Annotated in this window: 195 protein-coding genes, 4 tRNA genes, 2 pseudogenes and 1 riboswitch (1 of these 202 cut by a window edge); of the genes and pseudogenes, 76 read left to right on the top strand and 125 right to left on the bottom strand. The window is 75.1% G+C overall.

Features of this window, described 5'->3' with window-relative positions; translation table 11 throughout:
- From BXA05_RS17220 to BXA05_RS17185, 8 genes are all read right to left on the bottom strand, one after another.
- Positions 1-215, bottom strand: partial view of a hypothetical protein gene (locus BXA05_RS17220; RefSeq protein WP_076406318.1) — the start only. Its footprint begins 1192 nt before the window's first position; only the first 215 of its 1407 coding nucleotides appear in the window; its start codon is at positions 213-215; the stop codon falls past the left edge of the window.
- Positions 215-547 (bottom strand): PadR family transcriptional regulator, encoded by a 333-nt coding sequence (locus BXA05_RS17215; RefSeq protein WP_076406316.1) that lies wholly within the window; start codon positions 545-547, stop codon positions 215-217. Before BXA05_RS17215 ends, BXA05_RS17220 begins: the two co-directional genes overlap by 1 nt.
- Positions 548-757: 210 nt before the next feature.
- Positions 758-1792, bottom strand: a complete 1035-nt coding sequence (locus tag BXA05_RS17210) for a Ppx/GppA phosphatase family protein (protein WP_083711989.1) — start codon at positions 1790-1792, stop codon at positions 758-760.
- A 21-nt stretch (positions 1793-1813) separates the two neighbouring features.
- Entirely contained in the window at positions 1814-2341 is a 528-nt protein-coding gene (locus BXA05_RS17205; protein WP_241769854.1) for a DUF501 domain-containing protein, read from the bottom strand.
- Positions 2342-2382: 41 nt separating this feature from the next.
- Entirely contained in the window at positions 2383-3204 is an 822-nt protein-coding gene (locus BXA05_RS20595) for an FtsB family cell division protein (RefSeq protein WP_083712004.1), read from the bottom strand.
- A 192-nt stretch (positions 3205-3396) separates the two neighbouring features.
- The gene (gene eno / locus BXA05_RS17195; protein WP_061268679.1) at positions 3397-4683 is read right to left on the bottom strand and encodes a phosphopyruvate hydratase; all 1287 of its coding nucleotides are present in this window, start codon (positions 4681-4683) and stop codon (positions 3397-3399) included.
- A gap of 207 nt (positions 4684-4890) precedes the next feature.
- Complete coding sequence (locus tag BXA05_RS17190) at positions 4891-5670, bottom strand: nucleoside triphosphate pyrophosphohydrolase (RefSeq protein ID WP_244550505.1); 780 nt, start codon at positions 5668-5670, stop codon at positions 4891-4893.
- A 124-nt stretch (positions 5671-5794) separates the two neighbouring features.
- Complete coding sequence (locus tag BXA05_RS17185; RefSeq protein ID WP_083711988.1) at positions 5795-7981, bottom strand: carbohydrate-binding module family 20 domain-containing protein; 2187 nt, start codon at positions 7979-7981, stop codon at positions 5795-5797.
- Between the two features lie 258 nt (positions 7982-8239).
- Here BXA05_RS17185 and BXA05_RS17180 point away from each other — a divergent pair, with 258 nt between their 5' ends.
- Complete coding sequence (locus BXA05_RS17180; protein ID WP_076406314.1) at positions 8240-8458, top strand: PLD nuclease N-terminal domain-containing protein; 219 nt, start codon at positions 8240-8242, stop codon at positions 8456-8458.
- A gap of 12 nt (positions 8459-8470) precedes the next feature.
- Here BXA05_RS17180 and BXA05_RS17175 read toward each other — a convergent pair whose 3' ends face one another.
- On the bottom strand, positions 8471-8911 hold the full coding sequence (locus BXA05_RS17175; RefSeq protein WP_021483197.1) for an FAD synthase family protein: 441 nt from the start codon (positions 8909-8911) through the stop codon (positions 8471-8473).
- Positions 8912-9166: 255 nt separating this feature from the next.
- On the opposite strand from BXA05_RS17175, the gene BXA05_RS17170 reads away from it, so the two are divergent.
- Entirely contained in the window at positions 9167-9871 is a 705-nt protein-coding gene (locus BXA05_RS17170; protein ID WP_076406312.1) for an arsenate reductase/protein-tyrosine-phosphatase family protein, read from the top strand.
- 7 nt (positions 9872-9878) lie between these two features.
- Here the strand turns inward: BXA05_RS17170 and mfd are convergent, their stop codons facing one another.
- Both mfd and BXA05_RS17160 read right to left on the bottom strand, forming a co-directional pair.
- On the bottom strand, positions 9879-13643 hold the full coding sequence (mfd, locus tag BXA05_RS17165) for a transcription-repair coupling factor (protein ID WP_076406310.1): 3765 nt from the start codon (positions 13641-13643) through the stop codon (positions 9879-9881).
- Positions 13644-13753: 110 nt separating this feature from the next.
- Positions 13754-15097, bottom strand: coding sequence for an MATE family efflux transporter (locus tag BXA05_RS17160; RefSeq protein ID WP_244550504.1), 1344 nt, complete (start codon positions 15095-15097; stop codon positions 13754-13756).
- Between the two features lie 209 nt (positions 15098-15306).
- On the opposite strand from BXA05_RS17160, the gene BXA05_RS17155 reads away from it, so the two are divergent.
- Both BXA05_RS17155 and BXA05_RS17150 read left to right on the top strand, forming a co-directional pair.
- Positions 15307-16770 (top strand): tyrosine-protein kinase domain-containing protein, encoded by a 1464-nt coding sequence (locus BXA05_RS17155; protein ID WP_061268684.1) that lies wholly within the window; start codon positions 15307-15309, stop codon positions 16768-16770.
- 18 nt (positions 16771-16788) lie between these two features.
- Complete coding sequence (locus BXA05_RS17150; RefSeq protein ID WP_061268685.1) at positions 16789-18078, top strand: hypothetical protein; 1290 nt, start codon at positions 16789-16791, stop codon at positions 18076-18078.
- Positions 18079-18160: 82 nt separating this feature from the next.
- On the opposite strand, the gene BXA05_RS17145 is transcribed toward BXA05_RS17150, so the two are convergent.
- The 3 genes from BXA05_RS17145 to BXA05_RS17135 form a co-directional block, all read right to left on the bottom strand.
- The gene (locus tag BXA05_RS17145; RefSeq protein ID WP_143311193.1) at positions 18161-22480 is read right to left on the bottom strand and encodes a LamG-like jellyroll fold domain-containing protein; all 4320 of its coding nucleotides are present in this window, start codon (positions 22478-22480) and stop codon (positions 18161-18163) included.
- Between the two features lie 128 nt (positions 22481-22608).
- Positions 22609-23337: a hypothetical protein gene (locus BXA05_RS17140; RefSeq protein ID WP_061268687.1), complete on the bottom strand. Its 729-nt coding sequence runs from the start codon at positions 23335-23337 to the stop codon at positions 22609-22611.
- Positions 23334-24314: a glycosyltransferase gene (locus tag BXA05_RS17135; RefSeq protein ID WP_241005820.1), complete on the bottom strand. Its 981-nt coding sequence runs from the start codon at positions 24312-24314 to the stop codon at positions 23334-23336. Before BXA05_RS17135 ends, BXA05_RS17140 begins: the two co-directional genes overlap by 4 nt.
- A 205-nt stretch (positions 24315-24519) precedes the next feature.
- Between BXA05_RS17135 and BXA05_RS17130 the strand changes: the two genes are divergently transcribed.
- From BXA05_RS17130 to BXA05_RS17115, 4 genes are read left to right on the top strand one after another with little or no spacing between them, the layout of a single operon-like run.
- Positions 24520-25281 (top strand): CDP-alcohol phosphatidyltransferase family protein, encoded by a 762-nt coding sequence (locus BXA05_RS17130; protein ID WP_076406306.1) that lies wholly within the window; start codon positions 24520-24522, stop codon positions 25279-25281.
- The gene (locus BXA05_RS17125; protein ID WP_244550503.1) at positions 25278-26318 is read left to right on the top strand and encodes a glycosyltransferase family protein; all 1041 of its coding nucleotides are present in this window, start codon (positions 25278-25280) and stop codon (positions 26316-26318) included. Before BXA05_RS17130 ends, BXA05_RS17125 begins: the two co-directional genes overlap by 4 nt.
- Positions 26315-27634 (top strand): phenylacetate--CoA ligase family protein, encoded by a 1320-nt coding sequence (locus tag BXA05_RS17120; protein WP_143311192.1) that lies wholly within the window; start codon positions 26315-26317, stop codon positions 27632-27634. The genes BXA05_RS17125 and BXA05_RS17120 overlap by 4 nt, the downstream gene beginning before the upstream one ends.
- On the top strand, positions 27618-28631 hold the full coding sequence (locus BXA05_RS17115) for a glycosyltransferase family 2 protein (RefSeq protein WP_076406300.1): 1014 nt from the start codon (positions 27618-27620) through the stop codon (positions 28629-28631). The genes BXA05_RS17120 and BXA05_RS17115 overlap by 17 nt, the downstream gene beginning before the upstream one ends.
- On the opposite strand, the gene BXA05_RS17110 is transcribed toward BXA05_RS17115, so the two are convergent.
- The 8 genes and pseudogenes from BXA05_RS17110 to BXA05_RS17080 form a co-directional block, all read right to left on the bottom strand.
- Positions 28562-29695, bottom strand: coding sequence for a glycosyltransferase (locus BXA05_RS17110; RefSeq protein WP_076406298.1), 1134 nt, complete (start codon positions 29693-29695; stop codon positions 28562-28564). The two genes, BXA05_RS17115 and BXA05_RS17110, sit on opposite strands and share 70 nt — an antisense overlap.
- Positions 29692-30630 (bottom strand): annotated as a pseudogene (locus BXA05_RS20805) (glycosyltransferase); the annotation flags it as partial. The pseudogene BXA05_RS20805 and the gene BXA05_RS17110, both read right to left, overlap by 4 nt.
- Positions 30631-30828: 198 nt before the next feature.
- A pseudogene (locus BXA05_RS20800) lies at positions 30829-31947 on the bottom strand (DUF1972 domain-containing protein); the annotation flags it as partial.
- A gap of 163 nt (positions 31948-32110) precedes the next feature.
- Entirely contained in the window at positions 32111-32713 is a 603-nt protein-coding gene (pth, locus tag BXA05_RS17100) for an aminoacyl-tRNA hydrolase (protein WP_034656376.1), read from the bottom strand.
- A 121-nt stretch (positions 32714-32834) separates the two neighbouring features.
- Positions 32835-33461, bottom strand: a complete 627-nt coding sequence (locus BXA05_RS17095; protein ID WP_061268693.1) for a 50S ribosomal protein L25/general stress protein Ctc — start codon at positions 33459-33461, stop codon at positions 32835-32837.
- Positions 33462-33810: 349 nt separating this feature from the next.
- The gene (locus BXA05_RS17090; RefSeq protein WP_170963193.1) at positions 33811-34953 is read right to left on the bottom strand and encodes an acyltransferase family protein; all 1143 of its coding nucleotides are present in this window, start codon (positions 34951-34953) and stop codon (positions 33811-33813) included.
- Between the two features lie 163 nt (positions 34954-35116).
- Positions 35117-35839, bottom strand: coding sequence for a GOLPH3/VPS74 family protein (locus BXA05_RS17085; protein WP_076406292.1), 723 nt, complete (start codon positions 35837-35839; stop codon positions 35117-35119).
- 68 nt (positions 35840-35907) lie between these two features.
- Positions 35908-36552 (bottom strand): SIMPL domain-containing protein, encoded by a 645-nt coding sequence (locus BXA05_RS17080; RefSeq protein WP_244550502.1) that lies wholly within the window; start codon positions 36550-36552, stop codon positions 35908-35910.
- A 136-nt stretch (positions 36553-36688) separates the two neighbouring features.
- Here BXA05_RS17080 and BXA05_RS17075 point away from each other — a divergent pair, with 136 nt between their 5' ends.
- The gene (locus tag BXA05_RS17075) at positions 36689-39385 is read left to right on the top strand and encodes a hypothetical protein (RefSeq protein ID WP_076406288.1); all 2697 of its coding nucleotides are present in this window, start codon (positions 36689-36691) and stop codon (positions 39383-39385) included.
- Between the two features lie 3 nt (positions 39386-39388).
- On the opposite strand, the gene BXA05_RS17070 is transcribed toward BXA05_RS17075, so the two are convergent.
- The 3 genes from BXA05_RS17070 to BXA05_RS17060 all read right to left on the bottom strand — a co-directional run bounded on the left by BXA05_RS17070 (position 39389) and on the right by BXA05_RS17060 (position 42222).
- Positions 39389-40372, bottom strand: a complete 984-nt coding sequence (locus BXA05_RS17070) for a ribose-phosphate diphosphokinase (protein WP_024841193.1) — start codon at positions 40370-40372, stop codon at positions 39389-39391.
- A 68-nt stretch (positions 40373-40440) separates the two neighbouring features.
- A complete protein-coding gene (gene glmU, locus BXA05_RS17065; RefSeq protein WP_061268698.1) occupies positions 40441-42120 on the bottom strand; it encodes a bifunctional UDP-N-acetylglucosamine diphosphorylase/glucosamine-1-phosphate N-acetyltransferase GlmU in 1680 nt (559 codons plus the stop codon).
- 30 nt (positions 42121-42150) lie between these two features.
- Positions 42151-42222: transfer RNA gene (locus tag BXA05_RS17060), tRNA-Gln, on the bottom strand.
- 312 nt (positions 42223-42534) lie between these two features.
- Here BXA05_RS17060 and BXA05_RS17055 point away from each other — a divergent pair.
- The 9 genes from BXA05_RS17055 (at position 42535) to BXA05_RS17015 (ending at position 51583) form a co-directional block, all read left to right on the top strand.
- Entirely contained in the window at positions 42535-43137 is a 603-nt protein-coding gene (locus BXA05_RS17055) for a TetR/AcrR family transcriptional regulator (protein ID WP_031317332.1), read from the top strand.
- A gap of 166 nt (positions 43138-43303) precedes the next feature.
- Positions 43304-43909 carry a hypothetical protein gene (locus tag BXA05_RS17050; protein ID WP_076406286.1) on the top strand — a complete coding sequence of 202 codons (606 nt, stop codon included), beginning with the start codon at positions 43304-43306 and terminating at the stop codon, positions 43907-43909.
- A 104-nt stretch (positions 43910-44013) separates the two neighbouring features.
- The gene (locus tag BXA05_RS17045) at positions 44014-44976 is read left to right on the top strand and encodes an ABC transporter ATP-binding protein (protein ID WP_076406284.1); all 963 of its coding nucleotides are present in this window, start codon (positions 44014-44016) and stop codon (positions 44974-44976) included.
- On the top strand, positions 44973-46181 hold the full coding sequence (locus BXA05_RS17040) for an ABC transporter permease (RefSeq protein ID WP_076406282.1): 1209 nt from the start codon (positions 44973-44975) through the stop codon (positions 46179-46181). The genes BXA05_RS17045 and BXA05_RS17040 overlap by 4 nt, the downstream gene beginning before the upstream one ends.
- Positions 46182-46593: 412 nt before the next feature.
- Positions 46594-47094: a MarR family winged helix-turn-helix transcriptional regulator gene (locus BXA05_RS17035; RefSeq protein ID WP_021482856.1), complete on the top strand. Its 501-nt coding sequence runs from the start codon at positions 46594-46596 to the stop codon at positions 47092-47094.
- Positions 47095-47157: 63 nt separating this feature from the next.
- Positions 47158-48486, top strand: coding sequence for an MFS transporter (locus BXA05_RS17030; RefSeq protein ID WP_076406281.1), 1329 nt, complete (start codon positions 47158-47160; stop codon positions 48484-48486).
- Between the two features lie 139 nt (positions 48487-48625).
- Positions 48626-49573: an efflux ABC transporter ATPase subunit, DrrA-related gene (locus BXA05_RS17025; protein ID WP_076406279.1), complete on the top strand. Its 948-nt coding sequence runs from the start codon at positions 48626-48628 to the stop codon at positions 49571-49573.
- Positions 49570-50391, top strand: a complete 822-nt coding sequence (locus BXA05_RS17020; RefSeq protein WP_211435873.1) for an ABC transporter permease — start codon at positions 49570-49572, stop codon at positions 50389-50391. The genes BXA05_RS17025 and BXA05_RS17020 overlap by 4 nt, the downstream gene beginning before the upstream one ends.
- Positions 50392-50566: 175 nt before the next feature.
- Positions 50567-51583 carry a TetR/AcrR family transcriptional regulator gene (locus BXA05_RS17015; protein ID WP_076406277.1) on the top strand — a complete coding sequence of 339 codons (1017 nt, stop codon included), beginning with the start codon at positions 50567-50569 and terminating at the stop codon, positions 51581-51583.
- Positions 51584-51653: 70 nt separating this feature from the next.
- Here the strand turns inward: BXA05_RS17015 and BXA05_RS17010 are convergent, their stop codons facing one another.
- Positions 51654-52256, bottom strand: coding sequence for an NADPH-dependent F420 reductase (locus BXA05_RS17010; RefSeq protein WP_076406275.1), 603 nt, complete (start codon positions 52254-52256; stop codon positions 51654-51656).
- A gap of 119 nt (positions 52257-52375) precedes the next feature.
- Between BXA05_RS17010 and BXA05_RS17005 the strand changes: the two genes are divergently transcribed.
- Complete coding sequence (locus BXA05_RS17005) at positions 52376-52861, top strand: MarR family winged helix-turn-helix transcriptional regulator (RefSeq protein ID WP_021483746.1); 486 nt, start codon at positions 52376-52378, stop codon at positions 52859-52861.
- Positions 52862-52930: 69 nt separating this feature from the next.
- Here the strand turns inward: BXA05_RS17005 and BXA05_RS17000 are convergent, their stop codons facing one another.
- The 8 genes from BXA05_RS17000 to BXA05_RS16965 form a co-directional block, all read right to left on the bottom strand.
- Positions 52931-53257, bottom strand: a complete 327-nt coding sequence (locus BXA05_RS17000; protein WP_034654213.1) for a hypothetical protein — start codon at positions 53255-53257, stop codon at positions 52931-52933.
- Positions 53254-55107, bottom strand: coding sequence for an ABC-F family ATP-binding cassette domain-containing protein (locus tag BXA05_RS16995; RefSeq protein WP_061268710.1), 1854 nt, complete (start codon positions 55105-55107; stop codon positions 53254-53256). The genes BXA05_RS17000 and BXA05_RS16995 overlap by 4 nt, the downstream gene beginning before the upstream one ends.
- A 94-nt stretch (positions 55108-55201) precedes the next feature.
- Positions 55202-56179 (bottom strand): carbohydrate ABC transporter permease, encoded by a 978-nt coding sequence (locus tag BXA05_RS16990; protein ID WP_228485058.1) that lies wholly within the window; start codon positions 56177-56179, stop codon positions 55202-55204.
- On the bottom strand, positions 56169-57056 hold the full coding sequence (locus tag BXA05_RS16985; RefSeq protein ID WP_244550501.1) for a carbohydrate ABC transporter permease: 888 nt from the start codon (positions 57054-57056) through the stop codon (positions 56169-56171). The genes BXA05_RS16990 and BXA05_RS16985 overlap by 11 nt, the downstream gene beginning before the upstream one ends.
- A gap of 2 nt (positions 57057-57058) precedes the next feature.
- Positions 57059-58402 carry an ABC transporter substrate-binding protein gene (locus tag BXA05_RS16980; protein ID WP_061268083.1) on the bottom strand — a complete coding sequence of 448 codons (1344 nt, stop codon included), beginning with the start codon at positions 58400-58402 and terminating at the stop codon, positions 57059-57061.
- 54 nt (positions 58403-58456) lie between these two features.
- Positions 58457-60088, bottom strand: a complete 1632-nt coding sequence (locus BXA05_RS16975; protein WP_076406271.1) for an FAD-dependent oxidoreductase — start codon at positions 60086-60088, stop codon at positions 58457-58459.
- Between the two features lie 48 nt (positions 60089-60136).
- Positions 60137-61225, bottom strand: coding sequence for a LacI family DNA-binding transcriptional regulator (locus tag BXA05_RS16970; protein ID WP_034650649.1), 1089 nt, complete (start codon positions 61223-61225; stop codon positions 60137-60139).
- Between the two features lie 250 nt (positions 61226-61475).
- The gene (locus BXA05_RS16965) at positions 61476-63467 is read right to left on the bottom strand and encodes a beta-xylosidase family glycoside hydrolase (protein WP_076406269.1); all 1992 of its coding nucleotides are present in this window, start codon (positions 63465-63467) and stop codon (positions 61476-61478) included.
- 258 nt (positions 63468-63725) lie between these two features.
- Between BXA05_RS16965 and BXA05_RS16960 the strand changes: the two genes are divergently transcribed.
- The gene (locus BXA05_RS16960) at positions 63726-64748 is read left to right on the top strand and encodes an acetylxylan esterase (protein ID WP_076406267.1); all 1023 of its coding nucleotides are present in this window, start codon (positions 63726-63728) and stop codon (positions 64746-64748) included.
- Between the two features lie 68 nt (positions 64749-64816).
- Here BXA05_RS16960 and BXA05_RS16955 read toward each other — a convergent pair whose 3' ends face one another.
- From BXA05_RS16955 to BXA05_RS16935, 5 genes are all read right to left on the bottom strand, one after another.
- The gene (locus tag BXA05_RS16955) at positions 64817-65230 is read right to left on the bottom strand and encodes a hypothetical protein (RefSeq protein ID WP_009864184.1); all 414 of its coding nucleotides are present in this window, start codon (positions 65228-65230) and stop codon (positions 64817-64819) included.
- A gap of 58 nt (positions 65231-65288) precedes the next feature.
- Positions 65289-66239 carry a 4-(cytidine 5'-diphospho)-2-C-methyl-D-erythritol kinase gene (locus tag BXA05_RS16950; protein ID WP_083711984.1) on the bottom strand — a complete coding sequence of 317 codons (951 nt, stop codon included), beginning with the start codon at positions 66237-66239 and terminating at the stop codon, positions 65289-65291.
- A complete protein-coding gene (gene rsmA, locus BXA05_RS16945; RefSeq protein ID WP_076406265.1) occupies positions 66236-67177 on the bottom strand; it encodes a 16S rRNA (adenine(1518)-N(6)/adenine(1519)-N(6))-dimethyltransferase RsmA in 942 nt (313 codons plus the stop codon). The genes BXA05_RS16950 and rsmA overlap by 4 nt, the downstream gene beginning before the upstream one ends.
- 132 nt (positions 67178-67309) lie before the next feature.
- Complete coding sequence (locus BXA05_RS20730) at positions 67310-68761, bottom strand: resuscitation-promoting factor (protein ID WP_277394954.1); 1452 nt, start codon at positions 68759-68761, stop codon at positions 67310-67312.
- A 341-nt stretch (positions 68762-69102) separates the two neighbouring features.
- The gene (locus tag BXA05_RS16935) at positions 69103-70092 is read right to left on the bottom strand and encodes a helix-turn-helix transcriptional regulator (protein WP_076406367.1); all 990 of its coding nucleotides are present in this window, start codon (positions 70090-70092) and stop codon (positions 69103-69105) included.
- 138 nt (positions 70093-70230) lie between these two features.
- Here BXA05_RS16935 and BXA05_RS16930 point away from each other — a divergent pair, with 138 nt between their 5' ends.
- A complete protein-coding gene (locus tag BXA05_RS16930; RefSeq protein ID WP_244550500.1) occupies positions 70231-70617 on the top strand; it encodes a VOC family protein in 387 nt (128 codons plus the stop codon).
- A 19-nt stretch (positions 70618-70636) separates the two neighbouring features.
- Here BXA05_RS16930 and BXA05_RS16925 read toward each other — a convergent pair whose 3' ends face one another.
- The 5 genes from BXA05_RS16925 to BXA05_RS16905 form a co-directional block, all read right to left on the bottom strand.
- Positions 70637-71803 carry a resuscitation-promoting factor gene (locus tag BXA05_RS16925; RefSeq protein WP_031316670.1) on the bottom strand — a complete coding sequence of 389 codons (1167 nt, stop codon included), beginning with the start codon at positions 71801-71803 and terminating at the stop codon, positions 70637-70639.
- Between the two features lie 177 nt (positions 71804-71980).
- Positions 71981-72988: a TatD family hydrolase gene (locus tag BXA05_RS16920; protein WP_076406261.1), complete on the bottom strand. Its 1008-nt coding sequence runs from the start codon at positions 72986-72988 to the stop codon at positions 71981-71983.
- Positions 72989-72990: 2 nt separating this feature from the next.
- Complete coding sequence (gene metG, locus BXA05_RS16915; protein ID WP_076406259.1) at positions 72991-74784, bottom strand: methionine--tRNA ligase; 1794 nt, start codon at positions 74782-74784, stop codon at positions 72991-72993.
- 142 nt (positions 74785-74926) lie between these two features.
- Positions 74927-76231 (bottom strand): resuscitation-promoting factor, encoded by a 1305-nt coding sequence (locus BXA05_RS16910; protein WP_244550499.1) that lies wholly within the window; start codon positions 76229-76231, stop codon positions 74927-74929.
- A gap of 281 nt (positions 76232-76512) precedes the next feature.
- Entirely contained in the window at positions 76513-77760 is a 1248-nt protein-coding gene (locus tag BXA05_RS16905; protein WP_076406257.1) for a PQQ-dependent sugar dehydrogenase, read from the bottom strand.
- Between the two features lie 212 nt (positions 77761-77972).
- On the opposite strand from BXA05_RS16905, the gene BXA05_RS16900 reads away from it, so the two are divergent.
- Positions 77973-78782 (top strand): SDR family oxidoreductase, encoded by an 810-nt coding sequence (locus tag BXA05_RS16900; RefSeq protein WP_076406256.1) that lies wholly within the window; start codon positions 77973-77975, stop codon positions 78780-78782.
- On the opposite strand, the gene BXA05_RS16895 is transcribed toward BXA05_RS16900, so the two are convergent.
- Entirely contained in the window at positions 78766-79950 is a 1185-nt protein-coding gene (locus tag BXA05_RS16895; protein WP_076406254.1) for an aminotransferase class I/II-fold pyridoxal phosphate-dependent enzyme, read from the bottom strand. The genes BXA05_RS16900 and BXA05_RS16895 overlap by 17 nt on opposite strands.
- A 126-nt stretch (positions 79951-80076) precedes the next feature.
- A complete protein-coding gene (locus BXA05_RS16890; protein ID WP_021482375.1) occupies positions 80077-80541 on the bottom strand; it encodes a MarR family winged helix-turn-helix transcriptional regulator in 465 nt (154 codons plus the stop codon).
- A gap of 83 nt (positions 80542-80624) precedes the next feature.
- Here BXA05_RS16890 and BXA05_RS16885 point away from each other — a divergent pair, with 83 nt between their 5' ends.
- Positions 80625-81224 carry an isochorismatase family protein gene (locus BXA05_RS16885; protein WP_076406252.1) on the top strand — a complete coding sequence of 200 codons (600 nt, stop codon included), beginning with the start codon at positions 80625-80627 and terminating at the stop codon, positions 81222-81224.
- Positions 81225-81272: 48 nt separating this feature from the next.
- Here the strand turns inward: BXA05_RS16885 and rsmI are convergent, their stop codons facing one another.
- Positions 81273-82163, bottom strand: a complete 891-nt coding sequence (gene rsmI, locus BXA05_RS16880; protein ID WP_076406250.1) for a 16S rRNA (cytidine(1402)-2'-O)-methyltransferase — start codon at positions 82161-82163, stop codon at positions 81273-81275.
- Between the two features lie 35 nt (positions 82164-82198).
- Here rsmI and BXA05_RS16875 point away from each other — a divergent pair, with 35 nt between their 5' ends.
- Positions 82199-83914 carry a dolichyl-phosphate-mannose--protein mannosyltransferase gene (locus BXA05_RS16875; RefSeq protein ID WP_083711982.1) on the top strand — a complete coding sequence of 572 codons (1716 nt, stop codon included), beginning with the start codon at positions 82199-82201 and terminating at the stop codon, positions 83912-83914.
- Positions 83915-83965: 51 nt separating this feature from the next.
- On the opposite strand, the gene BXA05_RS20145 is transcribed toward BXA05_RS16875, so the two are convergent.
- The 3 genes from BXA05_RS20145 to BXA05_RS20140 all read right to left on the bottom strand — a co-directional run bounded on the left by BXA05_RS20145 (position 83966) and on the right by BXA05_RS20140 (position 88964).
- Complete coding sequence (locus BXA05_RS20145; RefSeq protein ID WP_244550498.1) at positions 83966-85648, bottom strand: hypothetical protein; 1683 nt, start codon at positions 85646-85648, stop codon at positions 83966-83968.
- A gap of 94 nt (positions 85649-85742) precedes the next feature.
- Positions 85743-87230 carry a beta-N-acetylhexosaminidase gene (locus BXA05_RS16865; RefSeq protein WP_076406248.1) on the bottom strand — a complete coding sequence of 496 codons (1488 nt, stop codon included), beginning with the start codon at positions 87228-87230 and terminating at the stop codon, positions 85743-85745.
- A 105-nt stretch (positions 87231-87335) separates the two neighbouring features.
- Positions 87336-88964 (bottom strand): hypothetical protein, encoded by a 1629-nt coding sequence (locus BXA05_RS20140; protein WP_076406247.1) that lies wholly within the window; start codon positions 88962-88964, stop codon positions 87336-87338.
- A 197-nt stretch (positions 88965-89161) separates the two neighbouring features.
- Between BXA05_RS20140 and BXA05_RS20325 the strand changes: the two genes are divergently transcribed.
- Positions 89162-89677: a DUF4190 domain-containing protein gene (locus tag BXA05_RS20325; RefSeq protein ID WP_051028544.1), complete on the top strand. Its 516-nt coding sequence runs from the start codon at positions 89162-89164 to the stop codon at positions 89675-89677.
- Positions 89678-89845: 168 nt separating this feature from the next.
- Positions 89846-90562, top strand: a complete 717-nt coding sequence (locus BXA05_RS16850; protein WP_170963192.1) for a DUF3841 domain-containing protein — start codon at positions 89846-89848, stop codon at positions 90560-90562.
- A gap of 100 nt (positions 90563-90662) precedes the next feature.
- Here BXA05_RS16850 and BXA05_RS16845 read toward each other — a convergent pair.
- From BXA05_RS16845 to BXA05_RS16825, 5 genes are all read right to left on the bottom strand, one after another.
- Positions 90663-90735: transfer RNA gene (locus BXA05_RS16845), tRNA-Ala, on the bottom strand.
- 64 nt (positions 90736-90799) lie between these two features.
- Entirely contained in the window at positions 90800-92011 is a 1212-nt protein-coding gene (locus BXA05_RS16840; protein ID WP_076406245.1) for a hypothetical protein, read from the bottom strand.
- A 61-nt stretch (positions 92012-92072) separates the two neighbouring features.
- A complete protein-coding gene (locus BXA05_RS16835) occupies positions 92073-92723 on the bottom strand; it encodes a GNAT family N-acetyltransferase (protein WP_043657664.1) in 651 nt (216 codons plus the stop codon).
- A gap of 167 nt (positions 92724-92890) precedes the next feature.
- The gene (locus BXA05_RS16830) at positions 92891-95347 is read right to left on the bottom strand and encodes a glycoside hydrolase family 94 protein (protein ID WP_076406243.1); all 2457 of its coding nucleotides are present in this window, start codon (positions 95345-95347) and stop codon (positions 92891-92893) included.
- 73 nt (positions 95348-95420) lie between these two features.
- A complete protein-coding gene (locus BXA05_RS16825) occupies positions 95421-97661 on the bottom strand; it encodes an NTP transferase domain-containing protein (protein WP_076406241.1) in 2241 nt (746 codons plus the stop codon).
- A 180-nt stretch (positions 97662-97841) separates the two neighbouring features.
- On the opposite strand from BXA05_RS16825, the gene BXA05_RS16820 reads away from it, so the two are divergent.
- The gene (locus BXA05_RS16820; RefSeq protein WP_034654285.1) at positions 97842-98474 is read left to right on the top strand and encodes a 5-formyltetrahydrofolate cyclo-ligase; all 633 of its coding nucleotides are present in this window, start codon (positions 97842-97844) and stop codon (positions 98472-98474) included.
- Positions 98475-98546: 72 nt separating this feature from the next.
- Here the strand turns inward: BXA05_RS16820 and BXA05_RS16815 are convergent, their stop codons facing one another.
- The gene (locus BXA05_RS16815; protein WP_076406360.1) at positions 98547-101105 is read right to left on the bottom strand and encodes a penicillin acylase family protein; all 2559 of its coding nucleotides are present in this window, start codon (positions 101103-101105) and stop codon (positions 98547-98549) included.
- Between the two features lie 274 nt (positions 101106-101379).
- On the opposite strand from BXA05_RS16815, the gene BXA05_RS16810 reads away from it, so the two are divergent.
- The 3 genes from BXA05_RS16810 (at position 101380) to mscL (ending at position 103221) form a co-directional block, all read left to right on the top strand.
- Positions 101380-101694: an FmdB family zinc ribbon protein gene (locus BXA05_RS16810; protein ID WP_076406239.1), complete on the top strand. Its 315-nt coding sequence runs from the start codon at positions 101380-101382 to the stop codon at positions 101692-101694.
- Positions 101695-101878: 184 nt separating this feature from the next.
- On the top strand, positions 101879-102604 hold the full coding sequence (locus tag BXA05_RS16805; RefSeq protein ID WP_076406238.1) for an SAF domain-containing protein: 726 nt from the start codon (positions 101879-101881) through the stop codon (positions 102602-102604).
- 128 nt (positions 102605-102732) lie between these two features.
- Positions 102733-103221: a large conductance mechanosensitive channel protein MscL gene (gene mscL, locus BXA05_RS16800; RefSeq protein ID WP_076406236.1), complete on the top strand. Its 489-nt coding sequence runs from the start codon at positions 102733-102735 to the stop codon at positions 103219-103221.
- A 29-nt stretch (positions 103222-103250) separates the two neighbouring features.
- Here the strand turns inward: mscL and BXA05_RS19825 are convergent, their stop codons facing one another.
- Both BXA05_RS19825 and BXA05_RS16790 read right to left on the bottom strand, forming a co-directional pair.
- Complete coding sequence (locus BXA05_RS19825; RefSeq protein ID WP_143311188.1) at positions 103251-103583, bottom strand: hypothetical protein; 333 nt, start codon at positions 103581-103583, stop codon at positions 103251-103253.
- A 24-nt stretch (positions 103584-103607) separates the two neighbouring features.
- Positions 103608-107645 carry a PDDEXK-like endonuclease domain-containing protein gene (locus tag BXA05_RS16790; RefSeq protein WP_244550497.1) on the bottom strand — a complete coding sequence of 1346 codons (4038 nt, stop codon included), beginning with the start codon at positions 107643-107645 and terminating at the stop codon, positions 103608-103610.
- A 771-nt stretch (positions 107646-108416) separates the two neighbouring features.
- Here BXA05_RS16790 and BXA05_RS16785 point away from each other — a divergent pair.
- Positions 108417-109484: a hypothetical protein gene (locus BXA05_RS16785; RefSeq protein WP_076406231.1), complete on the top strand. Its 1068-nt coding sequence runs from the start codon at positions 108417-108419 to the stop codon at positions 109482-109484.
- Between the two features lie 87 nt (positions 109485-109571).
- Here the strand turns inward: BXA05_RS16785 and BXA05_RS16780 are convergent, their stop codons facing one another.
- From BXA05_RS16780 to BXA05_RS16770, 3 genes are all read right to left on the bottom strand, one after another.
- Positions 109572-110201, bottom strand: a complete 630-nt coding sequence (locus BXA05_RS16780; RefSeq protein WP_076406229.1) for a PAS and ANTAR domain-containing protein — start codon at positions 110199-110201, stop codon at positions 109572-109574.
- Between the two features lie 314 nt (positions 110202-110515).
- Positions 110516-110698, bottom strand: a complete 183-nt coding sequence (locus BXA05_RS16775) for an antitoxin (protein ID WP_076406227.1) — start codon at positions 110696-110698, stop codon at positions 110516-110518.
- A gap of 104 nt (positions 110699-110802) precedes the next feature.
- A complete protein-coding gene (locus tag BXA05_RS16770; protein ID WP_076406225.1) occupies positions 110803-112713 on the bottom strand; it encodes an alkyl/aryl-sulfatase in 1911 nt (636 codons plus the stop codon).
- A gap of 148 nt (positions 112714-112861) precedes the next feature.
- On the opposite strand from BXA05_RS16770, the gene arr reads away from it, so the two are divergent.
- Positions 112862-113272 (top strand): NAD(+)--rifampin ADP-ribosyltransferase, encoded by a 411-nt coding sequence (gene arr / locus BXA05_RS16765; RefSeq protein ID WP_076406223.1) that lies wholly within the window; start codon positions 112862-112864, stop codon positions 113270-113272.
- Positions 113273-113464: 192 nt separating this feature from the next.
- Positions 113465-113932, top strand: coding sequence for a hypothetical protein (locus tag BXA05_RS16760; protein ID WP_076406221.1), 468 nt, complete (start codon positions 113465-113467; stop codon positions 113930-113932).
- Positions 113933-114267: 335 nt separating this feature from the next.
- Here the strand turns inward: BXA05_RS16760 and BXA05_RS16750 are convergent.
- Positions 114268-114340, bottom strand: a tRNA-Arg gene (locus tag BXA05_RS16750).
- A 101-nt stretch (positions 114341-114441) separates the two neighbouring features.
- Between BXA05_RS16750 and uriH the strand changes: the two genes are divergently transcribed.
- Positions 114442-115446 (top strand): uridine-preferring nucleoside hydrolase UriH, encoded by a 1005-nt coding sequence (gene uriH / locus BXA05_RS16745; RefSeq protein WP_083711980.1) that lies wholly within the window; start codon positions 114442-114444, stop codon positions 115444-115446.
- 50 nt (positions 115447-115496) lie between these two features.
- On the opposite strand, the gene BXA05_RS16740 is transcribed toward uriH, so the two are convergent.
- Both BXA05_RS16740 and BXA05_RS16735 read right to left on the bottom strand, forming a co-directional pair.
- Positions 115497-116054, bottom strand: a complete 558-nt coding sequence (locus tag BXA05_RS16740) for a dihydrofolate reductase (protein ID WP_170963190.1) — start codon at positions 116052-116054, stop codon at positions 115497-115499.
- Positions 116054-116848: a thymidylate synthase gene (locus tag BXA05_RS16735; protein ID WP_143311198.1), complete on the bottom strand. Its 795-nt coding sequence runs from the start codon at positions 116846-116848 to the stop codon at positions 116054-116056. Before BXA05_RS16735 ends, BXA05_RS16740 begins: the two co-directional genes overlap by 1 nt.
- A gap of 219 nt (positions 116849-117067) precedes the next feature.
- Between BXA05_RS16735 and BXA05_RS16730 the strand changes: the two genes are divergently transcribed.
- The 3 genes from BXA05_RS16730 to BXA05_RS16720 are packed head-to-tail and all read left to right on the top strand — an operon-like array spanning position 117068 to position 119014.
- Complete coding sequence (locus BXA05_RS16730) at positions 117068-117586, top strand: OsmC family protein (protein WP_081895945.1); 519 nt, start codon at positions 117068-117070, stop codon at positions 117584-117586.
- Positions 117587-117608: 22 nt separating this feature from the next.
- The gene (locus BXA05_RS16725) at positions 117609-118526 is read left to right on the top strand and encodes a hypothetical protein (protein ID WP_241005809.1); all 918 of its coding nucleotides are present in this window, start codon (positions 117609-117611) and stop codon (positions 118524-118526) included.
- An 11-nt stretch (positions 118527-118537) separates the two neighbouring features.
- A complete protein-coding gene (locus tag BXA05_RS16720; RefSeq protein WP_143311186.1) occupies positions 118538-119014 on the top strand; it encodes an SRPBCC family protein in 477 nt (158 codons plus the stop codon).
- 106 nt (positions 119015-119120) lie between these two features.
- On the opposite strand, the gene BXA05_RS16715 is transcribed toward BXA05_RS16720, so the two are convergent.
- A complete protein-coding gene (locus BXA05_RS16715) occupies positions 119121-120041 on the bottom strand; it encodes a PadR family transcriptional regulator (protein WP_076406215.1) in 921 nt (306 codons plus the stop codon).
- Between the two features lie 243 nt (positions 120042-120284).
- Here BXA05_RS16715 and ddaH point away from each other — a divergent pair, with 243 nt between their 5' ends.
- From ddaH to BXA05_RS16690, 5 genes are all read left to right on the top strand, one after another.
- Positions 120285-121280, top strand: coding sequence for a dimethylargininase (gene ddaH / locus BXA05_RS16710; RefSeq protein ID WP_338077373.1), 996 nt, complete (start codon positions 120285-120287; stop codon positions 121278-121280).
- Positions 121277-122581, top strand: a complete 1305-nt coding sequence (gene rocD / locus BXA05_RS16705) for an ornithine--oxo-acid transaminase (protein ID WP_083711979.1) — start codon at positions 121277-121279, stop codon at positions 122579-122581. Before ddaH ends, rocD begins: the two co-directional genes overlap by 4 nt.
- Positions 122582-122591: 10 nt before the next feature.
- Positions 122592-123875, top strand: coding sequence for an aspartate aminotransferase type Ic (locus BXA05_RS16700; RefSeq protein WP_076406211.1), 1284 nt, complete (start codon positions 122592-122594; stop codon positions 123873-123875).
- Positions 123876-124130: 255 nt separating this feature from the next.
- The gene (locus BXA05_RS16695; protein ID WP_034651234.1) at positions 124131-125132 is read left to right on the top strand and encodes a daunorubicin resistance protein DrrA family ABC transporter ATP-binding protein; all 1002 of its coding nucleotides are present in this window, start codon (positions 124131-124133) and stop codon (positions 125130-125132) included.
- Entirely contained in the window at positions 125132-125983 is an 852-nt protein-coding gene (locus BXA05_RS16690) for an ABC transporter permease (RefSeq protein ID WP_051028222.1), read from the top strand. Before BXA05_RS16695 ends, BXA05_RS16690 begins: the two co-directional genes overlap by 1 nt.
- Positions 125984-126031: 48 nt before the next feature.
- Here the strand turns inward: BXA05_RS16690 and BXA05_RS16685 are convergent, their stop codons facing one another.
- From BXA05_RS16685 to BXA05_RS16675, 3 genes are all read right to left on the bottom strand, one after another.
- The gene (locus tag BXA05_RS16685; protein WP_076406209.1) at positions 126032-126979 is read right to left on the bottom strand and encodes a universal stress protein; all 948 of its coding nucleotides are present in this window, start codon (positions 126977-126979) and stop codon (positions 126032-126034) included.
- 187 nt (positions 126980-127166) lie between these two features.
- Positions 127167-127979 (bottom strand): C40 family peptidase, encoded by an 813-nt coding sequence (locus BXA05_RS16680; protein ID WP_370670915.1) that lies wholly within the window; start codon positions 127977-127979, stop codon positions 127167-127169.
- Between the two features lie 7 nt (positions 127980-127986).
- Positions 127987-128147, bottom strand: a riboswitch (cyclic di-AMP (ydaO/yuaA leader).
- Positions 128148-128313: 166 nt separating this feature from the next.
- Positions 128314-129024 (bottom strand): iron-dependent transcriptional repressor DtxR, encoded by a 711-nt coding sequence (locus BXA05_RS16675; protein ID WP_021482469.1) that lies wholly within the window; start codon positions 129022-129024, stop codon positions 128314-128316.
- A 246-nt stretch (positions 129025-129270) separates the two neighbouring features.
- Here BXA05_RS16675 and serC point away from each other — a divergent pair, with 246 nt between their 5' ends.
- Positions 129271-130413 (top strand): phosphoserine transaminase, encoded by a 1143-nt coding sequence (gene serC, locus BXA05_RS16670; RefSeq protein WP_076406207.1) that lies wholly within the window; start codon positions 129271-129273, stop codon positions 130411-130413.
- 96 nt (positions 130414-130509) lie between these two features.
- Here serC and BXA05_RS16665 read toward each other — a convergent pair whose 3' ends face one another.
- From BXA05_RS16665 to BXA05_RS16640, 6 genes are all read right to left on the bottom strand, one after another.
- A complete protein-coding gene (locus BXA05_RS16665; protein WP_076406204.1) occupies positions 130510-131856 on the bottom strand; it encodes an MFS transporter in 1347 nt (448 codons plus the stop codon).
- Positions 131853-132311: a MarR family winged helix-turn-helix transcriptional regulator gene (locus BXA05_RS16660; RefSeq protein WP_021483075.1), complete on the bottom strand. Its 459-nt coding sequence runs from the start codon at positions 132309-132311 to the stop codon at positions 131853-131855. Before BXA05_RS16660 ends, BXA05_RS16665 begins: the two co-directional genes overlap by 4 nt.
- 157 nt (positions 132312-132468) lie before the next feature.
- Positions 132469-133818, bottom strand: coding sequence for a mannose-6-phosphate isomerase, class I (manA, locus tag BXA05_RS16655; RefSeq protein WP_083711978.1), 1350 nt, complete (start codon positions 133816-133818; stop codon positions 132469-132471).
- Between the two features lie 9 nt (positions 133819-133827).
- Positions 133828-135303: an NCS2 family permease gene (locus BXA05_RS16650; protein WP_021483129.1), complete on the bottom strand. Its 1476-nt coding sequence runs from the start codon at positions 135301-135303 to the stop codon at positions 133828-133830.
- 85 nt (positions 135304-135388) lie between these two features.
- Positions 135389-136117, bottom strand: coding sequence for a hypothetical protein (locus tag BXA05_RS16645; protein WP_076406202.1), 729 nt, complete (start codon positions 136115-136117; stop codon positions 135389-135391).
- 40 nt (positions 136118-136157) lie between these two features.
- Positions 136158-137672, bottom strand: a complete 1515-nt coding sequence (locus BXA05_RS16640) for a sugar transferase (RefSeq protein WP_076406200.1) — start codon at positions 137670-137672, stop codon at positions 136158-136160.
- A gap of 447 nt (positions 137673-138119) precedes the next feature.
- Here BXA05_RS16640 and BXA05_RS16635 point away from each other — a divergent pair, with 447 nt between their 5' ends.
- On the top strand, positions 138120-138383 hold the full coding sequence (locus tag BXA05_RS16635; protein ID WP_083711977.1) for a DUF2530 domain-containing protein: 264 nt from the start codon (positions 138120-138122) through the stop codon (positions 138381-138383).
- On the opposite strand, the gene BXA05_RS16630 is transcribed toward BXA05_RS16635, so the two are convergent.
- From BXA05_RS16630 to BXA05_RS16615, 4 genes are all read right to left on the bottom strand, one after another.
- Entirely contained in the window at positions 138359-141517 is a 3159-nt protein-coding gene (locus BXA05_RS16630) for a sacsin N-terminal ATP-binding-like domain-containing protein (RefSeq protein WP_076406198.1), read from the bottom strand. The genes BXA05_RS16635 and BXA05_RS16630 overlap by 25 nt on opposite strands.
- Entirely contained in the window at positions 141514-142620 is a 1107-nt protein-coding gene (locus tag BXA05_RS16625) for a DUF3027 domain-containing protein (protein ID WP_076406196.1), read from the bottom strand. Before BXA05_RS16625 ends, BXA05_RS16630 begins: the two co-directional genes overlap by 4 nt.
- A gap of 2 nt (positions 142621-142622) precedes the next feature.
- Positions 142623-143006: a cold-shock protein gene (locus BXA05_RS16620; RefSeq protein WP_034651071.1), complete on the bottom strand. Its 384-nt coding sequence runs from the start codon at positions 143004-143006 to the stop codon at positions 142623-142625.
- A gap of 132 nt (positions 143007-143138) precedes the next feature.
- On the bottom strand, positions 143139-143867 hold the full coding sequence (locus BXA05_RS16615) for a TetR/AcrR family transcriptional regulator (protein WP_076406194.1): 729 nt from the start codon (positions 143865-143867) through the stop codon (positions 143139-143141).
- A gap of 119 nt (positions 143868-143986) precedes the next feature.
- Between BXA05_RS16615 and BXA05_RS16610 the strand changes: the two genes are divergently transcribed.
- The 6 genes from BXA05_RS16610 to BXA05_RS16585 all read left to right on the top strand — a co-directional run bounded on the left by BXA05_RS16610 (position 143987) and on the right by BXA05_RS16585 (position 153497).
- A complete protein-coding gene (locus BXA05_RS16610) occupies positions 143987-144925 on the top strand; it encodes an NAD-dependent epimerase/dehydratase family protein (protein WP_076406192.1) in 939 nt (312 codons plus the stop codon).
- Between the two features lie 343 nt (positions 144926-145268).
- Positions 145269-146054 (top strand): hypothetical protein, encoded by a 786-nt coding sequence (locus BXA05_RS16605; RefSeq protein WP_143311185.1) that lies wholly within the window; start codon positions 145269-145271, stop codon positions 146052-146054.
- Between the two features lie 115 nt (positions 146055-146169).
- Complete coding sequence (locus tag BXA05_RS16600) at positions 146170-148605, top strand: helicase-associated domain-containing protein (RefSeq protein WP_076406188.1); 2436 nt, start codon at positions 146170-146172, stop codon at positions 148603-148605.
- A gap of 119 nt (positions 148606-148724) precedes the next feature.
- A complete protein-coding gene (locus BXA05_RS16595) occupies positions 148725-150404 on the top strand; it encodes a DNA repair helicase XPB (RefSeq protein WP_076406186.1) in 1680 nt (559 codons plus the stop codon).
- Between the two features lie 155 nt (positions 150405-150559).
- Complete coding sequence (locus BXA05_RS16590) at positions 150560-152605, top strand: TPM domain-containing protein (RefSeq protein WP_083711976.1); 2046 nt, start codon at positions 150560-150562, stop codon at positions 152603-152605.
- A gap of 88 nt (positions 152606-152693) precedes the next feature.
- Positions 152694-153497: a PspA/IM30 family protein gene (locus BXA05_RS16585; RefSeq protein ID WP_051028097.1), complete on the top strand. Its 804-nt coding sequence runs from the start codon at positions 152694-152696 to the stop codon at positions 153495-153497.
- Between the two features lie 12 nt (positions 153498-153509).
- Here BXA05_RS16585 and BXA05_RS16580 read toward each other — a convergent pair whose 3' ends face one another.
- Entirely contained in the window at positions 153510-154274 is a 765-nt protein-coding gene (locus BXA05_RS16580) for a type 1 glutamine amidotransferase (protein ID WP_076406184.1), read from the bottom strand.
- A gap of 115 nt (positions 154275-154389) precedes the next feature.
- Here BXA05_RS16580 and BXA05_RS16575 point away from each other — a divergent pair, with 115 nt between their 5' ends.
- The gene (locus BXA05_RS16575) at positions 154390-154989 is read left to right on the top strand and encodes an NYN domain-containing protein (RefSeq protein ID WP_061268040.1); all 600 of its coding nucleotides are present in this window, start codon (positions 154390-154392) and stop codon (positions 154987-154989) included.
- Between the two features lie 25 nt (positions 154990-155014).
- On the opposite strand, the gene BXA05_RS16570 is transcribed toward BXA05_RS16575, so the two are convergent.
- The gene (locus BXA05_RS16570) at positions 155015-156244 is read right to left on the bottom strand and encodes a winged helix DNA-binding domain-containing protein (RefSeq protein WP_076406182.1); all 1230 of its coding nucleotides are present in this window, start codon (positions 156242-156244) and stop codon (positions 155015-155017) included.
- A 132-nt stretch (positions 156245-156376) separates the two neighbouring features.
- On the opposite strand from BXA05_RS16570, the gene BXA05_RS16565 reads away from it, so the two are divergent.
- The 4 genes from BXA05_RS16565 to BXA05_RS16550 all read left to right on the top strand — a co-directional run bounded on the left by BXA05_RS16565 (position 156377) and on the right by BXA05_RS16550 (position 160185).
- A complete protein-coding gene (locus tag BXA05_RS16565; RefSeq protein WP_043654159.1) occupies positions 156377-157114 on the top strand; it encodes a response regulator transcription factor in 738 nt (245 codons plus the stop codon).
- The gene (locus BXA05_RS16560) at positions 157111-158799 is read left to right on the top strand and encodes a sensor histidine kinase (RefSeq protein WP_083711975.1); all 1689 of its coding nucleotides are present in this window, start codon (positions 157111-157113) and stop codon (positions 158797-158799) included. The genes BXA05_RS16565 and BXA05_RS16560 overlap by 4 nt, the downstream gene beginning before the upstream one ends.
- A gap of 233 nt (positions 158800-159032) precedes the next feature.
- Positions 159033-159764 carry an HD domain-containing protein gene (locus tag BXA05_RS16555; protein ID WP_061268038.1) on the top strand — a complete coding sequence of 244 codons (732 nt, stop codon included), beginning with the start codon at positions 159033-159035 and terminating at the stop codon, positions 159762-159764.
- 127 nt (positions 159765-159891) lie between these two features.
- The gene (locus BXA05_RS16550) at positions 159892-160185 is read left to right on the top strand and encodes a WXG100 family type VII secretion target (RefSeq protein WP_076406180.1); all 294 of its coding nucleotides are present in this window, start codon (positions 159892-159894) and stop codon (positions 160183-160185) included.
- Between the two features lie 107 nt (positions 160186-160292).
- On the opposite strand, the gene groL is transcribed toward BXA05_RS16550, so the two are convergent.
- The gene (gene groL, locus BXA05_RS16545; RefSeq protein ID WP_031315159.1) at positions 160293-161918 is read right to left on the bottom strand and encodes a chaperonin GroEL; all 1626 of its coding nucleotides are present in this window, start codon (positions 161916-161918) and stop codon (positions 160293-160295) included.
- A gap of 289 nt (positions 161919-162207) precedes the next feature.
- On the opposite strand from groL, the gene BXA05_RS16540 reads away from it, so the two are divergent.
- Complete coding sequence (locus tag BXA05_RS16540; RefSeq protein WP_076406178.1) at positions 162208-163677, top strand: glycoside hydrolase family 15 protein; 1470 nt, start codon at positions 162208-162210, stop codon at positions 163675-163677.
- 46 nt (positions 163678-163723) lie between these two features.
- Here BXA05_RS16540 and BXA05_RS16535 read toward each other — a convergent pair whose 3' ends face one another.
- From BXA05_RS16535 to BXA05_RS16520, 4 genes are all read right to left on the bottom strand, one after another.
- Positions 163724-165229: a phytoene desaturase family protein gene (locus BXA05_RS16535; protein ID WP_076406176.1), complete on the bottom strand. Its 1506-nt coding sequence runs from the start codon at positions 165227-165229 to the stop codon at positions 163724-163726.
- Positions 165230-165248: 19 nt separating this feature from the next.
- Positions 165249-165452: a cold-shock protein gene (locus BXA05_RS16530; protein ID WP_021482750.1), complete on the bottom strand. Its 204-nt coding sequence runs from the start codon at positions 165450-165452 to the stop codon at positions 165249-165251.
- A gap of 193 nt (positions 165453-165645) precedes the next feature.
- Entirely contained in the window at positions 165646-166296 is a 651-nt protein-coding gene (locus BXA05_RS20135; protein WP_076406175.1) for a LytR C-terminal domain-containing protein, read from the bottom strand.
- A 79-nt stretch (positions 166297-166375) separates the two neighbouring features.
- A complete protein-coding gene (locus BXA05_RS16520) occupies positions 166376-166696 on the bottom strand; it encodes a DUF3263 domain-containing protein (protein ID WP_021482752.1) in 321 nt (106 codons plus the stop codon).
- A gap of 228 nt (positions 166697-166924) precedes the next feature.
- Between BXA05_RS16520 and BXA05_RS16515 the strand changes: the two genes are divergently transcribed.
- Both BXA05_RS16515 and BXA05_RS16510 read left to right on the top strand, forming a co-directional pair.
- Entirely contained in the window at positions 166925-167584 is a 660-nt protein-coding gene (locus tag BXA05_RS16515; protein ID WP_280174313.1) for a uracil-DNA glycosylase, read from the top strand.
- 158 nt (positions 167585-167742) lie between these two features.
- Positions 167743-168621, top strand: a complete 879-nt coding sequence (locus BXA05_RS16510; protein ID WP_083711973.1) for an SGNH/GDSL hydrolase family protein — start codon at positions 167743-167745, stop codon at positions 168619-168621.
- A gap of 141 nt (positions 168622-168762) precedes the next feature.
- Here BXA05_RS16510 and BXA05_RS16505 read toward each other — a convergent pair.
- The 4 genes from BXA05_RS16505 to BXA05_RS16490 all read right to left on the bottom strand — a co-directional run bounded on the left by BXA05_RS16505 (position 168763) and on the right by BXA05_RS16490 (position 172266).
- Positions 168763-168838 (bottom strand) — tRNA-Thr (locus tag BXA05_RS16505).
- A 117-nt stretch (positions 168839-168955) separates the two neighbouring features.
- The gene (locus BXA05_RS16500; RefSeq protein ID WP_076406173.1) at positions 168956-169807 is read right to left on the bottom strand and encodes a DsbA family protein; all 852 of its coding nucleotides are present in this window, start codon (positions 169805-169807) and stop codon (positions 168956-168958) included.
- A gap of 88 nt (positions 169808-169895) precedes the next feature.
- The gene (locus BXA05_RS16495) at positions 169896-170471 is read right to left on the bottom strand and encodes a hypothetical protein (protein WP_076406171.1); all 576 of its coding nucleotides are present in this window, start codon (positions 170469-170471) and stop codon (positions 169896-169898) included.
- A gap of 55 nt (positions 170472-170526) precedes the next feature.
- Complete coding sequence (locus tag BXA05_RS16490; protein WP_076406342.1) at positions 170527-172266, bottom strand: serine/threonine-protein kinase; 1740 nt, start codon at positions 172264-172266, stop codon at positions 170527-170529.
- 216 nt (positions 172267-172482) lie between these two features.
- Here BXA05_RS16490 and BXA05_RS20130 point away from each other — a divergent pair, with 216 nt between their 5' ends.
- The 5 genes from BXA05_RS20130 to BXA05_RS16465 all read left to right on the top strand — a co-directional run bounded on the left by BXA05_RS20130 (position 172483) and on the right by BXA05_RS16465 (position 179442).
- Positions 172483-173961, top strand: a complete 1479-nt coding sequence (locus BXA05_RS20130) for an alpha,alpha-trehalose-phosphate synthase (UDP-forming) (protein ID WP_308200599.1) — start codon at positions 172483-172485, stop codon at positions 173959-173961.
- Positions 173958-174812 (top strand): trehalose-phosphatase, encoded by an 855-nt coding sequence (gene otsB, locus BXA05_RS20125; RefSeq protein WP_170963189.1) that lies wholly within the window; start codon positions 173958-173960, stop codon positions 174810-174812. Before BXA05_RS20130 ends, otsB begins: the two co-directional genes overlap by 4 nt.
- A 280-nt stretch (positions 174813-175092) precedes the next feature.
- A complete protein-coding gene (locus BXA05_RS16475) occupies positions 175093-176217 on the top strand; it encodes an ABC transporter ATP-binding protein (RefSeq protein ID WP_043660349.1) in 1125 nt (374 codons plus the stop codon).
- Between the two features lie 215 nt (positions 176218-176432).
- On the top strand, positions 176433-178106 hold the full coding sequence (locus BXA05_RS20120; RefSeq protein WP_076406169.1) for a discoidin domain-containing protein: 1674 nt from the start codon (positions 176433-176435) through the stop codon (positions 178104-178106).
- 70 nt (positions 178107-178176) lie between these two features.
- Positions 178177-179442, top strand: a complete 1266-nt coding sequence (locus tag BXA05_RS16465; protein ID WP_034654006.1) for a DUF4032 domain-containing protein — start codon at positions 178177-178179, stop codon at positions 179440-179442.
- Positions 179443-179517: 75 nt separating this feature from the next.
- Here the strand turns inward: BXA05_RS16465 and rlmB are convergent, their stop codons facing one another.
- From rlmB to BXA05_RS16450, 3 genes are all read right to left on the bottom strand, one after another.
- On the bottom strand, positions 179518-180534 hold the full coding sequence (rlmB, locus tag BXA05_RS16460; protein ID WP_034654007.1) for a 23S rRNA (guanosine(2251)-2'-O)-methyltransferase RlmB: 1017 nt from the start codon (positions 180532-180534) through the stop codon (positions 179518-179520).
- 249 nt (positions 180535-180783) lie between these two features.
- Positions 180784-182214 (bottom strand): cysteine--tRNA ligase, encoded by a 1431-nt coding sequence (gene cysS / locus BXA05_RS16455; protein ID WP_076406166.1) that lies wholly within the window; start codon positions 182212-182214, stop codon positions 180784-180786.
- 74 nt (positions 182215-182288) lie between these two features.
- Positions 182289-183554 carry an alanine racemase gene (locus tag BXA05_RS16450; protein ID WP_083711992.1) on the bottom strand — a complete coding sequence of 422 codons (1266 nt, stop codon included), beginning with the start codon at positions 183552-183554 and terminating at the stop codon, positions 182289-182291.
- A 44-nt stretch (positions 183555-183598) separates the two neighbouring features.
- On the opposite strand from BXA05_RS16450, the gene BXA05_RS16445 reads away from it, so the two are divergent.
- Positions 183599-185008: an FAD-linked oxidoreductase, L-gulonolactone oxidase family gene (locus BXA05_RS16445; RefSeq protein WP_076406164.1), complete on the top strand. Its 1410-nt coding sequence runs from the start codon at positions 183599-183601 to the stop codon at positions 185006-185008.
- A 46-nt stretch (positions 185009-185054) separates the two neighbouring features.
- Here BXA05_RS16445 and BXA05_RS16440 read toward each other — a convergent pair whose 3' ends face one another.
- Positions 185055-185693: a TetR/AcrR family transcriptional regulator gene (locus BXA05_RS16440; RefSeq protein ID WP_081599891.1), complete on the bottom strand. Its 639-nt coding sequence runs from the start codon at positions 185691-185693 to the stop codon at positions 185055-185057.
- Positions 185694-185850: 157 nt separating this feature from the next.
- On the opposite strand from BXA05_RS16440, the gene BXA05_RS16435 reads away from it, so the two are divergent.
- Entirely contained in the window at positions 185851-186420 is a 570-nt protein-coding gene (locus tag BXA05_RS16435) for an LpqN/LpqT family lipoprotein (RefSeq protein WP_076406162.1), read from the top strand.
- Positions 186421-186422: 2 nt separating this feature from the next.
- Here BXA05_RS16435 and ispF read toward each other — a convergent pair whose 3' ends face one another.
- The 3 genes from ispF to BXA05_RS16420 form a co-directional block, all read right to left on the bottom strand.
- Positions 186423-186992: a 2-C-methyl-D-erythritol 2,4-cyclodiphosphate synthase gene (ispF, locus tag BXA05_RS16430; RefSeq protein ID WP_083711970.1), complete on the bottom strand. Its 570-nt coding sequence runs from the start codon at positions 186990-186992 to the stop codon at positions 186423-186425.
- Positions 186989-187735 (bottom strand): 2-C-methyl-D-erythritol 4-phosphate cytidylyltransferase, encoded by a 747-nt coding sequence (ispD, locus tag BXA05_RS16425; protein WP_076406334.1) that lies wholly within the window; start codon positions 187733-187735, stop codon positions 186989-186991. The genes ispF and ispD overlap by 4 nt, the downstream gene beginning before the upstream one ends.
- A gap of 104 nt (positions 187736-187839) precedes the next feature.
- Positions 187840-188322, bottom strand: a complete 483-nt coding sequence (locus BXA05_RS16420) for a CarD family transcriptional regulator (RefSeq protein WP_031315710.1) — start codon at positions 188320-188322, stop codon at positions 187840-187842.
- A 421-nt stretch (positions 188323-188743) separates the two neighbouring features.
- Between BXA05_RS16420 and BXA05_RS16415 the strand changes: the two genes are divergently transcribed.
- Both BXA05_RS16415 and BXA05_RS16410 read left to right on the top strand, forming a co-directional pair.
- Positions 188744-189175, top strand: coding sequence for a hypothetical protein (locus BXA05_RS16415; RefSeq protein ID WP_082774771.1), 432 nt, complete (start codon positions 188744-188746; stop codon positions 189173-189175).
- 107 nt (positions 189176-189282) lie between these two features.
- Entirely contained in the window at positions 189283-189810 is a 528-nt protein-coding gene (locus BXA05_RS16410; RefSeq protein ID WP_021481982.1) for a septum formation family protein, read from the top strand.
- A gap of 96 nt (positions 189811-189906) precedes the next feature.
- Here BXA05_RS16410 and pstB read toward each other — a convergent pair whose 3' ends face one another.
- The 6 genes from pstB to BXA05_RS16380 all read right to left on the bottom strand — a co-directional run bounded on the left by pstB (position 189907) and on the right by BXA05_RS16380 (position 196237).
- Positions 189907-190686, bottom strand: a complete 780-nt coding sequence (gene pstB / locus BXA05_RS16405) for a phosphate ABC transporter ATP-binding protein PstB (protein WP_021481981.1) — start codon at positions 190684-190686, stop codon at positions 189907-189909.
- A 15-nt stretch (positions 190687-190701) separates the two neighbouring features.
- Positions 190702-191685: a phosphate ABC transporter permease PstA gene (gene pstA, locus BXA05_RS16400; protein WP_021481980.1), complete on the bottom strand. Its 984-nt coding sequence runs from the start codon at positions 191683-191685 to the stop codon at positions 190702-190704.
- A complete protein-coding gene (pstC, locus tag BXA05_RS16395; protein ID WP_082774769.1) occupies positions 191685-192710 on the bottom strand; it encodes a phosphate ABC transporter permease subunit PstC in 1026 nt (341 codons plus the stop codon). The genes pstA and pstC overlap by 1 nt, the downstream gene beginning before the upstream one ends.
- 100 nt (positions 192711-192810) lie before the next feature.
- Complete coding sequence (gene pstS / locus BXA05_RS16390) at positions 192811-193950, bottom strand: phosphate ABC transporter substrate-binding protein PstS (RefSeq protein ID WP_240696727.1); 1140 nt, start codon at positions 193948-193950, stop codon at positions 192811-192813.
- 278 nt (positions 193951-194228) lie between these two features.
- Entirely contained in the window at positions 194229-194933 is a 705-nt protein-coding gene (locus BXA05_RS16385) for a response regulator transcription factor (protein ID WP_076406159.1), read from the bottom strand.
- Positions 194930-196237, bottom strand: coding sequence for a sensor histidine kinase (locus BXA05_RS16380; RefSeq protein WP_244550495.1), 1308 nt, complete (start codon positions 196235-196237; stop codon positions 194930-194932). Before BXA05_RS16380 ends, BXA05_RS16385 begins: the two co-directional genes overlap by 4 nt.
- Positions 196238-196456: 219 nt before the next feature.
- Between BXA05_RS16380 and phoU the strand changes: the two genes are divergently transcribed.
- The gene (phoU, locus tag BXA05_RS16375) at positions 196457-197140 is read left to right on the top strand and encodes a phosphate signaling complex protein PhoU (protein ID WP_021482507.1); all 684 of its coding nucleotides are present in this window, start codon (positions 196457-196459) and stop codon (positions 197138-197140) included.
- Between the two features lie 94 nt (positions 197141-197234).
- Here phoU and BXA05_RS16370 read toward each other — a convergent pair whose 3' ends face one another.
- Positions 197235-197972: a phosphoglyceromutase gene (locus tag BXA05_RS16370; RefSeq protein WP_021482508.1), complete on the bottom strand. Its 738-nt coding sequence runs from the start codon at positions 197970-197972 to the stop codon at positions 197235-197237.
- A 174-nt stretch (positions 197973-198146) separates the two neighbouring features.
- Between BXA05_RS16370 and BXA05_RS16365 the strand changes: the two genes are divergently transcribed.
- On the top strand, positions 198147-198587 hold the full coding sequence (locus BXA05_RS16365; RefSeq protein ID WP_061269058.1) for a nitroreductase family deazaflavin-dependent oxidoreductase: 441 nt from the start codon (positions 198147-198149) through the stop codon (positions 198585-198587).
- Between the two features lie 31 nt (positions 198588-198618).
- On the opposite strand, the gene mshA is transcribed toward BXA05_RS16365, so the two are convergent.
- The 20 genes from mshA to BXA05_RS16260 form a co-directional block, all read right to left on the bottom strand.
- A complete protein-coding gene (mshA, locus tag BXA05_RS16360) occupies positions 198619-199875 on the bottom strand; it encodes a D-inositol-3-phosphate glycosyltransferase (RefSeq protein ID WP_076406330.1) in 1257 nt (418 codons plus the stop codon).
- A 69-nt stretch (positions 199876-199944) separates the two neighbouring features.
- Positions 199945-201156 carry a lactonase family protein gene (locus BXA05_RS16355; RefSeq protein ID WP_076406157.1) on the bottom strand — a complete coding sequence of 404 codons (1212 nt, stop codon included), beginning with the start codon at positions 201154-201156 and terminating at the stop codon, positions 199945-199947.
- A gap of 115 nt (positions 201157-201271) precedes the next feature.
- Positions 201272-201613, bottom strand: a complete 342-nt coding sequence (locus BXA05_RS16350) for a histone-like nucleoid-structuring protein Lsr2 (protein WP_021483784.1) — start codon at positions 201611-201613, stop codon at positions 201272-201274.
- 172 nt (positions 201614-201785) lie between these two features.
- The gene (locus tag BXA05_RS16345) at positions 201786-201965 is read right to left on the bottom strand and encodes a hypothetical protein (protein ID WP_021483783.1); all 180 of its coding nucleotides are present in this window, start codon (positions 201963-201965) and stop codon (positions 201786-201788) included.
- A 26-nt stretch (positions 201966-201991) separates the two neighbouring features.
- Positions 201992-203527, bottom strand: coding sequence for a lysine--tRNA ligase (gene lysS / locus BXA05_RS16340; protein ID WP_076406155.1), 1536 nt, complete (start codon positions 203525-203527; stop codon positions 201992-201994).
- Between the two features lie 102 nt (positions 203528-203629).
- Entirely contained in the window at positions 203630-204559 is a 930-nt protein-coding gene (nadC, locus tag BXA05_RS16335) for a carboxylating nicotinate-nucleotide diphosphorylase (RefSeq protein ID WP_083711991.1), read from the bottom strand.
- 235 nt (positions 204560-204794) lie between these two features.
- Positions 204795-206486 (bottom strand): L-aspartate oxidase, encoded by a 1692-nt coding sequence (locus BXA05_RS16330; protein WP_076406151.1) that lies wholly within the window; start codon positions 206484-206486, stop codon positions 204795-204797.
- The gene (gene panD, locus BXA05_RS16325; RefSeq protein ID WP_051028700.1) at positions 206483-206941 is read right to left on the bottom strand and encodes an aspartate 1-decarboxylase; all 459 of its coding nucleotides are present in this window, start codon (positions 206939-206941) and stop codon (positions 206483-206485) included. Before panD ends, BXA05_RS16330 begins: the two co-directional genes overlap by 4 nt.
- 53 nt (positions 206942-206994) lie before the next feature.
- Positions 206995-207993, bottom strand: a complete 999-nt coding sequence (panC, locus tag BXA05_RS16320; RefSeq protein ID WP_061269259.1) for a pantoate--beta-alanine ligase — start codon at positions 207991-207993, stop codon at positions 206995-206997.
- Positions 207990-209015: a Rossmann-like and DUF2520 domain-containing protein gene (locus tag BXA05_RS16315; RefSeq protein ID WP_076406149.1), complete on the bottom strand. Its 1026-nt coding sequence runs from the start codon at positions 209013-209015 to the stop codon at positions 207990-207992. The genes panC and BXA05_RS16315 overlap by 4 nt, the downstream gene beginning before the upstream one ends.
- Positions 209012-210550: a PH domain-containing protein gene (locus BXA05_RS16310; RefSeq protein ID WP_076406147.1), complete on the bottom strand. Its 1539-nt coding sequence runs from the start codon at positions 210548-210550 to the stop codon at positions 209012-209014. Before BXA05_RS16310 ends, BXA05_RS16315 begins: the two co-directional genes overlap by 4 nt.
- Entirely contained in the window at positions 210547-211065 is a 519-nt protein-coding gene (locus tag BXA05_RS16305; RefSeq protein WP_043660504.1) for a PH domain-containing protein, read from the bottom strand. Before BXA05_RS16305 ends, BXA05_RS16310 begins: the two co-directional genes overlap by 4 nt.
- 67 nt (positions 211066-211132) lie before the next feature.
- A complete protein-coding gene (locus tag BXA05_RS16300; protein WP_061269263.1) occupies positions 211133-211651 on the bottom strand; it encodes a DUF3180 domain-containing protein in 519 nt (172 codons plus the stop codon).
- Entirely contained in the window at positions 211651-214281 is a 2631-nt protein-coding gene (folK, locus tag BXA05_RS20320; protein ID WP_244550494.1) for a 2-amino-4-hydroxy-6-hydroxymethyldihydropteridine diphosphokinase, read from the bottom strand. Before folK ends, BXA05_RS16300 begins: the two co-directional genes overlap by 1 nt.
- 121 nt (positions 214282-214402) lie before the next feature.
- Positions 214403-215290, bottom strand: coding sequence for a dihydropteroate synthase (gene folP / locus BXA05_RS16285; RefSeq protein ID WP_083711990.1), 888 nt, complete (start codon positions 215288-215290; stop codon positions 214403-214405).
- A 64-nt stretch (positions 215291-215354) separates the two neighbouring features.
- Positions 215355-216008 carry a GTP cyclohydrolase I FolE gene (gene folE / locus BXA05_RS16280; RefSeq protein ID WP_061269264.1) on the bottom strand — a complete coding sequence of 218 codons (654 nt, stop codon included), beginning with the start codon at positions 216006-216008 and terminating at the stop codon, positions 215355-215357.
- Positions 216008-218110, bottom strand: a complete 2103-nt coding sequence (ftsH, locus tag BXA05_RS16275; protein WP_043659730.1) for an ATP-dependent zinc metalloprotease FtsH — start codon at positions 218108-218110, stop codon at positions 216008-216010. Before ftsH ends, folE begins: the two co-directional genes overlap by 1 nt.
- 178 nt (positions 218111-218288) lie before the next feature.
- Positions 218289-218843, bottom strand: a complete 555-nt coding sequence (gene hpt / locus BXA05_RS16270) for a hypoxanthine phosphoribosyltransferase (RefSeq protein ID WP_021479810.1) — start codon at positions 218841-218843, stop codon at positions 218289-218291.
- A 5-nt stretch (positions 218844-218848) separates the two neighbouring features.
- A complete protein-coding gene (tilS, locus tag BXA05_RS16265; RefSeq protein ID WP_076406145.1) occupies positions 218849-219931 on the bottom strand; it encodes a tRNA lysidine(34) synthetase TilS in 1083 nt (360 codons plus the stop codon).
- Positions 219932-219934: 3 nt separating this feature from the next.
- The gene (locus tag BXA05_RS16260; RefSeq protein WP_076406143.1) at positions 219935-221062 is read right to left on the bottom strand and encodes an Rv3626c family coenzyme F420 biosynthesis-associated protein; all 1128 of its coding nucleotides are present in this window, start codon (positions 221060-221062) and stop codon (positions 219935-219937) included.
- 85 nt (positions 221063-221147) lie between these two features.
- Between BXA05_RS16260 and vapB the strand changes: the two genes are divergently transcribed.
- Both vapB and BXA05_RS16250 read left to right on the top strand, forming a co-directional pair.
- Positions 221148-221381, top strand: coding sequence for a type II toxin-antitoxin system VapB family antitoxin (gene vapB / locus BXA05_RS16255; RefSeq protein WP_009863886.1), 234 nt, complete (start codon positions 221148-221150; stop codon positions 221379-221381).
- Positions 221378-221800 (top strand): type II toxin-antitoxin system VapC family toxin, encoded by a 423-nt coding sequence (locus BXA05_RS16250; protein ID WP_021482084.1) that lies wholly within the window; start codon positions 221378-221380, stop codon positions 221798-221800. Before vapB ends, BXA05_RS16250 begins: the two co-directional genes overlap by 4 nt.
- Positions 221801-221834: 34 nt before the next feature.
- On the opposite strand, the gene dacB is transcribed toward BXA05_RS16250, so the two are convergent.
- Positions 221835-223247 (bottom strand): D-alanyl-D-alanine carboxypeptidase/D-alanyl-D-alanine endopeptidase, encoded by a 1413-nt coding sequence (dacB, locus tag BXA05_RS16245; protein ID WP_061269268.1) that lies wholly within the window; start codon positions 223245-223247, stop codon positions 221835-221837.
- A 261-nt stretch (positions 223248-223508) separates the two neighbouring features.
- On the opposite strand from dacB, the gene BXA05_RS16240 reads away from it, so the two are divergent.
- Complete coding sequence (locus tag BXA05_RS16240; protein WP_034655165.1) at positions 223509-224012, top strand: inorganic diphosphatase; 504 nt, start codon at positions 223509-223511, stop codon at positions 224010-224012.
- 70 nt (positions 224013-224082) lie between these two features.
- Here the strand turns inward: BXA05_RS16240 and BXA05_RS16235 are convergent, their stop codons facing one another.
- Positions 224083-225447, bottom strand: coding sequence for a C40 family peptidase (locus BXA05_RS16235; protein WP_076406141.1), 1365 nt, complete (start codon positions 225445-225447; stop codon positions 224083-224085).
- A 344-nt stretch (positions 225448-225791) separates the two neighbouring features.
- On the opposite strand from BXA05_RS16235, the gene BXA05_RS16230 reads away from it, so the two are divergent.
- The 4 genes from BXA05_RS16230 (at position 225792) to BXA05_RS16215 (ending at position 230487) form a co-directional block, all read left to right on the top strand.
- A complete protein-coding gene (locus BXA05_RS16230; RefSeq protein WP_076406139.1) occupies positions 225792-227135 on the top strand; it encodes a bifunctional o-acetylhomoserine/o-acetylserine sulfhydrylase in 1344 nt (447 codons plus the stop codon).
- Between the two features lie 22 nt (positions 227136-227157).
- Positions 227158-228474 (top strand): homoserine O-acetyltransferase MetX, encoded by a 1317-nt coding sequence (gene metX, locus BXA05_RS16225; protein ID WP_082774869.1) that lies wholly within the window; start codon positions 227158-227160, stop codon positions 228472-228474.
- An 85-nt stretch (positions 228475-228559) separates the two neighbouring features.
- Positions 228560-229519: a zinc-binding dehydrogenase gene (locus BXA05_RS16220; protein ID WP_076406137.1), complete on the top strand. Its 960-nt coding sequence runs from the start codon at positions 228560-228562 to the stop codon at positions 229517-229519.
- Complete coding sequence (locus BXA05_RS16215) at positions 229516-230487, top strand: alpha/beta hydrolase (protein ID WP_076406135.1); 972 nt, start codon at positions 229516-229518, stop codon at positions 230485-230487. Before BXA05_RS16220 ends, BXA05_RS16215 begins: the two co-directional genes overlap by 4 nt.
- Positions 230488-230686: the final 199 nt, after the last annotated feature.

The raw sequence follows: 230686 nt of genomic DNA, 5'->3' as shown, positions 1-230686 counted from the left end.
GCCGGAGCGGGGGCGCGACGCGGGAGCGCGCCGGGCGCGTCGACGACCGCCTCGGCGAGGTCGGCCTCCAGCCCGTCGGCGAGCTCCTCGACCTGGTCGGGGCGCAGGTCGGCGAGGTGCGCGCGCACCTCCTGGGCGTAGGCGTGGACGTGCCCGTAGAAGGCCCGTCCGACGGGCGCGCCGGCGGGCGGCTGCGCGGGGGTCGTCGTGCTCATCAGGCGGCCACCTCTCCGGTCCGCAGCAGCGCGGACACGGTGCCCGCGAACGTCTGCCACTCCTTGCGGTGCAGGTCGAGCATGGCCCGGCCCTGCGGGTTGATCCCGTAGTACTTGCGGTGCGGCCCGGCGTCGGACGGCACGACGTAGGTGGACAGCGCCCCGCCGGCGTACAGGCGCCGCAGCGTCCCGTACACGGACGCGTCCCCCACGTCCTCGAGCCCCGCCGCGCGCAGGCGCCGCACGACGTCGTACCCGTACCCGTCCTCGGCCTCGACCGCGGCGAGCACCGCCGCGTCGAGCACCCCCTTGAGCAGCTGCGTGGTGTCCATCCGTCCCTCCGTCGGGCGTGGCCCCGGTCCGTCCCGGTGCTCGGCCACCGGGATCACGGGATGCACACTACCGCGCGATGCGCAGTACCGTGCACACGACACGCCCCTCGCCCGGAGACGCCGGAGCCCGGGCCGCGGGCACCGGGGTCCGGTGCCGCGCGACGCCGGGCTCGGCGGTCGGGCAGGAAGGGCCGCCGAGGCGGCCGCGGGTCAGGCGAGCGACCAGGCGATCCCGTCGAGGATGTCGTGCTCGCTCGTCACGACCTCGGTGAGCGACCCGCCCGCGGCGGCGACGTCGTCGCGTACGCGGCGCACGACCTCCGACCACACGAGCGCGCCCGCGCCGATGACGTCGACACGCCCGGGGTGCATGAGCCCCAGGGCGGTGCGCTCGGCGCGCGTGCGGTGCAGCAGGTCGTCGCAGGCGGCGAGCACGGTGTCGACCGGCAGCACGGACCCGTTGATCCGGTCGCGGTCGTACCGGGCGAGGCCGAGCGCGTGGGCCGTGACCGTCGTGACGGACCCGGCGAGGCCGACGAGCGTCGCGGCCCTCCCGAGCGGCACCACGCGGGCCGCGTCGTCGAGCGCGGCCCGCACGTCGGCGCGGGCCGCCGCCTCCTCCTCGGGGGTCGGCGGGTCGGAGCGCAGGTGCCGCTCCGTCATGCGCACGCACCCCACGTCCATCGAGTACGCGGCGTCGGGCGTCGTCGTGCCGAGCACGAGCTCCGTCGAGCCGCCGCCGAGGTCCACCACGACGTAGGGGCCGGGGCGCACGGCCGCGACGGTCGACGTCGCCCCGCGGAACGACAGCGCCGCCTCCTCCTCGCCCGAGACGACCTCGGGCTCGACGCCGAGCGCGTCGAGGACGCCCGCGACGAACTCGTCGCGGTTCTCGGCGTCCCGCGTGGCCGACGTCGCGACGAAGCGCGTCCGCGTCGCGCCCAGGTCGTCGATCACCTGCGCGTAGCGGCGCGCGGCGTCGAGCGTGCGCGCGAGCGCCTCGGGGGCGAGCCGACCCGTGCGGTCGACGCCCTGGCCGAGCCGGACGACCTCCATGCGGCGGTCGAGGTCGACGAGCGTCCCGGCCTGCGGGTCGACGTCGGCGACGAGGAGGCGGATCGAGTTGGTGCCGCAGTCGATCGCCGCCACGCGCGAGGCGCCGGGCGGGACGGGGGCGGGCGAGGCGGCCGGCGCGGCGGTCGCGCCCGGGTCCCGGGTGAGCGGAGAGGTGGAGCCAGAGGTCATGCGTCCAAGCGTGCCACGCGGTCAGCAGGTGCAGCGGTCGGGGCGCCACACGTCGCGCACGCGCTCGAGCGCCTCGTCGCCCAGCGGGTTGACGCCCGGCCCGGCCGCGAGCGCGTGGCCCACGAGGACGTGCAGGCACTTCACGCGCGTGGGCATCCCGCCCGCCGAGATGCCGTCGATCTCCTCGACGTGGCCGAGCGCCTCACGCTGCGCGAGGTAGTGCTCGTGCGCGCGCCGGTAGGCGGCGGCGAGCTCCTCGTCCTCGGTGAGCCGCTCCGACATCTCCTTCATGACGCCGTTCGCCTCGAGCGTCGACGCGGCCGCGACCGCGCCCGGGCTCGTGAGGTAGAAGGTCGTGGGGAACGGCGTGCCGTTCTCGAGCCGCGGCGCCGTGCGGACGACGAGCGGGCGCCCGCACGCGCACCGCGCGGCGATGCCGACGACGCCGCGCGGGGTGCGCCCGAGCTGCTCCGCGAGCGTCTCGAGGTCGCGCTCGGTGACGACGGCGTCCGGGTCGTCGGCGGGGATGGCCAGGCGGGCGTCGGGCACGGGACTTCCTTCGGGTCGGTCGGCGGCGTCGGGACGACGCCTCACCCATTCTCCCCGCTCTGCGGAGCGCCCTCGTCGCCGGCCGGTTCCTCGCCCGCGGGCGCGGTCCCGTCGGACGTCCCCGCGTCGTCGCCGCCGGACGTGCGCGGACCGCCCGCGACCTGCACCGACTCCCAGATGGCCTCGTACCAGGGCGTGCCCTCCTCGTACCCCCGGACGGGCCCGTCCGTGATCGTCCGCCCGGTCTGCGGGTCGGTGTCGTCGACGACCGTCTCCGGGTCGAGCACGCGCCACGGCCGCTCCCCCGGCATGACGAAGTTCAGCCGGTCCCGCGCCTCGCGCTCGACGTACGCCTGGTCGTCCCAGCGGGCGAGCTCGGCCTCGAGCTCGGTGTGCTCGGCCTGCGCCTGCTCGAGGCCGGCGCGCAGCTCGCGCAGCTCCCCCGTCTGGTTGACGTACGCGCGCAGCGTCGGCAGCAGGAGCACCGCGGCGAGCAGCACGACGACGGACAGGACCAGGGTCCGGACGGTCACCACCTCGGGCAGGAGGAAGCCGTAGCGGCTCCGGCGCCGGTCCTCGGGCGCCGGGCCGGCCGCACGTCGCGTCGACGTCGCGCTGCTCGGTCGGGCGGCGGGGCGGCGCGCTCCGGACGACGACGGGGTCCGGGCGGTCGAGCCGCCGCCCGGGGACTTCGCCGAGGAGCCCGACGCCGTCCGCGGGGCGCCCGTGGACGCCGGGCGCGGGCTCGCGGCCCCCGAGGACGCGGAGCGCTTCGTGGGCTTCGTCCCGGACGTGCCGCGCGCGGGCCCGGAGCCCGGCCGCGCGGGGGCACCGGGGCGCGGGGGACGACGCGAGGACGGCATGCCCCGATTGTGCTGCCGCGAGACGCGGCGCGCCGGGAGCACGCGCGGTGCGCCCGCGAACGTGAGGCGATCGACACGACTTCTTCACCCGTCCGGACGCGCCGGAGCCCGGCGGGCCGACGAGCGGCCCTCCGGGCTCCGGGTGCCGGGTCGTCCCGGCGGGGTCGTGCGCGACCGACGGTCAGCCGCAGGTCAGCCCTGCACCGTCCAGCGCGGGAACGCGCCACGGCCGGCGTAGCGGGCGGCGTCGTCCAGCGCCTCCTCGATGCGCAGGAGCTGGTTGTACTTGTTGATGCGCTCCCCGCGGGCGGGGGCGCCCGTCTTGATCTGGCCGGCGTTCGTCGCGACGGACAGGTCCGCGATCGTCGTGTCCTCGGTCTCGCCCGAGCGGTGCGACACCATCGCGGTGAAGCCGTTGCGCTGCGCGAGCTCGACGGCGTCGAGCGTCTCGGTGAGCGTGCCGATCTGGTTGAGCTTCACGAGGAGCGAGTTCGCCGCCTTGAGCTCGATGCCCTTCGCGAGACGCTCCGGGTTGGTGACGAACAGGTCGTCGCCGACGATCTGCACCTTGTCGCCGACCTCGGCGACGAGCTGCGACCAGCTGTCCCACTCGTCCTCGGACAGCGGGTCCTCGATGGAGACCAGCGGGTAGTCGCGCACGAGCTGCTCGTAGTAGGCGATCATCTCGGCCGGCGTCTTCGCGCCGCCCTCGAACTGGTACGCGCCGTCCTTGAAGAACTCGGTGGACGCGACGTCGAGCGCGAGCGTCACGTCGGTGCCCGGCGCGAAGCCGGCCTTCTCGATCGCGACGAGGATGAGGTCGAGCGCCTCGCGGTTGCTCGCGAGGTTCGGCGCGAAGCCGCCCTCGTCGCCGAGGCCGGTGGCCAGGCCCTTCTCCTTGAGCACGGACTTCAGCGCGTGGTAGACCTCGGCGCCGGTGCGCAGCGCCTCGCGGAACGAGGAGGCGCCGATCGGGGCGACCATGAACTCCTGGATGTCCACGTTCGAGTCCGCGTGCGACCCGCCGTTGAGGATGTTCATCATCGGCACGGGCAGGACGTGCGCGTTCGGGCCGCCGACGTAGCGGTACAGGTCGAGGCCCGCGCTCTTCGCGGCGGCCTTCGCGACGGCGAGCGAGACGCCGAGGATGGCGTTCGCGCCGAGCTTGCCCTTGTTCGGGGTGCCGTCGAGGTCGATGAGGGCGGCGTCGATGAGGCGCTGGTCCTCGGCCTCGAAGCCGATGAGCTCCGGGGCGATGTCGTCGATCACGGAGTTCACCGCGCCCTCGACACCCTTGCCCAGGTAGCGGGACTTGTCGCCGTCACGACGCTCGACGGCCTCGAACGCACCGGTCGACGCGCCCGAGGGCACTCCGGCGCGGGCGAACGTCCCGTCGTCCAGGACGACCTCGACCTCGACGGTCGGGTTTCCGCGGGAGTCGAGGATCTCGCGCGCTCCAACGGCTTCGATGCTGGCCACAGGTGCTCCTTCGGGGCAGGGCTGCGGGCGCTTCGAACGGTGGTGGCGGACCCGGGCAGGGAAACCCGGGACGCCGCGTGCGCGCCCGCGACGATGGTGGGTTTACGACCACAGCCTAGTGCCCGGTTGTGACCTGCGCCGCTGCGTCCGGTCCGTGGGCCCCGGGTCGGGGACCTGCGCGTCGACGATCGGGACGAACGTCCCGCCTCAGCCCTGCGCCGCCGGGCCGGGCTCCGCGGGCGCCCCTACCGACGTCTCGGCCGCGACGATCCGCGCCTCGACGCGCCGCAGCTCGCCCCGCAGCGCGGCCTCCGCGTCGAGCCCGTCGGCCTCCGCGCGGGCCACGAGCGCGAGCAGCTCGCGCCCGAGCCGCTCGTCCGGCGTCGGGCCGGCGCCGTCCTCGCCGACCGCACCCGCCCCGGTGCCCGACGGCGCCGCGAGCGCCGCGCCGACGACGTCGCCGAGGCCGCCGCGCCCGGCCCGGGACAGGACCTTCTGCGCGCGTGCGAGCGACCCCTGCGTGTGCGAGATGCCCTCGAGCACCGACGAGCGCTGCTTCTCCGCCTTCTTGATCGCGTCCCACTGCCCGTGCAGGTCGGTCGCGTCGGCGTCCGCGAACACGTGCGGGTGGCGCCGCACGAGCTTCGCCGCGAGGTCGGCGGCGACGTCGTCGACGGTGAACGGGTCCGGCTCCTCGCTCGCGATGCGCGCGTGGAACAGCACCTGCAGGAGCAGGTCGCCGAGCTCCTCGCGCATCCCGGCGCGGTCGTCGGTCTCGATGGCGTCGGCGAGCTCGTGCGCCTCCTCGAGGAGGTACCGCACGAGCGAGACGTGCGTCTGCTCGCGGTCCCACGGGCACCCGCCCGGGGAGTAGAGGCGGTCCATGACGGCGACGACGTCGCGCAGCGGGTCGGTCGCGGCGTCGGGCGCGCGGTCGTGCGCGGGCTCGTGCGGGTCCGGGGCGGCCGAGGGCTCGGGGGCGGTCACCGCCTCATCGTAGGTTCGCCGGGCGCGCGGTCACCGCCGGTCGAGCGTGCCGTCGCTGCCTGCCCCCAGCACGCGGTCGTGGCCCGGGCCGGGCCACGACCGCGTGGTGGGGATGGCGGAAGCGCTACGAGCGCCAGGTGTCCGACAGCGTCACGGAGCCGTCGGCGCCGACCGTCGCCGTGCGGTTGCCGCCGCTCTCCCAGACGACGTTCCCGCCGCCGTCGCGCTTGACGTACTTGTACTGGAAGGTCGTGCCGGCCGGGAGGTCGACGCGCGCGGTCCACACCGGGTAGGCCGACGACGACAGCGGGACGCCGTTCGCGGGCGCCCAGGAGCCGAGCGCCGGGATGCTGCCGACGACGTGGACCGTCTGGCCCCACGTGGTGGTCGCGGTGACGGAGAACGACGCGTCGCCCTGCCCTTCGACCGGCCCGCCCGGCGACCCGCCGCCGTCGCACGGGTCGCCCGCCGTGACCGTCCCGCCGGAGACGGCGACCGCGGCGCCGGACAGGGCGTAGTCCTTGCCGCCGTTGCTGTCCCAGGCGCCCGAGCCGTTCGTGAAGGCGGCGGTGACGGTCGCGGCCGCGCCCGTCGCCCCGCTGGGCAGGCTGATCTGCCGCGAGACCCAGCCCGTGCAGGCCGCCGTCATCGGGAGCCCGGGGACGCTGGTCCAGGCGCCGGTGCCGACCTTGTAGTGGACGTTGTACGCGTTCCAGCCCTTGTCGGTCGCGTAGTAGACGGTCGTCGTGCCGGCCGGGTCGACGGGCCCGGGGCCCCCGGTGCCGCCGTCGCCGCGCGCCCCGACGTGGAGCGCGAGCGCCCCGTACGCGGGCACCGTCGCCGTGAAGGTGCCCGAGCCGGAGACGGAGACGGTCTTCGAGCAGTCCTTCGACGCCACGACGTCGCAGTACGTCCCGGCGGGGAGCGAGGTCTGGTAGGTGCGCGTCACGGCGTTCGCGGAGTTGTTGATCGTCACGTAGCCCTTGGCGCCTCGCCCGTAGGCGATGTGGTTGTTCCCGTCGTCCCACCAGCCCGTCACCGAGGTCCCGGCGACCGCGTTGTGGAAGCCGACCATGCCCGCGATCTCGGTCCAGCGCTGCGTGCAGACCCACGCGCTGTCGGCACAGCTCGCGTCCGGCACGGAGGTGGCCGAGGCGCCGGGCGCACCCGCGTCCTTGTCGCTCCACGTGTAGCCCGAGTAGACGCTCGGCGCGCCGTAGGGCCACGAGAGCATGAACGCGTTGGCGAGCCGGTACTTGGCGCCCCACTTGTAGTTCATCGTCTCGCCGTTGCGCTCGGTGTCGTGGTTGTCGACGAAGACGCCCGCGCGGTCGGAGGGGAGCTTGTTGTCGCCGATGGTGCGCAGGTCCTTGATCTGGGCGTCGAACCGGGACTTCAGCTCGCGCGCGTAGAAGAACTCGTGCGAGTCGCCGGAACCGAGGTACTCCGAGGGCTGGATCGGCTCGCCGCTCGCGCCGATGACCTCGTGCACCCAGAAGACGTTCGGGTTCGTGAGCCGCGCCTTGATCGCCGCGAGGTCAGCGGCCGGGATGTGCTTCGCGGCGTCGATGCGGAAGCCCGAGACGCCGAGCGACAGGAGGTCGTTGAGGTAGCCCGCGATCTTGCCGCGCACGTAGTCGGAGCCCGTCCGCAGGTCCTGGAGCGAGACGAGGCGGCAGTTCTGGACGTTGTACCGGTCGCCGTAGTTGCTGATGTTCGACCGGCAGTCGTTGAAGTCGTTCGGCCCGTACGGGACGCCCGGGAAGCTGTCCACGGAGTAGCTCGTCCCGCCGGTCCCGGTGCCGGACCCGGTGTCGGCGCCCGCCGTGTGGTTGACGACCGCGTCGACGATCACGCCCACGCCTGCCGCCTTGCAGGCGCCCACCATGCGCTGGAACTCGGCGCGGGTGCCGAGCTTGGACTCGAGCTTGTAGCTGACGGGCTGGTAGGAGGTCCACCAGGCCGTGCCCTGGATGTGCTCCTGCGGCGGCGAGACCTGGACGTAGCCGAACCCGGCCGGGCCGATGGTGCTCGTGCACTCGGCGGCCACGGAGTCCCACGTCCACTGGAAGAGGTTGAGGATCACGTCGCCCCGGCCGTTCGGGGAGTCGACGACGGGCGTCGGCACGGGCGGCGCGGCCGCGGCGGGTCCGGCGACCGGGACCGCGGCCAGCGCCGCGGTCAGCGCGAGGGCCGCCGAGGCGCCGGCCGCGAGGACGCGGCGCAGGCGCCCGCGGTGCGGGCTGGCGGGGCGGCCTGCGGGGACGGGGGTGGGCGCCGGGGGTCCGGCGAGGTCGGTGGTGCGCGTCATTGCAGCTCCTTCGAGGATGCGGCCGCCCCTCGCTCGGCGTCGAGCACGGGCGGGCCACGCGGTGATGACGAGCGCCCCGGGGTGGCGGGCGCGACCGGCACCTGCGGCGTTGCAGGATGTTTCCGGATGTTGCTGCAACCTTACAGAGACCGGCGCGGGCTGTCACGACCTGTGTCCACGGGTCGTGCGGACGGGTCGTGCCGGTGCGGCGGCGGCCCGGACGGCATAGCGTCGGAGGACACACCGAGAGGAGACGCCATGGGAACCAAGCGCCGGTGGAAGGACCTGACGAAGGGTCAGCGGATCGCCGTCGGGGCGGTGGGAGCCGCACAGGTCACGCTCACCGCCGCGGCGTACCGGGACCTCGTGCGTCGGCCGGCCGACCAGGTGAACGGGACCAAGCTCGCGTGGGGCCTCGCGCTCCTCGTCAACTGGGTCGGGCCCATCGCCTACTTCCTCGACGGCCGCAAGAGCTGACCGCGGGAGGGCTCAGCCCTCGACCGTGAGCCCCGCCGTCGGCTCGAGCAGCGTCAGCGCGCGCCGCAGCGCCGTGCTCGACGTGTGCACGGTGTAGGGGAAGTAGACGACCTCGACGCCCACCTCGGCGAAGCGACGCTCCAGCTCCGCGCCCTTCGGGGTGCCGCGCCAGTCGTCGCCCTTGAAGAACACGTCGAACGGGCGCTGGCGCCAGGTCTCGAGCTTGTCGGGCTGGGTCTCGACGAACACCTCGTCGACGAACCGGACGTGGCGGACGATCTCCGCGCGCTCCGTGACGGGGACGACCGGGCGCCGGCCCTTGGCGAGCTCGAGCATGTCGTCGTCCACGACACCCGCGACGAGGTAGTCGCACTCGCTGCGGGCGTGCCGGAGGACGTTGAGGTGCCCGACGTGGAACAGGTCCCACGCACCGGGGGCGTACCCGACCTTCATGCCCGTCCTCCCGTCCTCAGCCGCGCGCCCCGCACGGCGAGGGGGCCGCGTCCAGGCTAGGACCGGGAGGAGACCCGGAACCACGCCCTCCGAGGGTGAAGAGTGCGGCCCACCGGGTGAATTGTGGGCCCCACGAGCGCGTGGGAGCGCACCCGCCCGCCCGCCCGGCAGGGGCCCGATCGCTGCGTGCTACCTTCGGTCGGTCGCCTTTCCGGACGACGTCCCCGCGCACCGGAGGGAGTGCCGACCTCAGTCATGCCGTCCCAGGTCCTCACCGTGTGCACCGGGAACGTCTGCCGCTCCCCCACCGCCGAGAGGCTGCTGAGCATCCGCAGCGACACGAGCGTCACGGTGTCGAGCGCCGGGACGCACGCGCTCGAAGGAGCACCGCTCGACGAGCCGATGGCGCGGCTGCTCACGGCACGCGGCCTGGAGGCGTCGACGCACACCGGGCGGCAGCTCACGGCGGCGATGATCGAGCAGGCGGACCTCGTCCTCACGATGTCCCGGGCCCAGCGGGCCGCCGTCGTCACCCTCGTCCCGCAGGCCGTCCGACGCACCTACACGCTCCTGGAGCTCGCCGCGCTGCTCTCGGCGATCGACCTGCCCGTCGACCCGGACGAGACCGACGCCGACCGGATCGCCCGCCTCCCGGAGATCGCGAGCGCGCAGCGCGTCCGGACGATCACCCCGCGCACGCCCCTCGACATCCCGGACCCGCACGGTCGCTCCGAGCGGGCCTACCGGCAGGCGTTCACGACGATCGACACCGCCGTCGCGGCGGTCGCCCGCGTCGTGCACCCGCCCGCCGCCCGGCGCCTCGAGTGGTCCCCCACCCTCACCGAGCGCGGCGCGCGCACGCCGCCGTTCCCCGGCGGCCGGGACGGCACCGACCCCACCGGGCGCGGCGGCAGCAGCTCGCCCCGGCACGGCGGCCGGCGGAGCTGGCGCCTGCGCTGACCGCGCGTCAGCGGGCCGACGACGTCCCCACCGTCGCGGCCGCGCTCACCTCGCCGAGCACCACGGCGTCGATGAGCTGGCGCGCCCACCCGAGGACCTCCGCGCCACGCAGCGGGCGGCCGCCGATGCGCGCCGTCGTCGGGTACGGCACGAGGATCGCCCGGATCGCGGGCTTGAGCAGCGTGCCCGGGTAGAGGCGCTTGAGCCGCAGCTGCGCCGACTCGGGGAGGTCGACCGGCGCGAACCGGATGAACTTGCCCTGCGCGGTGACGTCCGTGAGCCCCGCCCGGCGGGCGTGGTTGCGGAAGTCGGCGACGTCGAACAGCGCGGACGCGACGTCCGGGAGGGCGCCGTAGCGGTCGACGAGCTCGGCCCGCACCTCGGCGAGCTCCGGCGCGTCGGCCGCGGCGGCGATCTTCTTGTACGCCTCGAGCCGCAGACGCTCGGTCGCGATGTAGGACTCCGGCAGGTGCGCGTCGACCGGGAGCTCGATCGAGACCTCCGGCTGCTCCTCGGGCCCGTCGCCCCGGTAGTTGGCGACGGCCTCCCCCACCATGCGCACGTACAGGTCGAACCCGACGCCCGCGATGTGGCCGGACTGCTCCCCGCCGAGCAGGTTGCCCGCGCCGCGGATCTCGAGGTCCTTCATCGCGACCTGCATGCCCGCGCCGAGGTCGGTGTGGGCCGCGATCGTGGCGAGGCGGTCGTGCGCGGTCTCGGTGAGGGGCCGCTCGGGCGGGTACAGGAAGTACGCGTACGCGCGCTCGCGCCCGCGGCCCACGCGGCCGCGGAGCTGGTGGAGCTGGGAGAGGCCGAGCATGTCCGCGCGCTCGAGGATGAGCGTGTTCGCGTTGGAGATGTCGAGGCCCGTCTCGATGATCGTCGTGCAGACGAGGACGTCGAGCTCCTTCTCCCAGAACGCCCGGATCACCTGGTCGAGCTGGTGCTCGTTCATCTTGCCGTGCGCGACGCCCACGCGGGCCTCGGGGACGAGCTCGCGCAGCCGCGCCGCGGTGCGCTCGATCGTCTCGACCTTGTTGTGCACGTAGAACACCTGACCCTCGCGCAGGAGCTCGCGGCGCAGCGCCGCGGCGATCTGCTTCTCCTCGTACGCCCCGACGTACGTGAGGACGGGGTGGCGCTCCTCCGGCGGGGTCGCGAGGGTCGACATCTCGCGGATGCCCGTGACGGCCATCTCGAGCGTGCGCGGGATCGGGGTCGCGGACATGGCGAGCACGTCCACGTTGGTCCGCAGCTGCTTGAGCGTCTCCTTGTGCTCGACGCCGAACCGCTGCTCCTCGTCGATGATGACGAGGCCCAGGTCCTTGAACCGCACGCTGCCCGTGATGAGGCGGTGGGTGCCGATGACGACGTCCACCGTCCCCTTGGCCAGCCCGTCCACGACCTCCTCGGACTCCTTGGGGGTCTGAAAGCGCGACAGCGCCTTGACCGTCACGGGGAAGCCCGCGTACCGCTCGGAGAACGTCTCGAGGTGCTGCTGCACGAGCAGCGTCGTGGGCACCAGCACCGCGACCTGCTTGCCGTCCTGGACCGCCTTGAACGCCGCGCGGATCGCGATCTCCGTCTTGCCGTAGCCGACGTCGCCGCACACGAGCCGGTCCATCGGGACCGTCTTCTCCATGTCGGCCTTGACCTCGTCGATCGTCGCGAGCTGGTCGGGCGTCTCGACGTACGCGAACGCGTCCTCCAGCTCGCGCTGCCACGGCGTGTCCGGGCCGAACGCATGGCCCTGCGTCGCCATGCGCGCCGAGTACAGGCGGATGAGCTCGCCCGCGATCTCCTTGACGTGCTTGCGCGCGCGGGACTTCGTCTTGGCCCAGTCCGACCCGCCCATCTTGTTGAGGCTCGGTGCCTCGCCGCCCGTGTACTTCGTGACCTGGTCGAGCTGGTCCATGGGCACGAACAGGCGGTCGCCCGGCTGGCCACGCTTGCTCGACGCATACTCGATCACGAGGTACTCGCGCGTCGCGGCGTTGCCGCCCGTGCCGAGCGTGCGCTGCACGAGCTCGACGAAGCGGCCCACGCCGTGCTGCTCGTGCACGACGAAGTCGCCCGCCTTGAGCTGGAGCGGGTCGACGACGTTGCGACGCCGGCTGGGCATCTTGCGCATGTCGCGCGTGCTCGTCCCCGCCCGGCCCGTGAGGTCGGCCTCGGAGAAGACGGCGAGCCGCAGCCCCGGCGCGACGAAGCCCTTGCCGACCATCGCCGGCGTGACGAGGACGATGCCGCCCTCGGGCTCGTCGTCGAGCCGCGGCACGAGCCGCGCGGGCGTGTCCGCCGCGCCGAGCTGCTCGACCATGCGCTTGGCTGGCCCGTGGCCCTCCGTCGTGAGCACGAGCCGCCAGCCCGCGTGCTGCAGCCCCCGCACGTCGTCGAGCGCGCGCGCCACGTCGCCGCGGTAGGACTCGACGTCGCGCGCACCGAGCGTGAAGGTCGGCACGCCGTCGGCGCTCTCGCCGACGTGGGCGGCCGTCGTGCCCGAGCCGCCGCCCGCCGCGTCGGTGCTCCCGTCGGTGCTCCCGGCGGCGCCCCCGTCGGCGCCCGGCGGGACGTCGAGGTCGGGGTTGTCGAGCGCGAACGAGGACAGCGTCCACCAGCCCAGGCCGCGGCGCTGCGCGACCGCGCGCACCTCGGAGAACGTCTCGAACGACGCCGCGGACAGGTCGACCGGCGCCTTGCCGCCCGCCACCGCGCCCGTCCAGGCCGCGGCGAGGAACTCCTCCGTGGTCGCCACCAGGTCGTGCGCGCGACGGCGCACGCGCTCGGCGTCGTCCACGACGAGGAGCGCGTCGTCGGGCACGAGCTCGAGCACCGGGACCATGCGGTCCACGAGCACGGGCGCGAGGGACTCCATGCCCTCGACCGCGACGCCCGCCGCGAGCCGGTCCAGCATCTCCGTCGCGCCCGGCAGGTCCTCCACCAGCGCGGCGGCCCGCGCCCGTACCGAGTCCGTGAGCAGGATCTCGCGGCACGGCGGCGCCCACAGCCCGTGCTCGGCGATCTCCAGGCTGCGCTGGTCGGCGACCGCGAACCAGCGGATCTCCGACACCTCGTCGCCCCAGAACTCCACGCGCAGCGGGTGGTCCTCCGTGGGCGGGAAGATGTCGAGGATGCCGCCGCGGACCGCGAACTCGCCGCGCCGCTCGACCATGTCCACGCGCGTGTACGCCGCCGCGACGAGCCGCTCCGCGACGTCGGTGAGGTCCGCCGTCGTGCCCGCGTGCAGCTCGACCGGCTCGAGGTCCCCCAGCCCGTCCACGACGGGCTGCAGGAGCGCCCGGACCGGCATGACGAGCACCCGGACGGGACCGGACGGGCCGACCTCCGGGTCCGGGTGCGCGAGGCGCCGGAACACCGCGATGCGCTTGGCGACCGTGTCCGCGCGCGGGCTCAGGCGCTCGTGCGGCAGCGTCTCCCAGCTCGGCAGCACCGCGACGACGTCGCCCAGCTCGTCCGGCAGGTAGGCGCGCACGCTCGCGGCCAGCTCGTCCGCGTCGCGCCCCGTCGCGGTCACCACCACGAGCGGGCGCGAGCCCGCGGCCCACGCCGGGCCACCCCCGCCGCCCGACGCCGGGGCGTCGCCGTCCGGCACCGGCCCCGTCGCGCGCGCCCCCGCCATCGCCGCGAGGAGCGGCGGGCGGACGCCGGCCGGGCCGACGACGTCGGCCTCGCCGCGGGCGCGCACGTGCTCGACCGCGGCCGCCGCGGCCTGGTCGGCGAGCAGCGCGGGCAGGATGCCGGTGAGGTTCATGGGGGTCCTTCGAGGAGAGGGCACGACGACGGTCCCGACCGGGGCGGGCGATCGGGTCCGGCGTCCACACTACGCGCGTGGACCCACATCGTTCCGCGCGCGGGCGTGCGTCAGGCCCCCGCCACCGGGGCCTCCTCCGAGCGCCCCGCCGCCGCGGCCCGCCGCCGGGCGCGCAGGTCCCGGGCGACCCAGATCGAGTTCGGCACCACCTGGAAGACGAGGATCGCGACCGCCGACCCGACGACCGGCCCGGCCGCGCCCAGCGGCTCGATGAGCACCCACGAGAGCGCCACGTTGCTCACGGTCATGAGCAGGACAGGGACGACCTGGAACCGCAGGCCGCGCTCGTCGGTCATGTACATGCCCGGCGGGTAGTTGAGCGCCTGGACCGCGACGAGCGCGCAGTAGCCGAGGACGAGCGCGAGCGGCACGGTGATCTTGCCGTCGGCGACCACGTCCTGGAGGAACGGCAGGCACAGCGCGAGCACCGTGGACAGCAGCACGCCCCCGGCGAGGAACGCGAGCGAGATCCGGAACGGGCTCATCACCTCGTCGCGCGCCCGCGCCTGCGCGAAGTAGGGCCACATGCTGACCCCCGCCGCGATGATCGCCTGCATGACGAGCCCGAAGAGCTGGGTCGCGAACGTGTACTGCGCGAGCGCCTGCGTCGTCGACAGGTGGGACAGGAGCAGCCGGTCGCTCTGCATCGCGACCGGCATCGCGACGGACTGCACGAGCATCGGCACCGCGACCGCGGCCACCGGCACCCCGGGCACGGCCCGGCGCCGCGGGACGTCGCGGAACGCCCGGCCGACCTGGGGCGCGAGCAGGCGCGCCGCGACGCTCACCGTGATCGCCGACGCGAGCCCGGCCGCGACGTAGGAGACGAGCGCGACGTAGTTGCCGCCCTGCCCCTTGCCGACGAGGACGAGCACGACGACGCCGACGAAGAAGAGCGGCGACACGATGCCCTGGAGGAACGTCTGGAGCACGTTCTGCTTGAGCCCGATGAGGACCCGGATGCCGATCCCCAGCGGGAGCGACAGCCCGAACACCACGAGGCACAGCGTCGCGACGACGTCCCCGCCCGCGACGAGGCCGTCGCCCAGCAGGAGGGGCCACCACCCGAGGAGCTGGATCGCCACGCACACGGCGGCGATGGTCAGGCCCGAGACGGTGAGGACGCGCAGCGCCGTCGTCAGCGTCCGGTGGACCCGCTCCGACTCGCGCGGGGACGACGCCTCCGCGATGGCGTTGATGACGACCGCGCCGATGCCGAGGTCGGCGAACGGCAGGAGGTTGCGCAGCCCGTTGAGCAGCCCGTACTGGGCGTAGGACGCGACGCCGAAGTGCTCGATGATGAGGCGGCTGGTGACGATCCCGAGGAGCCCCGCCAGGCCCATCACGGCGACCTTGGCGCCGGCCGTGCCGGTCACCGAACGCCAGAGGCCCACTCGTCCTCCTCGTGCTCCCGGTGCGTCGCCCGCAGGCCCGAGCGCCGGCCCGCTGCCCGGAATTCACGATCTTAGGACCTTCTCCACGAGATCCGACCGTCGCGGGAGGGTGAATCCCGCCCGACCTGCGGCGACCGTCCGGTGCGCCCGACTACGGTGGACGGCAGGGCCCGTCGCCGACGGTGCCGACCGGCCGCGGAGGGCGAGAGATGACGCTGCGCGAGTACGTGACCGCGGTGCTGCGCCACTGGGTCGTGGTCGCCGTGTGCGCCGTCCTGGGGGCGGTCGCCGGGTTCGGCTACGCGCGCTCGGAACCGAAGGTGTACCAGTCGTCGGCGTCGGTGATGGTCGTCCCCGAGCAGGGCGAGAACGCCGCCGAGCTCGTGCAGGGCTCGAACTACGTGCAGAACCTCGTGGCGTCGTACGCGGTGCTCGCGCAGTCGCCGTACGTGCTGGAGCCCGTGATCGAGGACCTGGGCCTCGACACCACGCCCGCCCGCCTGGCCCGCAGCGTCAGCGTGAACACGCCGCTCAACACGGTGGTCATCGAGATCGCGGTGAGCGACACCTCGCCGGACCGCGCGCGCGAGATCGCCGACGGCATCAGCGACCAGCTCGCGCTGGCCGTCCCCGAGCTGTCGCCGCAGCTCGCCGACAGCTCGTCGGCCGTGCGGATCACGACGATCGCCCCCGCGCGCCAGCCCGTGAACCCCATCGCGCCCAACACGCGCCTGCTCACGATGGTCGGCCTCGCCGCGGGCCTCGCCGTCGGCGTGACGTACGCCGTCCTGCGCGAGCTGCTCGCGCGCCGCGTCGTCAGCTCGTCGTCGATCCAGTCGATGCTCGGCGTGCCGTTCCTCGGCGAGGTCGTCAAGGTGCCGTCGCGCACGTCGCTGCCCGCCGTCGTCGCCGCGGGGCCGGGCAGCCGCCCGTCCGAGAGCGTGCGCACGCTCGTCGCCAACGTGCGCTTCGCGGACGTCGACCACGGCCGCCGCGTGCTCATGGTCTCCTCCGGCGACGCGGGCGAGGGGAAGAGCTCGATCGCGATCAGCCTCGCGCTCTCGCTCGCCGAGGACGGGAGCAGCGTGCTCCTCGTCGACGCCGACCTGCGCCGGCCCTCGATCGCGCGCGTCACCGGGCTGGAGGGGTCGGTCGGCCTGACGAACCTGCTCGTCGGCGACGTGGCCCAGGAGGACATCGTGCTCCCCTGGACGCGCCCCAACCTCTTCGTGCTGCCGAGCGGCGTCCTGCCCGCGAACCCCGGCGTGCTGCTGTCCTCCGAGCGGCTCGTCGCCGTGATCGGCGACCTGCGGACGCACTACGACTACGTCGTGATCGACACCGCGCCCATCCTCCCGCTGAGCGACCCGCTGTGGCTCTCGCGCGCCGTGGACGGCGTGCTCGTCGTCGCGCGGGCCCGCAAGACCCGCATCTCGCGGCTGCGCCAGACGGTCGACAAGTTCGAGCGGGGCGAGGCGGACGTCATCGGCATCGTGCTCAACGACGTCAAGCCGCGCGGGCGCAGCGCCTACTACGTCGACGACCCCCGGGTCGGCATCCCCGGCGCGTTCTCTCGCGAGACCGGATCCGCGGACGTCCGCCCCGTCGCGACGGCCGACGACGCGGCGGCGCCGCGCGCCGTCGAGGACGCGGACCGCCGCACGACGCCGTGACGACCGGGTGACGACGCGATGACGGCGCGCGCCGGGGCCGAGCCCGGCACCGGGCCCCGGACGACCGTCCCGGCGCCGCAGCCCCTCCCGGGGGCGTCCGACGTCGCGACGCGGATCGCGGCCGGCGCAGCCGCCCTCGCGTGCGGCGCCTGGGTCCCGACCGTCGCGGGGATCACCCCGGCGATCGTCGTCGGGCTCGTGCTGCTCCCCGTGTGGCTCCCCGTCGTGCGCCGGTCCCGGCCCGGCCGGTGGTTCGTAGGGCTCGGCGTCCTCGCCCTGCTCAGCGGCGTCCTGCTCACCGAGCTCTCCGCCCCGGACCGCGTGCTGTCGTCGCTGGCGCTGCGTGGCGGCCTCATCACGCTCTCGGCGCTCGTCCTCGGCGCCGGGGTGCTCCTGTGGTGCCGCGCCGTCCTCGAGACCTCGACCGTCGCCGTCCTCTTCGGGGTCGGCGCGCTCGCCGCGGCCGTGCTCCGGACGGGGGGCGCCGACAACCCCTGGAAGTACACGTTCGGCATGCCCGTGACCGTGCTCGTGCTCGCGCTGTGCCTCAGCACGCGGTCGCGCGGGCTCCAGGTCGTCGCCGCCCTCGCGCTCGCCGGGGTCTCCGCGGTCAACGACTCCCGGTCGGCGGCGACGACGATGCTCATGGTCGCCCTCCTCGTCGCCTGGCAGGCGATGCGCACCGGCCTGCGCGTACGGTCCGGCGGGGTGCGCGTCGCGACGCAGCTCGGCGTGCTCGCGCTCGTCGTCTTCCTCGGGATGCAGACCCTCGTGCTCGACGGCTACCTCGGCGCGGACGCGCAGCAGCGCACGGAGATGCAGATCCAGACGTCGGGCTCCGTCTTCACGGGCGGGCGGCCCGAGATGGGGGCCGCGACCGCGCTCGTCGCGGCCCGACCCTGGGGGTACGGAGCAGGCGCTGTGCCCAACCTCGAGGACCTGCTCACCGCCAAGACCGGGATGGCGCGGCTCAACTACGACCCGAACAACGGCTACGTGGAGAAGTACCTCTTCGGGTCGGGCTTCGAGGTGCACTCCGTGCTCGGCGACCAGTGGATCCGGTTCGGGCTCGTCGGCATGCTGTTCGCCGTCGCGTGCGTCGTCGTCGTCTGGCGCGGCACGCTGGCCGACCTCGGCCGCAACGCGGCGTCGGCACTCCTGCTCTACCTCGCGCTCTCGTGCGCGTGGGACCTGCTCTTCAGCCCGTTCTACTCGGTGTCCGCCACCGTCCTCATGCTCGGCGTGGCGATCGCGACGCCGTACACGCTGCCCGACCGCGGCAGCGCCACCCCGCTCGGTAGTCCCTGAGCCCCCCGGGAAGCCCCCGGGACGCGCCGGTGCCCCCGGGTCGAGGACCCGGGGGCACCGGCGGACGTGAGGGGCGGCGGGCCTACGGCTCGCGCACCACCTTGACGTCGTCGAACGACACGCGCGTCGTCGGGTTGGTGGACGCCGAGCTCACGGCCACCTTGATGCTCACCGTGCCGGGCGACTGGAGCGCCGCCGTCGTGTCGGTCGCCTCGAGGTGCCACGCCTGCGCCGGGCCGGCCGCCGTGGGCCACACCTTGGCGGAGAGCGTCGTCGGGGACGTCCCGACCGCCGAGATCGACACCGTGTACCGCGTGCCGGGTGCGTACGTCGCGGGGAGCAGCTGGTTCCCGAGGAGCGTCTCGTCCCGGAGCAGGTACAGCCGCATGAGCCCGTTGGGCTCGAGGCGGACACGCGCGGAGTACGTGCTCGTCCCGACCTGCCGGCCGACGAGCGTGACCGACGTCGTCCCGCCCACCGACGCGACGTCCGACCAGAACGTCGTCTCGGTGCGGGCCCGCGACTCCGAGACCCCCGCCAGGCGCGCCTCGCGCGTCCAGGAGGGCGACATCGTCAGCGTGCCGGCCGAGTCCGCGACCGAGAAGGCCGCGGCCCCGCCGAGCGCGGACCACGCCGCGCCCGACGTCGTCGTGCCCCAGCCGGAGGTCACCGCACGGTCGAACGTGTCGCGCACGACGACGTTCTCCGCCGGCGCGGTCGCCACGACGTCGTGCGACACGGAGGACGTGCCCCCGCGGTCGTCCGTCACCGTGAGCGTCACCGCGTACGTCCCGGCCTGCGCGTAGGTGTGCGAGGCCGTGGCGCCCTCCGCGGTCGCGCCGTCCCCGAAGCTCCACGCGTACGACGCGATCGTGCCGTCCGGGTCGCTCGACGACGAGCCGTCCACCGCGACGGTGAGGTCCGTCGCGGACGCCGTGAACGCCGCCTGCGGCGTCACGTTCGGCGCGAGCACCTGCACCGACGTCGTCGACGTGGCCGTCGCCCCGCGGTCGTCGGTCACGTCGAGCGTGATCGTGTACGTCCCCGGCGCGTCGTAGGTGTGGGTCGCCGTCGCCCCGGTGCCGGTCGCGCCGTCACCGAAGTCCCACGCGTACCCGGTCAGGGTGCCGTCCGGGTCGCTCGAGCCCGAGCCGTCGACCGACACCGTGAGCCCGTCGGCCTGCGCCGTCACGACCGCCTGCGGCGGGACGTTCGGCGTGGTGCCGGAGCCCAGCTGGAAGTGCTGCTTCACCTGGGCCGGCGTGAGCGCGACCGGGTAGACGGCCGCCTCGTCGAGGTAGCCCTTCCAGTAGGTGTCGCCCTCCCAGCCGTTGTCGCCGCCGAGCCGCCAGTAGCCGGTGTTGTTCTCGGGCACGGCCTTGTCGTTCGACCCGACGAGCTCGCCGTCGAGGTAGAGCCGCATGCCCGCGCTCGACTGCGTCGCCACGACGTGGTGCCAGGCGTTGTCCCGGTACGACCCCGTGGTGCTGAGCACCTGCTGCGCGCCGTCGTACGTGCCGAACTTCACCTTGCCGTCGGCCGACATGTAGACGTGGCGGTCGTAGTTGGAGCTGGTGCCCGTGCGGCTGCTGCCGAACCCGATGAGCTTGCCACCGGTCGTGGTGTCGGTCTTGAACCACGTCTCGACCGAGTAGACGGTCGGGTTGGCGTAGCTGCGCTGGCTCGCGACGAGCCCGCCGTTCCAGGTGCCGAAGACGTTCTTCGTCGGCTGGAAGCGCACCGCCGTGTCCGTGACGCCCGTGAGCGCGCCGGTCTGCGACTTCGTCACGGGCCCGGAGTACGAGCCGTCGGACGCGTCGGGCCCGGAGTCCTTCGCGACCGAGCCCGAGGACTCCCCGAGCCGCCAGTACAGCGTCGGCTCGAGCGAGTAGACCGCCTGGCCGTACGCGTCCTGCGGCGCGGTGGCTCCGGCCGCGGGACGGCCGCTCGCCGTCCAGTGGTCGGAGACCTCGCCACGGGTGAGCGCACGGTCGTACACGGCGACGTCGGAGATGGTGCCGTTGAAGAAGTTCGAGCTCCCGCTGCTCGGCCAGCCTGACTGGCTGTCACCACCGACGCGCCAGTAGCCCGAGTAGGACTGGGCCGACGTCGTGTCGCTGCGCTGGCCCGCCTTGATGCCGTCGACCCAGAAGGTCATGCCGGAGCCGTCGAGCGTGCCCACCACGTGGTGCCACGCGCCGTCGTTGTACGAGCCGGCCGTCGTGATCTCGCGGACGGTCCCCGGGTAGACACCGAACGTGAGGCGTCCGGAGTTGTTCATGTAGATGTGCCGGTCGTAGCTCGACGACGTGCCGGTCTTGGAGCTGCCGAAGCCGACGATCTTGCCGCCCGACGTCGAGGTCGTGCGGAACCAGGCCTCGACGGAGAACCGCTGCGGTCCGGTGGTCGCGGTCGGGGTGCTCCCGGAGACGCCGTTGGCGCCCGAGAATCGCGTCGCCTTCGCGGTCGGCGGCACGTCCTTGCCGTCGACGCCCCGCGTCGTGCCGTTCGTGAGCGCGAGGTCGGACAGCGACGCCCAGTCGGTCGCGCTGCTCCCGCTCGCCTCGCCCATCGGCCAGTAGCTCACCGGCGAGTCGCCGAGCACCGAGTCGTTGTAGGCCGTGCTCGACCCCTGCGCCGCGATCGTGACCGGCGTCCAGTTGGAGACCGTGGAGTTGCCGTCGCCGTCGATCACCTTGACGCGGTACTCGACCGTGCTGCCCGGCGCGAGGCCGGAGTCGGTGTAGCCCATGGTCGGGCGCACCCAGTACGTGGACGACGCCTTCTGCGTGGAGATCGGGGCGGTCGTGCCGCGGCGGTACAGCTCGTAGGTCAGCTCGGCGTTGTCCTGGTCGATGTTCGCCGGCCAGGAGATACGGACGCTCCCGCTGACGAGGGACCGCGTCGAGATGGTGTACTGCCCGCCCTGGATCGTCGGGCCGATCTTCGTCGGGGCGACGTCGCGCCGCGCGAACCGGACCAGGCCCTGCTGCCGGGCCCCGGCGACGCGCGTGAACTCGCCGCCGTACACGACGTACTTGTCGTTGGCCGTGATGTCCCAGCCCGCCTGCGAGATCCCGGACGCGCTGCCTGTGCTCCACGTCGGGTACCAGTGCAGCAGCTTGCCCGCCGTCTGGCCCGTGAAGCTGCGGTAGCCCCAGACGTCCGGCGTGATCTTGCGGTCCGACGGCTCCTTGGCGAAGGCCAGCGAGTGGTTCACCGTCCAGGGGTCCGTCTGCGGGAACTCGCCGATGTTGCCGCAGTAGTGCGCGTGGGTCGCGACGTAGACGGAGTCACCGGCCGGGTACACGGAGTAGGTGTCGCCGTGGCAGTCCTCCATCCAGACGAGCGACCCGTCGGACCAGCTCGCACGGAACGAGCCCTCGAAGTCGTCCTCCGTCTTGCTGCCGCCGTAGTCGTAGCCCGACCCGTAGACGCTGTCGCCGTCGGACGCGAGCGAGTAGATCGCGGCGTTGTCGCCGCCGTTGCGGATCACGGAGTTGACGGCCCACGGGAGCACGGTGCCCGTCGTCGCGTCGAGGGCCGCCATGCCGCGGCCGGGGTTCGTCGACCCGTTGGTGCTCGTGAAGGAGCCCGCGACGACCACCTTGGCGCCGTCGGGCGAGATCTCGATCGCGCGGCCGCCGTACCCGCCGGCGAGCTCCGGCGCGAAGCCGAGCAGCGCGCCCGTGGACGCGTCCAGCGCGGCGATGCGGGCGCGCGCGGTGTTGTTGACGTTGGAGAACTCGCCGGTGATGTAGACCGTGGAGTTCGTCGCCTTGATGTCGTAGACCGTGGAGTTGGTGCCCGGGTTCCAGCTCGAGACGAGCGCGCCGGTCGCGGTGTCGAACGCCGCGAGGCGGTACCGCGTCTGGCCGGCGATCTCGGTGAACGCGCCCGCGACGAAGAGCCGCTTGCCGTCCGGCGACGACGAGATCGCGAGGACGCGACCGTTCGTGCCCGGGTTCCAGGACGCGTCGAGCACGCCGGTCTCGACGTCGTACCGCAGGATGTTCGCGCGCGGGGTCTCCCCCGTCCCGGCCGCCGCACCCGCGGGGCGTGCCGAGGTGAACTGGCCGCCGGCGTACGCGCGGCCGCCGACGATGGTCTGCGCCCAGACGATCCCGTCGATCTGGGTCGTGGGCAGGGGGTCGGCCGTGACCGGGACGGTCGCGTCGGCCGGGGTGGCGGCCGCGGCGACCGGCGCGTCGGGCGCGACGGCGGCGGGGGCCGCGGCGGGCGCCGCGCTCTCGACCGCGCCGGCCGCCGGGGCGACGAGGGCCGTCGCGACGAGGGCGGCGACGGTCAGCCCGGCGACGCGGCCGACGACGCGTCGCCGTCCCGGCGGCGCGCCCCGAAGAGAGCCCTGGACGACCGTCCGACTCACATCATTGTTTTTCATGGGTCACTCTCTTCGTCGCGGACCCGCGGAAATGCCGGTCCATCAGCCGGACGTTGTGACTGTAGCGCCGGCGAACCGGCCGCAGAACGGCGCGAGCGGGCGAAATTTACCGCCCCTTCCCGCGCGGGTCAGGACAGATCGCCGCGAAATACCACGGTCGACGTGCCCGGCGCGTACTCCACCGCGACGGTGACGTCGTCGCGGTCGGCGTCGGGGATGGAGAACAGGACGACGCCCGTCCCGCTCTCGCCCGGGGCGAGCTCGCCCTCGAAGGGCCGGCCGCCGGGCTGCACGAGGCGCCCGGCCGGCGCGCGGTCCTCGCCCGTGTAGGCGTTGACCACGGCGTAGGAGAGGTCGAGCGGGGCGTCGGTCCCGTTCGTGACCTCGACGGTGAGGCGGACGGCCGGACCCGAGGTCTCGCCCGCGGCCACGGCCTCGCCCTCGACGTGCTCGACCTGCGCGAGCCGCACGGTGACGCCGTCGGGCGCCTGGACCGTCTGGTCGGGCGCGGCCGGCTCGAGCTCGGGGGCCACGGGCACGACGGCGGGGTCCGCCCCGTCGGTCTCGCCCGTCCCGGCGGCCGCGTCGCCGTCCGCCGCGGCGGCGCCGTCCCCGTCGCCCGCGTCGTCCGCGGTCGCGTCCGCCGAGGCGTCGCCGCTCTCCTCCGGGGAGGCGACCGGCGCGGGCGTGACCGTCCCGCCCGGGGACTCGTCGCCGTCGGACCGCCACGGCTGCAGCACGACGAGGGTGACGGCGACCGCGAGCGCGACCGCCGCCCCGATCACCGCGACGGCACGGCGGGAGGGCCGCCGCGTCGGGGTGGCGCCCTCGGGGGCGCCGTCGTTCTCCGCGTTCATCGTCCGCCTCCGGTCGTGCTCCGTGCCGGCTCGCGCCGGTCCGCCGTCGCGGCGCCCTGCCGGGCCGCCCGCCGGCCGTCGCGCAGCCCGCGCCAGGCCGCCCGCAGCGGGACGACCGGCCGCAGGAACTGGCGCCGGCCGCCGCGCCGCAGGACCGCGCGGGCGTTGCCCGGCGCGCTGCGCCGCCAGCGCCGCACGGACACCTCGTCGAGGTGCTGCGCGGCGAACAGCATCCGGTTGCGGATGTTGTAGTAGTAGTACGTCTCCGACTTGGCCTCCGGCCGCTGCCGGCCGTCGCGGTGGGTCCCGCCCTCGTCGTGGACCGCGACGGCGTCCTCGACGACGGCGACCCGGCCGCCCGCGCGCTGCAGGCGGTAGGACAGGTCGACGTCCTCCCAGTAGAGGAAGTAGGCGTCGTCGAACCCGCCAGTGCGCTCCCAGACCTCCCGGGTGACGAGCAGGCACGCGCCGCTGAGCCACTCCACGCGCGCGGCGCCCGGGTGCTCGTCGCGGCGCGACGGCGCGCGGAACGTGCCGTCGTCGAGGTAGACGTCGAGGCCCCCGAACCAGCGGCGCCCGGCGGGCGTGAGGACGACCGGGGACACGAGGAGCAGGCGGTCGTCCTGGACGGCCGCCCGCAGGGTCCGGACGTCGGCCGCGGCGATCGTCGCGTCGGGGTTGAGCAGGAGCACCTCGGCGGCGCCCGCGCCGAACGCCGCGCGCATCCCCAGGTTGGCGCCGCCGCCGAAACCCAGGTTCTCCGCCGGGGTCAGCAGGTCCCAGCCGCGCTCGTCCGCCAGGCGGGAGACCCGCTCGCGCTCCGGCGTCGTCGACCGGTTGTCGACGACGACCACGCGGGCCTCCCCGACCGCGCCGCGCGCGCCGAGGTTGCGCTCGAGGAGCGCGGCGGAGCCGTAGCTCACGACCACGATCGCGAGGTCGCCGGAGGCGTCCGAGACGTCGTCCACGGTCGTCACCTCCAGGTCCTGGCACGTCGGCCGTCGCGGCGATCCTAAGCCCGCCGTCGGGCCGTGACGCCGGAATTCACCCGGGCGAGATACAACCTCACCCGCTGTTCACCCGCGCCCGCCTGGATACGATTCTCGGCACGGTCGGGGGCGGGCAGACAATCCGTCGCCGCCGCTTCCCAGAAGCTCCCCCCGTCTCTTTCGCGAGGTGCCCATGTCCGAGTTCGGCGCGGCGATGACGCGACTGCACGACGCGCAGAAGTCGTCGAGCGGCGCGGCCGCGTACTCGCGCTTCGTCAACCGCCCCCTCGGCCGCCCGCTCGCCGCGGGCGCGTACGTGCTCGGCCTGACGCCGGACGCGGTGACGCTCGTCAGCGCAGCGACCACGCTCGCCGGGATCGCGACCATCGCGCTCGCCGAGCCGACGCTCGGGTCGTCGCTCGCGGCCGTCGTGCTCCTCGTCCTCGGGTACGCCCTCGACTCCGCGGACGGCCAGCTCGCGCGGCTCTCGCGGTCGGGGAGCGCGGCGGGCGAGTGGCTCGACCACTTCTTCGACGCCCTCAAGACGGTGGCCCTGCACCTCGCGGTGCTCGTCTGCTGGTTCCGGTACTACGACGTCGACGCCGGCTGGCTCGTCGTGCCGCTCGCGTTCTGCGTCGTGAGCAGCACGTTCTTCTTCGGGATCGTCGCGGTCGACCTGGTGCGCCGCGCCAAGGGCTCGCCGGGCGGGGCCGCGCACGGGACCGGGGGCCGGCTCCGCGAGCACCCGCTCTACACGCTCGCGGTGCTCCCGACCGACTACGGCTTCCTGTGCCTCTCGTTCGCGCTGCTGTGGCTCCCCTCCGCGTTCCTCGTCGTGTACACCGCGCTCGCCGTCGTGAACGCGCTCGTCCTGCCCGTCGCGGCCGTGCGGTGGTACCGGTCGCTCCAGGCCCTCGAACGTGGCGCGGCGACGACGGCAGGAGTCCGCTCGTGAGGCCGGTGCGGGTGATGCAGTCGTTCCGCGCGCCGCGGCCGACGACGAACCCGTACATCACCCAGCTCGACGCGGCCCTCGCGGCGGAGCCGTCCGTGGAGCACCTGCGCTTCGACTGGCGCACGGCGATCGTGGGCCGCTACGACGTCTTCCACTGGCACTGGCCCGAGGGCAAGCTCGAGGGCACCACGTGGTGGAAGGCCGCCGCGAAGCACGCGCTCGTCGCCGCGATCCTCGTGCGGCACCGCCTGAGCCGCGTGGTCGTCGTGCGGACGGTCCACAACGTCGAGCTGCCCGACGTCCCGCGCGTCTCACGCTGGCTCCTGGTCCGCGTCGACCGCTCGACGGACCACCGCATCGTCCTCAACGAGACGACCGAGCTGCCCCCGGAGCAGCCGCGCACCACGATCCTCCACGGCCACTACCGCGACTGGTTCGCCCGGTACGCCCGGGACGAGCGGGTCCCCGGACGGGCGGGCTACTTCGGCGGCGTGCGGCGCTACAAGAGCGTGGGCGACCTCGTGCGCGCCTACCGCGAGGCGCGCGCCCTGCGCGACGACCTGAGCCTGGAGATCGGCGGGCGTCCGTCGTCGGCCGAGCTGGAGACCTCGCTGCGCGCGGAGACCGCGGACCTGCCCGGGGTCGAGCTGACCCTGCGCTTCCTTCAGGACGACGAGCTCGTCGCCCTCGCCTCGCGCTCCCAGCTCGTGGTGCTGGCCTACCGGTTCATGCACAACTCCGGGAGCGTGCTCGCCGCCCTGTCGCTCGACCGCCCGGTCCTCGTGCCGCGCAACGCGGTGAACGAGGCCCTCGCGAAGGAGGTGGGCGACGAGTGGGTGCTCATGTTCGACGACCGGCTCACGGGCGAGCGCCTCGTCGGGGCGCTCGCCGAGGCGGCCGCGATCCCGGAGGGCGCGCGTCCGGACCTGTCGCGCCGCGAGTGGACGGACGCGGGGGCGGCGCACGCCCGCGCCTACCGCACCGCGCTCGCAGGCCGCCGGTCGCGCCGCCGCGCCGGGCGGGAGGGGGCCGCGTGATCGCCGAGGCGGCGTTCCGCGCCAAGACCGCCGTCGTGGGCCGGGACAGCACGGCCCAGCTCGACTCGTTCGTGCGGCACGACGCCCTCCCGGCAGCGGCGCTGGAGCAGCTCTCGCGCGAGCGCGCCCTGCGGCACGCCCGGTTCGCGTCCGAGCACAGCCCGTTCTACCGGGACCTCTACCGCGACGCCGGGATCACCGCGGCCGACCTCCGGGACGACGCGGTGCTCGACGCGCTCCCGCTGGTCGACAAGCCCGCCCTGCGCGAGCACTTCGACACGATCCGCACCGACGAGGCGACGGACCGCACGTCGGCGACGTCGCGCACGGGCGGCAGCACGGGCCTCCCCCTGCACGTGCTGCGCGACCTGCGCTTCCCGGCGCGCGCGCTCGAGTGGCGGCTGTTCCGGTGGTGGGGCGTCGAGCCGTGGGAGGACCGCGGGATCATCACCCGGCACATGCTGGAGGGCCTCGCGCGCGTCCGCCACGACCTGCAGTGGCTCCCGAGCCGCCGCGTGCAGCTCGACGCGTTCCGCATCACCGACGAGACGGTCACCGAGTTCGCGCGCCGCTGGAACCGGCTGCGGCCGCCCTTCCTGCTGGGCTACGGCGGGGGCGTGCTGGAGCTGGTCCGGCGCACGGGACGGCTCGGCATCGAGCTCGCGCCGCCGCGCGCGGTCGCGGTCACCGCCGCGCCGCTCGCCCCGGGCGTCCGCGCGGAGATCGCGACGGCGCTCCGGGCGCCCGTCTACGACCACTACCGCAGCGCCGAGGTGCCGTGGATCGCCGGCGAGTGCGCCGAGCAGTCCGGGATGCACGTGTTCTGGGACGTGCGCCGCGTCGAGGTCCTCGACGACGACGACCGTCCGGTCCCCGACGGGCAGGAGGGCAACGTCGTCGTCACCGACCTGACGAACCGCGTCTTCCCCGTGGTGCGGTACCGCCTCGGCGACGTGAGCAGCATCCACCGCGAGACGTGCGCGTGCGGGCGGTCCCTGCCCCGGCTCGGCGCGGTCTCGGGGCGGGCCTCCGACGCCGTCCGCCTCCCGGACGGGACGACCATCGCCGGGGCGCTCGGCCACATCTTCGACCACGCACCGCTCTCGGTGCGGCAGTTCGAGATCGTGCAGGGCCGCGACTACGCCGTGACGCTGCGCTGCATCCCGGCGAGCGACGAGCGCGCCGACATCGAGCGGGCCCTCGCGACGCTGCGCCGCGCGACGCGCGGGCTCGTGCCGGTGACGCTCGAGCTCGTCGACCACATCCCGCAGGTGGGCGGGAAGATGAGGTTCATCCGCAGTGACGCCCCCTCCTGAGCTCCGGCTGGTCGTCGCGGTCCCGACGTTCCGGCGCCCCGCCACGCTCGCCGGGCTGCTCGCGCGGCTGCCCGAGCGGGTGGCCGAGGTGGAGCGTGCCCGGGTGGAGGTGCTCGTCCTGGACAACGACCCCGCCGGGTCGGCGCGGGAGGTCGTGCGCGACGCCCCGCTGCCCGTGCGCTACGTCGTCGAGCCGCGCCCGGGCATCGCCGCCGTGCGCGACCGCGCGCTCGACGAGACGGCCGACGCCGACCTGCTCGCGTTCCTCGACGACGACGAGCGCCCGCGCGAGCGGTGGCTCGCGGCCCTCGTGGACACGTGGCGCGAGACGGGTCGCCCGGCGGCCGTCATGGGCCGCGTGATCTCCGTGTTCGCGCACGAGCCCGACCCGTGGCTGCTCGCGACGGGCGTGTTCCGCCGTCGTCCGCGCCCGACCGGGATCGAGATCCCGGTCGCGGCGAGCGGCAACCTCCTGCTGGACCTGCGGCAGGTGCGCTCGCTCGGGACCCGGTTCGACGTCACGCTGGGCCTCGCCGGGGGCGAGGACACGCTCTTCTCGCGCGCGCTCGTCGCCGCGGGCGGCCGGATCGTGTGGTGCAACGAGTCCGAGGCGGAGGACCTCGTCCCGGCCGAACGCATGACCCGGGCGTGGGCCATGCGGCGCGCGTTCAACGGCGGCAACGGCGCCGTGCAGGTCGAGCTCCGCCTCGCGCGCGGCCCCGCGCGCCGGGCGCTCGCGCGGGCGCGCGCCCTCGTCGGAGGCGCCGGACGCACCGTCGCGGGCGCGGCCCGGCACGTCTGGGGCCGCTGGACGGGCGACCTGGAGAGCGACGCGCGCGGCCTGCGCACGAGCCACCGGGGCCGGGGCATGGTCGCCGGCGCGTTCGGGCACCTGCACCGGCAGTACGCCCGCGACGACGCGACGCCTCAGGGGGCCAGGCCCGCCTCCTCGGCGACCGGCTCGAACGACGAGACCGCGGCGGGGATCTCCGCCTGAGCGACGAGCGCCCGCGTGAGCAGCACGTACCGCGCGACGTAGTCCTCCTGCCGCAGGCCCCGCGCCCGGACGTCCGCGGCGCTCGTCGCCTCCCCCGGGCCGAGCGCGTGCCGCACCGCCTCGGCGAGCGCGGCGGCGTCGTGCGGGGCGACGAGCCGGGCCCGCGTCCCCGCGACGTAGTCGCGCACCCCGCCCGCGTCCGTCACGACGAGCGCGCGGCCCGCCGCCATCGCCTCGACGCACGCCGTCGCGCCGGACGCGTGCCGGTTCTCGCGCAGCGGCACGACGACGACCCGGCAGCCCGCGTAGAGCCGCGCGAGCTCGGCGCGGCCCGTCGCGGGCGCGACGTCGACCCGGCCCGGGACCGCGACCCGGGCCGCGGCCGCCGACCGCGACGCGACGCGCGCGGTCACGCCGGGCAGCAGGTCGAGCGCAGCGCGCAGCACGGCCCAGTCCCGGTCACGGTCGTTGCCCACGGCCAGCACCTCGGGCGCCGTCCCGAGGCCGTCGGTCCCGGCGGCACCCCCCTCCCCCGTGGCGGGTGCCGTCCCGAACGGGACGAGGACGACCCGCCGACCGGGCACCCGGTCGAGCGCCACGCGCCGGTTGACGTCGCTGTGCACCGCCTCGACCGCGTGCCCGCGCAGCACGGCCGCGAAGAGACGGCGGCGGGCGCGACCGAGGTCGTCCCACCGGTCCCAGAGCCACACGGACTGCGCGAGGACAGCGGGCCTGCGGCGTCGGGGCAGCGTCGCGCGCACGAGGCCGACCGCGAGGTGCTCGCGCTCGGTGTGCGTCCACACGACGTCGGCGCTCCCCAGGAGCGCGCGGTTGCGCCACGCGTGCACGACGTCGGTCCCGAGCCGTGCCGCGAGCGCGCGCCGCACGCGCGCCACGGACGGCCGCTCGCGGTGGGACACGCTCCACGCGAGGTCGACCGCGCCCGCGGCGAGGTCGTAGCCGTAGGGCGTGCGGTCCAGGGTCTCCCCCGCCGCGTACCGCGCCCGCCACGCCACCGGGTCCTGCTCGTGCGCGAGGTGCACGACGACGCGCGGCCGCGTCACGGGACGAGCCCGCGCAACCGCTCCACCACGCGGTCCCACTCGTACCGGGCGAGCAGCCGCTCGCGCAGCGCGGCGTCCGGGATCGTCCCCCAGGCGGCGTCCAGCGCGGCCGCGACGTCGCGCGACGGCGCGTCGAGCGGGACGAAGCGCGCGAGGCCGTCGGCGAGCTCGCGGAAGACGGGGGTGTCGGCCAGCACGAGCGGCGAGCCGAAGTGCGTCGCCTCCAGCACCGGCAGCCCGAAGCCCTCGTCGCGCGACAGGAACGCCGTGACGGCGGCGCGGGAGTAGAGCCACGCGAGCTCGGCGTCGTCGATCGCGCCGAGCAGCCGCACCGCACCGCTCGCGAGGAGCGCGTCCGTGCCCGGCGGGAGGTCCGGGGCGACGCCGGAGTGCTCGGCTCCCCCGACGACCAGGAGGGGCGCCTCGGGCCCCAGCCGCGCGGACAGCGGGACGGCGCGCAGCACGGCCTCGAGGTTCTTGCGGACGTTGAGGCGCCCCACGCACAGCGCGAACGGGAGCCCCGGGTCGATCCCCGCGGGCGGGCGCGGGACGGCGTCGGTCAGGGTGCGCGGCACGCCCAGCCCCACGGGCGTGACCGGGCGGCCGGAGCGGCCCTCGATGCGGTCCGCCTCCGTGCGCGACGACGTCGCGACCGCGTCCGCCGCACGCAGGAGCGGGATCATCGGCGCGAAGTACGCGCGCTCCGTCCGCGAGAACCACTCGGGGTGGTCGCGGAACATCACGTCGTGGACGAACGTCACCGTCGGGACGCGCCCGACCGGCGTGTAGTTGTGGGCGACGACGACGTCGGCGTGGACCGTCCGCGCGAGCCGGCCGAGCTCGACCGCGTTCGACACCGCGTGCGGGTACAGGCGCGTCCCGATCGTCCGCGCGCCGGGCGGCAGGTCCGACGGCGCGGCGCCCTCCCCGCCGCGGACGGCGAGCACGAGCTCGTCCTGCGGGAACCGCTCGTGCCAGTGGTGGATGAGCGCGCGCTGGACCGACCGGTTCGAGAACGGCCCCCGGTCCCACCAGTAGGCGTCGAACAGGACTCGGCGGGGAGAGTCGTCGCGGGCGGGGTCGTCGGCGGCTGCGGCGGGGCGAGGCGCGTCCCGCCGGTCCCCGGCCGCGGTGCGACGGCGCGCGGTCCGCCAGGGCCCGGGCGTCCGCCGGGCTGCGAGGTCGTGTGCGAGCCGCTCGTACCCGTCGGCGACGTCGTCCCACGAGTAGTCCTCGGCGCGCTTGCGGTTCGCGCGTCCGCGCTCGAGCGTCCCGAGCTCGTCGCGCTCGGCGTCCTCGAGGATCCCGGCGAGGTCGTGCGGGCCGCGGAAGTAGAGGCCGGGGTCGCGCACGACCTCGCGGTTGAAGTCCACGTCGAACGCGACGACGGGCGCGCCGGCGCCGATCGCGCGCAGGAGCGACGGGTTGGTCCCCCCGACGGAGTGGCCGTGGACGTAGGTGAACGCGGACGCGTAGAGGTCGTCGAGCAGCTCCTGGTCCCACACCGCGCCGAGCAGCCGGACCCGCGCGTCCCCCTGCGCGAGCCGGTCGATCCGGTCGGTGTACTCCGCGGAGTACGGCGCGGAGCCGACGACCACGAGGGGCTTCGTCGCGGCGGACCGCGCGTAGCCCTCGACGATCTCCTGCACGTGGTTCTCGGGCTCGAACCGCGCGACCACGAGGTGGTAGCCCTCGGGCTCCAGCCCGAGCTCGGCGACGCGCGCGCCGCGGTCGTCGTCGAGCAGCGGGGCGCCGTACGCGATGAGCGACGACGGGACGCCGTACTCGCGCGCGTAGTAGTCCTGGATGCCCCGGGCGTCGGCGATGATCGCGTCGGAGCACCGGACGGCCGTCGTCTCGGCCGCGCGGTAGTAGCGGCGGCCCGTGGGACCCCACTTCGCGCGCCGCCACTCGAGCCCGTCGACGTGGGTCGCGACGGGGATGCGCGCCGCGCGCAGCAGCGGCAGGAACGGGGCGTTCGCCGCGTTGAAGACGAAGGCCGCGTCCGTGCGGTGCGCGACGAGGTGGGCGACGGACAGGCCCGTGTGGCTCAGCGTCTCGAGCGAGCGGCTGCGCAGCGCGCCCGCCGTGACGACCTCCATGCCGAGGTGCTCGCGGACGACGTCCTCGGTGTTCCCCGTGCGCGTGTAGACGCGCACGCGGTGCCCGCGCGCCGCGAGGCGCGAGCCGACCTCCTCGACCGCCGTCTCGAAGCCGCCGTACCGTGCCGGGACGCCGCGCGTGCCCACCATCGCGATGCTCAGCGTCGCCGCCACCGTCACTCCCGCCCTGCCGCCCTGTGCCTTCCTGCGAGGCTAGTGGTGCGCGGGGCCCGTGGGGCCGGGTTCCCGGCGCCTCACCCGGGTGATTTCCCCGGCGGGGACGGGGTGGAGAGGCCTCGGCGGGCGGGACGGGTCAGGCGCGGGCGTGGTACTTGCCCTGCGCCGCGAGCAGCCCCTCGGTGAGCACCATCTCGACCGCGTCGGCGGCGTCGTCGAGGAGGAAGGGCAGCTCCTTCGCCTCCGTGCCCTTGAAGTCCTTGAGCACGTAGTCGGCGGTGTCCATGCGGCCGGGCGGGCGCCCGACGCCGCCCCGGACCCGCACGTAGTCCTTCGTGCCGAGCGCCTTGGTGATGTCGCGCAGCCCGTTGTGGCCGCCCTCGCCGCCGCCGATCTTCAGCTTGACGGTGCCGAAGGGGATGTCCACCTCGTCGTGGACCACGACCACGTGCTCGGGGTCGATCCCGTAGTACTTGGCGAGCCCCGCCACGGGCCCGCCCGAGACGTTCATGTACGTCGTGGGCTTCGCGAGCACGACGCGCGGCCCGGGGCGCCCGCCGGGCAGCATGCCGAGGCGCGCCTCCGCGACGGCGGCCTGCGCGCGCGGGTGCCGCGCGAACCGGGCGCCGGCCCGGCCCGCGAGGACGTCCAGGACCATGTGGCCGAGGTTGTGGCGGTTGCCGGCGTAGCCGGAGCCCGGGTTCCCGAGCCCGACGACGAGCCACGGCTGGTCGCTCATGTGCACCGTTCCTTCGCTGACGTCCTGCACGGTCCCGGCTCCCGACGCGCACGAGGCGTCCGGCACCAGGGTGCCGGACGCCTCGACGAGAGCATGGCGCGGACGACGTCCGCGCGGGGGGTCACTCGCCCGCGGTCGCCTCGGCGGCGGCCTCGGAGCCGGCGGCCTGCTCGGCGGCCTCGGCCTCGGCGGCCTCGATGTCCGCCGAGTTGTCCTGCGGCACGGAGATCGTCACGACGACGAGCTCGGGGTCCGTCGTGAGCGTCGCGCCGGAGGGGAGCTTCACCTCGCCCGCCGTGACGGTGGTGCCGGCCTCGAGGCCCTCGATGGAGACCTCGACGGACTCGGGCAGGTGCGTCGCCTCGGCCTCGATGGCGAGGGTCTGCAGGTCGACGAGGTGGATGGTGCCGGGGGCGGACTCGCCGGTGACGGCGACCGGGACCTCGACGGCGACCTTCTCGCCCTTCTTCACGATGAGCAGGTCGACGTGCTCGATGACGTTGCGGACCGGGTCGCGCTGGACGTCCTTGGCGATGGCGAGCTGGCCCTTGCCCTCGAGCTCGATGGAGAAGAGCGCGTTCGAGTGCTTGAGCGCCAGCATCGTCTGGTGGCCCGGCAGGGTGACGTGCACCGGAGCGCTGCCGTGGCCGTAGAGGACGGCGGGGATCTTGTCGGCGCGGCGGATGCGGCGCGCGGCGCCCTTGCCGAACTCGGTGCGGGCCTCGGCGGCGAGCTTGATCTCGGACACGTGGATCACTCCTGGAAGATGCGTTGCGGGCCGGCCGCCAGTGGGGGACGGTCGGCTGTCCGGACGGTGAGAGGGCCTCCCGGACGGGCGGTTGCGTCGGCGCGGGACGTGTGACGGGCGCGCAGGAGGACGACCGCCCAGTCGATAACGGAGATCCAACAGGTCTGGCTGACACGTGCGGTCCCGCGCCGCCGGTGTGCTCACCGGTCCAGCGCTGCCGGCCGTCAGACGTCCCTCGCCGAGGCAACCTGATAACTGTACCCGGGCGCGGCGCGAGTCGGAAACCCGCTCCCCGCCGCCGGACCCGGAGCCGCGGCCGCGAGGCCTGCGGCCGTCGTCGGGAAGGGCGTCAGGGCGTCACGTCGGCGCGGGCCGTCTCGGGACGGGGCGCGGGCCGGCCGGCGAGGCGGCGCGCGAGGCTCCGGGGCAGCTCGTACAGCCAGTAGACCGGCGTCCGGGAGACGACGGCGTGCACGCCGACCGAGGCCAGGGTCGCGACGAGCGCCAGCACGGGCGGCGCGAGCGCGGCCACCGGGGCGGGCACGGCGTCGAGCGCGTCGCCGCCGACGAGCAGGATCGCGTGGATGACGAGCATGTGCGTGAGGTAGACGGGCAGCGTCCGCGTCCCGAGCGCGCGCAGCGGCCGCAGCCCGCTCGTCGCGACGCCGAGCACGATGCCCGCGGCCACCCCGAGCACGCACACGACCCACAGCAGGACGCCCGACGCCACGTGCGCCGCGAGCACGCAGCCCGCGACCCAGAGCGCGACGACGCCCGCGCCGGTCCACAGCGTCAGGCGCTCGGTCAGCCCCAGGACGCGGTCGCGCAGGAGGAGGCCGCCCAGGAAGAAGACGAAGTACTTCGGCGCGCTGTCCCAGGCGTTGTTCGGCAGCTCGAGCGCGAACGCGAACGCCGCGAGCGACACGGCCGCCGCCCCGACGAGCTGCACGCGCGGGGACAGCCCCGAGAGGAGCTTCGCGACGACGAAGAACACCGCGAGCGCCCAGAGGAACCACCGGATCCCCGACGGCCACACCCACGCCGAGAGCGCGGCCGCGCCGACCTGCAGGGCGGGGCCGCCGTCGTCCGCCAGGCCGGGCGGGAGCTCCAGCCCGACGAGCGCCTCGTGCACCGGGTCGGGGTCGCCCGCGACGACGGCCCCGAGGAGGTAGCCGAGCGCCCGGACGAACGGCCACAGGAGCAGGAGCCAGGCGAAGAGCGCGACCTTCGAGGCGAGCAGCGCGCGCCAGGGCCCGCGGACCCACTTTCCGGCGAACAGGCCCGCGACGGCGAAGAAGAGCGGCATGCGCATCGTGCCGAGCGCCGCGTTCACCCGGTCCCACCCGGCCAGGACCGTGCCCCAGGCGCCGGAGAGGTCGAGGTCGCCGAGCGCGCGCGTCGCGTGCAGCACGACGACGAGCAGGATCGCGAGGCCGCGCGCGGCGTCGGGCCAGCGCAGGCGCACTCGCTCGGCGGTCTGCTGCCGGGGCACGTCGTCACCTCCGGACGCTGCGGGCGGGACCGCGCGGGCGCTGCCACGACCGGACCGGGAGACCCCCGGCCGTCGGGACCGACGCGGACCGTGCGAACCTACCCTCGCGACGGCGACGGCCACGAGGGCCTCGCCGTCATTTCACCCGGGCGAGATCGTGCGCTCAGCCCGTCGCGGTGGTCGTCGCGACGGTCGTGGCCACGGTCGCGCCGACGAGGATCACCGCGGTCACCTCCTCGACGTACGCGCGCACGGCCTCGCTCGCCCAGCTCTCGCGCGCGATCTCGCGCGCCCGGGCGTCGACGTCGCGACGCCCCGCGGCGGTGCGTCCGGGCCCGCCGTCGGCGTCCGTGCCGCCGGCCGCGAGCACCCGGCCGGCCTGGCCCGTCGCGGCGAGCAGCGCGACGATCGCCGCCGCGCGTGCGTCCGGCGCCTGCCCCTCGACGAGGACACGTTGCAGGTCGGCCCGCACCGAGTCCTCGTGGCGGGAGTCCGCCGCGGGGAATCGCGTCGTCGGGAAGATGCCGAGCACGCGGCCCTCCTCGCGCCGCAGGACACCGCGCTCCGCGAGCGCCTCGACCGCGCGGGCGGCGGGCCGGAGCCTGGCGATCGGCGCGACGAGCGCCTTCGGCGTGGAGCCCTCGCGCGCCCGCACGACGTCGAGCGCCTCGTCGAGCAGCGCGTTGCCGGTCGGGGACGCGTCCCGCACGACGATGCGGCCCACCCGGCCGCCGTCGCCGTCGCCCGCGAGGTCGGCCCGGCCGAGCAGGGCGAGCTCGACGAGCAGCGCGCCCGCGGCGACCTGCTCGCGGTACGAGGCGTCGACGACGGCCTTCCCGGTCACGTCGTCGAGCGTGAGCAGCAGGTAGTCCTCGAGGATGAGCATGCGTCCACGCTAGGACCGGGCGACGGGGCCGGGCACCTGCCGTTTGTCACCGGTGCCCGGTGCAGGTCTCACGCCGTCGGCGACGCCGGGCTCCGGTCCGCCGGGTCGGCGAGCTCCCACCGGACGGTGACGGTCGCGCGGACCTCCTGGCTGCCCGGCTCCACGACGAGCGCGTCGCTCGTCGCCTTCGCCGCGAGGACGCGCGCCACCGGGGCGGGCGCGCCGTCGTCCTCCCGGATCTCGACGACCGGGCCGAGCGAGCGGCCCGCGAGGCGGGCGTACTGCTCGGCGCGGGCGCGGGCGTCGGCGAACGCGGCCTCGCGCGCCCCGGCCGCGAGCGGGCCGGGGTCCCCCACGGCGAGGCTGGTCGAGTCGAGCCGGCCCACCGGGCCGGCGGCGTCGAGCGCGGCGCGCACGACCTCGCCGCTCGCCCCCACGTCGCGCAGCGTCGCGCGCAGCGTGAGGCGGGCGGTCGTGCGGGGGCCGTCCTCGCGCTGCTCGGTCCACGTGGACGTCTGCGACGTGCGCAGGTCGGACGGCGCGACGCCGTGCGCGACGAGCGCGTCCCGCGCCGCGGCGAGCCCGGCGTTGGCGCGGTCGAGCGCGTCCTGGACGCCGGGCGCGCTCGCCTCGGCGCCGAGCTCGACGACGGCGACGTCCGGCGTGGCCGTCACCGCTCCCTGACCGGTGGTCGTCACCCCAGAGCCGTTCATGGCCGTCATGTTCGCACGAACCGCCCGGGGTCGCCCCCGTTTCACCCGGGTGAGCGCGGCACGGACGGCCCGCGGCCTGCCACTCTCGTGTCAGAGGGGCACGACGTCGTGCCCGTCCCGCACCCGGGAGGTCCGCGTGAGACGTCTCCTCGCGCTCGCCGCGCTGCTCGTCGCGCTCGCCCCCGCCCCGGGGGTGGCCGCCGCGGACGCCGCGGGCACCGACCCGGCCGCCACGACCCCGCGCGCGTGCGCCGACGCGCTCGCGCTGCTCGACGACTCCCGCCCCCGGGACGCGGTCGCGCTGGTCGACGCCTACCGCGCGACGGCCTCGTCCCCCGCGGACCCGGCGGCGCGGGCCACGGCGTGCGCCGACGTGCGGGACGCGGCGGTCGCCGCGCGGGACACCGCCGCGACGCTCGCCGCCGAGGCGGAGGCCCTCGAGCCCGGCGGGGCGCGGCCGACGTCCGGGGAGGCCGAGTCCTGGGCCGCCGCGCGGGCCCGCGCGGAGCAGGCGCTCGCGCTCGACGCGCAGGACGCGCGGGCCGCCGCCGTGGTCCGCGCGGCGCAGGAGGAGGAGACGACGGTCCCGGACCGCGCGGCGTCCGCCTGGGACGGGTTCGTCGAGGCGGTCTCGCCCCTGGGTCCGCCCCTGCTCGCGCTCCTCGTCGGCGTCCTCGTGCTCGCCGTCGTCGCGCGGCTCGTCGTCCCCGTCACGCTGCGCTGGCCCGTCCTGTCCGCGGGAGAGCGCGTGCGCGCGGGCGCCGCCGGGTGGGGCGCCCTCGTCGCCGGCGCGGCGCTCCTCGTGTGGGGCCCCGCCGCGGGCGCGAGCACATGGACGGGCTCCGGCGTCGCGGGCGCGACCCTCGCGGTGGTGGTCCTCGTGCTCGGGTTCGTGGCCGGAGTCGTGGCGGTGGCGCTCGCCCTCGGGCGGCTCGTCGCGCCGGGTGCCGGCCCCGACCGCACCCGCTGGTGGGCGTGGGCGACCGCCGTGGCCGGCGTCGCCGCGGTCGCGGCCGTCGTGCTCTCGGCCCGCGCCCTCGGGGGCCCGGGCACCGTCGCGGCAGGGCCCGTCGCGGCGGGGTCCCTCGTGGCGGGGGCCGTCCTGGCGGCGCTCGGCGTGCTCCTCGTCGCCACGGTCCTCGCGACCCGGCTGCGGCTGACGATCGAGGTGACGTCGGGCCGCTCGGGCGACCGGACGACGTCGCACGAGGGGACGGGCGGGGCGCGCCTCGTCGCGCTCCTGGGCGAGCTGGGCGCCGAGCCGCCGCGCGGCCTGGAGGTGCCCCGCGGCACGGACATCAGCGCCCTCAGCGGGTCCGCGCTCTCCGAGCTGCCCCAGGGCGCGTTCGTCAAGGCGGTCGTCAGCCTGGCCCAGGGCGTCGTCGGTTCGGTCCCCTGGCGGGTCACGGTCGAGGAGCGGGACGCCGACCACCTGGCCGTCGTCGTCACGAGGAACGGGCGGGCCGCGGGCTCCGCCGCGCTCGACCGGGCGGGGCTCCTGCGGTTCGACCCCGAGGACCCGGCGTCGGCCGCCGCCGCGGCGCAGGTCGACCTCTACCGCGCCGCCGCGGCCGTCGTGCTGCTGACGCTGGCACGCCACCACGCGGGCTTCGAGGGGCTGTGCGGGGCGACGTCGTGGCGCAGCCTCGCCCTCCAGTACGTCGCCCAGAGCGACCTCACCGACGCGCCGGACCGGGAGCGGGAGCTCCTCGCGCGCGCCGTCGACGTCGACCCGCGCAACGACCTGGCCCAGGTCGCCCTCGCGCACGCCGAGGGCCGGCACCACACCCTGCGCGAGGACCTCGACGCGTACGGCCGCTGGCTCGACCGGTTCGTCACGCGGAGCGAGGGCCGCAGCGGGTACCGCTCGCTGCGGCTGCGGGCCCAGTACTCGCGCGCCGCGACGACGGTCAACGCATGCTTCGCCCCGGGCCGCGACGGGGACGACCCGGCGGGCGGGCTCGACGCGACCGCCGTCGACGCGGTCCGCGCGCTGCTGGAGGCGCTCGCGGTGGAGCGTGCCGCGGGGCGGGAGGACGCGCTCGTCGTCCGGCTCCAGGACGCCGTCGAGAGCCTCTACCTCCAGGCGGAGGTCGCGGCCCGGGCGCTGGAGCCCGTGGCACCGCAACGGGTGCCGACGGCACCGGGGACGGAGCCGGGCGAGCGGGCCGAGCCGAGCGAGACGGCCGAGACGCCCCGGGAGCGCCTGCGGCGCGCCTACCGGGCCGCCCTGGCCCGCGACCCCGAGGGCGCGGACGCGCCGTCCCCCACGACCCCGACCGGCGAGTACAACCTGGCGTGCACGTACGCCGTCCGCACGACGCCGCTCGGTGCCGCGGACGCGCTCCGCACGACCGACCACCTGCGGCGTGCGGTCGTGCTCGCCGACCTGCGCGCGTGGCTCCACGACGACCCGATGCTGGCCGCGTACCGTGAGCGGCCGGAGTACGCCGCGGAGTTCGGCCAGGACCCGCTCGACCTGCTCGCGGTCGCCCCGTTCGCCCGGTACTCGCCGGCCTTGCGCGCGTGGGGCCTGACGACGGAGCAGCGGATCGTGGCGGTCCCCCCGCCCGACCTCGCGGCGCTCCTCGGGACGACGCCCGAGGAGGCCGCGAGGGTGCGCGCCGCCGCGCACCTCGCGGCGGACCTCCCGGCGCTCCCGGGCCGCTGCGACGTGCTCGACGTGCTGCTCGCGCACGACGTGGGCGCCCTGCCCCAGGAGGGGCTTCCCGACGACGTCGCCCGCGCCGTGCGGTCGCGCGTCGTGCGCCTGCGGCTCACCCCGTCGGAGCGCTACCGGCTGCGCGCCGCGCTGGCCGGGTGGCTGGGCTGAGCCTCAGCTGTTGCCGTCGAACAGCGAGGTGACCGAGCCGTCGTCGAACACCTCGCGGATCGCGCGCGCGATGAGCGGCGCGATGGAGAGCACCGTGAGCTGCGGGAACTGCTTCTCGGCCGCGATGGGCAGCGTGTCCGTGATGACGACCTCGCTCGCCCCGCACTCGGACAGGCGCTGGGCCGCCGGGTCGGACAGCACGCCGTGCGTCGCGGCCACGATGACCGACCGCGCGCCCGCGGCGAGGATGACGCGCACGGCCTCGGCGATCGTGCCGCCGGTGTCGATGAGGTCGTCGACGAGCACGCAGTCGCGGCCCTCGACGTCGCCGACGACGCGGTTCGCGACGGCCTGGTTCGGGCGCGTGACGTCGCGCGTCTTGTGGACGAACGCGAGCGGCCCGCCGCCGAGCTTCGCGGCCCACTGCTCGGCGACGCGGATGCGGCCCGCGTCGGGCGAGACGACCGTGACGTTCGACGTGTCGACGCGCGAGCGCACGTAGTCCGTGAGGATCGGCATCGCCCACAGGTGGTCGACCGGCCCGTCGAAGAAGCCCTGCGTCTGCGCGGCGTGCAGGTCGACGCTCATGAGGCGGTCGGCGCCCGCGGCGGTGAACAGGTCGGACATGAGGCGCGCCGAGATCGGCTCGCGACCGCGGTGCTTCTTGTCCTGGCGGGCGTACCCGTAGAAAGGCTGCACGACCGTGATCGTGCGGGCCGAGGCGCGCTTCGCGGCGTCGACCATGAGGAGCTGCTCCATGATCCACTGGTTGATCGGCGCGGTGTGGCTCTGGAGGATGAAGACGTCCGAGCCGCGCACCGACTCGCCGAACCGGACGTAGATCTCGCCGTTCGCGAAGTCGTACGCGGTCGTGGGCAGCAGGTCGATGCCCAGCTCCCGCGCGACGTCGTTGGCCAGCTCGGGGTGCGCGCGCCCCGAGGCGAGGACGAGGGACTTCTCCCCGTTGCCGGCGATCGTGCTGCTCATACCAGTGGGTTCCTTCGGTGGGGTTTCCGGGTGCGGGGGTAGGTCTGAGGTCGGCTGGCCGGTCGCGGTCAGTCTGTCGTGGTGGCGGGACGACCGCCACGCAGCGCCTCGAGCGTGTGCTCGAGCTCGGGCGCGGGCGGCGGCGGGGTGGGGCGGTCGGCCGTCGCGGCGGCGCTCTGGTCCGCGAGCTGGGCCTGCGCCTGCGCCCCGAGCGGGGGCGCCTCCGGGTCCGCGGCGCGCGCGGCGGCCGCGGCCTCGGCGGCGGGCGTGCCGGCGCGACGCCGCTCGACCCAGCCCTCGATGTTGCGCTGCTGGCCCCCGCTCACGCCGAGCGCGCCCGCGGGCACGTCGCGGCGGATGACGGACCCGGCGGCGGTGTACGCGCCGTCGCCGACGCTCACGGGCGCGACGAACATGTTGTCCGCGCCGGTGCGGGCGTGCGAGCCGATGACGGTGCGGTGCTTGTGCACGCCGTCGTAGTTGACCGTGACCGACGCGGCGCCGATGTTCGTGTGGTCGCCGATGGTCGCGTCGCCGACGTAGGACAGGTGCGGGATCTTCGACCCCTCGCCGATCTCCGCGTTCTTCGTCTCGACGAACGTGCCGATCTTGCCCTGCGCACCGAGCACGGTGCCGGGCCGCAGGTACGCGAACGGGCCGACGGACGTCCCCGCGCCCAGGACCGCGAGCGAGCCGTGCGTGCGGGTCACGGTCGCGCCGGCGCCGACCTCGGTGTCGGTGAGCGTGGTGTCCGGGCCGACCGTCGCGCCCTCGGCGACGACCGTCGCGCCGTGGAGCTGCGTCCCCGGGAGCAGCGTCACGTCGCGCGCGAGCTCGACGTCGACGTCGACCCACGTCGTGGCCGGGTCGACGACCGTCACGCCCGCGCGCATCCAGTCCTCGAGGATCCGGCGGTTGAGCTCGGCGCGCAGCGTCGCGAGCTGCACGCGGTCGTTGACGCCCTCGACGACCGTCGGGTCGTCCGAGACGAGCGCCCGCACGACGCCGCCCTCGGCGCGCGCCGCGGCGACGACGTCCGTCAGGTAGACCTCGCCCTGCGCGTTGTCGCGGCCGAGCGTGCCGAGCCCGCGTCGCAGGACGGCGGCGTCGAAGACGTAGATCGACGCGTTGATCTCGCGGATCGCGAGCTCGTCGGCCGACGCGTCCTTGTGCTCGACGATGCGCAGGACGTCGCCGGTCGCGTCGTCGCGCACGACGCGGCCGTAGCCCGTCGCGTCGTCGAGCTGCGTCGTCAGCATCGTCACGGCGTTGCCGTCGGCGACGTGCGCCGCGAGGAGCTGGGCGAGGGTGCCGCCGTCGAGCAGCGGGGTGTCGCCCGCGGTGACGACCACGGGGCCCTCGAGGCCGTCGCCGACGCCGCGCCCCTCCTCGCCGTCGGGCACGCCGTGGACGAGCGCCTGCGCGTGCGCCTTCGCGTCGAGCGCGACGAGCGCGCACTGCACGGCGCGGCCCGTCCCCGGGATCTCGTCCTGGTCCACGACGACCGCGTCCGGGTCGACCGACACCGCGTGCTCGGCGACGCGGTCGCGCTCGTGCCGCACGACGACGGCGAGCAGGGCCGGGTCGAGCGAGCGCGCCGCGACGAGCACGTGCCCGAGCAGGCTGCGGCCCGCGAGCGTGTGCAGCATCTTGGGGGTGGACGACTTCATCCGCGTGCCCTCGCCTGCGGCGAGGACGATCACGGCAGCGGGGGCGACGGTGGTGTCGGTGCCCTGCTGAGCTTCCATGGGTGTTCCCCTCGGGATCGGTGGCACGAGCTCCGCCCCCAGGACTCGAACCTGGACCAAGGGCACCAAAAACCCTTGTGCTGCCGATTACACCAAGGCGGACCGGACCCGGCGACGCCGTCTCACGTGCTCGGCACGTGCACGTCACCTGCCCGTCGCCGCGCCCCCGGTTCGACCCGGGCCGCGGCGGGCGGGCCGGGTCCGGGAACAGTCTGCCAGGTCGGTCCCCGTGCCCGACGCCGCGCGTGCCCGTCTCGCCCCATCCGCACCGGACGCGGGGCGTGGCCCGCACCACACCCGCGCGCGCCCGCCCGACGACGCCCGCGCCGGCGGGCGCGGACCCTCCGGCTGCGGCGACCGCCCGCACGGCATGATGGACCCGTGGCAGACTCCAGGCGCACCCCCCGATCCCGCATGACCGCGAGCCAGCGGCGCGAGCAGTTGCTCGCCGTCAGCCGCAAGCTGTTCGCCGAGAAGGGGTTCGAGGGGACGAGCGTCGAGGAGATCGCCGCGCGCGCCGAGGTGTCCAAGCCCGTCGTGTACGAGCACTTCGGCGGCAAGGAGGGCATCTACGCGGTCGTCGTGGACCGCGAGGTGCAGGCGCTCACCGCGGCGCTGTCGGGCGCGCTCGACGAGGGCGGTCACCCGAAGGTGCTGCTGGAGCGCACCGCGCTCGCCCTCCTGTCCTACATCGAGGCGTCGGAGGACGGCTTCCGGATCCTCGTGCGCGACTCCCCCGTCGCGCAGGCCACGGGCACCTTCTCGAGCCTCATCGGCGACGTCGCGACGCAGGTCGAGCACCTCCTCGCGCACCAGTTCCGCACGCGCGGCCTCGACCCGAAGGTCGCGCCCATCTACGCGCAGATGCTCGTCGGCATGGTCGCCCTCACCGGTCAGTACTGGCTCGACGCGCGCTCCCCCAAGAAGACGGAGGTCGCGGCGCACCTCGTCAACCTCGCCTGGAACGGCCTCGCGGACATGGAGAAGCGGCCGCACCTCATCACCACGAGGTCCTGACGCAGATCCGCTCCCCGAACCCGCGTCATGACAGCGGGGTCAGCCCGTCTCTCTGGCGGCAGAGCAGAACGACGAAGCGGGGCAGCGGATGCACGGGCACGACCGGTCGGCCGACCAGGGGTACGGCGACCCACGGGACGAGATCCGTCCCACGGTCTGGGGGTACGTGACCTGGACGACCGCACGGTGTCTGCAGGGCGACGTCCCGGGCGCGCCCGCGCGCGTCGTCCAGCGCACCGACGTGCTCGTCCCGGGCCTCACCCCCCACGAGCTGGACCGGGTGCGTCGGCACGCCGAGTGGCGCGCGTCGGTCGACGTGGTGCGGGTCGGTCTCGTCGCAGGCGTGACGACCGCGCTCGCCGCCCTGGTCGCCGGGCGGAACCTCGCGACGCCCGAGACCCTGCTCCTCGCCGCCGTCCTCGGGCTCGTGGCCGCGCTCCTCACCGTCGTGCTCCTGCACGTGACGGGCCCGCGCCTCACGCGGGTCGAGCGTCGCGCGCTGCGCCGGGCCGTGGAGATCCGGCGCGTGCGGGTCGCGCCCCCGACGTCGGCCGTGATGCGCGTGCTCGTCGCGATGAGCGCCGTCGAGTCGGTGTCCGGGCGGCTCGACGAGCAGGACGCCGCGCTCGCGCGCGAGCTGCTCTGGGTCTCGCTCGACGCCGTCCGGCGCGACGACGCCGCAGCCGTCGACGAGGCGACCGGGACGATGCTGCGCCTCGCCGTGCGGGCCGCGCGGACGCTGCCCACGGTGCGCGACGAGCACCTCGGCTGACCGGCGGGCCCGACGTCGGCAGGGGCGCACCCCCTGCTTCCGCACGGCCAGGACGTGACATCTGTCCCGTGCCGCGCGCGTTCGCGCGTGGTTGTGTGGAGCGCATGGCGACACTCGAGATCGACTCGCTGACCAAGTCCTACGGCGACGTGCGCGCCCTGCGCGGCACGTCGTTCGACGTCCGCGCCGGGGAGATCTTCGGCTTCGTCGGCTCCAACGGCGCCGGCAAGACGACGACGATGCGCATCGTCCTCGGCGTCCTCGCCGCCGACGGCGGCGAGGTCCGGTGGGAGGGCCGGCCCCTCGACCTGGCCGCCCGCCGCCGCATCGGCTACATGCCGGAGGAGCGCGGCCTCTACCCGCGCATGAAGGTCGGCGAGCAGCTCGTCTACCTCGCCCGGCTGCACGGGCTGTCCGCCGCGGCGGCGAAGGACGCGATGGAGCGCTGGACCACGACGCTCGGCGTCGAGGCGCGCCGCGGCGACGAGGTGCAGAAGCTCTCGCTCGGCAACCAGCAGCGCGTCCAGCTCGCCGCCGCGCTCACCCACGACCCCGAGCTGCTCGTGCTCGACGAGCCGTTCAGCGGGCTCGACCCCGTCGCCGTCGACGTCATGAGCGGAGTCCTGCGCGACCGCGCCCAGGCAGGCGTGCCCGTCGTGTTCTCGTCGCACCAGCTCGACCTCGTGGAACGGCTGTGCGACCGCGTCGGCATCATCAAGGACGGCGCGATGGTGGAGGTCGGCACGATCGACGAGCTCCGTCGCACCGAGCAGGAGCGCTGGGTCGTGGACGGCCCGCCCGGCGCCACGTGGATCGGCGCCGTGCCCGACGCGCGGGCCGTCAGCCTGGAGGGGTCGCGCACCGTCGTCGAGCTCGTGCCCGGTGGGTCGACCGGCGACGGGACCGGCGGGCGCGAGCAGGCCGTGCTGCGCGCGGCGCTCGCCGCCGGGCCCGTGCACGAGTTCGCGCTCGTCCGGCCGTCGCTCACCGAGCTGTACCGCGACGTCGTGAGCGCCGAGGAGAAGCCGGCCGCGACGGCCGCCGAGACCGTGGAGGTGGGGGCATGAGCACGGGGACCTCGTTGACGTCCTGGGGCGCGATCCGCCTCGTCGCGGGCCGCGAGATCATGACGCGGCTGCGCTCCAAGTCGTTCGTGTGGCTGACCGTGATCCTCGTCGGCGCCGTCGTGCTCGGCGGGGTCGTGCTCAATCTCGCGAACGGGTCGGGCCCGAGCGCCGAGCGCGTCGGGGTCACGCCGCAGACCGCGGCGCTCGCCGAGGCGATCGAGACCACGGGGAGCACGCTCGGGACCGACGTCGAGACCGTCGACGTCGCGGACGACGCCGCGGGCGAGGCCCAGGTGCGCGACGGCGACCTCGACGCGCTCGTCACCGGGAGCGTCGGCTCCCCCACGGTCGTCGTCGACACCGAGCTGTCGTCGGGCCTCACGGCCGTCTTCACCACGCTCGCCCAGCAGACCGCGCTGTCCGACGCCGTCGCGAGCCTCGGGGGCGACCCCGCCCAGGTCGCGGGCGACGTCGCGACCGCCGCGCCGGACGTGCGCACCATCGGCGAGCCGAGCGAGTTCGACCCGGCGCGCTACGTCACCGGCCTGGTCACCGGCATCCTGCTCTTCATGGCCATCATGATCAGCGGCCAGCTCATCGCGCAGGGCGTCGTCGAGGAGAAGACGAGCCGCGTCGTCGAGCTCCTGCTCTCGACCGTGCGCCCGTGGCAGCTCATGGCCGGCAAGGTCCTCGGCATCGGCCTCGTCGGGCTGGGGCAGGTCGCGCTCGTCGTGCTCGCGGGCGTCGGGACCGCGCTCGGCCTCGGCCTCGTCGACACCTCGACGATCGACCTCGGGACCGCCGCCGCCTGGGCGCTCGTGTGGTTCGTCGTCGGCTTCGTCAGCTACGCGCTGCTCATGGCCGGCCTCGGCGCGCTGGTGTCGCGCCAGGAGGACGTCGGCGCGGTGACCACGCCCGTCACGTTCCTCATGATCGTGCCGTACATCGTGGGCGTCTCCGTCGCGCCGTGGGCGCCGGACAACCCGCTCGTCGTCTGGCTGTCGTACGTGCCGCTGTGCTCGCCGCTGCTCATGCCGGTCCGCATCGCGCTCGGCAGCGCCGAGACGTGGGAGGCCCTCGTCGCGCTGGGCCTCTCCGTGGCGGTCATCCCCCTCCTCGTGTGGCTCGCGGCGAAGATCTACTCCAACGCCGTCCTGCGCACCGGCGCCCGCGTCAGGCTCACGGACGCCCTGCGCACGTCCTGACGGCGGGGCACGGCCCCCGCTCCGCCGAGATAGAGGCGTGGTTCGCCGAGGTAGAGGCCTGGTCCGCCGAGGTAGAGCCCGGGTTCGGCGAGGTAGAGCCCAGGTTCGGCGAGGTCGAGGCCAGGTCCGGTGGTCGACGACGGTGGGTCGCCCCACCCCGTGCTCGTGTCGCCCTGGTAGGTGCGCGCCCAGGCACGGCCCGCGCGACCACGCCTCTACCTCGGGGGACAGCGGCTCTACCTCGGCGGACAGCGGCTCTACCTCGCGAGACAGCGGCTCTACCTCGGCGGACAGCGGCTCTACCTCGCGGGGCCAGGGCTCTACCTCGCGGCGGCGGGTCTTGCGACGCGCCGCGACGGCCGGCGAGCCGTCAAGAGTCTTGACGTCGAGACACGTCGAGTACCCTCGCGTCATGGACCAGCAGCACGAGGACGAGGTCGACCGCATCGTCGCGGCGTGGCAGCGCGAGCGGCCGGACCTCGACGTCGAGCCGCTCACCGTGTTCTCCCGGGTCGACCGGCTCGCCCGGCACCTGGACCGGGCGCGGCGCACGGCGTTCGCGCGCGGGCACCTGGAGACGTGGGAGTTCGACGTCCTGTCCGCGCTGCGCCGCGCCGGCGAGCCGTACCGCCTCTCCCCCGGGGCGCTCGTCACCCAGACGCTCGTGACGAGCGGGACCATGACGAACCGCATCGACCGGCTCGAGGAGCGCGGGCTGGTCGTGCGCCGCCGCTCGCCCGACGACCGGCGCGGCGTGCTCGTCGAGCTCACGCCCGAGGGCCTGGAGCGCGTGGACACGGCGATGACCGACCTCCTCGCCGTCGAGGCCCGCATCCTCGACGCGCTCGAGCCGGGCGAGCGACCTGCGCTCGCGGCGCTCCTGCGTACAGTCGGAGGACAGTTCGACGACTGACCGACGGCCCGGACGACCGGGCGGGCGTCGCCGCACGCGCCTGCACCCGGAGGTCCCCGCCCGATGCCGTCGTCACGGCCGCCCCGCCCGAGCACGTTCCGCGGCGGGATCGACGGGGTCCTGCTGGTCGCCGTGCTGCTCGTGGCCGTCAACCTGCGGGCGCCGCTCACGGCGCTCCCGCCCGTCGTCGCGGACGTCGCGGCCGACCTCGACCTCACCGCCGCCGCGGCGGGCCTGCTCACCGGCATCCCGGTGCTGTGCTTCGCGCTCGCGACGCCCGCCGTCGCGGGCCTGCTCGGGCGGTCGTCGCTGCGGACGGCGATCGCCGTCGCGCTCACGCTGATCGTCGCGGGGACGGTCCTGCGCTCGGCGGACCTCGCGGCGCTCGGCGCGGCCGGGACGTTCGCGGGCACGGTGCTCCTCGGGCTGGGCATCACGACGGCGAACCTCGCGGTGCCGATGATCGCCCAGCGCGACTTCCCCGGGCACGTCGCGACGGTGACGGGCCTGTACACGGCGGCGATCAACGTCGGGACCGTCGCGACGACGGCGCTCACCGCCCCGCTCGCGGACGCCGTCGGCTGGCGCTGGGCGCTCGCGTCGTGGTCGGTGCTCGCGGTCGTCGCGCTCGTGTGGTGGCTGCGCGCGGTGCCGCGCGAGGCGCGCGAGCCCCGGGGCGTGTCGGCGGAGACCGTGCCCGGCCCGGCGGCATCGGAGACGAAGGCCGGGGCGGCCGGGGATGCGGCCGAGGCGGACGTGCTGGCGGCGGCCGCGGCGGAGGGCGTCACGGGCACCGACCCGACGACGGCCCGTGAGCGCCACGTGCTCGCGACGCCGTTCACGTGGTGGCTGTGCGCGATGTTCGCGCTCCAGTCGTCGAGCTTCTACGCGCTCACGGCGTGGCTGCCGCTCGTCCTGGAGGACCTCGCGGGCATCCCGCGCTCGGCGTCGGGCGGCGCGGCGTCGTTGTTCCAGGGCTTCGCGATCGTCGGCGGTCTCGCGGTGCCGCTCGCCGCGCGCCGCCTCAGCCTGCGGCAGACGTTCGTCGGGATCGCGGTGCTGTGGCTGACGCTGCCCGTGGGGCTGCTCGCCGCGCCGGGGCTCTGGGCGGTGTGGGCGTCCGCCGCGGGCGTCGCCCAGGCGGCGAACTTCGTCGTGATCTTCACGCTCGTCGCCCAGCGTTACCCGACGGTCCGGCGCGGCCGGCAGGCGTCGGCGACGGTGCAGTCCGTCGGGTACTGCCTGGCCGCCGTCGCGCCCACCGCGGCCGGGGCGCTGCAGACGGCGACGGGGACGTGGACGGTGCCGGTCGCCGTCGTGCTGGGTGCGCTCGTGGTGATGACCGGGATCGGGCTGGTCCTCACCGGCGCTCCCCGTCGTCGCGCGGGCTGAGCGCGAGGCCCCTCTCCCCCGAAGCGCCTCCTCGACCCTTGACCCCCACTCGCGCCGGTGTTTATGGTGTACACACAGTTTACGGCGCACACAAACAGTGTGCGCCGCATACGAACGGCCGACGGAGAAGGAGAAGGCGATGACCGGACCGATGATCGCCGCGCAGGGGTTGGAGAAGTCCTACGGCGACCACGCCGTGCTGCGCGGCGTCGACCTGACCGTGCGCCGCGGCGAGATCTTCGCGCTGCTGGGGCCCAACGGCGCGGGCAAGACGACGACCGTCAACATCCTCACGACCCTCGTCCGGCCCGACCGCGGCACGGCCCGCGTCGCGGGCGCCGACGTCGTGCACGACGCCGCCCGGGTGCGCGAGACCATCGCGCTCACGGGCCAGTACGCGTCGGTGGACGAGTTCCAGACGGGCCGCGAGAACCTCGTGATGATGGGCGAGCTCGCGCACCTCCCCCGCCGGGCGGTGCGCCCGCGCGCCGCCGCGCTGCTCGAGCGCTTCGACCTCACCGACGCCGCGGACCGGCGGGTCGGGACCTACTCGGGCGGCATGCGCCGCCGTCTCGACCTCGCGATCAGCCTCGTGGCCGACCCGGCGGTGCTCGTGCTCGACGAGCCGACGACGGGCCTCGACCCGGCGTCGCGCGCGCAGCTGTGGGAGGTCGTGCGGGGCCTCGCCGCCGACGGGACGACCGTCCTGCTGACGACCCAGTACCTGGAGGAGGCCGACCGCCTGGCCGACACGATCGCCGTCCTGCACGACGGCCGCGTCGCGGCGCGGGGCACGGCCGCCGAGCTCAAGGCGCTCGTCGCGGGCGACCACGTGCGCGTGGCGTTCGACGACCGGGAGAGCCTGGCCGCCGCCGTCGGGCTCGCGCCCTCGATCGGCCTGGCCCGCCCCACGGCCGACGCGAAGGACCTCTCGCTCACCGCACCGAGCGACGACCCCGTCCGCACCATCCGCGACGTGCTCGCGGCCGCCGACGCCCACGCGCTCGCGGTCGTGGGGGTCAGCGTCGTGCGGCCCACGCTCGACGACGTGTTCCTCGCCCTGACCCGGAAGGAGGGCGCCCGATGAGCGCCGCACCCACGACCACGCTGCCCCGGCCGTCCCGCACCACGCGGCCGCGCGCGCGGCAGACCCCGGCCACCGCGGCGCGCGACGTCCGCACGATGGTCGGCCGCGAGACCCGCCGCCAGCTGCGCAGCGTCGACGGGCTCGTCACGGCCTTCGCGCTGCCGGTGATGATCATGCTCGTCTTCGTCGTCATCTTCGGCGGGGCGATCGGCGGGGACGACTACATCGACTACGTCGTGCCCGGCGTGCTCGTGATGTGCCTGGGGTTCGGCTCCGCGACGGCCGCGGTCGGCGTCGCGCAGGACATGACGTCCGGCACGATCGACCGGTTCAAGACCCTGCCGATCTTCGGGCCGTCCGCGCTGTGGGGGCACGTCGTGGCGAGCGTCGTGCGCAACCTCGCGTCCGCCGTCGTGGTCGTCGGTGTCGCGCTCGCGCTCGGCTTCCGGCCCGACGCCGGACCGGCCGACTGGGCGGGGCTCGTCGCGTTCGCGGTCCTCGCCGTGCTGACGTTCACGTGGCTGAGCGTGGCGCTCGGCCTCGTGCTGAGCGTCGAGGCGTCGCAGTCCGTGAACTTCCTCTTCCTGTTCGTGCCCTACCTCAGCTCGGGGTTCGTCCAGATCGACACCATGCCGTCGTGGCTGCACGGGTTCGCCGAGAACCAGCCGTTCACGCCGGTCATCGAGACGTTCCGCGGGCTGCTCGCAGGCGCGCCCGACGCGTCGACGGTCCTCACGGCCGTCGCGTGGCTCGCCGGCTTCCTCGTCGCGAGCTGCACCGCCGGCTCCCTGCTCTACCGCCGGCGGACCGCCCGCTGACCCCCCTCCGCCCCTCTCTCCCACCCACCCCCGCCCCCACCCCCGCGCGGCCGAGCAGGTGGTCCTGGTGCGTCCGGTCGACAGGACGCACCACGACCACCTGCTCGCGCCACCGGGAGGGCCTGCTCGGCACGGCTGCGACCCACGTCCGGGCGCCGTCGGGGAGGATGAAGCCATGACGGACGCACCCGACCTCCCGCCCCGGCTCGCGCTCGCGTGGGGCGTGGCCGAACGCCCCGAGCGCGCGCCCAAGCGCGAGCTGAGCATCGAGCGGATCGTCGACGCGGCCATCGAGCTCGCCGACGCCGACGGGCTCGGGGCAGTGTCCATGGCGAAGGTCGCGCAGAGCCTCGGCTTCACGACGATGTCGCTCTACCGGTACGTCACGAGCAAGGACGACCTGCTGCTCCTCATGCAGGAGGCCGCGCTCGACGTCGAGTACCCGCCCGCGCACGAGCCCGCCGACTGGCGCGCCGAGCTGCGCGAGTGGGCGCAGTTCACGATGGCGGTGTTCGCGTCGCACCCGTGGTTCCTCGACATCCCCGTGACCGGCGCGCCGCTCACGCCGAACAACCTGCGCGGCGCGGACGCCGGGCTGCGCGCGCTGCGGTCCACGCCGCTCGACGACGAGGAGAAGATGTCCGTCATCCTCCTCGTCAGCGGGTACGCCCGGAGCGCGGCGCGGCTGCAGACCGACCTCGCGCGCGCCGTCGCGGCGGCCGGGGGCGACGAGGCGGTCCAGGGCGGCGCGTGGGCCGACGCGCTGCGCGGGCTCGTGGACGAGGTGCGGTTCCCCTACCTGCGCCCGCTCGTCGAGGCCGGCACGTACGCGGGCGAGGGCGAGATCGACGACACCGCATGGGGCCTGGAGCGGGTGCTCGACGGGATCGCCGTCTACGTCGACGCGCGGGCCGCCGGGGCGCCCGGCGCGGGCCGCGCGCCCGGGCGGCAGCCCGCCACGGTCACAGAGCCCGCACCGGCGACGGACCCGCGCGACGCCGTCGCGCCCGTCGAGGTCGCGGTGCACGTCAAGGACGCGCGGGTCAAGAAGGCGACGCTCCGGCGGCGCGACGCGGAGCGGCGCGTGCGCGAGGCCCAGAAGAAGGTGCGCGAGCTCGAGAAGGCCCTGCGGGACGCCCAGAAGGCGGAGCACGAGGCGGCCCGCGCGGCCGTCGAGAAGGCGCGCGGCTGACGCACCACGCACGACGGCGGCCGGTCACCCCCCGGGGTGGCCGGCCGCCGTCGTGCGTGAGCGGGCGGGGTCACTCGGCGAGCGCGAAGCCCGTCGTCCAGGAGGTCTTCTCCCCCGCCGCGAGCGTGAGCTGCAGGAAACCGAGAGCCTCGAGCTCGTGCGCGCGCTTCAGCGAGCCGGCGTCGACGACGCGGACCCCGGACACGGCGCCCGCGAGGGCGGCCTTCGCGTCGGCGTCGTCGCCCGCGACGAGGACCGTCGTCGCGAGCGGCCCGACCTGGCCGGTGGCGAGCGTCGCCGCGAAGTTCGTGTTGAACGCCTTGAGGACGCGCGCGCCCGGGACGCGCTCCTGGATCTGCGCCGCGGCCGACGAGCCGTCGGGCACGACGAGGGAGTCGAACGTCGCGAAGTCGAGCGGGTTGGTGATGTCGACGAGGACCTTGCCGTCGAGGCGGCCCTCGTAGGCGCCGAGGACGTCGTCGAGCGCCCCGTACGGGAGCGCGAGCACGACGACGTCGCCGGTGATCTCGTCGCCGACGGTGCCCGCCGTGACGCGCGGGTCGACCTCGGTGGCCTCACGGGTCAGGACCTGCACCTGGCTGCCCGCGGCGAGCGCGAGACCGGCGATGGCCGAGCCCATGTTCCCGGCGCCGATGATGGTGATGCTGCTCATGGTGGCTTCCCTTCCTCCGCCGGCCCGACGGTCGGCTATTAGTTGTTGCTACAACTAACACCGTACGTCGCTAAAGTTGTACCGTCAACTATGCGCATCGCCGCACCGGAGGAGGCACGATGACGACGGAACCCCGCTGGCTCGACGACCAGCAGCTCGACGCGTGGAAGCGGCTCGTGGCGGTCGTGGAGCTGCTGCCGGGCGTCCTCGACTCCCAGCTCCGGCGCGACGCCGACCTCAGCCACTTCGAGTACTACGTGCTCGCGATGCTCTCCGAGGCGCCGCGGCGCACGCTGCGCATGACCGACCTAGCGGGCGCCACCAACGCCACGCTCCCCCGGCTCTCCCACGTCGTCGCGCGCCTCGAGAAGCGTGGCCTCGTCGAGCGCGTGCCGTGCCCCGAGGACCGCCGCGCGACGAACGCGCACCTCACCGACGCCGGCTGGGAGAAGGTCGTCGCGACCGCGCCCGGGCACGTCGGGACGGTGCGCGACCACGTGATCGACGCGCTCACCGACGAGCAGGTCGAGCAGCTGGACGCCATCGCGGGCGCCATCCTCGAGCGCGTCGACCCCGACGACCGCATGGGCTTCCTGCGGCGCTGAGCCGCACACCCGCGCCCGGCTGGGCCCCGGCGACACGCCCCGGGCGTCCGGACCCGGGTCCCCGCGGGGTCAGCGGGTCCGCACGGGCCCCGCGAGGACGAGCCGCTCGCCCGGCGCGAGCGCGCCGAGCGCGACGAGCGGGTCGTCGACCGCGAGCTCGACCCGCCCGGGCAGGGCGGCGAGCACGTCGTCCCACTCCGGGGCGGCGTCGTCCACCTCGACGCTGTGCCCGTTCACGAGGTCGAACGACACGTACCGGGCGGTGCCGCCCGGGGCACCGAGCGCGAACGCGGTGACGCGGCGCACGTCCGCCCACGGCGCGAGGACGCCGCCCTGCCCGTCGTCGACCTCGACGCCGCGCGCGGACACCGCGACGCGCATCCGGTCGGCCGTCACCCGGCGACCTCGGCCGCCTCGAGCCACGCCGCCTCGAGCTCGTCCTTCTCCGCCGCGAGGGTGCGCAGCTCGGCGTCGAGCTCCGCGACCGCCGCGAAGTCGGTCGCGTTCGCCGCGATCTTCTCGTGCAGCCGGCCCTCGGCCTCCGCGATCTTGCTCAGGCGCCGCTCGATGCGGTTGATCTCCTTCTTCGCCGCCCGCACCTCGGCCGCGCTCGGGCCCGGGGCCGCCACGGCCGGCCCCGCGTCCGGTGTCGCGTCGGCGCCGCCCGTGGGCGCGAACCCGGTCGACGCCGCGCCCGCGCCCGCGAGCGCCGCGCGCCGCAGCTCGAGGTACTGCTCGACGCCGCCCGGCAGGTCGCGCACCTGGCCGTCGCCGAGCAGCGCGACCTGGCGGTCCGCCACGCGCTCCAGCAGGTAGCGGTCGTGCGAGACCACGATGAGCGTGCCGGGCCAGCCGTCGAGCAGGTCCTCGAGCGCGGCGAGCGTGTCGGTGTCGAGGTCGTTCGTCGGCTCGTCGAGCAGGAGCACGTTGGGCTCGGCGACGAGCAGGCGCAGGAGCTGGAGGCGGCGCCGCTCGCCGCCCGAGAGGTCGCGCACGAGCGTCTGCGACCGCTCGCGCGTGAAGCCGAGCCGCTCGACGAGCTGGGACGCGGAGAGCTCCTTGCCGTCGACGACGACCGAGCGCTTCTCGTCCTCGATCACCTGGATCACGCGCGCGCCGGCGATGTCGTCGAGCTCGCCGACGTCCTGCGACAGCTCCGCGACGTGGACGGTCTTGCCGCGCTTGACCCGCCCGGAGTCGGGCTCGCGCCGCCCGGCGAGGAGCGCGAGGAGCGTCGTCTTGCCGGCACCGTTGACCCCGACGACCCCGTACCGGTCGCCGGGCCCCAGGCGCCACGTGACGTCGTCGAGCAGCACGCGCTCGCCCTGGCCGTCCTGGCGCGGCACCGCGACCGTCACGTCCTCGAGGTCGAGCACGTCCTTGCCGAGGCGCTTCGTCGCGGTGCGCGTGAGCTCGAGCGTGTCGCGCGGCGGCGGGACGTCGGCGATGAGCGCGGCGGCGGCGTCGAGCCGGAACTTGGGCTTGGACGTGCGCGCGGGCGCGCCCCGCCGGAGCCACGCGAGCTCCTTGCGCAGCAGGTTGTCGCGCTTCTCCGCCGCGACGGCCGCGGTGCGCTGGCGCTCGGCGCGCGCGAGCACGTACGCCGCGTACCCGCCCTCGTAGCCCTCGACCTGGCCCGAGCCGTCGCCGCGCACCTCCCACATGCGCGAGCACACGGCATCGAGGAACCAGCGGTCGTGCGTGACGACCACGAGGGCGCCCTTCGCGCCCGGGCGGGCGAAGCGGTCGCCCAGGTGCGCGGCGAGCCACGCGACGCCCTCGACGTCGAGGTGGTTCGTGGGCTCGTCGAGGAACAGCACGTCGTGGTCGGCGACGAGGAGCGCCGCGAGCGCGACGCGGCGACGCTGCCCGCCGGACAGCGTGTCCGCCGGGGCGTCGAGGTCGAGGTCGCCCAGCAGCCCCGCGTGGACGGTGCGGATGCTCGCGTCCGACGCCCAGGCGTGGGTCGCGGCGTCGCCGTGCACGAGATCGCGGATCGTCGCGCCGGTGCCGACGTCGTCGCGCTGGTCGAGCAGGCCCACCCGCAGGCCGCCCACGCGGGTGACACGGCCGCCGTCGGGCTGCTGCGTGCCCGCGAGGAGGCGCAGGAGCGTCGTCTTGCCGGCCCCGTTGGGGCCGACGATGCCGACGCGGTCGCCGTCGTCGAGGCCGAGCGAGACGTCGTCGAGCAGGGTGCGGGTGCCGACGGTCAGCGAGATGCCGTCGGCGCCGAGAAGGTGAGCCACGCCGTCGAGCCTAGGCCGCACCCCGTGAGTGCGGGAAATAGCCGCCGATCCGCGACGGGACCACGACTGTCCCCCGCACCCACGGGAGGGGCGGTCAGCCCTTGAGGCCGGTGTGCGCGAGGCCCTGGACGAACTGCTTCTGGGCGACGAGGAACACCGCGAGGACCGGCAGCACGGTGAGCGTCGTCGCGGCGAGCTGGACGTTCCACATCGGGCCGCCGTAGGCGTCGACGTACTGCGTGAGCGCCTGCGGGAGCGTGAACCGGTCCTTGCTGGACAGGTACACGATCGGCTCGAGGTAGAGGTTCCACGACTTGAGGAACGTGAAGATCGCGACGGCCGAGATCGCCGAGCGCGACAGCGGGAACGCGATCCGCCAGAAGATCCCCCACCGCCCGAGGCCGTCCATGCGCCCCGCCTCCTCGAGCTCGCCGGGGAGCCCGAGGAAGAACTGGCGCATGATGAACGTCGCGAGGACGCTCGGCGCCCCGAGGATCGGGATGACCACGAGCGGCCAGTGCGTGTCGATGAGCCCGAGCGAGTTGACCATCCGGAACAGCGGGACGATCGTCACCTCCGACGGCACGAGCAGCCCGACGAGCACGAGCAGGAACAGCGCGTTCGCCCCGGGGAACCGGATGCGCGCGAACGCGTACCCGGCCATCGAGGCCACGAGGATCGTCCCGACCGTCACGACCACGGCGATGTAGAGGCTGTTCCAGTACTGCTGCGCGAACGGCTGCAGCCGGAACACCTCGCCGTAGGCCGCGAACGACGGGTCCTGGGGCCAGAGCGTCGGCACGGCCCGCAGGATCTCGCTCATCGGCTTGAGGCTCGACGTCGCCATCCACCACGTCGGGAAGACGAACGGCACGCTGAGCACCACGAGGAGCGCCACGAGCGCCGCGCGCCCCCAGCGGCGGCGCGTGCGCGCGCTCCCCGTGCGGCGCGCGGGCCGTCCGCCGCGGGTCGCCGCGCCGTCGGCGCCGCCCGTGCCCGACGCCGCAGGCCGGGCCGGGCCGTCGTCCGCGCCCGGGAGCGTGGCCGGGCCGGGCATCACGTCAGACTTCATGGAAGACCCACCTCTTGCGCGTCTGCCACTGCACGAGTGTCAGGACGAGGACGATGACGAACAGCAGGACGGAGATCGCGCTCGCGTAGCCGAAGTCGTTGAACCGGAACGCCTGCTGGTACAGGTAGTAGACGAGCACGGTGGTCGAGTTCCCCGGCCCCCCGCCCGTGAGCACGGCGATCTGCGCGAACACCTCGAGCGAGCCCACGATCGTGAGGATCGAGACCAGCAGGACGGTCGGGCTGATGAGCGGGAGCGTGATCGACCGGAACCGGCGCCACGCGCCCGCGCCGTCGATGCGCCCGGCCTCCTGGATCTCCTCGGGCACCCCCTGCAGGGCCGCGAGGAACAGGATCATGTTGAGGCCCACGTTCTTGAAGACCTGCACGACGATCACCGAGAGCATTGCCGTCGTCTCCCCGCGCAGCCAGTTCGGGCCGTCGACGCCGAGCAGCGACAGGAACCCGTTGATGCCGCCGTCCGCCTGGAGCAGGAAGCTCCACACGATCGTCCACGCCACGAGGGACACGACGACGGGCGAGAAGAAGAACGTGCGGAACGTCGTCGTGCCGGGGAGCCGCTGGTTGAGCAGCACCGCGAGGACGAGCGCGAGCGAGATGTTGAGCACGACGAGCCCGACGGAGAACCACAGGCTCGCGAGGAGCGAGTCCCGCAGCCCGGGGTCGGCGAGCATCCGCTCGTAGTTGTCCCCGCCCGCGAACGTGAACGTGTTCGCGAGGACGTTCCACTCGTGCAGCGAGTACCAGACGACGGCGACCAGCGGCGCGACGACGAACGCGAGCGCGCCGAGCACGGCGGGCGCGACCATGGTGTAGCCCACGGCCGCGTCCCGTCGTGCGAGTGCGGAGGACGCCACGCTCAGTCCCCGAGCAGGGGCTGGATCGCCGCGCACGTGTCGGCGAGGACGCCCTCGACGTCCGCGTCGGCGGTCCACAGCGCGTCGAGCTGGGCGCGCACCGTGTCCTGCAGCTTGGCGAAGTTCTGGTGCGACGGCTTCGTCACGGCGCCCTGGATGCCGTCGACGACGACCGCCTGGAGCTGCTCCTCGCTGAGCTTCGGGTTGGCGGCCCCGAGCGTCTCGGCGGTGAGCAGCGACTCGCGCGGCGGCGGGAAGTACGCGGCGAGCGTCTCGGCGTTCTCCGGGTTGGTGAACCACGCGAGGAAGTCGGCCGCGACGTCGGGGTGCTCCCCGGCGGCGAAGACACCGATGCCGGCCTGGCCGATGACGTTCTGCTGGCCCGCCGGGCCCGCCGGGAGCGGCACGACGTCCCACCCGAACGAGTCGTCGAGCGACGACGCGCGGCTGATCTGCGTGATCGTCATGGCGGAGTCGCCCGCGAAGAAGTCGGCCGTCGTGCCGGGACCGGGCAGCGCCTTGTCGACGAACGTCGCGTCGTGGATCCACGTGAGGGCGTCGACCATCTCGGGGTCGGTGAACGTGCACTGCGTGCCGTCCTCGCTCCACGGCGTCGCGTCCCAGCCGTCCCAGATCGTCGACAGGTTCTCCCAGACCTTGTAGTCGAAGTCGCGCACCACGAGGCCCTGCTTGCCCGACGTCGCGGCGGCCGCCGCCGCGATCTCGCGGACCTGGTCGTAGGTCCAGTCGCCCGACGCGACGAGGTCGGCCGGGTTCGGCTGGCCCGCCGCGGCGACCTGGTCGGTGTTGACGAACAGCGCGAACGGCGAGTTGGAGAACGGGTAGGCGTAGAGGCCGCCGTCCTTCTCCCACAGCGCGAGCGACGAGTCGAGCAGGTCGTCGTACGCGTACCCCTCGGTCTCCTGCAGCTTCGGGCCGACGTCGACGAGCGCGCCGCTCGCCACGAACTCGGGCGCGTAGCTCTCGAGGATCCACGCGAGGTCCGGCGCGTTGCCGCCCGCGAGCTGCGTCGTGAGGGACGTCGTGTAGTCCTCGAACGGGATGGTCTCGAACGTCACGCCGGACACGAGGTCGGGGTTCTCCGCGACGTACGCGTCGGCGATCTCCTGGAACTGCGCGAGCTGCGTCTCGTCGGCCGTCCAGACGGTCATGCGCAGCTCGACCGGCTCGCTCGGGGTGCTCGGCTCGCCCGCGACGTCGTCGCCGCCGCCGGAGCACGCGGTGAGGACGAGGGCGAGCGCGACGCCGCCGGCGGCCAGGGGTGCGCCGACGAGGCGGCGGCGCGGGGCGGACCGAGGGGCCGACCGTGGGGTGAGGGGGTTCATCAGTTCTCCTTCGGACTGAGGGTGGGCGGGGGTCCCGGGCGCGGGGAGCCCGGGTCAGTAGGGGTGGGCCTCGGCGGGCCAGCGCAGCTCGACGCCCGCCCGGACGAGCTCGTCCTGGTAGTCGGCGAGGAGGTCGGCCTTCGACTGGACGGCGTGCGGCGTGCGGCCGGTCGCGAGGCAGTGGGCCGCGAGGTGGCCGGCGGCCTCGCCGACGTTCCACTCGACCGGGTGCAGGCGGTAGCAGCCGTTGGTGATGTGCGTCGTGCCGATGTTCTTGTTGGCGGCGAGCAGGTTGGTCACGCGCTGCGGCAGCAGGGCCCCGAGCGGGATCTCGAACGGCGTCGACGCCACGTCGATGTACGTGTCGCCGCCCGTCGAGGGGTGCAGGTCGATCCGGTACATGCCGACGCCGACCGAGTCGTCGTAGCGCGTCGCGCCGCGGTCGCCGCGCACGGCGTACGAGACGTCGTTCTCCGTCACCGTCGTCACGGCGCGCAGGCGGCGGGACTCGCGGTGGTAGGCCGCCTGGGCGAGGCCGTCGGCCGAGCCCATGACGTCGGGCCGCAGGCGCAGGCCCGGGAAGCCGGTCCCGCCGTCGGCGCGGGGCGCCTCGGTCTGCATCCAGTAGAGCATCGAGAGGCTGAGCTGCCGGGCGTCGGCGATCCGGGCCTCCTCCACGTCGCGCGGCACGTCGAGCACGGGCGCCAGGAAGTAGTCGATGCTCGGCCAGTTCACGAGGCACAGGTCGCTCGCGTAATGGCCCGGCGCGAAGAGGTCGCGGGCCGCGATGCGCCGGAACGTCCAGAGGTTCCCGTCGCCGGGGTTCTTCGACTGGTCGGCGTCGACGGCCCGCGGGTCGTCGCCCGGGTTCGGGGTGAACGACCGCACGTCCATCGCGAGCGTGCGCGGGTTGGGCGCCTCCCACGACAGCATCCGGCGCCCGTTCCACGGGCCTGGGGTGTACGTGCTCCAGAAGTCGTAGCGCTCGGGGCGGTCGATCGTGTGGTCGCCGTCCACGTGCTCGACGGCGAAGCACACGCTGAGGGCCTGCACGTTGTCGGGCTGCGCCTCGTCCGGCGCGCTCGGCTCCCCGGTCTCGCGGTTCGACTCGAACCCGGTGACGTACTCGGTGCCCGTCAGCGGCAGGAGCTCGCCCGTCTCGGTCGCGTCGACGACGAACGCCGCGTGCACCGTCACGGCCGCGCCCCCGGCGTCGGCCGTGACCGGGGCGAGCGTCACGGAGGTGACGCGGTCGCCGTCGGTGGTGGCCGCCGTCGGGCGCACGCGCTCGAGCAGGCGGATGCGGCCCGCGGACCGCCACGGGGCGAGCATCTCCTCGAGCACGCCCACCGCGACGCGCGGCTCGTGGCACAGCTTGGAGACCCAGCCCGCGCCGGGGTTGAGGGCGTCCCACGTGCGCGCGGCGTCCGTGAGCGGGTAGGAGCGGCGGTAGACGTCGCGGATGCCGTCGCGCAGCGCGCGGTAGCGCGCGGTCACGCCGAACCGCTCGACCCACGGGCTCTCGTCCGGCGGTACCGCCTGGGACGTGAGCTGGCCGCCGATCCACGGGTGCTCCTCGGTGAGGACGACGCGGGCGCCGCGCTCCGCCGCCGCGAGCGCGGCGGCCACGCCGCCGAGCCCGCCGCCGACGACGAGGACGTCTGCCTGGAGGTCTGCATGGGTCACGCTGGGGTTTCCGTTTCTCTGGTGCTCGGTGGTGCGGTCTGAGGTCGGTCAGGCGGGTGCCGCGACGCCCGACGGCGCGGCGACGGTCTCGCCGTCGACGTCCACGCACTCGAGGAGCTGGTGGAGCTCGTCCTCCGGGACGGCGACGGCGCGCGACGCCCGGCGGTCCGAGCGGCCCGAGCCGGACTCGGCCGCGACGAGGCGGGACAGCAGCACGAGGGCGCGCGCGCCCATCTCCTCGCGCGGGATGGAGAAGCCCGACCAGCGGCGCCCGCCCGGGCGCCCGTGGTGCGGCTGGCCGAGCAGGAGCACGGAGACGTCCGCCGGCACGCGCACGCCCCGGTCCTCGAGCTCGTCGACGAGCTCCTCCGGGGAGTTCTCGGGTGCCACGACGACGGCGGTGAGCCGCTGGTCGACGATCTCGGCCGCCGTCGCGGGCACGTCGTCCAGCTCGACGAACCGGACGGTCAGGCCGTGCGCCTTCATCGTGGCGCGATAGGCGTCGACGCGGTCGAGCGTCGGCTGGTCGGTGCCGCGGGGCCCGACGTACCCGATGCGCTCGTGGCCGAGCTCGACGAGCCGCTCGACCTGGCGCGCGGTCGCCGCGACGTAGTCGGCGCCGACGTAGGGCAGGCGTCCGCCGTCGCTGCCGCGCTTGCCGATGAAGACGAAGGGGTAGTTCGTGTCGAGCAGGTGCTGGAGCTCGCCGCGGTCCTCGTGCTGGCCGAGCAGCAGGCAGCCGTCGGCGATCCCGAGGCGCTGCCAGCCGTCGCGCGTGAGGCGGCGGCGCCCGTCGACGACGCGCGCGCTCGTGAACAGCAGGATGTCGATGCCGAGCTTCTCGGCCGCGTGCTCGATCCCGACGAGGAACGGCCCGTAGAAGTCGCGACCGGAGCGCGGGAACGTCGCCTCGTAGGTGAAGACGCCGAGGATCTGGTTGCGCCCGCCCGCGAGACGCTGCGCGACGGGGTTCGCCGAGTAGCCCGTGATCCGGATCGCGTCGAGCACGCGCTGGCGCGTCTCCTCGCTGATCCGCACCCCCGCGGGCGTGGAGTCGTTCAGCACGAACGAGACCGTCGCCTGGCTGACGCCCGCCATGGCGGCGACGTCGGCCTGGGTGATGCGGTGCCTCGGCATGGATCCTCCTCGATCACGTCGTCGATGACGTGGAAGGAGTCTCGCCAGGCCGGGCCCGGCCGGTCAACGAGGTAATACGCATTATTACGCCGGGACCCGCGCGGCTCCGCGGGTGGGCGGGCGCCGGGTGATCCGCATAATGCCCCGGTCGTCGCCGTGGCCGGGCGTGCGGCGCGGGACGCACGACGGGCCCGGGGCCGCACCGTGGTGCGTCCCCGGGCCCGTCGCCCCCCCCTGCTCGCGCGGCGCGCTACCCGCAGGTCAGCGCGCCGTACGGCGCGGTCGTCGTCCCCTGCCCGACGCCGTCCGTCCCGACGACCTCGACCGTCGCCTCGCCCGCCGCGACCGTCGTGGCCCGCGTCGCGAACGACTGGTACGCGCTGCGCCCGGGCGCGACGTCGGCCACGGTGCGCTCGCCGAACGGCGTCGCGAGCCGGACCGCCACCGCGTCGTCGCCCGCGGGGCGCGCCGTCACGGCCACGTACGCGCGGCCCGCGAGGCACCGCGTGACGGCCTCGACCTCGACCGCGGGCTCGTCGTCGTCGCACGCCGCCGCCTCCTGGGCGGTCGGCGTCCAGCGGAACCAGTCGAACGACGCGACGATCTCCGGCGGCGTCGCCGAGCCGCGCATCGCGAACGGACCGACGCCCGTCGCCCGGAGCGCCGCCACGTCCACCGTGCGACCCCACGGCGCGAACTCGACGCCGTCGACCGACACCGACGCCTGCACGGCGGTCCCGTCGCTCGTCAGGCGCAGCCAGAAGGTGTCGCCGAGGCCCGCCGGCGGGACGACCGAGTCGAAGCCGGTGTTGCGGTCCGTGCCGTTCTGGCGCCAGATGAACTCGACCCGCGGGCCGAGCGACCCGTGCACCAGGTCGAGCTTCGCGTAGTTCGCGTCGTCGCGGTACAGCAGGAGACCGCCCTGCTGGAACCGCTCCGTCGGGGAGACGGAGACGGCCGTCGTGACCTCCCACGACCCGGCGGGCACGGCCTGGAGCGGCAGCGCGGCGCCCGCGACGCCGGTCGGGTACGCCGGGACGCGCAGCGCGCCGTCGACGAGCTCGTGCCGGGCCGTCCCCGGCCGGACCACGGTCCAGCGCGCCGGGTCGAGCGTCGTGCCGTCGAACTCGTCGGACGCCGCGCCGCTGCACCGCTCGCGCAGCGGGTCGGGGTCCTGGCCCGGCTCGGGGGGCCGCACGGCGTCGGGGTCGCGCTGCGCCCACGCGATCGTCGCGCCCAGGCGGTCGCCGGACTCGTAGAAGAGGTACGTCTCGTCGCCGTCGGTGACGATCTCCGGGGCTGCGACCCGGCCCGTGTCGTCGCCCACTCCGCTCGCGCGGTGCAGCTCCCACCGCGGGCCGACCTGCGTCATCGTCGGGTCGAGCGTGCGGGCGAACGTGATGCCCGTGGAGCCGTGGTAGATCACGTACAGCTGACCGTCCCACTCCCACAGGTTGCCGCCGGACACGTTGGTGCCGGTCGCGGCGTCGGGCACGACGAGCGGGTCCGGCCGCACGACCCAGGTCTTGCCGTCGACCGACTCGGCCAGCTTGATCCGCCGGATGTTGTCGGTCCGGTTCTGCATGTACGTCATGGCGAACCGGTAGCCGGACGACGGGTCCGGGTGCTCGACGACGCGCGCGTACGACGTCTCCGTGGTCCCCGCGCCGCCGTCGGCGTTCGTCAGGGCGACGCCGGAGTCGTCGAACGCGAGCCCGTCGGGCGACGTCGCCCAGCGCGTCGTGGAGTTCTCGCCGTGGAAGTACAGGAGCACCTGGTCCGTCGCGTCGTCCCACAGGACGTCGGGCGACGAGACGTGCGAGACGCGCTCGTAGAACGGCAGCCACTCGTCCGCGACGATCGGGTTGTGCGCGTACTCCGTCCACGGGCCCTCGAGCGAGTCGGCGTACATGACCGAGATGCCGCCCGGGGAGTCGTGCGGGGCGTAGTAGAGGTACCACTCCCCCAGCGGGTCGTCGAGGTACGCGCCCGCGTGGAAGACGCTCGGGAAGATGAACTCGTCCGTCGGGTTGTAGATCATCGACTCCTTGTCGGTGACCACGCCGCGGTACTCGAACACGGGCAGGTCGGACACGGACGGTCCGTCGGTCGTCGCTCCGGTCGTCACCCCGGTCGTGGTGGCGGCCGTGGCCGCGGGCGGCGGTCCCGCGGCGAGGGCCGTCGCGGGGACGACCGCCCCGGCGGCGAGGACCGCCGTCAGGGTGGCGACCGCCGTCGCCACGGCGCGCGGTCTGCGGCGTGGTGCTGCTGCTCGGGTTCTCACAGGGGACCTCCGTCGGTTCCTCGCCGGCGGCGTCGTCGCCGCCGGGCGCCACGTGGAGACGTGGGCTGGTGGCAGTGTCGCCGGAGGGGCGCGGGGCAGGTCAAAGGGATGATGCGCATTATTAGCGTGCTCACGGTGCGCCGGGCCGCGACGCTAGAGTCGTCCCGACCGCACCCGAACGTCGGACATCAGACGTATTGACCGGAGGATCGCCCCGTGCCGCTCTTCGACCTGCCCCTCGCCGAGCTCGAGACCTACGCCCCCGCGCTCGACGAGCCTGCCGACCTGGACGCCTTCTGGGCGCGGACCCTCGCGGAGTCGCGCGAGGCGGGCGGGGACCTGGCTCGGTCGGTGCGGCTGGAGCGCGTGGAGACCGGCCTCGACCTGGTCGTGGTCGACGACGTGACGTTCCCCGGGTTCGCCGGCCAGCCCGTCAAGGCGTGGCTCGTGCGGCCCGCCGAGGCTGCCCGCGCCGCCACGGCCGGCGACGGCGCCCCGCTGCCCGCGGTCGTCGAGTTCCTCGGCTACGGCGGCGGCCGCGGGCTGCCCCACGAGCACCTCGCATGGGCGAACGCCGGGTACGCGCACCTCGTCGTCGACACGCGCGGCCAGGGCAGCCAGTGGGGCAGCGGCGGCGGCACTCCCGACCCGGCCGGGTCGGGGCCCGCCGTCCCGGGCGTCCTCACGCGCGGCATCGAGGACCCGCACGACCACTACTACCGCCGCGTCTTCACCGACGGCGTGCGGGCGGTCGACGCCGTGCGCTCGGTGCCCGGCGTCGATCCCGAGCGCGTCGCCGTGCACGGCGTGAGCCAGGGCGGCGGCATCGCCATCGCCGTCGCGGGCCTCGCCGACGGGCTCGTCGCGGCCCTCCCCGACGTCCCGTTCCTGTGCCACTACCGCCGCGCCGTCGAGATCACGGACCGCGACCCGTACCGCGAGCTGACGCGCTACCTCGCCGTCCACCGCGACGCGGAGGAGACCGTGTTCCGCACGCTGTCCTACCTCGACGGGGCGGTGCTCGGCCGCCGCGCCACCGCGCCGGCGCTGTTCTCCGTCGCGCTCATGGACCAGGTCTGCCCGCCGTCCACCGTCTACGCGGCGTACAACGGCTGGGGTGCGGCCGCCGGGGCGGCTCCCGGCGCCGAGCGCGCGATCGACGTCTACCGCTACAACGAGCACGAGGGTGGCCAGGGCTACCGCTTCGCCCGTCAGCTCGCCTGGCTGCGCGACCGCTAGACCGCCTGGCTGCTCGACCGCTGGACCGCCTGGCTGCGAGACCGCTAGACCGCCGGGCCGCGCGACCGCTAGACCGCCGGGCCGCGCGACCGCGAGGTCGCGCCGCCCGGCGCGGCGCGCAACCGGCGCAGCGCGACCGCCTGGGAGCCCGCGAACAGCCCGACGTCCGCCGCGACCGCGAGGACGGCGAGCAGCACGAGGACGCCCGCCGTCGTCGCCGAGAACGCGGCGACGGCAGCGGCGGCCACGACGTTCGCGACCATGACCGTGCGCAGGGCGGCGCGCAGCGGCAGCCGCGCGGTCATCCAGACGACGGCACCCGCCCACGCGACGACCGCCACCCCGAGCCCTGCGAGGACCGGGACCGGCACCCGCAGCGCGGGTGCCCACGACGGCGCGAGGGCGGCGACCACGACGCCCAGCACGAGGCAGTACGCGGCGTCGAGCCGCAGGCTGAGCAGTCCGAGCCGTTCCCCCACCATGTCGGCGAGCCTACGCGCTCGGCCGCCTGCCGGGGCGTACCGCCGCCCGGGCACGGGGTCAGTGCGCGACGACGCGCGCGCCCGCCGCGGGGGCCGTGGTGCACCACACGGTGTCGCACGCGTCGTTCGCGGTCCACGAGGCCGCGATCGCGAGCGCGTGCTGGCGGCTGCGGGCCAGCGCGGCGACGGTCGGGCCGGAGCCGGACACGATCGCGCCGAGCGCGCCGGCCTCCGTCGCGACGTCGATCGTCCGCTGTAGCTCGGGCCGCAGCGCGAGCGCCGGGCCCTGGAGGTCGTTGCGCAGCACCTGCCCGAGCCCGACGGCGTCGCCCGCGCGCAGGGCCTGCATGAGCGCGGTGTCCTCCGCGAGGTCCAGCTCGGCGGGCCCGCCCACGGTCTCGTCGAAGGTGCGGTAGACCTGCGCGGTCGACAGGCCCTCGGCCTGGACCGCGAACACCCAGTGGAACTCCCCGCGCGTCATCGCGGGGGTGAGCACGTCGCCGCGCCCCGTCCCGACAGCGGTGTGCCCGACGAGCCCGAACGCGACGTCGGCTCCGAGCCCCGCCGCGAGGGCGACGAGCTCGGCGCGCGGCACGCCCGCGTCCCACAGCGCGTCGCACGCGACGAGCGCGGCCGCGGCGTCGGCCGACCCGCCGGCCATGCCGCCCGCGACGGGGACCTCCTTGTGGATCTCCAGCCGCACGTCCGGGTCGAGCCCCACGTGCTCCGCGAGCGCGACGGCGGCGCGCCACGCGAGGTTCGTCTCGTCGGTCGGCACGGCGTCCGCCTGGAGGCCCGAGACGCTGAGCGAGACCCCGGAGCCGGGCGGCACCTGGTGCGCGACGACGTCCTCGCTGAGCCCGACGGCCTGGAAGATCGTCACGAGCGGGTGGTAGCCGTCGTCCTGCACCGCCCCGACGCGCAGCGAGAGGTTGACCTTGCCGGGCGCGCGCACGCGGACGGACGGGGGCGGCGCGAGGGAGATGCTCGGCGGGCGCGGGGGTGTCACGCGTCCACTGTGCCAGGTCGGCCGGTGGGCCGCCCCGCGGCGGGGGCGGCGCCGCGCGCCGGACGGTCGGCGAGTCCGACGCGGCGGACGAGCTGCTCGGCGACGCGCGCGAACGCTTCGACGTCGAGCACCTCGCCGCGCGCCTGCGGGTCGACGTCCGCGGCCTCCAGCACCTCGGCCGCGACGCTGGCGGAGCCCGCCAGACCGGACAGCGCCGAGCGCAGCATCTTCCGGCGCTGCGCGAACGCGGCGTCCACGACGGCGAAGACCTGCTCGCGGGTCGCGGCGGTGGCGGGCGGCTCGCGGCGGTCGAGCGCGACGAGGGCCGAGTCGACGTTGGGGACGGGCCAGAACACGGAGCGCCCGATCGTGCCCGCGCGCCGCGCGTCGGCGTACCAGGCGGCCTTGACCGACGGCACGCCGTACGTGCGCGACCCGGGGGGCGCGGCGAGCCGGTCCGCGACCTCCGCCTGCACCATGACGAGCACGCGCTCGAGCGAGTCGAAGCGCTCGAGGAACGTGAGCAGCACGGGCACCGCGACGTTGTACGGGAGGTTCGCGACGAGCGCGGTGGGAGGCTCGCCGGGCAGCGACGTGACCTCGAGCGCGTCGGCGCCCACGACCTCGAGCCGGTCGCCGACGTCGGGCACGTGCGTCGCGACCGTGTCCGGGAGCTGCCGCGCGAGGACGGGGTCGATCTCGACCGCGACGACGCTCGCGCCGACCTCGAGCAGCCCGAGGGTCAGCGAGCCGAGCCCGGGCCCGACCTCGACGACGCGCTCGCCCGGGCGGACGTCCGCCGCGCGCACGATCTTGCGGACGGTGCCGCCGTCGTGCACGAAGTTCTGACCGAGGGTCTTGGTGGGGCGGACGCCGAGACGCCCCGCCAGGTCACGGATCTCGGCCGGACCCAGCAGGGCGCCTCGGGTATCGCTCATGGGACGCAAGCCTACCGACCCGGCGCCGACCGGCCCTCGCCGGGGACGACGAAGGGCGGGACGCCGTGCGCCCCGCCCTTCGTCGTCGTCCACCGGTCCGCCCTCAGGCGGCCGGGTGCGTGCCGTACGGGCTCAGAGGAGCCCGAGCTTGCGCGCGCACGCGGGCCACTGGCCCCAGCCCGAACGGGCCTGGAGCGCCTGGGCACGCTGCGTCTGCTCGGCCGCCGAGGCCTCCGACGGGAGGCCGGAGCCGCCCATCGCCCGCCACGTGGAGAGCGAGAACTGGTAGAGGCCGTAGTAGCCGTTACCGGTGTTCGTCGCAGGGTTGCCCCCGGACTCGCACTGCGCGAGCGCGGACCAGACCCCTGCCGGGGCCGACCCGAGGTCGGCAGCCGGGGCGGGCGCCGGGGCGGACGAACCGCCCGACGAGGAGCCGCCCGACGACGAGGACGACGAGCGCTGCGGCGCCGCCGGCTTGGGCTCCGGCTTGGGGCGCTCCTTGGTGCCCTGCACGAGGATCTTGTTCACCGGCGGCGTCGTGACGCCCTCGGAGACGAGCTCGCGGGACTCCTCCACGCCGTCGACCGTCGTGACGCGGTGCACGGTCGTGTGGACGCCCTCGGCGCCCTCCTGCTTGACGACCGGGTCGAGGTCCTTGAACCGGTCGGCGTCCTCCTCGGTGACCGTCTCGAACGGGACGGCCGCCTCGGTGGGCACCTCCTCGACCTTGACGCGCTGCACGACGAGCGAGACGGGCGCGGCGTCCGCAGCGGCCTCGGTGTCCTCGGACGTCGCGGCGGCGGCCGGCTCCTCGGTGGCGGCCGCGTCGGCGGCGGGCGCCTCGGCCGGGGCCGCGGCGGCCTGGGCCGCCTCGACCTGCTCGGTCTTCTCGACGTGGACGCGGTCGAGCTCGCCGAGCTGGACGCCCTGCTGGTCGAGGATCGCGTCGATGCCGATGCTGCCGTCGGGGGCGACCTTGGTCTCGCCGTCGACGACGACGTTCACGGGGCCGTCCGCGTCGAGGCGGATCGGGAGGGAGGCGCGCTCGCCGGAGCGCGACGCCACGAGGCGCACGTCGCTGCCGCGCGAGGCGAGGGTCGTGAGGGCCTCGTCCGCGTCGAGCGACGTGAGCCACACGGAGGACTGGGAGCCGTCGACCTGCACGGGCACCTCGCGCCCGTAGCGCACGACGACGTCGCCGCCGCCGCGCAGGGCGGAGTCGACGTCCGGGACGACGAGGTCGCGGTCGCCCACGGCGACGTCCTGCTCGGCGAGCAGGCCCTCGACCGAGCCGGCGAAGGTCGTGACGGTGGTGATCTGGCCGTCGACGTCGAGCTCGACGGTCTTGCGCGCCTGGCCGTAGGCGACGGCACCGGTCGCGAGGAGCACGACGGTGGTCGCGCCGGCGACGAGCGGCCAGCGGCGGCGACGGTGCGCGGTGGTGGTCGCGGGGCTCTGGGGGCTCTCCGCGAGGGTCTCGGTGGTGTCGGGGGTGATGTCGGCGCCCTCGGGGGCGCCGGCCGCGTCAGCGGTCCGGTGGAAGGGGTTCTTCACTCGGGTCCAGTCGTCGTGCGTCCCGGGCACGGAGGCTCGACGGCGCGTGGCACCACCCGTGGCCCACGGCGGACTGACGTCCTCCGCGGCGGGCGCACACGTGCGACCACGGGTCTCGAGCGGCCGATCCGGCTGCCGGCGCCACCCTCGGCACCCCTTCCCCAGGGCCCGTCGACGGCGCACCGCTCGCGTCGGTCCGGGCACGTCCCGCCGGTCCGGGTGGACCGTCGGAGCACGCCGTTCAGGCGCGAGCGACGATCGACCGTAACCGATCTGTTATCGAAGTCCAACCCCTGGGGGGATACGCTGGCGAGTTCTGTCCGGATTTCGGCGTGAATGTCGTGCGCTCTCCACGAGTTCCGCACGCCGCCTCACGCGCCCTCCCCCTCCCCGTGCTCGTGCCCGTGCGCGCGCCCGGCGCGCGCGCCGCGCGCCCCGAGCCGCGCCAGGACCGTCGCGAGCTCGGGCGGGTCCAGCACGGTGACGTCCACGTCCAGGCTCAGCAGGAACCCCGCGACCTGGGCGAGCGACGTGCCCCCGGTCTCGAGCACGCACGCGTCGGGGCCGTCGTCGGCGAGGGCGCCCGCGACCGGGGAGAGCCGCTCCGCCACGACGCCCGCCGGGGCGTGCAGCCGCACCCTCACGGGCCGCGCCCACGCGGCGGAGCCGACGCCCCGCACGACGTGCGCGACGGCGTCGCCGCCCGGCACGGGGCGCGGGACGAACCGCGGGCCGCCGGGCGTGCGCAGCGTCAGCCGGTCCACGCCGAAGGTGCGCCAGTCGTCCCGGTCGAGGTCGAACGCGAGCAGGTACCAGGGGCGCCCCACGTGGACGAGGCGGTGGGGCTCGACGGCGCGGGACGTCGTCGTGCCGTCGTGCGCGCGGTAGTCGAGGCGCAGCCCCGTGCGTGCGGCGATCGCCGCCGCGACGTCGGCCAGCACCTGCGCCCCGACGGCGGGCCCACCGCCGGGTGCGCTCACGACGGCGGCGCGCAGGGCGTCCGCCCGGACGCGCAGGCGGGCGGGCAGGACCGTGTCGAGCTTGACGAGCGCGCGCGCCGCGACCTCCTCGACCCCGGCGATCGACCCGGTGGCCGCGGCGCGCAGCGCGACCGCCACGACGGTCGCCTCCTCGTCGTCCAGCAGCAACGGCGGCAGCGCCGCCCCCGAGCCCAGCCGGTACCCGCCCGCGGCTCCCGGGGACGACCGCACCTCGTAGCCGAGCAGGCGCAGGCGCTCGACGTCGTTGCGCACCGTGCGGGTCGTCACGCCCAGGCGGTCGGCGAGCTCGGGCCCGGACCAGGACGCGCGCGCCGGCAGGAGCGCCAGGAGGCGCAGGAGCCGGACCGAGGTGTCGAGCACGTCCCCATCGTGCCGCACGATGCGGAACCGCACGTTCCGCAGCGGGGTCTACGGTCGACGTGTCGGCCCCGCCGGGGGCGACGGGAGGACGGGACCGGGCACCGCCCGACGACGGAGGAGACGACGATGCTGCGTGGGATGGCGACGCTGAACCTGTGGGCCGACGACCTCGAGGCCGCGGCCGCGTGGTACGCGGAGGTGCTCGAGACCGAGCCCTACTACGTGGTGCCGGGCGGGTACGTGGAGTTCCGCGTCGGCGACCGGCAGGACGAGCTGGGCATCATCGCCCGGTCGTGGTCGCCGCGCCCTCAGCCGGGCACGCCGGGCGGCGCGATCGTGAACTGGCACGTCGACGACGTGCGGGCCGCGTTCGCCCGCCTCCTCGCGCTGGGCGCGACGGAGTACGAGGGCGTCGTCGAGCGCGGGCAGGGCGAGGGCTTCGTCACCGCCTCGGTCGTGGACCCGTTCGGCAACGTCCTCGGGATCATGCAGAACCCGCACTACCTCGAGATGCTCGGGCGGTAGCGGCGCGACTGCGGAGCGGTCAGTACCAGCCCTTGGCGACGGAGTGGGACCACGCGGAGCACGGCGTGCCGTAGCGGCCCTCGATGTACCCGAGGCCCCACGTGATCTGCGTCGCCGGGTTGGTGCGCCAGTCGGAGCCCGCGCTCGCCATCTTGGAGCCGGGGAGCGCCTGCGGGATCCCGTACGCGCTCGAGCTCGGGTTGTCCGCGTCGACGCGCCAGTTGCTCTCCTTGGTCCAGAGCTTGTCGAGGCACACGAACTGGTCGTCGCCCCAGCCGCGCTGCGCGGCGAGGGAGCGGCCCACGGCGCGCGCCGAGCCCGGGTCCACCGAGACCGAGACGTCCATCGTCCCGACCTTGATGACCTCGTTCCGCGGCTCCGTCGTGACCGTGCGCGTGAGGACCGTGCGCGACACCTCGGCCCCGCCGAGCGTCTGCACCGAGTAGGTCGTGACCGCCTCGCCGACGCGACCGGACTGCACGACGACGCGGTGCCCCTGCGGGAGCGTCGGGTCCTCGCGCTCCTCCGTCTCGAACGGCAGGACCTCCGTGACCGTGTCCGCCGTGGCCGCCGCGCGGCTCACGAGCACGAGCATCCCGTCCACCGCCGCGGCGTCGAGCGGCGCGGACGTGCCGTCGCCCTCGGCCAGCACGATGCCCGCGGTCGCGAGGACCCCGCGCACCGTGGGCTCGGCCGTCGTGATGGGCATGACGGCGCCGTCCACCGCGACGTGGACCGTCTTGAGCGTGGAGACCCGGATCGGCTCGCGCCCGAGGGCCTGCGTGCGCGACACCTCGGTCACGGCGCCCTCGGCGCGCGGGCCGAGGTAGGTGAGCAGCTCGCCCACGGTGCGGGCCGTCGTCGGGATCGTCTGCACCTGGCCGTCGATCTCGACGGTGACGTCGTGGCTCGTGCGCACGACGATCGTGCCGCCGTCGCGCGCCGGGTCGGCGAGCGCGGGCTCGACGAGGTCCTGCTCGCCGACCGCGACGCCCTGGTAGTCGAGCACCGCGGCGACCGTGCGCCCGTACGCGGAGACCTGGTGCAGCTCGCCGTCCACGTCGAGCGTGACGTCCTTGTGGAGCGTGGCGAACGCGCCGGTGACCCCGACGAGGCTCGCGACGACGAGGCCCTGGGCCGCGAGGCGCTGCACGCGCCGCCGGCCGGTTCCGTCAGGTGCGAGCACGCGGGCGGTCCCTTCTGCGGGAGGACGCCCGCCGGCGAGCGCCGGGGGCGAGGTGCGGGACGTCGTCGGCGCGGGGCGCGCGACGCACGGACCCGACCGTAGCCGAAACGTGACCTGGGGCGAAACCTCGCAGCCCTCGCGCACCGGACGCGGTGCGCCCGCCCGGACGCCTCGTCGTCACCAGGAGCCGTAGACCGCGACGGAGGTCGCGGCCAGGCGCTCGCACACGTCCGCGAGCGGTCGGTCCACGACCTCCGCGACCGTACGGACCGTCGTCGGCAGGACGTACGGCGCGTTGGGCCGCCCGCGGTACGGGTGCGGCGTGAGGTACGGCGCGTCCGTCTCGACGAGGACCTGCCCGAGCGGGACGGCGCGCAGCGCGGCCCGCAGCTCGTCGTTCGCGCGGAACGTCACCGGGCCCGCGAAGGACAGGTACCAGCCCTGCTCGGCGCAGAACCGGGCCATCGCGGCGTCGCCCGAGTAGCAGTGGAAGACCGTCCGCTCGGGGGCGCCGTCGCGCGCGAGGACGTCGAGCACCTGCGCGTGGGCGTCGCGGTCGTGGATCTGGAGCGCGAGGCCGAGCTCCTTCGCGAGCGCGACGTGCGCGCGGAACGCCTCGCGCTGGACGGCCTCGCCCCGGGCACCGGTCCGGAACAGGTCCATCCCGGTCTCGCCGATCGCGCGCACGCGGTCGTTCGCACGCGCGATCGCCGCGATCTCCGCGACCGCGTCGTCGAGCGGCACGTCGTGGTGCGGCCGCGGGTCGGGCTCGAGCCCGTCCGGCCCGACCTCCCGCACCCCGCCGTGCAGCACGGCCTCGTTCGGATGGATGGCCACGGCCCCGAGCAGCCGCCCGACCCCCGGCGCCCCCGCGCCGCCGACCAGGTGGTCCTGGCTCGTCCCCGCCTCAGCACGCGCCGGATCCGCCTGCTCGCGACCCCAGACCGCCTGGTCGCCGCGCAGGAGGGCGTCCGTCCAGCGGGCCGCCGGGAGGTCGCAGCCCACCTGCACGACCCGGTCCACGCCGACGGCCGCCGCCCGGGCCAGGTGGTCCACGACGGTCGGGGCAGGGGTGCCCTCGGGGAGGACGTGCGCGATCGAGTCGAGGTGCGTGTGGTTGTCCACCACCGGGACCGGCAGCGGCTCCGGGTCCGGCGGCCAGCCGCGCTCGCGCTGCTTGGCCACCGTCAGGCGCCCTCGCGCAGGCGGTCGAGCTCCTCCTCGACGATCGAGTCGTCGAGCTTGGTGAACACCGGCGTCGGCTTGCCGACCGGGGTGCCCGGCACGACGGCCTTCGGCTCCCACGTCGCCAGGCCCTCGGCGCGGTAGTCGCCCGTGATGACCGGGTAGTGGCGCGAGTCGTCGTCGAGGTCGGTCACCTCGTCGATGCGCGGCTGCGCGGCGAACGTGCCCGTGCCGCCGAACGCCTCGTGCACCTGCTGCGCCGAGTGCGGCAGGAACGGCGACAGGATCGTGTTGAGGTCGCTCACGGCCTGGGTCACGGTGTGCAGCACGGTCGCGAGCCGGTCCGGGTCGGTCTTGAGCTTCCACGGCTCGGTGTCCGACACGTACTTGTTCACCTCGCCGACCGTCTTCATCGCCTCGGCGACGGCGGCGCGCTGGCGGTGCGTCGCGATGAGCTCGCCCACGCGCCCGAACGCGGTCGTCGTCGTCGCGAGGACGCCCTCGTCGATCGGCTGGCGCTGCCCCGGCTCCGGGATCGCCCCGAAGTTCTTGTGCACGAGGTTCGCCGTGCGGTTCACGAGGTTGCCCCAGCCGGCCACGAGCTCGTCGTTCGTGCGGCGCTGGAAGTCGGCCCACGTGAAGTCGACGTCCTGCGTCTCCGGACCGGCGGACGCCACGTAGTACCGGAACGCGTCGGGCTGGTAGCGGGCCAGCATGTCGCGCACGTAGATGACGACGCCGCGCGACGACGAGAACTTCTGGCCCTCGACGTTGAGGAACTCGCTCGACACGACCTCCGTCGGGAGCTGGAGGTTCCCGTAGGCCCCCGGCGCCCCGCCCTTGCTCCCCCGGCCGTCGTAGCCGAGCAGCTCGGCCGGCCAGATCTGGGAGTGGAACGTGATGTTGTCCTTGCCCATGAAGTAGTACGACCGCGCCTCGGGGTCGTTCCAGAACGCGCGCCACGCGTCCGGGTCGCCGCTGCGCCGCGCCCACTCGATCGACGCCGAGAGGTACCCGATCACCGCGTCGAACCACACGTAGAGGCGCTTGCTCGAGTTCTCCTCCCACCCGGGCAGCGGGACCGGGATGCCCCAGTCGATGTCTCGCGTCATGGCGCGCGGGCGCACGTCGTCGAGCAGGTTGAGCGAGAACTTCAGGACGTTCGGGCGCCACGCGGTGCGCGTGCGCAGCCAGTCCCCCAGCGCGTCGACGAACGCGGGCAGGTCGAGGAAGAAGTGGTTCGACTCGACGAACTTCGGCGTCTCGCCGTTGATGCGGCTGTGCGGGTTGATGAGGTCGATCGCGTCGAGCTGGTTGCCACAGTTGTCGCACTGGTCGCCGCGCGCGCCGTCGTAGCCGCAGATGGGGCACGTGCCCTCGATGTAGCGGTCGGGCAGCGTGCGGCCCGTGGACGGCGAGATCGCGCCCATGGTCGTCTGCTCGACCATGTACCCGTTCTTGTGGACCGTGCGGAACATCTCCTGCACGACGGCGTAGTGGTTGCGCGTCGTGGTCCGCGTGAAGAGGTCGTACGACAGGCCGAGCTGGTGCAGGTCCTCGACGATGACGCGGTTGTACCGGTCCGCGAGCTCCTGCGGGCTCACGCCCTCCTTGTCGGCCTGGACGAGGATCGGCGTGCCGTGCTCGTCGGTGCCCGAGACCATGAGGACGTCGTGACCCGCCATCCGCATGTGCCGGCTGAAGACGTCCGACGGGACACCGAAACCTGCGACGTGGCCGATGTGGCGCGGCCCGTTGGCATACGGCCACGCCACGGCCGAGAGGATGTGGGTCATGGTGCCCGATCCTAGTCGGGCAGCGCCGCGCCTCGCGGCGGCGTCCACCGCCGGGGAACGAGCGCCGCCGAGCACGGGGTTGCCGACGTTCTCAGCTCCAGGACGTCGGCAACCCCGTGCTCGGCGGAGGGAAGGCGCGTGCTCAGTACCAGTTGACGGCCTGCGAGTGCGACCACGCGCCGCACGGCGAGCCGTAGGAGCCGGCGATGTAGTCGAGGCCCCAGGCGATCTGGGTCGCGGGGTTGGTCGCCCAGTCGGCGCCCTTGCTCGCCATCTTCGAGCCGGGCAGCGACTGCGGGATGCCGTACGCGCTCGACGTCGGGTTGTCCGCCGTCGGGTTCCAGTTGGACTCCTTGGTCCACAGGTTCTCGAGGCACGTCCACTGCGAGCCGGTCCAGCCGCGCTCGGCGGCCATGGCCTGCCCGATGGAGCGCGGGTCCTTCGGGCGCTCCTTCGTGCCGGTCGCGACGACCTCGTCCACGGGAGCGGTCGTCACCTCCTGCGAGAGCTGCTCGCGCGACTCCTCGACGCCGTCCACGAGGGTGACCTCGAACGTCGTCGTGGTGACGCCGTCGGCACCCGCCTGGGTGACGGCCGACTCGTCGGTGTACCTGGCGTCGTCCGGCTGCTGCACGGTCCCGTGCGGCACGGGGGTCGTCGTCTGCTGCTGCTCGACGACGACGCGCTGCACGACGAGCGACACCGCCGGCGCACCCGGCTCGGGCGCCTCGACGCGCTGGACGCTCACGCGGTCCAGGTCGCCGAGCTCGATGCCCTGCTGGTCGAGGATCGCGGGGATGCCGATGCTGCCGTCGGGCGCGACCTTCGTCTGCCCGTCGGCGACCACGTTCACCGGCCCGTCGGTGTCGAGGCGCAGGTCGAGCGACGCGCGCTCGCCGGACCGCGACGCGACGAGGCGGACGTCGCCGCCGCGCTCCGCGAGGGTGTCGAGCGCCTCGTCGGCGTCGAGCGCGGTGAGCCAGACGTCGGACTGCGCGCCGTCGGTCTGGACGGTGACCTTCTTGCCGAGGCGCACCACGACGTCGTCGCCGTCGCTGAGCGCGGAGCCGGGGTCGGGCGCGACCTGGTCGCGCGCGCCGACCTCGACCCCGGCGGCGTCGAGCGCGCCGCCGACGGAGCCGGCGAGCGTGCTGACGGTGGTCGTCTCGCCGTCGACGTCGATCGTCACGGTCTTGCTGGCCTCGCCGTAGGCGACGGCACCGGAGCCGACGAGCGCGACGGCGGTGGCCGCCGTGACGATCGACCAGCGGCGTCGGCGCGTGGAGCGCAGGGTCCGGGCCGCGCGGGCGGACCGACGGGTGGCGTTCTCGGGGCTCTCGGGGCTCTCGGGGCTCTCGGCGGTCGGCACCGCCTCGGGCGTGGTCTGGGGGGTGTGCGCCGTGACGTCGGCCGTCTCGGGCGCGCGGGAACGGAAGGGGTTGTGCACAGTGGTCCAAGTCGTCGGGGGCTCCCGGGCACGGGGGTCGACGGCGCGCACGCGCCCGCGGGGTGCTCCGCAGCGTGGCGGGCGCACCCGGTTCGACCAGCCGATCCGGCGTCCTGCGGCCCTCGGCGCCCTGGGCGCCCGGGAGAGGCCGCGTCCCACGGCCGGCCATTACACCTGTCCCCGGTGAGCGGCTACGCGAGACACTCGACCGTAACCGATTCGTTATCGCACACCAAACCGCCTGGTCAGCTCGCGCGTCCGGCGCGCACACTCCCGGGCGCTCACCCCGCCGGCGTCACCGTGACCCGGAGCAGCCGGTCGTCGCCGTCGCGCGGCTCGCCCCGACCGTCGGTGTTGCTCGTCAGCACGTAGAGCACCGCGCTCCCGTCGTCGCCGGGCGGCGTCGCCGGGTCGACGAGGACCGCGCGCAGCCGCCCCCGGTCCGTGAGCACCGCGTGCGGCGCGCCGAACGCCGCGGCGTCGGTGCCGCCGTCGGGCGAGGCGAACGGCACGCGCCAGAGCCGCTCCCCGCGCAGCCCCGCGAGGTACGCGCCCTCACGGGTCACGGCGATCCCGCTGGGCGAGGCGTCCGACGTCGGCCACGTCGCCACCGGGTCGACGAACCCGGCGGCCGCCCCGCCCGTGCCCTCGACGTCGGGCCAGCCGTAGTTCCCGCCGGGCACGACGACGTTGAGCTCGTCGAACGTGTCCTGGCCGAACTCGGACGCGAGCATCCGACCCGTCGCGTCCCACGCGATCCCCTGGACGTTGCGGTGCCCGAGGCTCCACACCGGCGAGGCCGGGTCCGGGTTGCCCGGCGCGGGGTCGCCGTCCACCGTGACGCGCAGGATCTTGCCCGCGAGCGCACCCGGGTCCTGCGCCGCACCGCGCTGCTGCGCGTCCCCCGTCGTGACGTAGAGGTGGCCGTCGGGCCCGAACGCGAGCCGACCGCCGTCGTGCGTGGACGCCGCGGGCACGCCCTCGACGACCGGCGTCAGGGCGGAGAGCTCGCGCCCCGCGAGCGTCCCCCGCAGCACCTCGTTGCCGTCCGGCGCGGTCCGGTACACGAACACCTCCCCCGCCGCGGCGCCGCCCGCCGGGCCCACCGCGACGCCGAGGAGCCCCGACTCGCCGCGCGCGACCGTGCCGTCGCGCAGGTCGTCCGCTCCCGGCCCGGTCACCGGCTCGACGGCGCCCGTCGCCGGGTCGACGACGACCAGCCGGCGCTCGTCGCGCAGCGAGACGAGCAGCGTGCCGTCCGCGAGCGCCGCGAGCCCCCACGGCGCCGGGAACCCGGTCGCGACCTCCGCCACGTCGACGCGCACCTCCGGCACGACGAGCAGGCCGTCGGCGGCCGGTGCCTGCGACGAGCCCGACGCGTCGGGCGTGCCGGGGTCGGCCGGCGCGGACGTGGCGGTCGTGACCGACGGCGCGGGAGCGGGCGCGTCGTCCGGCGCCCCGCCCGAGCACGCGCCGAGCACGACGGCGAGCCCGACGGCGAGCGCAGGCCCGCCGGCCCGCGCGGGCACGTCGGGACCTCGCCGGGCGGCCCGGGTTCCGTGGTGGCGTCGCACCTGCCCATCGTCACCCGGGGCGGCGCGTCGCGCCGGGTGACCGCCGGCGGGGACGACGGACCTTCGGCCCGCGCCGCCGGTCCTTCGGCGGCCGCCCGGGCCGGGACGGCGAGGCATGCTGGAGGTGTCCCCGAGGTCCGGGGACGTGGGCGAGGAGGCGTGTGCACATGTCGCGGACGTACGTGGTGACGGGATCGGCATCGGGCGTGGGGGCCTGCGTGGCCGGGTTGCTGCGCGAGCGGGGCGACCGGGTCGTCGGCGTGGACCTGCGCGACGCCGAGGTCCAGGCGGACCTCAGCACCGACGAGGGTCGCGAGCGTGCGGTCGAGGAGGTGCTCGCCGCGACGGACGGCACGGTCGACGCCGTCGTCGCGTGCGCCGGGATCTCCGCGCCCGTCCCGACGACGGTCGCGGTGAACTTCTTCGGCGTCACCCGGTTCCTCACGGGCCTCCTGCCCGCGCTCGAGCGCTCGCAGGCGCCGCGCGTCGCCGTCGTGTCGTCGATGGCGACGCTCCAGCCCGTGTCCGAGGCGATCGTGGACGCGTGCCTCGCGGACGACGAGGACGAGGCCCTGCGCGTCGCCGGCACGCTCGCCGAGCAGGGCCCGCAGGTCGGGTACCTCGCCTACCCGTCGTCCAAGCGCGCGCTGTCGCGCTGGGTGCGCCGCGAGTGCGTGACGACGGCGTGGGCCGGGCGGGGCATCCCGCTCAACGCCGTCGCGCCCGGGACGGTGCTCACGCCGATGACGACCCAGCTCCTGTCGACCCCGGAGTCGGTCGCGATGGTCGACGCCGCGGTGCCGATGCCCCTCAACGGGCACCAGTCGCCCGAGTCGGTCGCGTCCCTCCTGCTGTGGCTGACCGACGCCGCGAACACGCACGTCACGGGGCAGACGATCTACGACGACGGCGGCGCCGACGCCGTGCTGCGCGGCGACGACGTGTGGACGGGGACGGTCCCTAGCCCAGTCGGGTGAGCCCGCGGCGCAGGCCCCGGACGGCCTGACCGATGCGGTGCTCGTTCTCGATGAGCGCGAACCGCACGAACTCGTCGCCGCCGGGGCCGAACCCGACGCCCGGGGACACCGCGACGTCGCACTCCTCGACGAGGTGCGTCGCGAACTCGATCGAGCCCATGTCGCGGTACGGCTCGGGGATCCGGGCCCACGCGAACATCGTCCCGCCGGGCTTGTGGATGTCCCAGCCGATGCGCTGCAGGCCGTCGTACAGGGCGTCGCGCCGGGACTCGTAGACGGACGAGATCTCCCGGGGGAACTCCGTCGCCTCGTTGAGCGTGACGGTCGCGGCGATCTGGATCGGCTGGAACGTGCCGTAGTCGAGGTAGCTCTTGAGCTTCGCGAGCGCCCCGACGACGTCGCGGCGCCCCACGAGGAACGCGACGCGCCAGCCCGCCATGGAGAACGACTTCGTCATCGAGTACAGCTCGACCGCGACCTCGCGCGCGCCCTCGCACTCCATGATCGACGGCGGCTCGAACCCGTCGAACGTCATGTCGGCGTACGCGAGGTCGTGCACGAGCACGACGTCCTTGTCCCGCGCCCAGTCGACGAGGCGCTGGAGGTCCTCCTTGGTCGCCACGGTCGTCGTCGGGTTGTGCGGGAACGACAGCACGACGACGCGCGGCTTGGGCCAGCCGAGCTCCCACGCCTCGATGATGCGGTCGATGTACCCGGCGGCGTCGGTCCCGTCGCCGATGGGGACCTGGCGCGCGTCGGCGCCCGCGAAGTAGGGCCCCCAGATGTGGATCGGGTAGCTCGGCGTGGGGACGAGCGCGACGTCGCCCGGCTGCAGCAGCACCCACATGAGGTGGCTGAAGCCCTCCTTGGCGCCGATGGTCGAGATGATCTCCGTGTCCGGGTCGAGGCTCACGCCGAACCGGCGCTGGTACAGCCCGGCGACGGCCTCGCGGAGCTTGGGGATGCCGCGCGACGCGGAGTACCGGTGGTTGCGCGCGTTCTGCGCGGCCTCGGCGAGCTTGTCGACGGCGACCTGCGGGCTCGGCAGGTCCGGGTTGCCGAACCCGAGGTCCACGACGTCGCGCCCCGCTCGGCGTGCCTCGATCTTGAGCCCGTCGATGATCGTGAAGACGTAGGGCGGCAGACCGGGGATCCGGCGGAACTCCATCGCAGTGCTCCAGCTCTGTGCGGCGCTCCCGGGCGCGGGGATGCGCACGGGTCGCGGGTCTCGCAGGGTACGCCTGCCGCCCGACGACGTGACACCGCGTCTCGCGGTCGGCCCGCCGCCCGCGGGTCAGCCGGACCAGCCGAGGTTGCGCGCCATGCGCTCGAGCGTCGCGACCGTCCGCGCGTACTCCTCGCGGCTCACGCCCTGCGCGACGCGCTCGCGCGCGACCGACACCGCGTCGAGCAGGTCGTGGTACGCGTGGTTGCCCGCGACCGTCACGGACAGGCCCTGGTCGCCGCGCGCGACCCAGCCGCGGCGCACGAGGTCGTCGATCTCCGCCGTCACAGCGCTCGCGCCGCCCGCCCCGGCACCCGTGAAGGGTGACAGCACGCCGTCGACGCTCGTCTCCTCGCTCACGCCGTCACGGATGGTGTTGAGCACCTGCCAGTGCCGGCGCGTGAGGCCCGAGTGCTGGAACACGGCGTCGAGGTTCTCGTCGATGAGCCGGTCCACGAGCTTGAGCCAGTACCCGAGGGGGCGTCCGGCGTCCGTGCCGGAGGTCGTCGTGGGCGTTTCCTGGTCCTCGGTCATGGCTGCCTCCCGGTCGGATCACGGCTGGGCCCACTCTCGCACCCGCGCTCCCCCGGTGCCCGCCGGGGTGGCAGAGTGGGCGCATGACCGAGAGCACCCCCGCGCCGCGCCGCGCGCTGATCGTCGTCGACGTCCAGCCCACGTTCTGCGAGGGCGGCGAGCTGGGCGTCGAGGGCGGGAACGCCGTCGCCGAACGCATCGCCGAGCACGCGCGCGACCACCGCGACGCGTACGACCTCGTCGTGACGACCCAGGACTGGCACGTGGACCCGGGCCAGCACTGGAGCCCCGACCCGGACTTCGTCGACACGTGGCCGCCGCACGGGATCGCCGGCACCCCCAACGCCGAGCTGCACCCGGCGCTCGCCGACCTCGCGCCCGACGCCGGGGTGAAGAAGGGCGAGTACCAGGCCGCCTACTCGGGCTTCGAGGGCGTGGACGTCGCGGGCCGACCGCTCGTGGACCTGCTGCGCGACGCCGGGATCGAGGCGGTCGACGTCGTCGGCATCGCCGAGTCCCACTGCGTGCGCGCGACCGCGCTCGACGCGCACGCGCTCGGCCTCGCGACGCGGGTCCTCACCGACCTCACCGTGCCGGTGACGCCCGAGCTCGGTGCCGCCGCGCGCGAGGAGCTCGCTGCGGCGGGCGTCACGCTCGTGGCGAGCGACGCCGTCGGGCGCTGACCACCGCGGTCGCGGTCCGGGCGACCCCGCGGGACGCCCGGACCGCGCTCACCCGCGGCGCGCGTCCAGCGCGGCGGCGTACAGGTCGCGCTTGGGCACCCCGGCGCCCTGGGCGACGTCCGCGACCACGTCCTTGAGCCGCTCCCCGCCGTCGACGCGCGCCAGGACGGCGGGCACGAGCTCGGCGAGCGGGACGGGCCCGCGCGGCGGCGCGCCACCGACGACGACGCAGATCTCCCCGCGCAGCTGCTCCTCGGCGGCGCGCTCCGCGAGCTCGGCGAGGGGGCCGCGCAGCACCTCCTCGTAGGTCTTGGTGAGCTCGCGCGCGACGGCGGCCGGCCGGTCCGGGCCGAACGCGCCCGCCATCGCGGCGAGCGTCTCGGCCACGCGGTGCGGTGCTTCGAAGAACACGAGCGTGCGCGGCTCGTCGACGAGCGCCGCGAGCGCACGCGAGCGGTCCCCCGCCTTGCGGGGCAGGAAGCCCTCGAAGCAGAACCGGTCCGTCGGGAGCCCCGAGAGCGCGAGAGCGGTGAGCACCGCGCTCGGCCCGGGCGCCGTCGTCACCGGGAGGCCGCGCTCGACCGCACGGCCCACGACGCGGAAGCCCGGGTCGGACACGCTGGGCATCCCCGCGTCCGACACGACCAGCACCGTGCCGCCGCCGTCGACGACGTCGAGCAGGTCGTCGGCGCGCTCCGCCTCGTTGTGCTCGTGGAAGCTCACGACCCGCCCGCCGACCTGGACGCCGAGGCGGCCCGCGAGCGCGTGCAGGCGCCGCGTGTCCTCCGCCGCGACGACGTCGGCCTCCGCGAGCAGGCGGCGCAGGCGCGGGCTCGCGTCCTCCGCGTTCCCGATGGGCGTGCCGCCGAGCACGAGGTGCCCGGCCTCCCGCCGGGTCGTGGGCGCGTCGGGGCCGGGCACGTCGGTCGAGGAGGACATGGCTCCCAGGGTTCCACACGTGCGCGGCCCCTACGATGGCCAGCGTGTCCCAGCCGCCCGCCGACGCGACCCCCGGCCCCCGCCCCCCGGCCGACGCCACCGACGCACCGCCGACGGACGTGAGGGCGGACGACGGCGCACCGCCGTCGGACGTGACGACGGACGACGGCCCCGCGCCGAGCCACCGCGAGCGGCTCCTCCTCGCGCTGCTCGGCCCGCGGCGCCTCGCGCTCGGCGCGACCGCGCACGACCGGCTGTGGGGGTGGCTCGGCGTCGCGATCGTCGCCGTCGTCGCGGCGGTGCTGCGGCTGTGGAACCTCGGCCGGCCCGGCACGCTCGTGTTCGACGAGACGTACTACGTCAAGCACGCGTGGACGCTGCTCCGGGTCGGGTACGAGGCCGACTGGCCCGAGGAGCCGAACCCGGCCTTCGAGGCCGGGGACGTGAACTCGTTCCTGCCCACGGCCGACTACGTGGTCCACCCGCCGCTGGGCAAGTGGATGATCGCGCTCGGCATGAAGGCGCTCGGCGGGGCCGAGAACCCGTGGTCGTGGCGGATCGCGTCCGCCGTCGTCGGGGTGATCGCGGTCGTGCTCGTCGCGCGCATCGCGCGCCGGCTGTTCGCCTCGACGGCGATGGGGATCGTCGCGGGCGCGCTCATGGCCGTGGACGGCGAGGCGATCGTGCACGCGCGCACCGGCCTGCTCGACAACATGCTCATGCTCTGGGTGCTCGTCGCGTTCGGGTGCCTCCTGCTCGACCGCGAGCAGGCCCGGCGACGCCTCGCGGAGCGCTGCGGGGCGATCCTCGACGCGGGCGGGCGCATCGGGCGCTACGGCCCCGGCCTCGGGTGGCGGTGGTGGCGCTTCGCCGCGGCCGTCGCGCTCGGGCTCGCGTGCGGGGTCAAGTGGTCCGGCCTGTACTTCCTCGCGGTCCTCGCCGTCGTCTCCGTGCTCTGGGACGCGACGGCGCGGCGCACCGCGGGCGTCGGGCGCTGGTGGGAGGACGCGCTCGTGCGCGACGCGATCCCGGCCGCGCTCGTCATGCTCCCCACCGCCGCGCTCACCTACGTCGCGACGTGGACGTCGTGGTTCCGCTCGCCCGGCGCGTACATGCGCCAGTGGGCCGTCGAGCACCCTGGCGAGGGCGTCCAGTGGTTGCCCCCGGCGCTGCGGTCGCTGTGGGAGTACCACCTGAAGATGTGGGACTTCCACACGGGGCTCACGTCCGAGCACACGTACGAGGCGCACCCGCTCGGCTGGATCCTCCAGTGGCGGCCCACGTCCTTCTACTGGCGCTCGTACGAGGCCGGCGAGGCGGGCTGCGAGGTCGAGCGGTGCGCGCGGGCGATCACGTCGCTCGGGAACCCCGTCCTGTGGTGGGCGGCGGCGCTCGCGATCCTCGTCGCCCTCTACGCGCTCGTGCGGCTCAAGGACTGGCGCGCGCTCGCCGTGCTCAGCGGGATCGTCGCCGGGTGGGCGCCGTGGTTCCTCTACGCCGAGCGGACGATCTTCACGTTCTACTCGATCGTGTTCCTGCCGTGGGTCGTGCTCACCCTCGTCTACGCGATCACGCTCGCGCTCGAGCGCACGGAGGGCCGGGCGGTCGCCCGGGCCCGGGTGCGCGTCGGGATCACGGTGCTGCTCACGACGATCGGCGCCGTGAGCGTGTTCTTCTACCCGATCTGGACGGCGTGGCAGGTCCCGTACTGGTTCTGGCGGATGCACATGTGGCTGCCCACGTGGATCTGACGCGCTGGCCCGGAGCGCCGGCCGGGCTCCCCGGCGCGAGCCGGGCCGGCGTCACTGGTAGCTGACGAAGTCCGGGGTCGGGCTGATGCCCCAGGTCTGCTCGGGCGTGAGCATGGGCGCGTCCTCGTCGTAGAAGTTCTTCCAGCCCCAGAACAGCCCCGCCGGCGCGTCCTGGTGCAGCGTGGACCACGTGGCCGCCTTCGCGCCCTGGCCACCCTGGCCGTCGGCGTGGACGACGGTCGCGAGCTCGGGGTGGGCGGTGTCGAGGCGGGCGCGGTCGGCGATCATCGACGTCCGGAACTGGTGCAGCAGGAAGACCTTCTGCGGCAGGTCGCGCTCGCGCACGAGGCCCGCGAGGTAGTCGCCGACGGCGTTGACCTCGTCCACCCCGACGGAGCCGATCTGGGCGAGGTGCACCTGGTCGGGGCCGAGGCGCCACTCCGGGTCGAGCGCGACGCCGACGTGCGGCTGCGCGACGAGGTCCTCGTACGCGCGCACCTGCGTGAGGAAGTCGGTACGTCCAGGCTGGAAGTCCAGCACGACGTACACCCCCGCCTCGCGCGCGGCGTCCACGTAGGGCCGCACGAGGTCGGCGGCACGCTCGTTCGAGTAGTTGCCGTCGGAGCCCGCGGACCCCGACGCGACCGTCGTGATGATCTCGAGCGTCGGCACCACGGGCTCGTCCGTGAGGCCCTGGTACCAGGCCGCGTGCTCCTGGGCGCGCGCGATCGTCGCGGCGACGTCCTGCTCGCCGAGCACGCCGAGCACCGGCGCCCCCGGCGACCCGTAGAGCGCGACGTAGCGCTTGCCGGGCAGGGCGAGCTGCCCGCCGCCGGGCAGCTCCGTGCCCGTCGCGGCCGCCTCGACGCGCCACCCGAGGTCGTCGGGGCTGCCGAACGACGCCCCGAGGCCGACGGTCGCCGTCGCCCCGGCACCCGCGACCGCCTGGACGGCCTCGGACGTGGTGCGCGGGTCGCCGCCGGGGGCGTCGACGACCGTCGCGCCCGACGCGCGGGCCGTCGCGGCCGCCGGTCGGGCCGCGGCCCCGGCGTCGGGGTCCGTCAGCGCGAGGACGCCGGTCGACGTCTGGGCGTCGCCCGACGCCGGGAGGTCCCGGACCGCGAGGTCGGCGGCGCCCGCCAGCGACTCCTCGTCGACGGCGCCGTCGGGCGCGACGGCCGCCGGGTCGACGTGCACCGTGGACACGTCGTCGAGGCCGGGGACGCTCGTCCCCTCCGGCGCGACGACGACCGCCTCGGCGGCGCCGAGGCGTGCCAGCTCCTCGGCGAGCGCCGCGTCGTCCCTCGCGACCAGGACGGGCGCGACGACCCGCTCGGCGAGCGCCGCGGCGACGCCGACCGCGGTCGCGTCCTCGACGGCGTCGTCCGGCACGACGACCGCGACCGGCGCGGTCGCGAAGAACGTGCGGCTCGCCGCGAGCGCGAGCGCGGCGGGGTCTTCGTCGGCGAGGGTGAGGACGCCTTCGGGCGTCGCGGCGCGGGCGCCGTCGGCCTCGGCCTCGGCGCCTGCGGCGGGCCCCGTGCTGCTCGCGGCGGGGTCCGGGTCGCCGCCCGTGCACGCGGCGAGCGCGGTCGCCAGGGCCAGCGCCGCGGCGAGCGCGGCCGCACGACGGCGCGGGCCGCTCCGGCGCGCGCGGGAGCCGGGGCGGGGGGTCGGGGAGGGAGATCCGGACGGGTCGTCGTGGCGGGCGGCGGAGAGGGTCACGAAGGCCATCGATCGATGGTCCGTCAGCGGTCGCCCGCCTCGCGACCGCAGGAAGGCTTTTCCCCGGTGACGTCCACCACCCCGCGGGCGTCGCCCGCCCGCGTCACCAGTCGACCTGCTCCGAGGGGTGGAAGGGGGTGCCCGAGCGGCGCCACGCGTGCGCCTCGCGGGCGACGCGTCGGCGGTAGTCGTCCCAGTCCTTGCGGTCGGGGGCTGTCCAGGCGACCTCCGCGACGGCGCTCAGGCGCGGCAGGAGCATCGTGAACAGCGCGTCGAGCGTGGGGATGCGCTCCGTCCAGACCGCGGCCTCCACGCCCTCGATCGAGTCGGCAGGGAGCCCGGGGACCACCTGCTCGGGCTCCCAGTCGTACGCGTCGCGGACCTCGACGAGCCCCGCCCACTCCTGCCCGAGCGGGAAGTCGGCCGTGTACTTCATGTCGAGGTAGACGCGGTTCGCGGGCGACATGATGACGCGCGCTCCCGCCCTGGCCGCGTCGACGAGGTACGTGAGGTCCATGGGGTGGGTGTCCCAGTACTGCACGAGGGTGCCCGGGCGCAGGGGCGCCTTCGCCGCCTCCTGCCACGCGACCGGCTTCTTGCCCGCCTCGAGGATCAGCCGCTCGCACAGCTCGACGAAGCGCGCGTACTCGGCGGGCTCCATCTTCAGCACCTCGTCTCCGCCGAGGTGCACGTGCTCGCCGTCGGTCGCGTGGGCGAGGTCGGTGAAGACGTCGCGCAGGAAGGGCTCGGTGGCCGGGAGGTCGAACGTCAGGCGCGAGAAGCCCACCTCGATGCCGTGGTAGGCGTCCGTGGGGACGCCGTCGGGCATGAGGTCGCCGTACACGTGGGTCGCCGCGTTGATGTGGCCCGGCACGTCGATCTCCGGCACGACGCGCACGAAGCGCTCGGCCGCGTGGTCCTGCAGGGCGCGGAAGTCGGCGAGGGACAGGTGGCCGCCCGTCCCGCCGGACGTGTCGCCGCCCGAGGAGAGCTTGGCGAGCTCGGGCCGCGACGGCGACTCGATGCGCCAGCCCTGGTCGTCGGTGAGGTGCAGGTGCAGCACGTTGAGCTTGTACGCCGCCGCGACGTCGACCACGGCCCGCAGCGCGTCGAGCCCGAAGAACGTGCGCGCCACGTCCACGGAGAGACCGCGCCAGGGGTAGCGCGGCGCGTCGTGCACGACGACGTGCGGCACTCGCGCGAGCGCCCCGTCACCCGGCGCGACGACGAGCTGGCGCAGCGTCTGCACCGCGTGGAGCAGCCCGGCCGGCTCGGGCGCCGTGGCGATGACGCCGGCCGCGTCGACGACGAGGCTGTAGCGCTCGGGGCTCGTGGAGCCCTCCGGCCCGGCCGCCTCGTCGACGCGCAGGACGAGCGCCGTGCGCTCCCCGTCCGCGGCGGGCACCGCGACGGCGGCGGGGTCGTCGTGCGTCGCGGTGACGCCGTCGAGGCCGGAGAGGAGCTTCGCGGCGAGGTCGGCGAGCCAGGGGGCGGCGCCGTCGAGACCGACCGCGTGGACCTCCAGGGCGGGGACGGGGACGTGTCCCTCGCCGGGCTCGACGTGCAGGGGCTGGGGGATGATCGAGACCATCAGGTACCTCGTCGTCTGGGTCTGGTCGAATCGATTCGGCTTTTGCGAGCGACACACCCTAACCCGCTCGCGCGGGACCGGCCAAGTGCCCAGAGGAGCGGATCGTCAGCGCGACGCCGCCACGTAGCGCGGGCTCGGGTCGAGCGACAGCACGCCCTCGACGTCCCCCGCCGGGTCCGCCGAACCCGTGGTCCAGCCTCCCACCACGCCCGCCGGGACGTCGTCGAGCAGCGTGCCCCACTCGCGCGCGCGGGCGCCGAACCTGGCCTGCGCCGTCGACTGCAGCACGACGGCCGCCTCGCCCGCACCCACGTCGAGCGCGGCGGCGTCGAGCACCGCCTCGGCGTCGGGCCGCTGCACGACGACGAGCTTCTGCGGCAGGCCCTGCGTGCGCACGACCTCGCCGACGGCGCCGATCGCGGCGCTGAGCTCCGCCGCGCCCACTGTGCCGGCCCGCGACTCCTCGCCCGCGCGACGGGCGTCGACCGCGAGCGCGACGCCCACGGTCGGGCGGGCGAGCAGGTCCGCGTACTCGGCGACCTGCTCGTCGAAGCTCGCGCGCCCGGGCTCGAGGCGCAGCACCACGAGCACCCCCGCGGCCGCCGCGGTGTCGACGAGCGGGACGAGCTCCTCGGCGGGGATCTCGGTCGAGTAGTCGCGGTCCGCGCCCGGGTTGGACGACGCTCGCGTCGCCGGCACCTCGAGCACCGGGACCACCACGTCGTCCGGGGCAGCCTCGGCGTACGCCGCCGCCGCCTCCTGCGCACGCTCGACGGCCTCCGTCGCCGAGCGCTCCCCCACCGCCACGAGGCCCGACGTCACGGCGTCGGCCCCCACCGCGACGTACCGGACGCCGTCAGCCAGGACGAGCTGCGAACCGCTGGGGAGCAGGTCACCCGCCTCGGCCGACCGCAGCCGCCACGTGAGGTCGTCGGCCGTGCCGAAGCTCGCGCCGATGCCCACGACGGCGAGCGCCTTCGCCGCCGAGATCGCGTCGACGACCTCGGCGGACGCCCGCGGGTCGCCCTGCGGCACCTCGAGCGGCACGGCGCCCGCGGCGCGCGCGGTCGCGATGGCGGCGGACTGCGGTCCGCCCGGCACCGCGAGGCTGCCCGGCTCCGTGAGGGCCAGGACCTCGGTCAGCGTCTCCGGCTCGCCCCGATCGGGCAGCGCGGCGCGGACCTCGTCCAGGTCGCGCTCGTCGAGCGTCCCGTCGGGAAGGAGCGCCCCGACCTCCAGCAGGACGCGCTCGACGCCGTCGACGTCGCCCAGGGTCGCGCGCGCGGGCTCCTCGCCCACGCCCTCCTGGCCGGGGGGCGCCTCCGGCTCGCCCACCTCGACGACGGCGACCGCGCCGAGCCGGCGCAGCTCCGTGCGCAGCCCGCCGTCCGAGATGGCGCCACCCACGAGCAGCACGGGCGCGGCCAGCTCGACGGCGGCCGCGGCCGCGGTCGCGCGCGCGGCCTCGTCGTCCGCCGCGGCGAGCACGACGACCGGCGCGTTGGTGAAGAACGCCTGGCTGCTCGTCAGCGCGAGCTCCGCCGGCTCGGTCGAGCCGAGCACGAGCACCCCGTCGCTCGGCTCGGCGGCGCGGGCGACGAGCCCGGTCTCGCCCGCGGACGGCCCGTCGGCCTCCGCCGTCTCCGCGGCGCAGCCGCCCAGCGCCACGACGGCACCGAGCGAGAGGACGACGGGGAGGGCGACAGGGACGAATCGGACCTTCCGAGTGTTCACGCCCCCATCATCGCGCACCTGGCGCGGCTCGCCGACCGAGGGATGTGAGGGACTCGTGACGGTCGGACCGACCCGCCGCGGGGTCGCGTGACCCCCACCACCCGCGCCGCCCGCCGAGCGCGCCGCGGAACCACAGGGCGGGCGGCGCCCCCGACCGGCATACTGGACGGGCCCTGACCGAACGCCGAGGAGATCGCATGTCGACCCCCGACCAGCCCGACCAGAACCCGCAGCAGCCCGGCGGGACGCCGTCCGGCCCGCCCGCCTACGGGGCGCCGCAGCCCGGCGAGCCGCAGCAGCCGCCGCAGGCCCCGCAGTACGGCGCCCCTCAGGCCCCGCAGTACGGCGCACCGCAGGCGCCCCAGTACGGCGCACCGCAGGCGGGCGCCCCGTCGTACTCCGCCCCGGGCCAGGACCCGGGCAAGACGATGGGGATCGTCGGCCTCGTGCTGTCGTTCCTCGGCTGCCTCTCGATCGTCGGCCTGATCCTCAGCATCGTGGCCTTCAACAAGTCCAAGAAGGCCGGCTACAAGAACGGCCTCGCGCTCGCCGGCATCATCGTCGGCGCGATCGTGCTCGTCCTGACGATCATCGGCTCGATCGTGTTCTTCAGCACCGTCGGCGCCGTGACGCAGGAGGTCCTCGACGCGTGCTCCGGCGTGCCCTCGGGCACGGTCGTCGAGGTGCGCGGCGAGCCCGTCACCTGCCCCTGACGTCGTCCTGCGACGCCGCTCCGCGAAGGCCCTCACCGTCTGGTGGGGGCCTTCGTCGTGCCCGAGGCGGCAGCGGGCCACCGGCTCGCCGTCGGCGGGCCTCCGCGGCGCGCCGCCTCACGCGCGCCGCACCCGGTCGCGTCGGTGGCGGCGGGCACGATGGCTCGGGTGGACGAGGAGACCGAGGACCCGACGGCCGCGCCGCAGCGCCGCGCCGCACCGACCGCGCATCCCGACGACGCCCGGCTCCCCCGGCGCCCGGTGGGGCTGCTGCCCCTGCCGCGGATCGCACGGCCGGACCTCGCCTCCCCCCACCTCACGCTCGTCACCCTGCAGTCCCGTGACGCCTACCGGACGCTGCTCCACGACGGCGTCCTGCGGGCACGCCCGGAGCACGGCGAACCCGGGTTCCGCGAGGCGTACACCTGGATGGGAGCCCGGATGCGGGACCGGCTGCCGACCGACGGCGACGGCATGCTGTGGGCGTGGGCGCGCGCCACCCGACGAGCGCTCCTCCAGCACGCGCGCCAGGCCAGGGGCGAGGTCCTCGTCGTCGCCCGGGTCGCCCGTGAGCGGGTGCTGCTGTCCGACTACCTCGACTGGCACCAGGTCCTCAACCGCAGCCTCAACGTCGTCCCGCTCCCCGGAGAACGGGACGACGCCTGGGAACGGCGTTTCGAGACCGTATACGAGGCGTGGGCGAGCGAGGCCGACGCGTATCGCGACGTGGCGTGGGACGCCTGGCCCCGGGAGCTGCGCGCGACGACCGAGACCAGCTGGGACGCGATCTTCGACCTGGACGCCGTACCGACCACGCGTCCGCTCCAGGCGACCGTGCACGAGCTGGCGGTCACCGACGTCGTCCGTGCCGTCCAGGTCTCGTGAGCCGTGCGGCGGAGCAGGCGGGACGCCCGACGGAGCTCTCCCACGACATGCAGAAGGCCGCCGGTCGGGACTCTCGTCCTGACCGACGGCCTTCAACCGGTGGAGCTAGGGGGATTCGAACCCCCGACCTTCTCATTGCGAACGAGACGCGCTACCAACTGCGCCATAGCCCCTCAAGCGAGGAACAGATTAGCACCCCGAGGGCGGGGTCTCGCAAACCGGCCGCCCTCAGGGGGTCTACTGCCCTGCCGCCCGACGTCGCGCCAGGATCTCGTTGAGGTCCAGGCCGAGCGTCTCCGTGGAGGGCTTGCGCTCGTCGCCCGCGGCCGGGGCCGGGGCGCCGGACCGGGCGTCGGCGGCCAGCACGGGCTCGACGCGGGCCGACACCGTGGGCGAGACGACGTCGTCGTCCGTGAGCGGGGCGGGCTCGCGGCGGGGCGCCGTGGGCTTCATGGTGTACGTCGGCGGGGGCACGGGCACGGGGTCCCACGCGCGACCCGTCGGGACACGCTCGGCCTCGACGGCCTCGACGACCGGGGTCGTCCCGCGAACGGTGGTCGGCTCGTCGGCCGCTGGGGCGGGCTCCTCGGACGCGGGGCCCTCGGTCGCGCCGGACGCGGTGGTCCGTTCGCGGGACGACGCAGCCGGTGCGCCCGCGTCGGCGGACGCCGCGGCGTTCGCACGGGCGAGGTCCTGCGGCGTGACGCGCGGGATCATCTGCGTGCTCACCTGCGAGCCGTGGACGGCGCGCCCCGTGACGCGCGGGCGCGCACCCCGGGGCGCGGGCGGCGCACCGAGGACGGCGCCGCGAGCCGCGCGGGCCGCGGCACGACGCTCGGCCAGCCACGCGGCGTCGGACCGCTGGGCGGCGAGCACCGCACGACGGCCGAGCACGAGCACGAGCCCGAGGAACGCCGTCGGGACCACGCCCGCCCACCACGGGACGAGCCCGAGCGCGACGACGACCCACACCCCGACGGTCGCGAGGAGCAGCACGACCGTGAGCGCGAGACGACGGCGCGCCGCGGCGGCGCGCCGCTCGAGGAGCTCGAGGCGGGACTGCTCGGAGGCCGGCTGACGGCGCGGCGGTGCCCCGCGCGAGGGTGACGCGCTGACGGTGCTCCCCATGGCGTGCGTTCCCTCCTCGTCGTGCGTCCGGTCCTCGGACCGGCTCTGCGTCCCGGCTGCCCCGAGCAGGGGGCGCCCTCCGGCTCCGGCGGGACCGGAGGCGATCGCCGCGACGGTCGTGACGCCGTCGAGCCGGGCGTCCCAGCGGTCGAACCCCCCGCCGCCCGGGCCGGCGACGGCCAGGACGCGCAGGGAGCCGGAGAAGCGGTCGTCCGTGCGCGCGTCCAGCAGCTGCTGCCGGTGACGCACCCGGTGCGGGACGTAGAAGCCGACCCACAGCAGGAACACCGCGAGCGCGACGATCCCCGAGGCCGATTCCACATCACGACCGTAGGCGAGGCCCGCGGTCACGCTCCGCACGCGCCCCGGCGTGTCGGGCGGCTCAGATGCTCTCGCGGCGTGTCGCCTGCCAGCGCGCGAGGAGGCCGTCCGGGACCTCCTCGCTCGTGACGGCGAACGTCCGGTGGTCGCGCCACTCCCCCTGGATGTGCAGGTAGCGCTCGCGGACCCCTTCGTCGCGCAGCCCCAGCTTCTCCACGACGCGCAGGCTCGGGCCGTTCTCCGGGCGGATGTTGATCTCGATCCGGTGCAGCCCGAGGATCGTGAAGCAGTAGTCCGTGGCCATCGCGACGGCGGTCGGGATGACGCCGCGGCCCGCGACGTGCTCGCTCACCCAGTAGCCGATGCTCGCGCCGCACAACGAGCCGTACGTGATGGACGACACGGTGAGCTGGCCGACGAGCTCGTCGTCCAGCTCGACGGCGAACGGCAGGGAGGACCCCGCGCGCGCCTGCGCCGAGAGGACCCGGACGTACTCCGCGAACGTGGGCGGCCCGCCCGGCGTGCCGGGACGCGGCGACGTGCCCTCCCACCGCTCCAGCCAGTCCGCGTTGCGCGCGCGCAGCCGCATCCAGGCGTTCGCGTCCCGGCGCCGCAGCGGACGCAGGACCACGGACCCGCCCAGGGTGTCGTCCCGCAGCGTCACGGGCCACGGCTTGGCGACGGTCCAGCCGCGCGCGATCTTGTGGGTCATGCGGCGGTGTACCGTCCTCGGCCTGTCGGTGGGCTTGGCGACGAGGACCGGCGGTGCGCCCGGCCCTCGGTGCACAGGGTGACACCACCGGGCGCCCGCGCGCCACCGACCGGTGACGCGGGCACCCGATGGTGTCCCCGTGCTCAGTCCCGCACTCGGACCCGTCCTCAGCCCAGCGTGACGACGACCTTCGCCTCCGTGCCCGCGGGCAGCGCCGGGATCGGGGTCGCCGGGTCGTGCTCGACGCCGTCGACCGTCACCGAGCGCACGCCCTTCGACACGTGGTCCGGGTTGCGGACCTCGATGTCGTAGACGGCGCCGCGCCACTCGCGACGCACCTCGAACCCGTCCCAGTCCTTCGGGATCGACGGGTCGACGACCAGGCCGTCGAGCGCGAGGCGGACGCCGAGCACGTACTTCGTCACGGCGGTGTACATCCAGCCGGCCGTGCCGGTGAGCCACGGGTTCTGCGCCTTGCCGAACCACTCGTGGTCGCGGCCGTAGAGGAACTGGACGTACGCGTACGGCTCCGCCCCGCGGACCTCGATGTTGTCGTTCTGGTGGTACGGCAGGATCGCGTCGTAGAACTGCACCGCCTCGTCGCCGCGGCCCAGCATCGCCTCGGCGATGATCGGCCACGCGTTCGGGTGGGAGAAGATCGCGGCGTTCTCCTTGATGCCCGGGTACACGCGCGTCACGAAGCCGACCGTGTCGTCGACCTTCGTGAACGCCGGCCAGTTGAGGTGGTTGCCGTACTCGGAACCAAGGAGCTCGCGCACCGCGTCCATCGACGCCTCGCCGCGCTCCTGGCTCGTGATGCCCGCGATGACGGGCCAGGCCTGGTGCTCGAGGAAGATCTTGCCCTCGTCGTTCTGCGCCGAGCCGATCTTCACGCCGTCGCGCGTGTAGCCGCGGATCCACCAGCGCCCGTCCCACAGCTGCGCGTCCGCGACCTTCGCGATGCGCTCGCGCTCCGCCGTGAACCGCACGACGTCCGCCTCGGCGCGCTCGTCGCCCGCTGCCGCGAGCGGCTCCGCGACCTCGAGGAACGCGCCGATCGCCCACGCGTGGAGGAACGTCACGAGCGACGTCTCGCCGCCGCCGAGGTTGAGGCAGTCGTTCCAGTCGGCGCGCAGGCCGAGCGCGACGCCGTTCTGGCCCACCTGCTCTGCGGAGAACTCGAGCGCGCGGACGAGGTGGTCGTAGACGGTCGCGGGCGTGCCCTCGGCGAACGGGATCTCCAGGTCGAGGAACGCGCGGTCGCCCGTCTCCTTGACGTACTCCACGACCGACGGCACGAGCCACAGGTGGTCGTCGGAGCACGTGTCCTCGAGGCCGTGGATGAGGTCCTTCGGGTCGACCGTCGGGACGATCGTCGGCGACGGGACGTCGGGCAGCTTCTCCGCGTCGGGATCGAACGCCTTGGGGTCGAACAGGTGCAGGCCGTAGCCGGCCTCCGTCTGGGCCCGCAGGAGCTCGACGATGCGCTGCCGCGTCTTCGTCGGGTTCGAGTGGATGACGCTCATGACGTCCTGCGCCGTGTCGCGGTAGCCGAGCCCGGCGCGCCCGCCCACCTCGACGAAGGACGCGAACCGCGACCACACGACGCACGTCTCCGCCTGGAGCAGCGTCCACGCGTTGATCATCGTGTTCATGCCCTCGTGGGGCGTGCGGATGCGCAGCTTGTCCTGCTTGGCGCGCCAGTAGTCGCGCAGGCGCTCGCGCTCGTGGTCGACGGCCGCGACGTCCGAGTACTTCGCCTGGATCGCGCGCCCGGCCGCGTCGCGCGAGCCGTAGCCGAGCATGAAGACGAGGCGCTTGGTCTCGCCCGGCGCGAGCGTCACCTTGTGCAGCAGCGCGCCGCAGTGGTTCTGCGTCGTCGCGCTCGCGTTCGAGCCCTCGCCCCGCTCGATCGCGACCGGGTTGCTCTCGGTGCGGTACGGGCCGATGAAGCTGTCGCGCAGCGAGTCGTACGACGACGGCGTCTCGCTCGACGCGAAGTAGTGGTACGTCCAGGGCTCGTAGTAGAAGTCGTACTCGATGATCCCGTCCTCGTACGAGGAGCCGGACGCGTAGAGCGACATCTGCAGGTTCTGGTTGTCGATCGTGATCGTGTGGAACGAGAACTCCACGTACGACCCGACGGTGAGCTCGCGCACCTCGTCTGTCGTGTTGGTGACGCGCACGTCCCACAGCTCGACGTCGTCGTCGAGCGGGATGAAGACCGTCTGCTCCGCGTCGATGCCCTTGTACTCGGAGCGGAAGGTCGTGTAGCTCAGGCCGTGGCGCGTGGTCCAGCGCCCCGCGCCGCCGGCCGGGTCGAGCTCCTCGTCCGGCCCGACGAACGGCTTGCCGACCGGCTGCCAGGACACCGACCAGTAGTCGCCGTCCGCGTCGTCGCGCAGGTAGACGTAGTGACCGGGGCGGTCGAACGGCACCCCGTTCTGGCGGAAGCGCGAGATGCGCCCGTACTGCGAGCTCTTGTAGTACGAGTACCCGCCGCCGTGGTGCGACAGGACCGTGCACATGTCCCGGGTGCCGAGGTAGTTCGTCCACGAGACGGGGACGTCGGGGCGCTCGACGACGTACTCGTCGTGCGCGGTGTCGAAGTGGCCGTAGCGCATCGTTGCTCTGGTTCCTGTCCTGGGGTGGGGCTGGGGGCTGGGTGCGGCGGGGTGCCGGGTGGGGGCGCGGGCGTCAGACGCCGGCGGTGACGAACCCCTGCAGCCACTCGAGGAGCTCGGCGGCCTTCTCGGGGGTGTCCGCCTCGACGAACATGCGCAGGACGGGCTCGGTCCCGGAGAACCGCAGGAGCGCCCAGTTGTCGTTCTCGAGGAGGATCTTGGTGCCGTCGAGGTGGGAGACCGAGACGACCGGGTACGGCCCGACGTGCGTGAGGGGCTGCGCCTCGAGCCGGCGCGGCACCTCGACGCGCATCTCCGGGGTGGCCGGCACGCCCGCCTCGAGCGTGTACAGGCGGCCGGTGATCTCGTAGAGCATCGCGCGCAGCTCGGAGATCCGCTTGCCCGTGCGCGCCAGCATCTCGGCCACGAGGGCGCACGCGAAGATGCCGTCCTTGCCGAGGATCCACCCGCGGATCGTCAGGCCACCCGACGACTCGCCGCCGAGCACGGCGCCGATCTCCGCCATGCCGGCGGTGACGTGCTTGAACCCGACCTTGACCTCGCGCGACTCCTCGCCGAAGTGCGCCGCGAGCCGGTCGAGCAGGTGCGTCGTCGCGAGGTTGCGCACCACGCCGCCCTTCTCCCCGCGGACCTCGTGCAGGTACCAATACAGGAGGAGGAGCAGGTCGTTCGTCGAGATGTACTCGCCCGTCTCGTCGACGATCCCGATGCGGTCCGAGTCTCCGTCCGTCGCCATGCCGAGGTCGTAGCGGCCGCCGCCCTGCTGGATCATCGTCACGAGCGTGCTGAGGCGCTGGAGGTCCGGTGCCGGCGCGACGCCGCCGAACAGCGGGTTGTGCGCCGCGTGGATGAACTCCGACCGCACGCGCATGTCGGACAGGATGGTGCCGAGAGTGAGCTGGCTCGTGCCGTACATCGGGTCCACGACGACCTGCAGGTCCGAGCCGCGCACGGCCTCGACGTCGATGATCCGCTCGATCGCGTCGACGTACGGGTCCGTGAGCGACCGGTCGACGACGACGCCCGTGCGGCGGGCCACGTCGATGTCGAGCGTGATGACGTCGTCGACCGACAGCGCGTTCGCCTCGTCCTGGTAGCGGTCCGTCTCGTCGTCCAGCGGGAGCGAGCCGTCCTGGCGGAACACCTTCATGCCGTTCCACTCGGGCGGGTTGTGGCTCGAGGTGACGATGACGCCGTAGGCCGCCCCGAGGTAGGGCGCGGCGAAGGTCACGAGCGGGGTCGGGACGTCGTCGGGCAGGAGGGTCACGGCGATGTTGTTGCCCGCGAAGACCTCGGCCGCGGCGATGGCCGACTCGCGCGAGAGGAAGCGGCGGTCGCCGCCGATCACGACGCCCTTCCCGTCCAGCCCGCGTCGGATCGTCTCGTTCGCGATGGCCTGGCACAGCCGGCGCACGTTGGCGAGCGTGTAGCCCTCGCCGATGACCGCGCGCCAGCCGCCGGTGCCGAACACGATCTTCGTGTCCGTGTTCTTCTTCGGCACGAACAGGCGCTTGAGGACGATGTCCGCCGCCTGGGCGAGCTCGTCCGGGGTGTTGATGCCGCGGACCTCGTCCACGTCGACGATGCGGTACGACGAGATGCGCTTGCCCGCCCCGATGACGCGGCGCGCGAGCTCGGTCAGCCGGTGCTCGCCGTCGGCCGCCATGCGCTCCAGCTCGCCGAACAGCAGGCGGGGCGCCGCGACGTACGCCCCCACGTTGATCTCGGTGCGCGGCTCGGGCGCGGCGTCCGCGACCTCTGACGACTCGAGGATCGCCGTGATCTCGCCCCCGGCGCGGACCACGCGCCCGTAGCCGTCCGGGTCGTCGACGACGGCGGAGAGCAGCGACAGGTCCGCGCCCGTGAGGGTGTGGCGCGTCAGCAGCCCGAGGAGCGACTCGGAGCGCAGCAGCGGCGTATCCGCGTAGGCGACGAGGACCGGCTCGTCGACGCCCGGCCCGAGCACCGACGCGATCGCCTCGCGCGCCGCGAGGACCGCGTCGCCCGTGCCGAGCGGCGACTCCTGCTCCACGTAGACGACGTCCTCGCCGAGCAGCTCGCGCACGGTCGGGTCGTCGGGCGACACGACCACGACGATGCGGCCCGCGTCGACGACGCGGCGGACGTTCGCGACCGCCAGCTCGACGACCGTCGCGCCGCCCAAGGGCCGCGACAGGAGCTCGCGCGACGCGTCGTCGTGGCCCGCGGCCAGCACGACGGCGGCACGACCGGTCCTCGGGTGGGCGCCCCCTCGTGGGGCGGTCTCGGTGGGGTTCGCGGTCGTCGCGGTCATGGCGTCCTCACTGTCGGCACCTCTGTCGGACGGCGACCCATTTGTCAGGAGTCCGAACTACTGGCTCCCTCCGATCATAGGCACCACGGACGCGTCCGCGGAACCCGCTCCGGGACTCCGGGGCCGAAGGTCACCCGCGCGGCGTCGGCGCGGACGCGCGCGCCGGGTGACAATAGGGACATGAGTGGCCCGGTCCAGCCATACCCCCTGCACGGAAGCATCGAAGCCGAGGACGCGAAGGAGATCCTCCGCAAGGCCATCCGCACGCATCGCCAGGCGCGGTCCGAGCGGCTCCGCAAGGAAGCGGACGCCGCCATCGCCGACGTCGTCGAGACCATCCCCGAGGTCGCCGCCGCCACGTGCGTCGCGACCTACGCCGCGCGCCCCGGCGAGCCCGGCACGTCGGCGATGCTCGAGCGCCTCGCCGCGCGCGGCGTCCGCCTGCTGCTCCCCGTGCTCGGCGCGGGGCTCCAGCGGGACTGGGCCGTCTACGACGGCCCCGCCGACCTGCAGGTCCGCGCGCCCGGGCGGCCGCCCGAGCCCGGCACCCCGACCCTGGGTCCGGAGGCGATCGCCGAGGCCGACGTCGTCGTCGCGCCCGCGCTCGCCGTCGACTCACGCGGCGTCCGGCTCGGCCAGGGCGGCGGGTGGTACGACCGCGCGCTCGAGCACGTGCGTCCCGGCACCAAGGTCGTGGCCGTCGTGTTCCCGGAGGAGGTCTACGACGCGAGCGACCGACCGCTGCCGGTCGAGCCGCACGACCGCACGGTCGACGCCGTCGCGACGCCCCTCGGCTGGCGCTGGCTGCCGTAGCAGGCTGCGCCGTCCGCCACCGCGCCGTCCGCCACCGCGCCCGCGCACGGGGCGGACGCGCCTGCGGCTCCGCTACGGCACGAGGGTGAGCTCGTCCTTGCTCGCCTCGGCGACCGCCTCCGTGGAGAACGGCCACGCGTACGTCTCGCCGCGGGCCCAGGTCTTCAGCTGGTCCGCGTAGTGCTTCGACGCCGGGTGCCCCGAGGTGCCCGTGACGGTCACCCACGTCGAGCGGTCGAGGTCTCCGAGGTCGACGACCATGCGCATCGACGGCCCGGCCGTCACGTCGAACGACCCGGACGCGGCGTCCCACGCGGTCGCGTTGACGATCGACGAGCCACCGGGCATGCCGACCGGGGTGGGGTTGACGAAGTCGCGCACCGGCCCCGGGATCGACTCGCCGCCCAGCACGGGGTGCTCGAGAGCGAGCACGTGGATCTTGCCCCACGCCCAGTCCGACGGCTGCTTGCTCTGCTCGACGGTGAGGTCGAGGCGCGCGGAGACGAGCGCCTGCGTGAGCACCTCGTCGCGCGTCTCGACCACGCTGACCGTCTGGCGGTCGTCCCAGAACGGGTCGGTCGGGTTCTCCAGGAGGTTCTGCACGACGGCGAGCCAGCGGCTGCCGCCACCCGGACGCGCCGACTCGGGCAGGTCGTCCCAGAAGGTGAGCTGGAGCAGGTTCCGCCACACGGCCGCGAAGTACGCCGCCGCGGCGGAGTCGGTGTCGGTCCGGTAGTCCCAGTCCGCGAGGAGCTGCTGGCCCTCGGCCGCGAAGTCGTCGTCGATCTCCTGCTCGAGCAGGGGCTGCACGAGCACCTCGGCGTACGGGCTGCGGTCGTCGACCTGGACCTCGTTCATCGTGTCGACGTCCACGGTGCGCCCGGCCGAGATCTCGGCCTCCAGGAGCTCGCGGATGCGCTGCGAGCGGTAGCCGTAGTCCCAGTCGGTCGTGAGGAACGGCGCGACGCCGTCCGGCAGCACGGCCTGGTTGGCGGCGACGATGAAGCCCTCGGCCGGGTCCACGACGCGCGGCATCTGCTCGCTGGGGACGTAGCCCTGCCAGTCGTAGCGCTCGTCGGACCCGTCGCGCGGCCACGTGCCGTCGGAGGGCACCTCGGCGTCGGGGACCGCCTGGCGGACGGGGATCTTCCCGGGCGCCTGGTAGCCGATGTGGCCGTCGGCAGTCGCGAAGACGATGTTCTGGGCTGGCACCTCGAAGAGCGCGGCGGCCGCCTGCATGTCCTCGGCGTCCTGCGCGAGGTTGAACGCGAAGACGGCGTCGGCGGTGCGGCCCGGCTCGAGCGCGGTCCACTGGAGCGCGACGGCGTACTCCCCCAGCCGCGTGTCCAGCGCGGGCGTGTCGACGGCCGCGTCCGTCGCCGGGATCGCCTCGGAGACGATCGGCCCGTGGAGCGTCGAGCGGACCTCGATCTCGATGTCGTCGCCCCCGGCGACGCGCAGCGTCTCGGTGCGGGTCTCCAGCGGGACCCACTCGTCGCCGCGCAGGTAGGTGTCGTCGCGCACGCGCTCGACGAAGAAGTCGGTGACGTCGGCGCCCATGTTCGTCAGGCCCCAGGCGAGCTGGGCGTTGTGCCCGATGACCACGCCGGGGAAGCCGGCGAACGAGAAGCCCGCGACGTCGAACCCGCACGCCGGGGAGACCTCGTTGCAGTGGAGCCCCACCTGCGCCCAGATGCCGGGCGCCCCGAGGGCGAGGTGCGGGTCGTTCGCGAGGATCGGCTTGCCCGACGCCGTGTGCTCGCCGGAGACGACCCACGAGTTCGAGCCGGTGCCCTCGCCGCGCCCGATGAGCACGGGGACGGCGCCGAGCGCGCGGTCCGCTGCCTGGAGCGCGGCCTGGAGGTGGTCCGAGCCGTACTCGGCGCGGGCCTGCGGGCCCAGCTCGAGCGCGACCTCCTGCGGGTTCTCGAGCTCGCCGGGGTCGAGGATCGGCGCGTTGAGCCCGGACGGGTAGGCGGGGAACAGCTCCGCGACGCGCGCCGTGTCCTGGAGCGTGCCGTAGGCCAGCGCGCGGTCGAGCTCGTCGTCGTAGTTGCCGCGCAGGTCCCAGGCCATCGCCTTGAGCCACGCGAGCGAGTCGACCGGGTCCCAGGGCTCGGGCTCGGCGACGTCGACCTGCAGCCCGAGCACCGTGTACTCGAGCGCGATCTCCGACGGGCTGCGGTCCTCCAGGTAGGCGTTGACGCCCTCCGCGTACGCCTGGAGGTACGCCTTGGTCTCGGGAGAGACGACGTCCCACTCCTCCTCCGCGACCTGGCGCCAGCCGAACGTGCGCGTCACGGTGTCGGCGGCGATCGCGTCCGGGTTGTCGCCGACGAGCTCGGCGAGCCGCCCCGACGTGACGTGCCGGCGGTAGTCCATCTCGAAGAAGCGGTCCTGCGCCTGGACGTAGCCCTGGGCGCGGAAGAGGTCCTCGGGGGTGTCGGCGTAGATCTGCGGCACGCCCTGGGCGTCGCGCAGCACGGTCACCTCGCTGCCGAGGCCGGGCACGGAGATCTCGCCGGACGCCTGCGGGAGCGGGCGCCGGACGGTGACCACGACGAACGCGGCACCCGCGACGAGCGCGACGACGAGAAGCGCCGCCACGCCGATCAGGACGCGCCGGCGCACGGACCGGCGACGGCGCCGCGGCGCGGCCGCGGCCTCGCCCGGGGTCGCGGGGTCGGCACCGGTGGCGGGGTCACCGGCGGGGGCCTCGGCGGGTTCGTGCGCAGACACGGATGCGAGACTACCCCGGCCCTGCCCGGGCGCCGGTCCGCGTATGATTAGCACTCGGAAGTTTCGAGTGCCAGGCGGTGTTGACACCGTCGACCAGGCCGAGACCGTCCCGATCCCGACCCGCCGGTGGCCGCCTCGACGGCCGTCTCGTGAACGAGGAGAACCCGTGCCCACCTACGCCTACAGCTGCACCGCCTGCGGTCACGCCTTCGACATCCACCAGTCGTTCAGCGACGACGCCCTCACGGTGTGCCCCGAGTGCTCGGGCCGCCTGCGCAAGGTGTTCTCCTCCGTGGGCGTGACGTTCAAGGGCTCCGGCTTCTACCGCACGGACTCGCGGTCCGGCGGGAAGACGTCGACGGCGCCCGCCGCCTCGGCGTCCAGCGCGTCGTCGTCCTCGTCGTCGTCGTCGGGGTCGCCCTCGTCGTCGGGCGGCACGGGCTCGGGCGGCGCGTCGAGCAGCTCTGCCGCGTCGTCCTGACCTGACGCGGCGCCGCCGGGTCGCTCGCCCCTGACGCGCCCGGGCTCCGGCGTCGGCGCCGCACCGGTGCGCGGCCGACCACAGCGGGCCGGTCGGCTCACGGTGGGCGGACCGCGCGCCGCGTCGTCCACAGACCGCCGCGCACCGCGGCCACCGGCTCGCCGCGCGCGGCTACGGTCGCGCCATGCCTCGCTCCTCCCGCCCGCCCGGCCCGTCAGCCCACCCCGGCCGCGCCGCCGTCCGGCGGCGGCTGCTGCACGGCCTGTGGTGGCGGTCCCGGTTCGTGGTCGCGGCGCTGTGCTGCGGGCTCGCGGCGTCGGTCGTCGTCGGTGCGCTGCGGCCCCCGCCCCCGCCGACGGCTCCCGCCGTCGTGACGGCCCGCGCCGTGCCGCCCGGCACCACGCTCGCGGCACCCGACGTGCGGGTGGACCACGTCCCGGCCTCCCTCCTGCCCGCCGGGGCGCCGACTCGGCCCGACGACGTCGTCGGGCGCCGCGCGACCGTCGCCCTTCCGGAGGGCACCCTCCTCCAGGACGGCCTCGTCGCCGGAGGAGAGCTCGCCGCCGGTGCGCCCGCCGGGACCGTGGTCGCGCCCGTCCGGCTCGACCCGGGCGTCGCCGCGCTCCTCGGGCCGGGCGACCGCGTCGACCTGCTGGCCGCGGGCGACCCCGCCGTCGCCCCGGGGCCCACGGACTCCGAACAGACGGAGGCCGCTCCCCCGGTCGACCCGTACCTGGCCCGCGCCGCGGTCGTCGTGCCGGCGCCCGAGCCCGACGACGGCGGCGGCCTGCTCGGCACCGGTGGGTCGGGCTCCGACGTCGTGACGCTCGTCGCGGTACGCCCCGAGGAGGCCGTCCGGCTGGCGGCGCGGACCGGGCACGCCCCCGTCACAGCTGTCCTGGTCCCCTGACGACTCCGTGAGACCGCCGACCCGCCGGGCGAAGCCGTTGCCGCTCGCCGCGCCCGTTGGCAGGATCGCGCGTGCATGTCGTGGCGCCGCCGCCACGCGTGCCCGTCGACAGGAGAGGGAAGCAGCACATGAAGGGCGTGTTCCAAGGGTTCAAGGAGTTCGTGCTCCGTGGCAACGCGATCGACCTGGCGGTCGGTGTCGTCATCGGGGCCGCGTTCTCCGGGGTCGTCACGGCGATCGTCGAGGACTTCATCAACCCCCTCATCGGGGCGATCTTCGGCAAGCCCGACCTCACCGGCCTGTGGGACATCACGCTGCGCGCGGGAGACGCGGCGAAGGACATCCCGCCCTCCGTCATCTCCGTCGGCGGGGTCCTCAACGCGATCCTCCAGTTCCTCATCATCGCCGTCGCCCTCTACTTCGTCATCGTCCTGCCGATGAACAAGCTGGCGGAGCGACGCAAGAAGGACGAGGAGCCCGAGCCCGAGGCACCGGCCGAGGACGTGCGCGTGCTCCAGGAGATCCGCGACCTCCTCGCCGCCCAGGCCGGGAGCGGCCCCGCCGCGGCGCCCGGCGGGACGCCGCCCGGCGGGACGACGCCCCCGCAGCACCTCTGACGCCGCTCAGCCGGTCGCCGGGCGAGCCGTCAGTGGCGCCCGTAGTGGGGCGGCACGTCGCCCAGCAGGCGGTCGTCGTTCTCGCCCGGAGCGCCGCGGCGGGGGGCTGACTCGTCGCCCCAGCCCTCGGCCCGCTCGTCGGCGCTCGTGCCGGGCACCACCGTGCTCTCGGTCCCCCGCCGCACGGCCCGCCGCGGACGCCGACGGCGCCCGGGCTCGGGCTCGGGCTCAGGCTCGGGCTCGGGCTCGGGCTCGGGCTCAGGCTCAGGCTCAGGCTCAGGCTCAGGCTCAGGCTCGGGACGGTCGCGCGCGTCGTCGGGCAGGTGCCGCGGGTCGGGGCTCGGGTCGGCGGTCGTGCTCACGCGTCCCATGGTCCCACCGGCGGGCTACAGGTCCTCGTCGCCGTGCTGCTCGTCGTCGTCGATCACCGGCACGACGACGATCCGGTCGCCGCCGCCCGTCTGCGCGACGCCGCCCGTCTCCGGGAGCCGCGCGTCGCGCACGGCCTGCACGACCCGCCGGATGCGCTCGGCCTCCTTGGCGGGGTCGAGGAACGCGGCGGCGGACCAGACCTGCGCGACCGTCCAGCCGATGCGCTCGAGCCGCTCGGCGACCTGCCGGTCGCGCACGCGGACGCTGCGCTCGGCGACGTAGGCCGCGTCGTCGGTGAGCACGGCGACGAGGAGCTCGCCGGGCAGGTCCGGGTGGCCGACGACGAGCGGGATGCGGTCGCCGTCGCCGATGCCGTAGTCGGTCTCGACGACGAGCCCCGCGCGCCAGAGCCGCTCGGCGAGGTCCAGGACGAGCCGGTCGGGGCTGCCGCCGAGGTCGACGCCGTTGCCCAGCGTGACCTGGTCGGCGGCGCCGCTGCGCTGCTCGGCCAGGTCGAGCACCTCGGCGAGCAGCCGGGCGCCCGCGCCGCGCAGGCGCTCGGGGTCGAGGTCGCCCGCCGTGAAGCACGAGACGACGTGGAGACGCCGGCGCGTCGCCCCGACGGCGTCGAGCAGCATGGCCTCGGCGCCCGGGGTGTTGAGGATGCCGAACCGGTGCAGCACGCGGCCGTGCGGCGTCTTCCCGAAGCCGACGGACAGCACGATCGTGTCGCGCACGAGCCCGGCGACGCCGGAGACGTCCGCGACGACGACCGGTTCCGCGCGGGCGCCGGAGAAGAACCCGGCGAGCGCCGGGTTCTGCCGGACCTCGACGAGGAGCGCGTCGCGGATGCGGTCGGCGTGCAGGGGCGTGACGGTGACGATCGCGAGGGACTCGTCCGGCCGGGTGAGCGCGTGCTCGATCGCGACCTCGACGACGCGGTCGACCTCGGCCTGCGTGCTCTCGACCGCGCCGGACGCCGTGTCGGGCATCCCGGCGCCGTCGACGACGTCGAGCTGGACGAGGACCTCCGCGCGCGGCAGCGGCGACGGGCGCAGGACGCCCGCGTAGCCGTGCTCGGCGAGGAACGTGGTGACGAACGGGTCGCGTCGCGAGCCGTCGGCGAGCAGCGCGACCGTCGGCAGGAGCTCGGCGAGCTCGCGCACGGTGTCCGTGGACGCCGCCCGCGGGTCGCCGACGGCGACGACCTGACGCCCGCGCGCGAGCGCCGACAGCACGAGCTCGACGGGCGTGTGCTCGATGGCGTCGAGCACCACGAGGTCGACGGTGCGGGTCGCCGGCACGAGGTGCGGGACGAGCGTCGGGGTGGCGACGAGCACGGGGCGCAGCCGGCGCAGCACGGCGGGGTGCTGCTCCGCCGTCTCGCGCAGGCTCACGAGCCGCCCCTCGAGCAGCTCGGTGAAGAGGGCCTCCGCCTCGTCGCGGTGCTCACGCATCGCGGTCCCGAGGTGGTCGCGGACCGCCGCCCGGACGGGCGCCGCGAGGGACGCGACGTGCGCGCGGTCGAGCTCGCGGAACCGGCGCGCGAGCGCGTCGAGGCCCGCGCCGTCCTGCCCGGCGAGCGCCTGGTCCTGCGCGAGGATCTGCTCGAACACCGAGCTCCACCAGGCGAGCTCCAGCTCGGGGCCCACCTCGTCGGGCTCGACGCGGCGTGCCGCGAGGTCGGTGAGGAGCTCGCCGAGGCCGAGATCGGTGAGCCGGTGCTGGATCGCGGTCCGCGCCGGGAGCGCGTCGAGCGCGGCGGCGTCCTCGGCGAGCGCGTCGAGGCGGGCGGCGAGCGCGTCGAGCGGCGTGTCGAGCAGCCCGCCGCCCGCGGGCGTGCCCGCGAGCACCGGCTCGAGCTCCTCGGCGTCGATGCGGACGGCCTCGTGCGTGTCCTCGATGGCCGACAGCCCCTCCGGCAGCACGGGCCAGCCGCCACGGGGGCACTGCTCCTGCCAGACGGCGCGCTGCGCCTGGACCTCGACGAGCGCGGCGTGCAGGTCGGGCACGCGGACACCCGGCCGCACCATGTCGCGCGCCTGACGGCGCAGCCGGCGACGCGCGAACCAGCCCATCTCGATCCCGTGCTGCTCGCGCCACTGCTTCGTCGCGGTCGCCTCCACCATGTCCTGCGCGGTGCGCTCGAAGATGAGCGGCTGGAACACGTCGAGCGTGCCCCGCATCCCGCCGAGCATGGTGAGCTGGTCGCCCCACTGGCGGAGCGTCGTCGCGGTCGTGAGCCCGGTGCGCTCCGCGACCTGCTCGACCTGCGCGCGCAGCTGCGGGAGCGTGTGGGCACGCAGCCGCTCCACGCGCACGAGGGCGTCGTGCGCCTCCTGCGGCGTGGTGAGCGCCGCGCCGTACCAGGGGGTCGACGTCGCGCGCGCCGTGAAGGCGCCGAGCATCGCGGCCTCGCGCAGCTCTGCGGCGACCCGCTCGCGCTGCGGCCCGACGGCGAGCACGACCTCGGTCGTGAGCCGCACCCGCGTGTCCGGCGCCGGGCGCTCGGCGGTGAGCCGCGCGAGAGCCTGGAGCGCGTCGTACGCCGACACGCCCCACGGGTCGCGCACGAGGTGCAGCGCCTCGATGTACCCCGCGAGCCGGGCGCGCGCGCCGAGCAGGGCGTCGCGTGTGCGCACGAGGTCGTCGTCCTCGACCGGCTCCGGCTCGGTCGCCATCGCGGCGAGCAACCGGTGGGAGGCGGTCTCGCGCCACGTCGGCTCGGGGGCCACGTCGAGCGCGAGCCCGTCGAGGCCCAGCGCGTCGAGACGGGCCAGGAGCGCGTCGGCGGCGCGGCGGTGGCCGGGCACGTAGAGGACGTGGCGTCCCGACGCCGCGGCCTCGGCGACGACGGCGGCGAGCGTGCCCGCGACGTCGGACCCGGTGGGGGCGTCGACGAACAGGTGCGAGCCGGTCGCGAGGACGTCGACGACGTGCCGCTGGGACGGGTCGAGGTCGCCCGCGCCGCGCTCGAGCACGGGGTCGGCGTCGCCGACGCGCGGTGCGGGAAGGTCGGCCCGCAGCGCGGCGGCGGACCGCTCGTCCCCGGCGAGCGCCGCGACGACCTCGTGCCGCTCGAGCGCGGGCGCGAGCTCGTCGAGGTCGTCGACCAGCACCTGGCCCGGGTGCACGAACGTCCCGACGAGCACCCGGTGGGTGAGGTCGAAGTCGTCGAGGACCGCCTGCCCGAGGGCCGCGATCCGCCGGGTCGCGTCGCCCGGGTCGAAGCCCGCGCCGGTGAACGTGGACCGTGCCAGCGTCACGGGGTCGAGCAGGGCGCCGTGCGCCCGGAGGGTGCGCGCGAGGAGCGGGTTGATCTCGGCGGTGGGCTCGAGCGTGAGCTCGTAGTCCGTCTCGCCGTCGCCCCGGGGCGTGACGGTGAGCGGGCGCAGCAGGACGGGAGCGCGCACCGTCCGGGGCGCGGGCTCCTCCTCGGGGCCTGGCACGCCGTCGGAGGGGTCGCCGGGGCGCACGAGCGGCGCGTCCGCGGCGTCGGGGGCCGTCACCGTGGGCTCGACGTCCGCCGGGCCGCTCGCGTCGCCGTCGGCCGGCACCACCGTGGGCGCGCGGCCGGCGACGCGGGCGAGCGCCGCGACGTCGTCCTCGGCGAGGGGCGCCGTCGGGCTTTGGGTCCAGGTCGCCACGCCGATCGCGAGGTACGTCGGGGCGACGCCGTAGCGCTGCGCGTGCTCGGCGGCCCGGACGACGACGGCGCGCGCCCGCCGGCGGGCGGCGGGCAGGGAGCCCCCCTCCCGGAAGAGGTTGGACAACCGGGTCGGCCGCCCCGCGAAGAGCTGGGCGATGCCGGACGGGTGCGCGGCGGTGAGGTCGACGACGGCGTCGCCGAGGAGGGAGACGTCGGCGAGCGACGAGCCTCCGGCGAGCTCGACGAGCCCGGCGCGCCAGCGGGCGACCGCCTCCTCGACGAGGTCGGACGTCGTCGGCTCGGGCACGAGCACGGGGCGCGACGACGTCACGTCGCCGGCCTCGGCGTCGGGCTGGTCGGTCCCGCCGGGAGGGGTGGAGGGCAGCCGAGCAGGATCGGCCACGCTCCGGGCGGCTGAGCTGGTGCGGGCTGCGGCATTCACCCTCTGACGCTAACCGTCCGCCCCGTGCCGCTCGACGCGGCGCGCCGGGGAGGACGCGACCCGCTGCGCCGCACGGCGCCGGGCGACGACCGCACCCGGGCGCGGGTTGCAGCGAGAACGACGAACGGCCCCGGATCACGAGAATTCGCGTTCCGAGGCCGTCGTTTTCGAGCAATTCCGAGATGTTCTCCCGGAGAAGTGTGAAACAGCGCGCACCGCGCAGGGGGCAGGCGATGCGCGCTGTCGAGAACTATCTTGCACGGCGCGCAGCCCAGGCGTCAACACGGCCCGGGCGCTGGACGCACGACCACCCGGCGAGCCGCACAAACGCCTGAGAACGACCTGGACGGGCGTCCACGAGGAGGCGCGGCATTCCGCGGATCCCGGGCCACCGGGCCGCCGTCTCGGCGTGTGGTGCGTATCACATCACGCCCTGCCGGGCGGCCACCGCACGGTCACGACGACCCTCGGCAGGATACGGCCCTCCCCCGCCGTCCGGCGCGCAGGAGCGCCCTGCGACGCGGCGGGTGCGGCGTCCGGCGCCCTGACCGGCGGCGTCACAGGATCTTCCCGGTTCCTCTGAGGGCCGGGCACGGCCCCCGTGAGCGAGGTCCACACGGACGTCCTACCGTGGAAGGACGCCCGTGGCCCGACGCCGGTCCCTGGCGCGCGGCCGTCACGGCCGGTGGCGGCGGGCGGACCAGCCCGCCGACGACCGGAAACCAGCACCACGTGACCACGCCCTCCGAGAACCCCCGCCTCGACCGCGACGCCCCGCGCGTCCCGCGCGACGAGCCCGGCCCCGACGCCGGACACCCCGCGGGACGCACCACCGCGGAGCCGGCTCCCGAGAAGGAGCGTGAGGCCCCGGCCCGCCTCTCGCTCACCCAGGTCGTCGCGAGCGCGCTCGCCGCGGTGAGCACCACCGTGCTCCTGTCCTACTTCGGGACCGCCGGGACGATCATCGGCGCCGGCATCGCCAGCGCGCTGACCGTCGTCGCGAACTACGTCTACACACGCTCGATCCAGAAGACGCGCGAGCAGCTCGTGCCCGTCGTCGGCAAGGTCGTGCAGGCCACCGCGGGCACGGGCACCACGCGTACCCGCACCACCACGGCGGTCGCGTCGGTGCCCCGCGGGGCCGTCGAGCCCGACGCGCGGGCGGACACCGTCGAGACGGCGGTGGCCACCGCCGTCGGCTCGGCAGGGGCCGACGGCGAGGCGGCCGGGACGGCCGGGGCGGACGACTCCGAGGGTGGCCAGAACCGCTGGCTGCGGCTGATCGACCGGTACGGGCGCGGCCGCGTGCTCACCGTGACGGCGCTCGCGCTGTTCGTCGCCGTGATGGGCGTGGTCCTCGTCGTCGAGCTCGTCCTCGGCAAGCCCCTCGCGGACGCCGTCCGCGGCGTCGAGGGGTCGGGCACGACGATCAGCCACCAGCGGACCCCGAGCACCGAGGACCCGACGACGCCGGCGCCCAGCACACCCTCGCAGGACCCCGCGACCGTCCCGACGCCGGGCCCGAGCCCGTCGCCGTCGACCACGCCGTCCGACGAGCCGTCCACGACGCCCGCGCCCACCCCGGAGCCGACCGTGGACCCCACCCCCGACCCGACGACGCCGGAACAACCCGCCCCGACGCCCTCGCCGGGCCCGGGCGAGGGGGCCGGAGGCGCCGGGGGCACCGGGGGCGGTACCGAGTCCGAGGCGGAGACGGGCACGGGCGGCGGGAGCACCGGGACCGCTCCGACGCCGTCGACGCCGGGCAGCGCGCCCGCCCCGACGCCCGCGTCGGCCTAGCCGGACACGGGCGACCCGAGCGCGTCCCCGCGCGAGAGAGCCCCGCGCTCCCGTCCGGGAGCGCGGGGCTCTTCTCGTCTGCGGCGCTTACCGCAGGATCGCGTCGACGCGCTCGGCGCAGTCCCCGCCGGCGCGCCCCGCCTCGTCGACGACGACGGAGGCGAGCTCGCGCAGGCGGACGTTCTTGTCGTTCGAGACCTGCTTGAGGCGGGCGAACGCCTGGTCCGCGCTCACGCCGTGCGTGGCGATGAGGATGCCCTTCGCCTGCTCGATCGGGCCGCGGCCCTCGGCGGCCGCGGTGATGTCACGGCGGGCACGCTCCTGCGCGCGCCCCGCCACCGTCGCCGTGATGTCGACGAAGTAGCCGAGCAGCTCGACGACCTCGCCGGACTCGCGGTCGCGGCGCCCCTGCCCCACGAGGACGACGTACCGCTCGACGCCGTGGGCGTCCATGATGCGGTGCACGCTCGAGAACGGCTCACCCGTGGTCGCGGCGCGGTCGAGGACCGCCCGCACGTGCTCACGGTCGTCGGGGTGCTTGTGCGCCAGGACGAGCTCGGTGGTCGGCACCACGTCGCCCGGCTCGAACCCGTGGACCCGGTACGTCTCAGACGACCACCACCAGGTGCCGGTACCCAGGTCGAGGCGATACTGGCCGATCTTCTGACCCGCCCCGCGGGTCAACGAATGGTCAATGGCATGGTCGTCCACGGACATGTCGTGCTCCGTCTTCTCCAGAGGATGAGGAGCCAGGTCCAGACTCAACCCTTCGACCGTACTCCCGAACCGGAGAAGGCGACAGGTGGCGAGCACGGGGAGACGGTTCTTAGGGTGTCCTTGCGGCCGAGGTGCCGCAGGGGGCACCGGTCCGTGAAGAAGCCCGCAGCCGGTGCACCTCTGGCCGAGCGGCGCTCGAGCCGGGCAGGGCGGAGGCCGTCACGCGACTCGGGGTCCGGCGCCGGGGCCCGGGCGCACGCGACCGGGCCCCGACCTCGCGGCCCGGACCCGGTGCTGCTGCGGAAGTCCCGCGTCTACTGCTGGCCCAGGTGCTCGTCAGCCCGCTCGGCGCCCTTGTCGATCTGGTCGTCGTGCTTGCCGCCGGTCGCCTTCGACGCCGCGTCGCCACCCTTGTCCAGCGCGGCGTCGGACGCCTTCTCGCCCTTGTCGCTGTCGAGCGCGTCGGACGCCTTGCCCTTCAGGTCGTCGATCCCCACGATGTCACCTCCGTCCGTCGGCCCGGTCGGGCCGAGACCGCCATCGTGTCCACCGGACGCTCCCGGTCGCACCCTGGCAGGCCCGGCCCCGGACCGGCCGTGCGTTACGGCGTGACGATCGGAAAGTTCGGGTCGAACTCGTCGAGGACCGACGCGTAGGCGTCGAGCACGGAGGTGTCGCCGTCGAGCGTCACCTGCCCGGCGTCCGCGAGCTTCGCCGCCGCCGCGGGCTGCAGCAGCACGGCCGCGACGAGCGGCTTCGGCGCGCGGACCGTGAGGGGTGCGCCGTCGGACGCGCCGGGGCGGGCGTTGAGGACGCCGTCGCGCACGCGCACGTTCCACGTCTCGTCCCGGTCGGTGAACTCCACGTCGAACCGGACGTCGACCTCGGCCGCCTTCTCCCCGACCACGTGCACGGCGGCGTAGTCGAGGAGGATGTCGATCGGCATGCCCGCGACCGTGTCCGGGCTCGCCGTCGCGAACCGCGCGGCGAGGATGCCCTCGCGGAGCTCACGGGCCGCGGTGAGGAACACCCCCCGCCACTGCGGGCCCTCGGCCTGGTAGCCCATCTGCTCGTAGGCGTCGGCCTGGAGGTTCTTGGCCTCCACGTCGTCCGGGTCCGCGAAGACGAGGTGGTGCAGCACGTGCGCGGCCCACCGGTAGTCGCCGGCCTCGACGGCGCGACGCCCCTCGGCGAGGATCGCGTCGCGCCCGAACGCGGCGACGTAGCGCGTCGCGGTGTCGACGGGCGGGTGCGGGTGCAGCGACACGGGGTCGCCGTCCCACATGCCGAGCTCCTTGGTGAAGACGGCGCGGACGTCGTGGTGGAGCGTCCCGTGGTAGCCGCGGTTGTACCACTTGCGGCGCAGGACCTCGGGCAGCTCGACGACCTCTGCCGCCTCGAGCGGCGTGTACCCCTTGTTCGCCAGGCGCAGCGCCTGGTCGTGGATGTACTTGTACGTGTCGCGCTGCGACTCGAGGAACGCGACGACCTCCGCGTTGCCCCACACCGGCCACGTGTGCGGGCCGTAGTGCACCTCGACCTCGTCGCCCCACCGCACGAGCGTCTCGTCGAGGTAGCGCGCGAAGTTCCGGGCGTCGCGCGTGCGCGCCCCGCGCAGCGTCTGGATGTTGTGCAGCGAGTGGTTCGCGTTCTCCGCGCACGTGAGCGCCTTGAGCTCCGGGATCCAGATGTGCATCTCCTCCGGCGCCTCGGTGTCCGGGGCGTAGAGGAACTCGAACGTCAGGCCCGCGATGTGCCGCGACTGGCCCGTCTCGGTGATCGGGTCCGTGGGCGAGATGTAGGAGACCGTGGGTCCGTCCGCCGTGCCCGACCCGATGCCCGAGCTGACGAACTGCCGCGGGTCGCGGTCCAGCAGGCTCCCGAACGCGTACGACGCGCGGCGGCTCATCGCGTTGCCCGCGACGACGTTCTCGCCGATCGCGTACTTGTCGAACGACGCGATCGTGCCCGGAGCGATGATCGGCACCTTCCCCGAGGCGACGTCCGCCTCGTCCACCACGCCCTTGACGCCGCCGTAGTGGTCGATGTGGGTGTGCGTGTAGATCACGGCGACGACCGGCAGGTCGACCACGTGCTCGCGGAACACCGCCATCCCCGTCCGGGCGAACTCGACCGACGACGCGCAGTCGACCACGATCAGGCCCTCGTCGCCGACGACGATCGTCAGGTTCGCGATGTCCGCGTTGCGGAACTGGTAGATGCGGTCGACCACCCGGTACAGGCCCGCGCGGTGGATGACCTTCGCCTGGCGCCACAGGCTCGGGTTCACCGTGTCCGGGTTCTCGGACGCGGCGTCGTCGAGGAACGCCACGGCGGTGGTGTCGTAGCTGACACGGCCGTCGTCGAGGAGGATCTTCCCGCCGGGGACGTCCGCGAGGTGCCCACGCCGGGCGGTCTCGAAGTCCTCGACGTCGTCGAGCGCGTACAGGGCGCGCGCGTCGCGGTTGGCGGTGGCGGTGGTGGGGGTGGCGTCCTTCGGCGTGTACGGCACGGTGGCTCCCTCGGCAGGCAGCTGACGCGGTCGCGGGAGCGGTGGTCTGGGCGTCGCGCCGCCACGGCGACGCTGCCCGCGGGACGGGAGAACCGCAACCGGAAGTCCCGGGCCGACGGCGGACACCCGTCCGTCCTACCCTGAACGGGTGATCCAGGCGACGGACGAGGGGCCCTTCTTCCACGGGACGAAGGCCGACCTGCAGGCGGTCGACCTGCTGACCGCAGGGTTCCGGTCGAACTACCGGCCCGAGATCGTCATGAACCACGTCTACTTCACCGCGCTCGTCGGCGGCGCCGCGCTGGCCGCCGAGCTGGCGGCCGGGGACGCCGCACCGCGCGTCTACGAGGTCGAGCCGACCGGCCCGTTCGAGGACGACCCGAACGTCACCGACAAGAAGTTCCCGGGCAACCCCACGCGGTCCTACCGGAGCAGCGCGCCCCTGCGGGTGGTCCGCGAGGTCGCCGAGTGGCCGCGGCTCAGCCCCGAGGAGCTCGCGAGCTGGCGCGCGCGCCTCGCGGCCCTGCGGACCGAGGAGCGCGGCGAGATCATCAACTGACCGCGCGGGGTCAGTCCCTGCGCCGGTGCCGAGCCTCGCCGTCGTGCCGCGCACGCCGGCCGTGGTCGTGCGGAGGCCTGGAAGGCCGAGGTGGCGCCATGACGCTGACCAGTCCGCTCTCCATTCCACGCCTGGGACTGCTCCGTCCCGCTCGCCCTTGCTGTTCAGAACTAGTTCTGAAATCACGGCGGCATGAGTACCTCCACTGTCGAGCAGCGCGTGAAGTTCTCCGACCTGTCGCGCGACAGCAAGGCCGTCGCCGCGGCAGCCGACCGCGGCCCGGTGACCATCACGCGCCGCGACGGCGACGAGCTCGTCCTCATGCGCAAGGCCGAGGCCGACGCAGACCGCGCCGGGCTCGCCCTGGCCGCGCAGATCGTCGCTGTCGCCGTCTCGGACTGGCCCAGCTCCTTCGCGGCCCGTCTTCACGAGCCGTTCCCGTGGATGATCTTCCTCTCGGACGCCGAGCAGGAGGCGTTCGCCGACGAGCTCGTCCGTACCGCTCGCGCGTGCGCATCCGTTGCGCAGTTCGAACCGCTGTCGACGGTCATCCATGCGTGGATGTCGACGGCGCAGGCCAAGGCAGCCGGCTGGGACCGTACCGAATACGTGTGGCTCGACGAGCAGGTCGAGGTCGAGCGCCCCGACGGCGGCGAGTGATCGTGCCCAAGGACGTTCAGGTCGAGCGGCCGACGAAACGCACCGAGCACCGACTGGACTTCGCCACCCATCAGGCGCAGAAGGGCTGGCGCGACCTTCGCGCCACCAAGCTCAACGCACTGGCCGATGCCTGGGACGCCCTGACGCGCGACCCGGTCCGCAACGACCCGACCTGCCACCCGCTGAAGGGCAACCGGGCGCCCCGGGCACGGTCCACGTGCTCGACGTGCACACGCACCACCCGAACGCCACGAAGTGACCGCACCGCCATGCGCACCGGGTCTCGGTGCGGGGAGCGCCAGACTCGCTGGACTCTGGACGGCGGTCCTGCTCGGTGCGCCTGGCCAGATTCGAACTGGCGACACCCGCTTTAGGAGAGCGGTGCTCTATCCCCTGAGCTACAGGCGCGTGGCCCCGGGTCAGGGCCGCAGCACAGCCTAGCCGTCACGAGCGCCCGGACGCGAAGCGCACCGGCGGCCCCGGCTCCGGGGACGCGCGAGGATGGGTCGATGTCCGCTCACGTCCCGGCCCAGCCCGTCCCGCCGACCCCTGACTCCCGCACGACCCCGCCCCGCCGGATCGTCCTCGACTGCGACCCCGGCCACGACGACGCGATCGCGATGCTCCTCGCGCACGGGAGCCCCGCCGTCGACCTGGTCGCGGTGACGACGGTCGCCGGGAACCAGACGCTCGAGAAGGTGACGCGGAACGCGCTCGCCGTCGCGGAGCTCGCCGGGATCGACGTCCCGGTCGCCGCCGGGTGCGACCGTCCGCTCGTCCGGCCCCGGATCGTCGCGCCGGACATCCACGGCGACTCGGGCATGGACGGGCCGGTGCTGCCCGCCCCGCGCCGCGCAGTCGACGAGCGGCACGCGGTGGACCTCATCATCGAGACGGTCCTGGCGGCCGAGCCGGGCGAGATCACGCTCGTCCCGACGGGCCCGCTGACGAACGTCGCGATGGCCGCGCGCAAGGAGCCGCGGATCGTGCCGCGCGTCCGCGAGGTCGTCCTCATGGGCGGCGGGTACCACGTGGGCAACCGGACGCCGGTCGCGGAGTTCAACGTCCTCGCGGACCCGGAGGCGGCGCACGTCGTGCTCACCGAGGCGTGGCCGGTGACGATGGTGGGTCTCGACCTCACGCACCAGGCCGTCGCGACGGCGGACGTGCGCGACGGGATCGCCGCGCTCGGCACCGCCCCGGCCCGGTTCGTCGGCGAGCTGCTGGACTTCTACGGCGCGACGTACCGCACGGCGCAGGGCTTCCCCTCCCCGCCCGTGCACGACCCGTGCGCGGTCGCGTACGTCGTCGACCCGTCGGTGATGACGACGCGCCGCGCGCCGCTGGACGTCGAGCTGCACGGCGGGCTGACGACCGGTATGACAGTCGCCGACCTGCGCGGCGACGAGCCCGGCCCCGAGGAGTGCCGCACGCAGGTCGCGGTCACCCTCGACCACGGCCGGTTCTGGGACCTCGTGCTCGACTCCCTGCGCCGCGTCGGCGACGCCGCCTGACCGCTGGGTGCGTGAATTCGTCGCGCTCGGACCGTGCGAGCGCGACGAATTCACGCACTCAGTGAGGGGGGGCGGGTGTGGGTGACGACGCGGTAGCGCAGTCCGGTGGACGACGTCGCCCAGTCACCCGCGTGCACGGACCACCCGGCGGGGACCTCGGGGGCGAACGTGTCGCCGTCGACGACGGCGTCGATCTCGGTGACCACGCACCGGTCCGCCTCGTCGACGGTCGCGGCGTAGAGCTGGGCACCGCCCATGACCCACACCTCGTCGGAGCTGCTGGTCCGGGCCGCGCTGCGGGCGGCCGCGAGCGCCGCGTCGACCGACCCTGCCACGCGCACGGGCGCGCCGCCGTCGCCCTCGGGGCGGCCGCCGTCGGGCACCCACGACTCCTGGCGCGTGACGACGACGTTGAGGCGCCCCGGCAGGGGCCGGAACCGGGGCGGGAGCGAGTCCCACGTGCGGCGGCCCATGACCACGGGGTGGCCCGACGTGACGCGCCGGAAGTGCGCGAGGTCCTCGGGCAGGTGCCACGGCATGGTGCCGCCCGCGCCGATGACGGGCGTCCCGGCGGCGTCGCGCGCCTGGGCCCAGATCAGTCCGAGCATCAGACCGCGATCGGCGCCTTGATCGTCGGGTGGTGCTGGTACCCGACGACCTCGATGTCCTCGTACTCGTAGGCGTCGATCGAGTCGCGGGGCGCGAGGTGCAGCGTCGGGTACGGGTACGGCTCGCGCGTGAGCTGCTCGCGCACCTGCTCGACGTGGTTGTCGTAGATGTGCACGTCGCCGCCGGTCCACACGAAGTCGCCGACCTCGAGGCCGGTCTGCGCGGCGACCATGTGGACGAGCAGCGCGTACGACGCGATGTTGAACGGCACCCCGAGGAAGAGGTCGGCCGAGCGCTGGTAGAGCTGGCACGAGAGGCGGCCGTCGGCCACGTAGAACTGGAAGAACGCGTGGCACGGCGGCAGCGCCATGTCCTCGATCTCCCCGACGTTCCACGCGGAGACGATGTGCCGCCGCGAGTCGGGGTTCGCCCTGATCTGCTCGATCACCTGCGCGACCTGGTCGACGTGGCGGCCGTCCGGCGTCGGCCACGAGCGCCACTGGACGCCGTAGACGGGGCCGAGCTCGCCGTCGGCGTCGGCCCACTCGTCCCAGATGCGCACGCCGCGCTCCTGGAGCCAGCGCACGTTCGAGTCGCCGCGCAGGAACCACAGCAGCTCGTACGCGACGGACTTGAGGTGCACGCGCTTGGTCGTGATCAGGGGGAAGCCCTGCGACAGGTCGAAGCGGAGCTGGCGGCCGAACACGCTGCGCGTGCCCGTCCCCGTGCGGTCGCCCTTGGGCGTCCCGTGCGCCAGGACGTCGCGCAGGAGGTCCTCGTACGGGGTGGGCACGGGCCCGGGCGCGCTGCCCGACGTCGCGGGCTCGGCGGTGCGCACGGGTGCGGTCGGAACGTCGGTTGCGTCGAGGGCCACGCCCGCCAGTCTAGGCACCGCTCCGGCCCGGCGGCCGGTGACGCTCGGCACGCGGGCGGGAATCGCGCGCGGCCGCCGCACGTTCCCCGGAGGGCGGACGCCCCGACGCCGCGACCCGACGAGTGCGAGGATTCACGCATGACGACGCAGCCTGCCGAGAACACCCTGAGCGCCGCCGACGAGGCCGCGCACGACGTCCCCGCGCCGTCGCCCGCCCCGGCCGACGCGCTGTGGGTCGAGCGCACGGGTACCCGCACGTACACGGGCCGGTCGGCGCGCGGCGCCGAGGTCTCGATCGGCCCGGCGAGCGAGGGTGCGGTGTTCACGCCCGGCGAGCTGCTGAAGATCGCCCTCGCGGCGTGCGCGGGCATGAGCACGGACCGCACGTTCGCCCGCCGCCTCGGCGACGACTACGCCGTGACGATCCACGTCCAGGGCGACAAGCTCCTCGAGGAGGAGCGGTACCCGAAGATCACGGGCACGTACGACATCGACCTCACGTCGCTCGACGACGACGCGCGCGACCGGCTCGTCACCGTCGCCGCGCGAGCGATCGACAAGGCGTGCACGGTAGGACGGACGGTCAAGGCCGGCGCCGAGGTCGAGTACCTGTTCCAGCCGGAGGGTGCCGGCCGCGAGGTCGAGACCCAGGACTGACCGCGGGAAGACGGGAGGCGCCATGGCGTACCAGCAGGACCCCTCGAGAAGCCCCGTGCCGCGCGGCGGCGTGCCCGAGTACGGGACCCCGCCCCCGGACGCCGGGCGCAGGGACCTCTCGACGCAGGACGCGGTCGAGTGGTCCGCCTACCGGCCGACGCCGCTGCTCGACGCCGCGCTCGACAAGGCGGTGACGATCCCGTCGCACGTCATCCGGGCGCACGTCGACTCGGTGCGCCGGCGCAACCCCGAGGCCAGCCCCGCGCAGATCGTCCGGATCCTCGAGCGCGAGTACCTGCTCGTCATCCAGACGGCGGGCGGCGCCGTCGGCGCGGCGGCCGCCTTCCCCGCGGTCGGGACGGGCGTCGGGATCGCGCTGACGTCGAGCGACGTCGCGACGTTCTTCGCCTCCTCGGCCGCGTTCGCGCTCGCGGTGGCGGACGTGCACGGCATCGCGGTGGACGACGTGGGCCGCCGTCGGGCGCTCCTGCTCGCGACCGTTCTCGGCGAGAAGGGCGCGCGCGACGTCGAGCGCGCGACCCAGGGGTCGGGCCTCGCGTGGGGCAAGGTGCTCCTGACGAGCATGCCCGCCGGGACGCTCGTCAAGGTCAACAAGGCGCTCGGCAACCGGTTCCTGCGCACCCAGCTCGCGAAGCAGTCCGGCCTCGCGCTCGGCCGGCTCGTGCCGTTCGGCGTCGGCGCCGTCGTGGGCGTGGCGGGGGCGCGGGCGCTCGGGCACGGCGTGATCGCCCAGTCGCGGCGCGCGTTCGGGCCGCCGCCGTCGGTGTTCGGCCGGCTCCTCGAGGTCGTGGAGTCGCCCGTGCAGGACGCGCCGCCGCGGCTCGTCCCCGTCCCCGAGGACGCGGAGCCGCGCCGCCGTCGTCGGCTGCTGCCGGGACGGGGGCGGCGCGACCGCTCCCCCGCCCGCGACGCCGAGTGACGACCCGGGGCGTGCGGCGCGTCGCCGTCGCGCGCGAGCTCGACGTCGACGCATCCGTAGCGTTCGCGTGGGTCGCGGACCCGCGGACCCACCCGCGGTTCATCCCGCTCACCGTGATGACGACCCCGGCGGGCCGGGGCCCCGAGGTGGGCGACCGGTTCACCATGGTGAGCGGCCCGCTCGTCCGACGCACGGGCCGCGGCTTCCCGGACCGCATGGTCGTCGAGTCGCTCGACCGCCCGTCCGTGGCGGCGGGCCGCCCGGGCAGCACGCGGATCCGCAAGCTGGGCCCGGCGCTGCTCGGCGACGCGGGCTTCGAGGTCGTGCCGCTCGGCACGGGCCGCTGCCGGGTCGTGTGGTGGGAGGAGGCGTACCTCGCCGGACCCGTCCCCCGCGGCGTCACGGCGGCCCTCGTGGGGGTCGCGCTGCGCGTCATGATGCACGTCTCGCTGCGCCGCCTCGACGCGCGCCTGCGCGCCCGCCGGTAGCCACGAGCGGCCTGGCTGCCGGGCCGCGCCCCGCGGACGGACGGACCCGGGGCCCCACGGGACCGAACAGTCGGTACCGCGCGACCCCGGGTCCGGGGTGGTGGGTTCAGGCCGTCGGCCCGTCCTCCACCGGGGCGTCCTCCACCGGGCTGCCCGACGGCGCACGGTCGCCCGCGGCGGTCGTCGGGGCACCCGGCGCCGTGCCGGGCGAGGCGTCGGGGACGGCCGGGCCCGCGAGGATCAGGTAGAGCTCGCGACGCGTGCGCTCGAGGAGCTCCGCGGCCGCCGTCGTCTGCTCGTCGGTGCCGGTGCGGGCGACCTGGTGGACCGCCGCGGCCACGGCCTCGACGCCTGCGCGCAGCTCGCGCCGCGGGCGGCCGCCGCGACCGGCGGCGTCGGCGAACGGGTCGCCCAGCTCGTCGGCGTGCTCCGCGACGTACGCGGTGCCCGCCTCGGTGAGCGTCGCGAGGCGGCGCCCGCCGTCGGCTGAGAGCTCGACGAGCCCCTCGTCCTGGAGCAGGTTCAGGGCCGGGTAGACCGCGCCCGGGCTCGGGCGCCACTGGCCCTCGCTGCGCTCCGCGATCTCCTGGATGACCTGGTACCCGTGCATGGGCTGCTCGGCGAGGAGCAGCAGGACGGCGGCGCGGACGTCGCCGCGGCCGGCGCGCCCGGGGCCGCGACCGCGGCCCCCGTGCCGACGACCGCCGTGACCCGGACCGAAGCCGGGCCCGCCTGGGCCGAACCCGGGGCCTCCCGGGCCGAACCCGCGACGGTCGTCGGCCGGACCGCCGGGGCCGAAGCCCCGGCCGCCGTCGGCCGGTCCGCCGAACCCGCGTCCCCCACCGCGACGGGCTCCGCCGCGGCCACGGGGGCCGTCGCCGCGGAACCAGGCCGCGTCGTCGGGCACGGGCGGGAAGCCGTCACGACGACGGCGGTCCGGGCGCGGCCCGGGTCGCTCGCCGAACGGCTGGGACATGTTCTGGACGTTCTCCGGGGTCCTGCCCCGGTGCTGGTGTGCGTGGTGCATGAGAGGTGTCTCCTGTACGTGGATGTTCGAGGGCTCCGGGTGGTCCGCGGAGCGTGGCGGGCCGGTCCGGCCGCGCGGTCGTCGCGAGCCGCGTCTCGGGCTCAGCGATATGGTAACGATATATCGATAGAATATCGCTGTCAACACCCTCGTCGCTCGCGCGCCGTCCCAGGACGCGCACACCTCACGGACGTACGCTGACTTCCAGCAGCCAACCGGCAGCCCACCAGCAGCACCGGACGCATCCCCCGTCCGGCACCCACCCGGGCCGCACCACCCCGGCGGCCCGGCTCCCGCGAGGAGGCGGCGATGCGCCCAGGCCAGCCCCGGCACTACCTGATGTGCCGGCCGACGTACTTCACCGTCAGCTACGAGATCAACCCCTGGATGGACCGGCGCACACCGGTCGACACCGCGCTCGCGGTCGCGCAGTGGGAACGCCTGCGCGACACCTTCCGCGACCTCGGCCACACCGTCGAGACGATCGACCCCGTCCCCGGCCTGCCGGACATGGTCTACGCGGCCAACGGCGCGACCGTCGTCGACGGCCTCGTCTACTCCGCGCGCTTCGCCCACCCCGAGCGCGGGCCCGAGGGACCCGCCTACCTCAAGTGGTTCGCCGACCACGGGTACGTCACCCACCTGGCGGAGCACGTCAACGAGGGCGAGGGCGACCTGCTGCTGGCCGGCGACGTCGTGCTCGCCGGCACTGGCTTCCGCACCGAGCGCGCCGCGCACGCCGAGGCCGCGGCCCTGTGGGGCCGGGAGGTCGTGACGCTCGAGCTCGTGGACCCGCGGTTCTACCACCTGGACACGGCGCTCACCGTGCTGCGCGGCAACGAGGGCACCGTCGGCACCCGCGGGGCCAGCGACGCCGCGCACCCCGACGACACCACCCACCCCGCGCTCACCGGCCCGCCGGCCGTCGACGTCGCCTACCTGCCCGCCGCGTTCTCCCCCGCCGCGCAGGAGGTGCTGCGCGAGCGCTACCCCGACGCGCTCCTCGCGACCGAGGAGGACGCCGCCGTGCTCGGCCTCAACGCGGTGAGCGACGGGACGCACGTCGTGCACTCGCCGCGTGCGGGCCGGCTCGCCGCGGCGCTGCGCGAGCGCGGCTACGAGACGGTCGCGGCGGACACGTCGGAGCTCCTGCGCGGCGGCGGCGGGGCCAAGTGCTGCACGCTCGAGATCCGCGAGCCCGCCGTCCACGCCCCGGCACCGACCGGGAGCGCGTCGTGACCGCCCAGGAGGTCCGCGCGTCGGACGGCGGCACGAGCGCGAGCAGCGCCACCGGCCCGCTCGACGGCGACCGGCCCGCTGACGGCACCGGCGGTGGCGCGCTCGCGCACAACTACCACCCGCTGCCCGTCACGGTCGCGAGCGCCGAGGGGTCGTGGGTCACCGACGTGACCGGTCGCCGCTACCTCGACCTCCTCGCGGGGTACTCGGCGCTCAACTTCGGGCACCGGCACCCCGCGCTCGTCGACGCCGCCACGCGCCAGCTCGGCCGCGTCACGCTCACGTCGCGCGCGTTCGACCACGACCTCCTGCACCCGTTCGCCGAGGCGCTCGCGGCGCTCGTCGGGCCGCTCACCACGGGCGGGGCCGACTCCCTCGTCCTCCCGATGAACACGGGCGCGGAGGCCGTCGAGACCGCGATCAAGACGGCGCGCAAGTGGGGCTACGACGTCAAGGGCGTGCCCCCGGGCGAGGCGACGGTCGTCGTCGGCTCCGGGAACTTCCACGGCCGGACGACGACGATCGTGTCGTTCTCCGACGACGCCGACGCCCGGCGCGGGTTCGACCCGTACACGCCGGGGTTCCGCCTCGTGCCGTACGCCGACGCCGACGCCGTCGCCGCCGCGATCGACGACACGACCGTCGCCGTGCTCCTGGAGCCGGTGCAGGGCGAGTCGGGCGTCGTCGTGCCGCCCGACGACTACTGGCCGCGCCTGCGCGCGATCACGACCGCGCGGGACGTGCTCCTCGTGGCCGACGAGATCCAGTCCGGCCTCGGGCGCGCCGGGGCGACGCTCGCGACCGAGACGTGGGGCGTGCGACCCGACCTCGTGACCCTCGGCAAGGCGCTCGGCGGCGGGATCGTGCCGGTCTCGGCCGTCGTCGGCCGGCGCGACGTGCTCGAGGTGCTCACGCCCGGGACGCACGGCAGCACGTTCGGCGGCAACCCGCTCGCGTGCGCGGTCGGGCTCGCGGTCGTCGATCTGCTGCGCACGGGCGAGCCGCAGCGACGCGCGCGCGAGCTCGGCGCCGGGTTCCAGGACCGGCTCACCGGGCTCGTCGACGCGGGCCTGCTCGACGGCGTCCGCGGCCTCGGCCTGTGGGCGGGCCTCGACCTCGACCCGGCGCGCGGGACGGGCCGCGACCTGTGCGAGGCGCTGCTCGCGCGCGGAGTCCTCGCCAAGGACACGCACGGCTCGACCATCCGCCTCGCTCCCCCGCTCACCATCGCGGCCGAGGACCTCGAGACCGGGCTGTCCGCCCTGGAGGACGCCCTGACGGACCTTGCGCGGGGTCGGTAGAGTCCGGAGGGTGACCACGCCCGAGCCCACCGCACCCGGTACCACCACCCTCGCGTCGTCCCTCGACGACCTGCGTCGCGCGTACGCCGACCTGCAGGCGCTGGGGCTGAAGCTCGACCTCACGCGGGGCAAGCCCTCGGCCGAGCAGCTCGACCTCTCCGAGGCCCTGCTCGCGCTCCCGGGCGAGGGGGTGCACACGGACGCCGACGGCACGGACGTGCGCAACTACGGCGGCCTCGACGGGCTGCCCCAGCTCCGGCGCATCTTCGCCGAGCTGCTCGGCGTTCCCGTCGAGCAGCTCCTCGCGGGCGGCAACGCGAGCCTCACGCTCATGTACGACACGCTCGTGTACGCGACGCTCTTCGGCGTCCCCGGGTCCGAGCGCCCGTGGGGCCGCGAGGAGAAGGTCCGCTGGATCTGCCCCGTGCCCGGCTACGACCGTCACTTCTCCGTGTGCGAGGCGCTCGGCATCGAGATGGTCACCGTCCCCATGACGGCGGACGGCCCCGACGCCGCGGCCGTCGCCGCGCTCGTCGCCGACGACCCGACGATCAAGGGCATGTGGGTCGTGCCGACGTACGCGAACCCCGACGGCTCGGTCGTCACGGAGGAGGTCGCGCGGGCGCTCGTGTCCGTGCCCGCCGCCGCCCCCGACTTCCGCATCCTGTGGGACAACGCGTACGCCCTGCACCACCTCACCGACGACGAGGTCCGCAGCGCCGACGCGATCGCGCTCGCCGCCGAGGCCGGCCACCCGGACCGCGTGATCCTCTACGCCTCGACGTCGAAGATCACGTTCGCCGGCGCGGGCGTCGCGTTCCTCGCGTCGTCCCCCGGGAACGTCGCCTGGTACAAGAAGCACCTGTCCGCCCAGTCCATCGGCCCGGACAAGGTCAACCAGCTCCGGCACGCGCTGTTCTTCGGCGACGCCGACGGCGTGCGGGACCACATGCGCAAGCACCGCGACATCATCGCCCCCAAGTTCGACGCCGTGACGAGCATCCTCGCCGACCGCCTCGGCGGCACCGGCGTCGCGTCGTGGACCGAGCCGAAGGGCGGCTACTTCGTCAGCCTCGAGGTCGTGCCGGGCACCGCGTCGCGCGTCGTCGAGCTCGCGAAGGCCGCGGGCATCGCGCTCACGCCCGCGGGCGCCCCGTTCCCCTACGGCAAGGACCCGGAGGACAAGGTCCTCCGCCTCGCCCCGACCCTCCCCCCGATCGAGGAGGTCCGCGTCGCGATGGACGGCGTCGCGACGTGCGTCCTCCTCGCGGCGGCGGAGCACGCCGCGAAGTAGCCGGCTCGCCCCTCCTCACTCCTCCGCCGAGCAGGCGGTCGTGGCGCGTCCCGGTCCCCTGACGCGCCACGACCGCCTGCTCGACTTTTGGGGGTGCCTTCGCGGGCGTGACGTCTTGGTCTGGTAGGGCGAGCCTTGCTCGGCGCACGATGGAGGAGGTGCGCGACCGATGAGTTCTGCCGCCCCGGGCGGTCGGTGGGTGCGTGGGTGGCCCGGACGCTCCGGGCGGCCCGTCGGCAACGGCCAGGAGGGGACATGACCGAACCTGCACGCGGCGACCTCGCCGTCGAGGCGCGCGGCCTCGTCAAGCACTTCACGACCGGGAAGTCGGTGACCAAGGCGGTCGACGGCATCGACCTCCTCATCCCCGAGGGCACCGTGTTCGGCGTCCTCGGGCCGAACGGCGCGGGCAAGACGACCGCCGTCCGCATGCTCGCGACGCTCCTGCGCCCCGACGCGGGCACGGCGCGGGTCCTCGGCCACGACGTCGTGCACGACGCCGACAAGGTGCGTTCCGTCGTCGGGCTCACCGGGCAGTACGCGTCGGTGGACGAGGACCTCACGGGCACGGAGAACCTCGTCATGCTCGCGCGGCTGTACGGGTTCCTCGGCGGCACGGCACGCGGTCGCTCGGCCGAGCTGCTCGACGCGTTCGGGCTCGGGGACGCCGGCGACCGCCAGGTGAAGACGTACTCGGGCGGTATGCGGCGGCGCATCGACCTCGCGGCGAGCCTCGTCATGAGCCCGCGCGTCATCTTCCTCGACGAGCCGACCACCGGGCTCGACCCGCGCAGCCGCAACCAGGTGTGGGACATCGTGCGTGTGCTCGTCGCCGACGGCGCGACCGTGCTGCTCACGACCCAGTACCTCGAGGAGGCGGACCAGCTCGCCGACCGCATCGCCGTGATCGACCACGGCAAGGTCATCGCGGAGGGCACCGCGACCGAGCTCAAGCGGTCGGTGGGCGAGGGCGCGGTGCACCTGCGCCTCGCCGACGCGACGCAGCGGGGCCGGGCCGCGGAGGTCGTGGGCGCGCTGCTCGGCACGGACATCACGCTCGCGAACGACCCGTACGCGTTCACCGCGCGCGTGCCCGACGACGGCGCGGCGGACGTCGCGCGGATCCTGCCCGCCCTCGGCGACGAGGGGATCGTGGTGCCCGAGTTCACGCTGGGGCAGCCGAGCCTCGACGAGGTCTTCCTCGCGCTCACCGGCCAGCCCATGGACGACGACGAGACGATCGAGGAGGTGGCCTGATGGCCGCGGACCCCACGACCACCGCCGCGGAGCTGCGCGCCCCGGAGGCGAACGCGCTGCGCGCGGCGGTCGCGCTCGACCGGCGACCGGACCGGCCGTCGCCCGTCTCGGCGACCCTGACGTACACGTGGCGCGCGCTGCTCAAGATCAAGCACGTGCCCGAGCAGCTGTTCGACGTCACGGTCTCGCCGATCATCTTCACGCTGATGTTCACGTACCTGTTCGGCGGCGCGCTGGCCGGCGACGTGCAGAGCTACCTGCAGTTCTTGCTGCCCGGCATCCTCGTGCAGGCGGTGCTCTTCACGACGATCTACACGGGCTACACGATGAACACGGACATCAGCAAGGGCGTGTTCGACCGGTTCCGGTCGCTGCCCGTGTGGCGGCCCGCGCCGATCGTCGGCGCGCTGCTCGGCGACACCGTGCGCTACACGATCGCCTCGGTCGTGACCCTCGCGCTCGGCCTCGTGCTGGGCTTCCGCCCGCCGGGCGGCGTCGTCGGCGTGGTCCTGGGGATCGTGCTGCTGCTGGTGTTCGCGTTCGCGCTCAGCTGGGTGTTCACGGCCCTCGGGCTCGTGCTGCGCTCCCCCAACGCCGTCATGGGCACGTCGATGCTCGTGCTCATGCCGCTCACGTTCGCGTCGAACATCTTCGTCGACCCGTCGACGATGCCCGTCGTGCTGCAGCGCTTCGTCGACGTCAACCCGGTCACGCACCTCGTCACCGCGGTGCGCGGGCTCATGGCGGGCGAGCCCGCGACGGAGGGGATCGTGTGGGTCCTCGTGGCGTCCGTCGTCCTCACCGCGATCCTCGCCCCGATCACCATGCGGCTATACCGCAACCGGAGCTGACCGCGCGCCGGGGCACCACGGGCCGTGGTGCCTCGGCGTGCCGGGGGCTCAGCCCTCCTGGGCCGCCGGCTCGTCGTCCTCGCACTTCTTGGTCACGACCATGACGGGGCACGCGGAGTGGTGCAGCACGGCCTGGCTCGTGGAGCCCAGCAGCAGGCCGCGGAACCCGCCCCGCCCGCGCGAGCCCACGACGATGAGGTCGGACGCCGTGGAGAACTCCGTGAGGAGCTCCGCACCCGTGCCGTCGAGCACGATGCGCTTGATCGTGAGCCCGGGGTGCTCCGCCTCGTGGCGGTCGATGATGACGTTCAGCCCCTCGGTGACGTCGGCCAGGACCTGCTCGTGGTCGATCGACGCGGGGAGCCACGCGAGGAGTCCCGCACCGGCGCCGACGGGGACGCCGGCGACCGCGACGAGCTCGGCGTCCCAGGCCCGGGCCTGACGGATCGCGTGCCGCAGCGCGATCTCGGCGGACGGCGACCCGTCCACCCCGACGACGATCCGGCGCAGGTCCCGCACCGGCGGCAGCTCCTGCGCGCCGCCCTCGTCGTCCTTCCCGCCCGCGCGATACGGCACGACGACCGTCGGGCAGTGCGCGTGCGCGGGCAGCGCGGAGGAGACGGTACCGAGCAGCCGCTCGGTGAAGCCGCCGCGCCCCCGCGTGCCGACGACGACGAGCGCGTGCTCGCGCGACATCTCGACGAGGACCCCCGCGGCGTCGCCGGTCGTGACGGTCGCCGTCGTGCGGACGCCGGCGCCCTCGGCGCGGGCGCGAGCCTCTTCCAGGACGGCGCGCGCGCCCTCCTGGATGGCCGAGTCGTCGAGGGCCGCGTAGCCGCCGTCGAGCGACGCCGCCGTGAACGACGGCAACGAGTAGGTGCACACGATGTGGAGGGGCCACCCCACGCGCAGCGCGTACGCCGCGGCCCAGTCCAGCGCGTGGAGGCTCGGCGCCGAGCCGTCGACACCGACGAGGACGGATTCCGTGCGGGTCATGAGCGACTCTCCTCTCGACGGCCCGGTGCCATCGGACGACCAACCTAGCCGAGACCAGGCCCGGCCGTCCGTCTGCCACGAGTCACGAACACGTCAAGAATGCCACGAACCCCGCCCGCTCGCGCAGAGTGCGAGCGGACGGGGTTCGTCCAGCCAGTGACCGCGGGGGTCCTGATCGGGTGAGCGATCAGGCCACGCGGATGAAGGTGGGGTTCGACTGCCAGATCTGGCGGAACTGGACCGACTTCCCGGGACGCGGGGCGTCGATCATCATGTTGTCGCCCGCGTAGATGGCGATGTGGCCCGGCGTCCAGATGAGGTCGCCCGGCTGCGCCTGGTCGCGCGACACCTTGGTGCCGACCGAACCCTGGGCGCCCGACGTGCGCGGCAGGTTGATGCCGACCTGCGCGTAGACATAGCTGGTGAAGCCCGAGCAGTCGAAGCCGTCGGGCGTGGTGCCGCCGTAGACGTACGGGACGCCCACGTAGCGGGCCGCGATCGAGACGATCGACGAGCCGTGCGCCGACGCGGGGGCGCCGACGGACGCCTCCTGCTGGGCCGAGGCCTGCGACTCGTCGGACGACGACGACTGCGTGGACTGGCGCTCCTGCGTGCGGCTCGTCTGCGTGGTGCGGACGGGCTCGGGCTCCGGCTCCGGCTCCGGCTCGGGGGCCGGGGTCACGGTGACCGGGGCCTCCTCGATGGTGAACGCCGCGTCGGCCGCGACGGTCACGGCCGGGGCGGCCTCGAGGGCCTGGCGGGCCTGCGCGGTGAGGGCGCTGAGGTCGACGGCGTTGAGCTTGCCGGACTCGTTGTCGACCGGGGCGGCCGTCGCGGGGGCGGCGGCGCCGATCATCGAGACGATGAGGCCGGAGGACGCGGCGACGACGGCGGTACGACGACCGACGCTCGACATCTGGTCCGATGCGGCCTGGGCGATGGTGCTGAGTGGCGTCACGGGACGCCGCGCCGCGCGGTGGCGGGCGCGAGTCGTGCTCACGGTCACTGTTGCCTCTCCTGGACGCCTGCGAGGTCAGCTGTCGGGTTCGGGTGGAAGAGTCACCCGGCCTGGCGGACCGGAGTCCGTCGGGCTTCACCCCAAGGGCGCTGTCTCCAGCACCCGGAAGTGGGTCCCCCGTCCCTGTCATCGGGTCGTCGTGGGCCTCTCGCGGTGACAGGGTTAGGCGTTCCGCGCGAGGTCTCCGCCAGATGGGTATCCCGACGGAGCAGGACGACCGTACAGGACCCCTCGGCAAAAGTCACGTTCCCATCACGACGGAACGCGGCCCCGCGCATCGCCGCAGGTCACGGCGTTTCCCCCGGTGAACGGGCGGCTATCCGCGGGCGACGAAGAGGTGGCGCGCGACGTCGTCGGGCAGGTCGAGGACGACCGGCGCACCCTCTCCCTGCACGGTGACCCCGCCGGCCGGTGCCGGTCGCACGACGAGCGTGCGGCGCGGCAGCACCCCGGCCTGGGCGAACCGCGCGAGGAGCTCGACGTCGACCTGGACCGGCTCGGCGATCCGCTGGAGCACGACGCGCACCTCGCCGCCGCCGAGGCCGTGCTGGGCGAGGTGGACGGGGAGCGACACGACGCCGTCGAGGAAGTCGACCTCCTCGAGCTGCTCCCCGAGCTCCGGCAGGCCCGGGATGGGGTTGCCGTACGGGTCGAAGTGCGGGTGGTCGAGCAGCCCGAGGAGCCGCTCCTCGACGAGCTCGCTCATCACGTGCTCCCAGCGGCACGCCTCGGTGTGCACGTACTCCCAGTCGAGCTTGATGACGTCCGTGAGGAGCCGCTCGGCGAGCCGGTGCTTGCGCATGACGCGCGTCGCCTTCTCGTGGCCCGCGGGCGTGAGCTCGAGGTGGCGGTCCCCCGTGACGACGACGAGCCCGTCGCGCTCCATGCGCGCGACCGTCTGCGACACCGTGGGCCCCGAGTGGCCGAGGCGCTCCGCGATGCGCGCGCGCAGCGGGACGATGCCCTCCTCCACGAGCTCGTAGATCGTCTTCAGATACATCTCGGTGGTATCGATCAGATCGGTCACGTCACGCTCCCAGTCGCTCGTCGGCTCGGGGCGCCCGGTCGTCGCTCCACGGGGCGCCTGCCCGCACCGGCGGGCCGCTGGGGGTCAGTCTATGGCGAGCCCGTGACCCGACCGCGGTGTCGTCCAGAGGCACCCGTGGTGCCTGGTGGCCCGCGCCTCCCCGCGGGCCCCGGCGCGGACCGTGCGGTGACGCACGGCCTGTGGACGAGGCTCCCGGGGCGCGCCGCGCGCGCGTAGGGTGACGCCGTGCCCGATCTCGCGAACACCTCGATCACGATCCCCTCGGACCTCCTGCCGGCCGACGGCCGCTTCGGGTCCGGGCCGTCCAAGGTCCGCGCCGCGCAGGTCCGGGCGCTGTCCGACGCCGGCACCTCGCTGCTGGGGACGTCCCACCGGCAGGCGCCCGTCCGGTCGCTCGTGCGCCGCACGCGCGAGGGCCTCGCCGCTCTGTTCGCGCTGCCCGACGGCTACGAGGTCGTGCTGGGCAACGGCGGCTCCACGACGTTCTGGGACGTCGCGACGGCGTGCCTCGTCCGCTCGAAGGCGCAGCACGCGGCGTTCGGCGAGTTCGGCGCGAAGTTCGCCGCCGCGACGACCGCAGCGCCGTTCCTCGCGCCGTCCCAGGTGATCTCGGCCCCCGCCGGGACCGTCGCGCTCCCGGAGCCCGCCGACGACGTCGACGTGCACGCGTGGCCGCACAACGAGACCTCGACCGGCGCGATGGCGCCCGTGCGCCGCGTCCCCGGCTCGCGCGAGCGCGGCGCGCTCACGCTCGTGGACGCCACGTCCGGCGCGGGCGCGATCCCCGTGGACGTCGCGGAGACCGACGTCTACTACTTCGCGCCGCAGAAGGTCTTCGGGTCGGACGGCGGCCTGTGGCTCGCGCTGTGCTCGCCCGACGCGCTCGCGCGCGCGGAGGAGGTCGAGAGCAGCGGCACCCGCTGGGTCCCGGAGTCGCTGTCGCTGCGCACGGCGGCGGCGAACTCGCGCCAGGACCAGACGCTCAACACGCCCGCGATCGCGACTCTCGTCATGCTCGCGGAGCAGGTGGAGTGGCTCCTGGGCAACGGGGGCCTGGAGTGGGCCGCCGCCCGGTCCGCCGAGTCGGCCGCGCACCTCTACGGGTGGGCGGACTCGCGCGAGTGGGCGACGCCCTTCGTCGCGAACCCGGCGGAGCGGTCGACGGTCGTCGGCACGATCGACCTGGACGACGCGATCGACGCGACGACCGTCGTCGCCGCGCTGCGCGAGAACGGCGTGCTCGACGTCTTCCCGTACCGCAAGCTCGGCCGCAACCAGCTGCGCGTCGCCATGTTCCCGGCGATCGAGCCCGACGACGTCCGCGCCCTCACCGCGTGCGTGGACCACGTCGTCGACCACCTCGGCTGACGAGCGCGCGACCGACGGCCGCGCCCAGCACGAGGCCGGTGCCGCCCGGGAGACCGGGGTGGCACCGGCCTGGTGGCTCGGGCGGGAGTGGCGGCGTCAGGCCGCCCGGGCGGCCTCCTGCGCGTCCTCGGCCTCGATCCGCCGCCGCGCCTCGGCGCGGGCGGAACGGTCGGTCGGGGTCCCGGCGTCGAGGTAGCGCACCACGAGGTGCGGGCGCTGCAGGACGCGGTACCGGACCTCGAGGTGCCAGTTGCGCACGGCCCAGACGGCGGCGCCCACCGCGACGAGCGCGGCGGTGATCGACCCGACGCCGATCGCCCAGCGCGGGCCCCACGCCTCGGCGATCCACCCGACGAGCGGGGAGCCGACGGGCGTCGCACCGAGGAACACGATCATGTAGAGCGACATGACGCGCCCGCGCATGACGGGGTCCACGGACATCTGGATGGTCGAGTTGGCCGCGGTCATCATGGTGAGCGACGCGAGCCCCACGGGGATGCACGCGACCGCGAAGCTCGCGTACGTGGGCATGAGCGCCATGACCCCCGTGGCGACGGCGAACCCGAACGCGGACCCGATGACGAGCCGGACGCGCGGGCGCTCCCGGCGCGCGGCGAGCAGAGCCCCGGTGAGCGACCCGATCGCGAGGATGGACCCGAGGATCCCGTACTCCCCCGGCCCCATGCCGAACTCGACCTTCGCCATCATCGCGGACGTGAGCTGGAAGTTGAGCCCGAACGTCGAGACGACGCCGACGACGACCATGATGACGATGATGTCCGTCCGTCCGCGCACGTACCGGATGCCCTCGCGGATCTGACCCTTTTCTCGCGGGGCGCTGGGCAGCACGTGAAGCTCGCGCGTGCGCATGTACAGCAGCGCGAGGATGGTCGCCCCGAAGGTGACGCCGTTGATGATGAACAGCCAGCCGGAGCCGACCGCAGCGATGAGCAGGCCCGCGACGCCCGGCCCGACGAGGCGCGCCGCGTTGAACGACGCGCTGTTGAGCCCGACGGCGTTGGAGAGCTTGTCGGCGGGCACCATCTCGGCGACGAACGTCTGGCGCACGGGGTTGTCGAACGCCGAGACGACGCCGAGCAGGCCGGCGAACACGTAGACGTGCCACAGCTCGACGTGCCCGGACAGCACGAGCGCGCCGAGGCCGAGCGCGAGCAGTCCCATCGCGCCCTGGGTGGCCATGAGGAGCCGACGGCGCGGGAGCCGGTCGGCGAGCAGGCCCGCCCACGCGGACAGGGCGAGCACGGGCGCGAACTGCAGCGCGGTGACGACGCCGACGGCGACGCCGGAGTTGTCGGTGAGGTCGCTGAGGACGAGCCAGTCCTGCGCGACGCGCTGCATCCAGGTGCCGACGTTCGCGACGAGCGCGGCGCCGAACCAGACGCGGTAGTTGTAGTACTGGAGGGAGGAGAACGTGGTGCTCATCGGGCGGCGATCCGGGTCAACAGCTCACTGGCGCGGGCCAAGGTCTCTCTTTCGTCAGGGGTGAGGGAGGACAGCTGCTGCGTGAGCCACGCGTCCCGGCGGCGCCGCGTCTCCTTGACCTCGCGCACGCCGGCGTCCGTGAGGCGCACGACGACCTGCCGGCGGTCGCTCGCGTGCTCCCCCTTCTCGACGAGACCCATCTCGACGAGGGCGTTGACGGCACGGGTCATCGACGGCGGCCGGACGCGCTCGTGCTCCGCGAGCTCGCTGGGCGACATGGCGCCGTGCTTGTGCAGGACGGTGAGGACGCCGAACCGCCCCTCGGGGAGGTCCGCCTCGCCGCGCTGGGCACGCAGCCGCCGGGAGATCCGGGTGAGCGCGACCCGCAGGTCGCCGCCGAGCGTCGCGGGCCGGTACTGGTTCCGGGTAGGAGCAGTGAGGTCCGCAGCAGGCATGATAGTTACCCTAACTCATTACCCTAGGTAAGAAAAGAGGTGGAGGTCACTCCCGAGGCGCGCCGGAGAGACACCACACCTGGGCGCGCGCAGCGCCTCGGCAGGTGCCGGTCGGCCCTGCGGCGAGGACGCGAGGGCGGTCTGCTCGGCGGTCGGGTCAGGGCACGTAGGCGACGACGACGTCACCCTCGCCGTCCACGACGACGGCCCCCGTGCCGTGCGGGACGAACACGGACTCCCCCCGGACGAGCCGCGTCCCGGCCCCGGCGTCCGCGCGGTCGGCCGCGAGCGTCACCGCGCCGTCGAGGCACAGCACGACGCGCGGACCGGCGGCGGGCAGAGGCACCGCGCCCGCGACCCGGCCGGCCCGGAGCGCGAACTCCGCGACGGGCGGGCGGTAGGCGACGAGGCCGGTGCCGTCGTCGACCAGCCGCGGTCGCGCGGCCGGACCGGGCGTGCACGTGGCGCACTCGAGCAGGGCGTCGACATCGACGAGCTTGCTCGTCAGCCCGGCCCGCAGCACGTTGTCGGAGCTCGCCATGATCTCGACGGCGCACCCGGACAGGTACGCGTGCACGTGCCCCGACGGGACGAACATCGACTCGCCGGGCTCCAGGGTGACGCGGTTGAGCATGAGGGACACGACGGCGCCCGGGTCGCCCGGGTGCTGCTCCGCGAGCGCGAGGACGGTCGCGTCGGCACGGCGCGACGTGCGCCTGCCCCCCGGCGCGGGCACCGCCGGCTCGCGCCCGGCCCGGGCACGGACGGACGCGACGGTCAGCGCGAGGTCGGCCGCGACGTCGGGCTCCGCGCGGGCGTGGAGCGCGAGGGTGAACGCCTCCCGGACGCCCGCCTCGGTGGGGCGGGCGCGCAGGGTGTCGCGCATCCGTCCGGCGAGCGCGCCGTCGAGCCCGTCGAGCAGCTCGAGGATGCGCGCGGGCCGGCGGAACCCGGAGAGGCCCTCGAAGCGGGAGACCGCCACGACCATCTCGGGCTTGTGCTGGTCGTCGTGGAAGCTGCGCAGCGGCGAGTCGCGCGCGACGCCCTCCCGGTTCTCGCGGTTGAACCCGGCGCGCGCGAGGTGCGGGCGCGGGTGCACCTGCAGCGAGAGGGCGCGATCGGCGGCGAGCACTTTGAGGAGGTACGGCAGCCGGGGCCCGTACTGGTCGAGGACGCGCTGGCCCAGCACCCCCACCGGGTCCGCGCGCACCAGGTCCGCGAGCGTCGTGCCCGACGCCGTCTCCGCGCCCGAGTGCGACGTCCCGCCCGGGCGGGCGCCGCCGTCGGGCACGACGCGCGACGGCGCGAGCGGGTGCGCCCCCATCCACAGCTCGGCCGCCGGACGACCGTCCGGTACCACCCCCAGGAGGTCCTGGATCGCCGACGTCGAGCCCCAGTCGTACCGCTGGACGGTGTTCTCCAGCCGGTAGAACGACGACGGACGAGCGCCGGGGAGGGCGTCGTCCACCGACGCCTCCCCCGACCGCTCGTCCGCCGCGCTCGTCATGGGCCGAGCCTAGAGGCCCAGGGCGTCCCGGATGGGGCCGAGGAGGAAGTAGACGACGAACATCGCCGCCGCGACCCACATCAGCGGGTGGATCGCCCGGACCTTGCCGAGCGCGAGCTTGATGAGCACGAAGGCGAGGAAGCCCGCCCCGATGCCGTCCGCGATCGAGTAGGTGAACGGCATGACGATGATCGTGAGGAAGGCGGGGATGCCGATCTCGACGTTCTTCCAGGAGATGCCCGCGATCTGCGTCATCATGAGGAACCCGACGAAGACGAGCGCGGGCGCCGCGGCCTCGTACGGGACGAGGGCGACGAGCGGCGACAGGAACGTCGCGAGCAGGAACGCGACACCCGTGACGACCGACGCGAGGCCCGTGCGGGCGCCCTCGCCGGCGCCCGTCGTCGACTCGACGAAGCTCGTGTTCGACGACACGGACCCGGCACCACCGGCCGCCGCGGCGATCGAGTCGACGACGAGGATCGCGCGCGAGCGCGGCGGGACGCCCTCGGCGTCGTTGAGGCGCGCCTCGGCGCCGACGGCGACCATCGTGCCCATCGAGTCGAAGAAGTCGGCGAGCAGGAGCGAGAACACCAGCAGGATCACGGTGACGGTCGCGATGTTCTGGAACGAGCCCAGGAGGGAGAACTGGCCGAGGAGGCCGAAGTCCGGGACCTGCACGACGCCGTCGAACGTGGGCGCGTTGAGGTTGAAGCCGTCCGGGTTCGAGCCGTCGGGGGCCTTCGCGCCGATGTGGAGCGTGTTCTCCAGCACGACGGCGAGCACGGTCGCCGTGAGGATCGCGACGAGCAGCGCGCCCTTGACCTTGCGCACCCAGAGCACGATCGTCAGCACGAGGCCCACGACGAACACGAGGATCGGCCACGTGCCGAGGTTGCCGAGCGCGAGGAGCGTGCCGCTGCCCGCGGTGACGAAGCCCGCGTTGACGAGGCCGATGAGCGCGATGAACAGACCGATGCCGACGCTGATGGCGGTCTTCAGCTCGAGCGGCACGGCCCGGAAGACGGCCTCGCGGAACCCGGTGAGCACGAGCACGAGGATGATGAGGCCCTCGATGACGACGAGGCCCATCGCGTCCGCCCACGTGACCCCGGGCAGCGACGCGATCGAGTACGCGACGACGGCGTTGAGGCCGAGACCGGCCGCGAGCCCGAGCGGGAAGTTCGCGAAGACGCCCATGGCGAGCGTCATGACGCCCGCGACGAGCGCGGTGGCCGCGGCGATCTTGCCGAAATCCGGCTCGGCGCCCCCGCCGAGGAACTGGCCCGTGCCGTCCTGGACGGTCCCGATGATCAGCGGGTTCAGCACGATGATGTAGGCCATCGCGAAGAACGTCACGAGACCGCCGCGGATCTCGGTGCCGATCGTCGAGCCACGCTCGGTGATCTTGAAGAAGCGGTCGATCGCGCCGCGCGCAGGCGCGGGGGCGTGCTCGTCCTCACGGACGGAGGTGGGGGTGGACATGGGGAGAATGCTGCCAGAACCGTGTGACCGCGCGGTAACGCGCCGGACACGGTCGGGCATCGCCCGCCCGGGCCGTCCGTGCACGTCAGGCCGCGCCGACGGCGTCGAGCGCCGTCCGGGGTGTGCTCGACACCACGTCCGCCGGCCCGGGGGCTGCCCCGTCGTGCGCGCGGGGCACGCCGTGACCGTGCCCGAGGGACTCGGCCGTCGCGAGGTCGGTGACGCTGCGCGGCGCGCCCGAGGCGAGCTGCACCGCGTGGAGCACGTCGAGGATCGCGTTCGCCCGCTCCCCGGCGGGGCCCGCGGGGACGCCGTGCACCACCCGGGCCGGATGCAGGAGGTCGACGACGGCGTGGCCCGGCCGGTGCTCGTCGGGCACCCAGGCGACCGTGGCCGGGACGCCGTCCGCGGCGAGGCACGCGGCGAGCAGCTCGGCGGTGCCCGCGGGGACGCGGGCCCGCCCGACGACGAGGTCGCCCGGGCCGAGGTGCGGGGCGAGGCCGTCGAGCGCGTCCCGCAGCGTCGCGACGCGCGCCGCGCCGCCGGCGCCGGGCGTGGCCCCGGCGCCGACGCAGAGCAGGTGCACGCGCGCACCGGCGACGGCCGTGCGGTCGGTCGTCGGGCGCAGGCGCCCGCTCACGAGGCCGAGCGCGAGGAGCCGGGGCAGCCGCGGCTCAGCGGTCCTCGACGCGGAGCGGAGCGCGGCGAGCGCGCGCGGGTCCGGGTCGAGAAGCACGACCTCGTGCCCGGCGGCGGCGAGGCAGGCCGCGTGCAGGACGCCGCGGCGACCGCCTCCCGAGACCGAGACCCGCACGACGCACCTCCTCCTGCCCGCCCCGACACCCCGGCGGGCCTCAGTAGGCCCCGGAGCCGGAGAACACCGCGCGCGCCGTGCGCGCGAGGATGAGGAAGTCGCCGAACATCGTCCAGTTCTCCACGTAGTACACGTCGAGACGGACGCTCTCCTCCCACGACAGGTCCGACCGGCCGCCGACCTGCCACAGGCCCGTGAGACCGGGCTTGACCAGGAGCCGACGGCGGACCTTCTTCTCGTACTTCTGCACCTCGCGCGGCAGCGGGGGCCGCGGGCCGACGAGGCTCATGTCGCCGCGCAGGACGTTGAAGAGCTGCGGCAGCTCGTCGAGCGAGTAGCGGCGCAGCACCCGGCCGACGGGCGTCACGCGCGGGTCGTCGCGCATCTTGAACAGGAGGCCGGAGCCGTCGTTCTGCTCCTCGAGCTGCTCGACCTCGCGGTCGGCGCCCACGCGCATCGAGCGGAACTTGAACATCGAGAACGTGCGACCGTTGCGCCCGACGCGCTCCTGGCGATAGAGGACGGGACCGCGGCTCGTGAGCCGGACCGCGAGCGCGACCGCGACGAGCACGGGCAGCGCGACGAGCGTGATGAGGGCCGCGCCCGTCCAGTCCACGACCGACTTCACGGCGAACTTGGGCCCCGTGAAGCGGGGCGCGTCCACGTGCAGGAGCGCGACGCTCTCGGCAGGCGTGATGGTGATGCGGGGGCCGGCGACGTCCGCGAGCTCCGCCGTGAGCATGAGGTCGACGCCGAACGGCTCGAGCTCCCAGCCCAGGCGGCGCACGACCTCGGCCGTGATGGCGTCCGAGCCGGAGACCGCGACGACGTCCGCGCCCACCCGGGTCGCGACCTCGCCCGCGTGCCGGAGCTCGCCGAGCACCGGGACGCCGTGGATCTCCTCGCCCGCCCCGAACCCGCCCGACGGGACGCACACGCCGACGACGCGGTAGCCCGACTCGTCGCGGGAGTTGAGGTCACGGATGAGACGCTCGGCCTGGTCACGGTGCCCGATCGCGAGCACCGCCGACCGCATGCCGCCGTGGGCGCGCTGACGGTGGAGCCACTGGCGCCACGCGTATCGGCCAACGAGCAGGCCGCCGAGGCCGAGGGGGAACGCGAACGCGAGGTAGCCCCGGGTCTCCGGGAAGCGGAGCAGGAAGGCGAGGACGGCGAGCACCGCGAAGAGGCGCCACGACGCGTCGAACACGCGGTGGTACTCGGTGGGCCCGCTGCCCATGACGCGGGGGTCGCGCGTCCGGCTGGCCACGAGGGACACGGACCAGGCGACGCCCACGAGCACGGACAGCACCACGTAGGGGACGCGGGCCCGGCTCACGGGCTCGTCGATCACGGCGTCCCAGCGCAGGAAGTAGGCGACCAGCACGGCCACGACGATCACCACCGTGTCGGTGACGAGCAGCCGACGGCGGTAGGCGACCTCCCAGCCCTGCGCGGCGAACGCGGCCCGAGCGGCGCGGATGCGTGCCGCGGGCGACGCGGTGAGAAAGGTGCGCAGACCTCGTCTCGTGTCGTCGGTGACGCTGTGGGACATGCGTCCACCTCCGGTCGGCTCCACACCCTGCATGGCGACTCATCCTAGGTTCGAGAAAGTGCGATAACGAGGGTTGACGAGGGCTTTCACCCGGGTGAGAAGGCGTTCCGGACGACTGCTGTCCGGAAGGTCCCAGGCCGCAGGATCCTGCGGTTCTCACGTCGACTGCATATCGCGGAGGAATTCACTGGACAGGTGTCCAGGTCTGGCGTTCCGCAGCACGCGACGCAGCGTACGGAGAAGGCGTGAGGGAGTTCCCACCCACAGACCGGGGCGGTTCGAGCTGGACGGGCGACCACGAGCGGGAGAGCGTGGTGGGCCGCTTGCATCGTAGCGCGCGGTTGCGGGTGCTCCGGACGTGTGCTCACACCAGAGGAGAAGAGACGCAGGTCACGCCAGTGACGCGCCGTGGGGGTGAAAAAACCGGCGCGTCGCTACGATGCTCGGGTGCCCTCGGTCGTGACCCTGCTCCTCCACCCCGAACGCCGGCGCCCCGACCCGGCGTCCTGGCGGGTCGACCTGCGCGTCGTCATCCTCGCCGGCATGGCGCTCTGGACGGTCGCGCTCGTCGTGTGCGCCGTCCTCCTCGCCACCGGGACGCTCGCGCCCCGCGCGGTCGCGACGTGCGCCGTCGGGCTCGCGCTCGGCGCGCTCGGGCTCGGCTGGGAGCGTCGGAACCGGACGCGCTACCGCGCGTCCGCCGACGACTGAGGGTCGTCCCAGGCCGTCCGCGCCACCGCGCCCTGCGCCCCGCGCGGGTCGCGGAGCACCTCCTCGAGCACGTGCCGCGCGCGGTAGCGCCCCGCGACGACGGCGAGCGCCGCCGCGAGCCCCGCCGGACCGGTCGCGTGCACGACGACGTCCGCTCCCCCACGACCCTCGACCCACCACGGGACCGCGACCCCGCCGACGCGGAGGTCGTCGTGCCGTTCCCAGGTGCGTGGCAGGGGCGCACCGACGACGGCCACTACCTCGGCCGGGACGTCCTCGCGACGCCCGGCGGCGTCCGGCGCCGGAGCGGTACCGGCGACCGTCGCGACGTCGAGCAGGTCCGCGAGGTCGTCGACCAGGTCCCGTCCGGCGGGCACGAGCGGGCGCAGCGGGACCCACATCGGGTCCGCGGCCACCGCGACGTCGTCGGCCGCCGCGACGACGACCGTCCCGCCGTGCAGCGCGGGTACCCGCGCGGGGGCCGGGTCGAGCCGCACGCCGCTCTCCGCCAGCGTCTCCAGGGCGCGCCACAGTGCCAACGCGGCCGCGGCGTCGACCGGTGACCCGACGCGCGGCAGCCCGTCCAGCAGGTCGGCCCACTCCTCCGGGTCGAGCTCGGCGAGGTCGTGCACGCCCCCGACGGCGGCGAGCGAGGCGTCGTCGAGCCCCGCCACCTCCGGCGGTGCCGGACGCAGGAACGCAGAGGCGGGGCCGCCGTCGAGCGCGAAGGGGCCGCCGAGCTCCTCGCGCAGCCACCACGCCGTGTACGACCGGGCCGACGCCGCGCGCCCGCCCTCCGCGCGCACGGGCGTCAGCAGCGCCTCCCGCGCCGCGGGGTCGCCCGCGAGCCGGGCGAGCACGTCGGGCCACGCGCCGTCGGCCACCGCGTCCAGGTCCGCGACGGCGAGCACGTCCCCCACGTACGCCTCGGGGCCGAGCGTCGCCGCGAGGTGCTCGAGGTACCCGGCCCAGTCGGAGAGCCAGCCCTCCGGCGCGTGCGGGTCCAGGTCGGGCTCGTCGTCGTCCGACGCGGGCGTGAGGACGTCGCGCACCCGCAGCACGGTCGGCCCCGCCGCCGCGCCCACCGCGCGCAGCGCCGGCTCGCCCCAGCGCGCGACGACCTCCGGGTCGACGACGTCGAGCCCGTCGAGCGCGTCCGCCGCCCAGGTGCCCGGCAGGGCGCAGCCGCGCGCGGGCGACCAGCCGCCGTCCGTCGTCGGGACCGGGAGCTCGCCCCACCAGAACGGCAGCACGTCGCCGGCCGGGTCCCGGACGTCGCGGAGCGCGGTGGCGACCAGCGCGAGCAGCCGCTCGACCTCCGGGGCGGGGTCGTCGTCCGCCTCCGCGGCGTCGGCGGCGGCCAGCACGCGCTCGCGCACCGCGCCGTCGGCGAGCACCGCGCGCAGGTCCGTCGCGCGCGCGCCCAGCCGCTCGAGCAGCGGGTGCGCAGCCCGCGGGTCGACGACGCGGAGACCGAGGTCGGCGGCGTCCCGCGCGTCGAGCGTCCCGCCGTCCATGCCGTCGTCCGTACCGTCGTCGAGGAGCAGGAGGCCGCGCGCCCCGCGCACGACCTGCCCATCGAGGAGCGGAACCGGGAGCGCGCCCAGCGCCTCGAGCACCGACCGGTCCCCCGCGTGCGGCGCGAGCGCGTCGTACAGCGCCCGCCAGCGCTCGGGGTCGGCGACGAGCGGGAGGTCGTCCACGACGTCGGCTAGGTCCACGACCTGCGCCCCGAGCGACCGCGCGACCGCGCGCAGCGGGCCCGGCACGTCCACGAGGTGCGCCGCCCCGAGCTCGACGCGCACGCGCGCGTCGCCCACGTCCCCGGCGAGGACGCGCGCCTCGGCGGGCGCGAGGAGCCGCCGCTCGGCCCGCTGCGGCGCACCGTGCTCGTCACGGTCCGCGAGGATCGACCGGCCTTCCCAGGTCTCGTCGAGCGAGAGGCCGGGCTGGTCGGGGGGCACGTCGAGCGGGAGGAGCGGCGTGCGGGCCAGGGCCGCCGTCGCCGCCGTGCGGACCCCCGCGTCGACCGCGCTCGCCGGCAGCCCGGTCGGGACGAGCGCGAGCACGTCGGCACCGCGGTCGGCCGCGAGCGACCCGAGGAGCGCCGCGAACGCGCGACCCGCCTCGTGCGCGACGTGATCCGTCACGGCCCCGCGCGGGACGTGCCGGCGCGCGGGGTCGAGCGGGAACGTCGCGAGGAGCAGGGCCGGGAACGTGAGCCGCTCGTCCGTCGGGGTGGGGGCGTGCAGCACGGTCGGCGCCGCTGCGTCGTGGGGCAGGGCCCAGGTCACCGACCAGCGGTCCGCGCCGCGCTCCTCGACGGGACGGTCCGCGAGGAGCGCGGGGCCGAGCGTCCCCTCGCGCCGCAGCACCGTCCAGCGCTCGTCGACGTCCGCGACGCGGCGCTCCGCGACGCCGTCGCCCGCCACGACGACCTCCGTGAGCGCGGGCAGGGCGAGCAGCAGCGGGTCGCCGAGGTCCGCGAGCTCGGCCCGCACGGCGTCGAGCGCCGCGTCGTCGCGCAGCTCGACCTCGACCACCGTGTCGTACCCCGCCGGCACCTCGACATGCGCCGGGAACGGGAGGCGCAGCACCGGGAGCCGGTCGCCGCGCCGCGCGACCTCGGCGGCGAGGTCCGGGCGGTCCGCCACGACGTCGTCGAGCGCGACGCGCGTGCGGTCGAGCGAGAGCTCGACGGCGTGGTCTCCCGCGCCGACGCGCACGCGGTCCGCGACCGAGCGGACTGCCGCGAAGCCGACCCCGAAGCGCCCCACCGTGCGCGGGCCATCGGCTGCGCCCGCGCCCCGACCCGTGGCCGAGGCCCGCATCGCGACGAGCGACGCGACACCCGCCGCGTCGAGGGGCTCGCCCGTGTTGGCCGCGCGCAGCACCCAGCGCCCGTCGGGGTCGGACGGCGCGTGCAGGCTCAGCCGGAGGCGGCCGGGGACACCTGCGCGGACGGCGGCGTCGGCGGCGTTCTGCGCGAGCTCGACGACGACCCGCCCCCGGTACGACCCGTGGGCGTGGTCCTCCTCCGTGTTCGCGTCCTCGCGCAGGCGCGTCGGCGAGGACCGCCACGCCTCCAGGACCGCACGACGCAGCGCGGCCGTCCCGAAGACGTCCTGCGTCACTCCCGCGGCTCGTCCGGCGCGGCGTCGACGGCGGCGCCCGGCGCGGTCTCGTCCGGCGTAGCGTCGAGGTCAGGGGCGGTCTCCGCGTCGTCCGGCACGGCGTCGGGGACCGGGGCGGTCTCCGCCTCGTCCGGCGCGGCGTCCGGCTCGACGGCCACGGCCGCGGAGTCCTCCGGCGCGGTGTCGACGGGCGTCGGGGCGTCGGCCACCGGCGTCGGCTCGTCCTGCGCCGCCGGAACCGTCTCGTCCGCGGCAGTGTCCGTCGGCGCGGCCCCGTCCCGGGCCGCCTCCTTCCGGGCGACCGCGGACTCGAGGAGCGTGACGATCTCGACGTGCAGCTCGTCGACGAGCGGGTCCGGGTCCGGCCACTCGCTGCGCTGCGGCTCGACGTCCGTCTCCGAGTGCGCGCCGCAGCCGTGGTCGAGGCTCACGACCTTGCCGTCGTCGGGCGACCACTCGTTCGCGCACACGCCGAAGACCTGGCCGAGGCTGCCCTGGAGCGGCACGAGGAAGCCGCACGACCCGCAGTCGGCCGCGGCGGCGACGGCGCCGCGCGTCGTCGGGCCGCGCGACCCGCGGTACCAGCGCTCCGCGGCCTCGTCGCGGCCCTGCGGCGACAGCACGCGGGCACGCGCGAGCGCGAGCTCCTCGATCGCGACGGCGTCCTGCTCCTCGTCGCCCGTGGGCACGTAGCCGGGCTCGAGGCGCGGGTCGTCGGCGCGGAAGGGCAGCACGTCGCCCGGGCCGACGTCGCCCGGGCGCAGGCGCTCGGACCACGGGAGCCACGACGGCGCGAGCAGCGCACCGTCACCGGGCAGGAGCTCGACCTCGCACACGGTGGCCGTCCGGCCGCGCGGGACGCGCGCGAGCGTGACTGTCCAGTGCCAGCCGCGGTAGCCGCGCATCGTGCACGCGAACCGGTGGGAGATGAGCCGGTCCGCCTCGGCGACCGTCCCGAGGTGCTCGCCCACGTCCTCCGGGCTCTCGGCCACCTCCTGCGCCGCGGCGCGCGCGAGCTCGACCGCGCCCGTGAGCACGGCGTCCCGCGCCGCGCGTGCGGAGACTCCTCGGACGCGCTCCTCTGCGGCTGCCACGGCGGACATCGTCAGGCCTCGATCTCGTCCGCGACCGCGCGCAGGACCGCGGCGACCTTGGTGGCCTTGCCCTTCTCCGGGTAGCGGCCACGGCGCAAGCCGTTGCCGATCCCGTCGAGCTCCTTGATGAGGTCCTCCACGATGACCGCCATCTCGTCCGCCGAGCGACGCTTCGCCTTGACGACCGAGGGCGCCGGGTCGAGGAACGTGACGGCGAGCGCCTGCGGGCCACGGCGCCCGTCGGCGACGCCGAAGTCGACGCGAGCGCCCGGCTTGGGCGCGGGGGCGTCCGCGGGCAGCGCGGAGGCGTGCAGGAAGACCTCGCCGCCGTCGTCGTTGGCGATGAAGCCGAACCCGCGTTCGGTGTCGAACCACTTGACCTTGCCGGTGGGCACGTGGACCTCGTTCGTGCTCGTAGGAACCAGAACCCCCAGGTTACCGGCCACGCGGCGGCAAAGCCGCATCCATACCGCGGGCGAGCCCAGGGCGAGCCCGGACGACCGGCCGAGTCCCCGCCGTCGTCCCGGTCAGCGCGGGGCCGACCGCGGGACCACCCCGGCGTCCGCCCCGACCCGCAGCGCGACGGCGTCGAACCAGTCGGTGTAGTCGGCGACCGTGCGGTGGAGGTGGCCGAACAGCTCGAACGACACCGTGCCGAACAGGGTCGTCCACGCCATGAGCGTGCGCACGACGGCCTCGGGCGGGGCGTCGGGCGTCGTGAGCCCGCGGGCGCTCACGTACGCGACGGCGGGGGCGACGAGCGCGTCCGCGTCCCCGCCCAACGGCGGTGCGGGCGCCGGGCCCTCGCCGTCCGCCCAGGAGTCGGCGACGACCCGGACCAAGGTCCGCACGACGCGCGTCGCGGGCTCGACCGTGTCCTGCGGCGCCGCGTACCCCGGCACGGGGGTGCCGTAGAGCAGCCCGAACTCCCCGGGCCGCGCGACGCACCAGGTGCGCAGCGCGCGGCACGCGGCGAGCCAGCGGCCGGGCAGGTCGTCGCGCGCGACGGCGGCCTCCGCGGCCTCGACGGCGGCCCCGAGCTCGTCGTAGCACTCGACGAGGAGCGCGGTGAGCAGCGCGTCCCGGCTCGGGAAGTAGCGGTAGACGGCGGACGACACCATGCCGACGTCTCGCGCGACGGCCCGCAGCGAGAGCGCGGCGGGCCCGTCGGCCATGAGCCGCGCGCGGGCGGCGCCGAGGATCTCGCGCGTGAGGGTCTCGCGCGCCAGGGCGCGTGCCGTCCGAGGTGCCGTCATGCCGTCAGGGTCGCAGACGAGAGCGCCGCCCACCAACGAGAGCAGCGCTCTTGTTTCTTGGCGCGGCGCGTGCCAGGCTGCTCCTGAAACGAGAGCACTGCTCTCGGAAAGGAGCCCTCATGTCCAGCACCTCGTCCTCCGACGACCGGCACGTCGTCGTCGGCGCCGGCCCCGTCGGCCGCCACGTGGCCGCCGAGCTCGCGGCCCGCGGGTCGCACGTCACCGTCGTCACCCGCAGCGGACGCGACACCGGGCTCGACGGCGTCACGCACCTCGCGCTCGACGCGTCCGACGCCGACGCGCTCAGCCGTGCCGCGGACGGCGCCGCCGTGCTCTACAACTGCGCCAACCCCGGCGACTACACGCAGTGGGAGAAGGTCTGGCCGCCGCTCGCCGCCGCGCTGCTCACCACGGCGGAGCGGACGGGCGCGGTCTACGCGATCACGGGCAACCTCTACCCCTACGGGCCGGTCGACGGACCGATGGCCGAGGACCTGCCGGACGCCGCGACCGACCACAAGGGCGTCCTGCGGGCCCGGCTGTGGGCCGACGCCCTCGCCGCGCACCGCGCCGGCCGCGCGCGGGTCGTCGAGGTGCGCAGCTCCGACTTCGTCGGGCCCGGGGTGGGCACCAACGGCCACGTGTCGCGCGTCGTCCCCGCCGCGCTGCGCGGCCGGGCCGTCACGATGATCGGCCGCACCGACCTGCCCCACTCCTTCACCGACGTGCAGGACGCGGCGCGCACGCTCGTCGCGGCGGCCGCGGACCCGGGCGCCCTCGGCCGCACGTGGCACACCCCGAGCAACCCGCCGCGCACCCAGCGCGAGGCGCTGACCGACGTCCTCGCGAGCGTCGGGCGCCCCCCGGTCCGGGTGCGCTCGCTGCGCGGCCCCGGGCTCGCCGCCGCCGGGCTGTTCTCGCCGCTGCTGCGCGAGCTGCGCGACCTCGCCTACCAGTGGGAGCGCCCCTACGTCCTCGACGACACCGCGTCCCGCGACCGCTTCGGCATCGAGCCCACGCCCTGGGACGAGGTCTGCCGCCGGACCGCCCGCGGCTGACCACAGCGCGAGATCGGCACCTCTCGCCGAGGTCGGCGCTCTGCTGCGAGCTCGGCAGTCGCGACTACCGATGTCGACCGGACCTGCCGATCTCGGCGCGTCAGGTCGGCCCGTCGTCCACAGATCCGCCGACCACCGCACCGCGACCCGGCCAGGAGCGGCACGATCACGCCCCATGTCGAGACGAGAAGCTGCGCTCCCGCTGCACCTCGCGCGCGAGCACCTCCCGGAAGAGGCCCGGCGACGTGTGACCCACGGCGAGTGGGAACGCGTGCGGCGCGGCGCCTACCGCGACGCGCTCCCGCCGGACTCGGCTCCGGCCACGGCCGCGCGAGGACTCGCGGTGGACCGCGCACGTGCCGTCGCCCGGAGCCTCCGTGCCGACCCGGTCGTGAGCCACGCGTCCGCGGCGCTCCTGCACGACCTGCCCCTGTGGGAGCTCCCGGCGACCACCCACGTGGTCCAGTCCTACCGCCGCTCGGGTTCCGCGGCACGGGACATCACGCGGCACGTGGGCGAGGTCGGCGCCCACGACCGCACGACGGTCCTCGGCGTCACCACGACCTCGCTGGTCCGCACCGTCGCCGACTGCCTGAGCACCATGCCCGCCCTCGACGGGCTCGTCGTCGTCGACGCGGCCCTCGCCCGGGGCGTCCGACGGTCGGACGTCACGGCCGTCCTCGACCGCCGGCCACGGGGTCGTGGGTCGCGCCGGTCTCGTCACGTGCTCGCGCTCGCGGACCCGGGCGCCGAGTCGGCCCGCGAGACCTGGCTCCGGTACGTCCTGCTGCGGACCGGGCTGCCCCGGCCGGAGACGCAGGTGGCGCTCCGCACCGAGGTCGGCGCGGTCCGGGTCGACCTCGGCTGGACGCGGTGGCGCCTGCTGCTGGAGTTCGACGGCCTCGTGAAGTACCGCACCGGCCCCGCGGGCCTGGCGCCGCGTGCGGACCCGGGCCGTGTGCTGGTCCGGGAGAAGCTGCGGCAGGAGGCGATCGAGCGCACGGGGCACCGCCTCCTCCGCGTCACCTCCCGGGACCGTCCGGAGGACGTCGTGACGCGGGTGCTGCGGCACGTCCCGCCCGACGTCGTCCGTGGCCTGCGCGCCGATCCGTTCCTCCCGCCGCGGTGAGGTCGGCAACCGGGGACGAGATCGGCGGGTCCGGTCGGCGTCGGCAGTCCCGACTGCCGTTCTCGCACGCGAGCGCCGATCTCGTCCCACCCGGCTGGCGCGTAGCATCGGACGGATGGCCACCTCCCGGCCCGAGCGGGCTCCGACGTACAGCGAGTCGCTGCGCCAGCGCGACGACGACGCGCTGGTCGCCCTGCTCGCGGGGCGTCCCGACCTCGCCACGCCCTCCCCCTCGACGCTGCTCTCGCTCGCCGCGCGCGCGATGAACCGCACGAGCCTCGAGCGCGCGCTCGCCGGGCTCGACGAGCTGACGCTGCACGTGCTCGAGTCGGTGCTCGTGCTCGACTCCGTGGGCACGCCCGCGACGGCGTCCGCGGTCGCGCGCGCGACGGGGGTGGACCGCGCGTCGGTCACCGCGGCGCTCGCGCGCCTCGACGAGCTCGCGCTCGTGTGGTCGCCCGGCACGCGCTCGGCCAGGTTCCGCCCGGCGCCCGGGACGGCCGAGGTGCTCGGCCCGCACCCCGCAGGCCTGGGCCCGGTCTCCGGCGACGCCCCGGCGCCGTCCGCGGTCCTGCCCGACGACGCGCCCCCGGGCGCGCGCGCCATCCTCGACGCGCTCGCGTGGGGGCCGCCCGTGGGCGTCGCGCCCCGCTCCGACGCGTCGGCACGCCGGGCGACGGCCTGGCTGGTCGAGCGCGGCTACCTGCGCGCGACCGACGAGCGGCACGTCGTCCTGCCGCGCGAGGTCGGGCTCGCGCTGCGCGGCGGGCGCACCCACCGCGACGTGCGCACGGCGCCGCCCGTGCCCGACGCGCGCGAGCTCCCCGCGGCGACGGTCGAGGCCGAGTCCGCGAGCGCCGGGCTGGAGGCGGTGCGCCTCGTCGCGCGCCTCGTGACGCACTGGACCGAGCACCCGCCCGGCGTCCTGCGCGCGGGCGGGCTCGGGGTGCGCGACCTGCGCCGCGCGGCCCTCGCCCTCGAGGTCGACGACGCGACGGCGGCCGCGGTCGTCGAGGTCGCGGCGGCGGCGGGCCTCGTGGCCGACGACGGCGACGACCCGCCCACGTTCGCCTCGACCCCGACGGCCGAGGACTGGCTCGACGACGACCTGGGCGACCGCTGGGCCGCGCTCGCGCGCGGGTGGTGGCGGTCGCGCCGCACGCCGTGGCTCGTCGGGAGCCGTGACGAGCGGGGCGCCCTGCGCGCCGCGCTCGACCCCGAGCTGTGGCGGCCCTGGGTCCCGCGGCTGCGTCGCTCGGTCCTCGACGTGCTCGCCCTCGCGCCCGACCGGCCGCTCGGCCCGGTGGACGTCGTCGCGGTCCTGCGCTGGCGCACGCCGCGCGCGGTGCCGCCGGAGCAGGCCGTCGCGGGGCTGCTGCGCGAGGCCGCGCTGCTCGGCGTGACGGGCGCGGGCGCGCTCGCTCCCCCGGGCCGGGCGCTCGTCGCGGGCGACGACCCCGCGCCGTCGTCGGAGCCCGTGGACCTGGGCGCCGCGTTCGAGGCCGTGCTCCCGCCCGAGGTGGACGACCTCCTGCTCCAGGGCGACCTCACCGGCATCGTGCCGGGCCGGCCGTCGCGCACGCTCGAGCGCCTCGTGGAGGTCGCGGCCGACGTCGAGTCCCGCGGCGCCGCGACCACGGTCCGCTTCACGCCGGAGTCGGTGCTGCGCGCGCTCGACCGGGGCGCGACGGCCGACGAGCTGCTCGCCGAGCTCGCGTCGCACTCCCGGACTCCCGTGCCCCAGCCGCTGGAGTACCTGGTGCGCGACACCGCGCGACGTCACGGGCGCGTGCGGGTCGGGACGGCGTCGTCGTACGTGCGCGCCGAGGACCCGGTGCTCCTCGCGGGCATCGCGGAGGACCCGGCGCTGCGCGGCCTCGGCCTGGTGCTGCTCGCGCCGACCGTGCTCGCGTCCGGCGCACCGGCCGGGGAGCTGCAGGACGCGCTGCGGGCTCGCGGCGTGCCGTCGGTCGTGGAGGGCCCGGACGGGCGCGTGCTCGTCGCGGACCGTGCGGGCCGTCGCGACCTGCCCGACGCCGCGGGCCCGGCCCGGCGGGGACGGGCCGGGACGGTCGTCGGGCGGCGCGGGAGCCGCGCCCGGACCGGCGTCGTCCCGGGCTCCGGGGCCCGCGTCGACGAGGCGCGGGACGAGGCCGGGCGTGGCGAGAAGCGGTTCGCCGACCTCGTCGCCCGGCTCCGCGCCGCGGACACGCGCTGGGCGGAGCAGGCCCAGGCCCGCGCGGCCGGCGGAGCACGCGCCGAGGGCGACCGGTCGCGCCGGGGCGGGGGGACGTCGTCGGGCCGGGCGGGACGCGGGGACGACGGCCCCGAGGGAACAAGCGACCCGGTGGCGGCGTTGGGGCTGCTGCGCGAGGCGATCGCGGACGGCGCCATGGTGTGGCTCGAGGTCGTCGGGTCGACGGGCGCGCAGGACCGCCGCCGCGTGCGGCCCCTCACGCTCGACGCCGGACGGCTGCGCGCGCAGGACCCGGCACGCGACGCCGAGCTCACGGTCGCGGTCCACCGCATCGCGTCCGTGACCCCGGACTGACCCCGCCCCGCCCCCGCACTACCCCCGGACCGTCACCCGACCGACCCCGGACCACCACCGGCCCGCCCGGCGACCGCCCGGACCGCACGACCCTCGGCCACCCACGGCAAGGAGAACGCATGACCGACGGACCTCTCATCGTCCAGAGCGACAAGTCGCTCCTGCTCGAGGTCGACCACCCCCGTGCCGACGACGCGCGGCGGGCCATCGCGCCGTTCGCCGAGCTCGAGCGCGCCCCGGAGCACGTCCACACGTACCGGCTCACGCCGCTCGGCCTGTGGAACGCGCGCGCGGCCGGGCACGACGCCGAGCAGGTCGTCAACACGCTCATCGAGTACTCGCGCTACCCGGTGCCGCACGCGCTGCTCATCGACGTCGCGGAGACCATGTCGCGGTACGGGCGGCTCACGCTCGCGCAGCATCCCACGCACGGGCTCGTGCTCGAGGCGACGGACCGCGCCGTCCTCGCCGAGGTGCTCAAGTCCAAGCGCACCGCCGGGCTGGTGGGCGACCGGATCGACGACACGACCGTCGTCGTGCACCCGTCCGAGCGCGGCCACCTCAAGCAGGTCCTCGTGAAGCTCGGCTGGCCTGCCGAGGACCTCGCGGGGTACGTCGACGGCGAGAAGCACGCCATCGCGCTCAGCCCGACGACGCCGCCGCGCGCCGAGGGCGAGGAGCCGAAGCCGTGGGAGATGCGCCCGTACCAGGCGCAGGCGGTGGACGGGTTCTGGCACGGCGGGAGCGGCGTCGTCGTGCTGCCGTGCGGCGCCGGCAAGACGATCGTGGGCGCGGGCGCGATGGCGAAGTCCGGGACGACGACGCTCATCCTCGTGACGAACACCGTGAGCGCGCGCCAGTGGCGCGACGAGCTCGTACGGCGCACGACGCTCACCGAGGACGAGATCGGCGAGTACTCCGGCGCGCGCAAGGAGATCAAGCCCGTCACGATCGCGACCTACCAGGTGCTGACGACCAAGCGGAAGGGCGTGTACACGCACCTCGAGCTGCTCGACGCGCGCGACTGGGGCCTCGTCGTGTACGACGAGGTGCACCTGCTGCCCGCGCCGATCTTCCGCATGACGGCGGACCTGCAGGCGCGCCGCCGCCTCGGGCTCACCGCGACGCTCGTGCGCGAGGACGGCCGGGAGGACGAGGTGTTCTCGCTCATCGGGCCCAAGCGGTACGACGCCCCGTGGAAGGACATCGAGGCGCAGGGGTACATCGCACCCGCGGACTGCGTCGAGGTGCGGCTCACGCTGCCGGAGTCCGACCGCATGACGTACGCCGTCGCCGAGCCCGAGGACAAGTACCGGCTCGCCGCGACCGCCACCGGCAAGAACCGGGTCGTGGAGCAGATCGTCGCGCAGCACCCGGACGACCAGGTGCTCGTGATCGGCCAGTACCTCGACCAGCTCGAGGAGCTGTCGCAGCACCTCGACGCGCCGCTCATCACGGGCGCGACGACGGTCCGCGAGCGCCAGCGCCTGTTCGACGCCTTCCGCACGGGCGAGATCTCGCGGCTCGTCGTGTCGAAGGTCGCGAACTTCTCCATCGACCTGCCCGAGGCGTCCGTCGCGATCCAGGTCTCCGGGTCGTTCGGGTCGCGCCAGGAGGAGGCCCAGCGCCTCGGCCGCGTCATGCGCCCCAAGGCCGACGGCCGCACCGCGCACTTCTACGCCGTCGTCGCGCGCGACACGGTGGACCAGGACTTCGCGGCGCACCGCCAGCGGTTCCTGGCGGAGCAGGGGTACGCCTATCGCATCGTCGACGCGGAGGACCTGGGCGTCGTGCAGTGACGGGTGGGGGTCCCGCGACGTAGGAGCGCGACACCCGCCCGGCACGGACGACGCCCGGGGCCGACCAAGAACACGAAGGACCTGGGCGTCGTGCAGTGACACAGGGTCCCGCGGCACCGATTGCGGGTCCTGGGCGGCTGGGAAAGGATCGGGCCGTGAGCACGGCCGATCGTCCCTGGCACCCCCGCGCGGCCGGGGGCCGCGGCGCCCGCGCGTTCCTCGCCCTCGTCGTCTCGACGCTCGTCGGGCTGCTGACGTGCGTCGCCCTCGTCGCCCCGGCGGGCCTCGCGCACGCCGTCCCGCCGATGGACGTGACGGACGAGATCACCGACCCGTCCGGCGTCCTCGGGGACCGCACGGACGACGTGCGCGCGGCGCTCGACCGCCTGGCCCAGGACACGGACCTGCAGCTCTTCGTCGTGTACGTGGACGACCTCGACGGCATGGACGGCGTCGACTGGGCGAACGCGACGGCGAACCAGTCGGGGCTGGGGGTCGACGACCTGCTGCTGGCCGTCGGGACGCAGGACCGGCGGTACGGGCTGTCGTACGACAACAACGTCCCGCTGTCGGACGCCGAGCTGGACCGGATCACGTCCGCCGTGGAGGACGAGCTGCGCGCCGACGACTGGGCGGGTGCGGCCATCGCGGCGGCCGAGGTGGCGCGGGGTGCGAGCCAGGGCTCGGGCGGCGTGTCGTGGTTCTGGGTCCTGCTCGTCGGCGGCGTGCTCGTGATCGTGGTCGTGGTGGTCGCCCGCGCGGCGGGACGACGCCGCCGGGCCGCGACCGCCGTCGGGCCGGCGGGCGACCCGCTCGCGGCGCTGCCCACGGCCGAGCTGGACCGCCGCGCGAGCGCGGCCCTCGTGGCGATCGACGACGCCGTGAAGACGTCCGAGCAGGAGCTCGGCTTCGCGCAGGCGCAGTTCGGGATCGAGGCGACGCAGCAGTTCTCCGCCGCCCTCGCCGAGGGCAAGCAGCGGGTCGCGGAGGCGTTCGCGCTGCGCCAGCGGCTCGACGACGACCAGCCCGAGGCGGAGCCCCAGGCGCGGCAGATGATGGCGCGCATCGTCGCCCTGTGCGACGAGGTCGCGGACTCGCTCGACGCCCAGTCCCGCACGTTCGACGAGCTGCGCGACCTGCAGGCCCGCGCGCCGCAGGTGCTCGACGAGACCGACCAGCGCGCGACCGAGGTGCTCGCCCGCGTCGAGCCCGCGCGCGCGACGCTCGAGGCGCTCGGGCGCACGTACCCGTCGACGGCGCTGGCGTCCGTCGCGCAGAACCCCGAGCAGGCGCAGGCGCTCCTCGCGGGCGCGCGCGAGTCGGTGGCGCGCGGCCGGGAGGCGCTCGCCTCCAAGGACCGGGCGACGGCCGTCGCGCTCGCCCGGGCCGCGCAGAACGCCGTCGGGCAGGCGGTGACGCTGCTCGACGCCGTCGACCGCGCGGGGACCGACCTCGCCGAGTCCGGTCCGCGCCTGGACCGGGGCGTCGCGTCGATCACGTCCGACATCGCGGACGCGGGGCGGCTCGCCCCCGGGGACCCCGCGGTCGCGCCGGCGCTCGCGGAGGCGCAGGCCGCCGTGGCGGTCGCCGGGGCCGCGCGCGACGGCGGCGACCCGCTCGCCGCGCTCCGTCGCCTCACGGACGCGGAGGCGGCGCTCGACGCCGTCCTCGCCCCGTTCCGCGAGCGTGCCGAGCAGGCGGCGCGCGCGAACGCGCTGCTGCGCGAGACCCTCGCGCGCGTCGACTCGCAGGTCCGCGCGACGAACGACTTCATCGAGACGCGGCGCGGCGCCGTCGGCCCGGAGGCGCGGACCCGGCTCGCGGAGGCGATCCGGCTGCTCGGCGAGGCGCGCGCGCTCCAGCCGACCGACCCGGTCGCCGCGCTCCAGCGCGCGCAGCAGGCCGACGCGCAGGCGCAGTCCGCGGCCCAGCGCGCGCAGCAGGACGCGTCGAGCTGGCAGTCGTCCCAGGGTGGCGGGTTCGGCGGGGGTGGCGGCAGCAACGTCGGGGGCATGGTCCTCGGCGGGATCCTCCTCGACTCCATCCTCCGCGGCGGGGGCGGCGGCGGACGCTCCGGCGGGTTCGGCGGCGGCAGCTTCGGCGGCGGCTACGGGGGTGGCGGGTTCGGCGGCGGACGCTCCGGCGGACGGTCGGGCGGACGGTCGTCGGGCGGACGCTCCGGCCGCGGCGGACGCTTCTGAGCACGGGCGGCACCTGACGCCCCGCACCACGGGACGACGGCACGACGGACACGACCAGCACCAGACGGCTCACCAGAGAGGGACGACCATGGCGGAGAAGCAGAGCATCTTCGGACGGATCGCGCAGCTCGCCCGCGCGAACATCAACGCGCTCCTGGACAGCGCCGAGGACCCGCAGAAGATGCTGGACCAGCTCGTGCGCGACTACACGAACAACATCGCCGAGGCGGAGCAGGCCGTCGCGCAGACCATCGGCAACCTGCGGCTCGCCGAGCAGGACTACAACGAGGACGTCGCCGCCGTCCAGGAGTGGGGCCAGAAGGCCGCGGCCGCGTCGGCGCAGGCCGACCGGTACCGCCAGCAGGGCGACGCCGCGAACGCCGACAAGTTCGACAACCTCGCGAAGATCGCGCTCGGCAAGCAGATCGCCGCCGAGAGCGAGGTCCGCCAGGCCGAGCCGCTCATCGCGTCGCAGCGCGAGTCGGTCGAGAAGCTCAAGTCCGGCCTCGCGATGATGAAGGACAAGCTCGGTCAGCTGAAGTCGAAGCGCGACTCGCTCGTGGCGCGGCAGAAGAGCGCGCAGGCGCAGCAGACCGTGCAGGGCGCGCTCAGCTCGATCAACGTGCTCGACCCGACGAGCGAGCTCTCCCGCTACGAGGAGATCGTCCGCCGCGAGGAGGCGCAGGCGCTCGGCCAGGCGGAGGTCGCCGCGTCGAGCATCGACGCCCAGTTCGCCGAGCTCGAGACGTCGGGCGAGGCCGTCGAGATCGAGGCCCGCCTCGCCGCGCTCAAGCAGGGCTCCGCCCCCGCCGCGCAGGTGTCGCCCACCCAGGTCACGCCCGCGATCGGTTCCGGGACGACCACCCAGGACGCCCCCTCGACCGACTGGTGACCTCGGTCCGGGTCAGGCGGGGACGCGTCGTCGGCTGACCCGGACCGCGGTGACGAACGACTCCGCGAGCCGGCGCCCGCCGTCGAGCAGCGCGGGGGCGTGCTCGTCGAACCCGGCGAGGGCCGCAGCGGCGTCGACGTCGTCGTAGCGGCCGCACCAGGCGGCGAAGCCGGCGCGCGACGCCTCGGGGTGGAACTGGACGCCGAGCGCGGACCCGAGGCGGAACGCCTGGTAGGGGTACATGTTCGACGACGCGAGCCAGACGGCGCCTTCCGGGAGCTCGACGATCGCGTCGCCGTGCATGCTCGTCACGCAGCGCACCGGGTCGTCGCCGGTCGCGAGCGGTGCCAGCACCGGGTCGGTGTCCGCCTCCGCACGCCAGAAGACCCGGGTCGCGCCGACCTCGCGGCCGGGCGGGGCGGCGACCGCCACCTGTCCCCCGCCCGCGACGGCGAGGAGCTGCGCGCCGAGGCAGATGCCGAGCGTCGGGACGCCCTGCGTCGCGGCGGCGACGAGGGTCTCGCGCAGGGCGGGCAGCCACGGGGCGCGCGCGTCGTCGTACGCGGACACGTGGCCCCCGAGGACGACGAGGCCGTCGCCGAGCTCGTCGAGCCGGTCCGCGACGGGGACGGGCTCGCCCTCGTGCGCGCGGACGACGCGGAGCTCCGCGTCGAGGAGGTCGGCGTAGGCGTCGAGCGTGACGTCCGGGGAGTTCTCGACGACCGTGAGCCGGACGGTCCCGGTCGCGGTCGTGGCGTCGGTGTCGTGCGTGGTCACGAACCCTGACGGTACCCACTCGGGGGTGGGAGGACGCAAACACCCACGTCGTGGACAGTGCGGCGGGCGCACCGGGACGGAGCGCGGCGGGTCGCGCGCGGATAGGCTGACCGGCATGTCCGACCTCCAGACCTCCGACGGCCGAGCGCTGACGACGCCGCGCCGCACCTACCTCGTCGTCGACGGCGAGAACATCGACGCGACGCTCGGCATGAACGTCCTCGGCCACCGCCCCGCCCCGGAGGAGCGGCCGCGCTGGGACCGCATCGTCGACTTCGCGCGCCAGGCCTGGGGCCAGGACGTCACGCCCCTGTTCTTCCTCAACGCGTCGTCGGGCCAGATGCCGATGTCGTTCGTGCAGGCGCTGCTCGCGATGGGCTACCGCCCGATCCCGCTGTCGGGGTCGAGCAACGAGAAGGTCGTCGACATCGGTATCCAGCGCATGCTGGACGCGATCGCCGGCCAGCCGGGCGACGTCCTCCTCGCGAGCCACGACGGCGACTTCCTGCCCCAGGTCGAGACGCTGCTCGACGACAAGGACCGCCGCGTGGGCGTCCTCGCGTTCCGCGAGTTCGTCAACGTGCGCCTCACCGAGCTCACGGGCCGCGGTCTCGAGATCTTCGACCTCGAGGACCACGCGGGCGCGTTCACGGCCGTGCTGCCGCGCGTGCGGATCATCCCGCTCGACGAGTTCGACCCGATGCGCTACCTCTGACCGCCCGTACCGCGGGCTCCGTCGCTCACGCGTGGAGCTCGCGGTACAGCGGCGTCGGGAACGACGCCGTCACGCCGTCGCCGCAGAGGAGCCCGGCGATCCGCTCGGCCTCGGCCGCGAGGGCCCGTTCGCCGTCGGCGCCGACGTCGTCGAGGAGCCGCCACGCGGGCTCGCCGCCCGGCCGCACGACCCAGGCCCCGACGATCCGCCCTTCCCACCAGACGGTCGCGCCCGCGTTGCCGATCGTGTCGAAGACGGCGGCCTTGTGCGCCCCGAGGTACCAGTCGCGCGCGGTCCAGCCCATCGTCGTCGGGTCGAGCGACGGCAGGAGCGCGACGTGGCCCTCGATCGGCACCTCGTCCGGGCCGGGCAGGTCCGTGCCCCGCAGCATGACGCCGGGGCGGGCGTCCTCGCCGCCCGCCGCACCGACCTCGACCTCCACCTCGACGACGTCGAGACCCGCGAGCGCCGCGAGCGTGTCACGGCGGTTCCAGCCCGTCCACCACACGAGGTCCTCGACCGTCGCGGGCCCGAACACGTCGAGCCAGGCCCGCGCCAGCGCGGTGCGCGCCGCGGCCTCGTCGAGCACGGGGATGCCGCCGGGGAACCAGTCCTCGACGGGTGACCAGACGTGCCGGTTGGACGACCACGTGCCCCGCGGCTCGCCGCGCACCACCACGCCCTCGGCGGAGAGCAGCGAGAGCAGCGGGGACGTCATGGTGCGGCGCACGTCCCACGTCTTGGTGGTCGTGGGCAGGAACGCCGTGCGCAGCAGCGGCGCGGCCCGCGACAGGCTCGCGCCGTCGAGCGGGCCGTGCTCGGCGAGCGCCGCGTGCACCTGGGCCTCGACCGCGGCGAGGAAGGTCGCGGCGTCGTCGACGGGCGGGTCCGTGGGCAGGGTCGCGAGCTCCTTGAGCAGGCGGGTGCGCAGCCGTCGCGCGACGGCGAGGGCCGCCGCCGCGTGCACGACGGGCACCGTCTCGCGGCGCACGACGAACATCGTGCGTCGCATGGCGAGCACCTTGACGAGCGAGCGCCGCCGGAAGACGGCGTCCCGGACGTCGTCGAGCACGAGGCCGGGGACCCGCGCGAGCACCGACAGGTAGACGCTCGGGGCGTCGGTCGCGTGCAGCGCGAGCAGCCGGTCGACGACGTCCTCCGGGCTCCGGGCCGCCGGCCTGCCGGGCAGGTCCGTGGCGAGCGCGAGCTGCTGCGCGACGAGCCGCCGCCGCCTCTGGTCCACCGTGATCCGCACGGCGGCCATCCTGCCCCGGGCCACCCACGCCCGCCCGCCCGCGTGCCGCGCCCGGCGCCGGCGTCGCGCCGGTGCCGCCGGGATCGAGCACGTTCCCAGGCGTCTCCCAGACCGCGGGAGCACACTGGACGTATGAGCACCACCCCCGAGGCACGCCTCGTCGTCGTCGACGACGAGCCGAACATCCGCGAGCTGCTGGCCACGTCCCTGCGCTTCGCCGGGTTCGAGGTGCACGCCGCCGCGGACGGGCAGAGCGCCCTGCGGCTCGTGCGCGACGTCGAGCCCGACCTCGTCGTGCTCGACGTGATGCTCCCCGACATGGACGGGTTCACCGTGACCCGCCGCCTGCGCGAGAAGGGCCAGCACACGCCCGTCGTCTTCCTCACCGCGAAGGACGACACGCGCGACAAGGTCACGGGGCTCACCGTGGGCGGCGACGACTACGTGACGAAGCCCTTCAGCCTGGAGGAGGTCGTGGCGCGCATCCGGGCCGTGCTGCGCCGCACGCACGCCGAGCCGGTCGACGACGCGGTCCTGCGCTTCGCCGACCTCGAGATGGACGAGGACTCGCACGAGGTCCGCCGCGCCGGCGTCGACATCGACCTGTCCCCCACCGAGTTCAAGCTGCTGCGCTACCTCATGCTCAACGCGGGCCGCGTGCTGTCCAAGGCGCAGATCCTCGACCACGTGTGGCAGTACGACTGGGGCGGCGACGCGAACATCGTCGAGTCGTACATCTCCTACCTGCGCCGCAAGATCGACAACCTCACCGTGCCCGGCCCGGACGGCGAGCCCGTGGCCCTCCCGCCGCTCATCCACACCAAGCGCGGCGTCGGCTACCTGCTGCGCCAGCCGCCCGCGGCGTCATGACGGCCGGCCCCGACCGCACGGCGGCCGGGTCCCCGCCGGTCCCGCCCCCTCCCCCGCCCCCCGGGGCGGTCTCGCAGCCCGGCCGCGCTCCGTCGAGCGAGCCCGCGGCGTCCGCACCCGTCCCCGACGGCCCGACGGCGGAGCGCCCCTTCGGCCGGCCCGTCCCCACCGAGGGGTGGGGCTGGTTCGCGCGCGTGCCGCTGCGGGCGCGCCTCGTCGCGATCACCGTGCTCCTGCTCGCGGCCGGGCTCGGGCTGGCCTCGGTCGTGACGACGACCGTCGTGTCGAGCTACCTGGTCGGGCAGGTCGACCAGGACCTCCAGGGGTCGGCGACGACCGTCGCCCGGTCCTCCTTGCTCAGCAACCCGACCACCGCGAGCCAGATCCCGAGCGAGTACTTCGTCCTGCTCCGCGAGCTGTCCGGCAACGAGAGCGGCTACAGCTGGCGGGCCACGACGTCGCGGTACGGGGAGCCCGACATCCCCGCGCTGTCCGACCAGGAGATCGAGCGCCTCGCGGGAGAGCCCTTCACGGTGCGATCCGTCGGGGGCTCCGACCCCGCCCAGTGGCGCGTGGTCGGGCGGTTCCTCTTCGTGGACGGCCAGCAGGCCGGGACCGTCTTCGTCGCCCTGCCGCTCACGGGCATCCACGAGACGGTCAAGGTGCTCGGTCGCGCGCTCGCGCTGTCCGCGCTGGGCATCGCGCTCGTCGGCGGCGCGGTCGCCTACCTCGCGGTCCACCGTGCGCTGCGCCCGCTGCGCGAGATCGAGGAGACCGCGGCCGACATCGCGGCGGGCGACCTGTCGCGACGCGTGCGCCCCGCGCCGTCGACGACGGAGGTCGGCTCGCTCGCGGCGTCGCTCAACGCGATGCTCACCCAGATCGAGGAGGCGTTCGCCGTCCAGGAGGCGTCCGAGGAACGGATGCGGCGCTTCGTCTCGGACGCGAGCCACGAGCTGCGCACGCCGCTCGCGACGATCCGCGGCTACGGCGAGCTGTACCGCATGGGCGCGCTCGACACCCCGGACAAGGTCGACGACACGATGGGCCGCATCGAGGACTCGGCGACCCGCATGGGCACGCTCGTCAACGACCTGCTCGCCCTCGCGCGGCTCGACGAGGGCCGGCCGCTGCGCCACGAGCCGGTCGACCTCGTCTCCCTCGCGCGGGACTCCGCACAGGACCTGCACGCGCTCGACCCCGCGCGCGACGTGCGGGTCGTCGGGCTCGCGCCGGGCGCGGACGCGCCGGCATCGCTGCGCGTCGTGGGCGACGAGGACCGGCTGCGGCAGGTGCTCGCCAACCTCGTCGGGAACGTCGCGCGCCACACGCCGTCGGGCACGCCGGTGGAGATCGCGCTGGGCGCGGCGCCCGCCCCCCGGCCCGACGACGCGCCGTCGGGCGACGGCGCGGGCGGGAGCGGCGCCCCGGCCGGCGACGCCGCGCGCGACGTCGCGGTGCTCGAGGTCCGCGACCACGGCCCGGGCGTCCCGACGACCCAACGAGGCCGCCTGTTCGAGCGGTTCTACCGGGCGGACACGTCGCGCAACCGCTCGTCCGGCGGGTCCGGGCTCGGTCTCGCGATCGTCGCCGCGATCGTCGGGGCGCACCGCGGCCGCGTGTCGGTCCGTGAGACGCCGGGCGGCGGGCTCACCGTCCGCGTGGACCTCCCGCTCGGCTCCTGACGGCCTGCACCCCGCCCGACCTGCGGGTTCGCGGGCGACCGTCCGCGACGTCGCGCGGGAGCCCGCCGGGGCGTCCCGACGCGCCGCCGACTGGGGCTACGATGGCGGGTCGTCCCGCGAGACCTAGGCTGAAGACGAGGCCGCGCGGCGACGCGGGGGCCTCCGCGCCGGGCAGCACGCCCGGCGACGACGACCTCCGTCCTGCTCGTCTCCGTCGAAGAAGGCTGAAGTTCATGGGCGTCAACAGCGCCGACGCACCGCAGTGGTTCCTCTCCTCGTTCGTCCGCAGCGCCCGGGGCGCCGGGGCGACCGCCCCGGACGACGAGATCCGCGCCGTCGGGCAGGGGCTGCTCGACCGCTGGGACCAGCCGGGACGCCACTTCCACAACCTGCGCCACCTGGCCGACGTCCTGGGCCGGGTCGACGAGCTCTCGCAGGAGACGCACGACCCCGACCTCGTGCGCCTCGCGGCCTGGTACCACGGCGCCATCTTCGACGCGAAGGGCGGCGCGACCTACGCCAACAAGGGCGGCGAGGACGAGACCGCGAGCGCCGCGCTCGCCGTCGCCGAGCTCACGCGGCTCGGCGTCCCCGAGCCCGCGGTGCGGCGCGTCGCGCACCTCGTCAACGCGCTCGTCCGCCACGCCCCGGACGCCTCCGACTTCGACTGCGCGGTCCTGTGCGACGCCGACCTCGCGATGCTCGCGGCCGAGCCGCAGCGCTACAAGGAGTACCTCAAGGACGTGCGCGACGAGTACGCGCACATCCCCAAGCCCGACTACGTGCGCGCCCGCATCGCGATCCTCACGAAGCTGCTCGACCGGCGCACGCTCTTCTCGAGCCCGCTCGGCGCGGCCTGGGAGGAGGCCGCGCGGCAGAACCTCGACGCGGAGCTCCAGCGCCTGCGCAAGGAGCAGGCCAAGCTCGCCGAAGCGTCGACGGCGTCCCCAGCCTCCGGCGCCTGAACCGTCGTCCACAGGCCTGACCTCCGCCCCTCAGGACCCGGGGAGGTCCGCCTACCGTCGTCGCCACGCCCCGGTGCTCACCGGGGCGACGGACGGCCCCCAGGGCCGAGGGACGACGGAGGTTCGGATGAGCCGGTACGAGGTGGACAGCGCGCGCGTCGCGCAGGCGAGCGCCGCAGTGCACGGGTCGGTCACGGCGATCCGTGCGGAGGTCGGCGCCATGATGCGGCACCTCACGGACCTGCAGGCGTCGTGGCGCGGTGGGGCGGCGACGTCGTTCACGGGCGTCATGGCGCAGTGGCAGACGACGCAGACCCAGGTCGAGGTCGCGCTCGACGACATCACGGCCGCGCTCGGCGCCGCCGCGCAGACCTACGCCGACGCCGAGTCGCAGGCCGCGCGCCTGTTCACGGCGCGGTAGACCCCGCCCGGGACCTCCCGGCGGGCACGACGAAGGCCGCCGGCCGGGCGAACCCGGCCGACGGCCCTCGGTGTCCTACGACTCCCCGTGAGGGGAGGCAGGTCGGCTCAGAAGTCCATGCCGCCCATGCCACCGGTCGGGTCGCCCGCGGGGGCAGCCTTCTCCGGCTTGTCGGCCACGACGGCCTCGGTCGTGAGGAACAGCGCCGCGATGGAGGCGGCGTTCTGCAGCGCGGAGCGCGTGACCTTGACCGGGTCGTTCACGCCGGCGGCGAGGAGGTCCTCGTACACACCGGTCGCGGCGTTGAGGCCCTGGCCCGACGGGAGGTTGCGCACCTTCTCCGCCACGACGCCACCCTCGAGGCCCGCGTTGACCGCGATCTGCTTGAGCGGGGCGTCGATCGCGGCGCGCACGATCTGCGCACCGGTCGCCTCGTCACCCTCGAGCTCGAGCTTCTCGAACGCCACGGCACCGGCCTGGATGAGCGCGACGCCACCACCGGCGACGATGCCCTCCTCGACGGCAGCCTTCGCGTTGCGGACGGCGTCCTCGATGCGGTGCTTGCGCTCCTTGAGCTCGACCTCCGTCGCGGCACCCGCCTTGATGACGGCCACGCCGCCGGCGAGCTTCGCGAGGCGCTCCTGGAGCTTCTCGCGGTCGTAGTCGGAGTCCGACTTCTCGATCTCGCCACGGATCTGGTTGACGCGACCCTGGATCAGGTCGGCGTCGCCCGCGCCCTCGACGATCGTGGTCTCGTCCTTCGTGACGACGACCTTGCGCGCCTGGCCGAGCAGGTCCAGCGTCGCGTTCTCGAGCTTGAGGCCCACCGTCTCGGTGATGACCTGGCCGCCGGTGAGGATCGCGATGTCCTGGAGCATGGCCTTGCGGCGGTCGCCGAAGCCCGGGGCCTTGACGGCGACGGACTTGAACGTGCCACGGATCTTGTTGAGCACCAGGGTCGCGAGCGCCTCGCCCTCGACGTCCTCGGCGATGATGAGGAGCGAGCGGCCGGCCTTCATGACCTGGTCGAGGACCGGGAGCAGGTCCTTCACGTTCGAGATCTTGGACTCGACGATGAGGACGTACGGGTCCTCGAGCACGGCCTCCTGGCGCTCGGGGTCCGTCTCGAAGTAGCGCGCGAGGAAGCCCTTGTCGAAGCGCATGCCCTCGGTGAGCTCGAGCTCGAGGCCGAAGGTGTTCGACTCCTCGACCGTGATGACGCCCTCCTTGCCCACCTTGTCGAGGGCCTCGGCGATGAGCTCGCCGATCGCGGGGTCGCCGGCGGAGATGGCGGCCGTGGCGGCGATCTCCTCCTTGGTCTCGATGTCCTTCGCGGCGTTGAGCAGCTGCTCCGTCACCGCGTCGACGGCCTTCTCGATGCCGCGCTTGACGGCGATCGGGTTGGCGCCGGCCGCGACGACGCGCAGGCCCTCGCGCACGAGCGCCTGGGCGAGCACGGTCGCGGTGGTCGTGCCGTCACCCGCGACGTCGTCGGTCTTCTTGGCGACCTCCTTGACGAGCTCCGCACCGATCTTCTCGTACGGGTCCTCGAGCTCGATCTCCTTGGCGATGGAGACGCCGTCGTTCGTGATGGTCGGCGCGCCCCACTTCTTGTCGAGCACGACGTTGCGGCCCTTGGGGCCGAGGGTGACCTTGACGGTGTCGGCGAGCGTGTTGAGCCCGCGCTCCATGCTCCGACGAGCCTCCTCGTCGAAGGCGATGATCTTGGCCATGGGGAATGATCCTCCGCTGGTGGCGTATGGCGGTCGGCCGGCGCCCGCGACGGACGGCCCACGACGGCGGCGTTCATGTCACGCCGCCAGGGCGGGCCTCACCTGTCGACCTGGTGGGTTGCGCCGCAGCCGCCTGAGCGGCTGCCTGCGCTGGTCACTTCTGTCACTCTCGTGACGAGAGTGCTAACGCCATTATTGGCACTCGCACGGTGCGAGTGCAAGACAGCGGTCCGCCACGCCGCCGCGTATCGCGAGGGGCGAAACCGAGCGTCGCGAGACTCGCTCTAGGATGCGCGGTGTGATCCGCGCAACACCGTCGTGGCGCCCCCTCGCAGCCCTGGCCGGCTTCGTGCTGGTCCCTGCCCTCGGCCTGACCGCCGCGACCGCGGTCGCGGCGCCCTCGGGCGAGCACATCGACCTCTACCAGGACGGCGTCGCGGTGACGACCGGGCCCGACGGCGGCCCCGCGGTGCTGCGCCTCGCGCCCGGCGTCGGCGCGACGTACCTCGAGGGCAGCCGCGTGCTCGACCCGGCGTCGCTCGACCCCGGCGCGCTCGCCGCAGGCGTCGACCCCGCGGACGGCGAGGCGGACCGGCTCGCGCAGGTCGCCGGGGCGCGCCTCGACGCGACGGCGCTCCTCGACCCCGCGCTCGCCCACCAGACCGCCACCGCGTCGCGGGCCTGGCTCGCGTCCGGCGTCGTACCGGGTGCGGGCGGGCCGTTCGCCGCGCTCGGCGAGGCGGCCCTGCTCGACCTGCGCGCGCTCACGCTCGACGACGGCGCTGCCCTCGCCGCGCCGTCGCCCAAGTGGCGCTACGTGTGGCCGCGCGACGCATCGTTCACCGCGGCGGCGTTCGCGCGCACCGGTCACGTCGACGACGCGCGCGCCGTCCTCGGCTTCCTCGCCCGGGTCCAGGAGGACGACGGCTCGTTCCACGCGCGCTACCTCCCCGACGGGTCGGGCGTCCCGGACGACCGGGGCATCCAGTCCGACGGCGTCGGCTGGGCCCTGTGGGCCGCGGACGTCGTGCTGGAGGAGACGCCCGCCGCGGACCGCGCCGAGGTGGCCGCCGAGCTGCGCCCGCTGGTCGACGCCGCGACGGACCACGCGCTCGAGCTCGTCGACGGCGAGGACCCGCTGCCGCCGCCGTCGAGCGACTACTGGGAGGTCGAGCCCACGTCTCTCACGCTCGGGACCGCCGGTCCCCTGCTCGCGGGCCTGGAGGCCGCGGCGGACGTGTACGCGGCCGCGGGCGAGGCGCCGCGCGCGCACGAGGCGACCCTCGCTGCCGCCCGCCTGCGCATGGCGGTCGAGCGCTCGTTCGGGTCCCAGGGCTACCCGCGCCACGTCACCGGCGGCGCGCGCGACGCCTCGACGGCGTTCGTGCTGCCGCCCTTCCAGCCGGAGCCCCTCGCCGGCGCGGACGAGGCCTGGCGCACGTCCGTGCGCGAGATGCTGCGCCCGGCCGGCGGGCTCGCGCCGGGCGCGGGCTGGCGCGCCGACGGCATCTCGTGGACGCCCCAGACCACGCTGTACGCGCTGGCCGCGGCGTCGTCGTCCGACCCCGAGGACCGCGCCGACGCCGAGGAGTGGCTCCGCTGGGTCGACGACCACCGCACCGCGTCCGGGGCCATCCCCGAGAAGGTCCTCGCCGACGGCTCCCCCGCCGCCGTCGCGCCGCTGTCGTGGAGCTCCGCGCTCGTCGTGCTCGCGCTCGTGGAGCTCGGCGCCCAGGGCACGCCGGGCGGCGCGGGCTGACGCTCCTCCTGGGCTCTCCCGGTCCGCCGCGGCCGGCGCGCCGGGGCTACCGGGTGGTCGCGCCGCTCGTCGCGACGGGCCCCAGGTCGGGCGCGTCACGCACGTCGAACTCGCGCCGCAGCACCCGTTGCGCGGCGTACCAGCCCCCGAGGCCGTGCACGCCCGGCCCGGGTGGCGTGGACGCCGAGCACAGGTAGACGCCCTCCAGCCCGACGGCGTAGGGGTCGAACCGGGGCGTGGGCCGCGCGACCATCTGCCACATGCTCACGGCGCCGCCCGCGATGTCGCCGCCCACGTAGCTCTCGTCGTGCGCCGCCATCTCCGCCGCGGGCACGCAGCGCGACGCCACGACGACGTCCCGGAAGCCCGGCGCGAACCGCTCGACCTGCGCGACGACGTCCTCCGTCACGTCACGCGTAGACCCGGCGGGCACGTGCGCGTAGGTCCACAGCGGGCGCAGCCCGCTCGCCCCTCGCCCGGGGTCGACGACCGTCGGGTCGCTCACCAGCACCACGGGCCGGGCAGCGTGGCGAGCGGCCGCGACGTCGGCCTCGCTGCGCGCCATCTCGGCGCGCGTCCCGCCGAGGTGCACGGTCCCCGCGCGCCCCACCTCCGGGTCGGCCCAGGGCACGGGCCCGGAGAGCACGAGGTCGACCTTCGCGGCGGCGTCGCCGTGCCGGAACCGGCGCAGCGCATCCTCCGCACGCCGCGGGAGCCGGTCCGCGAACACGTCCGCGACGACGCGCGGCGTCGTGTCGAACACGTAGGCGCGGGCCCGCGGCAGGTCGGCGAGCGAACCGACCCGGTGGCCCGTGACGACGTCGCCCCCGTGGGCACGCAGGTCGTCCTCGAGCGCGGCGACGATCGCGCCGGAGCCGCCGCGCGGCAGCGGCCAGCCGCCCGGCGCGTGGCCGAGCGACGCCAGCAGCACCGCCGTCCCGGCCGCGGCGAGCGACGGGAGGCGCGAGATGGCGTGCGCCGCGACGCCCGTGAGGAGCGCGCCGGCCTCGTCGGTGCGGAAGCGCCGCGTCCACGCGGGGCTCCCCTGCTCCAGCACCGCCGCGCCGAACCGGGCCGTCACACCGGCGCCGCTCGGCGTGAGCACGCGCCCCGGCACCGAGCGCTTGTCACCGAGAGCGACCGCGACGACGTCGCGCCACCCCTCGGCGAGCGGGCCGAGCAAGGCGCGCCAGGCGGCGCCGTCGACCCCGAGCCGCTCGACCGTGCGCTCGAGGTCGTGATAGGCCACGCCCGCACGACCCCCGTCGAGGGGGTGGGCGTACGAGACCTCCGGCGCGAGCAGCTCCACGCCGCGCGCGCCGAGGTCGAACGCCTCGAAGAACGGCGAGGCCCACGCCATCGGGTGCACCGCCGAGCAGACGTCGTGCACGACGCCGTCGGCCAGCCCGAGGGCGAGCGTGCGGGCCCCGCCGCCCGACGTCGGCTGCGCCTCCAGCACGCGCACGGAGAGACCGGCGCGTGCGAGGGTCACGGCGGCGGCCAGGCCGTTGGGGCCCGAACCGACGACGACGGCGTCGAGATCCTCCGTCACGCGACCCTCGGAGCCGGGCTCAGAGCGGCCGCACCTGCTCGGCCTGCGGGCCCTTGCTGCCCTGGCCGAGCTCGAACTCGACCTCCTGGCCCTCGTCGAGCGTGCGGTAGCCGTCCGTCTGGATCGCGCTGAAGTGCACGAAGAGGTCCTGTCCACCCGCTGCGGGCGTGATGAACCCGTAGCCCTTCTCGGCGTTGAACCACTTCACGGTCCCCTGAGCCATGTACGTCTCCTCGTGCATCGTCGCCCGCGAGGCGACCGCCGCCCCGTGGTAGCCCGAGCCTAGCCCGCAGGCGGCGTGCACGGAAGGTCGAACGGCACGTGGCAACAGCTCGGGTTCCACGGCCGAACGAGCAGGTCACGCGGGTGCAGCGTCAGGTCGTGGCGCCACGGCCTGGGCGGCCCGGGCGTCCGGGTCAGCCGACCGGCGCGAGCTCGGACTTGATGATCACCGCGACGTCGCCCTCGCGCAGGCTGTCGACCTGGACGACGTTCTCCGCGGGGATGCCCAGCGTCGCGGCGACCGCGGCGGCGGTGTCGCTCCGCTCGGGCACGTACCAGACCGTGGTGACGTCGACCGGCGCCGGCCCGTTCGTGTAGTCCGTGGCGACGGTGTTGCTGAAGCCCTGCGCGTCGAGGGCATCCTTGCCCTTGGCCGCCTCGCCGCCGATGCCGCTGTCGTTCAGCACGCGGACGTAGGCGCTCGGGTCGGCCGCCGCCATGAGCGTCGCGAGGTCCGGGGTCTCGGGCGTCTCCTCGGTCGCGGGCGGCTCCTCCGCAGCCGGGGGCTCCTCGGTCGCGGGCGGCTCCTCCGCCGCGGGCGGCTCCTCGGCCTCCGCGGGCGGCGGCTCCGTGGACTGCGCCTGCGGCGGGTCCTCCGTGGCACCGTTGTCGGACAGCAGCGCGACGCCCCCGTACGCGAGGCCGGCGAAGACGACGGCGACCAGCAGGAACGGCCACGTCTTGCTCCACCCGCTGCGCGGCGTGCGGTGCACCCCCACGGGCGCACCCTGCGGCGCGGGCGCGTCGAACTCGTCGGGCGCGTAGGGGTAGCGGCTCTTCGTCACGGCGACAGGGTAGCCCGGTCGGGGCTCTCGGCTAAACGCCCTGTTCGCCCGGACTTCACGCGCACCCGGTCGTCCCGGGTCAGAGGCCCTCGAGCCGACGCGCCGTGCGCGCCCGCTGCCGGGTGGAGCGCATCCGCCGCAGCCGCTTGACGAGCATGGGGTCGTGCGCGAGCGCGGCCGGGGAGTCGATGAGCGCGTTGAGCACCTGGTAGTAGCGCGTCGCGGACATGTCGAACAGCTCGCGCACCGCCTGCTCCTTGGCGCCCGAGTACTTCCACCACTGCCGCTCGAACGCCAGGATCTCCTGGTCCCGCTCGCTCAGGCCCGACGCCGGCGCCTCCGAGGTGGTCGGGTCGCCGACCGCGTCGGGTCCGTCGAGCACGTACGCCGCCTCGCTCATCGTTCCCTCCCTGCACTCTCTCGTCACCGGACCTGCGCACTCCCGCGCGCGGCCGCCTCTCAGCCTACGCACGAACCACACCCGTGTCATTCGTCCTCGCCGCACGCTGCGGACTTGCCGAGGACGCCGGTTAGGCTCGGGGCCGTGGAGAGCGCACCCGCCCAGCCCGTCGCCGTCGACCCGGTCGCGACCGCCTCGACGGCCGACCCCCGCCCGGCCCTCGCGAGCATCATGGCGCCCGACTGGGCCGAGGCCCTCGCACCCGTCGAGCCGCAGCTGCACGAGCTCGGCGACTTCCTGCGCGCCGAGGTGGCGGCCGGACGGGAGTACCTCCCCGCGCCGTCGGCCATCCTCAACGCGTTCTCGCGCCCCCTGGCCGAGGTGCGGGTGCTCGTCGTCGGGCAGGACCCGTACCCCACGCCCGGGCACCCGATGGGGCTGTCGTTCTCCGTGCAGCCGCACGTGCGCCCCGTGCCCCGCTCGCTCCAGAACATCTTCGCCGAGCTCGCGGACGACGTCGGCGCCCCGACGCCCGCGAACGGCGACCTGTCCGCGTGGAGCGACCAGGGCGTCATGCTCCTCAACCGGGTGCTCACGGTCCGGCCGGGCGAGCCCGGGTCCCACCGCGGCCAGGGCTGGGAGGCCGTCACCGAGGCGGCGATCCGGGCGCTCGTCGCGCGCGACGCCCCGCTCGTCGCGATCCTCTGGGGTCGCGACGCCGCGACCCTGCGCCCGATGCTCGGCGACACCCCCGTCGTCGCGAGCGCCCACCCGAGCCCGCTCTCCGCGCGCCGCGGGTTCTTCGGGTCGCGCCCGTTCTCGCGCGTCAACGAGCTCCTCGTCGCCCAGGGCGCCGCCCCCGTCGACTGGACCCTCCCCCCGGCCTGACCCCCCGCCCGCCCCCCGCCCCCGGCCCCCGGCCCCCGGCCCCCGGCCCGCGGCCGAGCAGGTGGTCCTGGCCCGTCCGCGCCGCGTGACGCGCCAGGACCACCTGCTCGACCCGCCAGGATCGCCGGGTCGACGGCACGCCGCCCCGCAGGAGCAGAATGGGGCGGGTGACGACGCAGAACCCGACGACCACTCCCCTGGCCGGTGACACCGCCGACGCACGCCGACCCGACGACCCCGCTCCGCGCTGGACGAGCTACGTCGCGATCGGCGACTCGTTCACCGAAGGGCTGTGGGACCCGTATCCCGGCGAGGAGGACCACCAGCGAGGATGGGCCGACCTCCTCGCCCAGCACCTCGCGACCCGGCGCGTCGCCGCCGGCGAGGACCCGCTGCGGTACGCCAACCTCGCCATCCGCGGGCGCAAGCTGCGCTCGATCCTGACGGAGCAGGTGCCGGCGGCGCTCGAGCTCCGGCCGGACCTCGTGAGCGTCATCGGCGGCGGCAACGACATCCTGCGGCCGAACGCCGACGTCGACCGCCTCGCGCGCAACCTCGAGCACGCGGTCTCGCGCCTGCGCGGCGCGGGGATCGACGTGCTCATGGCGACCGGCTTCGACGCCTCGCAGTCGCCGCTCGTCGGCCTCACGCGCCCGCGCGTCGGCGTGTACAACGCCCACATCTGGTCGATCGCGCGCCGACAGGGCGCGTACGTGCTGGACCTGTGGGGCATGCGCGCGCTCCAGGACTGGCGCGTGTGGTCGGAGGACCGCATCCACCTGACGCCCGCGGGGCACGCGCGGGTCGCCCAGGCGGCGCTCGTCGCGCTCGGCCAGGCGCCCGACGACGCCGCGTGGGACGACCCGCTGGCTCCCCTCCCGCCCGCGCCGGCTCTCGACCGCGCGCGGCAGAACGCGCAGTGGGTGCGCACGCACGTCGTGCCGTGGGCGCAGCGGCGGCTGCGCGGGACGTCGTCGGGCGACGGGCGGCTCCCCAAGGCGCCCGAGCTCCTGCCCGTCCCGCTCGCCGACCGCTGAGCGCGGGCGACCTCGGCAGCACCTGCCGAGATCGGCTCGCGCCACCACCGATCCGGGCAGCGACTGCCGACCGACTGCTGACCCCGCGGTGCGCACCGGCACGACGACGCCCCCGGCTCCGTGGAGCCGGGGGCGTCGTGGTGGAGCCGCCTGTCGGATTCGAACCGACGACCGTTCGCTTACAAGGCGAGTGCTCTACCGGCTGAGCTAAGGCGGCGTTCCCGGGGCTGCCGGGCGAGCGAACAGACTACCTGCTCGCCCGGCGCGCCCCGGTCGGCGGCCCGCGCCGGTCACGGCGCGGGCGGCGCGGGTCAGGACACCGACGACGTGCCGGTCAGCCCTGGGCGGCGGTGACGGCCTGCGGGAGCGCGTTCGGGTCGCTCCAGTTGCCGTCCCACCGCTCGCCGTTGATCGTGATCGTCGGCGTGCCGAACCCGCGCTCGCCGTGCAGCGACGTGTCCTGGTTCACGAGGCTCGACGCCGTCGCGACCCAGTCGCCGAACGTCTCGACGGCCGTCCCGTCCTCGATGCCGGCGGCGACGTCGGCGGGCACGCCCGCCTGCTCCGCGATGTCGGCGATCTGGGCGTCGGTCAGGGTCTCGCTGCCCTCCTGGGGCTGGTTCTGGAACATCGCGGTGTTGAAGTCGTTCATCGACTCGGGCGCGCGGTCGGCGACCCAGGCCGCCGCGGCGGCAGAACGCGTCGAGAACTGCTGCGACTGCGCGACGCGGTCGAGGATCGAGATCGGGTGCAGCACGACGGTCACGTCACCGGACTCGCGGAGCTGGTCGAGCGTCGCGCCGTTCGTCTCCTCGAACTGGCCGCAGATGGGGCACATGTAGTCGAGGTAGACCCCGACCTCGACGGCACCCTCGTTCTGCGTCCCGGCGGCGCCGTCCGCACCGATCGGGATGCCGCCGTCCTCGGCGTCGCTCGTGGCGGGGCTCGTGACGTCGGCGAGGTTGCCCGCCGCGACGGCGTCGATCGTCTTGTTCCGGTCGTTCATGGCCGGGATCCACACGGCGAGGAACACGCCGACGAGGACGAGGACGCCCGCGACGAGCGCTCCGATCGTGATGAGGCGGTTGCGCTTGTCGCGCTTGGCCTGCGCCTCACGCAGCGCGAGCGCCTCCGCGCGTGCGGCCTCGCGACGCTGGGCCTTGGTCTGGGTTTCGTTGCTGGGCATGGTCGTCCTCCGAGGGAGTGCCGAGAGCTGGGGATGTGTCAGGGTGCGCGCCGACGGGGTCGCGCGGGCCGTGCGTCCGACGACGTCGTCAGACGAGCGCGACCTGCGGAGGCCCGCGCCGGGTGCGCACCACCGCGTCGGCGAGGTGGTGCAGCGCGGTGGGGACGGCGTCGGGCACCGGGCGCACGACGCGGCGCGCGACCCCGACGAGCGACCCCACGGGGCGCAGCGCCCCCCGGAGCACGGCGCGCAGCGCACGCCCGGCCCCGGTCACGACGGCGCGGGAGCGCTCGTGCGCGCGTCGCGCCCACGCGGAGAGCCCCCACGCGACGGCAGCCGCCGCCGCGTGGGCCACGACGACGGGCAGCGCGAGCGCGCCCACGACGGTGACCATGGCGGCCGGGTCGCCCCCGAGCGCGGTGCCCGACGGGCAGTCCGGCACCTCGTGGACGAGCGCGAGGTGCATCCCGGCGGCTCCCCACACCCCCGGCACCGTCACGCACTGGTGCACGACGGCGTACCCGCGGTCGGCGAGGTGCGTCACCACGGCGGCGAGGAGGGTGAGGAGCAGGAGCGCGGGGCCGAGCAGACGGCCGGCTGCGGGCACGACGGACGTGCGCGTCACGCCGCGCGACAGGGCGCGCGGCACCGTCGTCCGGAGCACGGCGCCCATCCTACGCGCGCGGCCTGGCAGCGGGCTGGGAAGGGCCGGTGCCGGCTCAGCGCAGCGACGGCGGGCCGGGGAACGGCCACCACGTGACGCCCGGGTCGCCCGCGAGGAGCACGAGGGTCACGACGGTGAGCACGAGTCCCAGGCCGGCGAGGACGAGCGTCCCCGTGCGTCCGGGGGCGAGCCGCGCCAGCGCGGTCCGCGTCCCGTACCGCGTGAGGTGCGTCAGGGGCCCGACCCAGGCCAGGGTCACCGCCGCGACCGCCGCGAGGCAGAGCAGCACGGTCGTCACGACGGGCGCGTTGCCGCCGTCGGGACCCTCGACGACGACCCAGCGGTCGGACTCGAGCAACCACCACCCGGCCACGACCACGAGCACCGCGGCGCACGCCGCGACCAGGAGGGACGGGAGCGCGCCGACGAGCGCGCGCACGACGTACCACGGCGACGCCGCGACCGCGCGCACCGTGTCCCGCGACGAGACGCCGCGCCGCTCGCGCCGCGCGTGCAGCGACTCGGTCGTCACGCCGACGACGCGCGCGAGCACGACCAGCACCGACAGCACGACGAACGCCACGCCGGGGTACGTCCCGCCGAGCAGCACGAGCGGCACGGCGAGCAGGAGCAGCGCGGTGCGCCGTGCCGCGGGCACGGGGCGCACGTAGAGCGGTTCGCCGTCCTCGCCGAGGGGAGGGGCGCCGAGGTCGTCCATGAGGTCGTGCCCGACGGGGACGGCCATCGTGCGGCCGTCGTTGACCTGCGCCTGCGACGTGGGCAGGGGCGGCGGCACGACCTGGGCCTGGCCGGTCCACGCGGACGCGCCGGTCCACTCCTGGGCCCCCGTGCCGCCGGGCACGACGGCGACGGGCGGCACCACCTGGGTCGGTCCGGTGGGCGGCGCGACCACCTGGGTCGCGGGCGCGGCGTCGCCGGTGTCGGCCGCGTGCCGCAGGGCGGCCACGACCTCGGTCGGCCCGAGGCGCTGCGCCGGGTCGGCGTGCAGCGCACGACCGATCGCGCGCGCGGTGACGGGCCCCAGGCCGGCGAGGTCGGGGCGTCCGCTGCGCGCGCGGGCGAGCACGACGTCCGTCGGGCGCACGCCGAACGGCGCCCGCCCGGTCGCGGCGTAGGCGAGCAGGGCCGCCCACCCCCACCAGTCGGTGTCCACGCTGGGGGCCGCGCCCTCGAGCAGCTCCGGCGCCAGGTACCCCGGGGTGCCCATGACGAGGCCCGTGGACGTGACGCGCGCGTCCTCGAGCCCCTGGGCGATGCCGAAGTCGATGAGCACCGGGCCTCGCGAGGACACCATGACGTTGCTCGGCTTGAGGTCGCGGTGCACGACGCCGGCCGCGTGCACGGCCTCGAGCGCGGCGGCGAGCTGGTCGGCGAGCTCGTAGAGGTCCCAGGCGTCGAGCGGCCCGCCCTCGGCGATCTCGTCCTCGAGCGTGGGTCCGTCGACGAGCTCGGTGACGATGAACGCGTCCGGGCCGTCGAGCTCGACGTCGAGGATCTGCGCGACGGCGGGGTGCCGCAGGCGCTGGAGGGCGCGGGCCTCGCGGCGCAGCCGTTCGCGGCCCTGCGCGGCGGCGTCGAGGTCGACGTGCGCGTGCAGGAGCTTGATCGCGACGAGGTTGCCGCCGCCGTCGTGCGCGCTGTGGACGGTGCCCATGGCGCCGGACCCGAGCCGCGCACCGATGTGGTAGCCCCCGACCTCGCTGCCGGGTGCGGGTCCGCGCGACGGCCCCCCGGCGACGTTCCGCGCCTCGACGCGCTGCGTGGGCTCCTCCATGGTGACAAGGTAGCCGCAGTGGACGGGCCGGCGCTGGAGGGTGCGGCCCCGACGGGACCGGTGGGCGACCCGGCCCGGGGCGGCGTCCGGCACGCGACCGGCACCGGACGACCCGTCCATGCGCCCGACGAGCGGACTACCCTGGGCCGCCCAGGCGCGATTCATCGAAGCTCAAGGAGAGGTCCATTGACAGGCAAAGAGGGATTCGATCTCGTCGTGGTGGCCAACCGGCTGCCCGTGGACTTCACGGTCGGCCCCGGCGGTGAGATCGAGTGGAAGCGGTCGCCCGGAGGCCTGGTCACGGCGCTCGAGCCCGTCATGCAGGCGTCCGACGGCGCCTGGGTCGGCTGGTCCGGCGCGCCCGACCTGGCGAGCGAGCCGTTCGACGCCGACGAGATGCGCCTCGTGCCCGTGACGCTCTCGGCCGACGAGATCGAGCGGTACTACGAGGGCTTCTCGAACGACACGCTCTGGCCGCTCTACCACGACGTCATCTCGCCGCCCACGTACCACCGCACGTGGTGGGACGCGTACCGCCGCGTCAACCAGCGCTTCGCCGACGCCGCCGTCGCGCAGGCGGCGCCGGGCGCCGTCGTCTGGGTGCACGACTACCAGCTCCAGCTCGTGCCGCAGATGATCCGCGCCCAGCGCCCGGACGTGCGGATCGGGTTCTTCAACCACATCCCGTTCCCCCCGCTCGAGCTGTTCCAGCAGCTGCCGTGGCGCCGCCAGGTGATCGACGGCCTGCTGGGCGCGGACCTCGTGGGCTTCCAGCGCGCGGGCGACGCCGCGAACTTCATCCGCGCGGTGCGACGGCTGCGCGCCCACACGACGCGCGGGCCGATCATCACGGTCCCGGGCGAGGACGGGCGCGACCGCCACGTCCGCGCCGCCGCGTTCCCCATCTCGATCGACTCGCGCCGGTTCGACGAGCTCGCCCGCACGCCCGAGGTCCAGCAGCGCTCGCGCGAGATCCGCGCGGACCTCGGCGACCCGGACATCATGATGCTCGGCGTCGACCGCCTCGACTACACCAAGGGCATCCGGCACCGCATCAAGGCGTACGGCGAGCTGCTGCAGGACGGCCGCCTCGACGTCGAGCACGCCACGCTCGTCCAGGTCGCGAGCCCGAGCCGCGAGAACGTCGACGCCTACCAGGAGCTGCGCGAGCACGTCGAGGGCGCGGTGGGCCGCATCAACGGCGAGTACGCGGAGATCGGGCACGCTGCGATCCACTACCTGCACCACTCCTACCCGCCCGAGGAGATGGCCGCGCTGTACCTCGCGGCCGACGTCATGCTCGTCACGGCGCTGCGCGACGGTATGAACCTCGTCGCGAAGGAGTACGTCGCGGCCCGCTCCGACGACCGCGGGGTGCTCGTGCTCTCCGAGTTCACGGGCGCCGCCGACGAGCTCTCGTCCGGCGCGCTCCTCGTCAACCCGCACGACATCGACGGGATGAAGGACATCATCGTCGCGGCCGCGCACATGGACCACCGCGAGCAGCGCAAGCGCATGCGCCGGCTGCGTCGCAAGGTCCTCACCGACGACGTCGCACGGTGGTCCGAGTCGTTCCTCGGCGTCCTCACCGCGATGCCGTCGCGCGTGCCGCGCCGCCGCCCGGGGGACGACGAGCCGGGTGCGCCGCAGGACGCCCGCCAGGGCGCCGACGAGCCCGCGGAGCAGGGCGCGTGACCGCGACGCACCACCCCGCGCCCGTGCCCGGGCCGGTCGCCGACGCCGTGCGCGCCTTCGCGGCGGACGCGGACGGCGCACCCGCCGCGCGGCTCGTCGCGCTCGACTTCGACGGCACGCTCTCGCCGCTCGTCGACGACCCGCTCGCCGCGCGCATGGCGCCGTCCGCCCGGGCCGCCGTCGACCGGCTGGCCGCCGCGCTCGTCGGCACGACGACGCGCCTCGCCCTCGTCTCGGGCCGCAACCTCGCGGACCTCGCGGACCGCAGCGAGCCGCCCGTCGGCACGTACCTCGTGGGCAGCCACGGCGCCGAGACCGGGCACGTGACCGAGGACGGGCTCGACGCCGTCCCGCTCGACCTCACGCCGGAGCAGGCGGACCACCTCGCCGCCCTGCGCGCGGGCATGGCCGAGGCCGTCGCGGGGCGGGAGGGCGCGTGGGTGCAGGAGAAGCCGAGCGCCGCCGTCCTGCACACGCGGCTCGCCTCGGCGGCGGACACGCAGGCCGCCGAGCACCTGGCCGACGCGGTCGCCGAGCGGCTCGGGCTGCACGCGATGCACGGGAAGGACGTCGTCGAGGTCGCGGTCGTCGAGACGTCGAAGGGCGAGGCGGTGGACCGGCTGCGGGACGTCGTCGGGCAGGACGCCGGGCGCCCCGACGCGCGCACGCGCGTGCTCTACGCGGGCGACGACACGACCGACGAGACGGCGTTCGCCGTGCTCGGCCCGGGCGACCTGGGCGTCAAGGTGGGCGACGGCGACACGCTCGCCGAGCAGCGCGTGCCCGACGCCGACGCGCTCGCCGCGGTGCTCGACCTCCTCGCGGACCTCCTGGAGCGCCGGGAGGCCTGATCCCGGGGCAGGCTCCGCCGGGCGCGCGTCCGGCGGGCCCTGCCGCCCGCACCGAACCGCTACCGGATCGTGACCGACGCTGTGACGAAGCACTCAGGACCGGGAGTAGGATCGGGTCCACGATGACGTCGGGTCCCCTGCCCGTTCCGGAGGGGGTCCGACTTCTTCTGTGTCGTCGAAGACACGCTCGTCCGCCATCGCGAACAGCTACGTCGACGTGGCACGTCACTGCACAACGGATCGTCCGGCACGTACCTGCCGGTGGAGGGATGTACCAGTCATGGCTACGGTCACCTACGACCACGCAACCCGCGTCTACCCCGGGACCGAGCGTCCTGCCGTGGACCAGCTCAACCTGCACATCGAGGACGGCGAGTTCCTCGTCCTCGTCGGCCCCTCGGGCTGCGGCAAGTCGACCTCGCTCCGCATGCTCGCGGGCCTCGAGGACGTCAACGGCGGACACATCTACATCGGCGACCGCGACGTCACGGACGTCCAGCCGAAGGACCGCGACATCGCGATGGTGTTCCAGAACTACGCGCTGTACCCGCACATGTCCGTCGCGGACAACATGGGCTTCGCGCTGAAGATCGCCGGCACGCCGAAGGCGGAGATCCGCCAGCGCGTCGAGGAGGCCGCGAAGATCCTCGACCTCACCGAGTACCTCGACCGCAAGCCGAAGGCGCTCTCCGGTGGTCAGCGCCAGCGCGTCGCGATGGGCCGTGCGATCGTGCGTCAGCCGCAGGTGTTCCTCATGGACGAGCCGCTGTCGAACCTCGACGCCAAGCTCCGCGTCCAGACGCGCACCCAGATCGCGTCGCTCCAGCGCCGCCTCGGTGTCACGACGGTCTACGTCACGCACGACCAGACCGAGGCCCTCACCATGGGCGACCGCATCGCGGTCCTCAAGGACGGCCTGCTCCAGCAGGTCGGCACGCCGCGCGAGATGTACGACACGCCGGCCAACGTCTTCGTCGCGGGCTTCATCGGCTCGCCGGCGATGAACATCGGCACGTTCGCGGTCAGCAACGGCGTCGCCGAGGTCGGCCCCGCGCGCATCGCGCTCGAGCGCGAGACGGCCGCCAAGATCACCGAGGCCGACAACGGCAAGGTGACGATCGGCTTCCGTCCCGAGGCCCTCGACGTCGTGTCGCAGGCCAACGAGGCCGCGTTCCCGGTCGAGGTCAACATCGTCGAGGAGCTCGGCTCCGACGCGTTCGTCTACGGCACGCTCAAGGGCGACCTGGCCTCGCAGGCCGACGTCCACTCGGGCGCCGGCGACAACCAGGTCATCGTCCGCGTCGACCCGCGCAACGTCCCGGCCAAGGGCGAGCGCATCTACGTGACGATCCGCCCGGGTCAGTCGCACGTCTTCGGTGCCGCCTCGGGCCAGCGCATCAGCTGACACCCCGCACCACCGCCGCAGGGCGGGTCCTCCCGGTCGGGAGGGCCCGCCCTGCGGCGTTCCGGGCTCGCGACGGCGAGGCACGCCCTCCCGCCGACCCGCCGGGTCCGTGCCCTTGACAGGGTCATGGGGGACCTCAAGACTGCTTTTGCACACACGACGCCAAAAGTCGTCTGTTCGTCACCCAAATCGACAACGCTGTCAATTGGAGCCTCATGCAGATCCCGTCCCCCTCCCCGCGCGCCCGGCGCCTCGGCGCGGCGCTGGCCACCGGCGCGCTCGTCGCGACCGCGCTCGCCACCGCGCCGGCCGTCGCAGCGCCCGTCGGGCCCGCGCCGTCCGCGGGTCCGTCGACCACCGCCGCCGTCACGTGCGACGCGGACGACGGCCTCCCCGACTCCAAGATCTCGATCCAGCTCTACACGCACGTGGGCGAGCTCGGCGGCTCGGGGACCCCGTCACCGGAGACCCTCGACCGCGTGCTCGGCGAGGTGGCCGCGGCCGGGTTCACGAACGTCGAGCCGTACAACCAGCCCTACGCGATGCCGGTCGACGACTACCGGGCGATCCTCGACCGGCACGGCCTCCAGGTGTCGTCGAGCCACGGCAGCACGGACCGGGCCACGTGGCCCGCGACGGTCGCGTACGCCGTCGCGCTGGGCCAGGACTACATCGGGACCGGCGGCATGGCGGGCGGCTACGGCACCTACGACGAGGCGGTCGCCACCGCGGCGTACGTGAACGAGCTCGGGAAGTACGCGCACGAGAACGGCGCGAACAAGATCGTGCTGCACAACCACCAGAGCGAGTTCACCACGCGGTACACCCACCCGGGGACGGGCGAGACGGTCAGTGCCTGGGAGGTCATCGAGGAGAACACCGACCCGCGCTACGTCACGTTCGAGCTCGACGTCGGCTGGGCCGCCGACGCCGGCCTCGACGTCCCGGCGTGGATCGAGGAGCACGGGGACCGCATCGAGCTGCTCCACATCAAGGACGCCGTGAACGTCGACGCGCCGGGCGACATGCGGCAGGTCGCGCTCGGCCGCGGCGAGCTCGACCTCCCGGCGATCATCGCCGCCGCCGAGCCCTACGTCGAGTACTTCACCTACGAGTGGGACTGGGCACCGTCGTTCGAGACCTCCGCGGAGTCCTACCAGTACCTGCGCTGCTTCCGGTCCGACGACGGGGGCGGCGAGGAGGACGAGGACTCGCTCGCCCTGGGCCGGCCCGTGACGGCCTCCAGCATCGACGAGGCCGGCCACGAGCCCGAGAAGGCGGTCGACGGCAACGCCGGGACCCGCTGGAGCAGCGCGTGGAGCGAGCCCGAGTGGATCGCGGTGGACCTCGGCGCGAGCTACGACCTGAGCCGCGTCGTCGTCGACTGGGAGACGGCGTACGGGTCGGGCTACGAGGTCCAGACGTCGCCCGACGGCGAGACCTGGACCACGGTCCGCACCGTCACGGACGGTGACGGCGGGTTCGACGACCTGGAGATCACCGGGACGGGCCGGCACGTGCGGCTCTACCTCACCGAGCGCGCGACGCAGTGGGGCTTCTCCCTCTACGAGCTCGAGGTCTACGGCGCACCGGCCGGACAGCTGGACCTCGACGTCGAGGTGCAGGCGCGCTGCCTCGCCGGCCAGGCGTACGTCGCCGTCCGCGCCGCGAACGGCGAGGACCAGCCGGTCGACGTGACGCTCGCGACGCCGTACGGCACCCGCGAGGTGGCCGACGTCGCCCCGGGCGCGAACGCGTACCAGTCGTTCGCGGTGCGCTCCACCTCCGTCGAGAACGGGTCGGTGACCGTCACCGGCACCGCGACGGTCGACGGCGAGGACGTCACGTCGACGGTCGAGGTCGACCACGACGCGGTCGCCTGCGCCTGACCTGCGGCACCTCGTCGCGGGGCGGGTCCGACCTCACGGGTCGGGCCCGCCCCGCCCGGGCCCCACGACCATGGACAATGGACCCGTGACGGTGCACAACCTGCAGATCACCGCGTCGGCCCCCGACCCGGCGCTCCTCGACCTGCCCTGGGACGTCCCGCTCGAGGAATGGCCGGCGGAGACGCTCGCCGCCCTCCCCCGCGGCATCTCGCGGCACATCGTGCGGTTCGTCCGCCTCTCCGGGCGGGTGATCGCGATCAAGGAGATCGGCGAGACGGTCGCGTACCGCGAGTACGAGCTGCTGCGGCAGCTCCGCCGGCTCGAGGTGCCGAGCGTCGTCCCGGTGGGCGTCATCACCGGACGCCAGGACGCGAACGGCGAGCGGCTCGAGGCCGTGCTCATCACCGAGCACCTCCAGTTCTCGCTCCCCTACCGCGCGCTGTTCAGCCAGTCGCTGCGGCCGGACACGGCCACGCGCCTCATCGACGCGCTCGCCGTCCTCCTCGTGCGCCTGCACCTCGTGGGCTTCTACTGGGGCGACGTGTCGCTGTCGAACACGCTGTTCCGGCGCGACGCGGAGACGTTCGCCGCCTTCCTCGTGGACGCCGAGACGGGTGACCTGCACCGCGAGCTCTCCCCCGGCCAGCGCTCGTACGACGTCGACCTCGCGCGCACGAACATCATCGGCGAGCTCATGGACCTCGCCGCCGGCGAGCTGCTCGACGAGGACGTGGACGAGGTCGCGATCGGCGACGCGCTCGTCGCGCGCTACGAGGAGCTGTGGGAGGCGCTGACGACGTCCGAGTCGTTCGACGCGAACGAGCGGTGGCGCGTCGCGGCCCGCATCGAGCACCTCAACAACCTCGGGTTCGACGTCGACGAGCTCGCGATCACGACCGACATCGACGGCACGACCGTGCAGATCCAGCCGAAGGTCGTGGACGCGGGGCACCACTCGCGACGCCTGCTGCGCCTCACCGGCCTCGACGTGCAGGAGAACCAGGCCCGCCGTCTGCTCAACGACCTGGACTCGTTCCGCGCGGCGGCCGAGCGGCAGAACGACGACGAGGAGTTCGTCGCGCACGACTGGCTGAGCGGCGTGTTCGAGCCCACGATCCAGGCCGTGCCGCGGAACCTGCGCCGCAAGCTCGAGCCGGCGCAGCTCTTCCACGAGATCCTCGACCACCGCTGGTTCATCTCGGAGCGCGCCGGTCGCGACGTGCCGATGGCGGAGGCGACGCAGTCGTACGTGGAGAACGTCCTGCGCCACCGCCCGGACGAGAAGGCGATCCTCGGCCTCGCGCCGGGCGAGAAGGACCCCGAGTACTACGGCTGACGGACGCGCGTCGCCCCGCCGTCCGAGGACCGGCGGGGCGACGCGTGACGGTGAGTGCTGCCGGGCGCGCCGGCGTCAGGCCTCGCGCCGCAGGCGCGCGACCTCGTAGAGCGAGATGCCCGTCGCGACGGCGGCGTTGAGCGACTCCGTGTCCGACCCGATGGGAATGGACGCGACGACGTCGCACGCCTCGCGCACGAGGCGGGACAGGCCCTTGCCCTCCGACCCCGCGACGACGACGAGCGGCTCGGTGGCGAGCTCGAGGTCGCCGATCGCCGTGGTGCCGCCCGCGTCGAGCCCGACGACGAAGCACCCCGCCTTCTTCAGCTCACCGAGCGCGCGCACGAGGTTGGTCGCCCGGGCGACCGGGACGCGCGCGGCGGCACCCGCCGAGACCTTCCACGCGGACGCGGTGACGCCCGCGGCGCGGCGCTCGGGCACGAGGACGCCGTGCGCGCCGAACGCGCCCGCGGAGCGGAGCACCGCGCCGAGGTTGCGCGGGTCCGTGACGCCGTCGAGCGCGACGACGAGCGGCGGCCGCCCCGACTCCTCGGCGGCGTCGAGCAGGTCGTCGACGTCCGCGTACTCGTACGGCGGGACCTTGATCGCGACGCCCTGGTGCACGGCCCCGTCGGTGAGACGGTCGAGCTCGGGCTTGCCCACCTCGAGGAGGTCGTAGCCGCGGCCCGCGACGATGTCGACGATCTCGCGCGTGCGGTCGTCGGCGTCGAGGCGCGACGCGAGGTAGACCACCTCGACGGGGATGCGCGCGCGCAGCGCCTCCAGGACCGAGTTGCGACCCGCGACGACCTCCTGGACCGACCCGCGGCCCTTGGGGCCGCCACCGCGCGAGGCCCCGCCGCGCGACGTGCCGGCACGCTCGGTGCCGCGCGCCGGGCCGCCGCGCCCGGTCGCGCGCTTCTCGTCGGCCACCTTGCGCTTGTGCGCCGCGTGGTAGACGCGGTCCTCGGCCTTCGGGGTCGGCCCGCGGCCCTCGAGGCCCTTGCGCCGCTGCCCGCCCGAGCCGACGGTCGCGCCCTTCTTGCTTCCGGGCTTGCGGGTCGCGCCGCGTCGTTGTGAGTTGCCAGCCATGGTGCACCGATCGTGTCGTCGTTCAGGTCAGTTCAGGTCAGTCCACGTCGGGTTCGGCGCCCGGCGTGCGTGTCTCGCTCCTGGGTCCAGTGTCCCCCAGACACCCCGCCGAGGGGGAACCGTGGTCGTCACCAGGGTTCTCCCGCGCGCTACCAGAGCTCTACCTCGCGTTACCGGAGCTCTATCTCGTGCTACCGGAGCTCTGTCTCGTGCGCCGGCGGGTGGCTCCCGGCCGTCGTCCGGCGGGCGTCAGGCGAGGGTCCAGCGCGCGCCGTCGGCCGAGTCCTCGACCGCGACGCCTGCCGCGGCGAGCCGGTCGCGGATCGCGTCGGCCGTCGCGAAGTCCCGCGACGCGCGCGCCTCGGCCCGCGCCGCGAGCTCCGCGCCCACCACGGCGTCGAGCACCGCCGCGTAGCGCGAGTCGCCGCGGTCGGCCCACTGCGCGTCGCCCGGGTCGAGCCCGAGCACGTCGAGCATCGCGCGCACCGCCACGAGGTGGTGGCGCGCGACGGCGTCCGCGGCCGTCGTCCGGTCCGCGAGCGCCGCGTTGCCCGCGCGCAGGTGCTCGTGCACGACGGCCAGCGCCGCCGGCACGTTGAGGTCGTCGTCCATCGCCGCGGTGAAGGCGGTCGGGAGCTCGGCGTCGCGCACGTCGTCGACCCCGCCGACCCGCTCGGTCGCCCGCTCGACGAAGCCCGCCAGCCGCTCCCACGTCGCCTCGGCCTCGACGACCGTGGCGGGCGTCCACTCGAGCATCGAGCGGTACTGCACGGACGCGAGCGCGTAGCGCAGCACGGCGGGGCTCGTGGTCGCGAGGACCTCGCGCACGAGCAGCCCGTTGCCGAGCGACTTGCTCATCTTGGCGCCGCCCTGCGTGACCCACGCGCTGTGCAGCCAGTGCTGCGCGAACCCGTAGCCCGCGGCGCGCGACTGGGCCTGCTCGTTCTCGTGGTGGGGGAAGCGCAGGTCGAGGCCGCCCCCGTGGAGGTCGAACGTGTCGCCGAGGTAGCGGCGCGCCATGGCGGAGCACTCGAGGTGCCAGCCCGGACGGCCGCGCCCGAACGGCGTGTCCCACGACGCGGTCTCCGGCTCGCCCGGCTTGGGGGCCTTCCAGAGCGCGAAGTCGCGCGGGTCGCGCTTGGCGGCGGCCTCCTCGGCGTCGGCGGGGACGTCGTCGGGCACGGGGTTGAGGTCCTCGAGGCGCTGGTTGGTGAGCGCGCCGTACTCGGGCCAGGACCGCACGTCGAACCACACGTCGCCGGGGCCGGTGGTGTAGGCGTGGCCGCGCTCGACGAGGCGCTGCATGAGCTCGACCATGTCCGGGACGTGGCCCGTCGCGCGCGGCTCGTACGTGGGGGGCAGCACGCCCAGGGCGTCGTACGCGGCGGTGAACGCGCGCTCGTACGTCGCGGCCCAGGCCCACCAGGGCTCGCCCGCGTCGGCGGACTTCGCGAGGATCTTGTCGTCGATGTCGGTGACGTTGCGGATGAGCGTCACCCGCGCGCCGCCGCGCCGGAGCCAGCGCACGAGGACGTCGAACGCGACGGCCGAGCGCATGTGCCCGATGTGGGGGGCGGCCTGGACGGTGGCGCCGCACAGGTAGATGCCGACCTCGCCCGGGGTCAGGGGGACGAAGTCGCGCACGTCCCGCGTGGCGGTGTCGAACAGGCGAAGGGTCACGCCGCAAGGGTACCGGGGACGCACCGTCGCGGCCGAAGCGACGCCGGGGCGTCGTCCGGCCCGTCCTCGCCGCGTCAGCCGAAGCTCTTGCCCTCGCCGCGGTACGTCGGGACCACGTCGACGACCTCGTCGCCGCGCACGAGGTGCACGCGGTCGAACCGCTCCATGGCCTCGCCGGCCTTGCCGTGGCGGAACCAGACGCGGTCTCCCACGCCCAGGTCGGGCGCCCCGGCGCCGCGCGACCGGTGCAGCGGCGTCTGCACCTCGCCCGCACCCTCGCGGCCCGTGAGCGACCATCCCGGCGTCACGACGCGCGGCAGCCGGCTGCGGGTCGCCGGGCCGGACGCGACGTACCCGCCGCCGAACGCCGTCGCCCAGCCCGGGCCCGGGACGCGCACGACGTCGAGGCCGAAGAACGCCGACGGCCGAGGCCGGAACGCGCGGTACTCGTCGAACAGGCCCGGGACGTACAGGCCCGACCCGGCCGTCACCTCGGTCACGACCGCGTCGGCGGACGACGTCTCGAGCGACCCCGTGCCGCCCGAGTTCACGAGCTCGAGGTCGTGCCCGACGACGTCCCGCACCGCCGCGACGACCTCGCCGCGCCGCTCGCCCAGCTCGAGCACCGAGAGCCGCTTGACCGCGCGGACGGCGAGGCTGGAGTCCGGCATCCCGGCGACCTGCGCCTCGTAGAACATGAGGCCCCGCAGCGCGAGACCGGGCGTCGAGACGACCCGGGCGGCGAGCGACGCGACGTCGCGCGCACCGTGCAGGGGCGAGCGGCGCGTGCCCAGGTGGACCGTCACGAGACCGAGGCCCACGCGCAGCGACGCGTCCACGTCGAGGCACACCCGCACGGGCGGCTCGTCCCCGGTGCCGGTCTCGGCGAGCGCGTGGCGCACGAGCTCCAGGTGCGCGGCGTCGTCGACCATGAGCGTGACCTCGCGCCGGCCGGCCTCGTGGCGGGCGAGCGCCGCGAGCGCCCCGCGGTCGACCGACGGGTAGCCCACGAGGACGTCGTGGACGCCCGACTCGACGAGCCACAGCGCCTCGCGCACCGAGTACGCCATGACGCCCTGGAAGCCCCGCTCGCCCGCACGCGCGACGAGGGAGCGCACCCGCACGGACTTCGACGCGACCCGCACGGGGACGCCGCCCGCGCGCGCGAGCAGCTCGTCGGCGTTGGCGTCGAACCGGTCGAGGTCGACGACGGCGAGCGGGCCGTCGAGCGTCGCGGTCGCGCGGGTCAGGCGGGCCAGGAGCGACGGTGTCGCGCCCCGCTCGTCACGGTCCTGCGGGCCCGCGCCCTGGTCCGCCCCCGATGCCGTGTGGGTCGTCATGGGGAGAACGTACGCCACCCGTCGGGCGTGAGACAGTACGACCTGTGAGCAGCGACGACGCCCTCTCCTGGACCAACTGGGCCCGCACGGCCTCCGCGACGCCGCGCCGTCGGGCCTCGCCGCGCGACGAGGCGGAGCTGGGCGGCCTCGTCGCCCGCGCCGCGGCGGAGGGGATGCCCGTCCGCGCGGTGGGCGCCGGACACTCGTTCACCCCGGCCGCCGTGACGGACGGCCTGCTGCTCGACCTCGACCGGCTGAGCCTCGTCGAGCGCATCGCACGCGGCGGGGCGGACGGCACCGACGGCGACGCGATCCTCGTGACCGTCGGGGCGGGCATCCGCCTGCACCGGCTCAACGAGGCCCTCGCCGCCGCGGGGCTCGCGATGCGCAACCTCGGCGACATCGACAGGCAGTCGGTCGCGGGCGCGATCTCGACCGGCACGCACGGCACCGGGGCACGCCTCGGCGGCCTCGCGACGCAGGTGCGCGGCGTCCGCGTGGTCGGGGCCGACGGCGAGGTGCGCGAGGCGTCGCCCGGGCACGAGCCGGGCCTGTTCGAGGTCAGCCGGCTCGGGCTGGGGGTCACGGGCATCCTGTCCGCCGTGACGCTCGAGGTGGTCCCGGCGTTCCTCCTGCGCGCGCAGGAGGAGCCGTGGCCGCTCGACCGCGTGCTCGAGCGGCTCGGCACGCCAGACGACCCCGACGGGCTCGTCGGCGGCAACGACCACTTCGAGTTCTACTGGTTCCCCCACACCCGCCGGGCGCTGACCAAGCGCAACAACCGCCTCGCGCCCGACGAGGAGGCCGTCGAGCTCGAGCGGCTGCGCACCACGGGCCCCGGGCCGGTCGCGCGGGCGCGCACGTGGGTCGACGAGGAGCTCCTGTCGAACGGCGCGTTCGAGCTCGTGAACCGGCTCGCGACCGCGGTCCCGCGCGTCACGCCGCGCCTCAACGCGGTCTCCGCGCGGGCGCTCGCGCCGCGTACGTACGTCGCGCCGTCGCACCACGTGTTCGTCACGTCGCGCCGCGTCCGGTTCCGCGAGATGGAGTACGCCGTGCCGCGCGAGCACCTCGTCGACGTGCTGTCGAGCATCGACGCGTGGCTCGACCGGTCCGGCGAGCACGTGCCGTTCCCCGTCGAGGTCCGGTTCGCGGCGCCCGACGACGTGTGGCTCTCCACGGCCCACGGGCGCGAGACCGCCTACGTCGCCGTGCACCAGTACGCGCGCCTGCCGCACGAGCGGTACTTCGACGCCGTCGAGCGCATCGTCGCCGAGGTGGGTGGCCGCCCGCACTGGGGCAAGATGCACGGCCTGGCGGCGGACCGGTTCCGGGAGCTCTACCCGCGGTTCGACGACGCCGTCGCCGTCCGCGACGCGACGGACCCCGAGGGCGTGTTCGCGAACGGCTACACCGACCGCGTGCTCGGCCCGGCCCCGGCCGCGCGGCGCTGACCGGCGACGTCCCGGACCCGTCAGGGGACGGGACGTCGTCCGCCCGTCAGGGGACGGGCTCGGGACCGTGCTCCCGCACCGGCGAGCCGTCGGGCCGCACCATCATCGACAGCACGTACTCGGCGAGCGCGTGGAAGCTGCGGACCGCCGTCTCGTCGTCCTGCTCGACGAGCCACGCGATCTCGATCCCGTCGATGTACCCCGCGACGACCCGGGACAGGAACCCCATGTCCATCGTGTAGCTGACGTTCCCCCGCTCGGCCACGTTCTCGAGGAACCCGCGCGTCATCGCCCAGGTCTGCTCGAGGTGCGTGTGCGCGACGGAGCGCAGCGCGCGGCTGCGCACGCCCGCCGTCGCGAACTCGAAGGTGAGGAGCCGCATGTGACGACGCGGCGTCAGCCCGCTCCACAGGCCGTCGGCGGCGGCGTGGGCGAGCGCCACGACGTCGCCCTCGACGTCGAGGGCGGACCGGACGGGCTCGGAGGCCACGAGCGCGAGGCTGTTGCCCATCGCCTGGAGGAGCTCGTCCTTGTCCTCGAAGCAGTAGTGCACGACGCCGAGCGAGACCCCGGCCTCGGCCGCGACGCCGCGGATGGTCACGGCCTCGACGCCCTCGCGGACGGCGATGGTCATCGCGGCGTCGACGAGCTGGGCTCGGCGTTCCTCGACGGACATTCGGTTCATGTGCGATTCATCCCATGTGTCGTTCTTGGGAAAGTCAAACACATCGATGCGCTTCCAGCGATCGTAGAGGCAGGTGGCGGGCCTGGCACGCCGGACGGGAGCGGGCGAGAATGACGAGCCGGACCAGCCCCGGCCCCACCCCCGACGAAGGACTCTCGTGCCCCGACCGCGCCTGCCCCGCTCCCCCTGGACGCTCGCCCTCACGGCGACCGTCGCGCTCGCCCTCGCGGGCTGCGGCGGGCCCGAGGACGCCTCGGGCGGCACGGAGCCGGTCGTGCACGACGTCCCCGAGATCCCGGTCCAGGTGACCGCGCCCCCGGGCTGGGAGCGCGGCACCCGCGACGGCGCGTTCCTGCTGCGCGCGCCGAGCGGCACCGGTTCCGAGGACTTCCGGGCGAACGTCGTCGTCACCGGCAAGCAGTCGGCGCAGACCGTCGACGAGGCGGGCGCCGCGACGACGGCGGCGGTCGCCTCGATCCCCGGCTGGGTGCCCGATCCCGACGGGCAGGGCCCCACGACCCTCGCCGGGCTGCCCGCCTACCGCGTGGCCGGGACGTACGACGCCGCGGGCACCGCCGTCGCGCAGGAGATCGTGGCCGTGCGGACGGGCGACGGGCCGGACGCGTGGGTCGTCGACCTCACGGCGTCGTACGCCGTCGACGACGCCGACGGCGCCGCGCAGGCGCGCGCGATCCTCGAGAGCGTCCAGGTCGCGCCCGCGGGCTGACGTCAGGCGGGCGGCGCGACCCGGACCACGAGGGCCGTGGCGACCGCCGCGACGCCCTCGCCGCGCCCGGTGAGGCCCAGCCCGTCGGTCGTGGTCGCCGTGAGGGTCACCGGGGCGCCCGCGGCCGCCCCGAGCGCCGCCTCCGCCTCCGCGCGGCGCGGCCCGAGGCGCGGCCGGTTGCCGATCACCTGGACGGCCACGTTCCCGATCTCGAACCCCGCGGCCCGCACCCGGCGCGCGGCCTCCGCGAGCAGGCTCGCACCGCTCGCGCCCGCCCACTCGGGCGCGCTCGTGCCGAAGTTCGAGCCGAGGTCGCCCAGGCCGGTGGCCGAGAACAGCGCGTCCGCGGCGGCGTGCGCCGCGACGTCGGCGTCGGAGTGCCCGGCGAGCCCGCGCTCGCCCGGCCAGTGCAGACCGCCCAGCCACAGCGCTCGATCCTCGCCCTCGGGCGCGAAGGCGTGGACGTCCACCCCGATGCCCGTGCGCGGGAGCGCCGGGACGGGGCCCGCGGCGGCCGGTGCGGTGGTGGGCGTCTCGGCCGGTGTCCCGGTGGAGCCTGCAGGGGTGGTCATCGGTCCTCCCGGAGCGTGAGCGCCGCGACCCGGAGGTCGTGCGCGGTGGTGATCTTGGCCGCCGCGGCGTCGCCGGGCACCACGTGGACCGGGACGCCCAGCGCCTCGACCAGCCCGGCGTCGTCGGTCGCGGCGACGGACTCGTCGTCCGCGCGGTGCGCCGCTGCCGCGTGCGCGCGGGCCAGGAGCTCGCCCTCGAACCCCTGCGGGGTCTGGACGGCGCGCAGCGCGCTCCGGTCGACCGTCTCGACCACGGGCTCCGCGCCGGACGCGTCTTCCGCGCCCGCGGGGGCGACGCGCTTGATCGTGTCCGTGACGGGGAGCCCCGGCACGACGGCCCCGTGGCCCGCGCGCACGGCCGCGACGACGCGGCGGACCAGCGACGGCGGCGCGAGGGGCCGTGCGGCGTCGTGGACGAGCACGACGTCGGCGGGCACGTCGCCCTCCGAGAGGTCGCGGCCGGCCCGGAGACCGGCCGCCACGGAGGCCTGACGGGTCCCCGCGCCCTCGACCACCCGGACCGGCCGGTCGACCGCGGGGTCGTCGGCCAGGAGCGTCGCGACGTGGTCCCGCAGCCCGGGCGGCGCGGTCACGACGAGCGCGTCCACGACCCCGGACGCGCACAGCCGCCGGGCAGCGTGCGCCACGAGCGGGAGGCCGTCGAGCTCGACGAGGGCCTTGGGCAGGTCCAGCCCGAGGCGGGTCCCGGAGCCTGCGGCGGTGAGGACGGCGAGAGTCGGCACGCGCACACGCTACCGGGCACGACGACGGGGAGGGCGCCGTCCGTACGGACGGCGCCCTCCCCGGGGGTCTGTGGCGCTGACTGCGCGGGCCGCGGCCCGGGACGTCAGGAGGCGAGCACCTCGTCGAGGATCGCCTCGGCCTTGTCCTCCTCGGTGTGCTCGGCCAGCGCGAGCTCCGAGACGAGGATCTGCCGTGCCTTCGAGAGCATGCGCTTCTCGCCGGCGGACAGACCGCGGTCGGCGTCGCGGCGGGAGAGGTCGCGCACGACCTCGGCGACCTTGATCACGTCGCCCGACGCGAGCTTCTCGAGGTTCGCCTTGTACCGGCGCGACCAGTTGGTCGGCTCCTCGGTGTAGGGTGCACGAAGCACCTCGAACACGCGGTCGAGACCCTCCTGGCCGACGACGTCACGCACGCCGACGAGGTCGACGTTCTCGGCTGGGACTTCGATGGTCAGGTCGCCCTGCGCGACCTTGAGCTTGAGGTAGATCTTGTCCTCTCCGCGGATGGTGCGCGTCTTGATCTCCTCGATCAGTGCGGCTCCGTGGTGCGGGTAGACAACGGTCTCGCCTACTGTGAACGTCATCTGCAGATGTCCCCTTTCGCGGTGGTCCACCTTACCACGCGGAAGGGCGGAAATCCGAGCCCCTGCGCCCCTTGACAAGCCCGTCACCAGCACGTTCGCCCAGGTCAGAGCCGTGTCAGCGCGCCTGACGAATCTCGAGGAGGGGCCCCTTCGGCCCTTCGGGAGCGCCCCGCGGGCCCTTTCCGGACCTTCACCTCGCACGACGACCACCGTCCCGGCGCGCCCGGAGCCACGTGACGCCGCTCACGCCGCGGTCGCGAGCCGGCCGTTCCGGCCGCCCGCGCCCTCCCGACGCACTAGGCTGGGCGCGGAATCCCGTCCCCCTTCTTGCAGCCCTGGAGTGCACGTGACCCGCATCCCGACCCCCCGAGCCTCGACCCGTGCGGAGTCCCGAGCGACCGGCCGTGCGCGCGCCTGGGCCGTGCCCCTCCTGGTCGCCGGTGTGGCCCTCGCGTCCGCCTGCTCCCCCATCGAGACGAACCGCCCGTACTCCCCCTCCGACGGCCTGCGGGTCGACCTCACCAGCGAGCTGCGCGGGCTCAACCTGCTCGTCGTGAGCGCGGAGGACGGCGAGCCGGGCGCCCTCGTCGGGGCCTTCGCCAACGACTCGACGGAGGACGTGGAGTTCGACGTGACGCCCGAGGGCGGCGCGCCGGTGACGATCCCCGTCGCGGCCGGCGAGACGGTCTACCTCGGCGCCGAGGACGGCTTCGACGCGCAGATCGGCCGCGTCGACGCGGCCCCCGGCGCGATGCTGCCCGTCACGGTGAGCACGACGACGGGCGAGGAGCAGACCCTCTCCCTCCCCGTCCTCGACGGCACCCTCGAGGAGTACGCGCACCTCCTGCCGTGACCGCCCAGGTCGCGCCGGAAATCGGCTCGGCTCGTGTCACCGCCCGGCGCTAGCCTTCGCGTGCCGCCCCACCACCCTGGTCGGGGCCTCGTACCGAAGGAACCCTGGTGACCCTCCCCCGCTCCACCCGCCGGCCGCTCGTCCTCGTCGTGAGCGCCGTCGCCCTCGCCCTGACCGCGTCGGGCTGCGGCGCGATCCTCGACGAGATCTCCGGGCCCGCCGACGCCCAGCGCGACGAGCCCGGCGGCGAGGTGACCGAGGCGTCGGACGCCGACGTCTTCTCGGTCCAGGTCGGCGACTGCATCGTCTCCTCGAAGCTGGACGACGCGGACCTCGTCGAGTCCGTGCCCGTCGTGCCGTGCTCGGAGCCGCACGACGCCGAGGTCTACGCCGAGACCGAGCTCCCCGCGGGCGACTACCCCGGTGACGAGGCCGTGACCACGAGCGCCGAGGAGTTCTGCTACGGCGCGTTCGAGCCGTTCGTGGGGCTCCCCTACGAGGAGTCGGCGCACGAGTACTGGTACTTCACGCCGCGCGCGGACGGCTGGAACCGGCAGGGCGACCGCGTGGTCCAGTGCGTCCTCGACACGAACGGCACCGACGTCACGGGCTCGCTCCAGGGCAGCGCCACCTGATCCCCTGATCCGTCCCGCACGCCCGACGGCGCCCCTCCCCGCGTGGGGAGGGGCGCCGTCGGGCGTCGGGCCGGGGTCGTGACGGACGGGCTGAGGTCACCCGAAGCGGCCGGAGATGTAGTCCTCGGTGGCCTGCTGCGTGGGCGAGGAGAACATCGTCGCGGTGTCGTCCATCTCGATGAGGCGCCCGGGCTTGCCGGTGCCCGCGATGTTGAAGAACGCGGTGCGGTCGCTCACGCGCGCCGCCTGCTGCATGTTGTGCGTGACGATGACGATCGTGTACTCGTCCTTGAGCTCGGCGATGAGGTCCTCGATCGCGAGCGTGGAGATCGGGTCGAGCGCCGAGCACGGCTCGTCCATGAGGAGCACCTGGGGCTTGACGGCGATCGCGCGCGCGATGCACAGGCGCTGCTGCTGGCCGCCGGAGAGGCCCGAGCCCGGGCGGTCGAGGCGGTCCTTCACCTCGTTCCACAGGTTCGCGCCGCGCAGCGACGACTCGACGAGGTCCTCGGCGTCGGACTTCGAGATGCGCTTGTTGTTGAGCTTCACCCCCGCGAGCACGTTCTCCTTGATGGACATCGTGGGGAACGGGTTCGGCCGCTGGAAGACCATGCCGACCTGGCGGCGGACGGCGACCGGGTCGACGTCGTCGCCGTAGAGGTCGACGCCCTCCATCGCGACGGTCCCCTCGACGCGCGCGCCGGGGATCACCTCGTGCATGCGGTTGAGCGTCCGCAGGAACGTCGACTTGCCGCAGCCGGACGGGCCGATGAAGGCCGTCACGGACTGGGGTTCGATCGTCATGCCGACGTCCTGCACCGCGAGGAAGTCGCCGTAGTAGATGTTGAGGTCCTTGACGTCGATGCGCTGTGCCATCGGGGCTGTCCTGTTCTAGCGGAGGGTCTTGGGCGCGAACCAGCGGGTGACGAGTCGCCCGACGAGGTTGAGCAGCATGACGATGAGGATCAGCGTCAGGGCGGCCGCCCAGGCCCGGTCGTAGTTGATGTCGGGGAGGCACACGGCGTCGGTGACGTTGCTGCAGGGCACCAGGCCCTGGCTGTACTGCCGGTAGACGTACACCGGGAGCGTCATCATGCGGCCCTCGAAGAGGTTGCCGTTGATCGAGTCGACGACGCCGACCGTGATGAGGAGCGGCGCCGTCTCGCCGATGACGCGCGCGACGGCGAGCATGACGCCCGTCGTGATGCCGGCGATCGACGTGCGGAGCACGACCCGCACGACCGTGAGCCACTTGGGCACGCCGAGCGCGTAGGCGGCCTCGCGCAGCTCGTTCGGCACGAGCCGGAGCATCTCCTCGCACGAGCGCACGACGACCGGGATCATGAGGACGGACAGCGCGACCGAGCCGACGATGCCCATGCGCACCCCCGGCCCGAACAGCACCGCGAAGAGCGCGTACGCGAAGAGGCCCGCGACGATCGACGGGATGCCGGTCATGACGTCGACGAAGAACGTCACCGCGCGCGCGAGCGGCCCGCGCCCGTACTCGACGAGGTAGATCGCGGCGAGCAGGCCGATCGGCACCGAGATCACCGCGGCGCCGAGGGTGATGAGGAGCGTGCCGAGGATCGCGTGGTAGATGCCGCCCGCGTCCATGCCGCCGAAGACGCCGCGCATGGAGTGCGTGAGGAAGTAGACGTCGAACCGCTCCATGCCGTGCACGACGACGGTCCACGCGACGGACACGAGAGGCACCATCGCGAGGGCGAACGCGCCCCACATGAGGACCGTCATGGTGCGGTCCTTGCGGCGACGTCCGGCGTCCGCGCCGCGCAGGAGCGCACGCACGGACGCGGTGCGCTCCGGGTCCGGTGCGGAGGCCCCGCGCGCGGGGCTGGTGCTGAGGGCGCTCATCAGTTGGCTCCCGAGAAGTCCTTGCGCCGCGCGACGATCGCGCGGGCGCCCATGTTGACGAGCAGGGTGATGACGAACAGCGCGAGGCCCGTCGCGATGAGGGCGCTCACCCCGAGCGGGTTCGCCTCGGGGAAGTCCGCCGCGATGTTCGCGGCGATCGTCTGCTGCTGCCCCGCCTGCAGGATCTTGAACGAGTAGAGGAGCCCGGGCGAGAGGATCATGAGCACGGCCATCGTCTCGCCGAGCGCGCGCCCGAGGCCGAGCATCGCGGCCGAGATGACGCCCGACCGCCCGAACGGGATGACCGCGGTGCGGATCATCTCCCAGCGCGTCGCACCGAGGGCGAGCGCGGCCTCCTCGTGGAGCTTCGGCGTCTGGAGGAACACCTCGCGGCTCACGGCCGTGATGATCGGCAGGATCATCACGGCGAGCACGAGCGCGACGGTGAGCAGGACGCGACCGGTCGGCGACGCCGGGCCGGCGAAGAGCGGGAACCACCCGAGGGTGTCGGCGAGCCAGGACCACACCGGCACGACGACCGGCGGGAGGACGAGCGAGCCCCACAGGCCGTAGACGACGCTGGGGATCGCCGCGAGCAGGTCGACGACGTAGCCCAGGGTCGAGGCGAGCCGGCGGGGCGCGTAGTGGGAGATGAACAGCGCGATGCCCATCGCGACGGGTGTCGCGAGCACGAGCGAGAGCGCCGCCGCGAGCAGCGTGCCGAAGATCAGCGGCCCCACGAACGACAGCAGCGACGCGCCCTCGGGGAACCACGCGACCTGCTCGCTCAGCTCGGCCCCGCCCGCGCTGAGCGCGGGCCACGCCCGCAGCAGCAGGAAGATCGCGACCGCGGCCAGCACGGCGAGGATGAGCGCGCCGGCGCCCGTCGCGGTCCAGCGGAACGCGCGGTTCACACCACGGTCGCTGTTGCGGGCGCGGCGGCGCGAGGTGCCCGCGCGTCGCACGGGCTCGGACGAGCCGCCCGGCGCGGGGCCCGGCGTCGTGGGTGGGGCTGTGGTGGTCACTCTCGTGCTCCCGGTGTGCTGTCCTGCGGCGTACGGTCTGGTCGCGGGTCGGGGGCGACGGGGCCCGCAGGCCCCGCCGCCCCCCGGCGCCCGGCGGTCGTCAGCCGGCGGCGCCGACCGTGATGGCCTCGACGGCCGCGTGGACGTCCGTGCGCAGGTCCTCCGAGATCGGCGCGCTGCCCGCGGCCGACGCGGAGGCCGACTGACCCTCCTCGCTCGAGACGTAGGTGAGGAACGCCTTGACGAGGTCGCCCGTCGCCTCGTCCTCGTAGTTGAGGCACGCCACCGCGTACGAGACGAGCACCAGCGGGTAGGCGCCGGCCTCGGTCGTGGTGCGGTCCAGCTCGACCGCGATGTCGTGCTCGTGCCGGCCCTCGACGCGCGGCGACGCGTCGACGACCTTGGCCGCGGCCTCCGGGGAGTAGGCGACCCACTCCTCGCCGACCTTGATCTTCGCGGTGCCGAGGTCGCCGGCCTTCGAGGCGTCGGCGTAGCCGATCGTGCCCTCGCCGCCCTGGACGGTCTGCACGACGCCGGACGTGCCCTGCGCGGACTCGCCGCCCTGCGTCGGCCAGTCGCCGCTCGGCTCGTGGCCCCACGCGTCGCCCGCGGTCGCGGCGAGGTACTCGGTGAAGTTCTCGGTGGTGCCCGACTCGTCGGAGCGGTGGACGGGCGTGATCGCCACGTCGGGGAGCGTCGCGTCGGGGTTGTCGGCGGCGATCTCCGGCGCGTTCCACTGCGTGATGGTGCCGTTGAAGATGCCCGCGATCGTGGCCGGGGCGAGGTTCAGCTCGGCGACGTCCGGCAGGTTGTAGATGATCGCGATCGGGCTGACGTAGACGGGGAGGTCGATCGCGCCGTCGGGGCCGCACACGGCCTGCGACTGGGTGATCTCCTCCTCCTTGAGCACCGCGTCGGAGCCGGCGAACGCGACGCCGCCCTCGAGGAACTGGGTGCGGCCGCCGCCGGAGCCGACCGGGTCGTAGTTGACCGTGACGTCGGGGTTCGCGCTCTGGAACCCGGCGCGCCACGCCTCCATCGCGGACTCCTGCGAGCTCGCGCCCGCACCGTTGAGCTCACCGCTGAGGTCGCTCGCGGTCTCGGACGAGCCCTCGGAGGAACCGCCGGTGGAGCCGTCGGCGCCGCCGACGGGGTCGTCCGACCCGCACGCGGCGAGGGTCAGGGCGAGCGCGCCGACCGCGACGGCGGATCCTGCACGGGAGAATCGGCTGAGCTTCACTCTTCGTTCCATCCTGTTCACGCGTCTCGTGCCACCAGCGAGCGCCGGTGACGATCCCGACGCTAGGAGCGCCGGGTGACGCGTTCCCCGAGAGCGGGTGAACGACGGATGAACAGTGCACAGACCTTCCGTGCCGGGCTGCCGGCTCGCGCGGCGGGCCCCGCGGCGTCGGACGACGACGGCCCCGGCGCGTCCGCGAGGGACGCGCCGGGGCCGTCGTCGTACCGGCAGCCGTGCCGGTCGTCCGCCGGTCGTCCGTGCCGGACGGGACCGCCGGGTCAGGCCTGCCCGACGCCGTCGGCGATCTTGTAGCCGAGGCCCCGCACCGTGAGGAGGTAGCGCGGGCTCGCGGGCTCGGGCTCGATCTTCGACCGGATGCGCTTGACGTGGACGTCGAGGGTCTTGGTGTCCCCCACGTAGTCCGTGCCCCACACCCGGTCGATGAGCTGCCCGCGCGTGAGCACGCGACCGGCGTTGCGCAGGAGCAGCTCGAGGAGCTCGAACTCCTTGAGCGGGAACGGCACGACCTCGCCGTCCACGCTCACGGTGTGCCGCTCGACGTCCATGCGGACGGGACCGACCTCGAGCGCGCTCTCCGCGACCGGTTCGGCGCCGGCCTCCCCGCCCTTGCGCCGCAGCACGGCGCGCACGCGCGCGAGCAGCTCGCGGAACGAGTACGGCTTGGTCACGTAGTCGTCCGCGCCCAGCTCCAGGCCCACGACCTTGTCGATCTCCGAGTCCTTCGCCGTGAGCATGATGACGGGGACGTCGCCGCGCTGGCGCAGCTCCCGGCACACCTCCGTGCCGCTCAGGCCGGGGAGCATGAGGTCGAGCAGGACGAGGTCCGCGCCGTCGGCGTCGTACCGCTCCAGCGCCTCCGTGCCCGTCGCCGCCTCGACGACGTCGAAGCCCTCGCGCCGCAGCTGGTACGTCAGCGGGTCGCGGTACGACTCCTCGTCCTCCACCACCAGGATGCGCGTCACGCGCCTACCTCCTTGTTCGGTGCGCCCGCGTCCGGGGCGCCGTCGTCCGACGCGTGCTCGTGCGGCACACGCTCGTGCTCGTCCGGTGCGCGACCCTCCGTCGCGTGCCCGTCGGGTGCCTGCTCCGCCACCCGGTCGGTCACCGCGCCGCGCGTCCGCGCGGCCGGGACGTTCGCCGCCGGGATGCGGAGCGTGAAGGTCGACCCGCGGCCCGGCTCGGACCACATCGTCACCTCGCCGCCGTGGTCGGCGGCGACGTGCTTGACGATGCTCAGCCCGAGGCCGGTGCCCCCGGTGTCGCGCGAGCGCGCCGGGTCGACGCGGTAGAACCGCTCGAAGACCCGCGCCTGCTCGTCGGCCGCGATCCCGATGCCCTGGTCCACGACGGCGATCTCGACGAGGTCGCCCGACCGCGTCACGCCGACGCCGACGCGCGTGTTCTCGCCCGAGTAGGCGACCGCGTTGTCGAGGAGGTTGCGCACCGCGGTGACGAGCAGGTTGTGGTCGCCGTAGACCGCGGCGTCCAGCTCGCCGCCCGTCGTGAGCACGATGCCCTTGCCCTGCGCGGTCGTGCGGGCGCGGTCGACGGCCTCCTCGACCACGCCGCGCACCGGCACGACCGTCACCTCCTGCAGGGCTCCCGCGACCTGGAGCCGCGACAGCTCGATGATCTCCTGGACGAGCGCGGACAGGCGCGTCGCCTCCGACTGCATGCGCGCGGCGAACCGGCGCACCGCCACCGGGTCGTCCGCGGCGTCCTGGACCGTCTCCGCGAGCAGCGCGAGCGCGCCCACCGGCGTCTTCAGCTCGTGGGACACGTTGACGACGAAGTCGCGGCGGATCGCCTCGACGCGCCGCGCCTCCGTCCGGTCCTCCGCGAGCACGAGCACGTGGTGCGGGCCCACCTGGGCCACGCGCACCTGGAGCATCACCGTGCCCCGGCCGACGGGGCCGCGCGGGAGCTCGAGCTCCTCGTCGCGGATCACGCCGTCCCGGCGCACGTCGTCGATCATGTCGCGGATCGCGGCGTGCGCGATCGCGTCGCCGCGCACGACCCCCAGCGCGTACGCGGGCGGGCTGGCCCGCACGACCTCCCCCTCGCCGTCGAGCACGACGGCGGCGGACCGCAGCACGGCCAGCACCCGGACGAGTCCCTCGTCGAGCTCCGGCGCGGTCTCCTCGCGCGCGGCGCGCTGCTGCCGCTCGCTCACGCGGAACGCGATCGCGGCGATCACGCCGACGACGATGCCCACGACACCGGCGAGCAGCACGGTCACGCCCTCGATCAGACTCTCGGCTTGCACCCGTCCAGCGTACGGTCGCGCACGCTCCCTCCCGGCCCCACCGGACCTTGGGCGGGCCCGAGCCGCCAAGAGTTCACCTGACGGCGCACTGGTGTTCACCGGCCGGTCGACCACGCCTGCGAGCGTGTCAGGAGCCGACGGCGTGCCCGGGCGCCTCCCGGCGCGTCGGGGCGCACGCCGTCACGGACCGGACCGACCGGTCACGACGAGAGGGAAGCGATGCGGGAGATCTTCGAGGCCGAGCTGAAGCAGGTCGGCGACGACCTGGCCGAGATGAGCCGGCTGGTGGAGTCGGCCGTGAACCGCGCCGGGCAGGCGCTCCTCACGGCGGACCTGCAGCTCGCGCAGTCGGTGATCGGCGACGACCACACGATCGACGCCCTCGAGCGCGAGCTCGACGAGCGCTGCGTGCTGCTGCTCGCGCAGCAGCAGCCCGTCGCGACCGACCTGCGGGTCGTCGTCAGCGCGCTGCGCATGAGCGCCACCCTGGAGCGCATGGGCGACCTCGCGCGCCACATCGCGCAGGTCGCGCGCGGCCGCTACCCCGGCCGCGCGATCGAGCCGTCGCTGCACCGCACGTTCGAGCAGATGCACGACGCGGCCGTCCGCGTCGCGCGGCGCACGACCACGCTCCTCACGACGCGCGACCTCACCGTCGCCGCGAACATCGAGCGTGACGACGACCTGCTCGACAAGCTGCACCAGGACACGTTCAGCGCGCTGCTCGACGGCACGTGGACGGGCACGCCGCAGGAGACTGTCGACGTCACGCTCGTGGGCCGCTACTACGAGCGCTTCGGCGACCACGGGGTGTCGATCGCCAAGCGCGTCACGTACCTCGTGACCGGCGAGTTCGCCGACGACCGCGGTGCCCCGGCGGGCACGACGCGCGCGACCGCCTGACCCGCCGCCGGGAGCACCCGCTCGACCGACGCAGACGACCGTGGCCCGTCCGGATCTCCGGACGGGCCACGGTCGTGCGGGGGGGTGGGGCCGGTCAGCGGCCCTGGTTCGCGACCGCCGCGGCGGCCTCGGCGGCGGCCTCGGGGTCGAGGTAGCGGCCGCCCTTCGTGACGGGCTTGAGGTCCTCGTCGAGCTCGTAGAGCAGCGGGATGCCGGTCGGGATGTTGAGCGCGGCGATGTCCTCGTCGGAGATGCCGTCGAGGTGCTTGACGATCGCGCGCAGCGAGTTGCCGTGCGCGGCGACCAGCACGGTCTTGCCCGCCTTGAGGTCGGGGACGACCTCGCCGTCCCAGTACGGCAGGGCGCGCTCGAGCACGTCCTTGAGGCACTCGGTGCGCACGACGGGGGCGTCGGCGTAGCGCGGGTCGGTGTCCTGCGAGAACTCGGAGCCGAGCTCGATCTCGGGCGGCGGGACGTCGTAGGAGCGGCGCCAGAGCATGAACTGCTCCTCGCCGAACTCCTCGAGCGTCTGCTTCTTGTTCTTGCCCTGGAGCGCACCGTAGTGCCGCTCGTTGAGGCGCCACGACCGCTTCACGGGGATCCAGTGGCGGTCGGCCGCGTCGAGCGCGAGGTTCGCCGTCGTGATGGCGCGGCGCAGGAGCGAGGTGTGCACGACGTCGGGCAGGACGCCGGCCTCCGTGAGGAGCTGACCGCCGCGCTTCGCCTCCTCGGTGCCCTTCTCCGACAGGGCGACGTCCACCCAGCCGGTGAACAGGTTCTTGGCGTTCCATTCGCTCTCGCCGTGGCGGAGCAGCACGAGGGTGTAGGTCATGCCTCCATCCTGCCGCACGGCCCGGCGCCGCGGCACGCGCGTCCCACGTGGTGGTGACCGTCGCCGCGCGGCGTGGGACGAAGGTCCGGCCGTCCCGGGCCGCCCGAGCAGCGCCGCGCCACGGCCGGGGGCGCGGCCGGGAATCAGCGCGCCGCCGCGCACGTTCTCTCCCGCATGCCGATCGACGGAGAGTACGCACCGAGCCCGAGCACCTGGTCCCGCGAGCAGGCGGAGGCCTACGAGTCGTCCGGCGGGACGCGCAGCACGACCATGAACGGGATGCCCGTCGTCGTCCTCACGACGCTCGGGCGCCGCAGCGGGAAGGTCCGCAAGACCCCGCTCATGCGGGTCGAGCACGACGGCGCGTACGCAGTCGTCGCGTCGCTCGGCGGCGCGCCGAAGCACCCGGTCTGGTACCTCAACGTGCTCGCGCACCCGCGGGTCGAGCTGCAGGACGGTCCCGAGCGCCACGACTACGTCGCGCGCGAGGTCCACGGCGAGGAGAAGGCGCTGTGGTGGGAGCGCGCGGTCGCGGCCTACCCGCCGTACGCCGACTACCAGGAGAAGACGTCGCGGGAGATCCCCGTCCTCGTGCTGGAGCGCGCGAGCGACTGACCCGCCGCGCGGCCCGTGCCGGTCCGCGCGGTCAGCGCGCCGCGCGGACCTTGCGCGCCTGCGCGTAGACGTCGAGCATGCGGACCGCCGCGACGTCCCACCCGAACCGCTCCCCCGCGCGTCGGGCGCCCTCGCCGAGGGTCGCGAGGCGGGCGTCGTCGGCGAGCAGGTCCGCGAGGACGCGCGCCCAGGTCGCCGGGTCGTGGTCGGGCACGAGGACGCCGGAGACCTGGTCCTCCACCACGGTCCGCAGCCCGCCGACGGCGGCCGCGACCACGGGCGTGCCGCTCGCCTCAGCCTCGGCCGCGACGAGCCCGAACGTCTCGTTGTGCGAGGGGACCGCGACGACGTCGGCCGCCCGGTACCAGCGCACGAGCTCGTCGCGCGGGACGGGCGGGCGCACGACGAGCCGGTCGCTCACGCCCACCTGGTAGGCGAGGGCCTCGAGCTCGCGGACCGCCGTCGGGCGGCCGCTGGGGCCGCCGAGCACGACGAGCGTCGGCACGGGCACCCCGCGCGCGGCGAGGACGCCGAGCGCCCGGACGAGCACGTCCGGGCCCTTGAGCGGCTGCACGCGCCCGGCGAAGAGGACGAGGCCGCCGTCCGCCGGCAGGGCCAGGTCGGCCCGCAGCGCGCGCCGCCGCTCGCGGCGCGCCCGGGCGTCGCCGGTCGTGGCGCCCGGCGCCGGGGAGAACAGCTCGAGATCGACGCCCGGCGGCACCACGTGCACGCGCGCCGGGTCGGCCGCGTAGTCGCGCACGAGGTCCTGCGCCTCCGCGTCCGTGCTGGCGACGAGCGCGTCCGCCTCCGCGACGACCTGCTCCTCGCCGATGATGCGCCCGAGCGGCTCGGGCGCGTCGCCCGGTGCGAGCGCCGCGTTCTTCACGCGCGCGAGCGTGTGCATGGTGTGGACGAGCGGGACGTCCCAGCGGTCGGCGGCGAGCCACCCGACCTGCCCCGAGAGCCAGTAGTGCGTGTGCACGACGTCGTACCAGCCCTCGCGATGCCGGGCCTCGGCCCGGAGCACCCCGGCCGTGAACGCGCAGAGCTGGCCCGGGAGGTCGTTCTTGTCGAGCCCCTCGAAGGGCCCGGCGGCGACGTGGCGCACCGTCACGCCGTCGGACACCTCGACCACGGGCGGCTGGCTCGACGCCGTCGCGCGCGTGAAGATCTCGACCTGCGTGCCGCGGCGCGCGAGCGCGTGCGCGAGCTCGGTGACGTACACGTTCATGCCGCCCGCGTCGCCGGTGCCCGGCTGGTCGAGCGGCGACGTGTGCACCGAGAGCATCGCGACCCGCAGCGGGTCCGACGGGGCGGGGGCGGTTCCGCCCGGCAGGTCGAGCGTCGTCACGGCGAGTCAGGCCTCCACGACGCACGCCGGGGCCGGGAGCGCGAGCACGTCGAGCACCTGGGCGGCGCCGTCCGAGCGGCGCACGCGCAGGAGCGCGAGGTTCGACGTCGGGGCGTCCGGGCCGGCCGCGGCGGGCCGCTCGACGAGCGGGTCGTCGTTCTGGTTCGCCACGACGACGAGGTCGTGCAGCGGCGCGACGACGTCCCCCTGGTCGGTCTCGGCGGCCGACCCCGCGCCGGTCGCGACCCCGAGGATCGCGAAGTGGCGCGGCCACGCGCCGCCCACGGGCGAGTCGGCGAGGTGGCGCAGCGTGGGCACGCCGCCGTCCGGCCCCGGCTCGACCGCGTGCACCGCGAGCACGTCGGCGCCGCGCACCGCGGCGAGGACGCGCGTGCCGTCCGCCGTGACCGCGACGTGCGAGGGGTAGTTCCCGCCGTCGGCCGGAGCCGCGGCGTGCGTGACGTCGTAGCGCGCGACGACGTCGTACGTGCGCACGCCGTCCGGCCCGTCCACCGGGGAGAGCAGGAACAGCGCCGGGTCCAGCTCGCCGACGACGACGAGGTGCCCCGACGGCAGCGCCGCGAGGTGGCGCGGGCCCGTGCCGGGCGGGAAGGTCGCGACGACGCGGGCCGTCGAGCCGTCGGGCGCGGCCGGGTCGTGCCGGCGCAGCTCGTCGGTGCCGAGGTCGACGACGAGCACCGCGCCGCTGCCGTCGTCCGCCGCGCCGAGGTGCGCGAGGGGCGCGACGAAGTGCGCGTGCGGCCCCTCCTGGCGGTCGGCGACCGGGCCGGTCCCCGCGTGCCCCTGCCGGCGCGGGCCGGCGTCGGGCGCGGTCCCCTCGAACGCGCCGTCGTCCGTCGTCGGCACGACCGTGAGGACGCCGTCGCCGTAGTTGGCGACGAGCACGTCACCGCTCACGGCGACGTGGCACGGGTACGAGCCGCCCGTGGCGACCGGGCCACCCCGGGGGGTGAGGGCGCCGTCGGGCCCGACGGCGAACGCCGCGACCGAGCCGGCCTCCGTCTCCCCCACCGCGTAGAGCGTGTCGCCGTCGAGCGCCAGGAACGACGGCGACCCCGACGCGGCGGCGAGCGTGCCGCCCCCGAAGGAGCCGGTGCCCGCGGCCGGGTCGACGTCGAGCTCGACGCGCCACACGCCCTCCGCGCCGCTCGGGTGCGGGTAGGTGCCGATCCAGAGGGCGCGGGTCGCGGAGGTCATGCCCCGAGCCTAGTTCTCCGCGCGGGCGGCTCGGCACGAGCGCCCCGGCGCACGAGAAGGGCGCCCGGCCGACGTGTCGTCGGCCGGGCGCCCCGGTGCTCGATGAGACGACGCGTCAGTGCGCGGCGTCGTACGCGGTCTGGATCTCCTGGGAGATGCGCCCGCGGTCGTTGACCGTGTAGCCGTTGGCACGGGCCCACTCGCGGACCTCGGTCGCACGGGCCGAGCCGGACGAACGACCGCCGCCGCTGCGGCGGGCCGGCCGGGCCGAGCTCGTGCGGGACGAGACCTTGCGCGCGTTGCCGACCCACGAGGCAAAGGCGTCGCGCAGCTCTTGGGCATTCTTCGTGCTGAGGTCGATCTCGTAGGAGACGCCGTCGAGTGCGAACGTGACGGTCTCGTCGGCCGCACCCCCGTCGAGATCGTCGACGAGAATTACCTGGACTTTCTGGGCCACTGTGGTTTCCTCACGCTTCACAGGAATTGCTGTCGTCGTCAGGATGCCACCGCGAATGGCGAGGGTCAATTGAACACGCCGCGCCGACGGAACGTGCGCGCCGTACCTGACGGGCAATTCTTGGACGGCGGTCCATCATTTCGGGACGCCGCCCGACGGCCTTCCGCGGAGATCAGGAGTCGTGCGCGGGAGCAGCATTCCCGCGCGCGGCGGATTCCTGTTCCGCGTCCAGGCGCGCCAGCGCGGCGCGCTCGTTGCGGTCCGCGCGCACGATCGCGCGCATCGCGACATAGAAGAGCACGCCGACGCCGATCGACGGGATCAGCGCCGCGAGGGTGGGCCAGATGTCCATGCTGTCGGTCCTAGTTCTCGGCCGCGCTACTGCGCGGGCTTCACGAGCGGGAAGAGGATGGTCTCGCGGATGCCGAGACCGGTGAGCGCCATGAGCAGGCGGTCGATGCCCAGGCCCATCCCGCCGGACGGGGGCATCGCGTACTCCATCGCGGTGAGGAAGTCCTCGTCGATGCGCATGGCCTCCTCGTCACCGGCCGCGGCGAGCAGGGCCTGCGCCTCGAACCGCTGCCGCTGGACCACCGGGTCCACGAGCTCGGAGTACGCCGTCGCGAGCTCGACGCCGCGCACGTAGAGGTCCCACTTCTCGACCTGCCCGCGCACCGTGCGGTGGTCGCGCGTCAGCGGCGAGGTCTCGACCGGGAAGTCCCGCACGAACGTGGGTGCCACCAGGTGGTCTCCCACGAGGTGCTCCCACAGGCCTTCGACGAGCTTTCCGTGATTGACGTTCTTCGGGTCGAAGGAGAGCTCGTGCTTGTCCGCGAACGCCCGCAGCGTCTCGACCGACGTCTCGGGGGTGATGTGCTCGCCCAGCGCGTCCGAGAGCGAGTCGTACATCTTCAGCTGGGTCCATTCCCCGCCAAGGTCGTACTCCGTGCCGTCGGCGAGCGTCACGAGCGTCGTGCCGAGAGCGTCCTGCGCGGCGCGCTGGACGAGGTTCTGGGTGAGCACGGCCATCGTGTCGTAGTCGCCGTAGGCCTCGTACGCCTCGAGCATCGCGAATTCCGGCGAGTGCGTGGAGTCCACGCCCTCGTTGCGGAAGTTGCGGTTGATCTCGAACACCTTCTCGACGCCGCCGACGGCCGCGCGCTTGAGGAACAGCTCGGGCGCGATGCGCAGGAACAGGTCGATGTCGAACGCATTCATGTGCGTCTCGAACTGGCGCGCGGCGGCACCCTCCGGACGCGTCTGGAGCATCGGGGTCTCGACCTCGACGAAACCGCGCTCCCAGAAGTTCTCGCGGATCGAGCGCACGACGGCGGCGCGCAGGCGCACGGTGTCGCGTGCAGCCGGGCGGGCGATGAGGTCGACGTAGCGCTGGCGCACGCGCGCCTCCTCCGAGAGCTCCTTGTGGAGCACCGGGAGGGGACGCAGCGCCTTCGCGGCGATCTGCCACGCGTCCGCGAACACGCTCAGCTCGCCGCGGCGCGAGCTGATGACGCGGCCGTGCGCGAACAGGTGGTCGCCGAGGTCGACGTCGGACTTGAACGCCGCGAGCGACTCTTCCCCGACCACGGCCTGGCTGAGCATGACCTGCAGGCGGTTCCCCTCGCCGTCCTGCAGCGTGGCGAAGCACAGCTTGCCGGTGTTGCGCAGGTACACCACGCGGCCGGCGACGCCGACCTCGTCCTGCGTCTCCTCGCCCGTCTCCAGGTGCGCGTACGCGGCACGGACCTCGGCGATCGTGGTCGTGCGCGGCACCGAGACGGGGTAGGGCTCGTCGCCGCGCGCGAGGATCCGCTCGCGCTTCTCGCGGCGGACCTGCATCTGCTCGGGCACGTCGTCGACGTGGCCCTCGGGCTCGGGCACGGCAGGAGAGGGGGTTCCGGCGGGGGAGGTCACCCCTGGATTCTACCGACGCTCCCGCGTCCCCGAGAGAGAGCCGTGGTCCGCCGGGGTAGAGCCGTGGTCGTGACCAGGGCTCTACCCCGCGGGACCGGGGCTCTACCTCGCGGGACCGGGGCTCTCCCTCGGCGGGAGGGTGGGGAGGAGGTCGAGCGCGAGGTCGAGGATCGGGGCCGAGTGGGTGAGCGCGCCGACGGACAGGTAGTCGACGCCCGTGCCCGCGACCTCGCGCGCGCGGTCCAGCGTGAGGTTGCCCGTCGCCTCGAGCTCCACCTTCGCCGGGACGCCGTCCGTCCCCTCGCGCGCCCGCACGGCCGCGACCGTGTCGGCGAGCACCGACGTCGGCATGTTGTCCAGGAGCAGGAAGTCGGCGCCCGCCGACAGCGCCTCGAGCGCCTGCGCCGTGGTGTCGGCCTCGACCTGCACGAGCACGTCGGGGAACGCGCTGCGGATCGCCTCGATCGCGGCGCTCACCGACCCCGCGGCCACGACGTGGTTGTCCTTGACCATCGCGACGTCGTACAGGCCCATGCGCTTGTTCGTGCCGCCGCCCGCGCGGACCGCGTACTTCTCCAGCGCACGCAGCCCGGGGGTCGTCTTGCGGGTGTCGAGCACCTGGGCGCCGGTGCCGGCGAGCTCGCGCGCCCACGCGCGCGTCGCCGTCGCGACGCCCGACGCGCGGCTCGCGAGGTTGAGCAGCGTGCGCTCCGCCGTGAGCAGCACCTGGACGGGGCCGGTCAGCGCGGCCAGGACGCGGCCGCGGCCCACGGCCTCGCCGTCGGACGCGGCGAACGTCACCTCGACGGGCGGGAGGCCGAACCGCTGAGCGACCTGTCGCGTCACCTCCTCGACCACCACGAGGCCCGCGACGACCCCGTCCGCGCGCGCCACGAGGTGCGCGGTCCCGGTGGCCGACGCCGGCACGGTCGCCTGGGTGGTCACGTCGCGCCCGGGCACGGGGCCCAGGTCCTCGTCGAGCGCCCGCGCGACGGTCTCGGCGATCCACGCCGGGTCGAGGCCCGGCTCCACGCGGGACGGGACGGCGGGCGGCGCTCCGCCGTCGGCGGGACGGGCGGGCACGGGCTCGGCAGGGCTGCTCACGGTCCCCCACGCTATCCGCTCGTGTGCCCGCAGCGCGCCGGTGCCCGGCGGCTCCCGGCCGCCGCCCGCTCACGCCGTCGCGCAGAACCGCGATCGTGCAGGACGGCGATCGTGCGAGCCCGCGGTCGTGCAGGCCCGCGGTCGCGAGGTCGCGCGCCGCGCCTCAGCGGACGAGCAGGGTCCCGTCCGCGCCGAGCGAGACGAGCACGCGCCGCTCCCACGCGGGGTCGCTCGCCGGGAAGTCGGTGCGGAAGTGGCCGCCGCGGCTCTCGGTGCGCAGGGCCGCCGCGGCGGTGAGCGCGGTCGCGACCTGGTGCACGTTCGTCGTCTCCCACTCCGCGGCCTGCGGCTGCGCGACGACGTCGCTCGCCTCGTGCGCGTCGGTGCGGACCGCGGCGAGGCGGGCGGCGGCGGCCGCGAGCCCGTCGCCGTCGCGCAGGACGCCCGGGCCCGCGGACGCGATGGACTGGATGCGCGAGCGCGCGGCCGCCGCCACGAGGGCCGACGGCCCCGGACGGTCGACGGGCTCGCCCAACTCGAGCTCGCCCGCGGCCACGCGCTCCGTGATCTGCCGCGCCGCCCGGTGGGCGAAGACCAGCCCCTCGAGCAGCGAGTTCGACGCGAGGCGGTTCGCGCCGTGCACGCCCGTGCACGCGACCTCGCCGATCGCGTAGAGGCCGTCGACGGTGGAGCGACCGTGCAGGTCCGTCACGACGCCGCCCGAGTGGTAGTGCTGGGCGGGCGCCACGGGGACGGGCTCCTCGGTCCAGTCGAGCCCGTTCTCGGCGAGCCGCTCGGTGATCGTCGGGAAGCGCGCGCGCAGGAACTCGGCGCCGAGGTGCCGGGCGTCGAGCAGCACGTGGTCCGAGCCGGTCGCGGCCATCTGCCGCACGATCGCGTGCGCGACGACGTCGCGCGGCGCGAGCTCGGCCATGGGGTGCTGCGCGGGCATGAACCGGTGGCCGTCGGTGTCGAGGAGGATCGCGCCCTCGCCGCGCACGGCCTCGGAGATGAGCGGGAGCTGCCCCTTGGCGCCGAGCCCGAGCCACAGCACCGTGGGGTGGAACTGCACGAACTCGAGGTCGCCGAGCGTCGCGCCCGCGCGCAGCGCCGCGGCGATGCCGTCGCCCGTGGCCTGCGGCGGGTTGGTCGACGAGCGGAACACCTGCCCCACTCCCCCCGTCGCGAGCACGACGGCGCGCGCGAGGACCGCACCGACGCCGTCGCGCGAGCCCTCGCCGCGCACGTGGAGGGTCACGCCGCACGCGCGGGCAGCGCGGTCGCCCGAGCCGTCGGTCGTCAGCACGTCGAGCACGAGCGCGTTCTCGATGACCTCGATGCCCGGGTCGCGGCGCACGGCCTCGAGCTGCGCGACGAGCGCCCGCGAGATCTCCGCGCCCGTGGCGTCGCCGCCCGCGTGCGCGATCCGGTCGGCGTGGTGCCCGCCCTCGCGCGTGAGGGCGATGTCACCGTTCGCCGCCCGGTCGAAGTTCGCGCCGCGCGCGACGAGCTCGCGCACGCGTGCGGGGCCCTCGGTGACGAGCACCTCGACGGCCGCCGGGTCGCACACGCCGGCCCCCGCGACGAGCGTGTCCGCGAGGTGCGCCTCGGGCGAGTCCTCGGGGTCGAGCGCGGCCGCGATGCCGCCTTGCGCCCAGACCGTCGACCCCGACGACAGCTCGCCCTTGGTGACGAGCAGCACGTGCGGCACGCGCGTGCGCAGCTCGAGCGCGGCGGTGAGGCCGGCGATGCCCGAGCCGACGACGACGACGTCGGCCGTCGTCGTCCACCCCGGTGCGGGGGCGGCGAGGGACCGGGCGAGGTGGGGCGCGGACGCCCCGCCGGCCCGGGTCACGCGGGGCGCACCGCGGAGGCCACGCCGCCGTCGTCGACCGCGCCGCGGAACGGGGCGAACGGCAGGCCGCTCGCCTCGAGGCCGTGGCCCGCGGGCACGAGCCCGGGCTCGTCGGAGAGCTCGACGATGCGGTTCTGCTCGTCCACGAAGACGACGTTCGGCAGGTAGGTGCGCGCGTCGGCGTCGTCGAGCATGCCGTAGGCGATGAGGATGACGACGTCGCCCGGACTCACGAGGTGCGCGGCGGCGCCGTTGATGCAGATCTGGCCCGCACCGCGCTCTCCCGGGATGACGTACGTCGTCAGGCGCGCGCCGTTGGTGACGTCCACGACGTCGACCTGCTGGCCCGGGTAGAGGTCCGCGGCGTCGAGCAGGTCGGCGTCCACGGTGATCGAGCCGACGTAGTGCAGGTCGGCCTGCGTCACCGTCGCGCGGTGGATCTTGCCGATCATCATGGGTCGCTGCAGCGACGCCGGACGTCGCGGCGGGCTCGGCGGGGTCTGCGCGGTCACGCGGTTCCTCCAGGTGCGGGGGCACGGCCCGCGGGGTCCGCCGCCCGGGTCGCGGGCGGCACGATCTCGACGGCCGTGTTGTCGATGAGACGCGTGGTGCCCACGCGTGCCGCCACCAGGAGGAGCCCGGGGCCGACGGCGCCGGGCGCCAGGTCCTCCACGGTAGCGGGATCGACGAGCACCACGTAATCGACGTCAACGCCGTCGGTGGCCTCCAGGATTCCCCGCGCGGCGGCGAGCACGGACGGCGCGCCCTCCCCCGCGGCCGCGGCGTCCCGCCCGGCGCGCAGCGCGCGGCTCAGCGCGAGCGCGTGCTCGTGCTCGGCCGGGGAGAGGTACGCGTTGCGCGACGACCGCGCGAGGCCGTCCGCCTCGCGCACGGTCTCGACCGCCAGGACCTCCACGTCGAGGTCGAGGTCGGCGACCATGCGGCGCACGGCGAGCAGCTGCTGCGCGTCCTTCGCCCCGAACACGGCGACGTCCGGGCGCACGAGGTGGAGCAGCTTGAGCACGACCGTGAGCACGCCGTCGAAGTGCCCCGGCCGCGACGCGCCCTCCAGCACCGTCCCGATGCGCCCCGACGTCACCCGCACGATCGGGCCGTCGGCCGAGCCCAGGTCGGGGTAGAGCTCGTCGACGGGCGGCGCGAACACGACGTCGACCACCGCGTCCGGGCCCGCCGCGGCGAGCAGCGCCACGTCGGCCGCGACGTCGCGCGGGTAGCGCTCGTAGTCCTCGCCGGGGCCGAACTGCAGCGGGTTGACGAAGTCCGTCACGACGACCTGGCCGTCGGGGCCCGCCTCCGCGCGCGCCCGGCGCACGAGCTCGAGGTGCCCGGCGTGCAGCGCACCCATGGTCATGACGACGACGCGGCGACCGTGCGGGTGCTCGGCGCGCCACGCGTCGAGCGCGGTGCGCAGCGCGGCGCGCGTCGTCACGACGGCCGGGGTCCCGGCTGCGGGGGGCCCGGCGTCCGGGCGGGGGGTGCTCGTCATGCTCGTCCTTCGTCGTGCGGGTCCTGCGGGTCGGGCCGGTCCTGCTGGTCGTGCCGGTCCTGCGGGTCGGGCGCGGGCGCGTCGAGCGCGTCGAGGAGCTCGCGGGCCGCGCGCTCGCCGAGCCGGCCGCCCGCGAGCGCGCGGTGCGTCGCGGCGCGGCTCAGCGCCCGGTACGACGGCGGCACGTCCACCGCGTCGCTCGTCGCGGCGAGCGCGTCCAGGGCGGCGAGGTGCTCGCGGACCGTGCCGACGTCGCCCCGCGCCACCGGCCCGGTGAGCCCGAGGAGCGCCCCGGCGCCCGCGCCCGTCCCCGACTCGGCACCCGCGTCGGCGCCTCGCGTCGCGCCGTCGAGGGCGGCCGCGAGGAGCGGCGCGAGCGCGCGCCCGGGCCGGTCGACGCCCGCGGCCTCGAGCGCCTGCGCGGCCTGCGCGACGAGCACGACGAGGTGGTTCGCGCCGTGCGCGAGGGCCGCGTGGTAGAGCCCGCGCGACTCCTCCGCGACGACGACCGGCTCCCCGCCGAGCTCGACGACGAGCGCCTGCCCGATCGGCAGGACCGGGCCGGGCGCGGTGACGGCGAACGTCGTGCCCTCCAGCCGCGCGAGGTCGAGCGACGTGCCGGTGAACGTCATGGCGGGGTGCAGCGCGAGCGGGATGGCGCCGGCGGCGCGCGCCGGGTCGAGGACGGCCGTGCCGTAGCGGCCCGACGTGTGCACGACGATCTGGCCGGGCTGCCACGCCCCCGTGTCGGCGAGGCCGCGGACCAGGGCCGGGAGCGCGTCGTCGGGCACGGCGAGGAGCACGAGCTCGGCGCGCTCCACGACATGCGGGACCTCGAGGACGGGCACCCCCGCGAGGAGCGTCTCGATGCGGTCGCGCGACGCGTCGGACACGCCGCTCGCGCCCACGACCGCGTGGCCGACGGCGCGCAGGGCGCTGCCGAGGACCGCGCCGACACGGCCTGCCCCGACGACGCCGACCCCGAGCCGCCCGGGACGGCGAGCCCCCTCCGCGGCGCTCACGCGTTCTCCTCGAGCGGGACGTCGTCGCGGCGCATCCAGAGCTCCGGCCCCGCGTGCGCGCGGGCCTCGCGGGCGCGCTCGGCCTGGGTGTCGAGGAGGCGGGCGGCGTCGCCCGCGTCGAGGTGCCGCACCTGGGGCGAGACCGGCCCGGGCGTCGAGTGCACGGTGAACGACGCGACGTCGAGCCGGCGCTGCAGCGGCCCCTGCTCGAGCCCGAGCGACTGCGTGCGCTCGTGGGGCACGACGACGAGGGTGCGGAAGACGCGCCCGCCGCGCAGCAGGAGCGCGCGGTCGGTGACGCTGAAGCCGTTCCGCCGCCACGCGACGAGGTCCAGCAGGCGCGCGCGGCGCGGGGACGCGACGAAGTGCTGCCCGGCGTCGAGGCCGGACAGGCCCTCGTCGAGCAGGCTGCGGGGGTCGGGCGTGCCGAGGTCCGGCAGCACGAGCCACAGGGCCGCGAGCGCCTCGTCGCGCGTGCCGACGGGCAGGAGCACGCTCGTGCTGTCCGTCCCGTCGGTGCTGACGCCGTAGCCCGCGACGTTGACGTCGACGCGCCACCAGTCAGGACCGCGCCAGAACGGTCCCTGCCGCAGCCGCACGGCCTGGACGCGGCCGGGCGGGATCGTCTGCGAGCGGGTCTCCAGCAGGCCGTGGCGCAGGCGGATGCCGTCGGGCGAGATGGCGGACCGGAAGCCGAACTCCCCCGTGAACCGGGAGAACAGGAACCCGCCGAAGCCGAGCACGGCGGGCAGCGCGCTGAACAGGATCCCGATCTCGCGCGTGCCGACGACGACGCCCGCGATGCCGAGCACACCGAGGACGAGACCGACCGTCGCGCCCGACCGCACGAGCGAGGCGACGAGCCGCCCCGGCCCGACGGCGGTCACCGGCTGCTCGGGCGCCTCGGCGACGAACGACGGCGCGTCCGTCGCGGGGACCGTGACCTCTCCGGCCGGCGTGTCGACGGCGCCGGGCGCACCCGGGACTGCGGGCGCACCGGGGGCGCCGGGCGCCGTCGCGGCGGCCGGGCGCTCGCGCGCGACCCGCAGGCCCGCGGCGCGCGCGAGGAGGTCGTTGCGCAGCCGGTTCGCCTCCGCCTCCTTGAGGAAGCCGAGCTTCACGCCCGAGTCCGCTCCCCCGGCGACCTCGAGCTTGAGCTCCGCGAGCCCGAAGAACCGGGCGAGGAGCGGCTGCACGACGTCGACCGCCTGGAGCCGGTCGAGCCGCGCCTTGCGCTGCTGCCGGAACAGCACGCCGGTGCGCAGGTGCACCGACTCGTCGTCGACCGCGTAGCTCGTCATGCGCCACGCGACCGCCGAGTAGCCGAGCCCCACGAGGCCCACCACGAGGATGCCGAGGAGGATCATCCACCAGCGGTCGCCCTCGAGGAGGTTCTCCCCCTCGGGCAGCCCGTTGAGCGTCTGCTGGCCGACGACGACCAGGAGCACCGCGATGACGGTCCAGCCCCGCACGAGCGGGGTGACCGGGTGCACCCGGTGCCACACGAGGTCGTCGGTGGCCGGTGCGTCGTTCACAGGCCCGCCAGCCTCGCCTCGCCGCGCGACGCGAGCCGGTCGCGCAGGCGCTCCGCCTCGGCGGGCTCGAGACCGTCGATCGTCGCGTCGGTCGACGCGGACGCCGTGTGGAGCTGGACCTGGGCGATGCCGAGCTTGCGCGCGAGCGGCCCGGCCTGGACGTCGACGTACTGCATGCGGCCGTAGGGCACGACGACGAGCGTGCGGAACATGATGCCGTGGCGGATCAGGAGGTCGTCGTCACGCTCCGCGTAGCCGATCGCGCGGACCTGGCGCGGCACGAGGACGGCCGCCCACAGGCCCAGGAGCGCGAGCACGCCGAGCACGAGCCACTGCCACCAGTGCGGGAAGAGGATCGCGAGCACGACCACGGCGACGGCCGGGACCGCGAGCGTGATGCCCACGGACAGCAGGCGCGCCGTGACGAGCCGCGGCGACACGCGCGTCCACTCGATGCCGGGCGGGTCGAAGGGGCCGGTGCCGCGGGGGTCCTGGTCCCGTGCAGGGTCGGTCATGCGTCGATTCTCCCATCCCGTCCCGGTGCGGACCGGGTCGTGCGCAGGCCGGGGCGGAGGGCGCGTCTCAGGCGGGCGTGCCCGCGCCCGGAGTCTCCGGGTCCTCGCGCGTCACCGAGCCCTCGCGGCCCTCCCGGCCCTCGCCGCGGTCGTCGGGCGGGAGCTGGCAGAACCGCTCGGCCACGAGCCCGACGACGGCCAGCACCACCGCGCACGCGGCGGCCGCCCCGGCCGCGAGGGCCCGGTCGCGGAACGCGTCGATCGAGAGGTCGGGCAGGGCGGCGAGCACCTGCGCGCCGTACCAGCCCGTCAGGAGCGCGCCCGTGAGCGCGGCCGCCTTCGCGAGGACGAACGTGCGCGCCGCACGGATCGCGTCGAGCGACGGACGCTTGCCCTGCTGGTACGCGCGCACCGTCCAGCCCGCCCAGAACACCGCCGCCGCGAGCGCGAGGACGGTGACGTCCACGATCCACGGCACCGCCGGCAGGAGCGTGCCGCGGCTCTGGAGCAGGCGCACGACGAACCACCCGCCGACGGCGGTCGCGACCGCCACGAGCAGCAGGGTGCGGACGGAGGTGCGCCGCATCAGCGCTCGTCGTCGCGACCGTCGCCGGACACCGGCCCGAACGGCGGCCACGGGTCGTTCGCCGGGAGCCCCGCGTCCGCGAGCGGGCCGGGGGCGGACGCCGGTCCACCGCTCGAGACCGGCGCGAACGGCACCGACCGGATGATGTCGTCACCGGACGACGCGGCGTCCGCGGGCGGCTGCGGGTGCGCGGGCTGCGCGGACGGCTGCTGCGGCGCGGCCGGCACGGGCTCGGGCGCGTGGACCGGCGGGAAGACCGGGTGCGCGGGTGCGCCGTGCTCGGGGAAGCGCGCCGCGTCCTGAGCCGGGGCGGGCCCGGCGTCCGGGGCGTGCCCGGCGTCGGGCGACGACGGCACGGGGTGCGACGGCGGCCGGTTCGACGGCCCGGGGAACGGGGCGACGGGGACGCCCGCGTCCTCGCGCGGGTCGAACGAGCCGTCGGGGACGATCGGCGGGGCCGCCCCCTCGGGCGCGACGCCCTCGGAGACGGGCGCGAAGACGGGCCGTGCCGGGAGCGCCTCGCTCGGCGTCACGGTCTGCGGGAGACCGGCCGGCTGCGGCACGACCGCGGCCTGCGGCGGCGCGGCCGGGGGCGCGGGCTCCGGTGCGGGCGGCTGCGGCGGCTCCGCCTGCCGGACGTGCGGCGGCTGCTGCGGCGCGGGCTGCTGCGGGGCCGCGGGCTGCTGTGCGAGGGGCTCCTGGGCGAGCGGCTGCTGCGGCGCCGGGTGCGCCTCGTGCGGCGGCACGGGCTGCTGCGGTGCCGACTGCTGCGGTGCCGGGTGCTGCGGTGCCGGCGCGCCGTCGGGGGCAGGCACGTCGCCGCCGGGCGTCACGGGACCGTCGTACGGGGCGACGGGACCGGTGTGCGCCTGCTGGTAGGGGTCGGGCACGTCGACGGGCGCGGGCGGCGGCGCGGCGTCCGTGCTGCCCGTGGTGACGGGCACGGCGCCCGTCGGGTCCGGAGCAGGGTCCGTCAGCCAGTCGAGCGCGAGCCACCGGATGCCGCCGCGGTCGGGCGCGGTCGCGGCGAGGGCCGCGACCGGACCGCCCCCGAGGCCCGGGAGCACCGCGTCCGGGTCGATCTGCGACCACGGCTCGAGCACGAACGCCCGCTCGTGCGCGCGGGGGTGCGGCAGCTCCAGGTCGTCGGCGACGGCCGTCAGCGTGCCGTAGACGATGAGGTCGACGTCGAGCGTGCGGGGACCCCAGCGCTCGTCACGCACCCGGCCGTGCGCCTGCTCGACCGCCTGGCACGCGTGCAGCAGGTCGCGCGCCGACAGGCGCGTGCGCGCGAGGAGGACGGTGTTGAGGTAGTCCGGCTGGTCGGGGCCGCCCACGGCCTCCGTCCGGGCCAGCGGCGAGACCTCCGTGATCTCGAGACCGGAGATCCGGTCGAGGTCCGTGATCGCGTCGCGCAGCGTCTGCTGGGCGTCGCCGAGGTTCGCGCCCAGCGCGAGCACGACCTCGACGAACCCGGCGGGCACGTCGTCCATCCGGTCGTGCTCGACGGGCGCGGCCACCTCCGCGGCGTCGTGCGCCCCGCCGTGGGCCTCGTCGCGCGCCGGGGCGGGCTCGGCCGCGGCACCGTACGGCAGGGGCTCGGCCTCGGGAGCGGCGCGCTCGACGGGCGCGGCGTCGCCGGGGACGGTCTGCTGCTCGCCCGACGGCGCGCCGGGCGCGACCGGCGGCGCGTCGTGGTGCAGCACGTGCTCGGCGGGGCCGGCCGCGGCCACCGACCCCGCCACGAGCTCGTCGTACGACGCCGCCTGCTGCGGGTGCGGTGCCGCGTCGTCGTGCGCCGGCTCGTCGACGTCGTCGTGCGCGGGCTCCGCGTACGGCGCCTCCCCGTACGGCGCCTCGCCGTACGGTGCCTCCACGTGGGTCTGCTGCTCGGGACGGGCGTCGCCGGGGACGGCGTCGTCCCGGACGGCGGGCGCCTCGCGGGTCGCGTCGAGCGCGTCCTCCGGGGACCCGGCCGCCGTCGCACCGGGCTCGGCCGAGGTCCGCGCGTCCTCGCCCGGGGCACCGGCCGAGCCTGGGAGGATGCTGGGCGGCATGACCTCGGGCGCGGGGGCGAGCGGGGTCCGGTCGTCGGGCGCGGGGACGTCGCCGACGCCGTGGATGAGCGCGGGGGCGACCGATCCGACCGGGATCGGTCCGACGGGCTGCGCGTCGCGCGACCCCTGCTCCCCGCGGCGCGACAGCGGCGCGACGACGGGGACGACCACGCGGTCGCGACGGATGACGACCTCGACGTCCTCGAACGGGACCGTGATCGGCGCCTGCGGCTTGTGCACCGCGACGTCGACCGCGACGACGTCGTCGTGCGTGAGGATCGTCGCGGCGATGCGCTCGGCGACGGTCTCGACGAGGTCGGCGGGCGATCCGGCGAGGACCGCGACGACGTCCTCGGCGACGCCCGCGTAGCTGACCGTCCGGGACAGGTCGTCGCCGCTCGCGGCGGCGCGCGTGTCGAGGTGGAGCACGACGTCGGCCCGGAAGAGCTGGCCCTGCGCCTTCTCGTGCTCGAAGACGCCGTGGTGGCCCGTCGCGCTCAGGCCCGTGAGGCGGATCCGGTCGAACGGCCGTCCGTCCGCGTCGAGGACCGCTCCTGCGAACGCTGTGGTCACGTCGTGCTCCCGTCCGGTGCTGCGTCGTCGCCCACGGGGGCGGGTCGTCGTCACCGTGTCTCGTTGCGTGTGTCGTGCTGCGCCGGGCCGCCCCGCGCCGCGGGGCCCCTCGCCCATCCTGCTAGGTCGTGGGCCGCGCCGTCGAGTCGCTCCCGGCCCTCGGTCGGTCCGTCGGCTCCGCCGCGGCGCCGTCCCCGGGACCCACGACCTCGTCGCGGGCCCGGCCCCAGGCGGCGGCGACCCGCACGGCGTCGGCGGACGCCCGGGCCGCGTGGACCCGCACGCACCACGCGCCCGACGCCGCGGCGAGGGTCGTGACCGCGGCGGTCGCGTCGTCGCGCAGGAGCGGCGGGACGGGCCGCCCGTCGGAGCGCGCGAGGAGGTGCCCGAGGAACCGCTTGCGGGACGCGCCCACGAGGACGGGCAGGCCCAGCGCCTCGAGCTCGCGCAGGCGCGCGAGCAGCGGCCAGTTCGACGACCCGGCCTTCGAGAAACCGAGACCCGGGTCGAGCACGACCTGCTCGCGCCGCACGCCCGCCGCGAGGAGCACGTCCACGCGCGCGGCCAGCTCGTCGCGCACGTCCGTGACGACGTCGTCGTAGTCCTCGAGGTCGTCCATGACGTCAGCGTGCCCGCGCCAGTGCATGCAGACGTAGGCGACGCCCGTGCGCGCGACGACGTCGGCCATCGCCGGGTCGGCGAGACCGCCGGAGACGTCGTTGACGAGCCGGGCGCCCGCCGCGACCGCGCGCTCCGCGACGACCGCGCGCGTCGTGTCGACGCTGACGACCGCCCCCTCGGCCGCGAGCGCGGAGATCACGGGGAGCACGCGCGCGAGCTCCGCCTCGACGGGCACCCGCCCCGCCCCGGGGCGGGTCGACTCCCCGCCGACGTCGAGGATGTCCGCGCCCTCGCCCAGCAGCTCGCGCCCGTGGGCGATCGCGGCGTCCGGCTCGAACCACTCGCCGCCGTCGGAGAACGAGTCGGGCGTGACGTTGACGACGCCCATGACGAGCGTGCGTCCGACGTCCGCGAGCTCCTCGAGCCCCGCGACCACGAACCGGTCCACGGGCCTAGCGCCCCAGGATGAGGCTCATCGCCTCGGCCCGCGTCGCGCCGTCTCGCATCTGGCCGCGCACCGCCGACGTGACGGTGCGCGCGCCGGGCTTGCGCACGCCGCGCATCGACATGCACAGGTGCTCGCACTCGACGACGACGATCGCGCCGCGCGGCTTGAGGTGCTCCACGAGCGCGTCCGCGACCTGCGACGTGAGCCGCTCCTGCACCTGCGGGCGGCGCGCGTACACCTCGACGAGGCGCGCGAGCTTCGACAGGCCCGTGATGCGGCCGTCCACGTTGGGGATGTACCCGACGTGCGCGACGCCGTGGAAGGGCACGAGGTGGTGCTCGCACGTCGAGTACACCTCGATGTCCTTGACGAGCACCATCTCCTCGTGGCCGAGGTCGAAGGTCGTCGTCAGGACGTCCGCGGCCTCCTGGCGCAGGCCCGCGAAGATCTCGCGGTACGCGCGCGCCACGCGGGCCGGCGTCTCGCGCAGCCCCTCGCGGTCCGGGTCCTCGCCGACGGCGAGCAGCAGCTCGCGGACGGCGGCCTCCGCGCGGTCCTGGTCGTACGGCGGGACGTCCGCGGGGGCGCGCAGGCCCTCCGCCGACCGGGCCGGTGTGATCGCTCCCGTGCCCGCCGAGGCGTCCGTGGGGGTGCCCATCAGTCCTGCCCCGGCTCGCGCACGTCCGTGACGTCCGTGGTCGTGTCGCGGCCGAGCGCGCGGTCCAGCGGGCTGTCCGCGGGCACCTCGCCGATCCGCTCCGGGGGGAGCTCGTCGTTCGCGGCCGCGGCCTCGTCCTGCGGGATCACGGGCGCGCCGTTCTGCGCCGCCTTCTCGGCGTCGGTGAGCACGGGCCCGCGCTGGGAGACGGCCCGCTGCTCGCTCGAGAGCCAGACGTCGCGCGGGGCGCGCTTCTCGACGGGGGAGAACACGCGCGCGAGCTCGGCCTGGTTCAGCGTCTCCTTCTCGAGGAGCTCGAGCACGAGGGCGTCGAGCACGTCGCGGTACTGCGTGAGCACCTCCCACGCCTCGTCGTGCGCGGCCTCGACGAGCTTGCGGACCTCGTGGTCCACCGTGCCCGCGACCGACTCCGAGTAGTCGCGCTGGTGGCCCATGTCGCGGCCGAGGAACGGCTCGCCCGAGCCGGAGCCGAGCTTGATCGCGCCGACGCGCTCGCTCATGCCGTACTCGGTGACCATCTTCCGCGCGATGGCGGTCGCCTTCTCGATGTCGTTCGAGGCGCCCGTCGTCGGGTCGTGGAACACGAGCTCCTCGGCGACGCGGCCGCCCATCGCGTACGCGAGCTGGTCGAGCAGCTCGTTGCGCGTCGTGGAGTACTTGTCCTCGGTCGGCATGACCATCGTGTACCCGAGGGCCCGGCCGCGCGGGAGGATCGTCACCTTCGTGACGGGGTCCGTGTAGCGCATGGCCGCCGCGACGAGGGCGTGGCCGCCCTCGTGGTACGCGGTGATCTTCTGCTCCTTGACGTTCATGACGCGCGTGCGCTTCTGCGGACCGGCGATCACGCGGTCGATCGCCTCGTCGAGCGCCCGGTCGTCGATGAGCTGCGCCCCGCTGCGGGCGGTGAGGAGCGCCGCCTCGTTGAGCACGTTCGCGAGGTCGGCACCGGTGAAGCCGGGCGTGCGACGCGCGACGGCCGCCAGGTCGATCTCGGGGACGATCGGCTTGCCCGCCGCGTGCACCCGCAGGATCGCCTCGCGACCCTTGAGGTCGGGCGCCTCGACCGCGATCTGGCGGTCGAAGCGGCCCGGGCGCAGGAGCGCCGGGTCGAGGATGTCGGGGCGGTTGGTCGCGGCGATGAGGATGACGTTCGTCTTGACGTCGAAGCCGTCCATCTCCACGAGGAGCTGGTTGAGCGTCTGCTCGCGCTCGTCGTGGCCGCCGCCCATGCCGGCGCCACGGTGGCGGCCGACGGCGTCGATCTCGTCGACGAAGATGATCGCGGGCGAGTTCTCCTTGGCCTGGTTGAACAGGTCGCGGACACGGCTCGCGCCGACGCCGACGAACATCTCGACGAAGTCCGAGCCGGAGATCGAGTAGAACGGCACGCCCGCCTCGCCGGCGACGGCGCGCGCGAGCAGCGTCTTGCCCGTGCCGGGAGGGCCGTAGAGCAGGACGCCCTTGGGGATCTTCGCGCCGACGGCCTGGAACTTCTCCGAGTCGGAGAGGAACTCCTTGATCTCGTGGAGCTCCTCGACCGCCTCGTCGGCGCCCGCGACGTCCGCGAACGTCACCTGCGGGGTGTCCTTCGAGACGAGCTTGGCGCGCGACTTGCCGAAGCCCATGACGCGCGAGCCGCCGCCCTGCATGCGCGACAGCAGGAACCAGAACAGCACGCCGATGATGAGGAACGGGATGAGCAGCCCGAGCAGCGAGGACCAGAACGAGGGTTGCGCGACCTCGGAGTTGTACCCGTCCTTCGGCTCCGCGGCGACGACGGCGTCGACGACCGCCTCGCCCTGCGGCTGGACGTAGTAGAACTCGACGTTCTTGCCCTTGTTCTCCTCGGTGTCCGTGCCCTCGTCGGCCACGTAGTCCTCGGACAGCGTGAGACGCACGCGCTGGTCGCCGTCCACGATGAGCGCCTGCTCGACCGTGTCGCCCGAGAGCAGCTCGAGGCCCGCGGACGTGTCGATGCGCTGGACCGTGGGGCGCGACAACGTCGCGAACGCGATCCACAGGATCACGAGGCCCAGGACGATCCAGACGATCGGCCCACTGAGAATCTTCTTGATGTTCATCGGCGACGGGGCGTGCGCCCCGGATCCCTCCGCTCGCGCAAGTGTTCGGGCTCGAAACTACACTCTGGACCTTGGCGCCTGCTGGGGATCTTCCCCCTGTTCGCCCAGGGCGTGGTCCGTACTTCCTGAGCAGCTCCCTGGGCGGTCCGGGCGGGCTCGTGGCCCGCCGCCGCCCGGCTCAGCTCGAGTAGACGTGCGGCGCGAGCGTCCCGACGAACGGCAGGTTGCGGTACTTCTCCGCGTAGTCGAGGCCGTAGCCCACGACGAACTCGTTGGGGATGTCGAAGCCGACGTAGCGCACGTCGACCTCGGTCTTCGCCGCGTCGGGCTTGCGGAGCATCGCCGCGATCTCGACCGACGCCGGGCCGCGCGAGCGGAGGTTCGACAGCAGCCACGAGAGCGTGAGGCCCGAGTCGATGATGTCCTCGACGATGAGCACGTTGCGGCCGGTGAGGTCCGCGTCGAGGTCCTTGAGGATGCGCACGACGCCCGACGACTTGGTGCCCGAGCCGTACGACGACACGGCCATCCAGTCCATCTCGACGTGGCTGTGCAGGCGGCGCGCCAGGTCCGCCATGACCATGACGGCGCCCTTGAGCACGCCGACGAGCAGGAGGTCCTTGCCCGCGTAGTCACGGTCGATCTGCGCGGCGATCTCGTCGAGCCGCGCACCGAGCTGGTCCTCGGTGAGCAGGATGTTCTCGAGGTCGCCTGCGACGTCCGATGCTTCCACGGGGGTCACTCCTGAGCTGGGGGGAGGGGGGAGGTGCCGGCCCGGCGCGTTGGCCCCGGGCCCAGGGAAAGCCTGCCACACGCGCGCGACGCCCTGCGGTCGCCCGGGAGGTGCACCGGGCCCTGGCCGCGCCACGCGGTGACGAGCGCGTCGAGCGCGTCGACGTGGACGGCGAACAGGTCGCTCCCCGGGCACCCCGCGCGCAGCGCCGCGGACCGCAGCGCACGACGCCGCAGCGCCGGGTGCGCGGCGGCGAGCGGGCCGACGTCGAGCACGACCGTCGCGCGGGACGCCGCTCCCCCGCCGGGGCCGGGGTCCGCGCCGGGGGCGGGGTCCGCGCCGGGTGGGACGAGGGCCGCCGCGAGGAGGTCGGCCGCGAGCGCGTCGAGGAGGTCGGCGTCGTCGCGCAGGAGGTCGGCGCTGCGCGCGAGCGCGGGCACCGCGCCCGGGCCGAGCACGTCGACGAGCGCCGGCACGACCCGCGCGCGGACCTGCGAGCGCAGCGGCGCGCCCGTGTTCGTGGGGTCGTCCCACCAGTCGAGCCCGAGCGTGCGGCACACCGCCTCGGTCTGCGTGCGCCGCAGGGCGAGGAACGGGCGCCGGTACGCCCCGCGCCGCGGCGCCATGCCCGCGAGCGAGCGCGCCCCCGCCCCGCGGGCGAGGCCGAGCAGCACCGTCTCGGCCTGGTCGTCGAGCGTGTGGCCCAGGAGCACCGCGCCGGCGCCGTGGGCCGCCGCGACGTCGTCGAGCGCGGCGTACCGGGCCGTCCGGGCGTGGGCCTCCGGGCCGTCGCCCGCCGTCGGGACGACGACGCGGCGCACCTCCACCGGGTCGAGCCCCAGGTCGCGGCACCGCTCGGCGGCGGCCGCCGCGACGGCGGCGCTGCCGTCCTGGAGCCCGTGGTCCACGACGACGGCGCCCGCCCGCAGCCCGAGGCGCGGCGCCACGAACGCGGTGGCGGCCGCGAGCGCCGTCGAGTCGGCGCCGCCGGAGCAGGCGACGAGCACCGTCGCCCCTGCGGGAAGGTCCGCGAGCGCGCCGCGCACGGCGTGGCGCGCGGCGGCGACGACCGGCGCCGGCCCGCCCACGGCTCAGCCGTGCACGCGGCGCACCCAGGCGCGCGCGTCGGCGATCTCGCGGGCCGTGGGCAGGTTCTCCGGGGAGGCCCACACGGCGTTGAAGCCGTCGCGCCCGACGTCCTTCTCGACCGCGCGGACGAACGCCGCCCCGTCGCGGTACTGGGCGATCTTGGCGTCCATGCCGAGCAGGCGCCGCAGCACGACGTCGAGGCCGGAGCTGCCCTCGCCGTCGCGCCGCGCGTCGAACTTGCGCCGGATGCTGCGCACCGTGCGCACGGTGCGCGGCCCGACGGCGTCCATCGCGACGTCCGCGTGGCCTTCCAGGAGCGCCATGACGGCCGTGACGTCGGCGAGCCGGTCCTGCTCCTCGGGCGTGAGGAGGCCGTCGAGGAGGGTCGTGCCCTCGCCGCGCACCGCGTGCAGGACGGCGCGCCCCACCGCGACGAGCTTGTCGCGCAGGCGGGCCTCGGCGAGGCGTCGCGACGACGCGGAGAGCTCGGTGAGGAGGTCGCCCGCGCGCGTGCGCAGGTGGTCCGCGAGCCACGGCGCCGCCGCGAACTGGAGGGCGTGCGTCTGCTCGTGCAGGCACACCCAGAGCCGGAAGTCGGCGGACCGCAGGTCGAGCGCGCGCTCGACCTGGAGCACGTTGGGCGCGACGAGCACGAGCCGGCCGGGGCCCGCCCCTGCCGCGGCCTGCCCGCTGTACGGGTCGAACTGGCCGAGGACGCGGCTCGCGAGGACCGCGAGGACCGACCCGACCTGCGCGGCGCCGACGAGGGCGGTCGCCTGCGGCACGCGACCGCTCTCCCCCACGAGCGCCTCGGTGACGCCCGTGGTGAGCGACGCCATGACCTCGGTGTTGGCCCGCGCCCAGCGCGGCCGGTCGACGACGTGCACCGTGCCCAGCGTCTCCGGGGTCCCCGCGACGGGCGTCATGCGGGTCACGTCGAGCACGTGCGGGACGGCCTCGCCCGCCGCGGTGCGCAGCCCCTCGACGAGGTCGGCCAGCTCGGCGCGCGACGCCTGGGGCCCCGGGCGCGCGAGGCGCCCGGCGATCTGCGCGGCGGCGGACCAGTCGACGACCGACCGGTCGCCGCGCGACGGGCCGTGGGGTCGGCCGTCCTGCTCGACGAGAGTCACCGGCCCACGGTAACCCGCTCGCCCGGCCGACGGGTTCGAGGACGCCCGGAGGATATACTCTCGGGATATACAACGGGAGGTCGGCATGGTGCGCACGACGGTGTTCCGCAGCAACAGGACGCAGGCGGTCCGGCTGCCCAAGGCGGTCGCGCTGCCCGACGACGTCCGGGAGGTGGACGTCCGGGCCATCGGCCGGTCACGGGTCATCACCCCGGCCGGCTCCGGGTGGGACGAGTGGTTCGAGCACGGCCTGCGCGTCGGTCCCGGCTTCCTCGCCGACCGCGACCAGGGCACCGCGGACGAGCGCGAGGCCCTGTGAGCACCCTCTACCTGCTCGACACGAACGTGCTCGTCGCCCTCCTCCGCGGGCACGGCGCGGCCGCGCGTCCGAGGCTGCGCGAGGCAGAGGGGCGCGTCGCCGTCTCGACCGTGAGCGAGATGGAGCTGGAGTACGGCGTGGAGCGCTCGCAGGACCCGGCCCGCAACCGGCAGGCGGTCGACGAGCTGCTGTCGCTCGTCGACGTGCTGCCCTTCGACAGCCTGGCGGCGATGCACGCCGGCAGGGTCCGCGCCGTCCTCGCGGCCCGCGGCACCCCTGTCGGCCCGTACGACGCGCTCCTCGCCGGGCACGCCCGGTCGCTCGGGCTCGTGCTGGTGACCAACAACGTCCGCGAGTTCTCCCGCGTGCCCGGCCTCGAGGTCGAGGACTGGCTGGCGGACGCGACGCACGGCCCCTGAACCGGGAGCCCTCCCCCAGACGTGGCGCGGCCCGTCAGGCGCTGCAGCCGCACTCCGCGAGCGACGCGACGAAGTCGTCGAGGATCAGGCGCGCGCCGTAGGTGCCGCCGTCCGGGACGGCGTCGGCCATGAGGGAGAACACGAGGAGGCGGTCGTCCGCGGTGACGACCGTCCCGGCGAGCGACGTGACGTTCGGCAGGCTGCCGGTCTTCGCGCGCACGACGCCGCGGCCCGCGTTGGCGAGGTAGCGCTCGTCGAGCGTCCCGGACAGCCCCGCGACGGGCAGGCCCACCGCGCCGGGCCGCAGCCGCGGGTGCGCAGGGTCGGCCAGGAGGCCCACGACCTCGTCGAGCTGTGCGGGCGTGACGACGGAGCCGTCGCCGAGCCCGGACAGGTCCGCGAGCGTCGCGCCCGTGAGGTCGACGCCGAGGCCCTCGACCGCCGCCCGCACGGCCTGGGTCGCGCCGGCACCCGAGCCGGGCAGGCCCGCGTCGAGCGCGACGACCCGGCCGACGACCTCGGTGATGGTGTTGTCCGAGTGCTGGAGCAGGTACGCGACGACGTCGCCGAGCGGGGCGGACTCCACCTCGCCCACCGTGCGACCCTCGCTCGGCGCCGGCGCTCGCACGACGTCCCCGGAGACGGTGACGCCCTCCTGCGCGAGCGCGGCCACGAACGCGTCGGCCGCGGCGAGGGCCGGGTCCTCCGCGCGCGGCGCGTACTCCTCGTCGGTGAGGCGCGCGATGTTCACCGCGAGCGCCGCGACGGGCGCGACGTAGCCGTTGCGCACGCTGGCAGGGTCGACGGTCGGCGCGACCGCGGGCCCGGTGAACAGCGTGTCGTCGAGGCGCAGCGAGATCGTCGTGCGTCCCGTCAGCCGCAGCTCGCCCGCGACCTGCGCGGCCAGGTCGCCGAGCCCGGCCCGGCCGTTGACCGCCGTCGGGTCCCCGGCACCCGCCGCGAGCATCATGTCGCCCCCGCCCACGAGGTACACCGTCTCCTGCCCCTCGAGGACGGCCCGGGTGGGCAGCGTGGTGTGCGCTCCCGGCGAGGTGAGCGCCGCCGCGGCGGTGAACGTCTTGAGGGTCGACGCCGGGACGTGCCCCACGCTCTCGCCGGCGGCGCCCAGCACGTCGCCCGTCACCGCGTCGGTCACGAGGACGCCCACGCGCGGGCCGAGCCGCGTGTCCGCGACGAGCCCGTCCACGAGCGCCTGCACCGCGCCGGTCGCGGGGACGGGCGCCGCGTCGTCGAGCGCCGGCAGCTCCACCTCGAGCGGCGGGGCGGCGGCCGCACCCGGCGCCTGCGGGAACGGCGGCGGCTCCGGGACGGGCGGCTCGAGCGTCAGCACGCCGGGGACGACGTCGTACGCGTCCGCCACGGCGTACCCGCCCGCGAGCGCGAGCACCACGCCGACGGCCACGCCCGTGCGCGTCGCCCAGCCCATACCTCTCCCTCGGTCCGCCCCGGCCGCCGGGGCGCGTCGTCCTCGTGCCCGTCCCGACCGGTCGCCGGTCGCCCGACCCGCCCCCCGGGCCCGCGGGCACGTGCGCATTATCACTCACGGCGTCGCCCGCCCAGGGCCGTACGGACTCTTGTGGGCGGACGTCCCGTGTCACACTAGTTCCCGCACGACGGCGTCGTCCGTCGATCATCCGACACCAGCCACCGCCCGAGCGCCGCGGTGCCGGTACGACTGGAGGAAGCAGTGGAGTTCGACGTCACGATCGAGATCCCCAAGGGGCAGCGCAACAAGTACGAGGTGGACCACGCGACCGGTCGCATCCGCCTCGACCGCATGCTCTTCACCTCGACCCGCTACCCCGACGACTACGGGTTCATCGAGGGGACGCTCGGCGAGGACGGCGACCCGCTGGACGCCCTCGTGCTGCTCGAGGAGCCCACGTTCCCGGGCTGCCTGATCCGCTGCCGCGCGCTCGGCATGTTCCGCATGCGCGACGAGGCCGGCGGCGACGACAAGGTGCTGTGCGTCCCGACGGGCGACCAGCGCGCCGCGTGGCGCCAGGACATCGACGACGTGTCCGACTTCCACCGCCTGGAGATCCAGCACTTCTTCGAGGTCTACAAGGACCTGGAGCCCGGCAAGTCCGTCGAGGGCGCGCACTGGGTCGGCCGCGCCGACGCCGAGGCCGAGATCGAGCGCTCCCTGCAGCGCGCCATCGACTCCGGGTACCACACGCCGGGCCACTGACCGGCTCGTCCCCCCGTACGACGGCGGCCGCCCACCTCACGAGGTGGGCGGCCGCCGTCGTGCGTCACCGCTACGGTCGGCCCGCGTACGGCATCGCGTCGGCCCAGCGCATCGCGACCTCGTGCACGGGGCTGCCGGGCTGCCGCGCCTCGATCATCATCCCGCCGCCGGTGTACATCGCGACGTGGCGGATGGTCGACGGGTTCGACGTGTCGTTGGCGTAGAAGATGAGGTCGCCCGGGCGGAGGCGGTCGTAGGAGATCTTCTGCACGCGCTGGTACTGCGAGCGCGACGTCCGGGTGATGTCGACGCCCGCGGCGGCCCACGCGCGGGACGTGAGGCCCGAGCAGTCGTAGCCCGGCCCGGTGCCGCCGAACACGTACGGCGCGCCGATCTTCGTGCGCGCCCACGCGACGGCGGCCTGACCCTGGGCGCCGTTCCCCACGCCCGTGCCGGGCGGCGGCGTGACCACGGGCGGCGGGGCGGGAGCAGGCGGAGGCGCCGGAGCCGGGGCAGGCGCTGGGGCGGGAGCCGGCGCCGGGGCGGGAGCGGGGGCCGGAGCCGGGGCGGGAGCCGGGTTCTGCGCGGCCGGGGCGGCCGGGGCGGACGGCGCCGCCGCCGGCGTTCCCGCAGCGGGCGGCGCGACCCGCTCCCGGGCCGCGCTCTCGCGCGCGCTCGCGGCCTGCGCGTCGAGCGCGTCCTGGCGCTCCCGCTCGACGTCGACGCTCGTGGCCCGGGCCTGCGCGAGCTCGGCGAGCAGCGTCTCCCGGCGCGCCGCGGACTCCTGCACGGCCTCGTCGAGCGCCCCGGAGGAGACCTGGGCGGCGGCCAGCGCGTCGCGCGCTCGGTCCTCGACCTCGGCCTGGTGCGCGAGCGCCGCGTCGGCCCGCGCGCGGGCCGTGTCCGCGACGGCGCGCGCCGTCGCGTGCGTCTCGACCGCACGGCCGGCGGTGCGGCCCGCGACGCGCTCGGCGTTCTCGCGCGCGACGACCTGCTCGACGCCGTCCGCGTCCAGGACCGTCCGCAGGGCGTCGAGCTCCGTCGAGCCCTGGCGTGACGCGCGGAAGAGGGCGCCGACGGAGGCCCGCGCCTCGGACTCGCCCGACCGGGCCGTCGCGAGCGCCGCCTGGGCGTCGCGCACCTCCGCGTCGGCGGCCTCGAGCTCGCCCTGCGCCGCGGCGTACTCCTCCGCCGCCGTCTCGACGGCCGCGACCGCGGACGCGTGCCGGTCGCGCAGCGCCGCGAGCTCGCGCTCGACCGTCGCGACGTCCCGTGACGCGCCGTCGGCGGCCTCGCGCGCGGCGCGCACGTCGTCGTCCGACGGCGCGGACGACGCGGTCGGGGCGAGGCCCACGCCGAGCGCGAGCACGAGCGCTCCGGCGGCCCCCGCCACGGCGACGCGACGGCACGGCGCGCTCCGGGTCACGCGGTTCATCAACCCCTCCTCGGCGTGTCTCGTTGACAGCACTCGCACGAGTCTGCCCGGGACGCCAGCTTCGCGCGATCCGAGCAGTCGCGGACTTCTCACAATGTGGTCTCGCATGCTGAGAAGGGCCTACCGGGTTGCCGACGACGCGCCTAGCCTCGGCCTCATGTCCCGTCGAATGTGTCGCTGACCCGAGCGCACGTTCGCCTGCCCGCGAGCCGTCGTCGACGACGCCCTCGCCGCGGCATCCCGTCCCGCGTGCGCCTCTCGCCGCGGTCGACGACCCGTCCCCGCCGCACCCGCCCCGGTGCACCCTCACGCCGCCGTCCCACCCCACCCGCAGGAGAGCAACCATGAGCACCGACACCGACACCGCCCCCGCCTGGTCCTTCGAGACGCGCCAGGTCCACGCCGGCCAGACCGCCGACCCGACGACCGGCGCCCGCGCGCTCCCGATCTACCAGACCACGTCGTTCGTCTTCCCGGACGCCTCGGTCGCGGCCGACCGCTTCGCGCTCAAGGACCTCGGCCCGATCTACACGCGCATCGGCAACCCGACGCAGGAGGTCGTGGAGAACCGCATCGCCTCGCTCGAGGGCGGCGTCGGCGCGCTGCTCCTCGCGTCCGGGCAGGCCGCGACGACGTTCGCGATCCTCAACGTCGCCGAGGCGGGCGACCACGTCGTCGCCTCCCCGAGCCTGTACGGCGGCACCTACAACCTCCTGCAGTACTCGCTCGCCAAGCTCGGGGTCGAGACGACGTTCGTCGCCGACCCGCACGACCCGCAGGCCTGGCGCGACGCCGTGCGCCCGAACACCAAGCTGTTCTTCGGCGAGACGATCCCGAACCCGCAGGCCGACGTCCTCGACATCGAGGCCGTCGCGGCGGTCGCGCACGAGGTCGGTGTCCCGCTGATCGTCGACAACACGGTCGCCACGCCCTACCTGCTGCGCCCGCTCGAGCACGGGGCGGACGTCGTCGTGCACTCCGCGACGAAGTACCTCGGCGGCCACGGCTCCGCGATCGGCGGCGTGATCGTCGACGGCGGCACGTTCGACTACGCGGCGCACCCGGAGCGGTTCCCGAACTACAACACGCCCGACCCCTCGTACAACGGTCTCGTCTACGCGCGCGACCTCGGCGTGGGCGGCATCCTCGGTGCCAACCTCGCGTACGTGCTCAAGGCGCGCGTCCAGCTCCTGCGCGACCTGGGCTCGGCGATCTCGCCCTTCAACGCGTTCCTCATCGCGCAGGGCATCGAGACGCTGTCGCTCCGCGTCGAGCGCCACGTCGCCAACGCGCAGAAGGTCGCCGAGTGGCTCGAGGCGCGCGACGACGTCCGGACCGTCCACTACGCGGGCCTGCCCTCGAGCCCGTGGCACGCGAACGCGCAGAAGTACCTGCCGCGCGGCGCGGGCGCGGTCCTCGCGTTCGAGCTCGACGGCGGCAGCGACGCCGGGCAGGCGTTCGTCTCCGCGCTGCAGCTCCACTCGAACGTGGCGAACATCGGCGACGTCCGGTCGCTCGTCATCCACCCGGCGTCGACGACGCACGCCCAGCTCAGCCCCGAGGAGCAGGCGAAGTCCGGCGTGACGCCGGGCCTGGTCCGCCTCGCGGTCGGCATCGAGCACGTCGACGACATCCTCGCCGACCTCGAGCTCGGGTTCACCGCCGCCAAGTCGGCGCTGGGCTCCTGACCGGCCGACGACGGGCGCGACGATGACGGATCTGGACAGCCGGGGCGCCCTGGGCGCCCCGGCCGTACAGTGGCCGACGGTGACCCCGGTGAACGACGAGCTCCTCTCCCCCGCCCCCGACGCCCGCTCCGGCGCGCGGCCGGGCGACTCGTCGACGCACGGCGTGGCGCCGTCGCGCGCGCGGGTGAAGGCCCCGGTCCCGGCGACCGGGGCGTGGCGCGAGGGCGACCCGGCGGGCCGGCGACGCTTCGCCGACGTCGGCACGTTCGACCTCGAGTCCGGCGCCCGCCTGCCCGACGTCCGGGTCGCGTACGAGACGTGGGGCACGCTCGCGCCCGACGGGTCGAACGCCGTCCTCGTGCTGCACGCCCTCACCGGCGACTCGCACGTGAGCGGCCCCGCCGGCCCGGGGCACGTCACCGCGGGCTGGTGGGAGTCGCTCGTGGGGCCCGGCGCCCCGATCGACACCGACCGCTGGTTCGTCGTCGCGCCCAACGTGCTCGGCGGCTGCCAGGGCACCACCGGACCGGCGTCGACCGCGCCCGACGGCCGCCCGTGGGGCAGCCGGTTCCCGCGCGTCACGACGCGCGACCAGGTCGCGGTCGAGATCGAGCTCGCCCGGACGCTCGGCGTCACGTCGTGGGCGTTCGTCGTCGGCGCCTCGATGGGTGGGCACCGCGTGCTGGAGTGGGCGCTCCTCGGGCCCGAGGCCGGGGTCGACGTCGTCTCGCTCGCCGCGATCGCGACCGCCGCCCAGACCACGGGCGACCAGATCGCCTGGGCCCACCCGCAGCTCGGCGCCGTCCGCGCGGACCCGGGCTTCCGCGGCGGCGACTACTACGACGCCGCGGACGGCGACGGTCCGCACGTCGGGCTCGGCATCGCCCGGCAGATCGCTCACGCCACCTACCGGTCCGCGCGCGAGCTCGACGACCGCTTCGGCCGGCTGCCGCAGGGCGGCGAGGACCCGTTCACCGACGGCCGCTACGCCGTGCAGTCCTACCTCGACCACCACGGGGACAAGCTCGCGCGGCGGTTCGACGCGAACTCGTACGTCGTGCTCACCGAGTCGATGCTCACGCACGACCTCGGGCGCGACCGCGGCGGCGTCGAGGCGGCGCTCGCGCAGATCACCGCGCACGCGCTCGTCGTCGCCGTCGACACCGACCGGCTGTTCCTCCCCGCCGACTGCGCGCGCATCGCCGCCGGCATCCCCGGCGCCGAGCCCCTGCGGACGCTCACGAGCGACTTCGGGCACGACGGCTTCCTCATCGAGTTCGACCAGCTCGGACCGATCGTCGCCGACTTCCTGGGCGAGCGGGCGCGCGTGCGCGACTGACGCATCGCCGTTGGGGCAGGTCCTGGGGGGATGCTCCCGGGCGGGCCCCATGGTCGGAGCACGGGCCGGACCGTAGGTTGGTCCCATGCTCGCCGCCTACGCCGACCGCACCGACCCCGACGACCCCCTGGCCGGCCTCGTCGTCGGGGACCGCCCCGAGCCCGCGTCCCGCGAGCACTGGACCACGGTCGACGTGCGCGCCGCGTCGCTCAACCACCACGACCTCTGGTCGCTGCGCGGCGTCGGGCTGCCCGCCGACCGCCTGCCCATGATCCTCGGGACCGACGCCGCCGGCGTCGCCCCCGACGGCTCCGAGGTCGTCGTGCACGCCGTGGTCGGTGCGGACGGGCACGGTGTCGGGCCCACCGAGCGTCGATCCCTGCTGTCCGAGCGGTACCCGGGCACGCTCGCGGAGCGCGTCGCCGTCCCGACCCACAACCTCGTCCCCAAGCCGCCCGAGCTGACCTTCGTCGAGGCCGCGTGCGTCCCGACGGCGTGGCTCACGGCCTACCGCATGCTCTTCACCGCCGGTGGCGCCGCCCCCGGGGACCGCGTCCTCGTGCAGGGCGCGGGCGGCGGGGTCGCGACGGCGGCCGTCGCGCTCGGCGCCGCCGCGGGGCTCGAGACGTGGGTGACCTCCCGCTCCGCGGCGAAGCGCGCCGGAGCGGCCCGCCTCGGGGCGGCGGCGACGTTCGAGCCCGGCGCCCGCCTGCCCGCGCCCGTCGACGTCGTCGTCGAGACGGTCGGGCAGGCCACGTGGAGCCACTCGCTGCGGTCCGTGCGACCGGGCGGCACCGTCGTCGTGGCGGGCGCCACGAGCGGCGACGCGTCGCCCGCCGAGCTCACACGCGTGTTCTTCCACGAGATCCGCGTGCAGGGCGTGACCATGGGCTCGCGCCACGACCTCGCCGCGCTCCTGCGGTTCCTCGCACGGAGCGAGGTGCGCCCCGTCGTCGACCAGGTGCTCCCCCTCGACCGCGCGCGCGACGGCCTCGCGCGGCTCGCGGCCGGCGACCACTTCGGCAAGGTGGTGCTCACGCCGTGACGTCCGCGGCCTGGGCCCCCGACGTGCTCGGGGCAGAGTTCGAGCAGCGCACCGTCGAGCTGGAGCCCGACGACGAGGGCGACGTCGTCGTCACGGTCGTCCGGCACGTCCCGCCCACGGAGGAGCCCCTGCGCCCCGCGCGCGCGGTGCTCTACATCCACGGCTGGAGCGACTACTTCTTCCAGACCGAGCTCGCCCAGACCTGGCACGGCCTCGGCGCGGCGTTCTACGCCGTCGACCTGCGCAAGTACGGTCGCAGCCTGCGCCCGCACCAGACCCCCGGGTACGCGGACCACCTCGAGGAGTACGACGCCGACATCGCCGCCGCGCTGGACGTCGTGCGGGAGGACCTCGGGGCGCACGTCGCGATCATGCTCATGGGGCACTCGACCGGCGGTCTCGTCGCGGCGCTGTGGGCGCACCGGCACCCCGGCGTCGTGCGTGGCCTGGTGCTCAACAGCCCGTGGCTGGAGCTGCAGGGGTCGTCGGTCGCGCGGACCGTCTCCGGCCCCGCGATCCGCCAGCTCGCCCGCTTCCAGCCCCGTGCCCCGCTCCCCAACGTCGATCCCGGCTACTACGCCCGGACGCTCCGGGACCGGGAGGACGGCACGTGGACCATCGACGACGCGTGGCGCCCCGTCCCGTCGTTCCCCGTCCGCGCGGGATGGCTGCGCGCGATCATCTCCGGCCACGCGCGCGTCGCGGCCGGCCTGGCGATCGACTGCCCCGTGCTCGTGCTGCTCGCCGAGAGGTCGCTGTTCAGCACGCGGTGGACGGAGGACATGCGCGCCGCAGACATCGTGCTCGACGTCGAGCCGCTCGCCCGCCGGGCCTCGCACCTGGGTAGCGTCGTCACCCTGGTACGTATCCCTGGCGGCATGCACGACCTGTCGCTCTCGGCGCCGGAACCCCGGTCACGCTTCTTCGCGGAGATCGTCCGGTGGTCGGCGGCGTACGGCTGGTCCTGAGCGACACTCGTCCGCTCTCACATCCTCGTTCGCCCGTCCGTGCGGCCCGACGACGGCCCAGGACGTGCCGGCACCGACACGTCCGTCGCGTGGTGTGGGGGTATGCGGAAATGCCGAAGGCCCACCCCGTGTGGGGTGGGCCTTCGGTGAAGGGTTGTCCGGCGGCGTCCTACTCTCCCACCCCGTCTCCAGGGCAGTA

It is taken from the genome of Cellulosimicrobium funkei, assembly GCF_900155925.1.
Classification (GTDB): Bacteria; Actinomycetota; Actinomycetes; order Actinomycetales; family Cellulomonadaceae; genus Cellulosimicrobium; species Cellulosimicrobium funkei.
The sequence above is the reverse complement of the archived record's forward strand: the minus strand, read 5'-3'. Positions and strand labels throughout refer to the sequence as shown.

Bases quoted from the DNA above. Each gene is read 5' to 3' on its own strand.
- BXA05_RS17215 (WP_076406316.1), bottom strand. From the start codon at position 547: ATGGACACCACGCAGCTGCTCAAGGGGGTGCTCGACGCGGCGGTGCTC.
- BXA05_RS17210 (WP_083711989.1), bottom strand. From the start codon at position 1,792: ATGACCTCTGGCTCCACCTCTCCGCTCACCCGGGACCCGGGCGCGACC.
- BXA05_RS20595 (WP_083712004.1), bottom strand. From the start codon at position 3,204: ATGCCGTCCTCGCGTCGTCCCCCGCGCCCCGGTGCCCCCGCGCGGCCG.
- BXA05_RS17185 (WP_083711988.1), bottom strand. From the start codon at position 7,981: ATGACGCGCACCACCGACCTCGCCGGACCCCCGGCGCCCACCCCCGTC.
- BXA05_RS17180 (WP_076406314.1), top strand. From the start codon at position 8,240: ATGGGAACCAAGCGCCGGTGGAAGGACCTGACGAAGGGTCAGCGGATC.
- BXA05_RS17175 (WP_021483197.1), bottom strand. From the start codon at position 8,911: ATGAAGGTCGGGTACGCCCCCGGTGCGTGGGACCTGTTCCACGTCGGG.
- BXA05_RS17170 (WP_076406312.1), top strand. From the start codon at position 9,167: ATGCCGTCCCAGGTCCTCACCGTGTGCACCGGGAACGTCTGCCGCTCC.
- mfd (WP_076406310.1), bottom strand. From the start codon at position 13,643: ATGAACCTCACCGGCATCCTGCCCGCGCTGCTCGCCGACCAGGCCGCG.
- BXA05_RS17155 (WP_061268684.1), top strand. From the start codon at position 15,307: ATGACGCTGCGCGAGTACGTGACCGCGGTGCTGCGCCACTGGGTCGTG.
- BXA05_RS17150 (WP_061268685.1), top strand. From the start codon at position 16,789: ATGACGGCGCGCGCCGGGGCCGAGCCCGGCACCGGGCCCCGGACGACC.
- BXA05_RS17145 (WP_143311193.1), bottom strand. From the start codon at position 22,480: ATGAAAAACAATGATGTGAGTCGGACGGTCGTCCAGGGCTCTCTTCGG.
- BXA05_RS17140 (WP_061268687.1), bottom strand. From the start codon at position 23,337: ATGAACGCGGAGAACGACGGCGCCCCCGAGGGCGCCACCCCGACGCGG.
- BXA05_RS17130 (WP_076406306.1), top strand. From the start codon at position 24,520: ATGTCCGAGTTCGGCGCGGCGATGACGCGACTGCACGACGCGCAGAAG.
- pth (WP_034656376.1), bottom strand. From the start codon at position 32,713: ATGAGCGACCAGCCGTGGCTCGTCGTCGGGCTCGGGAACCCGGGCTCC.
- BXA05_RS17085 (WP_076406292.1), bottom strand. From the start codon at position 35,839: ATGCTCATCCTCGAGGACTACCTGCTGCTCACGCTCGACGACGTGACC.
- BXA05_RS17080 (WP_244550502.1), bottom strand. From the start codon at position 36,552: ATGAACGGCTCTGGGGTGACGACCACCGGTCAGGGAGCGGTGACGGCC.
- BXA05_RS17070 (WP_024841193.1), bottom strand. From the start codon at position 40,372: ATGAGCAGCACGATCGCCGGCAACGGGGAGAAGTCCCTCGTCCTCGCC.
- glmU (WP_061268698.1), bottom strand. From the start codon at position 42,120: ATGGAAGCTCAGCAGGGCACCGACACCACCGTCGCCCCCGCTGCCGTG.
- BXA05_RS17055 (WP_031317332.1), top strand. From the start codon at position 42,535: ATGACCGCGAGCCAGCGGCGCGAGCAGTTGCTCGCCGTCAGCCGCAAG.
- BXA05_RS17045 (WP_076406284.1), top strand. From the start codon at position 44,014: ATGGCGACACTCGAGATCGACTCGCTGACCAAGTCCTACGGCGACGTG.
- BXA05_RS17040 (WP_076406282.1), top strand. From the start codon at position 44,973: ATGAGCACGGGGACCTCGTTGACGTCCTGGGGCGCGATCCGCCTCGTC.
- BXA05_RS17035 (WP_021482856.1), top strand. From the start codon at position 46,594: ATGGACCAGCAGCACGAGGACGAGGTCGACCGCATCGTCGCGGCGTGG.
- BXA05_RS17030 (WP_076406281.1), top strand. From the start codon at position 47,158: ATGCCGTCGTCACGGCCGCCCCGCCCGAGCACGTTCCGCGGCGGGATC.
- BXA05_RS17025 (WP_076406279.1), top strand. From the start codon at position 48,626: ATGACCGGACCGATGATCGCCGCGCAGGGGTTGGAGAAGTCCTACGGC.
- BXA05_RS17020 (WP_211435873.1), top strand. From the start codon at position 49,570: ATGAGCGCCGCACCCACGACCACGCTGCCCCGGCCGTCCCGCACCACG.
- BXA05_RS17015 (WP_076406277.1), top strand. From the start codon at position 50,567: ATGACGGACGCACCCGACCTCCCGCCCCGGCTCGCGCTCGCGTGGGGC.
- BXA05_RS17010 (WP_076406275.1), bottom strand. From the start codon at position 52,256: ATGAGCAGCATCACCATCATCGGCGCCGGGAACATGGGCTCGGCCATC.
- BXA05_RS17005 (WP_021483746.1), top strand. From the start codon at position 52,376: ATGACGACGGAACCCCGCTGGCTCGACGACCAGCAGCTCGACGCGTGG.
- BXA05_RS16990 (WP_228485058.1), bottom strand. From the start codon at position 56,179: ATGAAGTCTGACGTGATGCCCGGCCCGGCCACGCTCCCGGGCGCGGAC.
- BXA05_RS16980 (WP_061268083.1), bottom strand. From the start codon at position 58,402: ATGAACCCCCTCACCCCACGGTCGGCCCCTCGGTCCGCCCCGCGCCGC.
- BXA05_RS16970 (WP_034650649.1), bottom strand. From the start codon at position 61,225: ATGCCGAGGCACCGCATCACCCAGGCCGACGTCGCCGCCATGGCGGGC.
- BXA05_RS16955 (WP_009864184.1), bottom strand. From the start codon at position 65,230: ATGGTGGGGGAACGGCTCGGACTGCTCAGCCTGCGGCTCGACGCCGCG.
- rsmA (WP_076406265.1), bottom strand. From the start codon at position 67,177: ATGAGCGATACCCGAGGCGCCCTGCTGGGTCCGGCCGAGATCCGTGAC.
- BXA05_RS16930 (WP_244550500.1), top strand. From the start codon at position 70,231: ATGGCGACGCTGAACCTGTGGGCCGACGACCTCGAGGCCGCGGCCGCG.
- metG (WP_076406259.1), bottom strand. From the start codon at position 74,784: ATGACCCACATCCTCTCGGCCGTGGCGTGGCCGTATGCCAACGGGCCG.
- BXA05_RS16900 (WP_076406256.1), top strand. From the start codon at position 77,973: ATGTCGCGGACGTACGTGGTGACGGGATCGGCATCGGGCGTGGGGGCC.
- BXA05_RS16895 (WP_076406254.1), bottom strand. From the start codon at position 79,950: ATGGAGTTCCGCCGGATCCCCGGTCTGCCGCCCTACGTCTTCACGATC.
- BXA05_RS16890 (WP_021482375.1), bottom strand. From the start codon at position 80,541: ATGACCGAGGACCAGGAAACGCCCACGACGACCTCCGGCACGGACGCC.
- BXA05_RS16885 (WP_076406252.1), top strand. From the start codon at position 80,625: ATGACCGAGAGCACCCCCGCGCCGCGCCGCGCGCTGATCGTCGTCGAC.
- rsmI (WP_076406250.1), bottom strand. From the start codon at position 82,163: ATGTCCTCCTCGACCGACGTGCCCGGCCCCGACGCGCCCACGACCCGG.
- BXA05_RS16875 (WP_083711982.1), top strand. From the start codon at position 82,199: ATGGCCAGCGTGTCCCAGCCGCCCGCCGACGCGACCCCCGGCCCCCGC.
- BXA05_RS20145 (WP_244550498.1), bottom strand. From the start codon at position 85,648: ATGGCCTTCGTGACCCTCTCCGCCGCCCGCCACGACGACCCGTCCGGA.
- BXA05_RS16865 (WP_076406248.1), bottom strand. From the start codon at position 87,230: ATGGTCTCGATCATCCCCCAGCCCCTGCACGTCGAGCCCGGCGAGGGA.
- BXA05_RS20325 (WP_051028544.1), top strand. From the start codon at position 89,162: ATGTCGACCCCCGACCAGCCCGACCAGAACCCGCAGCAGCCCGGCGGG.
- BXA05_RS16835 (WP_043657664.1), bottom strand. From the start codon at position 92,723: ATGACCCACAAGATCGCGCGCGGCTGGACCGTCGCCAAGCCGTGGCCC.
- BXA05_RS16830 (WP_076406243.1), bottom strand. From the start codon at position 95,347: ATGCGCTACGGCCACTTCGACACCGCGCACGACGAGTACGTCGTCGAG.
- BXA05_RS16825 (WP_076406241.1), bottom strand. From the start codon at position 97,661: ATGACCGCGACGACCGCGAACCCCACCGAGACCGCCCCACGAGGGGGC.
- BXA05_RS16820 (WP_034654285.1), top strand. From the start codon at position 97,842: ATGAGTGGCCCGGTCCAGCCATACCCCCTGCACGGAAGCATCGAAGCC.
- BXA05_RS16805 (WP_076406238.1), top strand. From the start codon at position 101,879: ATGCCTCGCTCCTCCCGCCCGCCCGGCCCGTCAGCCCACCCCGGCCGC.
- mscL (WP_076406236.1), top strand. From the start codon at position 102,733: ATGAAGGGCGTGTTCCAAGGGTTCAAGGAGTTCGTGCTCCGTGGCAAC.
- BXA05_RS16780 (WP_076406229.1), bottom strand. From the start codon at position 110,201: ATGTCCGTGGACGACCATGCCATTGACCATTCGTTGACCCGCGGGGCG.
- BXA05_RS16760 (WP_076406221.1), top strand. From the start codon at position 113,465: ATGAGTACCTCCACTGTCGAGCAGCGCGTGAAGTTCTCCGACCTGTCG.
- uriH (WP_083711980.1), top strand. From the start codon at position 114,442: ATGTCCGCTCACGTCCCGGCCCAGCCCGTCCCGCCGACCCCTGACTCC.
- BXA05_RS16740 (WP_170963190.1), bottom strand. From the start codon at position 116,054: ATGCTCGGACTGATCTGGGCCCAGGCGCGCGACGCCGCCGGGACGCCC.
- BXA05_RS16730 (WP_081895945.1), top strand. From the start codon at position 117,068: ATGACGACGCAGCCTGCCGAGAACACCCTGAGCGCCGCCGACGAGGCC.
- BXA05_RS16725 (WP_241005809.1), top strand. From the start codon at position 117,609: ATGGCGTACCAGCAGGACCCCTCGAGAAGCCCCGTGCCGCGCGGCGGC.
- BXA05_RS16715 (WP_076406215.1), bottom strand. From the start codon at position 120,041: ATGCACCACGCACACCAGCACCGGGGCAGGACCCCGGAGAACGTCCAG.
- BXA05_RS16695 (WP_034651234.1), top strand. From the start codon at position 124,131: ATGACCGAACCTGCACGCGGCGACCTCGCCGTCGAGGCGCGCGGCCTC.
- BXA05_RS16690 (WP_051028222.1), top strand. From the start codon at position 125,132: ATGGCCGCGGACCCCACGACCACCGCCGCGGAGCTGCGCGCCCCGGAG.
- BXA05_RS16685 (WP_076406209.1), bottom strand. From the start codon at position 126,979: ATGACCCGCACGGAATCCGTCCTCGTCGGTGTCGACGGCTCGGCGCCG.
- BXA05_RS16665 (WP_076406204.1), bottom strand. From the start codon at position 131,856: ATGAGCACCACGTTCTCCTCCCTCCAGTACTACAACTACCGCGTCTGG.
- BXA05_RS16660 (WP_021483075.1), bottom strand. From the start codon at position 132,311: ATGCCTGCTGCGGACCTCACTGCTCCTACCCGGAACCAGTACCGGCCC.
- manA (WP_083711978.1), bottom strand. From the start codon at position 133,818: ATGACGAGCGCGGCGGACGAGCGGTCGGGGGAGGCGTCGGTGGACGAC.
- BXA05_RS16650 (WP_021483129.1), bottom strand. From the start codon at position 135,303: ATGTCCACCCCCACCTCCGTCCGTGAGGACGAGCACGCCCCCGCGCCT.
- BXA05_RS16640 (WP_076406200.1), bottom strand. From the start codon at position 137,672: ATGTCCCACAGCGTCACCGACGACACGAGACGAGGTCTGCGCACCTTT.
- BXA05_RS16625 (WP_076406196.1), bottom strand. From the start codon at position 142,620: ATGTCCGCCGTGGCAGCCGCAGAGGAGCGCGTCCGAGGAGTCTCCGCA.
- BXA05_RS16615 (WP_076406194.1), bottom strand. From the start codon at position 143,867: ATGACGGCACCTCGGACGGCACGCGCCCTGGCGCGCGAGACCCTCACG.
- BXA05_RS16610 (WP_076406192.1), top strand. From the start codon at position 143,987: ATGTCCAGCACCTCGTCCTCCGACGACCGGCACGTCGTCGTCGGCGCC.
- BXA05_RS16600 (WP_076406188.1), top strand. From the start codon at position 146,170: ATGGCCACCTCCCGGCCCGAGCGGGCTCCGACGTACAGCGAGTCGCTG.
- BXA05_RS16595 (WP_076406186.1), top strand. From the start codon at position 148,725: ATGACCGACGGACCTCTCATCGTCCAGAGCGACAAGTCGCTCCTGCTC.
- BXA05_RS16585 (WP_051028097.1), top strand. From the start codon at position 152,694: ATGGCGGAGAAGCAGAGCATCTTCGGACGGATCGCGCAGCTCGCCCGC.
- BXA05_RS16575 (WP_061268040.1), top strand. From the start codon at position 154,390: ATGTCCGACCTCCAGACCTCCGACGGCCGAGCGCTGACGACGCCGCGC.
- BXA05_RS16565 (WP_043654159.1), top strand. From the start codon at position 156,377: ATGAGCACCACCCCCGAGGCACGCCTCGTCGTCGTCGACGACGAGCCG.
- BXA05_RS16560 (WP_083711975.1), top strand. From the start codon at position 157,111: ATGACGGCCGGCCCCGACCGCACGGCGGCCGGGTCCCCGCCGGTCCCG.
- BXA05_RS16555 (WP_061268038.1), top strand. From the start codon at position 159,033: ATGGGCGTCAACAGCGCCGACGCACCGCAGTGGTTCCTCTCCTCGTTC.
- BXA05_RS16550 (WP_076406180.1), top strand. From the start codon at position 159,892: ATGAGCCGGTACGAGGTGGACAGCGCGCGCGTCGCGCAGGCGAGCGCC.
- groL (WP_031315159.1), bottom strand. From the start codon at position 161,918: ATGGCCAAGATCATCGCCTTCGACGAGGAGGCTCGTCGGAGCATGGAG.
- BXA05_RS16540 (WP_076406178.1), top strand. From the start codon at position 162,208: ATGCGCGGTGTGATCCGCGCAACACCGTCGTGGCGCCCCCTCGCAGCC.
- BXA05_RS16530 (WP_021482750.1), bottom strand. From the start codon at position 165,452: ATGGCTCAGGGGACCGTGAAGTGGTTCAACGCCGAGAAGGGCTACGGG.
- BXA05_RS16520 (WP_021482752.1), bottom strand. From the start codon at position 166,696: ATGAGCGAGGCGGCGTACGTGCTCGACGGACCCGACGCGGTCGGCGAC.
- BXA05_RS16510 (WP_083711973.1), top strand. From the start codon at position 167,743: ATGGGGCGGGTGACGACGCAGAACCCGACGACCACTCCCCTGGCCGGT.
- BXA05_RS16500 (WP_076406173.1), bottom strand. From the start codon at position 169,807: ATGCCCAGCAACGAAACCCAGACCAAGGCCCAGCGTCGCGAGGCCGCA.
- BXA05_RS16490 (WP_076406342.1), bottom strand. From the start codon at position 172,266: ATGGAGGAGCCCACGCAGCGCGTCGAGGCGCGGAACGTCGCCGGGGGG.
- BXA05_RS16475 (WP_043660349.1), top strand. From the start codon at position 175,093: ATGGCTACGGTCACCTACGACCACGCAACCCGCGTCTACCCCGGGACC.
- BXA05_RS20120 (WP_076406169.1), top strand. From the start codon at position 176,433: ATGCAGATCCCGTCCCCCTCCCCGCGCGCCCGGCGCCTCGGCGCGGCG.
- BXA05_RS16465 (WP_034654006.1), top strand. From the start codon at position 178,177: ATGGACAATGGACCCGTGACGGTGCACAACCTGCAGATCACCGCGTCG.
- rlmB (WP_034654007.1), bottom strand. From the start codon at position 180,534: ATGGCTGGCAACTCACAACGACGCGGCGCGACCCGCAAGCCCGGAAGC.
- BXA05_RS16450 (WP_083711992.1), bottom strand. From the start codon at position 183,554: ATGACGACCCACACGGCATCGGGGGCGGACCAGGGCGCGGGCCCGCAG.
- BXA05_RS16440 (WP_081599891.1), bottom strand. From the start codon at position 185,693: ATGAACCGAATGTCCGTCGAGGAACGCCGAGCCCAGCTCGTCGACGCC.
- ispF (WP_083711970.1), bottom strand. From the start codon at position 186,992: ATGACCACCCCTGCAGGCTCCACCGGGACACCGGCCGAGACGCCCACC.
- BXA05_RS16420 (WP_031315710.1), bottom strand. From the start codon at position 188,322: ATGACGTTCACAGTAGGCGAGACCGTTGTCTACCCGCACCACGGAGCC.
- pstB (WP_021481981.1), bottom strand. From the start codon at position 190,686: ATGGCACAGCGCATCGACGTCAAGGACCTCAACATCTACTACGGCGAC.
- pstA (WP_021481980.1), bottom strand. From the start codon at position 191,685: ATGAGCGCCCTCAGCACCAGCCCCGCGCGCGGGGCCTCCGCACCGGAC.
- phoU (WP_021482507.1), top strand. From the start codon at position 196,457: ATGCGGGAGATCTTCGAGGCCGAGCTGAAGCAGGTCGGCGACGACCTG.
- BXA05_RS16370 (WP_021482508.1), bottom strand. From the start codon at position 197,972: ATGACCTACACCCTCGTGCTGCTCCGCCACGGCGAGAGCGAATGGAAC.
- BXA05_RS16365 (WP_061269058.1), top strand. From the start codon at position 198,147: ATGCCGATCGACGGAGAGTACGCACCGAGCCCGAGCACCTGGTCCCGC.
- mshA (WP_076406330.1), bottom strand. From the start codon at position 199,875: ATGCTCTCGGTGCACACGTCGCCGCTCGACCAGCCGGGCACCGGCGAC.
- BXA05_RS16355 (WP_076406157.1), bottom strand. From the start codon at position 201,156: ATGACCTCCGCGACCCGCGCCCTCTGGATCGGCACCTACCCGCACCCG.
- BXA05_RS16345 (WP_021483783.1), bottom strand. From the start codon at position 201,965: ATGGACATCTGGCCCACCCTCGCGGCGCTGATCCCGTCGATCGGCGTC.
- panD (WP_051028700.1), bottom strand. From the start codon at position 206,941: ATGATGATCGGCAAGATCCACCGCGCGACGGTGACGCAGGCCGACCTG.
- panC (WP_061269259.1), bottom strand. From the start codon at position 207,993: ATGACGAGCACCCCCCGCCCGGACGCCGGGCCCCCCGCAGCCGGGACC.
- BXA05_RS16305 (WP_043660504.1), bottom strand. From the start codon at position 211,065: ATGACCGACCCTGCACGGGACCAGGACCCCCGCGGCACCGGCCCCTTC.
- BXA05_RS16300 (WP_061269263.1), bottom strand. From the start codon at position 211,651: ATGCGGCGCACCTCCGTCCGCACCCTGCTGCTCGTGGCGGTCGCGACC.
- folP (WP_083711990.1), bottom strand. From the start codon at position 215,290: ATGGGCGTCGTCAACGTCACGCCCGACTCGTTCTCCGACGGCGGCGAG.
- folE (WP_061269264.1), bottom strand. From the start codon at position 216,008: ATGGGCACCCCCACGGACGCCTCGGCGGGCACGGGAGCGATCACACCG.
- ftsH (WP_043659730.1), bottom strand. From the start codon at position 218,110: ATGAACATCAAGAAGATTCTCAGTGGGCCGATCGTCTGGATCGTCCTG.
- vapB (WP_009863886.1), top strand. From the start codon at position 221,148: ATGGTGCGCACGACGGTGTTCCGCAGCAACAGGACGCAGGCGGTCCGG.
- dacB (WP_061269268.1), bottom strand. From the start codon at position 223,247: ATGGGCTGGGCGACGCGCACGGGCGTGGCCGTCGGCGTGGTGCTCGCG.
- BXA05_RS16235 (WP_076406141.1), bottom strand. From the start codon at position 225,447: ATGAACCGCGTGACCCGGAGCGCGCCGTGCCGTCGCGTCGCCGTGGCG.
- BXA05_RS16230 (WP_076406139.1), top strand. From the start codon at position 225,792: ATGAGCACCGACACCGACACCGCCCCCGCCTGGTCCTTCGAGACGCGC.
- metX (WP_082774869.1), top strand. From the start codon at position 227,158: ATGACGGATCTGGACAGCCGGGGCGCCCTGGGCGCCCCGGCCGTACAG.
- BXA05_RS16220 (WP_076406137.1), top strand. From the start codon at position 228,560: ATGCTCGCCGCCTACGCCGACCGCACCGACCCCGACGACCCCCTGGCC.